This window comes from Shewanella sp. SM71 (assembly GCF_025653905.1).
Lineage (GTDB): Bacteria > Pseudomonadota > Gammaproteobacteria > Enterobacterales > Shewanellaceae > Shewanella > Shewanella oncorhynchi.
Window position 1 is genome coordinate 57,672 of the sequence record NZ_JAKKRW010000004.1, and the last position, 198,110, is coordinate 255,781.

Genomic DNA, 198,110 nt, shown 5'->3' on the forward strand with positions numbered 1-198,110 from the left:
TTTAACATTAGCGGCCTTAGCTTGGGTTATTGTCATGTTAATTAAGGCTAAAATGGCAGGCGAAAGGGACGGATAGTCACGGGTAAGCTGCGGGTTTGTCCTATCGGCTGCCATTGCATATTGGGTTAAATCGTTGGTGCCAATGCTGACAAAATCAAGTCTTGGCAGCATAGCGTTGAGGTTGAATACCGCAGCAGGGGTTTCGACAACGATACCGTAGCTAAGTTCGCCATAGCCTTTCTCTTCTTCTTCCAAGGCATCTTGGCACTGGGCAATAAGTGCAAACACCTCGTCCAATTCTTCGACTTGATTGACCATAGGGAACATCAAACGGATCGGGCCATGGTTAGCGGCACGCAAAATTGCCCTCAATTGGGTTTTAAATAATTCTGGGTGCGCCAAGGTGTAGCGAATGCCGCGAAGACCCAAGGCAGGATTATCTTCAATTTCTTGGCATAAACAGGGGAGTTCTTTGTCTGCACCTATATCTAAGGTGCGGATGGTAAAGGTTTTACCGCCTAGGGCGTGCAATGCATCGCAATATAAGCTGTATTGGGCTTTTTCATCGGGCAGGGTGGCGACGTTCATCAACATAAATTCGGTGCGAAACAAACCTATTCCATCGGCGCCGACATCGCTGACATGAGTGATGTCGTTGAGATTACCCACGTTTGCCATGAGTCCCACGGTATGACCGTCTTGGGTTTGCGCTGGGACATCCTTGTAAGTTTGAAGTGCCGCGCGCCTTGCTTGTTCATGGTGAAAGGTGACTGTGAGTCTTGCCTGTTGGTCTGGATTGGGATTGACACAAAGTTCACCCGCGAGTGCATCGAGCACTAAGGGCGTGCCGTTGGGAATAGAGTCTGCGTCGAACTGACAACTTAAGATGGCTGGAATGCCGGCTGCTCTGGCTAAAATGGCCGTATGGCTCGTTAAACCGCCCGTTTTCAGTACAATACCGCAGAGGTTTTCCCGCGGCAGTAAGGCAAATTCGGCGGGGGTCAAATCCTGCGCTAATAAGATAGTGGGCCTATCGAGTTTTTCGAGCCCTTGAGCTAAATGGCCGTTTATCGCCGCAACGACTCTTTGGCCTAAACAGCGCACATCTTGGGCTCTATTGGCTAAATAGGGATCATCTAAGGATTGTAACTCATTGGCCTGATGGGCAAAAATACGTTCCACCGCCACACTTGCCGACAATTGTAAGGTGCGAATGGCATCGTTCACTTGCTCGATTAATTCATCGTCTTCTAATAACAATAAGTCGGCTTCGATCAACTGATAATTTTCGGAGTCACTATCGAGTGCAGCTTGGCTGTGGGTCAGTTGTGCCTGTAGTTCTTGCAAGGCTTTGGCAAATTTACCCTGTTGTTGAGGGATTTTAGACAGGGGAATAGGGCGATAATCGAGGTGGTGTTCGGTGTGGTGCAGGTGAAGAGCCTGTCCAAAGGCAATTCCCGATGACACTATAATCCCCGTTATTGACATATCCCTTCCTAAATTAACCACTGAACTGAGTGTCCGTTAGCGATAGCGAGTCTAGTTGAGTGACGCTAAGCTTGTAAAGCGTTTGTATGTAAAGCATTAGCATGTCAAGACGGTCGAGACGAGTTTTTTGCGTGTTGGTTAAACCTGCAGATAAATGCACTTTAGCGTAAGAAAAGGCTTAGCTTAGGGTAATGAGCAGCTCAGATACTTTCTCAACCGCGGCCTGTGCCTGTTCACCTTCAGCAAACACTCTTACCGTGACGCCAGAATATAAGCCTAAGGTTTGTAGCTTAAACAGACTCTTAGCACTGGCTTGCTTACCATTACATTCGACCATGACATCACAGTCAAAGGTTTTGGCTTCTTTAACCAGTAAGGCTGCTGGACGGGTGTGAATGCCATGTTTGGCGGTAATGGTGACTGTTTTTTCGTACATAGTAGATGAGCTCATATTTAAAGGGGTATTACATTTCGTCTTTCGATTCTATGATGTGATAGCCCTGTTTTTTCAAGGCGGCGATGGCACTTTTGAGGCGATTATTTTTTACTAAAATATAATCGGTATCAAAGGTCGAAATCGCAAAAATACTGATTTGTTCGTCCGCTAAGGTGCCAGACACTTTAGATAAAATGCCTGTCATCGAAAATCCCAGTGGCCCGAGTACTTCAAAGCAACACCAGCCCGGTTCTTGCTCTAAGCTGTCGAGTTCCATTTCACTGGAAACGACTAAAGATAAACCTTCTTGGGTCTTACCAATGAAATACATGTCCTGTGCAAAAACCTCACTGGGCAATACGGCATTCGGGCTAAAACTATGAATTGTGTACTGTTCAGGGTGAACGGCTAAGGTCATTCGCATGGCAGTGTCTCGGTTGGATTTTTAAGGCTAAAGCATACCGCATATCAAACGTTAGCGTGACAGAGAATTTGTGGTTAATGGGATTTTTTCGTTGAAATTCATTGTTGGTGAGCTAGCGGTTAACAAGCGTTACCAGCAGGTTTACCCAAAGAAAAGGGCGCCCTATGGCGCCCCAATCGACAAGTCATGCCGTTCTCACACACTTTAGTTAGATTTTAAACTGGCCTAAGGTGCGGGACATGTCTTGGCTAATGTCTTGCAGTGACTGAGCTGCATGGCTATTACTTTCGTTAGCTTTTACTGAGACTTCGGTTAATTCCGAAATATTACAAATATTTCGATTAATTTCTTCGGTCACCAGTGATTGCTCTTCAGTGGCGCTGGCTAATTGTGTGTTCATGTCACTGATATGGGCAATCAATTGCAGAATCGCCGCCATGGCTTTACCAGCTTCGTGTGCTTGGGCCTGTAGCTCATCGGATTGCAGTTGAGTTTGATTGTTGCTCTTCATCACTGAGCCTACACCGGATTGGATCTCGCTAATGATTTTTTGGATCTCATTGGTCGAGTCTTGGGTGCGAGTAGCAAGGGCGCGGACTTCATCGGCAACTACGGCAAAACCACGGCCGTGGGTCCCAGCTCGAGCAGCTTCAATGGCGGCATTGAGGGCGAGTAAGTTGGTCTGCTCGGCAATGCTGCGGATCACATCGAGAATGCTACCGATTTGCTGTGAGGCAACGCCCAGCTTTTGGGTGATGACTTCAGAGGCTTTTAATTCTGCCACCAGTTTTTCTGTGTTGCTGACTGTGTTGTCGATCACGACTTGGCTTTGCTGTGCTTGTTCTTTTACGCTGTTCGCCGCATCGGCCGCTTGCTGGGTGTTGCTCGCCATTTCATGGGTGGTCGACAGCATTTGATTGACGGCCGTGGCGACGCTGCCTGTTTCTCTGTGGATATGTTCAGCACTCTGATTGGACTCTTCAACTGCAATCAAAAGCTGTTTTGCATCTTTATCTAATGCTTGGCCTAAAGGTTGTAAATGGCCGACCATGTCGCCAATTTTTTGGGCGAACATGTTGAAGGCGCGGGCGAGATGGGCAATCTCATCTTTACCTTGAGCATTAATGCGCTGACTTAAGTCGCCTTCGCCTTGGGCAATATCTTCAAGGGCATCAATAGCATCATTTAATGGTGAGGTGATGGAATGGTTAAGCACAAGGAAGAAGGCAAAAATCGGCACTGAAATCAAAAACATGATAATTAGATAGTCGATAATGACTGACTTTAAGCTCGCTTTGACATCGCTAAGATAGGCGCCTGTGATGACTGTCCAGCCCCATTGCGGGTAGTAACGGGCTTCAGCAAGCTTGTCTTCTATCGCGCGGGTCATAGGATCGGCGATAGGGTATTCGAGGGTTGTTTTCGATTTAGCACGCGCTAATGGCAGCATAGTGGCTAAGGGGTTTGTGCCATTAGGTAACTTGAAGGTTAATGCTGAGGTGCCAATAAGATTTGCGCTATCCCCGTGGGCGAGGATTTGATTATTATCATCAATAACAATGAAGTAGCCGGAACCTGAATAGCGAGTTTGATTGATTAAATCCGCGGCGATTTGTTTAGCTTCTGCTTCGCTAAACTTACCTTTGAGCGCATCCTGACGGTGCACATCTATCACGCTTAACATGCTGGCGAGCTGACCGTCTATCTGCAACCATTTCTGCTCAATTAAATTACTGTACTGCTCTTTAATTGAAAAACTGGCAAAACACACAGTCCCTATCGCGGCCATAAGGAGCATCATCATTAAGCGTTGCAAAATGGTAAACCGGCGCAAAAACGTGATCATTTGGATTCCTTAAGGGCTTATTATTGTGCATCAATATACCTGCGAATCAATCTCAATTGAATCGTCTGTGACAGAAATTAAGTAAAAGCCGTTATAAAATATGAGTTTCTTTGATCTAAAGCAGAGAATAGTGATAGGGAACTTTAATCTGTTGCATTATGGGGCATGTTCTTATTAAGTTAGGCCGTTTTATAAGTCGTTTCATGTTGAAGGTTTTATCTGATCTATTAAATATCAATAAGTTAGCATTATGTTAATTTTGCCATCTTGCTATATTAGGCTAATCAATTGTTTTAATTTTGATTTTTTACGCTTTTACGCGCAAGATTAATTCATTATTCAGTTTGAGAATCGATTATGACCACAAATACTATCGTAACGTCGGATGATATTTTACTGAAGTTATGCCACTCAGTCGCCCACGTCCTTTCTAGCACCAGTGCCAGCAATGTTACCCATGCGGGTATGGTACAAAGTATTGCGCGCACGCGTCTTAAACCTGATCTCGGTTGTTTCTCGATTTTTGATGGTGGTTTTTCAGGGCTAGTGGTGATCAACTTTTCCGCCTCTGCAGCGATTGAAATCTACCGTCGCTACATGCTGAACATGGGCATGCCTGAGTCTGAGCTCGCGTTTTCACATACTTCAGATGAAGTGAGTAATGTGATGGGCGAACTGATGAACCAAATTCTAGGGGATTTTATTAATAAAATTTCTAAAGAATTGCAAACATCCATCAGCCAAAGCCAACCAAAAATGTTGACGATTAATAAAGAGTTAACTATATCAATCGACGCTAACTTAGACGATGCAGTTGCCCGTAGAGTGTCGTTTAGGACAGAGAATAACCATATTTTCTACCTCGAGTTTGCCATGGACAAAACCGAATTCATTCGCTTAGATGAATTTGTCTACGATGAAGAATTCGATCCCGATAGTCTGTTAGAGCAGCACAGTTCGATTGGGGGAAATAACGACTCAAATTCGAATGTTTCGCCTTGGGTTAAGATGGCCGATAAACCCGCCATTGCGACTCGTGCCATTGATAATGAAGCCGATGATTTGCTCGATCAGCTCGGCATTTAAGCAGAGTCTCTAATGTAAGACGGATGTTAACGCATTCGTCTATACAAGTGGGTGGAACTGTTTTAGTATCGACGCAAAATAATAACTAAGGTTAAATCCTCTTTATGGCATCGAAAGCGACCTCGATTGATATTGCTTATCGTGCTGGCGTATCCCAGTCAACGGTTTCCCGTGCCCTTAGAAACAGCCCGTTAGTCAATTTAGAAACTCGCCAACGTATTCAAACCATTGCCAAAGAGCTGAATTATAAGGTCGATAAAAATGCCAGCAATCTTCGCACCCAAAATAGCCATACCTTAGCGCTGTTATTGTGTGAAGACCCCACCAACGATGACTCGTTAATCAATCCTTTTTTCCTGTCTATGCTTGGCTCCATTACTCGAGCAACGGCGCAGCAAGGTTATGATTTATTGGTTTCTTTTCAGCAATTGTCCAGCGATTGGCACGCCGATTATGAAGACAGTAATAAAGCTGACGGCATTATTCTGCTCGGTTACGGCGACTACATGGACTACGAGCAAAAGTTGGAGCGATTGCTCGCGCAAAATACTCACTTTGTGATTTGGGGCGCTGAGCATAACAATAAGTCAGTGCTATCGATTGGTTGTGATAATCATCAAGGCGGCTTGATTGCCACAGAGCACTTGATTTCCCTTGGTCGTAAAGCTTTTGCCTTTTTAGGCGATGCCTCGAGCCACAGCCCCGAGTTTAGGGACAGATATTTAGGCCATGTGAAGGCGCTGCAAATGGCGAATATTGCAGTCGATCGCACTAAGCAAGTGTCGGCAATTAGCACTGAAAGTGCTGGTTACGATGCGGCTATGGCATTGATGGCCAAAGGCGCACAGTTTGATGCTATTTTTGCGGCTAGCGATCTGATTGCCATTGGTGCTATTCGTGCGCTGAAAGAGAAGGGCATTTCAGTCCCAGAACAAGTTGCAGTGGTGGGATATGATGATATTCCGGTGGCGAGTTTTGCCAATCCGCCATTAACGACCATTAAGCAGAATACCCAATTAGCTGGTGAAATTTTAGTCGACAGTGTACTCAAACTTATCCGCGGACAAGAGGTGAGTGCGCAGCTTATTCCGACGACCTTAGTGGTTCGCAGTTCCTGCGGCATTGATAGCGCGCCGCTTAAGCCGTTATAGATGGGCCGTTATTGCTAGGAGCTTGCTGTTTTTTGCTGGCAAGTCGTTGAGCACTTAATTTGCTTATTGAAAAATCGCCGATAATCCTTGGATTTATCGGATTTTTGCTTTTTGGGATCACTTAACCGCATATTGACGTAAAAACTTCGGCACATCTGCTTTGGTTTTCTTGGCGATTTTTTGCAGTAACTCGAAGGTGGGAGCATTGAGACCGAACTCTTGCTGAAGGTCTGCCAGCATTGCCAGCCACAAATGGCCAGTCATCTCAGCATCGGCTAAAGCGCGGTGAAAGGTGCCATCGCTTGGTAACTGTTTATAGCGCACTAAAGTACCTAACTGATGATTCGGCGCCGCTTGATACAAACGTCTCGCCACCAGCAAGGAACAGCCAAATTGTCCAAGATAACGATGGCGAATTTGAGCAAATTCCGCGTCTAAAAAGCGCTGATCAAATGCCGCATTGTGGGCGACTAAGTTATGATCGGCGATAAAGTCGGCAAAACGCGCCATCACTTCATTGCAGGGCGCTGCATCCCTGAGCATTTGATTGCTGATCCCTGTGTAGTCCTCAATAAAACGACTTATTCTAAATCCTGGGTTCATCAACTCTGAAAATCTTTGGGTGATCACGCCGTTTTCAATCAGCACAGCTCCGATTTCAATCGCGCGGTCCCCTTGATTGGGCGATAGCCCCGTGGTTTCAAAGTCGAGCACGACCAAAGTGTTAGCTGCAGATGTAGGCATAGATCTTACATGGACTCTATAAATGATTTGTCAGCATTGCCGTCTTTGACAGCGCAACGCTTTTAGATAAGCCGATTGTAATTCAATACGTTAGTAAATTCACTATCACATTGACGCTGATAAAAGACTTAATGCTTTGTTGATCCGGTCGAGCTTTCTTGGTTTCGCTTCCTGTTAGCATTTACCTCTATGAATAACAGTTTGGTTTGTGAGCGACCCATGCAACTCGATATTAATGGCTTAACACCCGCGCAATTTTTAGCAGAATATTGGCAGAAAAAACCTTTGGTTATCCGCCAAGGATTCAAACATTTTCAAGATTTAATCTCGCCCGAAGAGTTAGCCGGCTTAGCCATGGATGAGCTGGTGGAATCTCGGCGAGTGTACCAACAGGCAGGGCAATGGCAGGCTGAATTTGGCCCTTTTGATTCCTACGATCATCTCGGTGAACGGGATTGGACTTTGATCGTGCAAGCCTTGAACAACTGGGTGCCCGATGCAGAAGCTCTGATCCAATGTTTTGATTTTATTCCGCGCTGGCGTTTAGATGATGTGATGGTGAGTTTTGCCACTCCTGGTGGTGGTGTGGGGCCGCATATCGATCTGTATGATGTGTTTATTTGCCAAGGTTCGGGACGTCGCCGCTGGCGCGTAGGCGATCTGGGGCCGCACAAAGAGTTTGCCGCCCATCCCGCTTTGCTGCACACAGAAGCTTTTGAACCGATTATCGATACTGAGTTATTGCCCGGCGACATCCTTTATATTCCCCCAGGATTCCCCCATGACGGTATAACCTTAGAACAGTCTTTAAGTTTTTCAGTAGGTTATCGTACCGCCTCCGCCAAAGATATGGTAAGTGCTTTGGCCGATCATCTGTCTGAGCAAGATTTAGGCACACAGCAGATTGAAGATCCAGACCGCGAGCTGACAACGCGCAGTGGTTGTGTCGATAATCGCGATTTAGCGCGGTTACGCACGCAACTGACTAATATGTTAACCGATGAACTGGTGAGCGAGTTTTCGGGCCGCTATTTAACTCAATCTAAATGCGCCCTCGATTTACCCGATGAGCCGTTGGACATCACGCAAGACGAAGTGCTCGCTTGGCTCGATGAGCAGCCGCTTATTCGCCTCGGCGGACTGCGTTGTTTGTATTTTGATATCAATGTAGGACAAGGCGTTGTCTATATTAATGGTGATAAGTATCAGCTTTCAGCCGAATTGGCCGCGGTGATCCCACTACTATGTGATAGCAATCAGTTAGATAAAACCGCCTTAGCCCCCTGGTTAGCCGATGCCGATTTGCTTAAGCAGCTTACTGAGTGGGTGAACCTCAGTTACTGGTACTTTGAAGACCTGAGTGATGAAGAGTGTTAAGGCTGAGATAATAGGTAATGCATGATGGATGTTGATACCATTTTAGCGCTAACGCCGATGGATTTTAGTGTTAAGTCGGTTTTGCAATCGTTGGATTATAGTGTTGGATGCATTCTAGTGTTAGTTGAGATTTAAAATAGAATAATGTTGAAAGCCGCATCTATGTTTAGGGCAAGCTCATGCTTGCCCTTGCCTATCTTTTTAAGATCGCGAAGACTTGCAAGTCTGCTTTATTGCTTTAGTCATCTCTCTACTGCGTTCATTGCCTTATCATTTTTAATGTTAAACATTGGTTTTTAAAATTATTTTACCAAGCGAGATGAGTTTTGCTGGCACAGTCTTAGTGAGATGGGTTTAGGCCGATAAGCCTATTCTGATTAATGTGGTCAGGAGTGGAGTGAGCTTAACTGAATAACCAATGCCTAGAGTATTAATGCGATTAGCAGATGGTCATTTAGCCACTGGATTTGCTGATTATGTCACTATGGGCAGTTGTGCCCATTGGGTGGTGTAGCGCGGGGAGAGCTGTTCACGTTTTATCCCCCAAGTTGGGTCAATACCTTGTCCTGCAAACCAAATTTTTCCGCGGCCGCTGTGGTTCACTTTATCGAGTAACTGCATCAGTTCCTTGCTTTTAGGCCTAGGCGTGACGTCATCGAATAATCCGAGCTGAAACACGCCTGCACCAAAAAAATCCCCTAACATGATACCAGCCTTTGCATAGGCATGACCTTCACGCCAAATGCGTTGCAGTAGGCTTTGGCCAAGGGTGACAAAATCCCGCGTATCATTGCTGGGGCGAACTAAACTGCCCGACAGCGATTTGCTGTACTGGGGAGTCACATCACTAAAAGGACTAGTACGCACAAATACCGACATCGCTTTAGCGTACTGGCGCTCGGAGCGCAGTTTTTCACAGGCCCTAAAAGTGTATTCATTGATTGCCTGTTGCATCGCTTCCAAGTTATCAATACGACTACCAAAGGAGCGGGAGCTGATAATTTGTTGCTTAGTGGCGGCGATCTCTTGTATGTCATCACAGGCAATGCCGTTAAGTTCGTGTACCGTGCGCTCAACGGTGACCGAAAAGGTATCGCGGATAAGTTTGGGATGCGCATCCGCCAATTGCAGCGCGGTATTTATGCCCATGATGTTCAAGCGTTTCGTAAGCCTACGGCCTATTCCCCAGACTTCTTCGACAGGGATAAGCGCCATGAGTCGTCGTTGGCGTTCTCGGTCGCGCAAATCAACCACGCCCCGGGTTGCTGGATAACGCTTAGCAGCATAGTTTGCCAGTTTGGCGAGGGTCTTTGTCGGCCCAATGCCAACGCAAACACTGATCCCTGTCCATTGCGGTATTCGCTGATAAATATCTAATGCAAGCTGATGAATATCGGTGCATTTATCGATGCGTGATAGATCTAAAAACGCTTCATCAATACTATACACTTCTACTTTCGGCACCATTTGCTCTAAGGTGGTCATCACTCTGTTTGACATGTCGGCATAGAGAGCATAGTTGGAGGAGAATACCGCAACCTGATGCTGGCGGAGTTGGTTTGCTATTTGATATACAGGCACCGCCATCTTGATGCCAAGTTGTTTTGCCTCTACGGAGCGGGCGACGACGCAGCCATCGTTATTGGATAACACCACAATCGGCTTACCAACCAAATCCGGCCTAAACATCCGCTCACAGGAGGCATAAAAATTATTGCAATCGACGAGGGCGAATAGTGAGGGCGTCATTTGAGCTTTTTCACCACGTTGGTCACTACCCCAAAGATGTTTAACTCAGACTCATCATTGATGGCGATCGGGGAGAATAAGGCATTACGTGGTAGCAATTGCACCACAGGGCGTAGCTGTAATTGCTTTACGGTAAACTCACTGTTCACCGCTGCGACAACGGTATCACCGTGGGCTGGCTGTAGTGAGCGATCCACCACCAAAATATCACCGGAGAAAATCCCCGCTTCGATCATCGAATCCCCTTGGACTTTGACAAAAAACGTGGCGGCAGGATGTTTGATGCATAACTCATTGAGATCTAATGTTTGTTCTACATAGTCTTGGGCCGGTGACGGAAATCCTGCGGCAATCAAGGAGCTAAATAACGAGAGCTGATATTGGGTATGTTTGGCGAAGCGGCCTAGAAGCATCATAATAAATCACAATATACTGTACATATAAACAGTATAGTCTAACTATGAAGCTTATCGAAAGAATTTATGTGGGGAGAGTTGTGTTATCGACCCAAGCGCTGTCGAGTGCTGAGCAATTGATGATGGCTGCTCTAAAGCACCCTTGACGGCTTGAATATCGCTAAGGGTGAGCGTTTCGTCCATTTAATTCAGTTAACGCACTTTAGTTAACCCGCTTTAGTTAACGCAATTTAGTTAATCCAACCGAGCCATAGCCACCATAAATAATCCAGTGGCATGAGTGCAACTAGAGTTATTGCCGCTAGAGGTAAGGTGATGCGAAGTAGTTTAGTTAATGGCTCTTGGGATAATTGCATCGCCAAAATCAAAGGAGCCACCTGATAAGGAAAAATCACGGTTGAGAAACCGATCACCTGCGTCATTAATACCGCAGGGGTGGAGAAGCCAGTTGCATTGGCAAAGTCTGCTGCCATGGGGGATAACACAGTCGGCACGCCTGGAACCGTTGCCACTAATCCTGTTAGCGTCGCGATTAACGATAACGACATAAAATTCAGGAACGATGCCCCTTGCTGCAAGGGTAACCATTCACTGAACAGTTGACCTAGCGCAGTGCCGAGCCCGGAATGATTGACCAATGCTCCCAGACCTAAGGCCGCCGCGACAAAAATGACGGTCGACAAATCCACTGAACTATTAAAACTCTTAGGCTCAAGCACTCCCCATTTTGGGAGCAATAACAAGATAGCCGTTGTTAATCCTACCCAAGCGGGGTTGATGCTGTGCAGCGAGTCAGTCACCCAAAAGAGCAAAGTAATCGCCAGTAACAGTGCAACTTTCTTTTGCATACCAAGGTTATAAGCTTCTTTTTCAATAACGCGTTCAAGCTGGTTGTTATCAATTTTTGCAGGAAATAGGAAAACGACTAGCGCCACAATCAATATTGATTTGAGTAAGCCAAGGATTGGAAAATGCAATAAGAGATACTCAGTATAACCAAAGTGGATATTGAATAGATTCTCACTGGAACCCGCTAATATCATGTTGGGAATATTCGCGGGCAACACGGCAAAACTGGGCATGTTACACGCCAGTGCCAGGGCGGTCGCAATGCCTATCCGCCCATGGCTACCACGAGCAAAACCGACTTGCTCGGCTAACGCCATACCAATAGGCACCAGTACCACTGCACGGCCAACGGATGAGGGCATCACAAAGCCAAGCAGTACAGCACTAAAGACCAAACCCGCAATTAAGCGTGGATAACTTGAGGTCAGTATGGGGGCAATCAAACTGGCCATTCTGCGACTTAAACCTGACTGAGTGATGGCACTGCCGATCACAAACCCCGAAATGATTAACCACACCGCAGTTGAGCCGAATCCGGAGAAAAGTATACTCGGCTCAATGAGTTTAAAAATGGTGGCAAGGGCAAAAAAGATTAACCCCGCCATAAAGGGCGGGAAGAAACCTGTGCTCCAAAACATCAAGGTAACTAACACTACGCCTGCGCTGTAGGAAAACACCGCGGGATGCTGACTTAGCGGAAAAAGCGCAAGTAAAGTAGCGATCAACAGTGCACTGAAAAACGCTAGCTGTTTAACGCCAATAAAACGTTTCATGTTTACCGACCTATTGGGTTGAATACGTAAAAGATGCCTACTAAGATAACTGACTTGGTTTGGCGTTTTAAGAAGGTAATATGTCAAAGTATGTTCCTAAAGCGACATTGTTAACACCCAGTGATGCGGCGTTTATCATAGATGCCAATCGGCCCGTGCTGACCCATACTCGCAATATGGCGGCGGAAGCGGGCATCGAACCTCACTCGCACCCGCGGGGTCAGCTACTTTGGGCCGCCAAAGGTTTGTTACGTGTTCGCAGTGAAAATGCCGTCTGGGTGGTCCCCTCAACCCATGCCGTTTGGATCCCTTGCAATCTGCCCCATCAAGTGAACAGTGAAACCCACGCCCATACTCGCAATATTTATATTGACCCTAGCTATGGCGTTAGGCCACAGGATACGCAAGTGGTGATGGTGACTATGACAGCGCTGATGCGCGAATTAGTGCTTAAACTTTGTGAAAGTTCACATCTTATGGACAGTGGACAACTGCATCGGCTGGGTTTGGTTGCCATCGATGAGCTTCAAACTCTGGACAGTCTGGATGCCCATTTACCCGCTGGCTCAGATCCAAGACTCAGCCGATTAATCCAAACGCTGATCCGACGTCCAAAAGTGAGTTACTCACTGACCGAGTTAGCCGAAATGGGCGGCGCGAGTGTGAGAACGATTGAGCGACTATTCAAAGCTGAAACTGGGCTCACTTATCGACAATGGCGGCAAAGGTTTCGTTTGTTAAATTCGCTTGAGAGCTTAAGCCAAGGGGAGAGCACAACTATGGTGGCCCATAGTTTAGGTTATTTGAGTGTCAGCAGTTTCAGTGCCGCCTTTAAAATGCAATTTGGTTGCACGCCGCAAGATTACCCGCAGCATAAGCCTATGAAAAGCGGGAGCTAAATCAGGCATCATAAACCGTCTATAAAAAAGCTAGAACAACATCTAGGATGCTGTTCTAGCCTGCAATTTATCAAAGTATCGTTAAGCTAATGCGCTATTTTAATTGATTATTTCAACTTGTCATTTTAATGCCGCAGGGACGATAGGGTAATAATCCCAGACTTGGCCATCGGTCATTGAGCGCACCAGTTTGATGTATTCGGCATGGGTCCAAGCAAGCGGTGTGGCAGAGTTGGTGCCTTGTCCGAGTTGGTAATGATAGCGGGTGGCATCGCCGACACCGTCCCACGCTTGCTCGGGTAACATCATGCCCGCATTCGCAAAGGTTTCCATGCCTTGCACATAGGTGTTGATTAACTGCTGCTTGGTTTGCTGCGCGTTATTGCCTGTTAGCTCGCCTTTTGCTTGGGCGAGTGCTAATTCAAAATGACCGCGCTCGCCGGTGAAGAATGGCCAGATTCGGCCGCGTTGATCGGCGCTGTTGCTGCCGGATTCTGCATAGTTATTGCCAGAAACCGTATCCTCACCGTAGCCGTCGTTGCCATAACGTCTAAAGCCTGGGATAGTGCTGCCATCTTTGGCGCTAAACTCATATTTAAGGCGTAGGTTGTGCTCAAGCTCAGTATTATCAATCAATTGAAGGCTTTTATTGATGAGCTTGTCAGTTGCACCGCGCACGCCATAACGCACTAGTTCTAAAAATCCGCCATCGAGGATCTGACGTTGATCTAAACCTTGCTTACCGTTATTTGCCGCCAGTGTATCGCGAGTGTTTGGCTCGCCATTCGGGCTTAAACGTAAATAGTAAGGCGCGCTGACATCTGCGCTGTTTTTCAATAGCCCTTGGGTGGTGACTAAATGCTTTTCCAAGCTGTCACTTAAGCTTTTAGCGGCAGCAAGATAACGGGCGCTTGAAGTAATATCTTTAGCTTCTTTGGCAATTTCACTCGCGGCAACAAGACCGGCGATCACGGCGGCCGTTGTTGAGGGTGAGTAACCCGCTTGTTCTTCCCAACGTTCTTGCTGAGTTTTAGGTGGGGTGATTTGAGTGTGATTCCAATCCAGATTGACGTCACCGCCGCTGATCAAAAAGTCCGCTGCACCTTTGAGCATCTCTTGATACCAGTGACTGATCTCATCAGGGGTGAGTACGCCCGCTTGCCAGAGTTTCCAGCCGAGCATGATAGGCATGGCAGTTTGATCGAGTTGCACGCCGACCCATTCAATTTGGCCATCCACATGGGTCTTTTGCAGGAACCAACCGGGCGTACCCGTAAAGCCAGGCGTCTTTTCGGTCACTTGCACTTTTTTCAGGTATTCGAAGGCCACTTTGGGCGTTTGCGTGTCACCCATGGCGAGGAATGCCATGGCGCATTGGTAAAAGTCGCGCGGCCATACCGCTTTATAGCCAGTGCTCGGCACGGCTGCCGAAACCGTATCGCCCCAAGGGTTAGAAAGCGAAGCGATCAGTGCGCCGGCATAGGTTTTATCTTCCTGCGCTTTCAAGACCATAGCGCTGGTATACAGCAGCTTGCCGTTATCTGTGGTGTTGTTAGCCATGTTAGCGATGGCGGGCAGTGAGCTTAGGTAACCCTGCCAGCCTGCATTGTAATGGCTGAGCACAGCATCATAACCTGCGGCCAAGGTGGCATCGGCATTGGCTAAACTCTGGGGTTCATCTTTACCAAAACCGATGGTGAGATTAAAGGTGACGGGTTTGGCTTTGATGAGCGTAGGGTAACTCGCGGTAAAGGCGATATTGCCAACGGTCGATTTATCTTGCGCACTGGTCGTTTGATAGAGCGTATCGAGTTTGCCGTTATCGGCCAAATCGGCTAGGCCATCGGAGACACCGACAAAGCCAGTCGTAGCCTGCACAAAATTCAGATCGGATTTTACCGTCATTACGCTACTGTCTTTGGCGGCGGTATAGGCCACCAGCGCCTGATTCTTTGTATGAGTATCGATGCGACCGATATCATTGGCGCCTGCGTTATCGATATGCGGATTGACATACAAATGCGGTGTAATGCCGTCTTCAAAGGCAGTAAAGGTGACACGCATCATCAAAGTGTCGCGGTCTGGATCGGTAAAGATATGCTTTTCAATCTGATACTTACCTTCAACATCTTTATTGATAATTTTATAGGCAAGGGATTGCGGGCGACCATTAGCATCTGTATCTAAATATTCTATGCTGCTGATGGTGTTCTCTTTTTCGGTATCGACAAAGCTATTACCTGTGACCACAAATTGCAGTTCTTTGAGCTGCGCATTATGGATAAGACCATACATGGTTTCGGTTAAAATACCTTGGGCGAGGGAGAACCAAACGCGGCTAATGGGATTTTGCTTGGCATCTTGATATTGACCTTGGGTATAAGGCTCGTAAGACGTCCCAATACCAGTTTTACCCGAAAATGCCCAAGTCGGCGCTTTACCCGGTGCGCCGGGCGCAACCCGCTGCACATTTGGCGCGGCATTCACACTTGTGGCAGTTGTTGCTGAATTCGATGTGGGTGAACAGGCCGCTAACCCTATTATCCCTAATAGGCTTGCGGCGACGGCAAGCGCTAGGCGGCTGCGTCTTGTTAACGCTTGTGTGTGACGGTTTTGGCTGGTATGCAGATCCTGCTGCGGCGTAGGACTCGATTCCATCTCGTTCTCCCCAAATAATGGTTTTATTTTTATAGTGATTGAATTGATAAAGATATTTTATGCTGCTGTGATTAGCCAAATGACCGAATTCACCGCGCTTAACATGCATTGCTGCATGTCGGCTATTGTGTATCGTTGCTATAAAGAGCTAACTTTTATTTGTTAATTTGCCTGTGGCTTTCGAGATTGAGTGGGTCTTGCGGTTCATCGCTGCACTTTGATTATTGGAGTTATTTTGTTCGACAATGTCTTGGTCGACAAATAATACGGCAATGCCTGCACACATCATCAAGACGCCACCTGTGATCAGTGCATAAATAGGTTGACCATCGAACAGACCATTGAGCACTAAACCCAGCACACTGGCGGCAAGAAGCTGCGGGATGACGATGAAAAAGTTAAAAATCCCCATGTAAACGCCCATTTTTTGCGGGGGTAACATGCCCGACAACATGGCGTAGGGCACAGATAAAATTGACGCCCACGCGATACCGACACCAATCATAGGCAGCCATAACAGGCTTGGGTCTTTAATAAAAAAGAAACTAATCAAACCTATACCACCACAGAACATATTGACTGTGTGGGTCAGCTTGATGCCAATACGCTTAGCCAGCATAGGAATAAAAATTGCGGCAATGGCGGCAAAACCATTGTAGGAGGCGAATAGTACGCCGACCCAATCTGCGCCGTCGTTATAAGCCTGGGACAACACATCGCTGCTGCCAAAATGGTAAGACGTCACGGCGGCAGTGGTGTAAATCCACATGGCAAACAGTGCGAACCAAGAGAAAAACTGCACGATCGCCAGTTGATGCATGGCTTTGGGCATATGGAACAAGTCATCGACCACGCTAAATACCATGCCGAGCTTATTGCGTTCAGCGGGTTGTGAATTGCCCAAACGCAGCGCGCAATACAATTGCAATGGGCCAAAGGCGAAAATTCCTAAGCTCAAGATATACAACTGCTTATCTAAATCCTGAGCCCAAATAGCGAAGGTGAGCAGGGCGCCGAGACCCATCCACACGATGGAGGCAAATTGATAGTCCTTGCGGGTACGAGTGCGGGCTAAAGTTTCATCTTCAGCATCGGCTTGTTTTGCGTTAAAGGCGGCTAATTCTTCAGGGGAATATTCTCTTGACGATACGACAGTCCAAGTGACCGCGAGCAATAATACTGTGCCGCCAAAATAGAAGGCATAACGCACTGAATCGGCAATTTCACCCGCTGGTGCAGTATTCGCAACATCAAAAAAGTGAGTCAAAATATAGGGTAAGGCCGAAGCGACCACTGCGCCAATACCGATGAAAAAGCTTTGCATGGCATAGCCTTGGGTACGCTGGCTTTTCGGTAAATTGTCACCGACGAAGGCTCGAAACGGCTCCATGGCGATGTTGATCGAGGCATCCATGATCCATAACATGCCGGCGGCAATCCACAGGGTAGGCGAGTGCGGCATGATAAAAATGGCAAGGGTAGTAAAAATCGCGCCAATCAAAAAATAGGGGCGGCGACGGCCAAGGCGTCCCCAAGTGTTATCACTCAAATAACCAATAATAGGTTGAACCAATAAACCCGTCAGTGGTGCGGCAATCCACAGTATGGGAATTTCATCGATAGAGGCCCCTAAGGTTTGAAAAATGCGGCTGACGTTGGCATTTTGCAGGGCAAACCCAAATTGAATGCCTAAAAAACCGAAACACATATTAAAAATTTGCCAGAAACTCAGCTCAGGTTGTTGCTTGAAGGCATGCGGCAACTGAGGCGCTGCGGCTTGATGAGGATCTTGCTGGTGATTCGAAGACATTGAACTTCCTTTCTGTTGCCGGCAGTCGTTCTGCCTTGAGTGCTTATTGTTTTAATTGTTTTGCCTAGCAATGGATTGGCACTGTACTTTGCTTTTATGTGGTCAGCTATTTCATCACAGCCAAGAGCATACAATAAAAGCTAATAGTCAGATTCATGGCTTATTCATGGTAGTTTCGCGCATGCCATGAATGAGTGTACTCTGTGAAAAAATGGCGAATATACTCCTCCCTCAGAAGTATATTCGCCGATAAATTCATTTCAAATTTGGACCTAACACCTTAATTCAAAGGGGTTAGCCCAAGTGAGTGGCCTAAAGCCAGTCAGCAGAAAGAACTTAAGCCTGATAGCAATCCTTGTATGTAACCCTATCAGAAACGACCTCACAGATTTCAAACCCCACAAGCAGAGGGTGAAACTAGCGGATTTATAGTAGCCTCGGCGTAGATTTTTGCACAACTGCTTACATACGTATTCATCATGGGTTAGTAACTGGGTGGAAACATAGGTGTAACGCATTTGGACTGTTTATCAATAGTCATAGGCTTGCTGGAATGCTCAAATAACTCTCTAATCTTGTTAGAATACTTGATGATCAGTCATTGCATTATTTTTTAGAAAAAAGGGTATTGTTATTGCGGATGTTAACTGAGTGATAAAATCAACCGCAGCATAACTGACGGCGAGTTCAATGCACTTAATAAGAGTCAGGATGCAATAAATATCCAGTACGGATGCCGATAGCTTGACTCGAAAGTCGCGCACTCTGCACTATGATAATAGCCAGCCTAGATATGGTGGGATCAGATAGGTACTTAGCTTATGATGATCGCCAGATTAAGCGTTTTTCGTTCGATTATTTTAAATTTTTTCAGTTGATTAAAGGATCCCTATGTTTGTTGTCTCGCTTACCTATAAAAAGCCAATTGCAGAAGTGGAGTTACATTTAGCCGCCCATATTGCTTATCTTGATCAGTATTATGCCGCAGGGACTTTTGTCGCCTCGGGTCGCAAAGTGCCACGTACCGGTGGCGTCATCCTCGCCAAGGCTGAAAGTCGCGCGGCGCTAGAGGCTATTTTGCAGCAAGATCCTTTCTGCATTGCCGATGTCGCTGAGTTTGAGGTGATAGAGTTTGTGCCGACTAAAACGGCGCCAGGGTTAGAGCCGTTGCTTGAAGTGATTTAACCTACATCTTTGTTTGAAAATTATTCCGTGCACTTGGTTATAACAGGCTTGGCGGGTTGGGGGACATAGAGTTCCCCCCATTTGGGTGTTAGTCGGTGTTTATGCTGTTTTCGGGGCGAACTTTTCCGATATTCTGCGACCTAGTTTGGTATTATGCCGTTTTCCCTCTTGAAACCTTACGCAGGTTTCCGCTGCGCGAGTCCCGCTTTTTATGTCTATTCAAACGCTGTTATCGACGGCTCTGGCGAAACGCCATGATTTTTTACAACAAGCTGAACAGGATAAAACCGATTGTTTTCGGGTGTTCCATGGCACAGTTGAAGGCGTGAGTGGCTTGAATGTCGATCGCTACGGCGATGTTTGGCTAGTGCAGAGTTTTCATCAAACCTTAACCGACGAAGAGTTGGTTGATGTCGGCACTGTTTTGTTGCAACAGGCCGATTTGCCGATTGTGTATAACGATCGTTCTTTAGGCCATTCCCGTGTATTGAATGCCTTATCACCCGCACTGACAGAGATTGCGAGTTCTGAGCGAGTAATGCAGGAAAATGGCATCAAGTTCAGCACTAAACTGCGCCACGAAGGACAAGATCCGTTGTTATTCCTCGATATGCGTATTGGCCGCGAATATGTGCGGGCACACAGCCAAGATAAAACTGTGCTGAATTTGTTTTCCTACACCTGCGGCATTGGTACTGCGGCAGCCATCGGCGGCGCGACTCAGGTGATGAATGTTGATTTTTCTTCCTTTGCTTTAGCGACGGGCAAAGCGAATGCGGCGTTAAATCAGGTGTCGAATGTATGTGAGTTTGTGCAGAGTGATGCGTTTCCGGCATTGCGCCAATTGGCAGGCTTGAGTGTGGGAGGGCGCCGCAATCAAAAATTACCGAGTTATCCCAAATTGGCGCAAACCCAGTTTGATCTGGTGTTCCTCGATCCGCCGCGTTATGCCAAGAGTGCTTTTGGTATTGTCGATTTGGTCAATGATTATCAAGGTTTGTTCAAGCCCGCATTAATGGCGACGAAAGTTGGTGGCACTATCGTTTGCTGTAACAATGTGGCGAAAGTTGAGCGCCAAGCATGGTTTGACAGTTTAGTGCGCTGCGTTGAAAAACAAGGTCGTACAGTCACTACGTACACTTGGCTCGATCCCCATGAGGATTTCCCGTCATTCGATGATAATCACCCACTTAAAATAGTGGCGCTGACGTTAAACTAATCGTGTCACAGTAAACATAAAGGGCGCTTTTTAGTGCCCTTTCTTTATGGTGTGACTTTTGTTTATAGCGGCTTTGTTGCTCGCAACAAAGCCGTTAAAGCACTAAACCTAAAGCACTTTGAACCTTATTGCTGTACCGCCACTGCTGGCGAGTGCGAGGTTTAGGCTATCTTTAGCGCTCACCTCTTTTGTTTCAATCACATAATCATAGGGATTTGTTTTCCAATCGGCTTTTGCGCCATCGCGGTAAATTTGTGCTTGATAACGTTTATTCGGGGAGAGGAAATCCAGTTTGACCGTGACCTTGCGTGCGGTTTCATCCGTGAGTGCGCCTAAGTACCAATCATTTTGATCCTTCGCTTGGCGAGCAAAGACCACATAGTCACCGACTTCACCGGCCAGCGCGACACTTTGATACCAATCTGTGGGCACATCACGGATAAATTGGAAGGCATCTAAGTGCTTTTCATAATTGCGCGGCAGATCCGCTGCCATTTGGATTGGGCTATAGAGCACAACGTACAAGGCGAGCTGTTTGGTCAATGTGGTTTGCACACGATTTTCTGCATCCAACCCTTTGGGCGCTAAGTCAAAAATCCCCGGGGTAAAGTCCATTGGACCCGCAAGCATGCGGGTAAAGGGTAACATGGCCGTATGTTCAGGGCTGTTTGGTGGGCTACCCCAAGCATTATACTCTTGGCCGCGGGCACCTTCGCGGGAGATCCAGTTAGGATAGGTTCGGCGCAGGCCTGTGTCTTTGATCGGCTCGTGGGTATTGATACTGATGTGGTGTTTTGCTGCTTCAGTGACATTGTGCAAATACTCACCGACCATAAATTGGCCGTCGTGCCACTCCTGACGGGTAATGCCTTTGTCATCGATACGCTTGATTTGGCCACCATCGGCGACATAGCCCGTCTTGACTTGAGTAACACCATGCTGCTCATACAGGGCGAAGGCATCAGCCATTTGATCGCGATAATGCGTGACTGAACCCGCTGTTTCATGGTGGCCGATTAAACGTACATTTTGTTTTGCCCCGTAGGCTGTGATGGCGGGCAGATCGAAATCAGCATAGGCCTTGGTAAAGCTAAATTGATCGCCATTGTGGAACCAGTCGCCGTCCCAACCTTCATTCCAACCTTCTACCAGTACGCCATCAAACTGATATTTAGCGGCGAAATCCATATAACGCTTTGTTTCACTAGTGGTTGCGCCATGGGTTGGGCCCGAGCCCCAGGTATTTTCGTTTAAGTGCATTCCCCACCAAATACCGACGTATTTCCCTGGTTTTACCCAAGTAACATCGCCGAGTTTATTGGGTTCATTGAGGTTTAGGATGAGGTGCGAATTGAGCAGCCCAGTTGCTTTGTCGGCAATTTGAATGGTGCGCCATGGCGTATAAAAACCCACTTGGGTTTTGACACGAATACCGTCGGACCAAGGCGTGAGATCCGCCTTAAGTTTGCCATCGCGCTGTTGATCTAAGGTCATGGCGGCAAAGTCCACCAAGGCGGCTTCGTGGATACTTAAGTGCGTACCGTCTGCGAGTTTAAAGGTGAAGGGGGTATGGGCTCTATCGACGTCTTTAAGCGCTGTGGTGCGATATAAATATTCGTAGCGATTCCAGCTGCGGGCAGGGATCCACCATGCTGTAGCTTTATCGCTTTTGCCGACATTGAACTCGGTTAACTCGTCAGTGATTAATAGCGGCGAATTGGCGGGTAGGGCAGCTTGTGGGGCTAAGTGATAGCGAAAGCCAATCCCATAGTCAAAGGCTTTAAATTCGATTTCGAGTTGCACCTTGCCATTACTTAATACTGCAGTCAGTTGATTGTGCTGATCGCGGATCCATTCCTGTTCGCCCCAAGGTTGTTGCCACTTTTCATCGGCACTTTTTTTATCGCTGCTTTTTATCTGTAATCCTTGACCGAGTTCGCCAAGGGATTGAAAAACTAAGCCTAAGCGACTCGGTTCTATGACTCTCTTGCCGTGAAAATCGATTTTATATTCGGGGCGGCCAGTATCATCACTCAAGCTGATTTGAATTTGTTGGTTGGGTGAGCTGACGGTAACGGTTTTAGCAAATACGTTGGCACTAAAAAGACTCGTGACCGCAAGGGCGATGGCTGTAGGGCTTAATAGCGCTTGCGATAGCTTTTGGCACGATGAGCTCTGGCGAGTGTGGCTGTTTGTTACGTGACAGGCAGTTAAGTCGCTGCGAGTGAACTGAATAGGGTTGGTCTTGATGAACATTCCTTGATCCTTGTTTTTATAATGAATGTGACTCACAGCATACTAGTGGCGATGGCTTTTTAACCGCAACGGCCTGCATACGTATTCACCACATTAAGGCGTGGCGTAACAGACGTGACGGGAAGCACTGCGATGGCACGAACAAAAGATGTGGTTTGCTTTTGACTCGGGTAAAATACGCGCTTTCTTTTTGCTTAAAAATGCAATTTAGCGTGGGATTTACAGTGGGATTTACAGTATTTGGAGCCGCAGTAGTAAGGTCAAACCGTGAAAATTAGCCAACGTTTACAACAGATAAACAGCATGATCACTGGTCATTACGATCATATTTGGGATTGCTGCTGCGATCATGGTTTGCTCGGTATGCTGTTGTTAAAAAGGAATGCTGCTCGCCAAGTGCATTTTGTCGATTGTGTGCCTTCGCTAATGCAGGCGCTTGAACTGCGTTTACAACGTTTCTTTCCCGCTGACATATCAGGCCTTAATCCCAACTTAGCGCCACACTCAGATCCAGACTTAAACCCACAGTCAAACCAAGAACCAAACTCAAACTTATATCGTCATACTCAGTGGCAAGTGCATTGCCTTGATGTTGCAGCTTTACCGCTCGGGCAAACCCGTGACCAAGATAAACAGTTGATTATTATCGCTGGTGTGGGCGGAGAACTGCTGGTGGACTTAGTGCGGGCAATTCTAGCCCAACACCCACAGCGGCACCTCGAGTTTATTTTGTGTCCCGTGCATCATAATTATCACGTTAGGCAATCACTCTCAGCCTTAGGGCTAGGGCTTAAGTCGGAACACTTATTGGAAGATAATCAACGTTTCTACGAAATCCTCCATGTCACTACAATCGTGGATCCAAATGGTCTGCCTATCAGTGCTACGGGTTCGTTAATGTGGCAGATGCTAGATGAAGCAAGTTTGCCGCGAGCACACCGCTACCTGTCGCAGGTGATTGGCCATTACCAACGAATGCCGGCGCACAAGCAAACTCCTGAAATTATTCACGCCTATCAGCAACAATTGGCCCAGCTCTTGAGTGAGTATGAGTGAGCTTGAATGCGCTTGAGCATTTTGCCGCTTGGGCATTACGCTGAGAACTAAGATGAGAACCAAAGATGAGCAGCTACGATGAGGATCAGGCGAAAGAGATGATGCATCGCGATCTCGTTGTTAATATTATGGGTAAAATTACTTTGGCATAAACCGTTAACAATCAATCTTGTAATCGTTAAAACCTATTAATCACTCGGACTGGAGTGAGTGTGATTATTGCCTCTGTGGCAGTTTTTGATCTGCATTTGGCGCATTTTCGTTTATGCTTCGACTCCTTTTCGGCAAATGGCTACGACTATGCGTTTATTGAGAACCACCCAAGATCCTGCGGTTAACCTACAGACGGCACGCGTTTTTTACCGCAGAGCTGCCCGCGCGATAGTGTTATCGGGTGAAGACATTTTGCTACTTTATACCCAAAAATACCGCGACTACAGCTTACCCGGAGGTGGAATTGACGATGGCGAGAGTCTCGAAGATGGACTGATCCGCGAGCTTCAGGAAGAAACCGGCGCCTTAGATATTCAAGTGTTAGCCCCCTTTGGTCGTTACGAAGAGTTTCGACCTTGGTACCGTGAGGGGGCGAACGTGGTGCACATGGAGTCATTCTGTTATGTGTGCCGTATCGACACCACCTTGGGCGAGCGTGGTTTAGGTGAGACTCGATTAGAAGCCCACGAGATTAAAAATGGCATGCGGCCTGAATGGCTCAATATTCATCAAGCAATCGCCCATAATGAAGATATTCAGCGTAATCATCCCCATAAAGGCCAATCAATAGAGCGTGAAACTTTTCTGCTAAAAAAGATAGTGTTGGAATTTTTTTAAGTTTTATCATTTTTAAATCATAACTTTAAACTATGATTTTATTTCATGTCAAACTTAGTTTTCTTGGTTTATTGGCGATTGAACGCCGTTATTTTAACCTGATTTTTTAAGTGGATGTGCTTCGAGTCTGTGCCTGACTCAGTGGATGTTTAAGACAATTTCTCACTCTTTTGCCGCAGCAGGGAAGGCAATGCAGATTATTTTATTGACCCACGAACGCGAGTTAACTCGCAAAACGAATACTGGCCAACTTGCGTTAGCCGCATTCCCTGAAGAGGTGAAAAGCATCGTCTGGTCGAGAACGGCACCTGATAAAAATTTAGTGGCAATGCTCGCATCCCAGCAAGCCAAGCTGTTGTTTCCTGCAAGTGATACTGAGCCAGCGCTCTCGAACGCACAAACGTTATTAGCACCAGCGCAATCCACACTCATAGCAACACAACGAATGCCTAGCCAAGTGGTGATTTTAGATGCGACCTGGCAGGAGGCGCGTAAGATGCTGCGCCAGAGTCCCTATCTCAAAACAGCCGCACGAGTCAGTTTGCCGCCACTTATGCCTGAATCCGCCTTTATATTGCGGCGTAATCAGCAAGAAGGGGGCTTGTGTACCGCAGAATGTATTATTGCGCTTTGGCGCCAGTGTGGCAGAGCAGAACAAGCGACGCTATTAGCGTCGCTGTTTACTGAATTGAATAACCGTACTTGATTGCAGTGTTTGAGAGAGTGTTCGATGAAGTGCATGAATAGATAATTAACGACTGTTAGCTTTGACCCATAGATAAATCACCGTCAGCTGAATCACAGTCATTTAAATCAGAGCCAGTTAAATCACTATCAGTTAAATCATAGTCATTTAAATAACAGTCAGATAAATACACAGAAAGTGACTCATGGCACCGCCGAGCACAAACAAATGCCAAATGGCATGGTTGAATGGAATGCGTTTACCGACGTAGAACACAACTCCTAAGGTGTAAAATAACCCGCCTAAGATTAATAGATTAAAGCCTACCTCTGACATCGCCGCCGTTAAATCACCCATCACAGTGACACATAGCCAGCCCATAGCGAGATACAAGACTAAACTTAACTTTTTGAATTTGTGAATAAACAGTGTCTTAAATAGGATCCCACCAATTGCAAGCGACCAAATGGCCGTTAAAATCACTACCGACTGCGTGCCTTGTAAGCTTATCAGCATCAAAGGTGTGTAAGTCCCTGCAATTAAACAGTAAATAGCGCAGTGATCGGCGATCTTCAGTTTATGTTTCCAGCCTGAATGGCTAACACTGTGATATAACGTCGAGCATAGGAAAAGCACTATGATGCTCGCACCATAAATGGTTACGCCCGTAAGTTGAATTGGCGTTAGGTGATCTTGACCTTTAAGCAGCATGAGTACCAATGCCACAATCCCCGCAATGACACCTAGGCCATGGGATACACTGTTAGCGATCTCTTCTTTGATACTATATGGTCCAGATTTTACCGGGTTTTTAACTGTGTTTGGCTGTTCGGTAACACTTTGACTCGACATGGTAGATACACACTCGTAAACGATAATGACTGAGTCTATCAGTTAGAAAAATAAATCACCATATTTAAGCGTACACTTGTAAGCTTAAATTTATGGTTGGCTTCTATTTTTCATCTTTTAGATTTTTAACGCCGTCTTGCACTCCCATCAGCGCATCGCATTGATGATGCTACTCGCTTCAAGACGTGAGATTTAACATTCAATTTAGCGCGATTATGATCCCAATTCCCAGCCTTATTTGTCTTAACTGGCAAGTGACTTATCAAGCACTGGCGTAAAGTACTGTGCTTGTAGCAGGTTGCATTCGCATTGAACTTTGCTCTGTTTGCCTCCTCTAATCTGCGTTGAGCACTCGTAAGTAAATGCAATCAATAGATAATTCGCTTTCAATATTCACCAACCCGATATTGGATTGATATTGAATTAGAGTGTAATCGTTCCACGTTAAGCATCATTGAAATCAATGGATACTATACAAAACCTAAGGATGGATTTTGCCTTTTCAACATCAACCCAAGGCCGCGCTTTTATTGACAGCATCTCCTACAGCGATAGCGATTGGAGATGATGTCGATAGTGCTTTGCTGATTTCGGTCACATCGCCAGAAGGTGAGACTTTTATCGCCTTTGATCATCAGCTCGGTGAACTGGATGCTGCTCAAACGCCTGTTTTTACAACTAATGCGGAGCCATTAGCTTTCAATAGCGGTGCAGGCTTTTTAGTCACTGAGCATGACACCCAAGCTATAGACCAAGAGCAAGCCCAAGATTTGGTACTGCAAGAAATCCGTGCTGAACATCAAGATCAAGATAAATTGGTTTCTGAATCTGAATCCAAACCTGAACTGTCTAGGACGATACAAACTAGTGCTCAGGGATTGGGGACGGGATCCGTTTTGCGTGCTCGTCAGCCGTATTTCAAGGGATTCAGTTTGTTATTTTTTGTGCTCTTAGTGCATGCGTGTTTATTTTTACTTATCTGCATTTTGTGGCGCCCGCAGTTAAATCCCTTTGGATTGAAGGAAATAGAAAGCCGTGGCCCTAAAGTGACAGCGATCAAGGCTTACTTTATTTATGCTCCCGCGGTAGAGAAAGCCGAAACCTCAGAGTCCGAAACTGAGATCAAGGCCGAGTATAAGACTGAAGCGACAAGTTCTGTTACGCCTACAATTGTTCCCACACCTCAAACTCAAGTGAAGCCTCTGCCAATACTTGAAAAGGTCATGCCTGAAACAATAGCACCCGAAAAGGCCGTCTCTGAAAAAGTAGAGTCGGAAAAAGTGAAGCCGGATACTGTTAAACCGAACATCACTCAATCGAGCCAATCTCAATCAAAGAGAACTCAATCAAGTGCCCAAAGTGAAGTAAAGCCCGCTGAAGTGACTGCAAAAAAACCAACGAATACGCTTGATACCACAGAAATAAAGCCGCAGCTTGGCGCTAAGAGCTCGCCCGCAGCAGAAGGTGAGAACACAATAGCGACAAGCTCAAGCATGAGTTTATTCACTCAGCAATATTTTGAACGTCAGCGCGAGCAAGCGCTTGATGATCTCGTCATTGAACAGGCCGATAAATTCACCCGGAAATCGAATATGAGTGAAATGAGCCCAGAGATGGAAGTATTATTTGTCCCTAACGCCGATGATTTCGGTGGCACAACGAGCCTAGATTTACCCTTAGATCCAAATCGTATTGTGCGTAAAGGTGATACTTGTTATCGCGTGGTACAAGTCGGCACTCAAGTTAATCCATACGCCGAAAATTTAGGCTTCCCATTTGACTGTAGTGGCAAAAAAATCAATCAAGCTATTGATGATGCCATTCAATCTCGATTAAATAAAATGATGCTCAAACCCCATAAATAGTGACTTTCTTTTATGATCTATTTTCACGCCAATTATGACTTTTTTATTTTTATTTAATTTTTTCAATTAAAAACAATAATTTGTGATTCTTTATTTTGGATTGGTGGTTAAGGTTTTTAATTGCTTTTTTCCTTGTTTGTTGCTGCCGCTTCTGTCTATACTGCGCACTCATCTTGTCGGAGTGCCTCTTGGCTGAGACCGTTTATTCGGGATCCGTTGAACCTGATCAGGTTAAAACCTGCGAAGGAAACAAGCGTAATAACATACATTAAATCGCTAAAATAGACGGCTTGAACACCTGTTTACTCAGCAGTGTTTTAAGCCTTAATGTTTAGATTTAATCGTTATTGAGCAGGGTAACTCAATTTTTGAAGCCAGTGTTGGCCACAAAAATTGATTGCCATGTCCAGCTATCAACAACTCAATTCTCCAGACAAGCAACTCCATTTTTTAACGTGAGATTGCTTATGTCCAGTTCAAACCCAAACCCAGCTGTAGCTGCCAATGCGATAGAAATCACAGCGCCAGAATCGACAATCCCTAATAAATCGACTGAGTCTAGTCAATCAACCGTGCCTAAGGCGCCAAGTCGCCGCGAAACTCGCGCGCAGGCTCAAGCCTTTATCGATACGTTAGCGCCGCTGCAACATCCTAATTCACAAAAGATTTATCTTGAAGGTTCCAGTGCCGATATACGCGTTGGTATGCGGCAAATTCTGCAGACTGACACGCTTGTTGGTGGTACTGATGATGCGCCTATCATGGAAAAAAATCCGCCAATCCGCGTGTACGATTGCGCTGGACCTTATTCCGATCCTGAGGCTGACATCAATGTGCGTCTAGGCCTTGGTAAATTAAGACAAAACTGGATTCTAGCCCGCAACGACACAGAGCAATTACACTGCGCGACCTCCGATTTTACCCAACAAAGACTCGCCGATGACGGTTTAGAACATCTGCGTTTTGAGGCGGGTTCGAGTGCAATTGTCCGCCCACGCAGAGCGCTGCAGGGTAAACGAGTCAGTCAATTACACTATGCCCGTCAAGGGATTATCACGCCCGAAATGGAATATGTGGCGATCCGCGAGAACATGGCACTTGCGCAAGTACAGGATGAAATCCTCAATCGTAAAGCCAAGGGCGAAGCTTTTGGTGCCTTAGTCGGCGAACCGATTACCGCCGAATTTGTCCGCGCTGAAGTCGCCCGTGGCCGCGCGATTATTCCGCTGAATATTAACCATCCCGAAGCCGAACCTATGATCATCGGGCGTAACTTTCTGGTGAAAGTGAACGCCAATATCGGTAATTCGGCGGTGACCTCTTCCATCGAGGAAGAAGTGGAAAAGCTCGTCTGGTCTACCCGTTGGGGCGCAGATACGGTAATGGATTTATCCACAGGTCGTTATATCCACGAAACCCGCGAGTGGATCATCCGTAACTCGCCAGTGCCCATTGGCACAGTGCCGATTTATCAAGCGCTGGAGAAAGTGAACGGCGTGGCAGAGGATTTAACCTGGGAAGTGTTCCGCGATACCTTGATTGAACAAGCTGAGCAAGGTGTTGATTACTTTACTATTCATGCTGGTGTGCTGCTTCGTTATGTACCTATGACGGCTAAACGCGTTACTGGGATCGTTTCCCGCGGCGGTTCAATCATGGCTAAATGGTGCCTGAGTCACCACAAGGAAAACTTCCTCTACAGCCATTTTCGTGAGATTTGTGAGCTTTGCGTCGCTTACGATGTATCCCTGTCTTTAGGTGATGGCATGCGTCCCGGATCGATTGCCGACGCTAATGATGCTGCCCAGTTTGCAGAGCTTGAAACCTTAGGTGAGCTAGTCAAAATCGCGTGGGAATACGACGTACAAACCATTATCGAAGGGCCGGGACATATCCCGATGCAGCTTATTAAAGAGAACATGGACAAGCAGTTAGTTCACTGCGACGAAGCGCCGTTTTACACCCTTGGCCCACAAATCACCGATATCGCCCCTGGGTATGATCATTTCACCTCCGGCATAGGCGCGGCCATGATAGCTTGGTACGGCTGCGCCATGTTGTGTTATGTAACACCAAAAGAACACTTAGGATTACCGAATAAACAAGATGTTAAGCAAGGTTTGATTGCTTATAAGATTGCTGCCCACGCCGCCGATGTGGCCAAAGGTCATCCGAGTGCGCAAATTCGTGACAATGCGCTGGCAAAGGCGCGTTTCGAATTCCGCTGGGAAGATCAATATAATTTAGGACTCGATCCTGAAACCGCGCGTGCTTATCACGATGAATCTTTACCGCAGGAATCCGCTAAAGTCGCGCATTTTTGCTCTATGTGCGGCCCTAAATTTTGTTCGATGAAAATCACCCAAGATGTTCGCGCCTATGCCGCTGGCTTAGAGGCGGCACAAGCGAAGGCGGAGCAAGTTGAAGCGGCTGCCCAAGCTATGCAAGTCACAATCAAGACGCCGCAGGAGTTGGAAGCGGCAATGGCGCTAAAATCGGCACAATTTGCTGCCTCGGGCGCCGAGATTTATCACGTTAAAGACAAGCTCGTCGCCGAAGCTGAGGAAGCCTAATTATGCAGGGTATTCATGGGGGGAAATTGCCCATGAATACCGAGCGCCCCGCGATTGTTTGGACTATAGCTGGTTCAGACAGCGGCGGCGGTGCCGGTATTCAGGCGGACTTGGCCACGATTCAAGATTTGGGTTGTCACGGTTGCAGCGTGATCACCACAGTGACGGCGCAAAGCTCAGTGGCGGTCACTTTAGTCGAGCCCGTATCAGCGGCGATGTTAATGGCTCAGTTGACCACTTTACTTTCAGACTTGCCACCCAAAGCAATTAAAATCGGCTTACTGGCAGATCAAACTCAAGTGGCATTGCTGGCAGATTGGATCGCGAGTTTTAAAATCCACTATTCATCTGTGCCTGTCATTGTCGATCCTGTGATGGTCGCCAGTTGTGGCGATGCATTAGCAGTAGATAACTGTCAGGATATAAAAAGTACGGCTAAATCAGCCTTAGATTTTAGGCCTTTCAAAGGTTTAATCGAACTTATCACACCCAATGTGCTTGAACTTGGGCGGTTAACTCACAGTGATGTTTCAACGAAAGCACAATTCGCTGCTGCAGCACAGGCTTTATCCCAGAGTTTAGATTGCAGTGTGCTCGCTAAAGGGGGCGATGTGAGTGGTAGCACTGATATTCTTGATGATACTCATGCTCAAACTCAGGCTAACGTTCATGTTAGCACTCTCGATAGCAACGGCTGGGATTTTGAGCTTGCCGAGGATTATCTGGTTTGCCATCAAGTACGCGCTAGCTCTGAGCTGCATCAAAATGGGCGTTTCTGGTTGGCAAGCCAGCGGGTTAATACTCGTCATAATCATGGTAGCGGCTGCACTCTGTCATCGGCCATTACCGCCGTGTTAGCGCAGGGTTTTGTATTGCAAGATGCGGTGGTCGTTGCGAAAGCCTATGTGAGTCATGGCTTAAGCGCGGCAATTGGCTTAGGGCAAGGTCCAGGGCCGTTGGCCCGTATGGGGTGGCCCAATGACTTGTCCCGCTATGCAAAGATAAGGCTGTGTGATGGCAATTTTATTAGTCATCAACTCAACCAACACCTTGATATTAGAAGTGATTTAGTTGCAACAGTTTTATCTGCAACAGATCAGGCAACCGCTCAGGTAAGAATAGCCTCGACGCTGCCGCAATACATCTCATCCCACGGTTTTAAAATTCTCGATGCCGATCTTGGTGTTTATCCCGTGGTGAGTGATTTAACCATGCTGGAAAGTTTGTTAGTTGCGGGCGTTAAAACCGTGCAGTTACGGATAAAAACAGATATGAGTGAGTTCGGCGAATCAGAGCTAGTTGGCTCGGAATTAGAAGCACAAATTCAAACGGCCATTGCCTTAGGTAAGCATTTTAATGCGCAGCTTTTTATCAATGATCACTGGCAGTTAGCGATAAAATACCATGCCTTTGGGGTACATTTAGGCCAAGAAGATCTCGCCGTTACCGACTTAGCGGCCATTCAGTCGGCAGGGCTCGCATTAGGTATATCCAGCCACAGTTATTTCGAGTTGCTATTGGCGCATCAATATTCGCCATCTTACATCGCCCTTGGGCATATATTCCCAACCACGACGAAGCAAATGCCTTCGGCGCCCCAAGGGCTCGCAAAACTTAAACACTATGTGGCGTTACTCCAAGACCATTATCCCTTGGTCGCCATTGGCGGTATTGATTTAGATAATCTGGCAAAGGTGAAAGCCACAGGGGTGGGCAATATTGCTGTGGTGCGGGCTATAACCGAGGCTCAGGATCCAGTCGCAGCATTTGCAGAGCTGAGCCAAGCTTGGGAGCAATTTAGCTTGTCTGAAGAACTGGCTGTAAAGTATGAGTTGGTTGCTAAGCATGAGTAAAAAAACACCGTTTTCTTACGCAGAGGTTCTTTGCGACGGAACCCAAAGCGCTCATACACTCAGTGATGCTGATTTCATGCGTTATTCTCGGCAAGTCTTATTGCCAGAGGTCGGTGAGGCAGGGCAATTGCAATTGGTCGACGCCAGCGTTGTTATTGTAGGGCTTGGCGGCTTAGGGCAATTGGCGGCGCAGTATCTGGCTTGTGCTGGCATTGGCAACTTGACCTTAATCGACATGGATAAGGTTGAAGTTTCGAATCTACCAAGACAATTGCTATTCACCGATGCCGACATTGGACTCAATAAGGCGCGAGTTGCCAAGCAAAAGCTCAAAGGCTTAGCTCCGCAGTGCACTGTTACTGCCCATGAAACAGCATTTAGTGCTGAGACATCAGCTCATCACTTCGCTGAGGTTTTACAATTAAAACAACAGGGTAAAAGAGTGCTCGTGCTTGACTGCACAGATAACTTTGAGACTCACCAATTCATTAATCGCTGCTGTATCGAAGTTGCTTTACCTTTAGTTAGTGCGTCAATCGCAGCATTTAGCGGCCAATTGTTTGCGGTCGATCAAATGCAGCTCCCCTCTGGTGGTTGCTATCACTGTATTTTCCCCGCACAGACGAGAGTGTCGCAGAGCTGCAGTACCCAAGGCGTACTCGGGCCGAGCGTGGGCGTGATGGCGTCAATGCAATCTTTGGTGGCAATGCAACTCTTGCTGAGTGTGGACAGCGGTTGTGATGAACCGAAAAATGCCTTGTTGGGGCGTTTTTGGCGCTTTGACGCTAAATCACTTGCGTGGACTGCTGCTGTATTAACGCGGGATCCCCACTGTGACGTGTGTGGTCCCAAAGGGGCTTATCTATCATCAAATAAAGATAATCTTGAGGTTTGATATGATTTTAATTCACATAAACAATCTCCCGCAGTCGTTATCTGAACCGACGTCACTCGAGGCTGTGATCCTCGCACAAAATATTGCACTCGATTCGGTTGCTATCGTGTTGAATGCTGAGGTGATTCCGCGTAATCGCTGGCAATCTATTCTCTGCCAACATGAAGATAAATTGGAACTTTTTTCAGCTGTAGCGGGAGGCTAGTATGTTAATGATTGCCGATGTGGAGTTTGAATCACGGTTATTTACCGGAACGGGAAAATTCAGCAATAGCCAAGTGATGCTTGAGGCGATAACGGCTTCAAAATCGCAGTTAGTGACAGTTGCGATGAAAAGAATTGATTTTAAAATGGGGCTTGATGATTTACTCACGCCGTTACGTCAAGCGGGTGTCCGGCTATTGCCTAACACTTCGGGGGCGAGAAACGCCAAGGAAGCGGTGTTTGCGGCTGAGCTTGCCCGTGAAATGCTGGGAACTCATTGGATTAAGCTCGAAATCCACCCGGATCCTAAGTACCTAATGCCCGATGCGATAGAAACCTTAGAGGCGGCTAGAATCCTCTGTGAGAAAGGCTTTATCGTGTTGCCCTACGTGCATGCCGATCCTGTGCTGTGCCGTCGTTTAGAAGAAGTGGGCTGCGCCGCGGTTATGCCACTGGCGAGTCCGATTGGCAGTAATCAAGGTTTAGTCACTGAAAGCTTTTTAAAAATCATCATAGAGCAGGCGCGGGTGCCAGTGGTGATCGATGCCGGCATTGGCGCACCTTCGCAGGCTGCGCGGGCAATGGAGCTGGGCGCCGATGCGGTGCTCGTCAACACCGCCATCGCCAGCAGCGCGTCGCCGATAGTGATGGCCGAGTGTTTTAAGGAGGCGGTGCAATGCGGCAGACGGGCCTTTGAAGCTGGGCTTGGCCGAGTACAAACGGGCGCGGTACATACTAGTCCTCTAACAGGATTTTTAAACCAATGAGTTTTGTCGCGGAATTTACCAACATCCCACGGGATAAACTGTTACTCGATTTGTATTCTTGCACTGCCCAAGATGTTGAGCGGGCGTTAGTGAGTCCAGCAGGAGATTTACGTAGCTTACTGGCCTTGTTATCACCTGCGGCGGAACCTTATATCGAAACCATGGCACAACGTTCAGCGGCGCTTACGCGGCAGCGATTTGGCGCGAATCTGGGCATGTATTTACCGCTATACGTCTCGAATCTGTGCGCTAATGAGTGTGATTACTGTGGCTTTAGCATGAGTAACAAACTCAAACGCAAAACCTTGAATGAGCAAGAGTTGATGGCTGAAATAGCCATTATCAAAGATAGGGGCTTCGATTCTATTTTACTGGTGTCAGGTGAGCATGAAACTAAGGTTGGTATCGATTATTTCAAGCAAATGTTGCCTCTGGTAAAGCAGCAATTTAGCCATTTGGCGATGGAGGTTCAGCCCATGAGTGAGGACCATTATCGCCAGTTAGTCGCGCTAGGTTTAGATGCTGTGATGATTTATCAGGAGACCTATCAGCCCGAGACTTATGCTAGCCATCATTCCCGAGGTAAAAAAATGGATTTTGCCTATCGCTTAGCAACACCGGATAGAGTTGCGGCGGCGGGGGTCGATAAAATTGGTCTTGGGGTATTACTGGGGCTGGATGATTGGCGTTTAGATGCGTTAATGATGGGATATCATCTTGACTATTTAGAGCGTCGCTATTGGCGCACTCGCTTTAGTATTTCGCTGCCAAGGTTAAGGCCTTGTACTGGCGGGATCACCCCAAAAGTTATGCTATCGGATTTAGGTTTAGTGCAAATGATTTGTGCATTTAGACTTTTTAATCATCAGCTTGATATCAGTATGTCGACAAGGGAAAGCCCTGAGCTGAGGGATAATCTTTTGCCACTTGGAATTACTCAAATCAGTGCGGGTAGTTCGACACAACCGGGCGGCTATCAAGCACCCGACAGTCAACTCGATCAATTTGAGATAAGCGATGATCGCAGTGTCGAGCAAGTTATCGAACAGATGCAACGGCAGGGTTTTAATCCCGTATTTAAGGATTGGGAAGCTAATTGGATCACAGGATAAATCTGGCCGTAAATAAATGCTGAGAATGCGGATAAAACCTGTACTTTTGCAGGTGATTGGTCAATAATTGACCCATTAATCACAGCGTGCAGGAATACCGTTATGCAAATCCAATCTGCTTATTCATCCGGTCTGCAAGGCTTGCAAAGTGCTCAATCTGGGCTCACTCAAGCAACAATAGATGTGGCTAAACCTACACCGACTCAAAGTGCGACTCCGGCTGAATCTACAAGAGATGTTGCGCAGCCTGATAAAACCTCGGCATTACTTACCGCTAATGAGTCATTAAGACAAGGGGAAGCGTCAACAGAAGTGATTGAAACTGATTCTGAAACGATAGGTTCGATCATTAATATTAAGGTGTAAATATAATGTCGGTTGTGGCGCTATCACCTAAGGTTGGAGCGCCATCCTCTTCATTTTCGGCACATGATAAGATGCTCAGCTCGAATATAAGCCAGAGTCACGCTAATAGCACTTATCAAGGAGCCAGCGCTCACACTGCAGGCTCCGCAAAAATTGAAGCGAGTGGTGTCCATGAACTGCAGGTTACTGGAACTTCATCTGCTCCAGTTCAAGCCACGCCTATTACTTCATTAGCTGCTAACGTTTCCCAATCTCTCCACTTATCACCGAATGTGTCTTTTGCTGCCTCTAGTGCTGTTTCATCTGTACTTCCTGTACTGAATGGTGCAAGCCAAGCACTCGAGGTCGCTCCTTTTTCCGTACCAACGCCAAGGAGCAATCCTCAGGTAAATACGTTAAATGATCGAGCGAGCTTACATGCCGATGCGAGTTTTAGTTTGTTAACAGGACCAAGATCCATTTCTGGTGTGCGCGGGGGACAGATTGCGGCACCTATTTCTACTCAGGTATTTTCGCTTGTCGCGGGGGCGAGTAATAGCGGACTTGGGGTAAATTCCTTGGCTACAATAAGTCCAAATCTCAGTGTAACGAGCAATATTCCCGTTGATATTTTTACGCCTCTGAGTCCATCAATTGGCACTACTGGTACTGATATTCCTGCTTTCAATCCATCCAATACAGGTGATATTTCTCCAATAATGCCTGATTTAGCGGCAGTGTTTGGACCACAAACTGTCTTTACTGGAGCTGCGTTAGTTGATCCCACTACGACTGATTCTGCAATCAACAGTTCTGTAAATAAGAGTGCTGTAAATAAGAGTGTAGCAACGAGTGCTGGGCCTGTTGGTCAGTCAAACTCTACGCAAGCCACAGATCAATCCGCTAGCAATGATGTTGTTCAACCGACTGTGTTAGAGCAATTTACTCAAGTTTTTGGTGAAGCTCAGGCTCAAGCTAGTCCTGTAGATGTTCCTGCGACAGCGTCTAACCCAGATGATAGTCAACAAGTCTTAGCTGCTGTCTTTGCTCCAAATGATAATCAGCTTGAAAAGCAAGTACAGGAAGAAGAATCGCGGAAACAGCAAATAGCAGCAGCGGAAGAGGCAAAGCAGCAATCACTGGTTCAGCAGGCTCAGGAACAAGAGATACAAGCCCAAGAAAAAGCACAGGCTCAACAGCAACAGCAAGTCGATGAACTTAAAACTCGAGATTCAGAGGTTAAAGCCCATGAGCATGCCCATGCAACCGTCGGAGGACAATACGCTCAGAGCCCGAGTTTTAAGTATGAAAAGGGTGCTGATGGCCAACGTTACGCCACCGATGGCGAAGTGCAGATTGATGTCTCTCCAGTGGGAGGCGACCCGCTTGCAACGATAAACAAAATGAAGCAAGTTTATGCCGCAGCAATGGCTCCTGTTGACCCGTCATCAGCGGATATCCGTGTTGCCGCGGAAGCCTTGCAAAAAATGAATGAAGCTAAGGTGATGCTGGCAGAGGAGCGACAAAAACAAATTGTTGACTTGCAAACGGCTCAAACATTAATAGACGCAGATGCACAAATCAAAGAGTTGCCACCGTTAGAAAAACATACACCTGTAGTGACGGGAGATGTTGATGAGTCCGGTAATATTGTTCAGCCCCAAGAGGCTGTATTCACCCCCGCCTCTACTGCGCTTGATAAGCTAAAACAAGCGATCGAAGCGCAAACGGTCAACACGAGAGTCATTGATACGGGTTCGAAAACCTCTTCTGATATCAGTGACTCAGTCATTACATCGACCACAGTGGAAACGATTGAGCCACCGACCGCAACTTTAGCATTTGGAGAAGCTTCAACTTCAGCGGATTTAGCGACGGGTTTTATCTCAAGATCCGATAGTGTTGCAAGCCGTTATTATGCCGCGGTTGCACAAGCTAGTGCCGGACCTTCAGCTCGTGTCGATATGACGTCGCAAGCCAATATTCAGCCTTCTTATCTGGCATCTTCAAATGATCTGCCTAGCAATTTGCAATCTACGGATGTTTTGTCCGCAAACAATGTAAATGAGCAGTCTTCAAATATCAGTGCTAGCGCGAATACGAATGTGTCTTTGCAGAGCGAGTTATATGTTGAGGATGACCTCTTGCAGGAGACGGGATTTATTCAGCCGCAATATTTGGGTTATCAACAAGCACGCTATGTCGACTTTAGTGTGTAAGATTAGGCTTTAACTATTCCCATGATTCGCTGTTCATCATCTTTTTCGAAACAACCTCTCAGTACCACTAAGAACTAAGCATTTTATCAGCAGTTGGCATTTATCATTTGGCTCACTCGAATTGATAACTCTTTTTGTATCTTGCTGTTAATGACTATTCGTCGTTTCAATTCCATGCTGTTTTAAAATCAAGGAAGCAAGCAGTTTTGATGCAGGCCCTTGTTGATCTCTTTTAGGGATCACTAAGCTCAACATGATGCGACGTTTTTGGCTGCCCTCAAGATGTAAACGTACTAGATTACCCGAAGCCAATTCTTCTTGGACTAAGAAAGAGGGGATCCAACAGAAACCAATGCCTTGATTTAAAATGACTTTAGCTTCATGGAAGTTAGAGACAGTCCAGCGCTGCTCAGCTTTGAGCCAGCCGATATCAATGTTGGATTGCACTCCAGTATCTTTAATCACTAACTGTAAATATTGTGCCAGTAGTTTATCGTCTTCAATTGTGCCTAAGTCAGCGAGTGGGTGATTTGGATGACAGACGAGGTAGAGTTCTTGTTCACATAAGGGTTCGGATAAATACCCTTTAGGCGGCACCCCTGCACAGATAGCAATATCGACTTTACTCTGCAGAATGAGCTCTTGAGTGCCGGTGATCACTGAGTCCAGCATGATGATTCGAGTGCCACGACTGTGGGGTAGAAACGCATTGAGGGCACACACTAAGCTTTCCATCGGATAGATAATTTCACGGGCAATCGTGAGTGTCGGCTCCCACCCTTGTTCGAGATTACTCGCAAGTTGTTCTAACTCGTTAACGGCTTGGGTGACATGCCGTGAGCGGCGCAGCAGCACTTCGCCCTGCGGGGTGAGATAGGCTTTACGGCCTTTGACTTCGAGTAGCTCGATACCTAACTGATGCTGTAATTTGGCAACGGCATGGTTAAGTGACGATTGACTCTTGTTGAGTTTTTCGGCCGCTTGGGCATAGCCGCCAAAATCGACCACCGCTTGCAAAATACGCCATTGTTCTAAGGTAGATTTAGCTCGAGTCATTATAATCTCAAAAAAACGATAGATTGGGGCTTATAGTGGCCACTTCTTACGACTTTTTCAATTAAATATCATAGAGTCAGTCGTTTTCACGACATACAGCTAACTATGTCGCGCTAAGTTATTGAGGGGATAGAGAGGCTAATCATGACGATTTTCAGTGTTTGCGCCCGAGCGAGTCACAAACACATCCTAAGCATTCACACTTAAAACGCACAAGAACCTATTGCGTCGAAAGCTTGGGTGTTGGAGCTGTCAGCATGTTCTGAAGCGGCGCTATTTGAGATCCTTTGGATCAGCGCAGAACTATCAACGGGGGCGCCAATGACCGCTTTTAATTGGTCACTGAAGCTTAAAGCGTCTTCATTGATGACTAATACATTGAATAATTTTAGTTTGTCTTGGCAGTTGAATGTGGATTGAGCTATCAGCTGGGCTAGCGATGCTTGCCAGAGTGATTGGTAGTAGAGCGGTCCTTCGTTGGCGATAGCATTGAAGCTATAAGGATAATCCTGTGTTTGTGGCCAGTCTTGACCAAAGCTAGCATTAAACTCCGCACCGAGATCGGGGTAGACTTGTGCACTTGAGTTTTGGTAAAAGTTGACTGCAACCTTAGCGCGAAAGACTTTAAGCTGCTTCGAATAAGCTTTAGCCAGTGTTTCACGCTCCTGTAAATAGGTGTGCTCAAACTGCGGAAAGAGTTGATGGCGCAGTACTTCTGCTAACCAAAGACTCGCCACAAAATAGCTATCTTGACTCTGTCCCATGGCATTGTTGAGGTAGAAATGGCTCGCTTTAGCAAGAGAAGTGACAGCCTCTGCGATAGACTCGGTTAATTGCTCAATGTCTTTGTAGTTACTCAGCTGTGGCTTGAGATCTAAAGCTTGTTGTCCAAATTGCTGGCCGAGTACACTTTGACGCAATGTCTGCTGTTGACTACCTTGCTGTGGATTTGGGTTATACGCCACATAGATTTCACCTAACAATCTTTGCTGGTGGTAGACCCTGACGATATGTGGCCGATTGGGATCGGCAGGTATTTTATCGACCTTAGCGGTTTCTATGGTCTCAAACTGCAAACCAAACACTTGCAGATAAGTAAAGCTGCGACTCAAGACGTCAGAGGTTTGCCATGTCGGCACCTTGGCTGATGCTTGTTGTGACAGGGTTCGCCCAATATCCCAGGGAGCCACTTGCAGATCTTGGGTTTGGCTATCAAGAAAAGCTTTGACTAATTCAGGGGACGATAACTGCTGCGAACTAAGCACTAATGCGCTGTAATCGGTAAAGCCTGCAGCAGTGGCGGCTTGTTGGCGCTGCTCAGCAATTCGCTCTAACGCCGTTTGATTGGTTTCACTGGCTCTGGCTTGGTAGGCCTGCCATACATTTTGGCGACATACGGCGTTTTCCTGCGTCAGTAAGTAACTGGCGATAGTGCCAGAAAAGTCGCTCTGCTTTGAACTGTCGGGCTTCGGCTCGTCACTTTTATCCTCTTTTTTATGCAGATGTTGCTGCTGAGTCACTTCAGGTTGGCATTGGCTGCCATTGAAGGCAAGACTAAATTGTTGACTGCCTAACCCTTGGCCTATGCTGGCTTGTGCAGTATGTAATTTCGCTTTCTCCTCGGCGCTCCAATGTTGTTGTAGCAATTGTTTAAGCTGTTGGCTCAGTAGTATTTGTTCTGCATTGCCTTGGGCTAAGGCGTAGGCTAGTTGGCTCAATTCAGTTTGGCTGAGAAGTTGCGACAGGGTGTCGGCGAGGTGTAGCTGGCATTGCAGTAGACCCTCGCGTTCCTCACTTGGTAAGTTAAACCCACGGTAATAGTTGAGTCTGTCGTTGATATTATTAAGCCCTAACATCTGTTGCTCAAAAATAAGCGCGCGCTGGGCCAAGGCTAATTCAGACGCAGTTAAACGCGCATTGGCGAACACAGTCGCAAGATCAATACTTGGCAAACGCAGGCATTGTTCAACTAAAAGGGGAACAGGGCTTGGCGCCGCATAGGCGGCATTCGTAACATAAAGGCTCAAGCCAAACAGGCTAACCAGTAAAGTGGGTTTTAACATGGGTTATGTGTTCTGCATCTGTGATGGAATGAGTTAACTTTGACTTAGTATCCAATTGAGTTAGCTTCAAGTCATTGTTATGCATGAAACCCTGTTCTGTTCTGGATGTCAACGATAAGGGGGGGAGTCGCAAATGTATTGCTATTCAAGGAAGGAGTTACACTAAGCTGCTGAACACTTACATATTCCAGATTAACTAGATGAATGGTGATCTTTCGGCTTTTGATATCAGCCATTACCAACTCAAACCTTGAGGACGCAATGACTGATATTCGCTTACTTCAGACTGAAAAGGTTAGTTTAAATCCTGATTAGGCTGATTTTTCACCGCGATAATCGTGGCGCGTTTGGGCGCAGGATAACCTTCAACCGTTTTGGTGATGTCGTTAGGATCTAGGTATTCAACCAGTGATTCGTTGGGCATCCAGTCGGTACGGCGTTGCTCGGCAAGGGCTGTGACATCGGTATCGACACAACGGATATCAGTGAAATCACACTTTTTTAACCATAGCATGAGCGCGGCAACGGACGGAATGAACCATACATTATTCATTTTGCCATATCTATCTTGAGGCACGAGTACGGCATTTTCGTCGCCATCTATCACCAAGGTTTCTAGCACGAGCTCACCACCGGTGCGCAATTGATCACGCAGCTGTAACAAGTGATCGATAGGCGAACGTCTGTGATACAAAACACCCATGGAGAAAACCGTGTCAAATGCATCGAGCGGTGGCAGCTCTTCAATACCCAATGGTAACAGGTGTACAGGGTGATGTGTGCCCGCTAAACGTTTGACGGCTTCAAACTGACATAAAAACAACGGTGAAGGGTCGATACCGACGACACGTTTGGCACCTGAGCCCAACATGCGCCACATGTGATAACCACTGCCGCAACCGACATCGAGCACAGTGCGGTTTTTCAGCGGCGAAATATGTTGCTTAACGCGGTCCCATTTCCAGTCACTGCGCCATTCGGTATCGATGTGGATGCCATGAATGTGGAAGGGGCCTTTACGCCATGGCATAAACAAACGCAGCAGGTTTTCAAGCTTCTCTTTTTCGCCTGGGCTAAGTTGCTCGCCGCTACCGACGGTCACGCTATCAACAAAATCCACTTGGTCGGGTGCTGGATAGTGCAGCTTGTTGAGCACTTTTTCCCACTTTGGCAGGTTGCCGTGTTTATGATCTCGTTGCCACTTGCCTAAAATGCTCGGCAGGGTTTCGAGCCAGTGCTGTAGATTCGAATCGGCGATTTGTTGGTAAAACGAGCTAAAGCTGATCACTTGATGGCCACCATAGAAGCAAAGTTAAAGCATTGGAACCAGAGACTAAAGTGACTAAAGCCTTGGCTGGTGAGTCGTTGTTGATGCGTGGTTAAGGTGTCGGGCTTCATGACATTTTCCAGCGCACTGCGTTTTTGGCTGATCTCAAGTTCACTGTAACCATTAGCGCGTTTAAAGTCTAAATGTTGCTCTTCCAATAGGGTTTGGATCGGGGCATCTTCGAAGCGAATTTTTTCTGATAGTACTAACATCCCGCCGGGATTCAGACCTTGATAAATCTTCGCTATCAGGGTTTCTCTGTCTTCTGGCGGTAAAAATTGCAAGGTAAAGTTGAGTACCACCAATGACGCATTTTGAATATCGATATCGCGAATATCACCGCAAACCAGATCGACATCCGTATCGCTGACATAGGCATTCAGGTTCTCTTGGCAGCGTGCGACCATAGATTCACTGTTATCTACAGCAATAATGCGACATTGGCGGCCTTGGATTTGGCGACGAATACTTAAGGTCGCGGCACCGAGTGAGCAACCCAAATCGTAAATTTGAGTATTTGGCATGACGAAACGATCTGCAAAATCGCCTATGGTATTGATAATTTGCGCATATCCAGGCACTGAGCGGCGGATCATGTCACTGAATACGCCTGCTACACGGTTATCAAACTGGAAATCGCTAATATGCTCGCTCGCTTGAGCGTAGATAGTGTCTTGAGAAACGTTCATCTGAGATTTTTCATGGGAATTCAACTGTGCATTTTAACGAATCAGAGCGATTAGCAGCAAGTCTCATGCTAGTAATTTGCGATAAATTTTTGTCTAATACTTAATAGATAACAAAATCGTTACATGTACATCAAGTACTAAGGGCTCAACTTGAAGTTTGTGATCCACTTAATTGTGATCTTGTGCAGCTGTTTTTTGAGCATAACGGGGCAGGCAAGTCCGTTGTCCTCTGAGCCATTAATCATCGTTATGGGTGAGGATAGCTTTCCCTATCAATATGTCGACAACGATGGCGAGCCGACTGGATTACTGGTTGATTTATGGAAAGAGTGGGCTAAACAAAGCCATACCCAAGTCGTTTTTGTGGCGCGCCACTGGCACGAGTCCCTTGATCAACTGCGGCAAGGTAAGGCGCAAGTGCATATCGGCATGGGGAAAACCCCAGAGCGAGAGCAAGAATTTGATTTTGCAGTGCCCATTGCGGATGTGGGCACTTTTTTGTATTTGCATAAATCCTTGCAGGGCAAAAAATCCATCAAAGAACTGATCCCCTTTCAAATTGGTGTGGTAGCGGCTTCATCCCATGAAGCGGAATTACACCGTATCGAACCGCAGCTTGTGTTTAAACGCTACGAAAGTCGTGAGAAATTATTGGCAGGGGTCGCCGCGGGCGAGATCGTAGTCTTTGCGGGGTTAGAAGGCTATTTGAAAGATCCCGACTCATCCCAAGAGATTGCCGCAAACTTTCCCAATACTGCTCGCCTTCAAATTAAGGCGATGCAGTTTGTACCTGCAGTTCAAAAGGGCAATCTTGCATTAGTCGATAAAATCAATAAAGGTTTCACTGCGCTCGATGCGCACTTTATTCAGCAAACGGAGCGACGTTGGCTTGGCTATCAACGTCAACAAGCTGGGATTGTTATTTCGATGCAACTGGGCGCCGAGCCTTTTGTGGACTTAGGGGTCGATGATTTACCCCATGGTTTGTATGTGGACATGTGGCAACTGTGGTCTGAGAAAACGGGTATTGCCGTTGATTTTATTTCTGGTGATATGAACTCCAGCGTGAACGATGTTCGTCGCGGTCTCGCCGATGCCCACATAGGTTATCCAGAAAGTGATGATGTTAAAACGGGCCTTACTCAGGCTTGGCATTTATATACGGTGAAGAGTCGACTCTTTCTCTATCAGCAACAGTTAATCGATTTAGACAGCTTAAAAGGTAAACGTATTGGTGTGGTGCCTACAGCACCTTATTTGGTGGATTTGCGTAAAGCATTACCCCAAGTGTCACTGCGTTATTACGACAGTATGGATGCCATGGTGGCGGGGGCGAGGTCTGGAGAAGTTGTCGGTTTTATCGCCGCGGGTGCATGGACATCCCATTATTTACTGCTCAATAAAGGCTGGTCTGACTTTAGCCAGTATCCTGATCTCGAATTTAGCACCAACATTTATGTGCTGACCCGTAGCGATGATGCTGGCCTTACACAGAGGATAGCCAATGGGTTTAACAGTATTAGCAATCAAGAATTTGCTGAGATTGAACATAAATGGATGCTCAATCCTAAAGATCATGTTTTTACCCAAGCTGAGCGTCATGTCAGCTTAAGCCCCGCTGAGCAGGCCTATGTGGAAAGCGTAGGCGAGCTCAAAGTCGGTTATCTAAAACAATGGCCACCGATGGAGTTTATGGATGAACAGGGTGAGTTTGCGGGGATCAATAGCGATATCGTCAAATTGCTCAAGGAACAACTCAAACTTAAGCTCACGCCCGTTGCCTTTGATGATTGGCATTCGTTAATCGAGGCGTTGCAAAAGGGCGAGGTGAGTTTAGCCGGCAGTGTCGCGCAAACGGCGGAGCGCCAGCAGCGTTTAGCGTTTAGTGAAGCCTATTGGCCATCGCCGTGGGCCTTAGTGTCGCAACTGGAACAAGTCTCGGTTTTTAATATTGCTCAGCTCGCAGGTCAAAGGGTGGCTGTGGTTGAGGGATATCATTTGGTGGCGCAATTGATGAGTCTGGAGCCTTCGCTCAAGTTAGTCATAGTGCCAAATACGCAGGCCGGATTAGCGGCCGTGACGAATGGCAATGCGGATGTGTTTATCGATAAAGTGGTGACTTTAGCTTCTGAGCTGAAAACCAGCCACTATCCGACACTAAAAATGTCGCTGCTCAGTGATCTCGCCGATCAACACAGTCATATTGGTGTTTATCCTCAATTTGCGCCGCTGGTGCCGCTGATTAATAAAGCTTTGGCTTTGGTTGATGCTCAACATCAGCAAAAAATATATACGCGCTGGGTGTCATTTTCAGTGGCGACAGAGAGCGCTAAATATCTGCAATGGCTGCGTTATATCGTGTTTGGCGTGATAATCTTGTGCTTAGTGATGGTGGCGGTGTTGTTAGTGAATCGTCGCTTAAATCGTGAGATCACCCAGCGATTGGTGGCAGAAAAACGTTTGTTGCATGTGGCTAATCATGATGCTTTAACTCAGTTGCCCAATCGTGCCTTACTTGATGACAGACTAACCCAAGCTTTGCTATCTCATCGCAGAGAACAGGCACATTTCGCTTTGTTATTCATCGATCTCGATGGTTTTAAACAAATCAATGACCAACACGGTCATCCTATTGGCGATGAATTACTGGTACTGGTCGCCCAAAAGTTAACCAAGGTTATCCGTGGATCCGATACCGTTGCGCGATTTGGCGGCGATGAGTTTGTTATCCTGCTAAATCGTGTTCAAGATCTCGATGCTGCAACCCAAGTTGCTGATAATATTCTACAGGCACTGTCGAGCCCTTTGCTTATTCAAGGCGTCAGTGTCAGCATCGCCGTTAGTATCGGCGTGGTGATTTACCCCCGCGATGGTGACACAGCGATAGGTTTGTTGAAAAAAGCCGATCAGCTGATGTACCAAGCAAAAAGTAGCGGCGGGCGTTGTTATCGCTCAGCTTGATGTTTTTTTGAACGCTCATGCTCAGATAGTGCGTTCGCCTCTAGTCAAGGGCGTAAAACTGTTTGATACTTCACCGCCTAAGTGTGAAGTACTTTGGTAATCGGCATTATTTTACTATAATGCCGCTTTTATCTCGTTTTGATTATTTCCAAAGCACCGGTTTCCGGATAAAGGATAGAGTTAGATGCGCAGTCATTATTGTGGAGACGTCAATAAGTCTCACGTTGGACAAGAAGTTACCTTGGTAGGTTGGGTTAATCGTAGCCGTGATTTGGGTGGCGTTGTCTTTTTAGATTTAAGAGACAGAGAAGGTCTCATCCAAGTGGTCTATGATCCAGACTTACCTGAGGTGTTCAATGTCGCTAGCACGCTGCGCGCCGAATTTTGCGTTCAGGTCAAAGGCTTAGTTCGTGCCCGTCCTGATAGCCAAGTCAATGGTCAAATGAAGACGGGTGAGATTGAAGTCTTAGGTCAAGCCTTGACGATTATCAATGCTGCCGATCCACTGCCATTGAGCATGGATAACTACCAGAACAACAGCGAAGAGCAACGTCTTAAGTATCGTTACTTAGATTTACGTCGTCCAGAAATGGCGCAGCGATTAATTTTCCGCGCTAAAGTCACCAGTTCTGTGCGTCGTTTCCTCGACTCAAACGGTTTCTTAGACATAGAAACCCCGATCCTGACCAAGGCAACCCCAGAAGGTGCCCGCGATTATTTAGTACCAAGCCGTACTTATAAAGGTCAGTTCTTTGCCTTGCCACAATCACCACAGTTGTTTAAACAGTTACTGATGATGTCAGGCTTTGATCGTTACTATCAAATCGTAAAATGCTTCCGTGATGAAGACTTACGTGCCGACCGTCAGCCAGAATTCACCCAAATCGATATCGAAACGTCTTTCATGAGCTCTGAGCAAGTGATGGCGAAAACCGAAGAGATGATGCGTGGTCTGTTCCTTGAAATGCTGAACGTCGATCTCGGCGAGTTCCCGCGCATGACCTACAACGAAGCGATGCGTCGTTTCGGTTCAGATAAGCCAGATTTACGTAACCCATTAGAGCTGGTGGACATTGCCGATTTACTCAAAGAAGTCGAATTTGCGGTATTCTCTGGTCCTGCGAACGATGAAGAAGGCCGTGTTGCTGCACTGCGTATTCCGGGCGGCGCTGCGCTGTCTCGTAAGCAAATCGATGATTACACTAAATTTGTTGGCATCTATGGTGCTAAAGGCTTAGCGTGGATGAAGATTAATGACCTAAGCCTTGGCTTAGAAGGCATTCAATCACCTGTGCTAAAATTCTTAAACGAAAGCATAGTCAATGAAATCGTGAGCCGCACTGGCGCGCAAACTGGTGACATTATCCTGTTTGGTGCAGATCAGGCGACTGTGGTTGCCGAATCTATGGGCGCACTGCGTCTTAAAGCGGGCGAAGATTTTAGCTTATTGCAAGGTGAATGGCGTCCACTGTGGGTAGTTGACTTCCCAATGTTTGAGAAAATCAACGGCAACTTCCACGCGGTTCACCATCCGTTCACCGCACCGCGTGGTGTAACGGCAGCTGAACTTGAAGCTAACCCAGCAAATCGTGTTTCTGATGCTTACGATATGGTATTAAACGGCTGCGAATTAGGCGGTGGTTCGGTGCGTATCCACAACCAAGAAATGCAGTCTGCGGTATTCCGTATTCTGGGCATTACTGACGATGAAGCTAAAGAGAAGTTCGGCTTCCTGTTAGAAGCGCTGCGTTACGGCACACCACCACATGCTGGTTTAGCGTTTGGTTTAGACCGCATCATCATGCTGATGACGGGCGCAAGCTCAATCCGCGATGTGATGGCGTTCCCGAAAACCACCACTGCCGCTTGTCCGCTGACTAACGCGCCTGGTTTTGCCAATCCGCAGCAATTAGCTGAACTTGGTATTGCCGTGGTTGAGAAAGCTGTTAAAGCGGAAGACTGATCTTTTGTAAGAGGGCTTTGTAAGGCGACTTTTGTAAATCGACCTTATTCAAATCGACATTATGTAAATCGTTTTTGTGTAAGTCGATTTGGGTTAACCCTTGTCAGTTATTTTTTGTCGTACCGAAAACCGAGGCATAAGCCTCGGTTTGTTTTAGTGAACTGTCATTCCACCGCTTATCAATATCTGTTAGTTCAATCCTTTAAGTAAATAGCCGTTATTTAGTCTCATTCCACCTTCGGCTCTTGATAAGCTTTGCGATGGCACCTAGATGATACCTAAGTAGAGGAGACTTCCCATGGCAGGTCACAGTAAATGGGCCAACATTAAGCACCGTAAAGCGGCTCAAGATGCTAAACGCGGTAAACTCTTTACTAAATTCATTCGCGAGTTAACCGTTGCAGCCCGTGAAGGTGGCTCAGATCCCGACTCTAATCCACGATTACGTGTCGCCATCGATAAAGCCCTCGGTGGCAATATGACCCGAGACACGGTTGAGCGTGCGATTAAACGCGGCGCCGGTGAATTAGAAGGCCAGCAACTCGAAACCATTCTCTATGAAGGTTATGGCCCAGGCGGCACTGCTGTGATGGTTGAAACCATGACGGACAATCGTAATCGGACTGTGAGCGGTGTGCGCAATGCGTTTAGTAAATCGGGCGGTAACTTAGGCACGGATGGGTCGGTTTCTTATCTGTTCACTAAGCGTGGGGTGTTATCCTATGCGCCGGGAACTGATGAAGATGCATTGATGGAAGCGGCGCTTGAAGCGGGCGCGGAAGATATTGTCAGCTATGATGATGGTTCTGTGGATGTGTTTACCGATCCCGTTGATTTCTATATGGTGAAAGAGGCGCTCGATAAAGCCCATTTTGTGGCGGATAATGCCGAAATCGCGATGATAGCCTCGACGAAAGCTGAGCTTGATCTAGAAACCGCCGAAAAATTTATGCGCCTTATCGACACCCTTGAAGATCACGATGATGTGCAAGAGGTGTATCATAATGCGGAAATCTCCGATGATGTGATGGCAAGCCTAGGCTAGATTGACTGTGAGCTGAATTAGGGCGTCAATTGATGCCAATTTTAGCTCGCAAACGCTAACGTAGGAACAGGGACGCAAGGGACGCAAATGTAGATCCCATATAAGGTATTGAATGGCAATTATTTTAGGTGTTGACCCAGGTTCACGGATCACAGGCTACGGCGTGATCCAATGTCAGGGACGGCATCAGATTTACCTCGGCAGTGGTTGTATTCGCACTTCGTCTGAAGAACTGCCTGGCAGGCTCAAGCAAATATTTGATGGGATCACTGAGATTATTCGTCAGTATCAACCGGACGAATTTGCGATTGAGCGCGTATTTATGGCAAAAAATGCCGATTCTGCGCTCAAGTTAGGCCAAGCACGCGGCGCGGCCATTGTTGCTGCCACAGTCGCCAATTTACCTGTGGCCGAATACAGTGCGACTCAAATTAAGAGTGCCGTCGTGGGTACGGGGCGAGCGCAGAAAGCCCAAGTACAACACATGATCCAACAACTACTTAAATTACCCGCAGCCCCACAAGCTGACGCCGCAGATGCACTCGGTGTTGCTGTGTGTCATTATCACACCAGCCAGAGTTTAATTGCATTGAGTGGCCGGGCAACGGCAAGAACATACGGACGGTACAGATGATAGGTCGTTTACGGGGCGTGCTCGTTGAGAAACAAGCACCAGAAATTTTGATCGATGTTAACGGTGTGGGTTACGAGTTGCAGATGCCGCTTACTAGCTTTTATGAGCTGCCTGAAGTTAATCATGAAACTATGGTCTACACCCACTTTGTGGTGCGTGAAGATGCACAGCTACTCTATGGTTTTATCACTAAGCAGGAAAGGGCGTTATTTCGCTTACTGATCAAGACCAATGGTGTCGGTCCCAAGCTCGCACTGACCATTTTATCAGGCATGACAGCCGGAGAATTTGTGGGTTGCGTTGAGCGCGATGACATAGTGACCTTAGTGAAATTACCCGGTGTTGGTAAGAAGACAGCCGAGCGGTTACTGGTAGAAATGCGCGATAAGCTCAAGAGCTTGATGGAAGCCTCCGCAGGCTCAGAGCGTGAGTTCGTGCTGCAATCCAATTACTCACCCGCACCGACAGTCAATAGCGCCGAAGAAGATGCTATTTCAGCTTTAATTTCGCTGGGTTATAAACCACCGCAGGCCAGCAAATCGGTTTCTGCAGCCTACAAAGAGGGCATGGATTCAGAAACTCTGATCAAAGCCGCCCTTAAATCGATGCTTTAATTGAACAATGATGATAATTAAGATGAAAGCTGCGATAAGGAATAACAATGATTGAGGCAGACAGACTCATCCAGCCGCAGATCCAAGCTCAAGATGAATCCATCGACAGGGCGATGCGTCCTAAAATGCTCGATGAATACACGGGTCAAGATGACACTCGGGCACAGCTTAAGGTGTTTATTCAAGCGGCAAAGAATCGTAATGAAGCCTTAGATCATATGTTGATTTACGGTCCGCCGGGATTGGGTAAAACCACCTTAGCCATGATTGTTGCGAACGAGATGGGGGTGAACATTAAATCCACCTCTGGGCCTGTGCTGGAAAAAGCGGGAGATCTCGCCGCACTTTTGACCAATCTCGAATCCGGTGATGTGTTATTCATCGATGAAATCCACCGATTAAGTCCAGTGGTAGAAGAGATTTTGTATCCCGCGATGGAAGATTACCAGCTGGATATCATGATAGGTGAAGGGCCAGCGGCACGTTCTATCAAGCTTGATTTACCGCCGTTCACTCTAGTGGGCGCGACAACAAGGGCAGGGGCGTTAACCTCACCACTTCGGGCGCGTTTTGGGATACCGTTGCGGCTTGAGTTCTATAATATCAAAGATTTAAGCACCATAGTCACGCGTTCGGCGCAGGTGATGGAACTGGATATTGATGCTGAAGGAGCATTTGAAATCGCACGCCGTTCACGTGGTACACCGCGGATAGCTAACCGACTGCTTCGCCGCGTGCGGGATTACGCGCAGGTGAAGCATGATGGCGCTGTCACTAAGTTTGTTGCCGATCATGCACTAGACTTGCTGGATGTCGATAATGAAGGTTTCGATTACATGGACCGCAAGTTACTACTCGCCATTATCGATAAGTTTATGGGTGGCCCAGTTGGACTCGATAACTTAGCAGCAGCCATAGGTGAAGAACGCGAAACCATTGAAGATGTGCTAGAACCCTTTTTGATCCAGCAAGGCTTTATCCAACGCACGCCCCGCGGCCGTATTGCAACCGCACGGGCATATCAACATTTTGAGTTGATCAAACCCGAGTAAACATCAGTTTGATGATACAGACTATAAGAGGCGACCTAAGTGGTCGCTTTTTTTATAAAGAAAATTTGTCCTTGAATGTGGTCCGTATGAGATGTAAGTCATTTATTTAAGAATAAGAAATAGGGAGTGTTTAGAGGGATTGGAAGCTAATACTTATATTCAAAATTAATATGCAAGATCAGTAACAAATAGTCATTTCAAAGGCGTGCAGAATTATTTGTACCTTAATTGTTAAACCATAATTTTAGACGTTGTTAAAATGCATAATTAGCACAATTGATACATAGTGTATCTCTGTTTTAATGCAATTTATCTATGTTTATCGGTATTTTAGCGCTTTGGCTATCTGTGGATATTGCTAGATATGCAGATTTAACAATAGTTAATCAATACACTGTTCTTTTAGGTAGCTTTGATAAATGTTTAAAAGTGTGATCTTTGTCACATTTTTCAATGTGCAAAATGTTGCCGATATATTTCTTGTTAACAGTGTTAAGATCTGCTTAATTCATGAGTTGTAGTAACTAACTCTGTTTTAATGTGTAAAATAAGGGTATTAAAAAATAAGTGTCAAATCTATTAACCAAATAAATTACAACAATTAACAATATGTTTTTGTTGGTTAAAATTTTGAGCATTGACGGAGTTAAAGTGAATCCTCAGTATCAGGTGCAACACTAGTACAGCAATAACTGTACAAGCTGTAAGCATAAAAATAATAGTAAGATCTAGGGAGCATTCATACATGATCAAAAGAACGAAAGTTGCGTCAGCTATTAACTTAGCTATCGTTGCATCTATCACTACAGGTGCATTTGTTACGTCAAGCGCATTTGCTGCTGAAGAAAAAGCAAAAGTTGAGCGTATTGAAGTGACGGGTTCACGCATTCAACGCCAAGATATGGAAACAGCATCTCCTGTGACCGTTATCGATGCTGCTGCGATTAAAGCGGAAGGTTTCACATCGGTTGACCAAATGTTGCAAGTACAGACTTCGATGGCGGGTGCGGCAGTGGGTTCAACCACAAACAACGGTGCTGACGGTGTTGCCCAAGTTGACTTACGTGGTATGGGTGCAGAGCGTACGCTTGTGCTACTGAACGGCCGCCGTATGGTGAACTCTGGTTCTGGTGCCAACAGCTCTGTGGATTTGAACTCAATCCCTGTTGCTATGATCGCTCGAGTCGAGATCCTGAAAGACGGCGCTTCTGCTGTTTATGGTTCAGATGCCATTGCAGGTGTTGTTAACATCATTACGAAGAAAGACTTTGAAGGTTTCCAATTAGACTTTAACGGTAGCAGTACAGACAAAGGCGATGGCGAAAATGGTGAGGTCAGTGCGCTATACGGTTTTAATACCGATGGAGGTAATTACACCTTCGGCGCTGCTTATTCAGACCGTCGTGGTGTGATCCAATCTGATCGTGATTGGACGAAACCAGGTTCTAGCTCTTTTGTCCCTAATGGCGCATTCCTAGGTAATGAACTAGATGAGAATGGTCAGCCAGTGCTTGACGAAAATGGTAAGAATGTACAGGAAATGAAAACTCTCCAAGGGCAAGAATGGGGAGCGATGCAAAATGGTTATGATTTTACTAAAGACAGTTGGTATCAAACGCCAAGCAAACGTTATAGCTTATTTGCAAATATGACCCAGGAACTGGGTAATGATCTGGTGTTATCAGGTGATATTTTATACACCAAGCGTAAGTCCGATCAGCAACTCGCCGCACAACCAGCAGATATCATGCTTAATGTATGTGATGCCGCAGGTGTGCCTGCTGGTGCACCTTGCATAACACTTGATAATGCTATGGTTGCAGGTGGTATTGAGGCCGATAAAACAGGTCGTGTTAACTATCGTCGTCGGACTAATGATGTTGGTGCTCGTGTATATGAGCAAGATACTGATACATATCGTATTTCAGGTGATTTGGCTGGTACACTAGATGTTCATACTGGTATGAACTGGGACGTGTCTTATACCTATGGCAAGAATAAGGCTTCAACCTCTGTCGCGAATTCGATTAATGCCACTAAAATGAAACAATCTGTTTATGCTAATCCAGATGCTTGGTTTAATGGTCAATCATTAACTCAAGATATTATTGATGATGTGGGTTATTTTGAACAAGCTAATGGCGGCAATGAGCAACACACTGTAGCAGGTGTATTGAGTGGTGAGCTGTTTGATGTAAGTGCTGGTGCAGTCGGTTTTGCTATCGGTACTGAGTATCGCCGCGAGAGTGGGTATTACAATCCTGATCCAGTAGTGATTGCAGGTGATAGCACCGCGGCACAACAGGATCCAACTGATGGTAGTTACGATGTCATTTCTGTCTATCAAGAAGTGAGTGTGCCCTTCACTGAAAAATTAACGGGTGAATTCGCATTACGTTTAGACGATTATTCAACCTTTGGTAAAGCAAGCACTTGGAAGATAGGTTTAACCTATGCTGCGACCGATGATTTGATGGTTCGAGGCGTGGCCGCAACGGGCTTCCGAGCTCCTAGTGTCAGTGAACTATACGGTGGTAACACTGGTTCATACGATTATTTAGATGATCCTTGGGGCAATGAGCAAGATCCACAAATTTTAGTGAATTACACGTCAGATCCTGATTTGAAACCAGAAGAATCTGAGTCTTACACTGCTGGTTTAGTATATTCACCTAGTTATGTTGAGGGAATGTCTGTCACATTAGATTATTGGCGTTTTAAAGTATCAGATGCGATTACTCGTTTAGATGCGCAAGCCGGTTTAAAAGATTGTCATGCTGGTGATGAAATTGCGTGTGAGACCTTTAAGATCACGCTTGATGGTAATTTGGATAACTTTACTAATCCATTAACTAACGTGGGTAGCCAAGATACTAGTGGTATCGATTTTAATTTAGCCTATAGTTTCGAAGGCTTAGGTTTAGATTGGAAAATTAACAACGATACGACTTATTTGATTAATTTTGAGCAAGAGAGCAAAACGTATACAGGTACTATAGACGGTAACTTCGGTGCTTATGCTCGGGTTCGAAATAATTTCAGTCTATCTGCGGGCCAAGGAGATTGGAGCCTAATGTACTTCAACCGTTATATTGGTGAGATGTCTGATCTTGCTAAAGGCTACGATGTTGATGCAGTGCTATACCATAATATTGCTGGTACTTATCATGTAAATGATATGACTACAGTTAGTTTAGGGGTTAAGAATTTCACAGATGAAGAACCTTCTCGTGTTTCTAACGGTAGCGATGGTGGTACAGTTCCACAAGTATATGACACAGTCGGCCGCGTGATTTACGGTGGTGTAACTGTTAAATTCTAAGCTAAGTTCAGACTCTTAGTTTCTAAAAAGCGCCTTAGGGCGCTTTTTTATTGGGAGTTTACGAGATGATTTTAGAGTCGCTAATCATCCGTTGATTGGTTGTTAATATCGTATTTTGTTCACAGTTTTCAACATCACACTTCTTAACGAATGTAATAGCGCTAGAGTCGTCTCGATTCGCATGGTAATATAAATGATATAGATTCTCGTTTGGGTTTTAAGGATGAGTAAAATACTCTTGGTCGATGATGATCCATTGTTTAGCGTGTGGTTAGCTGATGCCCTATGTACGCAAGGGCATGAGGTTAAGTGTGCGATTAATGGCATAGAGGGTCTGGCATGCATTGAAAGTTTTGCTCCAGACATCATAGTGCTTGATTTAGTGATGCCACAGATGAATGGATTTGAGTTGCTAAAAGCGCGTGAATGTTCAACGCCGGTACTGATGATCTCAGCACGTGATAATGAAGATGATCGCATCACTGGTTATGAATTGGGAGCAGATGATTTTCTGAGTAAGCCGTTTAGCATAAAAGAGATTTTTGTCCGCTTACGAGCTTTAGAGCGGCGTCTCTGTGCCGGTCACTCTCACTCGCCGCAAATGGCGACTGTGGCGGCTAAAGTGATTAACTTCGATGAAATGAGTTATAGGATCACTATTGGCACCCGCTATGTCGATTTGACCCAAACCGAGTTTAAATTATTTAAATATCTTTTTGAAAGAAAAGGCCAAGTCATCACTAAGCAAGAGTTGCAGCGCTCAGTGCTACAGAAAGATTTGGGCCGATTTGACCGTAATCTGGACATGCATATTAGTAACACTCGCCGCAAGTTAGCTAACATCAGTTTGCCGCGTAACTTGATTAATACAGTACGAGGCCAAGGTTATAGTTTTATGGTCTAATATCTTCATTAACTTATAGTGAAAGGCTCATTTTTTGTGGATTTTAGGCGTGTTAACTGGTCAATTAAAGGCCGATTGCAAGTGTCTTGACTGAATTTAATGGCTTTCGTTTTCCCCTTGGGATGTTTTGGTTTATTCTATCGGCCATATAATAAAATGTGCCGTGTGCTATCTGTCGCACGCCATTAAATTGCCCTTAGTTTTAACAACCTATTAGGAATCATTATGCGGATCAGTGCCAACTTTGATGGCGGAAATATCCAAGTCGTCAATCTTGATAATAAAGACGATATTCAACTTGCTATCCGCCCTGATGCGGGTGGTGAGTTTTATCAATGGTTCAATTTTCGATTTGAAGGTGAGGTGGGTAACCATTACACCTTGAATATTATCAATGCGGGAACCGCTTCTTATACCAAGGGATGGGAAGATTATCAGGCGGTGGCCAGTTATGACCGCCAGCATTGGTTCCGTATTCCGACTCAATATCAAGACGGTAAACTGAGCATTAGCATAGAGTTAGATTGCGATGCCATTCAAATCGCTTACTTTGCACCCTACAGCTATGAGCGTCATTTAGATTTACTCAGCGGCGCCCAGTTACACCCAGATGTCAATTTAGAGCATTTAGGCCTGACCTTAGATGGCCGCGATATTACTCTGATGAAAGTAGGGAATGGCGATCCTTCTAAACGCAATATTTGGATCACCGCCAGACAACATCCGGGTGAAACGATGGCTGAATGGTTAGTTGAAGGCCTAGTGAATCGTTTACTCGATAATGACTGTCCCACGGCAAAGGCGCTGCTTGATAAGGCCAATTTTTATATAGTGCCCAACATGAATCCCGATGGCAGTGTCAGAGGCCACCTGCGCACTAACGCGATTGGGATTAATCTTAACCGCGAGTGGCAAACACCGAGTTTAGAAAAAAGCCCTGAGGTATATCACGTCGTCAACAAGATGCAGCAAACGGGTGTTGACCTGTTTTATGATGTGCATGGTGATGAAGGCTTACCTTATGTGTTTCTAGCGGGTTGTGAAGGCGTCCCCGCTTATAATGATAAACTCGCGCAGCTGCAAGCGGACTTTAGTCAAGCATTGACCTTAGCCAGTGCCGATTTTCAAACTCAGTATGGGTATGATAAAGATGAGCCCGGTCAAGCGAATCTGACCGTAGCGTCTAATTGGGTTGCCCAGACCTTCAAGTGTTTATCAAATACCCTTGAGATGCCGTTTAAAGACAATAACAATCTGGCCGATCCTTTTGTGGGTTGGTCGCCAGAACGCAGTATTTATTTAGGTGAAGCATCGCTAATTGCCATGCTCGCCGTTGTTGATAAGTTACGTTAGGGCGAGGCTGATATGGCATTAATTGAATGTCCGGTGTGTCGTAAACGTATGTCGAGCAAAGCGCCTTCATGCCCCCATTGCCAAGCAAAAACCGATGGCGACAATGAGTCCTTATCGCGCATTAGCCATATTCAAAAGTCCAGCAGCTTAATGAATCAGAGTTTCGTTGCTATGACCTTGTTCATTGCTGGTGTGGTGATTTGGTTTTGGGGTGGGGAACCCGCCGAAGGTATGCGTGCGAATATCGCCGGAATATGCTTTGTGTTTGGTTTTGTAGGTTATCTCATTACACGAGTCAGAATCGTGTTACATAAGCGGAAAAGTGTATGACGGATATCAATCAAGTGATCGACCAAATGCCCGTTGAAGTCTATGAAAGGCTTCGCAGTGCTGCAGAGCTGGGTAAGTGGGAGGATGGTACTGTGTTGAGTGAGACTCAGCGTGAATCGACTCTGCAGGTGGTGATGTTGTATCAAGCGCGTAAGCTTGAGCAAACAGAGCATTTCACTATTGCATCTGACGGTAAAATAAATGAGCTGTCTAAGGCCGAGCTGAAAAAGCAATTCCGCGGTGAGCCGATTGCTGGCTTTAAAGCGCAGGATTTATAATTTCTGACTGGCCGCGCAGATCGGCTTGCAAGGTGTGCTTTATTAGGAATTAGGTGTAAGTCTGAGGTTGGCAAGGGGAGCTAGCATTTTATCTTTTGTTAGTGATATCAATGCTAACATTGATTTGATATCAAATAACTTCAATGCAACTCTTGGTCCGCAAAAGTCTTAAAATAAACGCTCATTTAGTGCTGTTAAGTCTGAACTAAAATCTAGTCTGAGTTTAAATCAAAAAAGCCCATCAAATATGGGCTTTTTTTGTTGCTAGCGTTTGAGGGCAACAAACAGATTAGAAGACACTATCTTTAATCTATGCTCAGTTCACCGACTAGATTTTGTAACATGGCCGCTTTTATCTCAGCTGGCTGCAAATTTTTAGATAGCAAATAATGCAGTTTTGCTAAGGCCGCTTCTATGGTCATATCGGCGCCACTGATCACGCCTGCTTTGGCTAATGCATTGCCTGTGGCGTAGCCGCCCATATTCACCTTACCTTGGAAACATTGGGTTAGATTCACCAGCACTATGCCACGTTCATCTGCTTGCCTTAAGGTTTTGAGTAAGGCGGCATCCTGCGGCGCGTTACCCACACCAAATGTTAGCAGTATGAGGGCTTTAACTGGCTGTTGCAGAATGTTCTCAAAAATCTGTGTTGATATCCCAGGATACAAGGTCACCACACCGACAGGTTGTGGGCTGATATGAGCGACTTCTAATGGGGTATCGTTGGCGACCGTGATTTTGCCTGCGCGCAGATTGATTTTGATCCCCGCCTCAAGCAGTAGCGGGAAGTTGGGTGAGGCGAAAGCATCGAAACCGTCGGCGTGGGCCTTAGTCGAGCGATTGCCCCTAAAGAGTTTGTTATTGAAGAATAAACACACTTCCGCAACTGGATAATTCGCCGCTATGTAGAGTGAGTTCAATAAATTAGTTTGGCCGTCTGAGCGCAACTGGGCGAGGGGAATTTGCGAGCCCGTCACTATCACAGGTTTTGATAGGCCTTGCAGCATAAACGACAGTGCCGAAGCCGTGTACGCCATGGTATCTGTGCCGTGAAGGATTACAAAGCCATCGTACTTATCGTAATTGGCTTGTATATCGTCGGCGATCATCTGCCAATCGGTTGGTGCCATATTGGAAGAGTCGATAAGCGGGCAGTATTCGTGGATCACAAATGTCGGCATTTCTTCATGGTAAAACTCAGGCATAGATTGCACGCACTGAGTCAGGAATCCCGCGACGGGGACAAAGCCGTTATCGGTCTTTTGCATACCGATGGTGCCGCCAGTATAGGCAACATAAATGGAGCGTTTAGTCATTCTTGTCGTTTTCTTTAGCTTCAAGTGGCCGAATTATACGATTTTACTGACATAAACCCAATAAAAAAGCCCGGAGATCCGGGCTTTGTCTTTGTCATCATCTTGACGTTGCGAGCAGCAACCTAGACGCTAGCAGATTTAGTTCATCATATTGCAACTATCACAGTAGATGTAGACGTTATTTGGATCATCAAAAGAGGTTAACGTTTTCAAACTGCTAGTCCACTGTTGTAGCATTTGCTCTAACATCGATGACTGACTTAGTGAGGCGGGCAGGTAACTCGATACTGAGGCAAACATCTGCTGCATGAATTTTTGTTCGGGTGTCAGCTCTTGTTCGATGACGCGGGTATCAAATAGCGTCATATCCGCGAGTTTAGCGGCTTTAGCAATCGCCTCATCTAAATCACCCAGTTCATCGACTAAGCCAAGTTCAAGAGCCTTTTTACCGCTCCAAACGCGGCCTTGAGCAATCTTATCGACTTGTTCTATGGTCATCTTACGTTCTTTAGCGACCAGGGAGATAAAGTCCGAATAGCCGCGTTCAATATGACGTTGGATAATCGCTTCAATCTGGGGGGAAAGTGTGCGGGTAACTGATAATCCTGCCCATTCTGAGGTCGATACGCCATCGGTATGCACGCCTATACTGGCCAATGAATCTTCAAAGGTAGTAATCATACCAAAGATCCCAATCGAACCCGTGAGCGTCGTTGGCGTTGCGAAGATATAGTCGGCACTGGCTGAAATCCAGTAACCACCGGATGCGGCTAAACTGCCCATGCTCACAACCACGGGCTTACCTGCTGCTTTAAGTGCCAGTAATTCTTGACGAATTTGCTCAGAGGCAAAGGCGCTACCGCCAGGGCTATCAACACGTAATACTAAGGCTTTAATGTGCTTATCAAAACGTGCCTTACGTAGCAGTTCGGCGGTGCTTTCGCCGCCAATTTGGCCCGCAGGTTGAGTGCCGTTCAAAATTGTGCCACTTGCCACAATAATACCAACACTGTCTTGCTCTACAAAGCTGGGTAATGGTGTCACTAAGGTTAAGTAATCATAAAAACTGACTTGCTTGAAACTGTCACCACTGCTGGCTTTTCCTACGGTTTCTAGCATGGTTTTACGAAAATCTTCTGTGGTCGCTAGGTTATCAACCCATTTCATGTTGATTGCCATTGTGGCTGAATCGCCATTGGCTTTATCGAGCTCTGCCAAATAAGTGGTTGCGTCGGGCACCAGAGAATTCGGTTCGATATTACGATTGCCTGCGACAGTTTGTGTGTAGCTTTGCCATACATCGGCTAACAGTGCACTACTGGCTTCCCGCGCAGCATCTGACATATTGTCACGTATGTAGGGTTCAACTGCAGATTTAAAGGTCCCCACGCGGAAAATATGCGCTTTGACTTTGAGTTTTTCTAAGGCCGATTTGAAATATTGGTTGTACATACTCAGGCCATCAAGCGAGACACCGCCTTGGGGATTGAGGTAAATGGTGTCGGCAAAACTGGCGAGGAAATATTGATTTTGCTCGTAGTAGTTGCCGATGGCGATGACTTTTTTACCGCTCTCTTTAAAGCGATTGAGTGCATTGCCGATAGATTGTAGTTTGCTGATCCCAGCACGTTTAAGATCGACCAGATCGAGCACTAGTACGCTAATACGTTGATCTTGCGCTGCATTGTCAATGACATAAAGCACATCGGCGAGTAGGATTTCACCATCGGCGTTGGCATTTTGGCCTTGTTTGAATGCGGCTTCTAAGGGATCGACTTGTTGTTTCTGATCGACAATAGAGCCAGCTAAATTAAGCACCAGTGCCGAATTATCTTCAACTTGGATATCTTCGCTACTGCCAATGGAGATAATGATCGCGGCTAAGAGTCCAAAAAAGATTAGATTGAGGATGAGTTTACGCGTCCCGTTCAGGGTGTGCCAAATAAACAAACATATTCTCTTGAAAAACGATGGGTTAGCGGACATCTGCCACTCCTTTATAAGTCCAATCTGCCAATGCTAACTGAAAATGGCGCTACAGGCTAAACACAATTGTAAAGGATTTTGACTGATGGCCTCGATCCAACGGTTGAGCTTAGATTTGACACAAGGTATGCTGATTTAAATCACTTGTTTTAAAAGGATGTTTGAATGTCGTTTCCCCATTTATTAGAACCCTTAGATCTGGGATTTACCCAGCTCAAAAACCGTGTGCTTATGGGCTCAATGCACACAGGTTTGGAAGAAGAAAAGGGCGGATTTGAGAAACTGGCAGCGTTCTACAAAGAACGCGCTCTGGGCGGTGTAGGTTTGATTGTGACGGGTGGTATTTCCCCCAATCTTCGTGGTCGCCTTACGCTCCATGCCTGTCAGTTGAGTTTTCCTTGGCAAGTGGGTAAGCATCGCGTTGTCACTCAGGCGGTACATGAGGCCGGCAGTAAGATCTGTATGCAAATTCTGCATGCGGGCCGCTACGGTTACCATCCTTTTTCCCAAGCGCCGAGTAAGATTAAATCCCCCATTACACCCTTTACGCCGTCTGCCATGTCCAGCCGTCAAGTGCGCTCCACCATAAAGGATTACGCCAGTTCAGCCGCTCTCGCTAAGAAAGCGGGCTACGATGGTGTCGAAGTGATGGGCTCTGAAGGATATTTGATTAATCAGTTTGTCAGTGCGCGCACCAACACCCGCACCGATGAATGGGGCGGTGCGTTTGAACAGCGTGCGCAGTTTCCGATAGCCATTGTGAATGCCATCCGTGAAAAAGTCGGTAAAGATTTCATCATTATCTTCCGTTTATCTATGCTCGATCTGGTGGATAACGGCTCGACTTGGGATGAAGTGGTGCAACTGGCGCAGTGGTTAGAGCAAGCTGGTGTATCCATTCTAAATACGGGCATTGGCTGGCATGAAGCGCGTGTGCCAACAATAGCAACCAGTGTGCCCCGTGGCGCCTTTGCGTGGGTGACGGAAAAGCTCAAACAATCTGTCTCTGTTCCCTTAATTGCGACTAACCGCATTAACACCCCTGAGATTGGTGAGCAGATTATCGCCTCTGGTCAAGCTGACATGGTGTCGATGGCGCGGCCTTTCCTCGCCGATCCCGAGTTCGTGAATAAAGCGGCTGCGAATACACCGGAGCTTATCAACACCTGCATTGGCTGTAACCAAGCATGTCTTGACCATACCTTTTCCCTCAAGCGCGCAACTTGCTTAGTGAATCCTCGCGCCTGTTATGAGACTGAAATCAACTTCTTACCCACAGTAAATAAAAAGCGTATTGCGGTGATGGGTGCAGGTCCTGCGGGCATGGCGTTTTCTGTTTATGCCGCCATGCGTGGCCATGACGTTGTCTTGTTTGAAGCGAAATCCGAGGTGGGTGGTCAGTTTAATCTCGCCCGTAAAATCCCAGGGAAAGAAGAGTTTAACGAGACTATTCGTTATTTCATTAACCAAATTAAGCTGCATAAGGTGGAGCTGAGATTAAATACTCGCCTCGATGCCAGTGTGTTGGCGACGGAAAAGTTTGATGAAGTGGTAATCGCCTCAGGCGTTGTGCCGCGTGATTTAGTCTTACCCGGCTTTGATGACCCACGGGTGGTCGATTATCAAAAAGTGCTCTCGGGTGAAGTGACTGTCGGTAATACGGTGGCCTTGATTGGCGCCGGCGGTATAGGGTTCGATATGGCGCACTTTTTGTGTGAGCGCCAGTCGAGCACCTTGAACCCCGATAAATGGCTACAACAGTGGGGCATAGATAAAACTTACCAGCATGCGGGCGGCCTAACTGAACCTCATTCCGACAATACTGATCATCGTAAGGTGTTTTTACTGCAACGTAAAACGTCGAAGATGGGCAAAGGCTTAGGCAAAACAACAGGCTGGATCCACCGTCTTGTGCTTAAGCAACATGATGTGAAGATGAAAACGGGCGTGAGTTACGACAAGTTTGATGATGCAGGACTGCATATTCGCGTGGGTGAAACCGCTGAAGTGCTGGCCGTCGATAATGTCGTTTTGTGTGCTGGACAAGAATCGAATCGCACGTTAGTGGATGAGATGAAAGCAACGGGCCTGCCTGTGCATCTGATTGGTGGCGTAGATGTCGCGGCAGAGCTTGACGCTAAGCGTGCAATCCGCCAAGGCGCTGAACTGGCAATGCGTTTATAGAAAGTCGATAAGCCTTACGTTTTAAGCGTTAAGTATTCAATTTTAGATCCTGAAAGCCTGAACCTGTGTTCAGGCTTTTTTGTTTTAGTTTTTTTGTGTGAATGCATTGAAAATAGAGAGAAGGGAAAATAGTGGGTTTTAAAACGTTTGGTATCTAATGGCGCGGATTGAATAAGGCTGTATTGAAAGGGGTTGTTTGTCTTAAAGTTACTTTTTGTTTTAAAGCGATTTTGGGTTTTAACGCCACATCTTGTTTAAAGCAGCTTATTGAACAATCGAGTTTTGCCGTTATGAGTCTTCAAACACTGCCTGTTTCTGCGTGCGTGTGTCACTTGCTACATTTTGTGTTTGCTTTGGCTTAGCCAAACTGGCTTTATACTGATGAGATTGACACGCATAGGTGACCACAGCTGCACCTTCAGGTGATAGATCCAGCTCTAAATCTTCGGTAGGCACACAGCAGCAGGGCAAACATTCATCATGTTTGAGTTCGGCTAAGGGTTCGTTTAAGTAGCTGACTTTTCCGCTGATGACGCGTGTTTTGCAGGCGCCGCAGAAACCGTTGCGACATTCTGAGAAGATTTTAACTTTTTTAGCTTCGAGCGCTTGCAGCAAAGTGCCTTGTTGCTCGGTAAAGAGCAACACAGGTTGACCTTGAAGGCGCACGATTGGCGCCTTCGCAAACAGGTTTTGTGGCCGTTTTTTTGATGTCACTGTTTTAATGCCATTTTGTAACGTCACTTTTAAGTGTCTTATAGATCGAAGTCGAGGAACTCATCACCATCAACTGCGGAGTCAATTTGGCCGACAAGGTATGAAGAGACTTCAACTTCCTGTGGTGCAACTTGCACTGCATCGCTTTCTAACCAGTTTTTCATCCAAGGTAATGGATTGGTTATTTCTGGGTATGGTTGTGGTAGATTCACCGACTTCATGCGTTGATTAGTAATAAACTCAACGTATTGGCACAGGATCTGTTCATTCAAACCTATCATAGAGCCGTCTTTGAACAGGTATTTGGCCCATTCTTTTTCTTGCTCTGCGGCTTTGAAGAATAAATCGAAAGCTTCCTGTTGGCATTCTGCAGCAATTTCACCCATTTCTGGATCGTCTTTACCGCCTTGCATGATGCTTAAAATATGCTGAGTGCTGTTTAAGTGTAAGGCTTCATCACGGGCGATTAAGCGAATAATTTTCGCGTTACCTTCCATGAGCTTACGTTCAGCAAAGGCAAATGAGCAGGCGAAGCTAACATAGAAACGAATGGCTTCTAGGGCGTTGACTGACATCATGCACAGGTACAAGGCTTTTTTCAGGGTGCGGGTGTTTACTATGACTTCTTTGCCATCGATGACATGGGTTCCTGCACCGAGTAAATGGAATATCTGAGTTAGTTGGATCAAATGATCGTAATAAGCGGCGATATCGGTCGCACGGCTTAAGATTTCTTTGTTCACGACGATATCGTCGAAGATCACTGAAGGATCGTTAACAATATTGCGAATGATGTGGGTGTATGAGCGCGAGTGAATCGTCTCAGAGAAAGACCAAGTCTCAATCCAGGTTTCTAATTCAGGCAGTGACACCAGCGGCAAAAAGGCCACATTGGGCGAGCGGCCTTGAATCGAGTCGAGTAGGGTTTGGTATTTCAGGTTCGAAATAAAGATGTGTTTTTCATGATCAGGCAATGCACCGTAGTCAATCTTATCGCGACTGACGTCTACTTCTTCCGGGCGCCAAAAGAAAGATAACTGCTTTTCTATCAGTTTTTCGAACACTTCATATTTTTGTTGATCGTAACGAGCCACGTTGACCGATTGACCAAAAAACATAGGTTCACGGGTGGCATCGTTGGGTGTTTGACAGAAGGTAGAGTAGGCCATGGTGCTATTTTTCCAATGGATAGGGATCCACTAAATAGGGATCCCTATAAAACCGTTAACGTTAAAGTTAAAGTTAAAGACTAGATTTTACATGCGCCGCCGGCGCAACCGTCATCTTCTTTCTCTAAATTGGTGATGTCATCGTGTGAATCCGACGCACCATCGCGAGTGTTATGGTAGTAAAGCGTTTTAACACCTAACTTGTAAGCATTGAGTAAATCTTTCAGCAGGGTTTGCATGGGTACTTTACGGCCTTCAAAACGTGAAGGATCGTAGTTAGTGTTAGCTGAAATCGCTTGGTCAACGAATTTCTGCATAATACCCACTAGCTGTAAGTAACCGTCGTTGCTTGGCATTTTCCACAGCAATTCATAGCTATCTTTCAGTGTATCGAAATCTGGTACCACTTGTTTTAGCTGACCGTCTTTGCTCGATTTCACGCTGATAAGGCCACGTGGTGGCTCAATACCATTGGTCGCATTGGAGATTTGCGACGAGGTTTCTGATGGCATTAATGCCGACAGCGTTGAGTTACGCAGGCCATATTGCTTGATATCGCTACGCAGTGATTCCCAGTCTAAGTGCAATGGTTCGGTACAAATTTTATCCAAGTCACGTTTGTAGGTATCGATTGGCAAAATACCTTGAGAGTAAGTGGTCTCGTGGAATAACGGACACGCACCTTGCTCTTTGGCTAAGTTCATTGAGGCTTTCAGTAAATAGTACTGAATCGCTTCGAAGGTTCTGTGGGTTAAAGCGTTCGCGCTACCATCAGAATACTTCATGCCGTTTTTCGCTAAATAGTTAGCGAAGTTAATCACGCCTATGCCTAAAGTACGGCGATTCATCGAGGCGATTTGCGCGGCTTTGATAGGGTAATCTTGATAATCCAATAGATTATCCAGTGCGCGTACGGCGAGGTCGGCTAATGGCTCAATATCAGATAACTCTTTGATAGAACCTAAGTTAAGTGCTGACAGCGTACAAAGCGCGATTTCACCTTCAGGATCATCGATGTTGTTCAATGGTTTAGTCGGCAGGGCGATTTCAAGACACAGGTTAGACTGTCTGATCGGCGCGACTTTTGAATCGAACGGGCTGTGAGTGTTGCAGTGATCCACGTTCTGAATGTAGATACGGCCCGTTGAGGCGCGCTCTTGCATCATCAGTGAAAACAGCTCAACGGCTTTTATCGTTTTCTTACGAATGCTGCTGTCTTGCTCATATTGCAGATATAAACGCTCAAACTCATTTTGATCTTCAAAGAAAGCATCGTACAAGCCAGGCACGTCAGATGGGCTAAATAAACTGATGTTTTCGCCTTTGATCAGACGTTGATACATGACTTTGTTCAGCTGCACACCGTAGTCTAAATGACGGATACGGTTGTCTTCGACGCCGCGGTTATTTTTCAATACCAGCAGAGATTCGACTTCTAAGTGCCAAATAGGGTAGAACAGGGTCGCAGCACCGCCACGCACGCCGCCTTGAGAACACGACTTCACTGCGGTTTGGAAATACTTATAGAAAGGTAAACAACCTGTGTGGAAGGCTTCACCACCACGGATTGGGCTACCTAAGGCACGAATACGACCGGCGTTAATACCGATACCCGCACGTTGGCTGACGTATTTCACGATAGACGAAGCGGTCGCGTTGATAGAATCTAAGCTGTCACCACATTCGATCAGTACGCAAGAGCTAAACTGACGCGTTGGGGTGCGCACACCGGCCATAATTGGCGTTGGCAGCGACAGTTTAAAAGTTGATACCGCGTCATAGAAATCTTTAACGTATTTCAGGCGCGTCTCTTTTGGATAACGGGCAAACAAGCAAGCCGCGACCAAAATGTAAAGGAACTGCGCGCTCTCATAGATTTCGTGGGTCACACGGTTTTGAACTAAATATTTGCCTTCAAGCTGTTTTACCGCAGCGTAGGAAAAATCCATATCGCGCCAATGGTCGATATAGGTATCCATCACATCCAGCTCTTCGCGGGTGTAATCTCTTAAAATGTGTTGATCGTATTTACCTAGCTCAACCAACTTAGTCACGTGAGCATACAATGCGGGCGGCTCAAACTGACCGAAGGCCTTCTTACGCAAATGAAACACTGCTAAACGGGCAGCGAGGAACTGATAGTCCGGTGATTCTGGAGAAATTAAATCCGCCGCAGCCTTGATAATGGTTTCATGGATAGCTTCGGTTGGGATGCCATCGAAAAACTGTAGGTGCGAACGAAGTTCAACTTCCGAAACAGAAACGTTTTTTAATCCCTTGGCTGCCCAAGTAATTACGCGGTGTATTTTTTCGAGATCGATATTCTCACGATCGCCACAGCGTTTTGTGACTGTCATAGTGCTATTCATTTGGAGATAGGCCTTGGTTCTTATATGTATTTAGGTGAGCAAAATCACCGTACGTATCCTTGTAAAACAATCAATAATCGTCCCTTAAATACAGCTGACTGGTTACAAACGAGTCAATTAAGCGGCGAGCTTCTAGTGTGTCTGATTGTTACCTATACACAAGATATGGTGTTTTAAATTATATGGGATACAAGATAGTGAGGTTTGCCCCTATTTGCAAGTCTGAATTCAGGGGACATCTTGTGGATAACGTGAGGATAAAATTTTGCGTTAGTAACGACTAACCTTGAAGCTCAATTTCAGGTTAGCGTGTCACACTCATGGGGGATTTTTAGGCGATCTTTTCTTTAGATCGCGATCGCTCACGAGTGCCGATCTTTTATCCGCCTGACTTTTTCCGTGGGTCATAAATAGTATGCTGACACACTGATGTTCGTCAGTGAAGTTACGTATTGGATGCCTTATTCGTGAGCATTGTAGGCGCTGTTTTTGGTTGATGTTGTTAAGTCAATGCTTCGATTAGTGCTTGATGTAGCTCAGTTGGGTTCGCAAAATGCGCGTGCGCAGGCCATTGCAACGGCTTATCGTTCACGCCCAGATAACCCCATAGGGCCACGCCGCCTAACATGCCAGCAGCCTTGGCCGCGAGCAAATCTCGCTCGGCATCCCCAAGATACAAAATGTGTTCTGGAGCACAGTTCAGCTGTTGTCCGCCTAACAGCATAGGTGCAGTGTGGGGTTTTGGGTGTTTTGTAGAATCGCCACTAATGATAACGGGCATACGCAAGTGTAAATTCAGTTTTCGCAATAAGGGACGGGTAAAGCGCGCAGGCTTGTTGGTGATCACCCCAAACGGCAGCTGAGTTAACTCGAGCCAGTCGAGTAATGCCGCTATGCCTGTGAATAGCGCACAGTGATCGCCATTTATACGCTGATAGTGGGCGAGCAGCCCTTGCTGTACTTGAGACCGAAGATCTTCTGCCGCATCAGGGATCGCGGCATCGACTAAGGCAAAACTGCCGTGGGATGCGGCGTAGCGCATGGCCGCTAACGGCTGCGCGGCGATGCCGACGTCTTGAAGACTTAAATTGAGGGCATGCACCAGATCCGGCGCGGTATCGGCTAAGGTGCCGTCGAGATCGAACAGTACGCCTTTGATCTGTGCCAGACTCATATTAATCAACCTTACGCGTTGCTATCATGTAATTCACATCAACCTTAGGCGTGTACTTAAAAATGCCCGTCAATGGGTTGTAGCTTACCCCTAAGGCATCGGTACAGATAAGATCGGTATTATCTACTAGCTCAATCAGCTCCGAAGGCTTAATGAATTTTTTATGCTCGTGGGTGCCAACTGGCAGCATTTTTAGCAAATATTCCGCGCCTAAAATGGTGTGCACGTAGGATTTAATGTTGCGGTTGATGGTGGAGAAAAACACATGACCACCGGGTTTGACCATGTCACAGCATGCTTTAATCACAGATTGTGGATCGGGTACATGTTCGAGCATTTCCATGCAGGTCACCACATCGTAATAGGCTTGATGATCTTGGCTGTGGGCCTCGGCAGTATTTTTTACATAATTAATGCTCACGCCCGTTTCGAGGGCATGTAGGCGGGCGACTTCTAAGGGCTCATCACCCATATCTAAGCCATCAACCTCGGCGCCGATGCGGGCCATGCTTTCAGACAAAATGCCGCCACCACAGCCGACATCGAGCACTTTCTTGCCGAAAATACCGCCAGCGGTTTGATCGATATAGTTTAAGCGCAGCGGGTTTAATAGATGCAGCGGCTTAAATTCGCCGTTGAGATCCCACCAAGTTTCGGCCATACGTTCAAACTTTGCGATTTCCTGTGGGTCTACATTGGTATTCTGATGCATGCTATTACCTGAAGAAGCTGTATTGTGCGGCTATTATAACGACTATGTTTGATAAACAAAGTGCTCGACTGAGCTAAGCCCTTGTGGTTGAGTGAATTTTCAGCAGTTATCTGCTTTTATGTTAATTGTTGTGCTCCGTATCGACCTTTTACTTTATCCCTTTGACGATTTTTCCTCATCGTAAGCCGTGAATTTCAACGCTTGTTTATCGCACAAACGACCAAATTGACAGTGTTTTCATCTATTAAGCCACCAGACTCTCAATTCGATAATGATAGGTCTGGCGACATTAAATAACTGTGTTAGAATGCCAAATCACGTTTTTGGGCTAGGCAATGATACGGATTATACGTTGTCGGCTATTTTTCAGGGGAACGAGCAGTTTATGACTGATCTGGCATCATCTATTTCGCCAATTAATATCGAAGACGAACTAAAGAATTCGTACCTTGATTACGCCATGAGCGTTATCGTGGGACGTGCATTACCAGACGTGCGCGACGGCTTAAAGCCGGTTCATCGCCGCGTTCTGTTTGCCATGAGTGAATTGAAGAACGATTGGAACAAGCCTTACAAAAAATCTGCCCGTGTGGTTGGTGACGTCATCGGTAAATATCACCCCCATGGTGATTCTGCTGTTTATGACACTATCGTCCGTATGGCCCAGCCATTCTCACTGCGTTACACCTTAGTAGACGGCCAAGGTAACTTCGGTTCGGTCGACGGTGACTCAGCGGCGGCAATGCGTTATACCGAAATCCGTATGGATAAGTTAGCGCACCAATTACTGGCCGATCTTGAAAAAGAGACAGTGGATTTCGTCCCTAACTACGACGGCACAGAACAGATCCCAGCAGTATTACCTACACGCGTACCTAACCTGTTAATTAACGGTTCATCGGGTATTGCCGTGGGTATGGCAACCAACATCCCACCACACAACCTAACGGAAGTAGTGAAAGGCTGTTTGGCATTGATTGAAGAACCTTCACTGTCGATTGAACAGTTGATGGAATACATTCCTGGTCCGGATTTCCCCACTGCAGCGATTATCAATGGCCGTAAAGGCATTATTGATGCCTATAAAACTGGCCGTGGCCGCGCGATCATGCGTGCTCTGGCAGATGTGGAAACCGAAGATAATGGCCGTGAGCGCATTATCGTCACTGAAATCCCGTATCAGGTGAACAAAGCCCGTTTAATCGAGAAGATTGCCGAGCTGGTTAAAGATAAAAAGCTTGAAGGGATCAGCGGTCTACGCGACGAGTCTGATAAAGACGGTATGCGTATCGTTATCGAAATTAAGCGCGGTGAAGTGGGCGAGGTTGTACTAAATAACCTTTATGCTCAAACGCAAATGCAGTGTTCTTTCGGGATTAACATGGTGGCCCTGACCAATGGTCAGCCTAAACTGTTTAATCTTAAAGAAATGCTCGAATGCTTTATTCTGCATCGCCGTGAAGTGGTGACGCGTCGTACCGTATTTGAACTGCGTAAAGCCCGTGAGCGTGCCCATATTTTGGAAGCGCTGGCGGTTGCACTGGCTAACATTGACCCGATTATTGCACTGATCAAAGCCTCACCCACGCCTGCGGATGCCAAAGTGAAATTGGTTGAGCAAGGTTGGGAATTAGGCCACGTTCAAGGCATGCTGGAAAAAGCGGGCGATGACGCCGCGCGTCCAGAGTGGTTAGAGCCACAATACGGTATTCGTGACGGTCAATATTTCCTGACTGAGCAACAAGCTCAGGCCATTCTGGAACTGCGTTTACACCGTTTGACCGGTCTTGAGCACGATAAGATCATCGCCGAATACGAAGAACTGCTCGAATTTATCGCGGGTCTGCTGTTTATTCTGCGCAGTCCTGAGCGTTTGATGGAAGTGATCAAGGAAGAATTAGTTCAAATTCTTGAAGAATATGGTGATGCGCGCCGTACAGTGATCAATGCCAACGAAGTCGATATGAGTCTTGAAGACTTGATCAACGAAGAAGACGTTGTAGTAACACTGTCGCACTTAGGTTATGCCAAGTATCAACCGTTGACCGATTACCAAGCCCAGCGCCGTGGTGGTAAAGGTAAAGCGGCCACCAAAGTGAAAGACGAAGATTTCGTTGAGAAGCTGTTAGTTGCCAATACCCATGACACCATTTTGTGCTTCTCTGATTTTGGTAAGATGTACTGGCTCAAAGTGTATCAATTGCCATTAGCGAGCCGTACGGCCCGTGGTCGTCCAATTGTTAACTTGCTGCCGTTATCTGATGGCGAGCGCATTACTGCGATTCTGCCAGTACGTGAATACGCTGCGGACAAGTACATCATCATGGCGACCTCTCACGGTACTGTGAAGAAAACCGCACTAACTGCTTATAGCAACCCACGTGCAAACGGCATTATCGCCGTTAACCTCAAAGACGGTGACCAACTGATCGGTGTCGATATCACTAACGGTGATGACGAAATCATGTTGTTCTCGAACGAAGGTAAAGTAGTTCGCTTTGGTGAGAAAGTACGTGATTCTGAAACAGGCGAAGTGAAAACCGATCCTGAAACCGGCGAAGAAGTCTTGTCCTTACGTCCTATGGGCCGTACTGCAACAGGCGTTCGTGGTATTCGTTTAGAAGAAGGTCAGAAAGTCGTGTCGCTTATCGTACCCAAAGGCGATGGCGCGATTCTGACTGTGACTGAAAACGGTTACGGTAAACGGACGCAACTGTCTGAATACCCAGCGAAGAGCCGTGCGACTAAAGGTGTGGTTTCTATCAAGGTGAGCGAACGTAACGGCGCAGTTGTTGGGGCTGTTCAAGTCGGTCTTAACGACGAACTGATGCTCATCAGTGATAAAGGTACCTTAGTACGTACACCTGCGAGCGGCGTGTCTATCATTGGCCGTAACACTCAAGGTGTAACGATTATCCGCACTGCGGGCGACGAGAAAGTGGTCGGCCTACAACGTATCGACGAAATCCAAACTGAAGAAGATGAAGTCGAGCTGGATGAAAACGGTTTACCGATTGTTCCTGTCATTATCGAAGGCGAATTAGCCGACGAGGCGCTTGAAGAAGCGCTGGATGACGAAGAAGAGTTGGACGAAGATGAAGACGAGCTTGCTGATGATGAGCAAGACGAAGAGTAATTAAGTGTCATATTAACGAGCGTCCAATTGGACGCTCGTTTTTTTAATGGCATTGATGTTGATAGCATTGTTCGTTTTAGAATGGTTTCGTATTTATCAATACCTACATCATGGTTGGGATTAAGGAGAGTGTCAGTGAGCGCGATTTATAATTTCTGTGCTGGACCTGCAATGTTACCCGCAGCGGTAATGAAAAAAGCACAACAGGAATTACTTGATTGGAATGGCCAAGGCGTTTCCGTGATGGAAATCAGCCACCGAAGTAAAGAGTTCATCGCGCTTACACAACAAGCCGAGTCCGATTTACGTGAACTGATGCAGATCCCCACAAATTACCATGTGCTATTTATGCACGGCGGTGGTCGTGGACAGTTCTCCGCTGTTGTGAATAATTTTCTCGGCGAACAGGGTAAAGCCCTGTATTTAGTCAGTGGCCAATGGTCATCAGCCGCGTTAGCAGAAGCGCAGAAACTGGCCGGTGAAGCACAAATTGATAGTCTGAATATTGTTGAAAAACACAATGGACTCAATGCCGTTGTCTTACCTGATTTACATAAAATCGATGCCGATTATCGCTATGTTCACTACTGTCCTAATGAGACAGTAGATGGTATCGAAATTTTTGACGAATTAGACTCACCTTGGCCGATTGTTGCCGATTTATCATCAACAATCATGTCCCGTGAAATCGACGTCAGCCGCTACGGCTTGATTTACGCCGGTGCGCAAAAGAACATAGGTCCATCGGGTCTATCGATAGTGATAGTGCGCGATGACATGTTAAAACTGCCGAGTTTACCGCAGTCGTCCATCATGGACTATCGTTTAGCCGTTGAGCATGATTCTATGTTCAACACACCGCCAACCTTTGCTTGGTATCTCGCCGCTGAAGTCTTTGCTTGGCTTAAGTCCATTGGCGGCATTGCGAGTATTGCAAAAATTAATCAACAAAAAGCGCAGATGTTATATCAATGCATTGATGGTAATGCTTTCTACCGTAATGGGGTTGTTGCAGCGAACCGCTCACAAATGAACGTGACTTTCCAATTAGTCAACGAAGCGCTCGATAGTGAGTTCCTAAAGCAAGCCCAAATAGCTGGACTCGTTGCCTTAAAGGGCCATCGTATCGTAGGTGGTATGCGTGCTAGCCTCTATAATGCAATGCCACTCGATGGCGTAGTTGCCTTGGTCAAGTTTATGAATGAGTTTGCAAACAAACATAGCTAGGCTTAGCTGTATTGAGTTACTCATTAGCTTGCGACGCTTAGCGTTTAGGCTTTTCTGCCTGAATATCAACGTTATGCTTATTGAATGTTGATCATCAGTTAGCCATCCCAAAAGCGAATGCTCAAATGCATTCGCTTTTTTGTTAGCTTTAATTTATCGACAATGGCGTTAAGCAAGATGACGTTGAGACCAGATGCCTTCAAGAACACTCGCTGTGAGAAAGCCTGTGAGCTGACGCGCATTACTGAGTAAGATGCTGGGTTAGTTGTATGTTATTGTTTATCATAATTAAAAGAACGTATCTTTAGATGCGTATACACGATAAATCAATAGGATGTCACCGATGGATTTGGCCAAGCTTTCGCGGATTAGTATGAAGCATTTGATCACTTTGCATGTGATGCTCGATACCTTGAGCGTAACCGCCAGTGCCGAACGTTTATGTTTAAGTCCCTCATCCGTCAGTAAAACCTTAAGCCAGCTCAGGGACAGCTTGAACGATGAACTGTTCTATCGTAACGGCAACTCACTGGTAGCAACCCCATTGGCAAGACGATTAGGGCCAAGCGTGCAGCAGATGATCAATGATATGAATCAGATCATGAGTCAGGATGCGTTTAACCCTGCACATTTTGAGGGGCGTTTCTCGCTTGCGATGCGGGAAAGTACCTTTGAGCTGCTGGCCGCCAAACTTAGCGCCCATATTCTGAGCTTGGCTCCTAATATCCGCCTCGATATTTACAGTAAAGACAATATTGGTTTTGATGGATTGCTTAAAGGTACATTAGACTTTGTGCTGTTACCCCATGATCTGAGTCAACCTAATCCTCTTCAAGACGATCTGGTGTGGGAAACCTTATTCAGCGATGAAATGGTCTGCCTGATGAATTCATCCCATCCCTTGGCTAAACAGCCGCATATCAGCTTCGATGATTACCTGAGTTTTAGCCATATTGGCATTACAGACACAGATTTGAGCACGCCTTTTTTTGATATTTTGCTCGCCCAGCAATCTAAAAAACGTGCCGTTCCCATTTCGGTCCCAGACTTTGGCAGTGCGGCGTTAATGTGCCATCACAGTGAGTTGCTCTTTACCTGCTCGCGCCGCTGGGCATCCATCGCCAGCCAAGCTCAAGGCTTAACGATTAAATCTTTACCCATAGAATATGGCAAAGTGGCTTACAGCCTTGTTTGGCATAGTCAAAGCATGAAAGATCCCGCGCTGCGCTGGCTTTATGAGCAAATTTTGCTTTGCAGTCGTTAAAGGTAGATGGACGGTAACACGAGATTGGTTACACCTCGCTTTGTAAGCGCTGCGGCTAAGCGTTCAATATCGGCTTGTTTACAGCTTGGCCAATTTAGTGCGTCATCGACAACACCATGATGGTGAAAGGCATTTAACTTAACTCGCATATTTGGGCTTAGCAGAAGTAAATAGGTCGCTAGCGCTTCTATTTCGTCCTCGTAATCCGTGATGCTCGGAATGTGCAGTAATCTCACCTCATACAGTTTTTGCTGTTGAGCCAATAGTTGAATGGATTTGAATACCGCATGGTTATCTCGCCCGGTAATGTACCTATGGGTATCTTGCTGCCATGCTTTAAGATCCACCATAGCGCCATCTAAAAACGGCAGTAGTTTATGCCATCCCGTTAGACTCAAACTGCCATTGGTGTCGAGCATGCACGTTAAGTGTGATAACGGCTTTGAGGCCTTAATCGCTTGAAACAAGGCAATAATAAACGGTAGTTGTAGGCTCGCCTCGCCGCCACTCACGGTAATACCATTAATAAAGTGACGCTGATGATGAAGAATAGCCAAGATCTCTTCAACAGTGTATTGGGTGACTTTAGGATTAGCTTGTTTCGGGCACACAGTAAGACAAGTATCGCATTGGCTACAACGATCTTTATCCCAATGGATCTGATGCTTATTGTTAGTGCTTATCAATGTCAGTGCCTTGTCAGGACAGGTGGCAATGCAATCGCCACAGGCATCACATAAGCCTATGGTATGTGGGTTATGGCAGTTTTTGCATTGATAGTTGCAGCCCTGCAGGAATAATACGAGCCTGCTGCCAGGCCCGTCGACGCATGAAAAGGGCAATAGCTGACTGACAATAGTGTGTCTATTTAAAGACACAAGGGGAGTGTTCATGGGCGATAACGCGTGCTTGTCGTTGCAATATTCCCGTATTAACCGCAGCTTCTGCGGCTAAGCCTGTGGTATTAAGACGCGAGCCGCACTGTTTAAACGCTTCAATATCTGAGCGTTTTACCATATAGCCAGTCACGCGCATTAAATCGTTAGAGGCGACATTGGCGGTAAACTCCCTAAAACCTAACTCAAGCGCGGCTTTACACAGTTGGAACATGGCTTGAGGATTGGATTTCACGGTTTCATCTATGGTCAAAATATCGCTAATCCCCGCCGTATAATACTGATGATGTTGTGCTAGGGCTTGAATATGGGCGATGGGATTCGGTTCAGTGCCATAGGGGATGCGAACACCAGGAGTCACATCGTTGTCGATACTAATACCGCCCTGTGAATGCAGTAGTGCCCGCCCATGGTAACCATGCGCGATGGGTGTGGATTTCACTATGGCATCGAGCGTGGCTGAAATACGGTAGCCAAGTTGGTTTGCATCTGTCTGATGACCATAGCCAGTGTGTTGATCTCGTTGAGATAACTTCGTTGCATCAGTTGCAGTGAATGTCCGCAGAATATTCACGGCTTCTGCCATGCCGTAAATACCAAACATGGGTGCAAAGCGCGATTCATCAATCAATTGCTCTTTAACTAAAAAACTGTCAAAGAAGTGTGATTCTTGATGCAAAAATGCCGAGCGCGCGTCAATGAGCTCGAAGGTGAGTGAGCAGTAATTTGGCAATACAGTATCAAAAAAATCGTTTATAGAATTTGCCTTTAACGCAACTTCTTTAAGATTAAGTCGAACTAAGGTATTGGCGCCGCCCGCTAACGGCAACGCGTTGTAGCAACTGACAATACCAAAACCGCGCTCATCAAACGCACTGGCATGCAGAGGGTAATTCGCGATATGCGGCTTACTGCACTGACAAATATTGGTGGTCGCAAGCAACAACAATTCATCCGGTGTGACGGCGGGGTCGTACATAAAGGTCAAATTGGGGGCAACTTGTTTTAACTCTGCATCAATGCGCAGTAGGGTGCGGCAAACGATGTTATCTGTAGGACCAATATTCACGTGCATAAAGGCATCGGGCAGGGTTCTGTCGAGCATGATCCAGAACAGTTTAAGTTTACGATAAAGGACTTCCGCATCCATTCCTTCAACGAAAGGCATCAAAATGTCATCCAGCTGACCTAAATACACGGGGATATTGGTCACCGATGGCACGTGATGATACAGAATCGTTAAGGCATTGATGGCTTCGTCCAAGTTTTTTGCCGCTGATAACTCTAAGTATTCAGAGCCTTGTTGAAGGTAGCGGGCATAATCTGGCAACACATAGCGTGGTTTAAACGGCGCATGGCCTTCAAACATGTCGCAAATAATACCGTCATTCATCGCCGCTTTTACCTCGGGCGATATCGACATATAGGGCAAACTGGCTTCCGCTTCTAATGCTAAATAGTTGGATTTTTGCTTGGGTGAAAGCAGCGGGTTGGTGACGATTTGCACTAATTTATCTTGTAATAACATGGCTGAACATCCACAAGTTCTATGATGACCACTAATCTACTCAGTGGCGTTGGCTTTAAAAAGTGAAAATAGCCGCAGTCCTGATTAATGAAATGGAAATCCGCCGACCGAGTTCACAATTTGTGGCTTATTGCGATAAAGCCGCGATGTCAAAATCACTAGAATGTGGTTTTACGATTAAAAATAAATGCTTGAACAGTGAGACGTGACCTTGCTTGTCATATTCGGGGATATGCAACAGAGGATAATAAACTGTCAAAACTTATCGGGTGGGATGATTGAAAAATTTAACACTTGAGGCGGTAAATGAACTCTGCTGTATTCCTTTATTGCGGGAATACAGCAGAGTGAGCGGTGCAGATAAACTCAGCGGCGCTTAGAGCACTTTAGCAATTGATTGGGCTAAGTAATCGACGTTATCTTCACTGATCCCAGCAATACTGATGCGGCTTGAACCTACCATATAGATGCTGAATTCTTTTTGTAGGCGCGCCACTTGCTCTGGAGCCACCCCAAGGAAAGAGAACATACCTTTTTGGCGGGCGATAAAGCTAAAGTCACGGTTTACGCCATTGGCTTTAAGTTTATCTACTAAAATGGCGCGGTTGCCGTTGATGCGATCGCGCATCACTTTCAGCTCATCAAGCCATTCTTGGGTTAATTCTGCCGATCCTAAAATTGTCTCAACAATCGCGGCGCCGTGGGCAGGCGGCATAGAGTAGAGACAGCGAACCACATAAAGCAGCACAGATTGCGCGACATTGGCGGTATGGGCATCTTTGGCAATCACAGAGCAGGAACCGATACGCTCGCGGTACAAACCGAAGTTTTTCGAGCATGAGCTGCAAAGGATCATATTATCGACCGCTGCCGCCATTTGACGCACGCCGTAGGCATCGATATCAACGCCATCACCAAAGCCTTGGTATGCCATGTCAATCAGTGGGGTAAAGCCTTGCTCTTTTGTCAGGGCAACCACTTTATCCCATTGTTCTGTAGTTAAATCCATTCCGCTCGGGTTATGGCAACAGGCGTGGAATAACACCACATCATCAGGGCTGACTTGCGATAATGCAGCAAGCATCTCATCAAATTTCAATGACTTGCTATCGTAGTCATAATAAGGATAGGTTTTAACGGTAATGCCAGCCGCTTCGAATAAACCGACATGGTTTGCCCAAGTTGGGTCGCTTACCCATAACACCGCATTCGGGTTGCAGCGTTTGATAAAGTCACCCGCCACGCGCAGCGCGCCTGTACCACCGGGTGTTGAAACGGTGCGGATACGGTTAGCGATAATGGCACTGTGGCCAGCACCAAAGGCTAATTCCGTCATCAAGGTGTTGAATTGTGGTGAGCCTGTTGGGCCGATATATACTTTGGTGGTTTCGGTATCGAGACGGAATTTTTCCGCTTTTTTCACGCAGCTTAGAATAGGGGTAACGCCGGTAGGATCTTTATAAACGCCCACACCTAAATCCACTTTTTGTGGGTGAGAGTCTTCGCGGTACTGAGTTAACAAGCCAAGGATGGGGTCCGCTGGCATTGCGATGAGTGAGTTAAACATAGCTCCATCTACCTTTCTGGTTATAGTGCAAACGTGATTGTTCGTATCAGATATGCGTTATTTATCGTTTGGAGGCTAGAATAGCGCGGAAAGGTAAAGTAATTAAAGTGAAAACTGTGATTACACGCCAGTTATCTTGGCAAAAAAGCCTGCCAAAAATACGGTTAAATCATAAATTAACCGCTTAAATTTTGCGTTTTTGTTATTTTTACACTGATCTCAGCAAATAATCTGACCAAAATGCCATTTTTCTTGAAAAAACGGTTGAATCCTTAGCGGCAATCGGTAATTTTATAACGACGAAGCACCAACAAGGCCCCAATCTCCTTTTATTTGTAATCTTAACTTGACGCGCTGTAGCGTGAAGTTGCCATTTTGCGTATTCAGTCCGCGTGATCGTGATGATGACGCCCTATAGAGAAAGAAGATTTATTCATGAAGCAATTACGTCTTGAACCTGTTGTGCAAGTCCGCGGTGAAATTAATATTCCGGGCTCAAAAAGTATTTCAAATCGTGCCTTATTATTGGCCACCTTAGCCCAAGGCACGACCACGCTCACCAATCTGCTCGACTCAGATGATATCCGCCACATGTTGGCCTCCCTCAAGCAGTTAGGGGTGAACTACCGTTTATCGCAAAACAATACTGTGTGTGAACTCGATGGCTTAGGCGGTGTGATTTCCTCTGAATCTGCGCAGGAATTATTTTTAGGTAATGCGGGTACCGCAATGCGCCCCTTATGCGCCGCCTTAACCTTAGGCCAAGGTGAATTTACCCTCACGGGCGAACCACGTATGGAAGAGCGTCCGATTGGCGATTTAGTCGATGCCTTAAGGCAACTCGGTGCCAATATTGTTTATCTTAAAAATGACGGTTTCCCGCCACTGACGATTAATGCCACTGGCCTTAATGGCGGTGATGTTGAAATTGCAGGCGATTTATCGAGCCAGTTTTTAACGGCTTTGTTGATGGTGGCGCCGCTTGCTAAGGGCAGCGTCAATATCCATGTCAAAGGTGAGTTAGTCTCTAAGCCTTATATCGATATTACTATCGCCTTGATGGCGCAGTTCGGCGTTAAAGTCATTAACCATGACTACGCGCGTTTTGAGATTGTTGCCGGCCAGCGTTATATCTCACCGGGTAAAGTACTGGTAGAAGGCGATGCGTCATCGGCATCGTATTTCCTCGCGGCAGGGGCGATTAAGGGCGGCGAAGTCAAAGTCACGGGTGTGGGTCGTTTGAGTATTCAAGGCGATGTAAAATTTGCCGATGTGCTCGAAAAAATGGGCGCAGATATCGAGTGGGGCGATGACTATATTATTGCACGCGGCTCACAATTAACCGCCGTCGACTTAGATATGAACCATATTCCCGATGCGGCTATGACCATAGCTACGGCCGCGCTATTTGCGAAAGGCACGACGGTTATTCGCAATATCTATAACTGGCGTATTAAAGAAACAGACCGGTTAGCGGCTATGGCAACTGAGCTGCGAAAAGTGGGCGCCGAGGTTGAAGAGGGGAATGACTACATTAAAATCACCCCGCCAGCCGTTATTAACACCGCTGAAATTGATACCTACAACGATCACCGCATGGCCATGTGCTTTTCTATGCTGGCATTTGCCGATTGCGGTATCACCATCAATGATCCAGATTGTACTTCTAAAACATTCCCTGACTACTTTAAGCAGTTTGCGAGCCTGCAAGGCTAAGTCTGTTTGTTTCGTCATTGTTACAACCATCGATGTCAAGAATAGCAAGCCGTATTTGTGCGGCTTCTAATCTTCATAAAAAATCCACGGATTTTGTTTGTCTTTTGTTGTACAATGCGGCGCGCTCATTTTCGGGGGCTCACTTGATGAACTCACGGATGATGGTTATTTTTTGCGGAGGAATGTATGTCTGAACGGGCTCCTGTAGTCACAATCGACGGCCCAAGTGGTGCTGGCAAAGGTACAATTAGTCAATTATTGGCTCAGCATCTAGGTTGGCAACTACTTGATAGTGGTGCCATTTACCGAGTTCTTGCGCTTGCAGCAATTCATCATAACGTTGAACTGGAAAATGAAGAGTCTATCACGTTGTTAGCGGCACATCTGGATGTGAAGTTTCTAACAGGCAATGATAAAGATCCGGTTCAAGTGATATTGGAAGGTGAAGACGTCACCAACGACATTCGCACCCAAGAGTGCTCGAATGCCGCTTCAAAAGTCGCTGCCTTTCCACGGGTGAGAGAAGCCTTATTACGTCGCCAACGGGCCTTTAAAACGGCGCCAGGATTAATTGCCGATGGTCGTGACATGGGAACAGTCGTTTTCCCAAGTGCGCCGGCAAAATTATATTTAACCGCCTCAGCTGAAGAGCGTGCCCAAAGACGCTATAATCAGTTGCAGGACAAGGGCTTCGATGTTAATATCGAGCGCCTTTTAAGTGAAATTATCGAACGTGATGACCGCGATATGAATCGTCCGGTGGCTCCTTTAGTCCCCGCCGAGGACGCGCTCATTATCGATACTAGCGGTAAGGGTATTGATGAAGTGCTAGCGCTTGCGCTTAACTTTATCAACCAAAAATTATCCGGCACTAACTAAGTTAGCCCACCGGATAGGTATTCGTATTAAGGATGATACGGATAATTTGACTGACTCCACGTCTAGGACGGACAGTGGTTTAATAAAGAAAGTAACCTAAACATGACTGAATCTTTTGCTGATCTATTTGAACAATCCCTTCAAACTCTGGAATTCCGTCCAGGCTCTATCGTTCGTGGTACTGTTGTATCAATCAAAAACGGTATGGTACTGGTTGACGCGGGTCTGAAGTCTGAAAGCCCAATCCCAGCTGAACAATTCAAAAACGCTCAAGGCGTTTTAGAAATTCAAGTTGGCGATGAAGTTGACGTAGCTCTTGACTCTGTTGAAGACGGCTTCGGTGAGACTCAACTGTCTCGCGAAAAAGCGAAACGTCATGAAGCTTGGATCGTTCTGGAAAAAGCTTATGAAGATGCTGAAACTGTAATCGGTATCATCAATGGTAAAGTTAAAGGCGGTTTCACTGTTGAATTAAACGGTATCCGTGCCTTCTTACCAGGTTCTCTAGTTGACGTGCGCCCAGTTCGCGACACCGCTCACTTAGAGTACAAAGAATTAGAATTCAAAGTTATCAAGCTAGACCAGAAGCGTAACAACGTTGTTGTTTCTCGTCGTGCAGTTATCGAATCAGAAAGCAGCGCTGAGCGTGATGCACTGTTAGAAAACCTGCAAGAAGGTCAAGCAGTTAAGGGTATCGTTAAGAACCTGACTGACTACGGTGCATTCGTAGATTTAGGTGGTGTTGACGGTCTGCTACATATCACAGATATGGCGTGGAAACGTGTTAAACATCCATCAGAAATCGTCAATGTTGGCGATGAAATCAACGTTAAAGTACTGAAGTACGATCGTGAGCGCACTCGTGTGTCTCTAGGTCTGAAACAACTTGGCGAAGATCCATGGTTAGAAATCAGCAAACGCTACCCAGAAAACACACGTTTAACTGGTCGCGTTACTAACCTAACTGACTACGGTTGCTTCGTAGAAATCGAAGAAGGCGTTGAAGGTCTGGTTCACGTTTCTGAAATGGATTGGACTAACAAGAACATTCACCCATCTAAAGTGGTTAACTTAGGTGATGAAGTTGAAGTTCTGGTTCTGGACATCGATGAAGAGCGTCGTCGTATTTCTCTAGGTCTGAAACAATGTAAGACCAATCCATGGGATGACTTCGCAACTCGTTACAACAAAGGCGACAAGGTTTCTGGTAAGATCAAGTCAATCACTGACTTCGGTATCTTTATCGGTCTTGACGGCGGTATCGATGGTCTAGTTCACCTGTCTGACATTTCTTGGAACGGTACTGGCGAAGACGCAGTTTCTGAATACAAGAAAGGCGATGAAATCCATGCAGTGGTTCTGTCTGTAGATCCAGAGCGTGAGCGCATCAGCTTAGGTGTTAAGCAAACTGAAGATGATCCATTCAACGCATACTTGGCTGACAAGAAGAAAGGTACTATCGTAAACGGTACTGTTTCTGCTGTTGATGCTAAAGGTGTGACTGTTGAACTGGCTGACACTGTTGAAGGTTACATCCGTGTAGCTGACATTTCACGTGAGCGTATCGAAGATGCATCTACTGTCTATAATGTAGGTGATGCAATCGAAGCTAAGTTCATGGGTGTTGACCGTAAGAACCGCTCTATCAGCCTGTCAATCAAAGCGAAAGACGAAGCTGAAGAGAAAGAAGTAATGGCGACTCTGAACAAACAAGATGACGCTGTTATTAGCAATGCAATGGCTGAAGCGTTTAAAGCAGCTCGTAAATAATCGCCTGTTGTTTGGGGAGACATCTCTCCCCATTAGGCGACTGTGTTTGGCTTGATAATAGGGGATAGCTAGGATGACGAAATCTGAACTTATCGAAAAACTCGCCACCAGGCAGTCGCAGCTGTCGGCGAAAGAGGTTGAAGGCGCAATCAAAGAAATGTTGGAGCAAATGGCAACAACATTAGAAAGCGGTGATCGTATTGAGATCCGTGGCTTTGGTAGTTTCTCGCTTCACTATCGTGCACCGCGGACTGGCCGTAATCCAAAGACTGGTTCATCAGTCGATTTGGAAGGTAAATACGTCCCGCACTTTAAGCCAGGCAAAGAACTGCGCGAGCGTGTTGACGCCGTTAATGTGTGATTGACCGCATAGTAAAAAGCCTCCGTTAGGAGGCTTTTTTGTATCTATTGCAAGGCAATGCTGGTCAGCTTAGTAAATTTCTTGGATAATCATTAAATTGAAACGCGTTTAGGGAGTGCAGCGTGAAATCATTTGTAGCAACTGTGCTTGTGGCACTGTTATTTATTCTGGCGTTGATTTTTGGCGCGCGCAACGAACAAGTGGTGACCATCAGCTATTTTGTCGCACAGGGTGAATATCGTTTACCTGTTGTCTTAGCGATTGTCTTTTTTGCTGGTTTTATTTTGAGTTGGTTATTTGCTAGCTACTATATTGTCCGCTTGAAATTAAGTTTAGCGGCAACTAAAAAGAAACTAAATCAAGTGATCACTAAAATCCCTCAGGATGTAGACGCCTAATATGCTTGAGATCCTCTTTCTGTTGCTTCCCATTGCTGCCGCCTATGGCTGGTATATGGGGCGACGGAGCATAAGGCAGAATCAAAGTAATCAACGTAAACAATTGAGCCGGGATTATTTTACTGGTCTCAATTTCTTACTGTCGAACGAATCGGATAAAGCCGTCGATTTGTTTATCAGTATGCTAGATGTTGACGATGAAACCATCGATACCCATCTGTCACTCGGTTCGCTGTTCCGTAAGCGAGGTGAGGTCGACCGCTCTATTCGTATCCATCAAAATTTAATCGCGCGGCCTACATTAACTAATGAGCAGCGTGACATCGCTATGATGGAGCTGGGTAAAGATTATCTAGCAGCAGGTTTTTATGACAGAGCTGAAGAAATCTTTATCAACTTGGTCAGCCAAGACGATCACAGTGAAGAGTCTGAAACTCAGCTGATTGCTATCTATCAAGTGATTAAAGAGTGGCAAAAAGCCATTGATATCACTAAGCGTTTGAGTCGTAAACGTCAGCAAGTTTTAAAGCCGTTAACGGCGCATTTCTATTGCCAGTTAGCCGATGAAGCCAGTGATGACGCGCAGAAAATTAAACTGCTGCAACAAGCGCTGAAGCAAGATCCCCAATGCGGTCGTGCATTATTGACCCTAGCGAAAAAATTCCTCGATATTCAAGATTATGCCCAGTGTAAGCAAATGCTGCTGCAACTGAAAAAAGCCGATATCGAGCTTTTTGCCGATGCGATTCCAACGGCCAAACAAGTTTATCGCGACACGCAAGATAAAGAAGGTTTTCAAGAATTACTCGCGGGCGCCATGGCCGATGGCGCCGGTGCTTCTGTGGTGGTCGCCTTAGCGCAGCACATGATAAGTCTTGATGAGATTAAAGCGGCAGAGACCATGGTACTCGATGCGTTATATCGCCATCCGACCATGAAAGGTTTTCAACACTTGATGCAGATGCATTTGCGCCAAGCCGAAGAAGGGCAAGCTAAGCAAAGTTTAACTATGCTAGAGCAGCTTGTTGAACAACAAATTAAATTCCGTCCGAGTTACCGTTGTAAGGAGTGTGGTTTTCCTTCCCATGCCCTTTACTGGCATTGTCCTTCCTGTAAAAACTGGGGCAGCATTAAACGGATCCGAGGCCTAGACGGCGAATAATCTATTAGAAGAATACACAGTTTGTGTAACCCCGTTGGAGAGATGATGACGACTAAACCTATCCTCGTAGCGCTTGATTACGATAATAAAAACCATGCTTTACAACTGATAGAAAAACTCGATCCCAACATGTGCCGCCTTAAAGTCGGCAAAGAAATGTTTACCTTGTTTGGCCCGCAACTGGTGAAAGATATCCATGATCGTGGTTTTGATTTATTCCTTGATTTGAAATTTCACGATATTCCCAATACTGTCGCCAAAGCCGTGGCCGCAGCCGCAGAGCTGGGCGTATGGATGACGAACGTACATGCCAGCGGTGGCTTAGCCATGATGGAAGCGGCTAAAAAAGCTTTACTGCCCTACGGCGATAAAGCGCCTATGCTGATCGCGGTCACGGTATTAACCTCGATGAGTGATGACGATCTTAAATTACTCGGCATCAATGTGCCTGCGTTTGAGCATGTGCAACGTTTGGCGAAGCTCACGCAGCAAGCAGGACTCGATGGCGTGGTGTGTTCCGCCCAAGAAGCGACAGCGTTAAAATCGCTGTTAGGTCAGGATTTCAAGCTCGTGACGCCGGGGATCCGCCCAGTTGGCAGTGATGCTGGCGATCAACACCGCGTGATGACGCCACCTCAAGCGATAGCAGCGGGTTCTGATTACTTAGTGATTGGCCGCCCGATCACCAAAGCTGCCGATCCGTTAGCAGCATTGCAAGCGATTCACCAATCATTGGCATAGACGCCACACTAGCCGTCTAAAGCGCGGTTTGAAAGTCGTTTGACCGTCGTTTAAATAAAAAAGGCTTGGAATCGCTTGTTGGTATCCTTGATATGATTGATAAAAATTGAAATAGTATGTTGAATTACAAAGTAAAATACTTAATCACACCCTGAGTGCATATCTCACTGTTCACGGAGAACGCCCATGTTTAATGCTACGATGTTTAACTATCAAGGTAAAAATGTTGTCGTTGTCGGAGGAACCAGTGGGATAAATCTCGCGATTGCCATTGCGTTCGCACAGGCTGGCGCAAATGTGGCCGTTGCGAGCCGCAGTCAAGATAAAATTGATGCCGCGGTATTGCAGTTGCAACAGGCCAATCCTGACGGTATTCATTTGGGTGTGAGTTTTGATGTGCGCGATCTTAGCGCCCTTGAAGTCGGTTTTGATAAAATCGCTTCTGAGTTTGGTTTTATCGATGTGTTGGTCAGCGGCGCGGCGGGGAATTTCCCCGCCAGCGCCGCAAAGCTTTCGGCCAATGGTTTTAAGTCGGTGATGGACATTGATTTGCTCGGCAGTTTTCAAGTGCTAAAGCAGGCTTATCCTTTGCTGCGTCGCCCCAATGGCAATATTATCCAGATTTCGGCGCCGCAGGCTTCGATCGCTATGCCAATGCAAGTGCATGTTTGTGCGGCTAAAGCGGGTGTGGATATGCTGACGCGAACTTTAGCGTTAGAGTGGGGCTGTGAAGGGCTGAGAATTAATTCGATTATGCCTGGCCCCATCGCCAATACTGAAGGTTTTAATCGCCTTGCACCCAGCGCCGCATTACAGCAAAAGGTTGCCCAATCCGTTCCGCTAAAACGCAATGGCGCAGGTCAGGATATCGCCAATGCCGCGCTATTCTTAGGCTCTGAATTAGCTTCCTATATTACGGGAGTTGTGCTGCCGGTCGATGGCGGTTGGTCACTTGGCGGCGCCAGTATAGCGATGACAGAGCTTGGCGAACTGGCCGCAAAAATGTAGTTTGGTTTTAGATTATTGATATTCAAAATCGAGAACTTTGATTTTATAGAAATTAAGTAGGTAATGATCCATGGCTAATGCATTACAAGAGCAGCTACTCAAAGCAGGGCTTGCCAGTAAACAAAAGGTTCGCGACGTTAAGACTCAAAAACGCCGTGACAAAAAATCACGAGTTGATGATGGCTCAAGTGCTTTTAAGCAAGAAGTGGCCGAGCAAAAACGGTTGCAGGCGCAAAAAGATAAAGTGCTAAATGAGCAACGTTTTGCTGAGGCATCTGAGCGTGGACAGGTGCGCGGTTTAATCACAGAGTTCACTAAGTCTGCGATTAAGATCCCAGCTTATGCTGAAGTGAAATTTAACTATACTCTTGATAATAAAATTTATTCTTTATACATAGATGAAAAACTGCAGGCAGAATTGCTTAAAGGGCAGTTAGGCATAGTGCGTTACGAAGATAAGAGTTACTTAGTACCACATAAGTTAGCCGAGCGAGTTAAACTGCTGGTGCCGCAGTGGTGTGGTTATCTGTGGCAACAGGATGAATCTAAAGCTGTGGTCGTTGAAGATGATCCCTATGCAGATTACGCAATTCCTGATGATTTAATGTGGTAATTGCCACAAGCTTGTGAGCTAACGCTGCTACAATCCTGTGGTAAAGCTTATAAAATAGAGACCCTTAAGTTCAGGCTTAAGGTTTTTTTTATGGGTTGAATTTATACTTTGCTCACGTACCTCCATATTATTCACAGCTGTATTTGTAATGAGATTGTTTTCTACAGTGAACTGGTATAAATTAAAACAACTGTTTTAATCCTACGTTTAAGAGTCTACCAATGAATCCTTACCAAGCCCCGTTGACGGATATGCGTTTCCTACTGGAACAGGTATTTGATGCTCCAAACACTTGGGCACAATTGCCTGAGATTGCAGAAATGGTCGATATCGACACTGCTAATGCCATTTTGGAAGAAGCAGCCAAGATCAGCAGTGAGTTGATCCATCCGCTGAACCGGACGGGCGATGAGCAGGGCGTGTTGCATCAAGACAATCAAGTGATTACCCCTGATGGCTACAAAGCCGTTTATGAGCAGTATTCCCAGGGCGGTTGGATTGGTTTGTGTGGCGATCCTGAATTTGGTGGCATGGGGATGCCGAAGATGCTGGGGATCTTAGTCGACGAAATGGCTTACAGTGCTTGTAATGCGTTTACACTTTATGGCTCGTTAACCGCGGGGGCGGCTTTATGTATCAATGCCCACGGCAGCGAAGAATTGAAACAAGCTTATTTGCCTAAGTTATATTCCGGCGAATGGGCGGGTGCTATGGATATGACGGAGCCGCAAGCGGGTTCTGATCTGCGTAATATTCGCACTCGAGCTTTGCCGCAGGATGATGGTAGTTATGCCATCACGGGCAGCAAGATTTTTATTACAGGTGGCGATCATGATTTAACTGAAAACGTCATCCACTTAGTGCTTGCTAAGCTGCCGGATAGTAAAGGGATTTCACTCTTTCTGGTACCTAAGATATCGGTGAATGCCGATGGCAGCTTAGCCAATGCCAATGGTGTATCAGTGGGGTCTATCGAGCATAAGATGGGCCTTAAAGGTTCTGCGACCTGTGTGATGAACTTTGATAATGCCCAAGGTTTCTTGATTGGTGAGCCTAATCGTGGCCTCGTATGCATGTTCACTATGATGAACTATGAGCGTTTAGCGATTGGTATTCAAGGGCTTGGCAGTGCGCAGGCGGCGTACCAGATGGCGGCCGATTATGCTAAAGAGCGTAATCAAGGCATCGCCGCTGGCGGCTCACCGACGGGCAGTGATTCTGATCCCATTATTGTCCATGGCGATGTGCGCCGTATGTTGTTGACCATTCGTGCGATGACAGAAGCGGGACGTGCTTTGTCTGTATTTACAGGACAACAGCTGGATTTAGCAAAATATGCCCAAGATGAGGTTAAGGCCAAAGCGGCGCGTTATGTGGGTTTATTAACGCCAGTTGCGAAAGCATTTTTAACCGATCGGGGTCTAGATGCGACTATCATGGCGCAACAAGTCTTTGGTGGACATGGTTATATTCGTGAAACAGGTATTGAGCAATTAGTTCGTGATACCCGTATCGCTCAGATTTATGAAGGCACCAATGGCATTCAAGCCATCGATTTCCTCGGTCGTAAAGTCACTGGCGATAACTTAGCCGCATTAAATGAATTTGTGGCTGACTTGAAGGCACAAATGCGCGCATTTACTCACGTTGATGCGGTGAAAGTGGCGGCAGTATGTGCACGTTTAGATGCCTTGGTCATCGTTGCCGAGTCAGTTAATGATCGCAAAGTGGCTCAGCCTGCACTTATTAATGCGTGTGCGGTCGACTTTTTAGATGCCTTTGGTTACACCCTGTATGGTTTCTACTGGTTGGCTATGGTTGATAAGGTCGCGGATCATGAAGATAAAGCTTTTGCCGAGCAGAAAGTCTATTTGGCTAAGTTCTATTTTGATAAGTTATTGCCAAAAGCGGATTACCATATCGCTCAAGTCAGAGCTGGTGATGCGACGACTATGGCGATGCCTGCGGAGTTGTTTTAACAAGGCTTCGGTATATTCGTTTAGATAAAAACTGAAAAAGCACTGATGACTCAGTGCTTTTTTGTGCAAGTTTTTTACTCTGTAGCAGTTAATTAATGACTCTAGTGAGCCGCAGTATTCACAGTCGCAGTGGTTGATGACGGTTGCAGCACTGAAATCAATTGTTTAAGAAACTCGGCATTGAATGAGGGTTTATGTTGATTTTTCAATTCAGGACTCATGCCATTCTCAAGGATTACAAACAAGGTATCGTTATGCTGGGGCAAACGGATAAAGCCCGCTAAGTTAGAAACGCCTTGCATCGAGCCTGTTTTAGCAAAAATTTGCTGTTTAAGCGGCGGCTTGTTGTAGCCCATACGATATCTTAAGGTGCCGCTGATCCCTGCCTGTGGCAGACTCGTGATTAACGGACTAAAGCGGCTATCTTGGTGGATTAGCGCCAACACCGCGGCTAACTGCTTGGCATTGAGTAAGTTATAGCGTGACAATCCTGAACCATCCACAATATTGGCGTTACTCAAATCTATGCCTAAATTCGTTAAAATTTGCTGCATGGCAGCGGCACCATTGGTAAAGCTGCCTTGGGTCTTAAAATAACTTTTACCAAGTTGCTTAAAAAGGCTATCGGCAATCAAATTATCTGACTTGAGCAGCATAGTCTCGAGCAGCTCAGGTAAGGGCGCCGAGCTATGGCTGGCAATTAGTTTTGCCTTTTGGGGTAAGCTAGTGCCGAGTTGTACTTTACCCGCAAGAGACATCTCGCCTTTAAGTAGGGAGGTGAGGTTATCTTGGGCAAATTTGAACGGATCGCTGACCGCAATCGCCAGTGGTATCGCCTCACCGCCAGGGTAACAGCCGCGTAAATGGTAGTTATTTTGACCTAATCTGACCATATCAAGTTGGCAAAATTCGCGGCTCGCCTTTTGATCAAACACCGCATCGCTGCTGATTTTGACCCCATAACTTCCTGCACGCAGACTTACCTGTGAAGGTTTGCTGGTAGAGCTGGGGCTAAACTGACCATAGACACAGTTTTGATTGATAATATAGCTAGATACAGGCGCGGCAAAACAAATACCTAAGTCATCCCATACCCAACCAGGAGCTTGCAATTGTTCCTGTTTATCGCCGAGCAAATACAGATGTCCGTCAATACGATTAATGCCTTGTTTTACGAGATTGGCAAAAATGGCCTTGAGATCGGCTTGAGTCAGCGTGGGATCGCCACTAAAACGCAGATAAGCACTGCCTGCGATATGGCCTTTGCGTATCGGTGCATCTGTCCATAATTGTGTGACATAACGAAAATCAGGTCCAAGCTGAGCCATAGCACTGACTGCCGTGAGCAGCTTTTGGGTACTGGCTGGAATAAACAAGGTCTCAGCTTGTTGGCTATAGATCACTTGATTGTTCGACATATCCATTGCCAGTAAGGCGATTTGTGAATGTCGAGGGCTGATCTTGCTGATTGCTTGGCTAAGCGAAGTGGTTTGGGCACTTATCGGCCTAGAATCATGTTGCTCTGCATAGGCCATATTATGACTTGCGGCTAGGAGCAGGCAGGCATATAGAGTGGTTTTCAGTAACGTTTCCATGTTAGCTATTGGCCATTTTTATCAAAATATCATTAAGATTAGGTTGGTATTGTGTGCGGTTAATCCTCACTGCTGCCGTCATCCTTTTCCATCAAGCGATATAAACGTAGGGTAACAAACAATACCAGCCCAATAAACAAAGGCAGGATGAGTAACCCTAACTGGGTTTTAAAATGGAAAATACCCCAAGCAAACAGCAATGTCAGTGCTAACGTCAGCAGAATTTTTTTGTTCATAGTCTTAATCTTGTATCGTATGGTCTAATCGCAAATAGGCGGTTTAGTTTACGCTAAATCAGTAGATTCGGGGTGAATGAAATGGGTTTGAAGATTATTCTGTGATTTGGCAGACATTTTGGGCGCAGTTCAGTGAAATTTGGACTGATTTGTAGCGTTAAGAATCACCCTATTTAGGGAGAAATATTGTGTGGACGGGCAAATAATGCCGAGAATACTCACTGTAAAATGCGATTTCAAGCAAGGATAAATGAAGAAGATTTTTAGGCAAATCGGTGCACTAAAGTGGAATAAAATCGCGTGAGGTCAAATTACCAGCAAAACCGTTAGGTTTAACAAGACTTTTGGGAGAAAAGTCTTGCCGAGACGAGGTGAAGTCGGTAATTTCTACCCCTTACGATTTTAGGTTCTTAGGTAACAACTAAACCATGCCACATATTAGTATGCGCGGCTTACCACAAGCGGTCGTTGCAGCGTTCAGCCAAACATTACTGCAGTCATTGGCGGATATATGTAAAGGTAATGCAGAGAGTTTCACATTAGATTGGATCCCAAGCATCAGTTTTCGAAATGGAAAAATTGATCAACGCTTTGTCCAAGTTGAGTTACTCTGGTTCCCTAAGGACCCTGATATACATCTTAAAGTAGAACAAACGATCAGGTTGGCAGTGACAGAGGCCTATCCAGAGTTAACACATATTGCTGTGATGTTTTTATCACTGAACCCTAGTGCTTCCTATCGGGGTGGTCAGCATGTTTAAAGGAGGATGCCTTGCTAGATAAGCTTGGTGGAATAGCCGTTCAACCCGAGGCTTTAACGTGGTTGCTCACGCCATGCCGTTTCAAGGCAGAATTACTCGCTCGTATTGCGAGCGCCAAGCACAGTATTTATATTGCGGCGCTGTATTTAGAAGATGACGAAGCGGGTCGTGAGATATTACAAGCCCTCATGGATGCCAAAGCAGCAAATTCAACGCTTGATATCAAAGTGTTAGTCGATTTTCACCGTGCGAGACGTGGCTTGATTGGCCATAAAGGTGATAGCGGCAACTATTTGATGTACCGTAGAGTTATGGCTGAAGCCGAACATCCCATCGATATCTTAGGTGTACCCGTCAAATCCCGTGAATTTATGGGTGTGTTGCATCTTAAGGGATTTATTATCGATGATGCCGTGATTTATAGCGGTGCCAGTCTCAATAATATCTATTTGCAACAACACGATAAGTACCGCTTCGATCGTTATCACTTGATTGAGTCAGCCGAATTAGCGCGCAGTATGCGCGCGATGATCCAGAAAAATATCATTTCTGATCCAGCTGTGTGTTCATTAACGCAAGATGCTGAGCAAGAAGTGCTACCACCAAAGACGGACATGCGTAGCTTTAAGCTGAGACTGTCTGACGCTGAGTATCAGTTTAAGGAGACCCGTGATGGCAATCGCATCACGCCGTTACTTGGGCTAGGACGTAAGAAAAACTTGCTCAATAAAGTGGTTGTCGCCTTGGTGGAAGAGTCAAAAGACTCGCTGTTTATTTGCACGCCCTATTTTAATCCGCCGTACATTTTAGTGCGCGCTTTAGCGAAGCATTTACGCAATGGCAAACGCATCGATATCGTTGTGGGCGACAAGACGGCTAACGATTTTTATATTCCGCCTGAGCAGGATTTCTCGACCATAGGTGCCTTGCCCTATATGTATGAGCAATCATTGCGTAAGTTCGCTAAACGCCAACAGTGGGCGATTGATAATGGTCAGTTGAATATCCATCTGTGGAAACACGGCATCAACAGTTATCACCTCAAAGGCATCAGTGCCGACGGTAATAAGCATTTGATCACAGGTTCTAATCTGAATCCAAGAGCTTGGGCGCTGGATCTTGAGAATGGTTTGTTGATCCAAGATGAAATTGGCTGCTGGAAAGCCCAGTTTGAAGCCGAGCAGGCACATATTCTGGAACACACACAGCGGTTATATCACTACAGCCAAGTCGACACCTTACAGAGCTATCCTGCGCCAGTGAAGAAGATCATGACTAGAATTCGTCGCCTTAAAGCTGATTTTTTACTGCGTCGCATTCTGTAACGATTAAAGCTATCGAAGCTATAAATTAATCGGTATTTTTGATTTATTACAGTGTCTTATCGATTTAAAAAGCCCACAACAATGTGGGCTTTTTATTGACTGATGGTAATAGATTTGGCTTAAACCAAGAATTGTCGCTTCAAATCATATCCATTAAATCTGTGGCATTAAATTCTGGTGAGTATCATTTTGATCTTTGGCGTAATAAAGAGACAGAATCACTAAAACCACCATTACAGCACTTAATAAACCTATGCTCAACTGGCCGCCCATAGGCACTAAAGACATAGTTAATGCGGCGAGTCCAGCACCAAAATTTTGTAATCCCCCCAGTAATGCGCCCGCAATCCCCGCCTGACGTGGAAATGGCTCTAACGCAGCAGATGTTAGGGTAGGGAACAGCATGCCTGCGCCACTGAAGAATAAAATTGATCCAATAAGTAAACTCCAGCCAACTACTAAATTAAAAAGACCTGGGATCAACATAAATAATGCGCCAGCACCGAGTAACGCAACACCTTGGTAAACAACCCTTTGTGGCTTATTCTGTCGGCCCGCGATGAGAGCCCCCAGTAAGTAGCCAGGAATTGGCGCAACAAAATAGCAACTGACCATAAAAGGCGTCAGTCCGAGATATTGGCCATAGAGTACGCCAGCAATGGCTTCAAACGCCGCAATACCGGCAAAGGTGGCGATCAATGAAAATAAATAAGCGCGAAACGCTCTATGGCGCAGGACATGCTTATAGGATTTGAAAACGGCTTGATGTTCCCGTTGAGCCTTAGGTAAAGACTCTTTAAAGAGGAATATTAACAACAGCCAGACCGCGACACCGAATCCCGCTAATACCCAGTATACGGCTTGCCAGCCAAAATAGGCCGCAGTGGCGCTGCCGATAAATGGTGCAAGCAAAGGCAAAAACACTACAGCCATAGAGACATAGCTATTAAATTTTACCAGTCGGTCGCCAAAGTAATGATCGCGGGGAATGCTACGGCACAATGCGCCTGCGCTGGCTGTGCCTAATCCTTGGATAAGGCTTGCCATAATTAGTTGGTTAAAGCTTGTGGCCTTCGCCGCGAATACAGCGCCTAGAATGAAAATTGCGATACCCACGATGAGTGGCATTTTGCGGCCAACGCGATCTGACACTGGGCCATACACAAATTGAAACATCCCGTAGGAGAGTAAGTAACAGGCCATCACGGCTTGTAGTTGGCTGGCGTCCACATGGAGCCCGAGTGCGATTTGTGGAAGGGCAGGTACAAAAATCGTCTGCGCCATTTGGCCACAGGCGACCATAAAGACAATCATTAACAGTAGGCTAGACTGACTCGCCGCTGGAGCGACATCGTGATGAATAGGAGAATGTGGCGTGCCTGACATGATATTTCCGAAAAAGGTCACTTAAGGTATTTGCGCGCATCTTACTCCCTAAAAGCGTAACTTCAAGTGTCAATCATATTGATTTAACGAAATAATTTTTAATGCGATGCATAAGTTTTTATCCTGATTTTAAGCTGTAAAGCTAAACTTACGATAGGTTATTTGTCTGTTAACTAGGTCGATGAGTTGCAAATGAATTAATACTCAGATTAACCCTTCACTGCCTATTTTCTTACATGGGAGTTTGCTTAAAAATATTGGCTATTAAGAGATTGGAGGTAAGTAAGTGGATAAGGTGCTTAATACAAGCCACCCTAAAAAAATCACGCTAAAAGGAACAAATAAGAAAGGAGATTGCGAATCGGCCTATCTCCTTATCTCCATTAATAGTCGCGACTAGCAAGATGCTATTTTTGTAATTTCTCTATGCCCGTTAAAATCTGATACCCCACAGTCACCCGAGGCGGTACGGGATAATTTTTATTGCTTAACAATACTATGCCAAGCTTTTGCGCGGGAATAAATGCTGCATAAGCGGCAAAACCGCCGGTTGAGCCGGTTTTATTAATCCACACATTTTGCTGCGGCGCGAGGGGCGGCACTATGGGTTTAACGGGCGTACTGCCAAATACGACTTTCTGAGTGTGACCCTTAAGTATTTTATCAAGATCAATAGGATATGAGTAATGCTCCCAAATCATATCTTGGGTCATCATGCCCACATCAAAGTATCCAGTATGAGTTTCATCAATAGCCGTTTGCAGTGGTTTGGGTAACGAATGTATATGCATATTGGCCTCAACAAATTGCAGTAAATCCTTGGCTGAGGTTTTAACGCCATAAGCTTCATCGGCTAATACCCCAGGATTGACTCGCACTGGCATGTCTTGCTTATCGTAGCCTTGGGCATAATCTGCCATTTTACTGCTCGGAACGTTAATGTAGCTGCTTGTCATGCCCAATTGTGGAAATAGTGTTTGCTCAAGTACTTGTGGAAACGTTTGCCCTAAACTCTGCGCGGCAATCATGCCAAGCAGCCCAATACTCGGATTGGCGTAATTTCTGTGGGTCCCCGCGGCAAATGATGGTTGCCAATGCTTAAGGTAATCCATTAACTCTGCGTTATTAGTGACCTTATCAGGAACTTGCATCGGCAAATCCCCCGCTGTGTGGGTGGCTAAATTGATGAGACTAATCTTATCAAAATGGCTGCCTTTTAATGCTGGAACATAATCACTGGCCATGTCCGTGAGTGTTAATTTACCTTCGCCCTGTGCATAGTTAGCCAGTGTTGCGGTAAAGGTTTTACTGATAGAGCCAATCTCGAACAGGGTATCTTCAGTCACACTTTGCCCAGAGGTTTTAGAACTGACGCCATATTGGTAAAAATACTGTTTACCTTCTATGGTGATGCCAATTACTGCACCGGGAATAGCATACTCGGCCATCAGTGGTTTAACTGCGGAATCTACAATTGACTGGATGTCTTTGGTATTAAGCGTTTGGGCCGTAGTGACATTAGAAAATAGCGTAGCAGTGAGCAGTACGCCGCTTAATAACGGTATAGAAGCGATCGGGGCTTTTGGGTGCATAATTGACCTTTCATTGAGACTGTATTTGTAGAGTAGATTTTCGCATGATATTAGGGCAATTCCACACTAAGTTAAGTCATTACTGATATTTAGTTTCAATACTCTCCCAATAAGTAATTTAAACGTTAATTTGGTCGGTTTAGTGTTGCATACTAAGTGGCAACACAGATTAATACATTACAGATGTTTTAAGAGATGGTTGCTCTGTGCTCTTAAATTATCTCGCTGACGTTAGGCTGCAGATGAAACCACAACCACTGACACCGGCCTTTTATCACGATAATGTATTACGCGATTGCACCATTGATGGCCAAGGGATAAACTGCGCCACCGCGATAAAAAAGTGCTAACTGATGTGGTCGCGATCCTTAATAAGTTTGATAGAGAATTGGTTTTTATGGCTTTAGCCCCCCATGCAGTACACCATTTATATCAGTACCGTAAGTCTATTTCGACTAAACCCTTTGGTGCCCGCGGTAAAAAACTGATCCGCTGTCCATTATGCCTCTTAGGTGAGCAGTTCTGTACCTGTGCGCTACGCCGTCAGTTAGATACTCACGCCAGTTTCCTGCTGATTATGTATAACGATGAGGTGTTAAAGCCGACTAATAGTGGACGACTCATAGCAGACCTTATTCCTGATACCCACGCCTATATTTGGTCACGTACAGAACCTGAAGCTGAGTTGCTTGCCTTGCTGAATTCGCCGCAATATCAACCCTATTTAGTGTTTCCTGCCCAATATGCAGAGCAAGGGCAAACCGTACTGAACCAAGTGCCGATGTCGACATTGGCCGAAGGTAAACGGCCGCTGCTAATCATGCTCGATGGCAGTTGGCGTGAAGCGATTAAAATGTTCCGTAAGAGTCCTTACTTACACTCACTGCCGTTGCTTTCCTTCGATCCCGACACGCTCGCGACCTATGCATTGCGTAAAGGTAGTCATGATTTTCAACTTGGCACCGCCGAGGTGGCATCATTGGCTTTAGGAGCGATTGGCGAAGCGGCTAATGGCAAAGCCTTAAGTACTTGGTTTGATTTGTTTGTTGAATCTTCCTTACTTGGCCGCAATCGCCGTTGCCGTGAGGACCTTCTGCCAATTACAGATTTTACCGATGCTTTTGAACTGGCCTTTGAACAAGCAAGTCGTAGTAAGAGTTAATAGATGTTGGATTTAATCTATTATGAAAAAGGCTAGTTAACTATCTTCTTAAATAACAAATCCCCTACAGTGAGGGGATTTGTTATGTGTAGCAATTAACTTATAGGAACTTCATATTAAGAAGATACCTTGCACAAGCATAATTGTTTATACCGCGACTTCTTTACCATCTAACTTACGGATAACGACCGTAGCGGCGCGAGGGCGTAATGTCGTGCCCGCAGGCGTTTTTTCAGCGGCATTGGACGAATAAGGCCAATTACCGGGATGCTGAATGTTAGCAAAAACAGAAGTGTAATCAGGGCTAATAGCAAAACCCGTAACCTCACAGTCGTTTGGTCCAACGAAGAAACGCTTTAATTCCATTTGGTTATCAGCCGTTACGCCTAGCTGTTTCTCTTGGCCATCAACAAGCGTTGAAGGCACTATTGCTAGCATCTGATCGTTGGTTTCTTCTGCGACCTCCTTGGCTCCATTGTCGGTTTGAACCCACAAAATACCGCGTTGATCGAAGGCCAAACCGTCTGGGCTGGCAAATTGGTTAAGATCCGTTAAGCCTGATAAGTTTGTCTCTGCGTTACCATCACTTGGTGATCCGAATACGAAGATATCCCATGTAAATTCAGTATCTTTGTCACTTTCATCCCAACGAATAATATGGCCAAAGTGGTTTTTCAATCTTGGGTTCGCTGGATTGGTTTCAGTTCGTTTTGAGTTGTTGGTCAGGGTCAAATAAATTGAACCTGTGAAAGGATCGACAGCACACCATTCAGGGCGATCCATAGGTGTTGCACCAACAAGATCCGCTGCGCCCGCGGTGTTCAAAATAATCTCGGCTAAGCTAGCGAAAGTATTGCCTAGGGTTTTTCCGTCCGTAGTCTGGCTATCTAAGGTTAAAGGCAACCAAACACCACCACCATTTGCATTAAACTTAGCTGCATATAAAGTACCTTCATTCATATACTTATCGCCAGTTTGTATGCGATTGCTGCTGTCAGCATCTTTTGCATCCCACGCCGCGGCCGAGACAAATTTATAGAGGTATTCGAATTGTGAATCGTGGCCAGAATAGAACACTACTGGCTTACCTTCGGTTAACTTGCCAAAGGTACATCCTTCATGGCGGAAACGACCAAGCGCGGTACGCTTTACTGCGCGTGATGTTGGATTGAAAGGGTCAATTTCAACAATATAACCGTGACCATTCGCTTCATTACGATAGTCATCTTGAGCACTTGCACCTTTTGGGGTGACATCAAAACGTGCGAATTCATCGAGACGTTCCTCATCATGACCTGCAAGATCATCCCAGCCATAACGTGTGCTGGTTTTGCTGATCCCAATGCGATTTTGCTCGGCAGTTAACGTACCACGGTTTGCGAAATAGCCTGGCCAGTTTTCTTCACAGGTCAAATAAGTGCCCCAAGGTGTGTAACCATTGCCGCAGTTATTTAATGTACCGCGAGCCTGACTCCCGTCGGGAGAATAGCGGGTTTCGAGTAGAGAAGAGTAGGCGAGAGGACCGCTAATATCCATTACAGTCGCACCGGTGAATCGGCGGTTATGGTTATCATTACTAACCACTTCCCATTGATTACTAACCAGTTTTATACGTACAACCGATACGCCATGGGCGTTGATTTCTTTACGTACCTCATCGATAATTGTGCGCAAACCTGAAGTAGGATCAAAAGTTTGTCCTGCAGGATGTAATGCAACTTCATCAATATATTCATGGTTAATGCAAAGTAAACCGTCATTACCCGTATCATTTAATGGAAAGAAATGCATGCCATCGTGGTGCATACCGACTGAGTTCGCTTGGTCATCGGCAGTGTTACTACCATCACTTTTCCATGGTGCTGCTTTTGCATTTAATGGTGTGCCCCATGGTGCAAGTACCTGCGCTGTATAGCCTTCTGGCACAACGACGGCATCTAAACGAGAACCCGCAACTGACGTAAAGTTTAGCTTGGCGGTACTTTTTGTCGTTGGCAAAGGTGTCACTGGATCAACAGGTTTTGTAACGGGTGTGTCATCTGATCCGCAAGCAGTTAAACCTACACTGGCAAAAGCAGTCATAGCACTGAGGCCTAAACCACTTTTTACGAAGTTACGGCGAGATAAATGTTTATCCAACACTTGGTTAAATGGCTCGTTATTACTTTTATTATAAAGTGTAGGATCAAAGGTGGCCTTACTCATATATTACTCCGGCTAGTACGATGGATTAAATTTCGTGACTAAGGCTAAAGTATCAATATGACAATAAAGATGATTTTATATTACAATAATACTGCAGTGAGCAATAAACCCGATATGCTATAAAAATGTTAACCAGCAGTTTGCTATGGTCGCTATGGTCTAAGCTGCTGAGGTCAAAGTACCTCAATTAGGATTTTTATTCTGCTATGATGTCAAATCTTGTGTCACAGATAAAAATATATAATGTGAAGTTATTGCTTTAATTATTTTTCAAATTAAAAATTGGAAATAATTTTAATATAATTACTGAATATCATTTTTTTCATAAACATGATAGATTTATATTTAACGTTAAAATTGCTATTTTATTTTAGGTAAAAGACTAACTGATTCTTATCGAGTCATGATCTAGTTTAGTCTTTTGTGTTTTAGTCTCTTGGTTTTAAATAATGGCGAAGTGAGCGCGGATCGGTATGGCCAGTTCTGGCCATAATGTATAAATGATCTTTATCATTTTCATGGAGTTGAGTGACACAACCACTACGCAGACTGTGGGCACCATAAAATTTTGCAGGTAGGCCCGCTTTTGTGCAATATTTTTTAATGATGCGATAAATATCATCTCCCGTGAGAAAACCACTATTTTTATGTAAACTTGAATTAGCTTCAGAGTGATGTTCTACTATTTGATAAGGGCGTAAATATTTCCCATCACGGGAAAGCGATCTAAATAAATGTCCATCCTCTATATTGGCTAGTGATAACCAATTTTTTACCGCGTTGAGTGCTGCAAAAGGTTCATGATCCGGCAGGTCTTTCCATTCCCGTTGGCCTTGCTGATTACTCTTCGAATAAGGTAGGCGAACTTTTAGCTTATTGCGTAAAAAACTGACATATTGAACTTTTATATCTGCAAGTTCAGAACGGCGAAACCCACCTTGTAATCCTAACTGAATAATGGCTTTGTCTCTTGCTCGGGTTAATGGCTGCACTTGTTCATCGATAGCTTGAATGAGCATTTCCACTTCATCATACATAATCGGTTGTTGATCATAATCACTCACATGGCGAGATTGATTTCTGCTCAAGCCACGCATCACTCTGATCACCAGAGGGTGCTCGGTAGGCGAGTGGAATCCTGCTTGAATATGATGGTAGCGAATCGCCGCGAGTCGAGTCGTTAATGTCTGTTTAGAAAGTTGTACTCCAGTACTCTCTTGGATCAATTCTTTCTGATGACCAATAAATGAAATTACGCTTCTTGGATCTGCGGGCAGGGCCTGCAGTTGGTGTTCGGCACAATAACGGCTAAATAGACTAAAGCTCGTATTATAAACACGGCGGGTGTTGGCTGAAATTTCATATTCAGTTTCTTCGGCAGCACTTAAATAATCACTTCGAACAGATTGTGGCAGGAAAGTCTCTTCAAAAAAACGTGGCTGTTCAGCATGGTTATTATTGTGATGTTCTGATCCAGTCACTCTTTCATTCGATACATTGGTGTTATTTTGAGCGTTATTATTTGTCCGGATCATTTTAGACATGCCGTTGAAGTCACCTGATATCGAATTAAGAAGGCGTAATTATACGCAAATCACGCCTACATCTACCAGTGATAATCGTCATTATCACTGGTAGAGTGCTTATTTGTTCAAATAAACTTCTGTTATCGGAATAGGGCGCATTAAATAGCATTTAGTTGGTTTTTTTAGTTTAAAAAATAGCCAAGATAAACCTATTCTAACAATGGCGATTAATTAAGCGGATATAAAATTAAAGGCAATAATAGTATGAAATTCGTACTTTCTCTATGCAGTGGTTTCGAACTTAGTTAGTCAAAGATGCATAATTTTAAAGAATGGTTTAACCATTTTATTGGTTTTCTTGAATGGAATGCCGCTAAACTAGACTTGCGTGTTGGGTGAAATTTAAGCTAATAACGACAACCGCTTATCGGGTTATTAGCCTGTTATGAGTTGAGCTATTTCTGCCAAAGGCAAAATGACGCATAAGGGATCGATTCCCAGTCAATAAAATGGTTGAACCATATATTAATACTTATCGATTTGTACTAGCATGTGGTCCCATTTATTTCATCCGCATTAAACGCATGCTTAACTAAAGAAACTTATTTATGGAACCGCAAGCTTGGATATATCAACAAGACAAACCTACAGCAGGAAGAAAATTATTATTGCTTGAGGAAGCAGAATTAATTTTTGCCTTACCCTTAATTTATCGCCTTATCAATCCTGAAGCTGTGGCATCTAAACCGGATTGGTTTTGTGACGCTGAGTTACAAACGGTTTTCTATACTAAGTTGGTGACACAACTAAATGAATTGGTCCGATTACGCAAAAAGGCACAGCGGATCGACAACGAGCTTACTAATGTAAACAAAATGCTCAATCAGTATTTTACTGATTTTGGCTGGCGTATGGTTCGCAAAGAATTATCTCAAATAAAAAAACGGCAAAAAAAGTCTCATATTGAGCTGAGCAGGGATATTATTTTGAGGTTAAAACGTTATATGGAAACTCAAAAGTTAGACAGTTTTGACCAAGCCATTGATACCCTATTGTCAGAGCATAATGAAAATATTTCGCTTAATGTTTTACAACATACTGATGAGGATGTTGTAGGTGACATTATTGATGAATAGAACAAAATAACCGCGGATCTATGTTTTGAAGAATATGATTTTAAAGTTGTTCTATTGCCTAAAATGGATTATCTAATAAAGGTAAGTTAGCCGTGACTTATCTGTGCAGACACGTAAAATTACTGTTAAGATCTTATTTTTACGACTAGATAAGGCGGGGCATTAGAGATGAGTTTAAGTATTGCAAACGATAGGAAAATTGCGGTTTTATGCCGAATTGAACCTGGCTGTCTCGGACCTGATGGCGTAGATCATATTGAGGCTTTTTGTGCTTTAGCCCAGAAAGCGATGCAACATTTTGACGTCGATGTCGGCACTTGGGTATTGATCCCAAGATATGATAAAACCTTAGAAGAGATGCAATATAGTCTTGCAAATAAGCTGCTTTCGCGTGAGCAGGCAACTAAATATTTAGTTTCTATAGGGCGTGACATTGATGGTTTTGAAGAAAGATTTCAGGACAAACTGACGTCGCTGATCAATCTATATCTTGCTAGAAAACCTTAAATGCTCAATTTATCGGAGATGTATTTTTTGCTGAGATTCATCTGACGTCTTGTTTTTTCATAGGAGATATCGGATCGAATTTTTACAAATCGGTTTTATTTTCATATTTAATTGCTGACTAAAAAAGTAAATTAATTATATATTAATCATAGTTTTGCAACAAAATCTTCACCTATAATTACGCTCCTGATGAGCAGTTAAGTTGGCTTGAAAACTCAGTTGTTGCTAATTAACTCCGTAAAGTACGTCAAAATTTGCTAGACTAGTCGACTCACTTAATGCTGAATCTTTTTCTTGCGGTATGCCCGAATTTTGTGGGTGGTAAGGATAAGTGTAAAGGACGGTTGATGTTCAATCCCATTCCGGAAACCAATCCATACGTTAGTTTATTGCAGCAGGATTTCGGGTTTTCTGAATTTCGTCCTGGTCAAGCGCAAACGATAACACAACTTTTAGCAGGGAAGTCGAGTTTAGCGATTTTCCCGACAGGTTCTGGTAAATCCCTTTGTTATCAATTTACAGCATTGCAGTTACCCCATTTGAGTTTAGTGATTTCGCCTTTACTCGCCTTGATGAAAGATCAGCTGGAATTTTTGCAATCTAAGGGAATTCATGCGGCCAGCATAGATTCAACCTTAAGCGCTGAGCAGAGTCAGCAAGTGATGACAGATGCGCGCTCTGGCAAATTGAAAATTTTAATGGTCTCGGTGGAACGTTTCAAAAATGAACGCTTTAGGCAGTTTATTCAATCTGTTCCGCTGTCTATGCTGGTCGTCGATGAGGCGCATTGTATTTCAGAATGGGGTCACAATTTTCGGCCTGATTATCTTAAATTACCCGATTATCGGCGCGAGCTTGAGATCCCGCTGGTACTGTTACTGACGGCCACCGCGACACGTAAAGTGAAACTGGATATGGCCAAGCGTTTCGATATCGCGCCTGAACACATAGTACAAACGGGATTTTATCGACCCAATTTAGATTTGACAGTTCTGCCCGTGTCGACTCAAGAGAAAAATGCCTTACTGGTTAACCAGATAACATCATTCTCAGGTGCTGGTATTGTGTATGTGACATTACAGCAAACCGCCGAAACAGTCGCACGACTCTTGAGTCAACAAGGCATAGTTGCCAGTGCCTATCATGCTGGATTTGAAGATGAAAAACGTCAACAAATTCAAAATGATTTTATGCAGAATAAGCTGCAAGTGGTGGTTGCTACCATCGCCTTTGGTATGGGAATAGATAAGAGTAATATCCGTTTTGTGATCCACTATGATTTGCCTAAATCCATTGAAAACTACAGTCAAGAAATCGGCAGAGCAGGGCGTGATGGTGCGTTATCCCATTGTGTGACTTTAGCCAATCTTGACGGACTCAATACCGTTGAAAATTTTGTGTATGGCGATACGCCTGAGCGAGAAGGTATAGCGCAAGTCATTGAAGCAATTCGACTTGAACAAGATTCTGATCAGTGGGAATGTCAGCTTAATGGCGTGTCGACGGCGAGTAATATTCGCCAGTTGCCGTTAAAAACGTTACTTGTGCAGCTAGAAATTCTAGGTGTGGTTAAGCCGTTATTTGCTTACTACGCCGATGTTAATTACAAATTTTTAATGGATAAACATGTCATTCTGAGCCGCTTTAATCCAGAGCGGCAGGCCTTTTTGACGCAAATTTTTAATCATACGCAGATGAAGAAAATATGGGGCGCGTTAGATTTTGATGCCTTGTACAGTGCGACGGGCCATGAACGCAGTCGTGTATTGGCCGCGCTGGAATATTTAGCTGAACATCAGTTGATTGAATTAGAAACCAAACGAATTACCGATGTGTATCGGGTGGATGTTGCCGCATTAGCGCGTCCGGAACTCATCGATGAGCTGTACCATTATTTTATTGATAAAGAGCAGAAAGAAATTGCGCGAATAGCGCAGTTAGTCCGCTTTTTTGAGCTTGAGACGTGCTTAAGCCACAATTTATCGCGTTATTTTGATGATAATGAGGCACCGGCGGTCTGCGGTCATTGCAGTGTCTGCCGCGGTCATTTCGCTAAGTTGAGTTATTCGACGGAACCTACTTGGCCGACAGAACAGCAGATATTGGCTGATTTGCGTGAGTTGAAACATCATTTAACGGCTAAAGGCATTGGTGCATTGTCAATCGATACCTATTGTCGTTGCCTCGCTGGTATGTCAGTTCCTTTGGTGAGTCGTTTTCAAGTGCGTAAGTTGAGTGGTTTCGGCCGCTGTGAAAAATTGAGATATGCTGAAATTAAACAGAAAGTTGAGTCACTGTTGTCGCAACTAGATGATAAAAGAGTTGAACATGAATAAGGCCGTAAAAAAGATGTTAGCCACCCATGAACATTTGGTTCACTCTGAAGGTGTGACTGTGGTTTCGCATATGCAAAGGGAAAAGGCGGAGTGGATACAGCATACTGTTATGATTGAAGATTGTGACGTGCCGTTTAAATTTAGACGGGTCAAAAAGTATCGTAATCTGCAAGGGCAAAAGATCAATGTCATCTATTACCCAGAGACAGAAACTGTGGCAGGTTTTGAAATAGAAATTATGCAAGTCGTTAGAATTAAACGATTCTAGTTAATGCGCTTCGAGTCTTTGCTTTTATTAATCAGCAAAGACTCGAAGCGCATTTGATTGATGATGCAAGAGTTAAATTCGGCTATTTACTTGGAATATTGATAGGTTGAATCTACTTTCCAAGTTCTGAAACGCAGTTCAGCGCCTTCTGGTAGATAAAACACCTTAGGCAAGCGACTGTCGTAGCGCATTTTTAGTTCACCCGGAATACGTACAAAAGCTTCTTTCTTCGCCAATTCGAAACAGGCCATCATAGTGCTCGGGCCTTCAGCGATTTCATCCACTTGATAGTAGTTATAACCCCAACCTTGCACTGTCAGTTCCTTCAATTCCCCGCTTAATCCATGCTTATTGCAATCAACCATTTGAGTCTGACCAATTTGGATTTCGACCATGTAGTCATCTTCGTTTTCTAATTTAGGTAAGCTTAAAATGTGCTGCACCATACCTGCTGCCGGAGCAGGGAACATCTTAGTTGCTTCCTGTGCGCTGTAATCTTTTGGATCGAAACGTTGAATACTGATCATAGGCGCATTTAACCCTGTTGGATGTGGTGGGCTCACCGCCGCGGCATTGAATGACAATAGTGCAAATGCAAGGGGAACAGCGCTAACGCTAAATAAGGTCTTCAATTTCATTTTATTTCTCCTATCCGAACTGAATTGATGTCGATAAATTTGTCTGTGTTCTGCTCCCTATAAACGCAGCAGAGGTAAAAAAGGGTTAAATTATTCAATAAAAAATCGATTTTTTATTCAAATAATCTTTATCAATCTGAATAATAAGGGTTAATTACACTTTTCAATGACTTATTTTGTTAAGTTCGCAGCTATTTCAATTCTTTGCTGTGACTCTTTTATGACTCATATCATGCGAAAAATATACGAAATAGCCTAGATAAAAACCTTAAAACTTGGATTTCAACTTGCACTGAAAAGCCACCGCTGTGTCTGTCTATAACTGCATAAGGCTGTAATAAAGCCAATCTAACTCTGCTATGTGAGCTGTTTTTACTCATAAATCAAGCGCTAATCCATTAAACCTTGCCTGATATCCTTTGCCTAGTCTAGCTGCCTATCTTAATTCACATATCAGTGTCTCGACTGATGGCAGGAGGGCAGATGCATTATGGGGATTCAAATACACGTTTAAAAGTTTGAAAACAGTATATCTTGATAAATAGTTAATTCGATATTCATATATTTTGATTTTCAAACTATAATTCAAGCGACGAGTTTTTCACCATTAATAGCGATAGAAATGGAACAGGGGCCATACAATGAAATCAATGACAGCCGAGCAAGCGATAGGGCATCAAGCTACTACGGGAAGCCGCCAAGGGCACTCACTCGCCCAGTGGCAGCACGCCCATGAGTTTTCCAGTCAGAACCGCGATGGCGAGAAGAACACTCGCTATGTACTGTATTTAACCGTGATCACTATGGTGGCTGAAATTGCTGCCGGAACCATCTACGGTTCTATGGCACTGCTCGCCGACGGTTGGCACATGGGAACCCATGCCGCGGCCTTTATGATCACGTTATTCGCCTATTCGTATGCCCGTAAACACGCTAACGATCCTGCATTTGCTTTCGGTACTGGCAAAGTGAGTGTGCTTGGCGGTTATACCAGCGCAATAGCGCTAGGACTTGTGGCACTGGTGATGTTGATTGAATCGGGAATGCGACTGATTAACCCTGAGCAAATCCATTTTAACGAAGCCATATTTGTGGCTGTCATAGGTTTGAGCGTGAATGTGCTGAGTGTATTTTTACTCAAAGATCACCATACCCACGACCATGGGCACACTCATGGTCATAGTCACGATCATGGACATCAAGATGATCATGAAGACGAGCATGCTCATCACAGCTGCGAAGCACACTCCTCCCATGACGATCACGTCCATACGGCTCATTCACATGGTGCGGGTCCACATTCACATGATGACTCACATGCACACGATGAAAGTCATCAAGATCATAGCCATTGCCATCATAAACAGGAGCACCATGCTGCTGAGCATGAGCATGAGCATGAGCATGAGCATCAGAAGGCACACGGTGGTCATGATCACAACCTACGCGCCGCCTATTTTCACGTATTAGCCGATGCGTTAACGTCAGTGCTCGCCATTGCGGCCTTGTTGTTTGGTAAATACATGGGACTGACTTGGCTCGATCCGGTTATGGGTATAGTGGGTGCTGTGATTATTAGCCGTTGGTCATGGGGACTCATTCAGCAAACGAGTCCTATCTTACTTGACGGTGGTGTTAAAGCGTCATTGCAGCGTAAGGTCGTGGAAACCCTTGAGGCCGTACCGGATCATCAAGTGGCCGATTTACATCTTTGGCGAGTGAGTGCCGATCACCATGCTATTATGGTGTCTATCGTGTCCCATTCACCGAAAGATGTCAGTTATTTTAACCAGTTACTGTCACAATTTCCTGAATTGGCCCATATCACTATTGAACTCCATACTTGCCATCAGCGCGAGTGTATGGCTAAGGAAGCCTAAATGACTGTTGAACATCATCATTCATCAAACCTGAATTCAACGGCCGCTCATTCAACAGATCATGCATTAAATCATGTGATTATTGAATTTTACGAAAAGCTGTCGTCTTGGGAACACGCCATTGTGCGTGACAAAGGTTTTAGCCTATCGCAGGTGCACACCATTGAGTTACTCGGCGTGCACGGCGCTATGAGGATGAAAGAACTGGCGGATAAAATTGGTGTCACAACAGGCACACTAACGGTCCAAATCGACAAAATGGTAGAAGCTGAGTGGGTTGTACGTCGTCCCCATGAAACCGATCGTCGTTCGATTCTGGTGGAGTTAACCGAAAAGGGCCAAACTTTGTTCCTCGAACATGATGCATTACATCTACAACTCACTACAGATCTCACCGCTAAAATGAGCAGTGAGGAACGAATCGTACTGCTCAATTTGTTGTCTCGTATGAATAACGAGTTTTAATTTACCCTATTTCATCCACTAAAAAGCGTCCCTCGTGGACGCTTTTTTATAGCACGACATTTTTAAAAACGCGATTCATTCTAGATTAATCATCTGCTATTACAGTACCTTACCTTTTGTTACATTCTTGTTGGATTAATAGTTGAACTGGATATTAATTAAGGTAATGTAAGGGCAGATCTCAAGATGGACTTTGTTTAAAAGGAATAGAATGAATAATAAATTACTGCCTTGGTGCATTGCAGGAGTGCTCGGTATGAGCGGTCAACTTCACGCAGAAGAAGATACATACATTTGGTTAGAAGATGTTGAAGGCGCAAAGCCGATGGAATGGGTGAAAACCCAAAATGCTGCATCTGCCGCCGAAATTAAAGCGTTTAAAGGTTTTGATACCTTAGTGGCGAACAGTCTCGCCATCCTGAACGATAAAGAACGCATTCCCTACGCGACCCACATTGGCGACAAGTTATACAACTTTTGGAAGGATGACACCCATGTGCGCGGTATTTACCGCCGTACTACCATGGAAGAATATGCTAAACCCGATCCCAAATGGGAAACCGTGCTTGATATCGATGCCCTAGGTAAAACTGAATCCGTCAATTGGGTATTTAAGGATATTAGCTGTCAGTATCCCGAAAATGAGCGCTGTTTTGTCTCACTTTCCCGCGGCGGTGCCGATGCAGTGGAAGTGCGAGAATTTAATTTAAATACTAAATCCTTTGTTGCCATCAAAGATAAGCCATTCTTTTTGAAAGAAGCTAAATCAAGTCTGAGCTGGATAGATAAAGACCACGCCTTTGTCGGTACTGATTTTGGTGATGGTCAAAGCATGACTGACTCAGGTTATCCACGGGAAGTGAAACTCTGGCAACGTGGTACAGCACTCGAGCAAGCGAAGCCGATTTTCACTGGTGACAAAACCTCAGTCGCAGTATCAGGCTGGGTTTTATTCGATGATAAAACGCCGCTGAGTTTAGTCACCGAGGCACATACTTTTTATACCGCCAGCCAATATGTCTATCAAGATGGCAAACTCATAGGGTTGCCATTACCTCAAGATGCTGAGATTAAAGGTTATTTTAAAGGTAAGTTATTTATTGAGTTAAAGAGCGATTTAACCAATAAAGACGGTAACTTTAAGCAAGGCGCGGTCGTGTATGCCGATGTGGCGGATCTTATCGCCCAGAAAGCCAAATTCAGTTTATTTGTGAGCCCGACTCAGACCGCATCGATAGCGCAACTTAGTTTTAGTAAGAGTGCGATTTTCGTGAATTGGCTCGATAACGTGAAAAGCAAATTAGTGCGGTATGAGCAAGACGAAAAGGGCGCTTGGCAAAGCACCCAAGTCCCATTCGAAGCGAATGGCGCCCTGACGGTAATGGATGTTGAGCAAGACAGTGATAATTTTTTCGTGAATTACACCAGTTTTCTTGAGCCTTCAAGCCTCTATACGGTTAATGCAAAAACCTTAAATCCGAAGAAAATTAAAGGTATGCCGCAACAGTTTGCTGCGGATAAGTTTAAAACTGAGCAATACTTTGCGACGTCTAAAGATGGCACTAAAGTACCCTACTTTGTGGTGATGGCTAAGGATCTTAAGTTAGATGGCACTAATCCTACGCTACTTTATGGCTATGGTGGGTTTGAAGTCTCACTGCGTCCATCCTATTCGGCCACCATTGGTAAGAACTGGTTAGAGCAGGGCGGCGTCTATGTGTTATCTAACATTCGTGGCGGTGGCGAATATGGCCCAGCTTGGCATCAAGCGGCGTTAAAGCAAAATCGACATAAAGCCTATGAGGATTTCGAGGCAATAGCGGAAGATTTGATTGCCCGTAAAATTACATCAAGTAAACATTTAGGCATCCAAGGTGGCAGTAACGGTGGCCTATTAATGGGGGCGGCATTTACCCGCAGACCGGATCTGTACAACGCTGTCGTGTGTCAAGTACCTCTGCTTGACATGTTTAGATTCAATAAGTTACTCGCCGGTGCCAGCTGGATGGGTGAATACGGTAATCCGGATATTCCTGAGGAATGGGCTTACATTAAAACTTACTCTCCGTACCATAATCTGCATAAAGACGTGCATTATCCAAAGGTCTTTTTCACCACATCGACCCGTGATGATAGGGTTCACCCAGGTCACGCCCGTAAGATGGTTGCTAAGATGAAAGACATGGGAATTGATGTTTTGTATTACGAAAATATTGAAGGTGGCCATGCCGGCGCTGCAGATAATAATCAAGCCGCGGAACTTAATTCAATGGCGTTTGCCTACTTATTACAGCAATTAAGATAATTACCGCTGGGTTAGCATGAATTGTTAACTCTTCACTGGTAAAACCGAGCAAGACCCTAATAGGTTGGGGAGCAGAAAACGGTCGAACTTATTGAGGTTCGGCCGTTTTTTTAAGTTTATTATTTAATGTTAACAATACCCACAGATAATTTGAGCCATTGCCAAGAGCTTGCTACTATTGCGAAAAAATTTCACTGTCAAAGGCCTAAGACTACCTTAAGAATACTAAGTTATTCTCGACAAACAACTAATTTGAGTGAGAGCTATCAGTGTTAGCAAGATTTAAGACTCTATCGGTGAATCGATTCACTTTTATCACAGCGTTATTTTACGTCTGTATTTTCAATATCCCATTGTTTGGCATCATTAAGAAAGGCATTGAAAAACAACCTGATGTCGATCCTATCTTCATCGCTACTGTGCCGTTGTTTTTAACCTTTGCACTCAGTTTTATATTTTCCTTATTTACGGTAAAGTATCTCGTTAAACCGTTTTTCATCTTACTCACCTTGTTATCATCGAGTGTGTTCTTCGCTGCCTATCAATACAATGTCGTCTTCGATTACGGCATGATAGAAAACACTTTCCAAACCAATCATGCCGAAGCGTTCATGTATGTGAATTTTGCTTCGATAATGAATATGTTACTGACTGGGATTTTACCCGCGTACCTTATCTATAAAGCGGATATTCAGTACAAACCTTTCCTAAAAGAACTACTGCATAAAGTGCTTTTTATGCTGGCGATGTTGGCAGGACTGGGCATTATTGCTTTCTTCTATTTTCAAGATTACGCGGCCTTTGGCCGTAACAACGACGAGCTAAAACGTTATATTGTGCCGACGTATTTTATCGGTGCTGTGTCTAAGTACATCAATGTGCAGTACTTGCAAACGCCAATGGAATATCAGCAACTTGGCCTCGATGCAAAAAATGTCAGTGCCAACTCAAATGGTAAACCGAATTTATTAGTTCTAGTCGTGGGGGAAACCGCGCGTTCAATGAGTTATCAGTATTATGGCTACGACAAGCCAACCAACGCCCATACCCAAGGCCAAGGATTAATAGTCTTTAAAGATACCCATTCATGTGGCACGGCAACGGCGGTATCTTTGCCTTGCATGTTTTCTCGCATGGGACGGGAAGATTACGATTCACGCCGTGCCTATGCTCAAGACACCGCCGTTGATGTGTTGGATCATGGCGGTATTAAAGTGCAGTGGTTTGACAATGATTCTGGCTGTAAAGGGGTGTGTGACCAAGTTGAAAACATAACCATTGATTTGAACAGTGATCCTAAGTTGTGCACTGGCCAATATTGTTTCGACCAAGTGTTACTGAACAAATTAGATGAAGCCTTAGCCAACGCAGAACGCAAAGATACTGTGATTGTATTGCATGTCATTGGTAGTCATGGCCCGACTTATTTCTTACGTTATCCAGCAGAACACCGTAAGTTCACTCCGGATTGTCAGCGCAGTGATATACAAAACTGCAGTGAAGATGAGCTGATGAATACCTATGACAATAGTATTTTGTACACTGACTATATTATTAGCGAAGTGGTTAAAAAGTTAGAAAACCAACAAGATAAATTTGATCCAGCCATGTTGTATCTGAGCGATCATGGCGAGTCTTTAGGCGAAAAAGGCATGTATTTACATGGCGCGCCTTACAGTATCGCACCGATTGAGCAGACGAGCATTCCTATGCTTGCTTGGGTGTCAAAAGATTTTAGCAAAGATAATCAATTGGATATGGATTGTTTGGCTGAGCATGCGGCGAAAGGTGGTTTCTCCCATGACAATTTATTCGATAGTCTATTGGGACTAATGAATATCAAAACTGAGGTATATCAGCCTGAATTAGATATCTTTGCTCGCTGCCGTGGTTAATTGTGGACTTAATTGTCGCGAGGTTTAGCTCGTTCTAGTTGGTTCGGTACCGTGATGAGGAAGAGGATGGCAACATCCTCTTTTCTTTTGCTCCCTGTCATAATAATTGATTTCTCCCATATCCAAATTGAACCAGCTGAGTTAACTTAATGTATACAAAAACATAACAAATCTATGGTTCGCGATTTATGTCTTCTACTGCAGAAAATAAAGAACTTGATTCTGCCGCGCAAATTTTGCGTTTGGCCGTGCCGCAAATGTCTGCCCTCGATATTCCTGTTACTCCTGAAAATTACACTGTTTGGTATGAATATTTTGCAGGTACAAATCTCGATTTAAATCGCGCGATTGATGGTTTTTTGGCGAATTCTGTCTCTTTTACCAAGGAAGTTAATACCAGTCTTTATAAAACCTTTATCCAAGAACAGTCACCAGAAGTAATTGAAAATGTTCAGATTGAAACACAAATCTTGATCAATAGCCTGTTGAATTAAATCAGCCAGTTGAGTCAAGGAACCGCGGCATTTTCTGGCTCATTAGCCGAGTTTGGTTTGCGATTACAAACTAATCCCGATATCAATACCTTAAACGAGCTGGTTGATGGTGTGGTCGATGAGATGCAGATGCTACTTATCAACAACCGTGAGATGGAGCAAAGTCTGTGTACCATGGGTCAAGAAGTGCAAAATCTTAAATCTGAAATGGAAAATCTTAGCCTCGCGGCTATGACAGACCAATTAACGTCTCTGCATAATCGCCGCGCCTATGAATTGAGTATTCAGGATCAAATCTACCGTTCTCAAGATCACCAGACCCGCTGTAGTCTCTTACTGATTGATATCGATAATTTTAAAGCCTTTAACGACACCTATGGTCATTTAACGGGTGATAAAGTATTGGCCTATGTCGCATTAGCCTTAAAGCAATGTGTGCGTGGGGATGACTTTGTTGCGCGTTATGGCGGCGAAGAATTTGTGGTGGTGCTACCTAACACCCATTTTCACGACGCATTGCAAGTGGCTGAAAATCTGCGTGAACGTATTTCTGAGCGGCGCTTAACGGTAGGGAAAGACAAAAAGCTTTCCCTTGGCGCGATTACTGTCTCGATTGGGATGGCCTCATTGCAACAGGGGGATGATGCTGAAACGCTGTTTAGTCGCGCCGATAAAGCACTGTACCAAGCTAAGTCCGAAGGTCGTAACTGTGTTAGAGGCTGAGAACGTGGGGGCGAGTGTCGATGTTTCAAGGCGTTAAGTATTAGCTCGGTCGCTATTTCGTCAAATAATCATTTACTTAGGATAACAAAACGCCGCAATGATTTGCGGCGTTTTTGTTCGTCTGGGTAGGTGCTATTGATCACTGGGCGGTTTTAAATCCATGTGCATTTTGATCAAATGCTCCTCCATATCGAAGGTCACTTTAAAACCGAGACTTTTGGCAAGACTGGCCATATTGCGATTCTCAAACATGGTAAAGCCTGTGAGCACGGGCGTGTCGTTGGCCTGATAATATTTGATCAATTTTTCGAGTAACAACTTTCCTAACCCTATACCTTGATGATCGCCACGCACCGCCATGGCAAACTCGGCCTCGGTATTATCAGGGTCGATGGACGCACGCACGGCACCTAAGGTGATGTCATCGCCATCGGGTCCCTTAGCCGTGGCGATAAAGGCCATCTCACGGGCGTAATCGATTTGAGTTAATACCGCCATTTCTTCATGGGTCATTTTCGAGCGCACCCCAAAATAACGTTTGTATCTGTCTTCATCGGATAGCGAATTATCGAAGGCCAAATGTTTAGGTTCATCTTCGGGCAAAATCGGCCTTAGCATTACCTTAAGGCCATTTTTTAGCTCGGCGAATTCTTCTAATTCCTTCGGATAGGGCATGATGGCCATCCGCGATGAACTGTCGGCATTGGCATCATGCAAACGGATATTCACATCGAGCAGAGTGATGTTTTCACCCGCGGCCAGTACTGGGTTTAAATCTAACGAGGCGATTTCAGGGCAATCGATAATAATATGGGATATTTGCGTTAACATCACGCACAGGGCATTCATGTCTAGACCCAGTGGTAAATGTCTGTCCTTTAACTTATGGGTCTTTAACGCTTGGATCACCATATAACGCGCCAGTGCCATATTCAGGGGTGGCAGGGCAACGGCAGCATCATTGGTGGGGTCCCATTCTGAGCCACCTTCGCCAAGGCAAATCGCCGGACCAAAGACGGGGTCGCTTATCACGGCCACGCGGATTTCTTGCGCGCCAGCGGTCAACGCCATTTTCTGCACTATCATGCCTTCAATAATGGCTTCGGGATTGGCTTGATGCACCCTCTGGGTAATCGCATTCGCGGCGTGGCGGATATCTTCAGCCGAGGTTAAATTGAGCATCACTCCGTGCACATCGGACTTATGCAAGATGTTAGGGGATTGCACTTTTAACGCTAAGGGATAGCCCGCTTCATTCGCAATGGCCACCGCTTCATCGGCATCTTTCACAAACCAAGTGTCTATGGTGTTAAGCCCATAAGCCCGCAAAATAGGGCTGGCCTCATGGGTTTCCAGTACTGATTTTCCTTTAGCTTGAGCCGCTTGCAGTAATTTGCGCGCCGTGAGGCTATCTGTCGGAATATTGTCGGGGATCGATTGCGGCACTTCTTGCAGCAGTTTTTGGTTACGACGGTATTCAACCATGTGCATAAAGGCACCCACAGCACCTTCGGGTGTACGGTAGGTGGATATGCCGCCCTTAGTGAAGCGTTTTCGTGCCTGATAAGCCGAGTCTTCACCGCTCCAGTTCGTCAAAATATTGAGGCGATTCTTTTTGGGATGCGCGTGGATCACACTCACCAAAGTATCAGCAATCTCAACACTTTCACCGAGTGCTGAAGGGGAGTGTAAGACCAAAATAGCATCAAGTTCATTGGAATCCATCAAGATAGTCAAAGCTTTAGCATATCGTGATGCGTTCGCATCACCAATAATATCGATGGGATTTTGCCTTGACCAAGTATTAGGTAACACCGCTTCTAATTTGGCTATGGTGTCTTCTGATAACTCCGCCAGTTTACCGCCGCGCATAATGAGTTCATCCACAGCTAACACCGCGGGGCCGCCACCATTACTGATAATTCCTAAGCGCTCACCTTGCAGCGGATTGGAATGCGCTAAACTTTCAACCGCGGCAAACAGTTCAATTAGATCGTTAACCCGTAACATACCTGCACGGCGAAACGCCGCTTCATACACTGCATCGTTACCGCCAACGCCGCCCGTATGTAATTTTGCAGCGCGGGCCCCTTCGGCGCTGCGGCCCGATTTAATCACTAGAATTGGCTTATTGCGTGAAGCGGCTCGAGCGGCCGAGAGGAAATGGCGCTTCTCATTCACCGAGTCGATATAAAGCATGATGGCGCTGGTGCGGCTATCGCGGCCAAGGTAATCGAGCAGTTCGTCAAAGTTAATGTCGGTGGCATCACCGAGGGAGATAAAGGAGGAAAAGCCAATACCTTTGTTATTGGCCCAATCGAGTACCGTTGTACAAATGGCGGCCGATTGAGACACAAAGGCTATTTTGCCCGGTAGGGCGCTGGCGTGGGCTAAGCTGGCGTTTAATCCCAATGGGGGTAATAGCATTCCTAAGCTATTTGGCCCCAGAATGCGCATCCCATAACGCTTAGCATTTTGCATGGCAAGGTCGAGCAGGCTCACACCATCTTCGTTAAATTCCTGTGCCATTCCCGCTGCCATAATAATGGCCACCTTACAGCCAAATTGCGCAAGGGTTTCAACGATGGCGGGCACACGGCAAGCGCGGGTACAAATAACCGCTAAATCGGGTTTGATGGGTAAGGCTTCAATATTGGGATAGGCGAGCACGCCCATCACTGCCCGATACTTAGGGGTGACTGGCATGATAGGCCCCGAAAAACCACTCGATAGTAGGTTTTTCATCAGCACATTACCCGCGCGTTTTTCGGTATTCGAAGCGCCGATAATAGCAACGGAAGTCGGTTTAAATAAGGAGTTTAATGTACGTTGACTCATAAGCGATTCCATCCCAATCCATGACGCTTCCAGTGTAACCTAGGGTATGAGGACTGCACAGTTAAGTTTCTGGTTCCATTAAGACAAGTTTATTAGCAAATCATGAATTTACGGCAATTTACTGAGAATTAGCGCTCAATGCTGAGGATTTATATCGCGATAACTGCATTTTCCGCATTGCGACACGTAACAATGTGAATAATTTCACTTTCGTGTTTGAAAATCACCCAATATGAAACTACTTTTTAATCACTGTACAATTATTGTGAAGTCCATATGACATACAAGGATGGGGTCGTTGCGGTGCTCGCGGCAGGCGTTGGATATGCGCTGAGTTTGATGACATTGTGGGCTATTGGTCCGGTTATTTCTGTTTTGATTATGTTGCTGTGGCAATTTTATCAGCACCAGCAAATGCAGTCAGTTCAACAGCATGATGATAAGTCCTTCAACAACCAACTTGCCGCGGATTGGCAAGCCCATATCAATCTGTATCAAGAGTCAATCACGACACTTAACGGCTGCGAGGCTAACATTGACAGTGTGCTAGCGGTGCAAGGTGACGCAGTCAATTTGCTCGGTGAGTCATTCGATGGTTTAGGGCGGTTAATGACGGAGCAGACAGGATTTATTTCAGATCTCGTTAAGAGTACTGATGATGCTGAGTTATTCCATTCAGATCAAATGAAGCAATTTGCCAACAATACCTCAATGACGTTAGAGCGCTTTATTCAATCCACCATAGAGATGTCGGCATCAACTATGGAGTTGTTGGAAAAAGTGAATCTCATCTACGAGTCTATGCCTCAAGCAATGAAAGCCTTGCAAGACATAGATCAAATCTCGTCCCAGACTAATTTGCTCGCTTTAAATGCGGCAATTGAAGCGGCGCGGGCGGGTGATGCGGGTAGAGGCTTTGCCGTTGTGGCAGATGAAGTGCGCGCTTTATCCACTCGTAGCGCAGGTTTTAGTGAAAGCATACAAAAACAGCTTAAATCAATTCAAATTCAGATTGAACAATTAACCGTACACGTGAGTAAAGTCGCCGCTCAAGATATGACTTATATTATTGATGCAAAAAAGGATATAGATACTGCACTAAGGCAGATTATCGTTAAAGCAGAGAAGGATTCTCAAGTGATTGAACGTATCGATTCATCGGCACATGAACTAGAACAAGCCATCTCGGATACTATTCGGGGATTGCAGTTCAGTGATATTACTTCCCAAAGCCTGATTTACACAAATCAGTCCCTAAACCATTTAAAAGAATCGCTCAATCGCGTCACCACTATGTCACAACAGGAGTTTGGCATTAAGGGTGATGACATCACAATACAAATGAGTCGCCGACGTCAGGAGACTCATAATCCCGTTTCAAGGGATCAAATTACCTGTGGTGAAATTGAACTCTTTTAATTAGGGATAACACAATGTCAAATATTAAAGTTATTTCATTGCCAGAGCGCTTTGACTTTTATTACCACAAGAAATTCACCAGTGATTATCAAGATATTTTAACGCTTCCAGAGGTTAACCATATTATTTTAGATTTTAGTCGAGTGCTTTACCTCGATAGTTCTGCTTTAGGCATGATGGTATTGCTGCATCGTAAGGCGCAGGAGTTACATATTTCTACGTCTGTAAAAGGTGCACATGGTCAGGCGAATGAAATCCTTAGTATTGCCAATATGCAGAAAATCTACATCATAGAGTAACACTCATTATGGTATCGCTTACTCAGCCGGAACATTTTATTTTAGTTATCGATGATGACGCTATTGCGAGTCAAAGGATAAGTGACTTTATTCATAGCAAAGGTTACAACGTCATTGTCTGTAGTGATCTAGAAGAAGGTTTATTTGAAATAACGCAAAATACGGTTGATTTAATTCTGATTAACTATTGGTTAAAGGATGGTACCGCACTGGCGTTACTGGACAAGTTAAATAAGGATAAAAAAGAAACACCTGTTATAGTCATGAGCGAGACAAAAGAAAATCAATCCGTATTAGCCTGTTTTAGAATGGGGGTTTTGGATTTTGTTGTTAAACCGATAAATGTTGAAATATTTTGGTACAAGGTTGAATGTTTACTTACCCGGGTGCAACTTCAGCATAAAGTAGAGCATCAAAGAATTGAACTTGAAAAAATGCTTTATGAAAAGGCCCGAGAAGAACACATGGCCCGGCATTTATTTGAGCACTTAGTCAATATTGATAATACTGACTTTGATTTTGTACATACTTATTGCCAAGCCAGTGCCAATTTTAGCGGTGATATTATCCTCAATGGCATAGCGCCTAATGGCAATTTCTTCTTAATTCTCGCCGATTCAACGGGTCATGGCCTGAGTGCAGCCATGCCCATCATGCGTGTTGCCAGCACATTTAGGGCCATGGTTTCAAAGGGATTTTCTTTAGTTACGTTTATTTATGAACTGAATGCTAAGCTCCACCGAGAAAACCCTGAAGACAGATTTGTTGCCTGTATTATTTTAGAAGCCGATTTTAATCGTAATAAATTACATATTTGGAATGGTGGTATGCCCCCCGTGTATATTCAAACGGGGGGGATTGACTGTTTAACAAACCACAATATTAAAGAAACTGACCATTCTCATTCAGTCAGTAATCAATCCATCGATAAATTTAAATCGACAAATATGGCCCTTGGTATTTTACCTCCGCATACTTTTATAGCGGATATTGTTACGGTTGATTTACCATCCCATGGGCATGCTTGCCTTTTTAGTGATGGTTTAATAGAGCAATATACTCATGACGGCAATCCATTTGGCATTGATAAGTTAAAAGATCTTTTTATCCATTTTTCAGGTGGTTTAATAAAATATTTAGAGAACAATATGCATGAGTACTGTTCTGCTGAAAATATTGCCGATGACATCACAATTTGTACCTTAGATTTTGAACGATTAAACACTTGGCATCAAGATCGTGATGTCAATCGTATTAAAGCCATTATGGATGGTGAGTTCTGCTGGGATGTCAGTATTGCAGGGCCTATGTTACTCAGCGCTGATTATTTAAGTTCATTGAATCAGTTTCTCAGTATATTGGGATTTGCGACCAATTTCTGTCAACGGGTTTTTACTGTTGTCGCAGAGTTATTTAGCAACGCTATTGATCATGGTGTACTAAAATTAGATTCTCGACTAAAAAATGATCCAGAAGGCTTCGAACTGTACCATAGTATTAGGGACAGTTTTGCAGATAGGCTCACGGAAAATGATTGGGTAAAAGTGAGCATCATCTGGCGTTCATCGCAGGATGAATTACATATTAGCGTGGCTGACAGTGGCAAAGGCTTTGAGGGTGATGAAAATTTGATGGCGGACATTCCTCAGTTGTCTGGGCGCGGTCTATCGCTGGTGAAAACATTATCTAAGACATACGAATTAGTACCGCCAGGGAATATAACTAAAGTCATAATGGAATAGCGCATGAGTAAAAGAATATTAATTGTTGATGATTCCGCAGCGATTCGACAAATGGTCGAAGCGACCCTTAAATCGGCTAATTATCAAGTGGTACTGGCCAAAGATGGTCGAGAAGCCCTCGATATCTGTAATGGGCAGAGATTTGACTTCATTCTGACAGACCAAAACATGCCTCGAATGGATGGGCTGACCTTAATTAAATCCTTACGTGCTATGTCGGCATTTATGCGTACGCCGATCATTATGCTCACCACGGAAGCGGGCGATGACATGAAAGCCCAAGGGAAAGCCGCGGGTGCGACGGGATGGATGGTAAAACCCTTTGATCCTCAAAAGTTGTTGGCTATTACGGCTAAAGTGCTGGGTTAACTGCAACGGGGTGCGCTATGTCCATCAATATGGCCGAGTTCCATCAGGTCTTTTTTGAAGAAAGTCATGAACATCTTGAAAATATGGAACAATTGCTATTGGCATTGGACCTTGCTTCTCCCGATCCTGAAGAACTGAACACCATTTTCCGTGCTGCACATTCTATAAAAGGCGGCAGTGGTATTTTTGGTTTTACCGCATTAACCAGTGTCACCCATGTGATGGAAAACCTGCTGGATAAAACGCGTAAGGGTAACTTCCAATTAACGTCATCTATTATCGATTTACTGCTGAGTACTGTGGACACGTTATCCCATATCTTGAGCTTGTACCGCGAAGAAGAGCAGATTGATTGGCAGGAGGTTGAATACAGTAAAAGTCAGTTGGTCGCAGCGTTAAATGGTGAGCCTTTTAGTTCATCAGTTGCGATACGTAATGGTACAGACGCCGCTAGCACTCCCATCATAAATGCAACACTCACCGCAGCAGTGGCGGCAGAAGATCTGGGTTTTGGATTTTTTGAAGATGAAATGGCACGTGATATTGCCATCGAAGGTGAAGACTTTGGATTTTTTGATGAGGCTTATCAAGCGGAAGACATCAGCGCTGACAGTGTGGCAAATAATAAAGAGTGTATTGCTGAGCTGTGTGATGTGACAATTGACGATGATGAGTTAGGCTTTGGTTTTTTTGAAGCATTAACGCCAGAATCCTTCGCTAATGAAATCGAGTTATTAAGTTCAAAACCGCTAGTGCAGAAGGTTTATAAGCCAGCGACCACTCGAGCACATCAAGCCAAGGAAACTGGAAGTAGCCAATCCAAAAACATCTTATTTAAAGCCAAAGCGACTGAGTCCACCGCACCTGATTCAACCGTGCCCACGAGTCCTTCTGTGAAAGCAAGCTCGCCTGCAATACTGAGTTCAAACGCAACATCAAACTCATCCGTTGCCCCAAAGCCCAATACCACAGAGGTGAAAACAGCGACTAAAAAATCAGCAACGCCGGCTCAGGATGCCACCTTAAGGGTCGAAACCTCTAAGATAGATACTTTGGTTAATCTCGCGGGCGAGCTGGTGATCACTCAGTCCATGTTGACCCTCATTGGTAACGAGATGACGGGCGATTTAGGTGAGCGACTCAAGACCGCACTCAATGAATTGGAACGTAATACCCGTGAAATGCAAGAGGCAGTGATGTCGGTGCGTATGCTGCCGGTATCTTTTGTGTTTAACCGTTTCAACCGTTTAGTGAGGGACCTTTCTGAGCAACTGGGTAAAAACGTCAATCTCGTGATTGAAGGTGGCAACACAGAAATTGATAAGGGAATGATTGAAAAGCTCGTCGATCCGCTGACCCACTTAGTGCGCAATAGTTTAGATCACGGTATCGAAAAACCTGAAAAACGGCTCGCAGCGGGTAAATCCGAAGTGGGCGTGTTATCCCTTAAAGCCAGTCAAAGGGGCGGTAATATCGTTATCGCTGTGCACGATAACGGTGCAGGTTTACACCGTGAGCGCATTATTCAAAAGGCGCGGGAAAACGGTTTGCAAGTGGCTGATAACAGTAGCGACAAGCAAATTTGGCAATTGATTTTTGCCGCAGGATTTTCAACTGCGGAGGAAGTCACGGATGTGTCTGGCCGTGGTGTCGGTATGGATGTGGTGCGCCGTAATATTGAAGCCTTAGGCGGACGCATTGATATTGAGTCCACTGAGGGCCAAGGCTCAACCTTTGAAATCCAGTTGCCACTCACGCTCGCCATTGTCGATGGTATGACGGTTTCTGTGGGAAATCAGATCTACATTCTGCCCTTAGTGCACATCATAGAATCTATTCAGCCGCAAACGGAACAACTTAAATTTCTCGCCAAAGAAAGACTCTTAAAAGTACGTGAAGAGTACTTACCTCTGCTCAATCTTTATCAGCTGATGGAAATTGAGCCCAATGCCCGCTGCCCAGAAGAGGGCATAGTCGTATTGCTCGAAAGCAACCACAAGCGCTTTGGCCTGTGCGTTGATGCCTTAGTTGGCCAGCAGCAAGTGGTGATTAAAAGTCTTGAAAAACATTATCGCAGGATCCCCGGAGTTTCCGGCGCCACCATCATGGGCGATGGTAGCGTCGCGTTGATCCTCGATGTCGAATCGCTCGCTCTGCACATTAAAAATTAAGGAAATAGCCATGGAGAGTCGATCAACTATGACCGCCAAAGTGGAATACAACGCCCATGATGAGGTGGAGTTTTTAAGCTTTATGTTAGGCGAAGAGCACTACGCCCTTGACATTATGTCCGTCAAAGAAATTCGCGGTTATGAGTCGGTCACTAAAATCGCCAACGCCCCCAGTTTTATAAAAGGCGTGATTAATTTGCGCGGTGACATAGTGCCCATAGTGGATTTGCGGATGAAATTTGCTGTTGGAACCGCCACTTATAACGAGTTCACTATCGTTATTATGCTCAACGTGTTTGAACGTATAGTCGGCATAGTGGTCGATGCCGTCTCCGATGTGATTAAGCTGTCGGCGGAGGAAATCTTACCCGCCCCAGAATTTGGGGTGGCGTTCGATAGCCGCTACCTCAAAGGCTTAGCCACGGTCGAGGATAAGATGATCATTTTAGTAAATATTCAGGCTCTGATCAGCAGTGATGAGCTGGGTCTAATTGATGCAAATAGTCTGACTGATCAGGAGTAACAATAATGAGTATTTTCAATTTTTTTGGCAATGATGAGGCGCGTGAGCAAAGGGATGAAGAGCGTCAGCGCTATTTTCAGCTACTTGATAACAGTGGCAACAGCTTTATGATCGCTGACAGTCAGCGCAATATTATTTATGCGAATAAAGCCGTCGTCCGTTTACTGCAAGAGGCAGAGGACGATATTCGTAAAGAGTTACCTCAGTTCTCGGTTGCCAAACTGATCGGCAGTAATATCGACATTTTCCATAAAAATCCTGCACATCAGCGCAATTTATTAGAACGTCTAACCCAATCCCATACCGCGCAAATCACCATAGGCAAACGTACCTTTAGGTTGATTCTGACGCCGATTATCACCGCTGAAAATAAGCATTTAGGCACAGGTGTTGAGTGGATAGACCGCACCGAAAGTATCGAAGCCGAGCGAGCAACCCAGCGCATCCTCGAAGCGCTCAATAATACCAGTACCAACGTCATGATAGCCGATGCTAACCGTACGATCATTTATATGAATCGCTCGGTCGAAACTATGTTGCGCCATTCTGAAAGTGAGATCAGACAAGCCTTACCGCATTTTTCCGTGGATAAAATCCTCGGCAGCTCGATGGATATCTTCCACCGCAATCCTGCCCACCAAGCAAGTTTACTCGATAAATTAGACCGTAAATATGAATCGCTTATTAAGGTCGCGAGTTGCCACTTTCGTTTAACCGCTAGCCCCATAGTGTCTAAAGAAGGTGAGCGCTTAGGGACTGTGGTTGAATGGCTCGACCGCACCATTGAAGTCCAAACTGAGCAGGAAATTTCCCGCATAGTCACAGCCGCAGCGGCAGGTGATTTCTCCCAAAGGGCGGAAACAGATGGCAAGCAAGGTTTCTTTTTAATGCTGGCGAACAATTTAAACTCGTTAATTGAAACCTCGGAACGTGGATTGCAAGATGTGGCGCGTGTGCTGATGGCGCTAGCGGATGGCGATTTGACCACTCGCATTTATAACGATTATGAAGGCACCTTTGATGATTTGAAAAATTACTCAAATCAAACTGCTGAAAAGTTATCCTTCATGATCCAAGATATTCAACGAGCTGCGGATACCATCAATACCGCTTCGGCAGAAATAGCCCAAGGTAACGCAGATTTATCCAGCCGCACCGAAGAGCAAGCTTCGAGCCTAGAGCAAACCTCGGCCAGCATGGAGGAACTCACAGGTACAGTGAAACTCAATGCGGATAACGCCAGTCAAGCCAATGCCTTAGCCTCTAAAGCGGCTGAAGTCGCAGTGGATGGCGGTGAGCTTATCCAGCAAGTCGTCCAGACCATGGCATCGATTAATGAATCGGCGCGTAAGATTGCCGACATTATTGGTGTTATCGATGGCATTGCTTTCCAAACCAATATCTTAGCGCTCAATGCTGCGGTTGAAGCGGCGCGGGCGGGCGAACAAGGCCGCGGCTTTGCTGTAGTCGCATCAGAAGTGCGCAGCTTAGCCCAACGCTCGGCCAATGCCGCTAAAGATATCAAGGCATTGATATCGGATTCCGTGTCTAAAATCGAGAGTGGCAACAGCCTTGTCGGTAAGTCCGGCGATACCATGAAGGAAATTGTCATCGCCATTAAACGGGTGAACGACATCATGGCGGAAATTGCCTCAGCCTCTAATGAGCAGGCCATCGGTATCGATGAGATCAGCAAAGCCGTAGTGCAAATGGATGAAATGACGCAACAAAATGCGGCATTGGTTGAAGAAGCGGCCGCTGCAGCGGAAAGCATGCAATCCCAAGCGCAGCAACTCTCAGACAGTGTTGCCAGTTTTCGCGTGGACGACGAAGATGAAGCCCCAAGACGCAGCAACGCGAGATTAGCGGCGCCCAAAGCGAAGGCGATGAAACCCATCAAACAGCAGCTTCAACCTATGGTAAGAGCCAGAGTGACAGAGAAACCTAAAACCAATGCGATGAAGCCCATTAAGCAAGATCAAGATGAATGGGAAGAGTTTTAATTGAGTGAAAACAAACCATTGGAACGAGAGTTTGCCTATACCTCGGTGCACTTTAATACCGCGAGGACGACGCTGTACCGCTTAGCGGGGATCAAACTCGCCGATAGCAAGGATGCTATGGTGTATAGCCGTTTAGTGCGGCGGATCAGAACATTGAAATTAGCCGGATTTTCGGCTTATTTTGAGTATCTGTTAAGCCATGAAAACGAACACCAAGAATTTATCAATGCGTTAACCACTAATCAAACAGCATTTTTTCGGGAGCCACATCACTTTGAGGTGTTAAAACAGTATTTAATCGATAACCCAGATACCCGCAGGATCTGGTGTGCTGCCAGTAGCACAGGGGAAGAACCTTACTCGATTGCGATTGTCGTCGCTGAACATTTCAACAGTTTTAAAACACCTATCGAGATCATTGCTTCCGATATCGACAGCGGCGTGCTTAAAAAGGCTGAAATGGGCATTTATCCCTTAGATCGTATTGATACTGTCAGCGATATCCGTAAGAAACGTTTTTTTCACCGTGGAAGGGGTTCACAGTTGGGTAATGTGCGCGTTGTGCCCGAATTAAAGCAGATGCTCAAGTTTACCCGCATCAATTTACTCGATTCTTTTTGGCCGCTAAAAACACCAATCGATGTGATTTTTTGCCGTAATGTAATGATTTATTTTGATAAAGAAACACAGGAAGTCATATTAAAACACATGATGAACTCCCTTAGTGAGGATGGGCTTTATATTGCGGGACATTCGGAAAATTTTAATATGTTCCCGCAAATCATCACTGCCGTTGGTCAAACAACCTATCGGCCAGTGAAGGGGCTCATGAGTGCTAAAACCTAATATCGAATATGCTATTGCAGAGCCGAATCGCTATCACGATCATCATTTTGGTTGCGATGCGGTAAAAATATTACCCGGCGAGTATTTTGCAACCCGTGAAGATACCATGATAGTGACAGTATTAGGCTCCTGCGTCTCAGTGTGCTTGTATGACCCTAAGCTCAAAATTGGTGGAATGAATCACTTTTTATTGCCAAGTGACAATAGTAATTGTACTGGGGTGCTCGCCGATTCAGCCCGTTACGGCGTGTATGCCATGGAGTTGTTAATCAACGACTTGCTCAAGCTTGGCGCACAGCGCAACTCACTCGAAGCTAAGGTGTTTGGGGGCGGCAATATGTTACGCAGTTTTACTGTGCACAACATTGGTGAGCGTAATGCTGAGTTTGTGATTGAATACCTCAATCTTGAAAATATCCCTATCGTTGCTGCCGATTTACTCGATGTGTATCCGCGCAAAGTGTATTTTTTCCCCCATTCGGGCAAAGTGAAAGTCCGCAAAATTAAATCCATGCATAACAGCACAATTCTTGACAGGGAAAGTGAGTACCGTTTACGGGTTCGTAATTTACCTTCGGGCGGCGACGTTGAACTATTTGGTGATTAAGTTATGACGATCAAAGTGTTAGTTGTTGACGATTCTGCGCTAATGCGCAGCTTGCTCGGTAAAATTATTGAGGCTGACTCTGAACTGTCTCTGGTTGGGCTCGCTGCCGATGCCTATGAGGCCAAGGATCTGGTGAACCAATTTCGCCCCGATGTGATTACCTTAGACATCGAAATGCCCAAAGTAGATGGTTTAACATTTTTGGACCGCTTGATGAAAGCCAGACCCACTGCGGTAGTGATGATTTCATCGTTAACCGAGCAGGGCGCTGATGCGACATTTAACGCCTTGGCCTTAGGCGCGGTGGATTTTATCCCTAAACCGAAATTAGACTCGCCCCAAGGTATCCATGATTATCAGGATTTGATTTTAGATAAGATCAAATCTGCTGCGAAAGCCAAAATCATCAAGCCGCAGAAATTTGTTGAGCCAGTACGCCCTGTTTCAAGTAAGCGGCCAGTATTGGCCAATACAACCCTGACTCAGCATTTAGTCGCGATAGGCGCATCTACTGGCGGTACTGAAGCCATTCTTTATGTATTACAACATTTACCCGCGGCTATGCCGCCGATAGTGATCACCCAACATATGCCCGCGGGGTTTACCCGCACTTTTGCGGAACGTTTAAACCGACAGTCACGGATCACTGTCAAAGAAGCCGAACATGGGGAACGACTCTTACCCAGTTATGCCTATGTTGCACCAGGGGATCATCACCTTGAGATCATCAAAGTGGGTGGTAGTTATAAAGTTAAATTAACCCAAGATGAAAAGGTCAGTGGCCACAGACCTTCGGTCGATGTGATGTTTACGGCCTTGGCCCAATGTGCCGCGCCCAATATCAGCGCGATGATTTTAACCGGCATGGGCAAAGATGGCGCCGAAGGCATGGTGGCGCTACACCAAAAAGGCGTCACTACATTTGCCCAAGATGAACAAAGTTGTGTGGTATTTGGCATGCCACGAGAAGCAATAAAGTGCCGTGCAGTAGATTATGTGGTGGAGTTATCGCAGATGCCGAGCAAGCTCATTAACCATTTAAGCTCACTGTGACCGCCCACGCTGAGTGGGATTAAAAAGTAACGAATAGAGCGTGAGTCTCGCAGGAAGAGCATTACGCCGAACTGATTTGTGCGCTGCAGTGGCTCATTCTGTTTAGGGTTAGTCAGTCGTAGAAACCACGAGCTGATTTCTACCTAAACGCTTAGCTTCGTAAAGGTTTTTATCTGCCAGTAACAGGCAATCTTGAAATTCCTCACATTGATCCGAAAAGGCTAAACCGCCGCTGAGCGTCACCTTAAATTCGACGCCATCTTCAACAAATACGATATGGCTAAAGCTTTCACGGATCGCATTCAACTTGGCAATCGCCAGTGGTTTTTGCATATCTGGCAGCACTAACATAAATTCTTCGCCACCGTAGCGGCCGGTAAAGTCAGTTTGACGTAAGGATTGTTGTAACAGATGGGCAAATGCCAACAACACCTTATCACCACCGGAATGACCATATATCACCACCGGAATGACCATAAGTATCGTTGACCTTTTTGAAGTGATCTAAATCGAACATAGCGATACAAACTTGAGAGTTAATCCGTTTCGCTACGTTAAAACAGCGTCTCGCAGCCACCAGAATTTGGGTATGGTTTAACAACCCAGTTAAGCTGTCGCGACTAGCCGAACTGCGAATGTCATGACCCCGCTGAGCACGGGAAATCACCTGCGCGACGAATAAACTCGGTGCGGTTTGCTTTGAAATTAAGTCATCAGATCCCGCTTGTATGATGCTGACCTTATTCTGCATCGTATCGTCTGAGCTCAACACGAGAATTGGGCTCGAGGTGTATTTATCCAATTGGCGGATCATCTTTGCCAGCTCAAGCCCGTTCACTTCGGGCATGTACAAATCGAAAATAAACAAATCAGGCTCAAATTGCTCAAGGGCAGGCAAGACTTGCTCGGCACTGGACAACCCTTTTACCATCAAACCATGGCTGCGTAACAGGCTTGAAAAGTAATCCACCATAGATTGTTGATCATCCACCAGTAACACCTTAAGCGGCTGTTTCTCTGACATCTTGAGGGATTGATGGATTTTGCGCACCAATAAAGTGGTTTCCGCAGGTTTAACAAAATATTCGCTGACATTGGCACGAATGGCCAATAGCCGCATGTCAAAATCCCCCCGCGAGGATAAAACAAATACTCGGGTATTGTTCTTCTCAAACTCAGTGGCAGCTTCGAACAAGGCCTCTTCAGTCCAATCTGGTAGAATTAAATCTAATAAAATCAGATCGAAGGGCGTTTTATTTTGCACCACCAGAAAGCTCGTGAAATTCAAAAAATGCTGCACACTAAAACCGAACTCTCGCAGCTGCTTTGTGATCATAGCGCCGACATTCCCATCGTCTTCTATGATGGCAATATGGTGCTCATGGCGCGCCTTTGACGGTTTATAGGGGCTTTGCTGCATTTGCGCCTCTACTACTGGCGCCGACGGTTGGCCGCGCATATTGTTTTGTAACAACTGGTGGAAGAGGGTATCTAAGCCTTTGATCGTAGGAAGTTCGGGGGCTGGCGCATTGAGCAGCCCCTTAAGCAGCAACTCCAGTTTATCGACTATGTGTTTGGTATCTGATAACCCAAAGGTCTCGCTCGACCCTTTTAAGTTATGCACCTCTCGGTACACGGCAGACAGCATGTGTGCGTCCCAATTTTTACGCAATGAAATCCACAAGGTAATGATTTGTTTCTTTTTATCCGGCAGTGCATGTAAAAACTGTCGTTTAAGTTGCTCTAACGAATCTTCAAAACTCATAGGCAATAGATATCCTAAATAATTGAGCCCTAGGTCTTAATCTCTATGTAGACGCTACGCCAAGACGTTAAAACCCGTTCACTCCAACACTGAAATGGAAACTGCTCTGGAGAAGCATGTAACAGATTCAATCAATTGCACTTATCTTTACACTCACTCATAGAGTGTAAACCACTGCGACAAAAACGACGGGGAAATGCTGAGATTGCATAGGTATTGATAAGAATTTTGGGTCGAATAGCCGAAATCAGCACAGTGATCGCGAACAACATAATGCTAAATATTTTATGCAAAACAGCATGATAATGATGACATATATTTTTTATTAAATACGACTGTGATAAGTTAGCGTCTGTAAAAACAATCACTTGTTGCAAAAGGATCGTTGTCGGTGAGCACAGTGTTTTATAATGACCACGCCGAAATACTCGCGGCACAGTATTTGTCTAAAACCTTTGAAGAAGTGCATTCGAGTTGGTTGCATCATCTTTTGCCTCTACTTACCAAAAATACATTGTCGATATTGGATGTGGGAGCAGGTTCTGGGCGGGATGTGCATTATTTAGCCGAAAAAACAGAGGGCAAAGAGACACAAATTATTGCAGTCGAACCTGCGGTTGTTTTAGCGAAAATGGGGCAGGTGTTAACTCGGGATCTACCCGTGCGTTGGATTGAGGATGGTTTACCTCAGTTGCAAAAAGTGGTTGGCCTAGCGCAACAGTTTGATCTGATTTTACTCAGCGCTGTGTGGATGCATTTATCTCCCTCAGAGCGCCCACTTGCACTAGCAACACTCTCACGCTTACTCAATTCGACTGGACTTTTAGTCATCAGTTTGCGCCATGGCCCAAGCCCCGATGCGCGCGTTATGCACCCAGTCAGTGCCGATGAACTGCTCACACTTGCTGCAGATTGTCAGCTACAACTTTTAGATTTGAGCCAAGATGAAACCGATAAACTCGGTCGCTCACAAGTGCATTGGCAGACGTTAGTTTTAACACCCAAACTGATGCCAAACGTAAATGCACCTGAAGCAAGCGTTATTATTCAGGAGCGACTGAATGCCGATTGATGCGAGAAGACAAGTTGAATTTATTAGCTATTTACAACGTCTATTAGTTGAAGGGGATTTCGTTGCAACTTACAAATTTGCCTTACTGCATGCGATCGCCGATATCTGTATCGAACGGCCATTAATACTCAATGCTGATCCTGCGCTGAAAACCGCGATCAGTATTGATGATTTGGTAGAGAAGTTTATTGAACTTTACTGGCAACACTCTTTGCCTTTTGGTGCCAATGATGGGTATTTTGTCTTGATCCAAAATAGTGGAAAGCAATCAGCCTTGATCAACAGTTTGATTGAACTACGCCATCAAGGTGTTAACAGTCTATCCCAGTTAAAAGCGCATCTTAGTTATCCAGCTTTATTGCGTAAAACGCGCTGTACGTTTAAAGATGGCCCCTTATGGCGCTTACAAAACTTGTCTCGTAATAAAGAATGTTTTCTTTATCCCCATGATAAAACGAAAAATTACATCGAGTTGAATCCGGGTATCGCATTTTGCTTCAGGCGATTTCACGATTTAGTGGTGTCATTGGCTCGTACTCAATGGGTACAAAAAATCGCCGAGTTTCCAGCAAATCAGGTCATTATAGGCAGTAAAGGCAATTTAAGTGAGTTTCTGTTTGGTAGCGACAGACAGACGATCACCCATGCTAGACCTGTACTGCTTGATATCCAAAAAGGCCAATGCTTCTATTGCCAAAAATCATTAAAAGAAACAGGCGAAGTGGATCATTTTATCCCTTGGGCACGATATCCTAATGATTTAGGCCATAATTTTGTCCTCGCACATAGCAGTTGTAATAATCAAAAACGCGATCATCTTGCCGCTCAGCACCATAAAGATAACTGGTATGAGCAAAATATTATCCAGCATGGCCAAACGTTACACTCTGAACTCAGTCGATATTTCGTCTGTGAGAGTGATCGCTCTGAAGCCATTACGACTTGGGCTTATCAGCTTGCAGGACAAAATCGTTCGCCTCTCTGGCTCGATAAAAAGACCTTTGTGCCTTTTAATGCATTAGACAATGACCTGTCAAATACAGCAATTTAGAGCATGCTCACAGTTTTATGGCACTTATTTTTAGCACTCGCCAAGGTCGAGTGATCTTAAAGCATTTGTTCCTGCAATTGAGTGAGCAACGCTGCCAAGCTAAAGTAATCGATGAACTATTTACATGTTATCTTGGTGGCATTACATTTTATCTTCATTGATTTTGTTACCTGTTGATAGTAAAGGTTTACTTCCTGCCAAGGTAATTGATTTCAAAGAGAATAAGGAGTATTTGGTGGATATATATGGCGCACTCGTTCAGTGACAACAAGCAGATGAATGCACCATGGAATTTATTGATAATACATGTCTAGTTTTGGAGGTTCGATGATGAAATCGATTTTCTTACTGCTCATATCTGTGCTTGTGCTGATAGGTTGTACAACGCCTAAATCGCCGAGCGAAGTGTATGACGAGTACAATGCTAAGGTACAGAAGGGGATGAGTTATCAAGAGGACAAGGCTTACTATACCCAACGTAAGCAAGCGGATGTTGAGTCTAAGTTCCCACAGTATATGCAGCAGATGAAGCTGTCCCGCGATGAAGTGATCGCATCTTATCTTTCATTTTCAAAAGCCGCTGCCAAGTGCAAAGCACTCACCTTAGTGTCGCAGGTGATAGAAGGGGATACGGCCGTCCTTGAATATGCACAAAAAGATCTCTGTGGTAATGCATCGGAGGCGAATGAAAAACAAAGAATTAGCATGATAAATGAAGGTGGTTGGAAAATTGATGAGCTCCAAATTAGTCTCTAAATCATTTGGAATGTCGTATCTATGACAGGATTTTATGAGTTTTTTAGCCTGCCAAACGGAGTTGAAGTTACTTGCCCCCATTGTGCTGGCTGCGCCACTTTTACCTTTGCCCATGTTTTTCGTTTAGAGAAAAAAGATGTGCATTTATTTGAGGGTAGGCAGTTTGAGATCAAGCAGTTTAATCAAAGGTTTGCCCATAAATGGCCTGGTGTGCTGTTTTTCCCTCCGCTATTGGATGCTTCTTGGCGGGAAAAATTGCCAGAAAAATACCAAGGTACTTCGACTTGGGAACATAGGGCGAACAGTGCTTTTACAGATGGTACAGATCTTGGTCTTATTTGTTGTTATCAGTGTATGGCAAAACAGAAACATCGACTTGAATGGCCCAATGACGCATTTTATTCCCTTGAGTTTAAAGGTCATTCACTTTGGGCATTTAATAAACAGATGATGCTTCAGATCCGTGATTATATTCAGGCCAAAGATCGCAATGCAGTATTCGAGTCTGAGCCGATAGTCATTCGACATTTGCCGACAATTTTTAAACTGGCTAAAAATCGCGAGATATTGGTTAAAAAAATTAATAAGCTAATTTATAGCCCATAGTTTCTACATACCTATTTCAAAGACTTGTGTGGTCAATCTCATCGAGTAGTTGTGTTAAGTTGTCTGTGACTCGGATATTTGCTTTTCTATTAGTTATTACAGTTAGCGGGTCTATTATCATGTCGAAATATCATATTGGCACTACCGAGGATGAATTCGAACCCGGTTCCGGCGGCCATATACTTCGTAACAAACTCGCGATAACCGATGAAGAGGATATGGCAGAGGTAGAGACTCAGTTGTTACTAAAGCTTTATGAGTACGTGTTTCAATCTGGTGTTATTGAAAGCGAGCATCTATCGGTTGGTATGCTCTTTGAGTGGCATCGAAAATGGCTCGGTAATGTTTATTACTGGGCTGGTGAGCGGCGTACAGTCAATATGGGAAAAGGTGGTTTCGAATTTACGGCAGCGGCTCAAATACTTAAGTCTCTCACTCAGTTTGAAAAGGAATATTTAAGCAAGTTCAATGGTTTAAATTCGTTTTCTAGAGACGAAGTTGTGAGTTACTTGGCTGAAAGTCATGTGGAATTTATCCTAATTCACCCATTTAGAGAGGGAAATGGACGTTTGTCACGTTTGATACTCGATGTGATGGCAGTAAAGGCGGGTTATCTCCCACTTGATTATGGGATTTGGGAACAAAATAGAGATTTTTATTTTAAGTCAATTCAAGCAGGGTTGGGTGGGGATTATCAACATATGGCTCGTTTGGTAAACGATGTGCTCAGCGCTAAAAACGAATGAAGTTTAGGCTAAGGTCAAATGACTGAAACGGCTTTTTTTGGCCTTCAATTTTGCTTCAACTTCAGCCGTAGTTTTACCCGTCTCAATAGCGGTTGAACTGGCCACAGCGCGATAGAGTCGATTTTGAGTCACTTGTGTGTTTTTTGATTTAGTTTTCATAGGATCAACCTCAATTAAGTGCATGAATTATAGCACTCTAGATAACGAATAGACAGCTGTGTATCCAAGGCCCAAAGCAGCAATACTTCATGTTTTACCAATCATATCGCTCTTTAGATATCGATAAAAAGTCGTCAGTAGGTTCTCCAATGACGACTCTTTTAATCAAGCTGACATAGCCGATTAAGGTTTATCAAAGCACAACATTACGCGCTTTTTCTCGCTTCCATTTCAGCTTGGCTTGAAAGGTACTCATCGAAAGTGCCTTGGAAGTTAATCACTTTTTTATCTTTAATATCAATGATACGTGTTGCGAGTGACGATACAAACTCACGGTCATGACTGACGAATATCAAAGTGCCTTCAAAGTCTTTCAACGCATTATTGAGTGCTTCGATGGCTTCCATGTCCATGTGGTTAGTCGGTTCGTCCATGATCAGCACATTGATGTCTTGCATCATTAACTTACCGAATAACAAGCGGTTTTTCTCTCCGCCTGAACAGTTACGGGCTTTCTTGTTCGCGTCATCTTCGGTGAACAGCAGACGGCCTAACATGGCGCGTACCATAAGATCGTTGTGCTTAGGTTGGCGCCACTGTGACATCCAATCCATTAACGTGTAGTCATTATCAAATTCGTCACTGCTGTCTTGTGGACAGTAGCCGATTGATGCGTTTTCTGACCACTTGATCACGCCTTTATTATGTTCTAAATCATTGACTAAGCAGCGTAGGAAAGTGGTTTTACCCACGCCGTTTTCGCCGATAATCGCTAATTTTGCACCGGCTTCGAGGATTAAGTCGCCGCCTTCGAATAGCAGCTCACCATCAAACCCGTGGGCCAAATCTTCGAGGATCAGTGCTTGGCGATGCATTTTCTTGCCAGCATCGAAACGAATAGAAGGGTGAATACGGCTTGATGATTTCACTTCATCAAGCTTGATCTTGTCCATTTTTTTCGCGCGCGAGCTGGCTTGTTTTGCCTTAGATGCGTTGGCACCGAAGCGGTTAACGAAGTCTTGCAGTTCTTCGATTTCAGCACTCTTCTTGGCGTTGCCCGATAATAATTGTTCACGGATCAAAGACGATTGTGCGAGGAAGTATTCGTAGTTACCAGGGTAAATGCGCAGTTCGCCGTAATCGATATCGGCCATGTGGGTACATACGGCATTCAAGAAATGCCTATCATGGGAAATAATGATCATGGTGCATTTGCGTTTGTTCAACTCGGCTTCTAACCAGCTAATGGTATGTATGTCCAAGTTGTTGGTTGGTTCGTCGAGCAGCAAAATATCTGGGTTGGCAAATAGTGCTTGTGCCAACAATACCCGCAGTTTCCAACCCGGTGCGACTTGTTGCATTAGGCCGTAATGGAAAGATTCTTCAATACCCGCTTCGAGCAGAATTTCACCGGCGCGGCTTTCGGCGCTGTAGCCATCCATTTCGGCAAATTCACTTTCAAGATCGCCAACGCGCATGCCATCTTCTTCCGTCATATTCGGATTGGCGTAGATTGCATCGCGTTCCTGTTTGACTTTCCACAGGGTAACATCCCCCATGATCACCGCATCGATCACACTGTATTGTTCAAACGCGAACTGATCTTGGCTTAGGGTACCGACTTTTAAGCCGGGCGTGATGGACACATTGCCAGAGGTTGGCGCTAACGCTCCGCTGAGGATCTTCATAAAGGTCGATTTGCCACAGCCATTCGCGCCGATCAAACCATAGCGGTGACCATTGCCAAATTTCGCTGAAATGTTTTCAAACAATGGCTCAGGGCCAAACTGCATCGTGATGTTCGCGGTAGAGATCAAAGGAGCTTTCCTAGGTATTTGCTAACGGGGATTGTGACAAACAAGCCTCAAAATGAAACATGCGCTTCACCCACTCTAAGCCAAAACATTAAAGTTGGGATAATAAGGTCGCGGAGTATACAGACTAAGGGCTAAAGATGCGAGCAAGGATGTGATGCGCAGCTATAAATCGAGCCGTTTCAGTTGCGTTTATTTTGAGGCTGACCCAAGGCATTAGCGGATCATAGGCAAAATATTGGGACAGGTTTGAGCTTGATGCTGAGTTCATACCTGTTAGCGTGATATCGCGGATATGTAGATTAAAACTGTCAGCTGCGGCGTATTTTCTTTGCCCTAAAGCCGATGCCAAACCTCGCTAGCGCAAATAAAAGAAGGCGTTTAGCTTATTTACCGTTATTATTCCCGCAGTTTTGTCGAGCAGCAGATTTTACGGCTAATATTTAATGGCTCTGTTTGGAGGCTTTAGGTCCTTAAGATTTAAGATCTAAGCATCACGAGTAACAAGGTTTAACGCCAGATGCTATTGCCGTAACAACGTCAGTGGCTCATGACTTCATAACTTGAGTGATTTCTCTAATCGCGAATTTTAGTAGCGAATTGAGTCACTCGTTTAACAACTCAAAACCGTAAACTAATACAGTAAAATCAGCCAATAGGGCTGAACTTGGAATTCCCATGATTGAAGAGCAACAGAACAACCCATTACACGGCCTCAAACTCGAGACAATGATCACTGAGTTAGTCGATTTTTATGGCTGGAAAATTTTATACGCGGCATTAAAGCTAGGTTGTTTTAACACCAACCCGACCATTGAGGCCTGTATTATTTTCCTCAAGAAGACTGAGTGGGCGCGGGAGAAAGTGGAAAACTTTTACCTGTATCGATTCAAACGTATGCCTAAAGCCGTCGGTGAGCAGTTTGATCTTAAGCCACGCGAACGAGGTTTTGCCTCAGGTATCGCGCCGCGTAAACCGATGGAACTCACCATAGAATCTATCGCTAAAATGCAGGCACAAGCCAGCGCCGAGTACGAAGCGGGTAATAAACGTCCTAACTCTGGTTATGGCTCAGGTAAGAGCTTTGGTAGTGGTTCAGGTAAAAGCTCTGGCAAAAAACCTACGGGTGGACGTGGCACCGGCTCTGGATATGGTTCATCGAATAGCAACTCACAGCGTCGCAGCGAACTCCGAAACGAGCCAAGAAACGATTCAAGAATGGCTGAGCGTTCCGGACCAAGCCCATCGACGGATGACAACGATCCGTGGGGCACTAAACGCGGCTAATCCCATGTCTGCCGAATTGAGTGGGTATGGTTTTTCACAGGCGTTAGTTTTACATTCGTGATTTACAGTGACTAGACTCAACTTGCTATTTTCGTACCCGTAAAAAATTAGCTCTGGTATGAGTTAGCTTTTGTAAGAGTCGTTTTTAAGTCATGGCTCTAGTTGTATGATAGAACATCTGATTTATCGCCTGATTTAAAGAGAAGAGGTTAGCTGTTGAATACAGCTAACCTCTTTTTCATGATTAACTATTCACTTTATTGCATTAAGGTGAGAAAAATCTCGGGGATTATAGTTTTATATTTGCATATCATGTGCATAACCAGTTAATTCATCAATTTGCAATCAGATGGTGCCGGTTGCTCATGTTTACGACCAATACCAGCGCCTTCTCTAACACCTGTGCTTTATATTCTATACCTTTGTTCATCTTAGTCTGCTAAATGCCCAGAGTTAACGTCAAGGTGTTTGACGATACAGCTCCAAGGTAACCATTTAAATGTTTAATTCTCATTGGGTAAGTAGTTTTAGCCGTCTTGCTCCACCAGCATTCTCTGTTGCCAAACGCCGCTGCCGTCATTCAGCGCCAAGGGATATGTCAATCATTACTATATGTGAACTGCGGTTAGGCTTAGTGGCTGGTATTCGTTTGTGTCTAATGCAGGATAACTTAAGTTTGCCTGACATAGCTGAAAAACTGATAATGAGCCCAGCCACCTTAAAACGTTGTTTGGCCGAGATGGATTTAAACTTTGCCCAACTCGCTGATACTTGCCGATGAGACCCGTTTAATCAGAGCACTGTATTACTTGGCTACACCTGCGCAAGATGCCCACAGTATTACCACTTCTTTATCCTTCAGCGACGCCAGTGATTATAGGCGTTCTTTTAAACGCAGGACTGGCCAATTACCCACTTATTTTCGCAGTTGGCTTGCTTAAGCCATAAGCCATTAAAAACTATCTTACTTATATCTTAAGCTGATACTGCCGCGGTTTGCCTATTCCAAATGTGAATAACCATGCAGGTAAAGCGCGGAACAGTGAGAAAAACCCCGAAGTTATATCCAACATTTTGAATATTTAATGAATAAATAATCAACTTGGCGTTTTATGGCCTTTGCTGGTGAATCATATATTTTATGCGGTTTTATAGGGGGTTCTGTTGATTGCGGTTTTATCTATGATGTAATGATTTAACCGAACGAATAACTAGACACTTTTTTCCATCGCTTTTTTGACTGTGCCATGGTCTCAGATAAACAATGGCATTTATACTCGTTTTCCTATTGCAAAAAACGTGGTGAATAAAAGGCTGAGATGGAGGAACTGAGTGATGAGTGACGAAAAAATCACTGGACTTTATTTCATCGAGAAACTTCAACGCATTTGGATTACTTTTACATTTAGACATCCAGAGCCAGTAGATGACATCGACCATAAGACGTATATGGAGCTGCTAGATAAAATAAAAAATTCAGATGGAACGCGATATGATTTGTACACCTATCTCCTATCAAAGCAAAACAAGTGCACAGACATTCTCCAATTTCTTAAAACACACCCGCAGTGAGAATAATTTATCTCAAGAAGATTTATGTAGTCTGCTCAGGCAAAAAAGCTGCCTGTTCGATATGTTAGATTCCATCACTATTAGCCGTTGGGAGCGGGGAGTTAACATTCCATCCTTAGCTAAACAGTCTGAAATCGTTGAAATATTTGGCTCTGAACTGTTTGATATTTATCGGGAGGACAAAAAATTCATCAACGAAGGTTTAGCGTTAATTAACCTTTTTGAATCGACCATAGAACGCAGTGATCATCCGTACTACCGTAATACTCCTTATCGTGTCGAGTTTATCGAAAGCCACCATCAAAACTTTATGACCCTGCTGCAACTTAGTTTGATTTATGAAAGTAACCCGCGTTTATCCTTTGTGAGCCGTAAGTTATCTCAACCTTTTTTTCGTGGACTCTCATTGGTGGTGGCTTTTAGCTTTGGGGATCAAATCATTGGACACAGTCTATTCTGCCGCACTCAAGGCAAAATTGCCCTTGAATTTATGAATGATGAGGTGGACTTGTTTGAGGTCATTAACCATAACAGTCAAGCTTTGCCAGATACCTTAATGGTGTTCTCCTCCTTTGGTGTAACGCCTTATATTGAAAATTATATGATGTCTGTTTATCTCAATGAATTGGCCACGAGTCGCTCACTTAAGTTTTTGAGTTTTAATATCTGTGATGAGTCACTAAAACGAAAATTGACGCAATTTAAGTTGCCCATATTTAAAGTAAGAACGATAGAAGGCGGCTTCAAACCAGTCAAAAACTATTCGTTTTTCTCCAGTCGCACAGAAGTCATGGCGAATCGTAATTTACTCAAGCTTTCTGTCATCCCTACATCCAAATCCCAGACGATCGATCCCATTTTCTTTATGCAGTTAGAGACCAATATATGAATATTCTCATCATAGATGATCAACGCTTTATTAGAGAAACCATGAAAGCTGATATCCATAAGTACTTAGCAGAGGACAATGTGGAGATCTATGAAGCCAGTAATGGTAATCAAGGAATTGAACTGATCTTAGCTGTAGAAGCAAAACTTGATTTAGTCATTTTAGATTTAAAAATGGATCAAGGTGACGGTATTGCGGTGATTAATATGTTGGCCTCCGAGCCCCGATTTACTGCCATTCCGATTGCGGTGATAAGCTCCTCGGATAAACGGACTTTAGAACTGGTGGATAGCATTATCACGGGTTTGAAGCTCAACTTGCTTGGCGTATTTGCTAAACCTATCAATGTGAATGACATTTTAACGCCATTGCTAGACGCCTCCGACGATAGAAACCTTGCCCATCAACATGAGTCTATCGTGCAAGACATGGCGGCGAATATCAATGTGCGGCAATTGCTCAAAAATGAACAATTAATTTTGTGTTATCAGCCTAAGATTAACCTTAAAACAAAGGAGATCATCGGTTTTGAAGTGCTTTCACGGCTTTGCGATCAATCCAATGGCTATATTTATCCCGACGTTTTTTTGCCACTGGTGAATCAGCAGGGGCTAAATAGCTTGTTTTCGCGGATGGTTATTTCCCAAGCATTGCAATGTTGGTCGCGTCAACCGTTATTAATGGCGTTTGCCCTGTCGATTAACATTACCGCAGATGATTTGACCTGTGATGAACTCATTGAGTACATCATCGAATGTGGTCGTGAGTATAAACAAATCCATTTGATTTTAGAGCTCACCGAATCACAGGAAATCATTAACCAAGATAGAGTGCTTAACTCAATTGCACGGCTGATCATCAATAATATTGATATTTCCCTCGATGATTTCGGTAAAAGTTATTCTACTTATGATCGTCTTGATGCCATTCCCTTTAAAGAGATCAAAATTGATAAAAGTTTTGTCTCCGATATGGATATCAATCACCAACATTATCTCATCGTAGAATCCACCATCGCGCTTGCGCAGAAGATGCACGTAAAGGTGGTTGCAGAAGGCGTTGAGACAAGTGCAATAGAGTTAATTCTCTCTGAGTTGGGGTGTGATGTTGCCCAAGGTTATTTGTACAGCCCCCCGATTGAAGGTCGTTATCTTATTGATTGGATTGCTCAATATAATAGGAGTGCCTAATGTATGAATGCTAATACTGAGTTACTCAAGGCCTTATCTGTATTCTTTGAGCAATACAGCCAAGAACAGCAATCGCGACTGCGATTGACACTGATTGCTGAATTACAGCGAATGCGACTTGAGCTAGAACAATATGAGTCCTCTGACAGTATCGAAGGGCTGAAACATCAATTTACGGGTATTGCGCGCTACTTGGAGCTTAAAGATATGCTGTCTGTCATGGATGTTTGCGAGCGAGAGCAGTTTGAGTATCAGTTATGCAGCTTGCTAAAGGCCGTAATGGATTACGCTAATGAGCTTTAAATATAGCGCTTGTATCAATATGTTCAGTGGCTTGTGGGTCACTCTGTTGGTGCTGTGGTTAACCTTGTCCCACTCACGTTATGAATTTGACTCCATTTACAATAAAAAAGCAGAAGCGGTTTTTACTTCTTCACGGGATATGTTCTTACAACATGAAATTATGTTGGATGCGCTAAAATCGTTTTTTTATGCTTCGAGTGAGGTAACGTCACAGGAATTTGAGGTTTTTGCTAAGGACTTACTGAAGATCAAATCTGCTGTCGCTTTTACACTGACCCCCGAACTTGAACTGGCCTATATCTCTGATCAGACAATGGCGCCAGAACTTAAGCCACTTAAATTAGTCAAGAATAGTAAAGGCGAACTTCAGGCTAGCCTTGCCGATTACACGTTAGCGGTTGTTAATATCGATGGGCCTAATATGCTTTATTTAGTCTATGCCATTTCTCACCAGCGGATATTAGCGCGGATTGAGCAGGAGCAGGGTGTATGTATTAGCTATCAATTTGAACAATCGTTATTGCAAAGTTCATCCTGTAACCATGAGTTTTCCACAGGCATATTTTCAATGTTTAGCTACTCAGATAGCCGAACTTTGGATATTCCTGGATACCAAACCCGGGTAAATTTACGCATAGAATATCAAGTGCCACAAAAAGAGGTTGTCGAGCTAATCGTGATTATCTTACTGATTGCTTCTCTTGGTATTACTCTGTCTTTTCTTTTGTACTTTAAGTCTAAAAATCAGCATATTGTAGAGCAGATTAAGCTCGATAATCGATCTAGATTAGCAGTACTTTCCAGCATAAATCATGAGATCCGCACTCCTATCAATGCCATTCTTGACTACAGTCGCATGTTAAAAAAAGCGCGCTCACAACCACAAAAACTGGACGAAATTATCGATAAAATGACCTGGTCAGCTAACTTACTTTACTCGGTTGCCGAAAATACGTTGAATTACAGTAAGGCTGAAGCTGGGCAGTTAAAATTGAATCGGCATTTAGTCAATTTACACGAATATCTGAGCAATATTGAGGATTACTATCGTGCTTTTAGTGCGACATCGGGTAAACGTTTACAGGTTGTCGTGAATGAGTCTTTGCCGAAGTTTATCGAGCTCGATGGGACTAAGTTATTCCAACTCATGACTAACATTATCAATAATGCCTTTAAATACAGTACGGGTAGCGAAGTGCATTGTTATATGGACTTACGTCTTAAACGTAACCATAAAGACCATAGTCCTATGCTTAGGGTACTGATCCGCGATTTTGGTGAGGGAATGTCAAAGGAAGCGCAGCGCGCTTTAGTTGATCCCTTTATGCACGCATCTAACTCATATACAACAACATCGGGCATGGGATTAGGACTCTATACTTGTAATCGATTGCTTGAGCAAATTGGCGGTAAGTTTATGTTGCGCAGTCAAAAGGGCAAAGGCACCACAGTGCTGTTACATTTTCCCTGCCAACTTACCGAGGTGAAAGAACGATTAACGATTCAATATGATCAACAAAAAGTGTTAATCATAGATGATAATCTGTTTAACCTTGAGATTTGCAAAGCCATGCTAGAGCACTATCATTTTCAAACCTTCAGTGTTGATAACGCAGCGCAAGCACTTAAGATGTTGATTCACTCATTGCCACATATTGTTATTGTGGATTACCGTTTACAAGATATGAATGGCTTGCAACTTATCAAACAGATGCAACAAACATTACAAAACCTTGCCAGTGATACCCTGCTTGAGCATCACTGTCGCTTCTTTTTGCTTTCAGCTAATGATAGCGATGATATTCCTGAGTTAGCATTATTCCCTGAGGTACATTTCATGCAGAAACCTTTTAGTGCTGAAATATTTCTCAGTAAATTGGCCGTAAAATCGTAAATTATCAAAGCATTGGATCTGGTTTTTAAAGCTTATTTGCCGAATGTGTGGGATTTACATCGCGGTAGAGCCAATCCCGTTGCGGTAATATGGGGGTAAAGACAAAGACGCTGTGATTAGTGTAGAACGCTGCTAATCTAAACATGTCGGAGATCTTCTCTAAAAGCGTCATTGCTAGGAATAATCGATGGAAAAAGAATCTCTTGAGTCTGTTTACCCCTTTTTAACTGAAGCCTTACGGCTAAGCGAGAATGGCCTCGCTGTTTTGGACAAGCACAATCATTTTATCTTTTATAACCATACCTTTGCGAAAATGTTTGGTTTTGTTGATCAAGACATGGCTGGCCGGCATTTTGACGACATGATGCACTTTGCCTTTACCCATAAGCAAGGGCCTAAAATTGATCATGAAACCATAGAGGAATGGCTTGAACTTATTCATGCGAATCAACGTAAATCAGCTTTTCGACGTTTTGAAGTGGATCTGGTCGACGGTAGCTGGCTGCAACTTTCTGAGCAGGTTTATCACAATGGCGATATGGTCATTGTTTGCACCGATATTACCCAGTTAAAACAGGTCGAATTTGCCCTAAGGAATGCGCAGACTGAGTTGAATCGACTCGCACTCACCGATGAATTAACTGGTATTGCCAATCGACGGCATTTTTTCCAGCAGTTAGAGCATGAAATCAAACGCTTGAGTCGTCTACAGTTACCTTTGTGCCTTGTCATGATGGATATCGATTATTTTAAACTCGTTAATGATCGCTATGGGCATCAAGTGGGTGACAAGATATTGCAGCATTTTACCCAATTTATCAGTGCTCGCACGCGCCCATACGATATCTTTGGTCGCTTCGGCGGTGAGGAATTTGCGCTATTACTGCCAGAAACGTCGGTCGATGTCGCGCAGAAAATTGTGACGCGTATGATGTTAGCGCTTGCGAATGAAGATATTTCAGCGATAGTCGCCGATTTTCACTATCAATTTTCGGCAGGAGTGAGTGCGTTAACACCTGTAATTACTCATCATGCCATCGAAGAAAACAGCGGTATTTTAGCGCTTCAGTCTGTGCCTTCACCGATTGAAATAGGAAGTCAGTGCCGTTCAGATGCTGAAAAGCTGGTGGCCGAGGCCGATAAAGCCTTGTACCACGCTAAAACTACGGGGCGAAATCGTGTCGTGGTTTGGGATGATGTGATATTAACGGCTAAAGCTTAACGAACCCTGTGGTTGTCGAAATCTAAGCATCGCGATACCAAACCAAGAGTAAGCGCTGCTTGGCTCCTATTCTTAACTTGATATTGTACTTAATGCAGCGTTTTGTTCCTCTGTCTTTTAACCTAAAATAGCCAGCTTAATGTGTCTCTCACTGCATAGGGTTCAAGGTAAGCCGTGTTAATCAATCAGCAATATAACCGCCATGGACCCGATTATCGATTTGGTGAGCAAGTCACTTTTCTTGATATTAAACAAACCTTTGGTTTTAGCCATGTCCGTGTTGGCCGCTGGGTGACGCGGGATGAATCGCGCATTGCTGCGGATTTAGTGTTTGATTCGCTCGCCGATCTGGCCTTTATATTAAAATTGCCACCTTTGACTTTAGGGCTGCGAGAAACCGTCAGCCTGGCCTTTGGTCATGGCGGCCAAAAGGGCGTTCAGGCCCATTATGCTCCCGCGACCCGAGAGTTAGCATTGGCTAAAAATGCAGGTGCTGGTGCTTTAGCCCATGAGTTTTGGCATGCGTTTGACCATTATATTGCCGCTAAATCATTCAAACCCACTAATAAGCGGTTTCAGTGTGCGAGCGATCTTTGGCTATCCGATCTGCCCATCATAGAGCATCCATTAAATGCTCGATTATCTGAGATCTTCAAAGTGACATTGTTGAGTGGACAGGGTGATAAGCCCCATGATTATGTTCGCCGAGCGATTGCATTAGATAAAAAACATGGGATGCAGTACTTCTCTCGACCAACGGAGATGATGGCGCGAGCATTTGAAGCCTGTATTGAATCCTATACTGATATTTCGAATCCGTATTTAGTGTCGGGAACCCGTTTCTCAACAATGGCAAAGGAGGGAGCTTATCCCGATGAGGCCCACAGACAAGTGATTTTTCAGGCGCTGATCAATTACTTTGAACCGTTGGGGATCGCATTGGGTAAAAATCCCTTAACTAGGGCGTGTTGACGTTTTGAGTCATGCATTTAAACAGAGGTTGGTTTAGCGTCGCTAGAGGGCAAGGCAAAATGTAAAACGACATTCGCCTTAGGTATTTTGAATGTGTTTTGAATGCGAATGGCAGTGGACAGGGGGAGGGTCACGAGCCGTTTGAAAGCTCGTTGCCAATCAAGCTCGCGTGCTTAGTCGACAGCATTTGCCAACAATAGGCCAAACTATGGCGAATCGCATCAAGATATTGAGATGCCTGAGTATCCATTAAATACCAATTGCTGGGTTTTGATTCTGGCATGTGGTTGAAAAATAAAGCTTCAGTATTGATGAGCTGGCTAGGATGAGCAAATTGCTGCCAAATGTTGATAGGGGTATGCGCCAGTGTGATTAGCCATTCAAGTTGCATCTGCTGCGTGGCTGGATTTAGTGCATCTGCGATTAATGAATTCGACTCCTGTAAACGCTCAAGCAAATCAAAGGGATTATATGCGTTTATCCTAGGTGCGACTTGGCATGGTTGCATTTGGTTTATTGCGGATAGGTGAGGTAAAAATACGGACGCTAAGCTAAATTCAGGCCAGTCGAGCGATGGTATCAAAGCCTGGGCAATCCGTCGTTCGCCTAACCAATTATGCACCATGCAAGGTAAGTGATCGTCAGGCGGTAAATCATTGGGTCTTGCTAAACTCGGAAACAGCGACATACGCTGCACTTGCACATGCTGAGACAATTGCTGCATCAATACTATTGTGGTTAACCCAGATGAAGGCCAGCAGCTAAGCTGAGGCGTTAATTCAATCGCAACTTGTGTCAAGGCTTGGGTAAGCAGACCACTTTGTGGATGACCTTGTACTACAAAGGCATATTTTGATTCAGCAAAACCACCGTTGGCGATATTCACTATCTGATTATTTACATTGCTGTTTTCAGCCCATTGAGTACCGTTAAAAATAAATGTCGTACCTGTGGTCGCAGGCTGCCAATCGCCAGAAGCATTACCAATAATGGTTACTTGCTCAAAGGCAAGGGTGCCCGCTAGAGCTTGCAGATCTAATTTAGCATGTGGCATCTGCAAATGTTGATGCATGTGGGTGTGAGACTTAGGCATAGGCGGAACATCTGTTTTACGAACTCAAAATGGACTTCATTGTAATGGATTATCCCCCTGAGCCCAAAGGGTTAATCCATTGAAGTTTACCGGATGCTGTTTTAATGCAGGATAGTTTAGCTTTAGGTATACCGCGCATAAAAGTGATGCGCGGTATTGGCGATTAACAATTAGACTAAAAATTATAACTCAGGCTAAGTTCGACATTTCGCGGTTCGCCGAAGAAACCTTGATTGTAGAAATCAATACTAGAGTAGTACTTTTCATCAAACAAGTTTCGAATATTCAAACGAACAATCGCATCATCAGTGAGTTGATAACTTGCCATAAGATTGGTAAGGAAATAACTGGCTTGTTCAGAGCTTTCGCCGTTAGGCCCCGCATTTTCTACATAAATCTTGCTCTGCCAGCTTAAGTTGCCACCTAATGTGAGATCTTCTAGAGCGCCATCAAAGTGATAGAGCGAAGATAATCGTACTAAGTTTTTAGGCAAATGCGTGCCAAAGGCCGAACCATCGGCTTTTTCAGATTCACTGTAGGTGTAACTGAGGTACAGATCCCAATCCTCTGTGGGTCTACCCGTTAGTTCCATTTCAAAACCACGGTTACTGGTGCCATCCACAGCGCGCATTGGAAAGCTACCATCAGGAAGTGGGTCTTTAATGTTAGGATCTTTTTCCGCCACATTTTCTTTTTGAACTTTAAACACTGCAACACTGGCGGTGAGTTTTTCGTCGAAAAAATCGGCTTTACTGCCAAGTTCAATATTATTGCCAGTTGTCGGGTCTAAGCGTTTGTTATTAGCATCTTTGGCATCTTGAGGCTGAAAAATCTCAGTGTAACTGGTATAAATCGACACACTGTCACTGATATCGTAAATCAATCCTGCATACGGCGTAATGACATCATTGTGCTCATAACCTGGATCGACTTTATATTGGCTGATACGGCTACCTAACAGCAGTGTGATCTGATCGTGCAGATTGAGTTGGGTAGCAATATAGGCACCTTTTTGGATCTCTTCAGTCTCTTCATTGGTAGGAATCGATGGATAATTTGGCTCTGCAATCGAGCCATCCCACTCAAAGAAATTGCCTACGCTTAAAACATCTGTGGTGTAGAAAGAGTCGGCGCTAATATCTTGTTTTGAATAGAGTAGGCCGGTTGTTAGCTTATGTTCTCGACCCAATAGTTCGAATGGCCCTGAAGCAAATATTCGCGCCGCATCTTGCTTACGGGTTGATTGGTAAATCATAGGCAATGCACTCATCCCCAAACCTGTGATTTTATCTGGGGAGCCATATAAATATAGCAAGTGCCCATCCATCTTATCCTCACGATGTTCTATGTCGAGTTTGAGTTCCCAGTTATTATCAAAGTTGTGTTCTAAAGTAGAAAAAACGTTCGCACCATGGCGTTTCCAACTAGACCAAGATGCTGCAGTGGTCGTCGAACGGGGAAGGTCACTCGCTAAACTGCCGTCGGCATAAAACAGTGGCAGCGCTCCCCAAGTGGAGCCTTTTGGATCGCGGTCACTATAGTCCGCGCCCAAAGTGAATAATGTGCTATCACTTAATCTTGCAGTAACGACGCCATAAATTTGCAGATTTTCATCTTCGGCTAGATCGGTAAAACTATCTGATTTTTCATAGGCGGCGGCAAAACGTGCTTGGACATCGGCATCTTCTGTTATGTCCACTGAACTATCACCTTCTACACGATAACTGTCCCATGAACCTACTTTTGTACTGAGGTAACCTCCTGGTGAAGATTTTGGACGTTTACGAATGAGGTTGATGGCGGCCGAGGGTTCTCCTGCACCCGTTAATAATCCTGTTGCACCACGAACCACTTCTACTCGATCGAAGATAACCGTATCGGTCGAAGCATCATTGAAGAAACTAGAATAGTTAACAGGCACACCATCAAATTGGAAGTTAGTGATTGGATTACCACGGGCGCTGAAAAAGTAGCGGTTAGTTTCTGCTTTCTGTGCAGAAATACCCGGTGTTAAAAACATTAAGTCAGCAACATTGTTAAGAGAAAAACTCTGAATAAATTCTTGATCTATAATCGTCACTGACTGCGGCGTTTCTCTCAGTGTTAAGGGTAAGCCCGTTGCTGTAGCAGCTTTATCTAAACGACTACCTTTAATACTGATCACTTCGATATTGGCGTCTGCGTCTGATTGAGTTTCGTCAGCGTAGGAACTCGGCGCTAACAATAGGCTCGAAATGAGCGCTGCTAACAAGGTTTTATCCATCATGATTCCCCATCATAGTATTTTGTGACCGGCATTCTAATTGAAAACAATTCCCAGTACATCGTATTGATAACAATTTGCATTACCTTTACACTCGCGAAATACGATAAGTGTTAGGAAAGTCACAAATGGCGAAGATCAGTAACCGATTCTGGTTTATGTTGCATGGTTGGGTGTCGCTCCCAATTTGGTTGTTATTTTGTTTTATCTGCTTGACGGGGACGATTGCGGTACTGAGTCATGAGATCACTTGGTTAACGAATCCTGCATCGAGGGCGTTGAACCCTAATGATTTACCCGTAAAACCGGTTAGTGAATTAATGACGATTGTTGAGGAAGCCTACCCAAGTGCGGCAGTCTCTGGCGCTATGACCTTAGAACCTTATATGGTCAATGTGATCATGTTCAGTGACGCGGATAAACCCTATGCCATGGCCTATGTCAATCAATACACAGGTGAGATCCAACAGATTAATGAAGGCATGACATTTGCCGGCTTTATCAGATCTTTACATGCTTGGTTATTATTTCCTTGGCAAAGCGGTTACAGCTTGGGCTATTACCTTGTCTGTTCGATGACGCTGTTTATGCTCGCGTCTTTAGTGACGGGACTCATTGTTTATAAACGTTTTTGGCGAAGTTTTTTTGTTCCGAAATTACGAGTGAGTCAAGGTAAAAAGACACTATTGGCCGATTTGCATAAATTATCTGGTGTGTGGTCTATTTGGTTTATCGCGATTATGGCCGTTACCGGATTATGGTATTTAGTCCAAGCCATTTTTTGGCATGCAGATATTGATATTGAGCCACATGCGCCATTGGTTGCTGCTGAGCAATTGCCCTTTATCCAAAAGGGTGATGTGAATCCCGCAGATCCAAGCGTGTCATTTGCACAAGCCTTAACATTAGCACAAACGCACTTTCCTGACTTTCAACCAAGCTATGTGATGAAACCCGAGCATAATCGTGACATGTATCATCTGAGCGGTAGTGGCGAGCACATTTTTTACGATCAGTATTCTTACAACCTTAGCATTAACCCTTGGACGGGGGAGATTGCAAGAGCGACATCACCCGAGACGATGACAGGGATACAAACACTAATGCATATCGCAGATCCTTTGCATTACGGTACCTTAGGTGGTATCTGGACAAAAATCATTTGGTTTATTTTTGGGGTGATCCTATCGGGTATGTCAATCACGGGATTTATGATGTGGGGACTGCGTAATGTGCGTGCAATTAAAAAAATGGAATCCCCCAGTACTGTGACAGATAGGTTAGAGGAGGTACGTTAATGGCTTTCATTCATTCAACTTTTTGGCAAAAAAATAAATATAAACTGAGTGGGTTTATTCTATTGCTCCCCCTATTGTTTTTGTATCAGTCGCTAACACCTACATTTCCACCGGCCTGGCAGACTCAAGAGTTAGGTGAATTTAAAATAGCCCCTTTACCCTTAGATCTAAAAGCACCCTATGTGCATCATGATGACTATGTGAAAGATTTTATGTTGGTTTTTGAAAAAGGTGAGGTAGGCAATATACGCCAAGGCTATGCCAATATTGGAACGCAGGCTTTGCCAATAGCAGATTTACAGCGCAGTGAGAATGGTATTTTACACGGTAATAAGCATGGCCAACACGTACACGCCATCGCAACTAAGACGCTAACCTCCGCCGATAGTCTGTGGATATCGATAGAGAATTGGCAAGGTGAGTGGCAAGTGGCAAAGTGGCCTCTGCCTGCCGAGCTAATAGTACAGACACACTGATGAAGTAAAAGCTAAACACTAATGGCGATCCTATGGAGTAATAATCGCAGGGTCGCTTTTAGTGGCGTAGATTAAGAATGATTAACCGAATACGGGTAAAGAATAACCTTTTTCACCGTAAACGCTCACTTTTGAAGGCATAAACACAGCGGGGACGTTTATTCCTCATTAATAAATGATGAATTTGTTATATACATCACCAAAATACAAATGAAAGTGATTCGCAATAGTGTTACCGTATGTTCATCCTAAATAAACTCCCTAAATTACTATGCGCTTTTATCTACTACCTCTCGCGTCTGCCATTACTTTGGCATTAAACCCTTTGTCAGTTTTGGCTGCAGAGCCGTCTTCTGCAGCAGATGCAAATGATCAAAATATTGAAAAAATAACAGTGATGGGCAAGTACACTGTGAGTCGAACCATTGATACCGCCACAGGTTTAGGGCTGTCACTGCAGGAAACGCCACAGTCAGTGAGCATCTTGACCGCTGAACGGATCCAGGATCAGGCACTCAATACCGTTGTTGATGTGGTTAATAACACAGTAGGTTTGTCTTCATCTAAAACAGATAACGTTCGAAATGGCTTTATGGCCCGTGGTTTTGCGGTTCAGAATTACCAGATCGATGGCGTACCTTTATCTTGGAGTTTGGGGGGCGATGCAGGTGAGACTGTGTCAGATATCTCTCTGTACGAGCGTGTAGAGGTGGTGCGTGGTGCAACAGGCTTACTAACGGGAGCAGGGGATCCTTCTGCTTCAATCAACCTAGTGCGCAAACATGCCGACAGTGACGAACTTAAGGGCTATGTTGATGTTGCTACGGGTAGCTGGGATAAAAAACAAGTTACCGCAGATGTTTCTAATGGCCTCAACGACAGTGGCAGTGTACGTGGTCGCATGGTCGCGAAATATGTCAATAGCGATTCTTATCAGGATCTTTATCAAGACCGTAAGACCATTCTTTACGGCGTAATTGATTCAGACATTACTGACAACACTATGCTGCGCGTCGGCGGTAGTTACAATAACAATAACCCCAAAGGAGCGATGTGGGGTGCATTACCAGCAGTATTCAGCGATGGTTCAGTTACTGATTGGGATGTTTCTACTACAACAGCGGCAGATTGGAGCCGTTGGGAAACGACTAACATCAACTATTTTGCTAACTTGAACCATTATTTCAGCAATGGTTGGCAGTTGGTGGCGAACTATAATCGCATGGAATATGAAACCACCACCAAAATGATCTATATGTCTGGCTTGCTGAATAAAGAAACCGGTGCAGGATTGAGCGGCCAGCGTTATCACAGCCATGGTGAAAGTAACTCTGATAATTTCGATTTTCAGTTGAAAGGCGATTACCAACTCTTTAACCGTGAGCATCAATTTGTGACTGGTGCCTTATACAGCAAACAGAAATCCTATGCAGATACCTATGAACCCATCCGTGAGAATATGACGGGCTGGGACTCAAAGGCAGTTGAAAACTTTTATGATTGGCAAAGCAACGCCTTTGAAGAGCCTGAATGGTCAACAAATGCCAATCGCCAGTTAAATATGGATACCGAGCAGAAAGGTTTCTACGCAGCAACGCGGCTGACAATTACCGATGATTTAAAAGTGATTGCCGGTGGCCGTATTTCTAGTTGGAACCGCGAAGGGATCAGTTATGGTACTGATACTAACTTTGGTGATGATGGCGTGTTCGTTCCTTATGTTGGCGCCTTGTATGACATAAACGAAGAGCATCGTGTTTACGCCAGTTATACCGAAATATTTAATCCGCAGAACAGTAAGGATATTAACGGTGATTATTTAGATCCACTCGAAGGTAAAGCCTATGAAATTGGTTTAAAGAGCGCTTATCTAGATGATCGTCTGCACACTGCTGTGGCACTGTTTAAGATTGAACAGGATAATCTGGCAACAGCCGCTGGGACTATCATTGTTGACGGTACTCCAACCACTTATTACAAAGCTGCTCAAGGTACTGAGAGTACAGGCTTTGAGTTAGAAGTGGTGGGGGAGTTTATCGATGGGTGGAATATCACGGCTGGCTACTCGCAGTTTACAGCGGAAGATGCTGACGGAAAAAAAGTGGCGGCTACTAGCCCTCGCAAACAGTTTAAACTATTCACAACTTATCAGTTTGTTGATTACCTGCCTGAATTGACCGTGGGTGGTGGTATTAACTGGCAGAGTGATAGTTACTCTGAAGGGGGGACAGTAAAAATCGATCAGGATGCTTACTCTTTAGTCAACCTGATGGCTCGTTATAACCTTACTGACAATATGGATCTGCAACTTAACGTAGAGAACCTATTAGATGAAAAATATTATGCTTATATGTCTGCCTCTGCCTCAATGTCCGAAGCATATAGCGTGTATCATTACGGAACCCCACGTAATGTGACCCTGAGCTTTAATTACCGCTTTTAAATTTTCCGCTAAATAAAAGGAGTAGCCGCGTTATCGGCGACTCCTTTTTTATCTTCTATTATTGTTATTCCCAATATTTTGATGGCTTGTTTCGTGCGTATTAACGACTCAGTACTGATATCGGTAAATATTGGGCTAACTCACCTATGGTTCGTTCCAAAATATAATACTGTTATTAACTGAAAGCGGGAAGATGATGCCCTTCAATCTAGTTATGGAATGGCAACGTATTGTGTTGGTAGTTTACCCTTTTTCTTGTGCGCATTGTATTGTCAACAATCAGTGCGGCAACGAACAGAGTCAATAGAAAAATATAGGTATACTCATGCCATTAGCCTTATTACAAGGTTGTGGCTTATCGCCAGCTTTTTAAGCTAAAGACCAGGTGTTATATAGATTAAGCCGTTGTTGGACCTATAAAGTATTTTATGTTGATGACAAGTTGTCAATAATTCATATCATTAATAATAGACATCAGCGTTTGACTATTTAGTTAATAATCATTTCAAAACTGCACTTTTAATGAGACATAATGTCATAGTAAATATGGGCTTGTTTAGTAAGTTTACTTTCATCAATGCATAGAAAAGTGATTCACTTTTCACAGTAAAGACCAAGGACTCCCGTTTTGAGGAGAATAATATGCAAATAGAAACGCTTTATGATGTTATGCAATGGACTAGAAATATACACCAACGGCTGCATGCATTTGCGGCACATTGCGCACTTACAAATGATAGCGAAAGAAGCGGATTACTGTTGGAGTATATTTCAGCCCACGAGCAAAAAATGGCACTGGTTATCAGGCAGTTCGAAGATAATGGCAATAGCAATGCACTTAACACTTATTGTCGGCATTATTATGAAAAAACCGCTATTCCTTTTAACACCATAGGTGAACATCCGTTTAAGAGGATGGATACGGATGAAATAGCGATGGCCACACTTGAGTATCATAAAAATATTGTAGGGCTGTTTGAATATCTACAAAACTGCAGTTCTGCACCTTCCGTAACAGAATTTCTTAGCAATATACTGTCCCTTGAAGAAGCTGAAAAGCGATTACTGGCACGTAATATGAAACAAATTGATGACTTCTAGTATGTCTGCTAAAAATCACATCCTTGTACCTATTGCTCAGTGTAGCTTCGGTATTTATTCTGTAGTTTAGATATTGAAACCTTGACTTCATGTGGGTAACAAGTAGATCTGCCATCACAATAATTATTGATTAGCCTTGAAACTAGAGTGAATGACTTAAACTGCCACCTTATTAAGGATTAACATGAATCAACCCCTGATCATTGATTACTATTCTGATATTCTTTGTGTGTGGGCTTGGGTTGCACAACAACGTATTGATGAGTTAAATCAAAAGTTAGAAAATAAAATTTATTTTAAATATCATTATCTTGATGTATTTGGTGATGTTCAAACAAAAATTGAGACGCAATGGAAACAGAAAGGTCAATATAATGGTTTTGCAGAGCATGTACATAAATCTGCATCTATCCGTGATGACGTTCCCACAAACTCAAAAATATGGACAGAAGTCAGACCGACAACGTCGGCCAATGCTCATTTAGTGCTTAAAGCCATTGAACTTATCTATGACAAAAACACCAGTATCAATATGGCATTGAAATTTCGGAGTGCATTTTTTATCGACGCATTGGATATTGGTAAGCTTGAAATACTTTATGATCTGGTTGATTTCTATGGGCTGGAACAGAAAAAAATCACCTCAAGCGTTCATGATGGTTCTGCTATAGCCGCATTAATGAGCAACTACCAAAAGTCAGCACAACAAAACCTACAAGGCAGTCCAAGCTATATTATCGACGAAGGTAGACAAATATTTTATGGTAACGTAGGTTATCGTGTTCTTCTTGCGAATATAGAAGCATTATTGTAAAAATCAGCAGTCGAGGCTAGTTGGTGCTAAAAACCTTAGACTACCAACTGTGGTTCTCTAAGTTCTACAAGATGCTATGAACACCTCTAGACCATTTTAACGTTTTTAGAGTTATACCTCTTAGTTCCTTCTTAGTTTAGCCACTGAATACTCATATTCATATTTTTAATGGCATCTATGACATACGCAAATGTAGCTATATTAGGTATCAGATGATGTTTTAAGTTAAATTATGTATTAAAATATTTATAATGTGTACGCTATCGCACAGACACACTTTTAGATAAATTATAAATTGGATACAGAGTTTAGATTGATATGCCTTTAATGGGTAAGCTTTATCTTAATAAGATATTTTATGTTATTTATATTGATGTTGTGGCTCATCATTATGATGTCGTTTAGTTGGAAAATCACTAGGTAATTAAATAATGGAATTCAGTCATGGTTAATACTAGATTTCAGTAAATAAAATGATCGCCACAATTTATACTTAAGATAAAATTCAAGATTGCTACAAAATATTTTCCTATTTAAACCAATGTCATATTGTAGCATTAATACCTAAGTTGACACGGTATGATTGATGTGGAGCCAGTCACACAATTTTATGAAAACACCGCGGAATTAATTTTAGCCTAATTTCTATGTCGCTTTACTGATATTTTACCAACTAAGATTTTTACTAAAAATATTTAGATGTTTACTAAACGCTATTTACTAAAAATGAACAATGACTCATAGCTGATTGTTAGCGATCATTATTATTTAGATGTTATATCAACAACAAAAGGAAATTGACCATGAACAAAGACCAGATAGAAGGTTCAATAAAAGACGCAGCAGGCAAAGTGCAGCAAAAAATTGGTGAGATCGTTGGCAACCCGAAACAGCAGATGAAAGGGGTTCAGAAACAGATAAAAGGTAAAACTCAAAAAGCAATTGGTAATGTAAAAGAAGCTGCTAAGGATGCCGACAAACACAGTTGATGTCAGCGGCTTTTACAATTAAGTAAGCACCTTAAGCATAAAGTTTGGCAGCTTAATGTGGGTATTTAAAAGGATCTTAGTCATATTGATTAAGATTTCTAGTTCGAGTTATATCCATAATGTCTAGGAGACTCTCATGAGTATAGGAACAATATTATTAGTGGTTTTGATTCTGATGCTGATCGGTGTGGCTCCGACTTGGCCACACAGTAAGAGCTGGGGGTACGGCCCGAGCGGTGGATTAGGTTTGGTAGTATTGATCCTCGTTATACTCCTTCTACTCGGTAAAATTTGAGTGATAAAGCCTAAGTCATGTATGACCTCAATATTGAGTCGTCATTTCTAATTGCCGTAGGTAGCTAAAAATAGTGAGTGATGTTTTTAGTCGTTCAAAAATGGCTGACATCGCTCGTTTTTCTTGCACGGCAGTGCTCGCCATACTGAGATTGAAAGGTCCTGTACGCCTAAGATTTACACGCGAGATATGGTTTACACGCAAGATATTTCGTTAAGGTAGCATTAGGTGAAGTCCTTCACGCTAAAAATGAAAGTCACTAAGTCCGAAGCATTACAGTTTGCACGCTAGTATTCAGCAAGGTTGTATGAGATGAGCTAAATGGTGCAATAACACATACAGAGGTTTGTATTATAAGAACGGCAGCTTAGTGACTAAAGGCGTTTGCTCACGAAAATGGCTTACTCAAACAGCCAGATTGAATACTTATTTGTGAACAATAGCTGTGTGAGCAACAGGCGTATCTGTAAAAAGGTAATGTTTTAGCTGTTTATCAAAGCTCGGATCTTGTCTCCTTATCCATTCTTGTAGCATTGCAGCATGTTCTTTTTCTTCGTCTCGATTATGTATAAGTATCTCTCTCAACTCATTATTTTTGCACGCATCAACTCTTTGGTTATACCAGTCTATTGCTTCAAGCTCTTCCATCAGTGATGTAAGTGCACGGTGCATGTCCTTGGTTTTATCGGTGAGTTCAGTAATGGGTTCATGATAACCTTCATTCGACATTGGGATTTCCTCGCTAAATGCAGATAGGATCGCTCACTATTGAGCGGTGATGATAATTGCAGATGATTGTCTGAACGCTATTTTCAACGAACAGACTTTGAATGCATTATTTTGCGACCTTAACCGTCGAGTGTCTGTTCGATGCCGTACTTAGTCAAAAATTTTTAGGCAGCTCGTTTAAAAGGATTGGAGAGGGCGCAGAAATACCACTGCGAATATTTGATTTAGCACTGGATATTACTTTGGATTTTGAACTTTGAGATATTTGGGAATGAATTTTAAATCAAAAGATAAAGGCAGTGAAAACCATAAACACCTGCTTTAAAAGGCAGATTAATTGTATTTAGCTTGATAAGCAGAGGGGGATTAATGATATACATAATAAGAAATGGTACACCCGAGTGGACTCGAACCACCGACCCCTACCATGTCAAGGTAGTGCTCTAACCAACTGAGCTACGGGTGCACTGTTTGAATTTCAAATTTAGACTCTTTGAAGAGAGTGGTACACCCGAGTGGACTCGAACCACCGACCCCTACCATGTCAAGGTAGTGCTCTAACCAACTGAGCTACGGGTGCATCGCAAAATTTAACAAGCTATTCAAAAGCGTTGCGCCTTGGAACGAGCGCTATATTAGGGGCATAGCGCAGGGCTGGCAAGCAAAAAAAACAAATTTGTCGTCAAATGGTGAATTGCTGTGCAACTTGCCCAGAGTTTCAACAACGCCGCTGATAAAATCGCAATTTCTTATTCGCTTTACTTCAGAGAATGCATCGAAATCAAACTGATAAACCAAAAGGCGAGCACTGTCGCTCGCCATTAATGCAATCAATGGTGAACACTGTCACCTTCAATAAGGCTCAAATGCACGCCATGCTTTTGGATGTAACGCAGACGAATGAAAAATAACAGCGCTGCTGAGGTCAAGCCCGCAATCAATCCTGCCCAGAATCCATGGGCGCCCATCGCGGGAACGATATGGTCCGTATAAGCTAAGGTATAACCGAGTGACATACCAATCCCCCAGTAGGAAAACAGCGTGATATAAAAGGCGCTGCGTGTATCTTTATAACCGCGAAGAGCACCCGCTGCGACCACTTGAACTGAATCAGATAATTGATACAGGGCTGCCATCAACATCAAGCTGCCGGCTAAGGCAACCACTTCAGGATCACCATTATAAAGTTTCGCAATTTGGAATCTAAATAAGACGGTCAAAACCGCTGTCGTTAGAGCAAGGGATAGTGCCAGCCATAAGCCCACTTTAGTGACCACCGCGGAAATATCAGCGCGATCACGGCCTAAGTAATAACCAATCCGAATCGATACCGCGATACCGATAGATAACGGCAGCATAAATACGATGGCAGAAAAGTTGAGCGCAATCTGGTGACTTGCGACCACTGTTGCGCCAAGTGGCGCGAGTAATAGCGCTATGATGGCAAATAAACTCACTTCAAAAAACAGCGCCATTGCTATCGGCATGCCGAGTTTGGTCATTTTCTTCATCGTTTCAAAATCTGGGCGATGAAATTTACTGAAGGGAGCTAAAGCCGCGAATTTTTTATGCAACTGCATGTAAATGGTCATGGCAACTAGCATGGCCCAGAATACGAGAGCAGTGGCGATACCACAGCCTGCGCCGCCCATGGCCGGTACGCCAAAGTGTCCATAAATAAAAATATAGTTAGCGGGGATATTTACGGCTAGACCGACAAAACCAATGACCATGGTCGGTAAGGTATAGGATATACCTTCACTGCAGCCACGTAGCACTTGATAAAGCACAAATGCGGGTGCGCCCCATAAAATACCGTCGAGATATCCTATGGTTAAGCGGTATAATTCGGGTTCTAAATCCATATGGCTAAGCACAAAGGGCGCAGATGCGAGGAAAACCATCACGCCAATGCCGCCAATGATGGCAAGATAGGCACCTTGAAAGGCCAAAGGTTGGATGGCTTTTTGATTATTCGCTCCATTGTAGTGGGCAAACAAAGGCGTAAAAGCCATCAGTAAACCTTGGACGAAAAGAATAGCGGGTAACCAAAGGCTAGTGCCGACCGCAACAGCGGCCATATCAACCGCGCTAACACGGCCCGCCATAACGGTATCAATAAAGCCCATCATGGTCTGAGTGACCTGAGCTATCAGTACCGGCAGCGCCAGTTGGATTAAACGTTTGGCTTGATAGCCTGAATGATTCATAAATACAGCCTTTAACGATTAAGCGAGCAGAAAATGTTTACAGGTATAGTTCAAGCCACCTGCGAGGTGGTTGCAATACATAAGAAAGATGGCCTAAATACCCTTGAGGTAGCGTTCGAACCTGATTTGCATGAGGGACTTGCGATAGGTGCAAGTGTGGCAAATAACGGGGTATGTCTTACTGTGACTCAGGTCGTTGATGATAGGGTATTTTTCGACGTAGTGGAAGAGACCTTGCGACTGACGAATCTGGCTAATTTGTCTATAGGTCAAAGCGTTAATGTTGAGCGTTCGTTAACTTTTGGTAGTGAAATTGGTGGGCACATTCTCTCTGGCCATATCCATACTAAGGCCAAAGTCATCGATATTAGCCATACAGAACAGCATTATGATCTGACACTTGGCATTGAGCCTAAATGGATGGATTACATTTTTTATAAAGGTTTTGTTGGCGTTAATGGCTGTAGTTTAACGGTTGGCGAGGTGAGTGACTCCGGTTTTAAGTTGCACTTAATTCCTGAAACCCTAAAACTGACCAATTTAAGTCAGTATAAAGTGGGTGATGAACTCAATATTGAGATCGACAGCCAAACACAAATTATCGTCGACACAGTCGAGCGCGTGCTGGCCAGACGTTTTAACGAACAAGCCCGTTAGTTTCGTGACATCGCAGCGGGTAGTGCAATCTCGTTTAATAGATTTGCTCGTCGTCTGAATCGATATACAGCTCAACCGTTCGTCTCGATTCATCGATGTGTAAGCGTAAGTGAATCGGATTACAACAAATTCGGCAGTCATCGTAATAATCTTGGTCTCCACAGCTGGCATCGATACTGATATCTTGATGGTGCCCGCAGTGGGGACAAGCAATAACTTTGTTTATGACTCTCATGGTGCAACTCCTTATCGCCAATAGAGCGAATCGCTCTGCTCAATCAACGCATCTCACACTTCATACGCTTATTTTGTACGCTTATTTTGTACGCTTATATTGTCTGCGCTTTGTCGATATTCGAAATCTGAGTGCGCTTTATGTGCTTCCTAGCTTTATGTGCTTCCTATTTGAGTATACAGCAGAGTGCAGTGCACTGACTTAGATGAAGTCGGTCTCAAAACGCAGCATGATAGACCTTCTGGTTAAATATTTTCTTGTTGGATCATTATCTCTTCTAAAAACTAGTCCTTTACCGTCACTAACCCCTCAATTTCACTGCTGTGTAACACGCCATCGCGGGCATTTTGGGTAATATCCAGCGTTAAACGCTGCATCTGTTGCTCAAGTTCACTTTTAATATCAACGAGTAACACTTGAGTATCAATCAAAGATTTGCTTGTGATTTTCACCTGCGGCTCAGGTAAAGCGGTTGCTGTGTGCGTGAGTGTTACAGCCAGTAGAATGCAGTTCAACATATCAACTCCCTTGTCATGTTTTCAGTGATGCCCAATAAACTGGCGCTAGAATAGGGGAGTTAGATGACCAAGAAGTTACCAAGACACTGCAAAATCATGAATTTGCTTTTTGTTTCTAATCCCAATTCTGGTCAATATGCTTGCGCCTTTTAGCTACAATCCCTTAGAATAAACGCCCTGCTACGCAAGGCGGCTAAGACTCCTGTACTGTCTTAACCTAGCGAGCATTTCTCTTACATTAACTAAAACCAAGTGGCCCTACGTGTGGGTCACCACTGGAAAGGACATTTCATGCCTGTAATTACACTTCCCGATGGTAGCAAACGCGAGTTTGCTCATGCTGTATCGACCCTCGATGTTGCCGCCGATATTGGCCCTGGTTTAGCGAAAGCTTGTATCGCTGGCCGCGTTAATGGCGAATTAAAAGATGCTTGCGATCTCATTGAAACCGATGCTGAGCTATCAATCATTACCGCTAAAGACGAAGAAGGTGTTGAAATTCTTCGCCATTCTTGCGCGCATTTATTAGGTCACGCGATTAAGCAAATGTGGCCAGAAACCAAGATGGCGATTGGTCCTGTTATCGATAACGGCTTCTACTATGATATCGACCTTGAGCACAAGCTGACTCAAGATGACATCGACGCATTAGAAAAGCGCATGCTTCAACTGGCAAAAACCAACTATGACGTAGTAAAACGTGTCGTTAGCTGGCAAGAAGCCCGTGATACATTCGCTGCGCGCGGTGAAGATTATAAGATTGCCATTCTGGATGAGAACATCAGCAAAGACGCGACGCCTGCGCTGTATCATCACGAAGAATACACTGACATGTGTCGTGGACCGCACGTACCTAACATGCGTTTCTGCCAGCATTTTAAATTAATGAGCATTGCCGGCGCTTATTGGCGTGGCAACTCAGAAAACAAGATGTTGCAACGTATCTATGGTACCGCTTGGGCCGACAAAAAAGCCTTGAGCACACACTTAACCCGTCTTGAAGAAGCGGCTAAGCGTGACCACCGTAAAATCGGTAAGCAGCTCGACTTGTATCACATGCAAGAAGAAGCACCGGGTATGGTGTTTTGGCATAACGACGGTTGGAGCATCTTCCTCGAATTAGAAAGATTCATTCGCCGTAAGCTAAACCAATACACTTACCAAGAAGTGAAAGGCCCATTAATGATGGACCGCGTGTTGTGGGAACGTTCTGGTCACTGGGATAAATACTCAGAAGCCATGTTCACGACCAGCAGCGAAAACCGCGAATACGCCATCAAGCCAATGAACTGCCCTGGCCACGTGCAGATCTTCAACCAAGGGTTGAAATCTTATCGCGATCTGCCATTGCGTATGGCGGAATTTGGTTGCTGTCACCGTAATGAACCTTCAGGCTCGTTACACGGATTAATGCGCGTACGTGGCTTTACGCAAGACGACGCCCATATTTTCTGTACTGACAGCCAAGTTCAAGAGGAAGTGAGTGCTTGTATCCAGATGGTTTACGATACTTACGCGACCTTCGGCTTTGACAATATCGTGGTAAAACTCTCGACTCGCCCAGAAAAACGTATCGGTGACGATGCCATGTGGGATAGAGCGGAAGAAGCACTTAAGCAAGCTCTGCGTGCCAATAATATTGAATTCACTATTTTGCCAGGCGAAGGTGCGTTCTACGGACCAAAAATCGAATTTACTTTACACGATTGTTTGGACCGAGCGTGGCAATGTGGTACCGTGCAGCTCGATTATGCGTTGCCAAGCCGTCTTGGTGCAACTTACGTTGCCGAAGATAACAGCCGTCAGACCCCAGTGATGATCCATCGTGCTATTTTAGGCTCTTTGGAACGATTCTTGGGTATCTTGATAGAAGAATATGCAGGACGTTTCCCAACTTGGTTAGCCCCAATGCAAGTTGTCGTGATGAATATCACCGATAAACAGGCTGATTATGTTGAAGAAGTCGTAAAATTCTTCAAAGAACAAGGTATTCGAGCGTCTTTTGACTTGAGGAATGAGAAAATAGGCTTTAAAATACGCGAGCACACCTTAAGGCGTGTCCCTTATTTGTTGGTCGTTGGCGATCAAGAAATGGAAAATAAGGAAGTAGCGGTGCGTACCCGTGATGGTATCGATTTAGGTAAGATGCGACTTGAAGATTTCGCCACTAAAATCCATCAACAGATTTCGCTCCGTAGTCTCAAATTGTTGGAGGAATAGGTCATAAAGATCAAAAAAACAGCAGGGCGTCAGCCGGCCCCTAATAGAATCAATGAAGAAATCACAGGTGTACCAGAAGTACGCTTAACAGGCATTGATGGTGAAGCTATTGGTGTGGTAAGCATCAGAGATGCTCAGAATTTGGCAGATGAAGCAGGTGTAGACCTAGTAGAAATCAGCCCAAATGCTGAACCTCCAGTATGTCGCATTATGGACTACGGTAAGTTCCTTTTTGATAAGGCTAAGTCAGCCAAGGAACAAAAGAAGAAGCAAAAGCAGGTCCAGGTCAAGGAAATTAAATTCCGTCCTGGAACTGACGAAAACGACTATCAGGTAAAACTACGCAACCTGATACGTTTTCTGGAAGACGGGGACAAAGCGAAGATTACGCTTCGTTTCCGAGGTCGCGAAATGGCACACCAAAACCTGGGTATGGATCTATTGAACCGTATCAAGGCTGATTTGGACGAGTATGCGGTTGTTGAATCTTTCCCGAAAATGGAAGGCCGACAAGCAATTATGGTGCTAGCGCCTAAAAAGAAATAAGTAGGGCAAAACTTAAAGTAGCAAAGGTCTATGGCCTTTGCTCGCCTTGCTTTTTATTAAACATCCCAATGCGGAGTTTTAGAAATGCCTAAAATGAAAACAGACAAGGGTGTAGCGAAGCGTTTTAAGAAAACCGCTAATGGTTTCAAGCGCAAGCAAGCACACTTACGTCACATTTTGACGAAAAAAAGCACTAAACGTAAACGTCACTTACGTGCCAAATGTTTAGTATCAAAAGCTGACGTTCCAGCAATCGCGCGTCAATTACCTTACGCTTAATTTAGGAGATTAGAAAATGCCAAGAGTTAAGCGTGGTGTAACCGCTCGTGCTCGTCACAAGAAAGTTTTAAAACTAGCTAAAGGTTATTATGGCGCTCGTAGCCGTACTTACCGTGTTGCTGTTCAAGCAGTAACTAAAGCTGGTCAATATGCTTACCGTGACCGTCGTCAGAAAAAACGTCAATTCCGTCAACTTTGGATTGCACGTATTAATGCTGCCGCTCGTCAAAATGGTCTTTCTTACAGCCGTTTCATCAACGGTCTGAAAAAGGCGTCTATCGAAATCGATCGTAAGATTTTGGCTGACATCGCTGTATTCGACAAAGTTGTATTTGCAACTTTAGTTGAAAAAGCAAAAGAAGCGTTAAACTAAGAAATTAGTTTGTTGCTGTAGAGAAGGGACCATTTGGTCCCTTTTTTTGTGCGTCATTTTTGGCTCAACGAAATGATTTTACTTACCTAAGAACTTATATAAGTACTATCTAAGTAGTGCGGAATTAAGAATCGCAAAGGAAAGAAATGTGCGTGCGTGAACAATATTAATTGGCACAGCCTGCAAAAAATTTTGCTATTGCTTAACGATTTTGACCTAAAAAAATAGCAGGCTTAGCCTGCTATTCGTTGAAAAATCGAGTCTAGTTACTTTTTAGCATCTAAATAACGCTCTGCATCGAGTGCGGCCATACAGCCTGTGCCGGCAGAAGTAATGGCTTGACGATAATGTTGGTCCATCACATCACCACAGGCATAAACACCTTCGATACTGGTTTGCGTGGCGTTACCTTGCAAGCCACTCTGAACTTTTAAATAACCGTGGTTCATTTCCAACTGGCCTTCAAAAATACCGGTATTAGGGCTGTGACCAATAGCGACGAACACGCCAGCAACGGCTAAGTCAGTGATCGAGCCATCTTTAGTGCTCTTCATCTTCAGACCCGTCACACCCATGGCATCACCAACCACTTCATCCATGGTTTGATCTAAGTGAAGAATGATGTTGCCATTAGCGACTTTATCCATCAGACGGTCGATCAAGATTTTTTCTGAACGGAAGGTGTCACGGCGATGGATGAGGTGAACTTCAGCAGCAATATTGCTTAAATACAATGCTTCTTCAACGGCGGTGTTGCCGCCACCGATCACTGCGACTTTTTGATTGCGATAGAAAAAGCCATCACAGGTTGCACAGGCTGATACACCGCGACCTTTGAAAGCTTCTTCTGACTCTAACCCTAAGTAACGGGCAGAAGCGCCTGTTGCGATGATCAGCGCATCACAGGTGTACTCGCCGTTATCGCCTTTCAAACGGAAAGGGCGCTCGGTAAGGGTCACTTCGTTGATATGATCGAACAAGATTTCAGTATCGAACTTTTCAGCATGCTTCTGCATACGTTCCATCAAGGCTGGACCTGTTAAGTCGTCCGCGTCACCTGGCCAGTTTTCAACTTCAGTCGTCGTGGTTAATTGACCGCCTTGCTGCATACCTGTGATCATCACAGGTTTTAAATTCGCACGCGCAGCATAAACTGCTGCGGTATATCCTGCTGGGCCTGAACCCAAAATCAATAAGTTACAATGTCTGACCTGGCTCATTTTTATCTCCGTGCCTTTAGCAAATTGCAAGGATTGTAGGGAATTTACCTGTGGGGGTAAAGTGTTGGAGGGCGATTCTTTTAGATTGCACTAATCGAGTCCATCCGTTTTGGTATGGAGAGTGTCAGTTTTACTTTACTGTGAGAACATAAATAGCTTAAGTGTGAACCACGAAATGAAGCACGGGATGAGCATGTATAAATATGATGGTGTGATCGTAGTGGAGCGTATTTCTACCCAATTTCTACCCAATAAAAAATCGGCCTCAATTGTATCGAGACCGATTTGAATTACATACTAAGTAAAGCTAGCTCAAATTCACATAAAAAGTTAAGTTAATTAAAAGCTTATACTAATAGTGTCGCAGGAGATGTGAACGCTAAGTTTAGGGCGTGAGCCACTTCCTTACACACCACTTTACCGTGCATGACGTTTAAGCCATTAAGAAAATGCTTGTCTTGCAACAGCGCTTCTTTATAGCCTAAATTTGCTAACTTGAGAATGTACGGTAAGGTTGCATTGTTAAGCGCAAATGTTGAAGTACGAGCGACCGCACCAGGCATATTTGCAACACAGTAATGCACAACATCATCAACGATATAGGTAGGATCTTGGTGAGTAGTGGCATGTGAAGTTTCAACACAACCGCCTTGATCAATTGCTACGTCAACGATAGCGCTGCCAGGCTTCATACGTGAAATCATGCTACGAGTAACCAATTTGGGCGCCGCAGCACCTGGAATTAGTACACCACCGATCACAAGATCGGCTTCAATAACATGACGTTCAATTGCATCCGCAGTTGAGTAAATGGCTTTTACAGCAGAACCGAATTGCACATTTAAACGACGTAGAGCATCAATACTGCGATCAAGCACAACAACATCAGCACCCATACCAACTGCCACTTGTGCTGCATTAGTACCAACCATACCGCCGCCAATAATGACGACTTTAGCAGGCTCAACCCCCGGTACGCCGCCCAATAACATACCGCGGCCACCAGAAGATTTCTCTAATGCCATAGCCCCAGCTTGGATTGACATACGACCAGCGACTTCAGACATAGGAGCAAGCAAAGGCAGGCCACCACGATCGTCTGTCACAGTTTCGTAAGCGATACATACGGCACCACTTTTGATTAAATCTTCAGTTTGCGGTAAATCTGGAGCAAGATGCAGATAAGTAAATAAAATCTGATCGTGACGCAACATAGCGCGTTCAACTGCTTGAGGCTCTTTTACTTTTACAATCATCTGCGCTTTAGCAAAAACTTCAGCAGCAGTCGCTAAAATTGTGGCGCCAGCATCAATATAATCTTGATCTGAAAAACCAATACCTATGCCTGCATTTGTTTCAACAAAAACGTCGTGACCTTTGATCGCCAACTCGCGAACACTAGAAGGAACCATACCGACACGATATTCGTGGTTTTTAATTTCCTTGGGAACACCAATAATCATCTTTGAGCCTCAATTGCCTGAAATCCCACTTTTAATGGGCATAATTGTTATTTTATCGTGACCTGAACGTGATTAATTCAGGGATATCTAGTATAGTATCGGCGACGCAGTTTATGCTGCTGAACTTTCGGCATACGTAGAATAAAATGTTGTTTTAGTGATAAAGCAAGGTTAAATAAATGGCATATAATAAAAAGAGTCCTGTAAAAGACTTGGATCGCATCGATCGCAACATTCTTAATGAACTACAACTTGATGGCCGCATTTCAAATGTGGAATTGTCAAAAAGAGTCGGACTAAGTCCAACTCCGTGTTTAGAAAGAGTAAAACGTCTCGAAAAGCAAGGTTACATCAATGGCTATACCGCATTGGTGAATCCTCATTTCTTGGGTGCATCCCTACTGGTATTCGTGGAAATCACATTAAGCCGTGATACTCCCGAAGTGTTTGATAAGTTTAACCGTGCAGTGCAACTACTAGATGATATTCAAGAATGTCATCTGGTTTCAGGCGATTTTGACTACTTACTGAAAACTCGTGTTTCAGATATGTCGGCTTATCGTCGCTTGTTAGGTGAAACTTTATTGAAATTACCTTCTGTTTCCGACACGCGTACTTATGTTGTGATGGAAGAAGTTAAGCACACCAGTCGTGTAGCGATAAATCATCTACTCTCAGATATCTAAATTACCCTGATTGTTTGGTTTTACAATAAGGGGCTTAGGCCCCTTATTTATCAGTAACGTCGATATATCCATCTCATTTAACGCTTATTGCTATTAGCCTTGTATTGCCCTTAAGTTTGCTAACTTAGGGGCTTCTTTTTGTGGCATTTTTAAACAAATTTGTTAACGGAAGTGTTTGTGTAATAACTCATTCCTCCCTAAAAGCACACTAAAACACCTCAATAGACTAAATTTTGCCAATCATGACCAATTCTGTATAGAAAAACAGGCTAATGTGCTCCACATTTAGTGGGATTCTGGTATCGTTAGCCCACCTGTTTTCACTTTTATGGATTACGTCGTTTGTCTCAAGGAAATAGTGTACGCACGCTCACTGGCCTGCAACGTCTGCTGGAAGGCGGACTCATCATTTGTTGTGTTCTCGCCACTTATATTTTGCTCGCATTGACGAGTTTTAGTCCGTCTGATCCTGGTTGGAGTCAGTCGCATTTTCAAGGCGATATTAAAAACTGGACCGGGGCAGTAGGGGCTTGGATTGCCGATATTCTGTTATATTTCTTCGGCGTTACGGCTTATATCATGCCAATCATTGTCGCATCGACAGGTTGGTTATTGTTCAAACGTGCCCATCATTTACTTGAAATTGATTACTTTTCTGTGGCCCTGAGATTGATTGGATTTTTACTGATCATTCTAGGATTTTCTGCTTTGGCGAGTATGAATGCCAACAACATCTACGAGTTTTCGGCAGGCGGAGTGGCGGGTGATGTCATAGGCCAAGCCATGTTGCCGTATTTTAATAAACTCGGCACTACCTTATTACTGCTGTGTTTCTTGGGCTCAGGCTTTACGCTGTTGACTGGGATTAGCTGGCTGACTGTGGTCGAGAAAATCGGCTTAGTCTCTATTTGGATTTATAAAAAGTTAAAATTATTGCCGCAAGCGATGAAGCGTGAGCATGAAACCGAGGATACCCGTGGTTTTATGTCCGTGGTGGATAAGTTTAAACAGCGCCGTGAATCCCAATATGTGCTAGAAAAGCCCCCCATAGTTGAAAAGCCTAAGGTGCGTGAGCGTCATATTGGTCGTAGAGCTGAGATAACCCCAACGCTATATGCTGCCACTGATGATATGGTCATTGAACCAGAAGGTATTATTACTGAAACTGAGAATAATTCGTCGCCAAAAAACAAACTATCGGCGCTTGCAAAAATTCTGAGCTTGAATGGCAGTAAAAGTAAGAGTGCACAACGGGTTGAGCCACAAATCGATAATGATGATTTGGCCGCCCATGGCAATTTTGAAGCGCCACCTTGGTTAGCTGAGCCTCAACATTCAAATGCCAATGAGCAAGACAGTGCCGATTTTAATTCGCATTCATTCGATCATGATGACAATGAGCCAGTGTTTAGCAGTCAAGCATTTACAGAAGATGAGGATGATGATGAAAGTCTAGGTTTTAGCGATGATGACGTCATTGATTTTGATACTAAAGTGTCAACAGGTGCAGTGAATCAAGCGCAGCGTAATAAGCAAGATCAAAAAGCTAAAATTGTCGATGGCATTGTGGTATTGCCAGGACAAGAAGATAAACCCGCACCGAAAAAACCGATGGATCCTCTGCCGAGTATTAACTTGCTCGACATACCTGACCGTAAGAAGAATCCGATCAGCCCAGAGGAATTGGATCAAGTCGCCCGCCTTGTTGAGCTTAAACTGGCCGATTTCAACATCATCGCCAATGTAGTGGGTGTGTATCCAGGTCCTGTGATCACACGCTTTGAATTAGAATTAGCGCCGGGCGTTAAAGCGTCAAAAATCTCTAATCTATCAAAGGATTTAGCTCGTTCATTACTGGCTGAAAGTGTGCGCGTGGTTGAAGTTATTCCGGGTAAGGCTTATGTCGGACTCGAATTGCCCAATAAATTCCGCGAAACCGTGTTTATGCGCGATGTGTTAGATTGTGCCGCCTTTACTGAGAGTAAATCCAACTTAACTATGGTGTTAGGCCAAGATATTGCTGGTGACCCCGTTGTTGTTGATCTTGGTAAAATGCCACATTTATTGGTAGCCGGTACTACAGGCTCTGGTAAGTCTGTGGGTGTAAACGTGATGATCACCAGCTTACTGTATAAGTCTGGCCCAGAAGATGTACGCTTTATCATGATCGACCCCAAAATGTTGGAATTGTCTGTCTATGAAGGTATTCCGCATTTGCTATGTGAAGTCGTGACCGACATGAAAGAAGCTGCCAATGCGCTGCGTTGGTGTGTCGGCGAGATGGAACGTCGCTACAAGCTGATGTCTATGATGGGCGTGCGTAACATCAAGGGCTATAACGCTAAAATTGCCGAAGCGAAAGCCAATGGCGAAGTGATTTTAGATCCTATGTGGAAGTCATCCGACAGCATGGAGCCTGAAGCGCCTGCGTTAGATAAGCTGCCATCGATTGTTGTCGTGGTCGATGAATTTGCTGACATGATGATGATTGTTGGTAAAAAAGTTGAAGAGTTGATTGCCCGTATTGCCCAAAAAGCGCGTGCTGCAGGGATACATTTGATCTTGGCAACCCAAAGACCGTCAGTGGATGTGATCACAGGTTTGATTAAGGCCAACATTCCCACACGTATGGCGTTCCAAGTGTCATCTCGTATCGATTCGCGCACCATTTTAGATCAACAGGGTGCCGAAACCTTGCTTGGTATGGGTGACATGTTATTTTTGCCACCGGGTACCGCGGTACCGAATCGTGTTCATGGTGCGTTCGTTGATGATCATGAAGTTCACCGTGTCGTTGCCGACTGGTGCGCCCGTGGCAAACCGCAATATATCGAAGAAATCCTCAACGGTGCCAGTGATGGTGAACAAGTATTATTGCCTGGTGAAACCGCTGAATCAGACGAAGAATATGATCCGTTATACGATGAAGCAGTCGCCTTTGTGACTGAAACTCGTCGCGGCTCGATTTCAAGCGTACAGCGTAAATTTAAGATTGGTTATAACCGTGCAGCCCGCATTATTGAACAGATGGAAGCACAAGGTATTGTTTCTGCTCAAGGCCACAACGGTAACCGTGAAGTCTTAGCGCCGCCAGCACCAAAACATTATTAAGCCGCGCTAAGGCGTAGCTTTGATACACCCAAGGGTTTACAGGGTAAGGAATAAAATGAAAAAACGATTATGCGCTGTGTTGTTAGCTTCACCTTTGCTATTTAGCGCGGCTGTGTTTGCCGATGATGCGCAGCAGCTCAGGGAAAAATTGATTGGTACCGCTTCACTAAAAGCCGATTTCAAACAAACCGTAACAGATGTCAATAAAAAGGTTATTCAAACGGGGTCTGGCATTTTTGCCTTAGCGTATCCGAATCAATTTTATTGGCATTTAACCCAGCCCGATGAATCGCAGATTGTCGCTGATGGTAAAGATTTGTGGATCTACAATCCTTTCGCCGAGGAGGTGGTCATCATGGATTTTGCTGAAGCAATCAATGCATCTCCCATCGCATTGCTCGTCCACCGCGACGATGCGACTTGGTCACAGTATTCAGTGTCCAAGAAACAAGATTGCTATGAGATCAAACCTAAGGCGATTGATTCGGGCATATTGTCCGTCAATGTGTGTTTCAAAAATACCCAGTTAGTCAACTTTAATGTTGCCGATGATAAAGGTAATTTAAGCCTGTTTGATTTAAGCAATCAGCAAGCCATCACAAATAAAGACAAAGCCTTGTTCACCTTTGTGATCCCAGACAGCGTCGATGTTGATGATCAACGTCGTAAAGCAGCGCATTAGGCTATCGCGTGAGCAGTTTATCGTTTAATTTTGCACCCGATTTTCGTCCCTTGGCCGCACGCATGCGGCCAAGAACGATTGGCGAGTACATAGGTCAAGCCCATTTACTGGGTGAGGGCCAACCACTACGCAAAGCATTGGAAGCTGGGCGCGCCCATTCCATGATGTTGTGGGGACCGCCGGGCACAGGTAAAACAACCTTAGCTGAATTAATCGCACATTATTCAAATGCTCACGTTGAGCGCATTTCCGCGGTCACCTCTGGCGTTAAGGACATTCGCGCCGCGATTGAGCAAGCAAAAGCCGTTGCAGAATCCCGTGGCCAACGTACTCTATTGTTTGTCGATGAAGTCCACCGATTTAATAAGAGTCAGCAGGATGCCTTTCTGCCATTTATTGAAGATGGCACAGTGATCTTTATCGGCGCGACCACAGAAAATCCGTCTTTTGAAATCAATAATGCCTTACTCTCGCGGGCAAGGGTCTATCTTATCAAGCGCTTAAGCCATGATGAAATCGCCCATATAGTGACTCAAGCCTTAAACGATAACGAGCGCGGTTTAGGCCTACGACAATTTGTAATGCCAACCGATGTGCTCACCACATTGGCACAACTTTGTGATGGTGATGCCCGTAAAGCGTTAAATCTTATTGAGTTGATGAGTGATATGCTCATCGACGGTGGCACCTTTACCACTGAAATGTTAATTCAAGTGGCGGGGCACCAAGTTGCTGGTTTTGATAAGAACGGTGATCAGTTTTACGATTTAATCTCGGCTGTACATAAATCCATTCGCGGATCAGCACCTGATGCCGCGTTGTATTGGTTTTGTCGAATATTAGAAGGCGGTGGCGATCCGCTTTACGTGGCAAGGCGCTTACTGGCGATTGCCTCTGAAGATGTGGGCAATGCCGATCCTGCGGCGATGACAATCGCACTAAATGCCTGGGATTGTTTTCACCGTGTTGGCCCCGCCGAAGGTGAGAGAGCAATAGCACAAGCCATTGTTTATCTTGCCAGTGCGCCTAAGAGCAACGCTGTGTATACCGCATTTAAGGCGGCGCGTGCGTTAGCTCGCGAAACAGGGCAAGTCGAAGTGCCGCACCATTTACGCAATGCACCGACTCAGTTAATGAAAGACATCGGCATGGGAGCTGGGTATCGATATGCCCACGATGAAGCCAATGCCTATGCCAGTGGTGAAAATTATTTCCCCGAATCCCTGCAAACAGCACAGTTTTATTTTCCGACTGAGCGAGGGTTTGAGAAGCGGATCAAAGATAAATTGGCGCAATTAGCCCAGTTAGATCAAGCCAGTGAGAACAAAAGATATGACTAACATCTTATTAGTGGCTTTCGGCGGGTCAATTGGAGCAGTTTTACGCTATCTTATTTCAATATTCATGATCCAAGTATTTGGCAGCAGTTTTCCTTTTGGTACACTGTTGGTTAATGTTATAGGTTCATTTTTTATGGGCGTAATTTACGCTCTGGGGCAAATGAGTCATATCAGCCCTGAACTCAAAGCGCTTATAGGTATCGGTCTATTAGGTGCTTTGACAACGTTTTCGACTTTCTCTAATGAAACCTTGTTGCTGATGCAAGAAGGGGATTGGCTGAAGGCGATTTTGAATGTGGTGTTGAATCTAAGTCTATGTTTATTCATGGTGTACTTAGGTCAACAACTGGTTTTTTCTCGCATTTAACTATTAAGAATATATCACATGTTAGATCCTAAATTTTTGCGCAACGAATTAGAAGTTACCGCTGAGCGACTGGCTACCCGTGGCTTTATTTTAGACATAGCTCATCTCATTCAATTAGAAGAAAAGCGTAAGTCACTGCAAGTGGCTACCGAAGAATTACAAGCGTCGCGTAATGCCATCTCCAAATCCATTGGCCAAGCTAAAGCCCGTGGTGAAGATGTTGACGCAATCATGGCGCAAGTGGGCGATTTAGGTTCACAGTTGGATGCCAAAAAGATTGAACTGGCCGCTGTACTTGAAGAAGTCAATGCCATTGCCATGTCTATGCCTAACCTGCCTGATGAATCAGTACCAATGGGTGCCGATGAAACAGAGAACGTTGAAGTGAGACGTTGGGGGACGCCACGCACTTTTGATTTCCCGATTAAAGATCATATCGATTTAGGTGAAGGCTTAAACGGCTTAGATTTTAAAAATGCCGTTAAAATTACTGGCTCACGTTTCATCGTAATGAAAGGCCAAGTCGCCCGCTTAAATCGCGCCATTGGTCAGTTCATGTTGGACTTACATACCACAGAGCACGGTTATACCGAAGCCTATGTGCCATTACTGGTTAACGAGGCAAGCTTACTCGGCACAGGCCAGCTACCTAAGTTTGGTGAAGACTTATTCCACACTAAACCTGCGACTGAAGAAGGCCAAGGCTTGAGCCTTATCCCAACCGCAGAAGTGCCATTAACGAACTTAGTTCGCGATAGCATTGTTGATGAAGACGAGCTGCCAATAAAGTTAACTGCGCATACTGCATGTTTCCGCAGCGAAGCGGGCTCATACGGCAAAGATACCCGTGGTCTGATCCGTCAGCACCAATTCGATAAAGTTGAAATGGTGCAAATTGTTAAGCCTGAAGATTCAATGGCGGCACTTGAAGCGCTGACTGGTCATGCTGAAACCGTGCTGCAGCGTTTAGGTTTACCGTATCGAACTGTGATTTTATGTACTGGCGATATGGGCTTTGGCTCAAGCAAAACCTACGATATCGAAGTCTGGTTACCAGCACAAAATACCTATCGTGAGATTTCTTCTTGCTCAAACATGAAGGATTTCCAAGCCCGTCGTATGCAAGCGCGTTACCGTGTGAAAGCAGATAATAAGCCTGCGCTATTGCATACGTTAAACGGCTCAGGTTTAGCTGTAGGTCGTACTTTAGTGGCTATTTTAGAAAACTATCAAAATGCTGATGGCAGTATCACAGTCCCTGAAGTTCTGCGTCCTTACATGGGCGGTTTGACTCAAATAGGCTAATGGAACACAAAATAATACTATGGATAAAGGCCAGCGCTATCTCCGTTGGCTTTCCTATACCGCTGTGATTGCAGTATTTTTTGCTGTAATGCTTGCCACCGTAGGCAAAGCCATCTGGGTTGTGTTAGAAAACGTCAAATAACCCTATCAACTTTGTTCAAGTAAAAAGAAAGGCATGTTTCCCAAGGGAACATGCCTTTTTGTTTGTGTCATGTTTACGTGACGACTTAACCCTATGCCATTAAATACACTTAGCTGGTTTGGGCAGGCCCGCGATTTTCGTTGCTTGTTTCGCAGGTCCAATCGGGAATAGGGTATATAAGTATTTTGAATTGCCTTTGTCTGGTCCTAAGGCTTGGCCAATGGCTTTAACTAATACACGGATAGCAGGGCTCGTTTTATATTCGAGATAGAAATCTCGAACAAAGTTAATCACTTCCCAATGGGCTGGCGTAAGTACAATTTGCTCTTCTGCCGCTAACAACAGGGCCATATCGGGTTGCCAATCGTTAAGATTTTTTAAATAACCTTGATGGTCACGGGCGATTTCTGCGCCATTAAATTGCAATGGATTTACCACGTTATCACCTTGTCATGGAGTAATGATTGAGCCACAAACTCATTGTAATCGATAAGCATGACGTTCTTTAAACGTTCGGATAGGCCACGTGCGACAACATCGTCTTTTAAGACCATCAACTTGAAGGGCGATAATGCCATTGCCCACTGGCGCAGCAGTAACGCGTTAACGCCATCGCTCGATAATAAAATCGCATCTTCCTTACAGGCGTAACGTAAACAAAGTTTCAGCGCGCTATCTCGACTGGGAGATGTTTGAATATGATGTAAAATCATTAGAATACTAAGACCTCATCCACTTGGTTTAAATGGGCTGCGATGGCTTCATCGTTGACGACTGTCACTGGGATCGACAGTAAGCCATGGCTTAAGCCGTAATCGGCTAAGGATTGCTTACAGACAAATACAGATCCAATATCATACAGCGGCAGTGCTTTAAAGGTGGAGATGTAATCTTTAGCACCGATAAGCTCAGGCTGTTGATCTTTAATCAAATGCAACACACCTTCATCCACAAACACTAAACTCACTTCTTGTTCGAAGCTAGCGCTAAGCAGGGCAAGATCTAAACCTTCGCGGCCACGAACAGTACCATGTGGCGAGCAGCGAAATAGAATACACAATTTTTTCATAGTAGCCCTGAGAGTTAAAAACTGATCAAACGATCGGCCGATTCAATACCTGTGATTAGCTCACCTAAACCGCCCATGATAAATGACTCGCCCACATTCCAGTAGCTAAGGCCATTCTCGCGGGCATCTTGCTGACTCACAATGCCGCGACGTAGCGCTGCAGACACGCAATTGACTAACGGGACCTGATGGGATTGCGCCAGCTGTTTCCAGTCACTGATCACATCGTTTTCATCGGAGGCGGGTAAGCTTAAATCTGTGGAGTTATACACGCCATCTTGATAAAAAAACACACAGATAATCTGATGCCCAGCTAAAAGTGCAGCTTGGGAGAAGCGTAAGGCGTTAACACTCGCCGACGTGCCATAAGCGGGCCCGTTCACTTGGATAATAAATTTGCTCATTTAAAATAAAAATGGCCCTAAAAGTAGGGCCATTCTAACGCAAGTTAAGCTAAAAATCGCTAACTAGGATTAGTCATCGTTGCCTATGCCCATCAGGTGCAACAGCGCGATGAAGAGGTTTAAGAAGTCTAGGTATAATGAGATAGTCGCGCGAATGTAGTTAGTTTCGCCGCCATTGACGATACGGCTAGTATCAAACAGGATAAAACCTGTCATCAGTAACGCCAAGCCTGCGTTAATTGCCATAAAGGCAACACTGTTACCCATAAAAATATTAATCACAGCGGCGGCGATCACCACAATCAAGCCGGCGAACAAGAATCCACGTAGGAAAGAGAAATCTTTCTTAGTGGTCACGGCATAGGCTGATAACGCAACGAAAATCACTGACGTTAACCCCAGTGCTTGCATGATCAGCTGTGGACCGTTTGCCATACCCGCGTAGTGATTGAGCATGTAGCCCAGTGAAGCACCTTCCATACCCGTAAAGGCAAACACCCAGAAGATACCCGCTGCAGACTCGGCTTTACGTAAAGTGACAAACAACAGTACTAGGCCACCAATCGATAAACCAATGGAGACTAATGGACTGATATTTAATGCCATTGCCAAACCCGCACACAGTGCAGAGAAGGCCAATGTCATCGATAACAGCATATAAGTGTTTTTAAGAAGTTTGTTCACTTCCAGTGTTGACGCACTCGTCGAATATAAGGTTTCTTGGGTCATGTTGATCTCCGTTGACACATTTCCAAACTGATCATTTTGATTTTTTACAGCACACTAAGTTCCCGTAAAATCCTAAAATGAACTTAACTGGTGCAATGATACCGTACATGAGATACGGGTGAAAGTCATAGAACCATGAATAACAAATTGTTAATCTTCAAAATTTTACTCAATTATTTATTTCAACTTTAACTGCAAAGCATAAAAAATAAGATTCTTGTATCTGCGTCTTCATCCACTATGAAGGTAAAGATTTAGTCTGTACATAAGCAGACGATACACAATCACATTCAATGCTGATTTCAATGACTAAATCAGCATATTGAGTTTAAACCAAGCTTAAGCCAGCCATTCTTTGTGCAATTTTTCAGTATCGCCAAGATATTCCAGCACCCAAGCGAGAGCAGGCGACATCTTGTCAGCATTCCAGGCCAAGCAACAAGGGCTTGTCTGCTTTGGATTTTCCAGTTGTTTTTCAACAAGCGCACCCGCCTTAATAAACACGCTCGCTAAATGCACTGGCATATAACCGACGCCTAAACCTTCGCGGAAACAGTTAATGGCACGGATCCAATCAGGTACGACTAACCTGCGTTGATTCTCTAGCAACCAAGTCATACGTTTTGGAATTTCCCGAGAGGTATCTTCTAAACAAATCGAGGGAAAAGGGCGCAGCTCATCGTCACTTAATGGGCGGTCAATACTGGCCAAGGGATGATTTTTACTAACAAGAAACGCCCACTCAATATCCCCCATGTCTTTATATTGGTAAACACCACCGACTGGAATTGCGGTTGTCGCACCAATAGCAATATCACTGCGACCCGTGGCGAGCGCTTCCCAAACCCCGTTAAAGACCTCAATGCGAATAATTAATTCAATATCATGGAAGTGTCGATAAAAGTCAGCAATTAATACGCTGATCCTGTCGGCACGGACGATATTATCAAGGGCTATGGACAAGGTGGGTTGCCAACCATTTGCCACGCGCTGAGTGCCACGTTTCATCTCGTCCATCTGCGTGAGCAAGGTTCTGGCTTGCTTCACAAAATGTTCACCCGCTGGTGTTAATGTTACGCTGCGATGATGCCGTTCAAAAAGAATGACGCCGAGTTCTTCTTCTATTTGCTTGACCGCGTAGCTCACGGCAGAGGGCACTTTATGTAGCCGATTCGCCGCCGCGGTGAAACTACCTACACGAGCCACAATATCAATGAGTTCTAGCGCTTGTTCTGAGAGCATAACTGACGTCCATTCCAATGAAAATAATTGATAGCACAAGTCAAAAATAAACGTTTCCAATAAATTTAACAAGTCTTTAGACTGCACACTTTAGTCAATCTGACCCGATTATTTTATGAAAACGTCTAGTAACACCTTTGTAAACATAAAGTTCTTTATGTTTCTATTCTATTTAGCCATGTTGAGCATGCTTGGCTTTATTGCCACTGACATGTATTTGCCTGCTTTCAAAGCAATTGAAGGCTCATTTAACAGCACACCATCACAGGTGGCGATGTCACTGACCTGTTTCCTTGCGGGTCTTGCCTTAGGTCAGCTACTTTATGGCCCCTTAGTCAATAAAATCGGCAAACGTTGGGCATTGATCTTTGGCCTTGTTTTATTTGCCATTGCTAGCGTGTTTATTGCCAACAGTGATTCTATATTAATGCTCAATACCGCGCGCTTCTTCCAAGCGATTGGCGCCTGTAGTGCAGGGGTTATTTGGCAAGCGATTGTGGTTGAGCAATATGATGCCGATAAAGCCCAAGGTATTTTCAGCAACATTATGCCATTGGTCGCATTATCGCCTGCATTAGCACCGATCCTTGGCGCTTATATTCTGAACCAATTAGGCTGGCGTGCAATCTTTATCTCCTTGTGTGTTATCGCTTTTCTGCTGGTATTGATGACCTTGTACTTTGTTCCAGGCAAGAGTCAACATAAACACAGTGAACATGTCGCTGTATCTTATGGGCAAATTTTGAAAAACACCCGCTATTTAGGCAACGTCGTGATCTTCGGTGCCTGTTCCGGTGCTTTCTTTGCCTACCTAACTGTGTGGCCGATTGTGATGGAAATGCACGGTTATCAAGCGACTGAAATTGGGTTAAGTTTTATCCCGCAAACCATCATGTTTATTGTCGGTGGTTATGCGAGTAAGTTACTGATAAAACGCATTGGCGGGCATCAAACACTCAATATCTTGTTGTCGATTTTCGCAGCCTGTGTTATTTCAATCATCATGTTCACGCTGATTTATCCCGCGAGCACGATTTTCCCACTGCTGATTTCGTTCTCTATTTTAGCGGCGGCCAATGGTGCAATTTATCCAATAGTAGTTAACAGCGCGCTACAGCAGTTTAGTCAGAATGCCGCTAAGGCCGCAGGATTACAGAACTTCTTACAGATCAGCATTGCCTTTGGGGCATCTAGCTTAGTTGCTATGTGGGCAAGCCTAGGTGAAGTGGCGATTGGTTGGGGTATCCTATGTTGCGCTATCTTAGTGGTGGCCGGCTATATACTTAAGAGTCAACAAGAGTGGGGCGACTTTGCCAAACATTTCACTAAGCCAGATCCCGCACGGGTAGGCATAATGTCCGATGTGAAGCAAAATCCAGCGGATTGAGTGTAATAGCAACAATTGGCGCATAATTGAGAGTTAGTGCTTTACAGTCAACAGACTTACTTATATTATGCGCCTCGTTCGGAGGGGTGGCAGAGTGGTTTAATGCACCGGTCTTGAAAACCGGCGTGGGTTTATAGCCCACCCAGGGTTCAAATCCCTGCTCCTCCGCCATATTTTACGGAAAAGCCATCAGCAATGATGGCTTTTTTGTTTATATAATTTGAACCCTAGGTTCCTCATTCTAAGCTCAGTTCCTCCGCCAGATTTCGTCAAAAAAGCTGCTAAGCAATTAGCGGCTTTTTGCATTTTAGCTATTCTAGCCTTGAGTTTCTGATTTGAAACGCAGCGCCTCCACCATATTTCACCAACAAGGCCGTCAGCACTGATGACCTTGCTGGTCTTTATCATTTAACTCTAGATTTGCTCATTCAACATGATGCCAGACAATCTCAGCCATCATTACACTTTGGGGAGTTTGTGTTGGACCATGGCAAGAGCAAAGGAATGCCAATCTGCATTAGCATAGCTGCTCACCAGATCTCGCAGGATAGTCGGTTCGCCAGCATTATCCACTGGTTGAAAAATTATCTGCAAATTCAGCGCATTGCAGTAATCCCGCCGCTCCACTACAAAAAACTGCTTCTTGTAGGGGAGTAGCAATGTGCCCTCAGCTTGCGCATTAAACTCACGCGCGGCTAAATAGCCAGTAAACCAATGATTGAGTAATGTGTCGCATTGCTTAGTGTGGAATAAGCCTCCCCAATCATCCCCTAGTATGGCTTGACCCGACAGGACTCGCTGGCAATGATGAAAATCGATAAAACCTAGCTCACGTGTAATCACTTGTTGGCAATGCTTAAGCTGGAGATCTGAGTGTGATATGCCCAATTTCGCCATTAAGGTCGCGACTCTTTGCTTGGCTAACGGCTCATCCTGCTGACAAGCTTTGAGCAGTTTTTTAGCGCGAACTTTGGTTTCATTTAATGCGATGGCGCTTGAGTCTTTCATCTTGGCTAACTTCATTTTGCATTACCTCCATGACTGACTCGATTTGCTCGCGGCACGTGAATGAAAGGCCAAATACTGATGATCAATAAACTCAAGAGACAAGCTAAGATGTCCGCAATTGGAAAGGCCATCCATAACTCAGTCAAAGCGTTTGGCATGATATTAATGTTTAATGCACCTGTGATAAATGAAATATTTGTAAAGGATAGTTGAGGTAACAGAACCAGCAGGGGCAGTAACAAACCATAGATTTTTATCCCAGATAATAGCAATGCAAGCTTAGGGCGATTTGTGCCTTGATACACAGCAATCGCAATAGCTGTGATCCCCGCCAAAGGTAGGGTGATAAACGTCACACTCGAGATTTTAATACAGGCGGCAATGAGTGCGGGGGCATCGGTGAAAATACCAAAAACCGAGGTAGGAAAACCCATAAATACAATTGTCACTATACTCAGATAACAGCAGGTCAAGACGATTCCCCATTTAGCACACGCTAACACCCGAGAAGATGCCATCGCCCCATAGTTATACGCACTGATCGTTTGCGCTGCGCTGGTAAGTGCCATGAGCGGCAGGGCGATAAAGATATTAAAGCGTCCGATCAAACCATAAGCGCTGATCATGTACGCGACCTCATTCGCCGCTGGCGTATTGGGCACTACATTGGCTAAATGACTGACTAAAATATGATTTACCGATGAGATCACGCAGGCAATCCCAAGATATGACAATAATATAGGGCTACCTAAGCCAAGAATCGCTTTTATCTCAGTGAGGTTGAGCTTTATCTGCTCAATTCTAAAACAAATAGGCTGGGCAGCTTGCTTATAAAGCGCCTGTTTACTGGCAAAACGGTTATTGGGGACAAAATAGACGGCTGCAATAAATAGACTCACACATTGACCCGCCACCGTTGCCCACGCGGCTCCGCTAACGCCCATATCTAAAACGGCAATAAAGAGTGTATCGAACAAGATGTTCATGACCGCCGACAACAAGATAACCAGCAGCATCACCACGACTTTGCCTTGTGCTCTGAGTAAATCGCCGCTAAGAGATAACAAAAAAGTGAATAGACTAAAATAGAGAATGGGTTGTAGATACTCTGTAGCAACTAAGGCAAGTGTTGAGCTTACCCCAATAAACGCCAATAAATGATCAAGCTGGGCGAGTGACAAGATAGTCACTATCACGCCGCAACATAGGGCTAACGCAAAACCAGTGTTCGCGATTTGACTCGCCTTATCAAACGCATTTGCCCCTAAAAATCGGCTCACTAAGGTCGCAGTACCATTTCCTATCATGCAGGCCAAAGCAAAAATCATCATTTGTAACGGGAAGGCAATCGTCACCCCAGCCAATGCATCGGCACCGATGTATTTTAAAATAAAATAAGAGTCGACTAAGTTGTAGCTTCCGCTGAGCATCATGGCCAATGCCATGGGTAACGCAAAGCGCAAATACAAAGTGGGGATAGCTAACGTACCTAAGGACTCAGTTGGCTGAGATCCTGAGTGATATTTCCCGTGGGAGGGTGTTTCGGTGACTGCCAAGGGAACAATGTCAGAAGGTTCAACATTGATACTGGCGGGCTTTAAAGTGTTAGCTGTTGCATGTTTCACAAACAATTCTCCTAAGTTTATTGGCATTCCGCTAAGCCAAACTTATTTGATTGCTGTGGGTTCGATATGAAATCGATTCGCAACGCTATTAATTTATCAGAGTGATATCATCTTTTGCGGACAGGCTTCTCTGCAACCTGCCGCGTATTATTCTCACTCATCCGTCTGATGTCAATCAGATTGTCGCATTTGACGATGGCATTCAACCACTTTCCATGGTAAAAGATGAGCTATAAATGACGCCATCCAACAAGCCACTTAAACCACTTTCTGTGCCGCAGGTTACTAAGATTCATTGCCTAGCGATAATATAAAAGTCCGTTGTACACACTTCCTTTTAGTTACGACATAAGCTGTCTCACCTCTGCGTATAATATTAAAAAATAACGAATTGAGGTGCACTATGGATGGTCTAGTTATTGAGTCAATCAGCCTACTTACCCTGCTTGAAGAGAGTGATGTTCCACATTACGAACAGTTAAAACCTGGGGACATATTATTGGACTTCCCAGGAGTCTGGTTAGCACTCTCTGAAGATTGGAAAGGAATATATCAACATGTATTAGCGACGCCAGAAGGTTGGTATGACGAGCTACTGCTTTCTCGATTGTTATTAAAAGAATCGACGCAATCGTTATGTGTTAATGCTCTTGCAATTAAACACTTATTAGCATCGCGTAATCCGCTTCATAACCAAGATACTTACCCTGAGTTATCTAAACTTTGGGCCGCGTTTTGCGCGAACGTTAATGATGGCTCGCTGAGTCAAATGTTAGCAGCATCTCAATCAATTCAGGCTTCTTTAGTCACTGAAGCCGAAGCACTATTAGATTTTTTGTTAATAACACATTCAACACTAAGGGAACGGCAGGAAGGTTTTGAATCAAAACATTGGGATGATTATCGCGCAGCTACAGAAGTAGCACGTGATGATGGCTCAGCCATTTTTTCAACCTACAGCAATCATTTTATGCTGGCCTCGGTGTTATTGATGCACTTAAAACCTAATAGCCACGTTCTTAAGGATGTCGCACTCAGTTGGCCACCGTATTTGCTGTACCCAAATGCAGGGGAATTATTGCTAATCCGTACTTTACTCAGTCATTGCTATCAAAAAGAAGGCATCAACTTTCTAGTTAACAATTTCGAACACATTATTCCAGAGCATTTGTTGTTTTTGCTCGAAAAGCCGAACTCAAACGCTATTGAATGCATCGCTGTCAAACAAGCTTTTTTTGATAAATACCAACCGCAAGGCTATTACCCAGGCGCAAACAATTCACTCGAAAATTACACAGAGTATTTTGATTTAGTCATCAACCGAAAATCTAAGAGGGCGGGTTATGATCATCTTTAAATCATTTAAAAAAGAAACTGAAGCGTTATTGTCTCTCCTTGATGATGAGAATAAATTTGGTATTGGTTATGCTGAGCAACCAACTCTGACAGAGCGCGTATGGATCCAAGAATCTCAGGAGTTTGATAGGGTTGATAATTTTCTAAGAGATGACTACAACAACCCGTGGGCCGAAGAATATGATATGACATTGTTGGTTCGTCTCGCATTAGATTGCTGGGAAAGTAAGCTTCCAAACCCAGCTAGAAATGTAAAAGCCCTTTGCGCTACGCGCTCAGGAAAATACGCCATGGAAGAAGATTCACCTTTTTATAGCTTATGGACACTATTTCTCAATAGTAATGAATCATTAATGGCTTTAATGTCAACAAGCAGCGATCCCGCTTTGCAACCGAGTGTCTTACTTGAACAGGCTGAATTATTACTTGATGCGCATTATCTAACCATCCAAAGATTAAATCGTCGCTATGGTGGAGATCCCCGCAGTCGTACTGAACATCAATGGTTTAAATCAAAATTACCCTTGCCAGCAAGAAAGGGAAAATCAAAGCCAAGGGAGCCTAATAAAGCCTTCAATCGGAATTTTGTGCCTATAATGCTGGCGGCAAAAATAGTCATGCATTTTCATCCCCACAGTAGCTTACTGCAAGCCTTAGCCCTTGCGCCGGAACATTATCCAGTTGGAGAATGGGGCTATGAATACTGGTTTCGTAGAACATTGCAAAAGCACTGTGCAATCCAACAAGGCTGGTTATTTTTATTGATGAACATGCCAAGGTTCGCACCTGAAGAGTTAATGTATTTGATGAGCCGACTCCCCGTTAGCGCCAATGAATGTGACGCACTAATCAACGTATTTGAAGAATATTATGATGAAGATACTCAAGAAAGAGCAAAACATTGGTACCGAGATAAATCAGAATATATGGACTACTTCGAGAAATATTTTCAGGTAGGTTATCTGCTTAATCACTAAAGCTTTGTCGTGTCATGGTTCATCATTAGATTAAAAGGTCTGTTATGTCGGCAAATAAAAATGCAAACACGCTTCTCAGGCAACAAACACTGCTTAAGTTTATTCCCACAGATAAAGGGATAAGAAGCACCGAACTATTGGAGTTGATTGCTAATGAAGGTTTTAACGTTAGCCACCGAACCTTGCAAAGAGACTTAGATGTACTATCACAGTATTTTCCCATTTATTCAGAAACCGAGGAGAAACCCTATCTGTGGCGTAGTACAGAATTGGGCGGCTTACGGGCTCATATCGATACTATAAGTTTGACGGATGCTTTGTCGCTGATGTTGGTTGAAAAATCGCTAAAGCAACTGTTGCCACCGGCGATGCAACGACATTTACAAAACAATTTTGAGCATTCTCGCCAGCTATTAAATACCTTAAAAGATGACTATAACGCCCAGTGGTTAGATAAAGTCGCGAGTGTAATGCCTGATATGGGATTCAAACCCCCAGTAATCAACGAAACACTGTTAAAGGAAATACAAGAAGCTTTGTTGAGGGATCAAACCATTCGAACTTACTATCAGGCAAAGCAAAAGGTCGCGGCGATTGAATACCACCTTATGCCGCTTGCCTTAGTGCAACGTGGGGACGTGCTTTACCTGATTGCTCAAGATATAACAAAAGGGCATGAGAATTCCGCCGTAAAGCGCTTTGCAATGCACCGTTTTCAAACGGTAAAACGTACCTACGAGCAAGGTATTCGTCCAGCGGATTTCAATTTACAGCAATACTTACAAGACGGTGCAATGCACTTCTCTAACGGCGAAACCCTAAAGCTTAAAGCTAAGATCACCGTAGAGTTAGCATTTTATCTAACTGAAAGCCCTATGTCTGACGATATGGTATTAATGCCTTTAGACGAGCATTTTTATGAACTGACAGCAACAGTGCACAATAGTTGGCAATTGAACTGGTGGTTAAAAGGACAGGGCGCAAATATAGTGGTACTCGAACCGCAATCACTTCGAACTCAACTTAGTGACAACTTGCGTAAAGCGCTTGAAGCTTATACAAGTTAAAGCCTTGATGAAATTTTATACTATTTAAATATGTTATAAGAATCGAAGTAATATTGAACGAAGAGTATTGATTTAAACTAAGAATGACAAAGTTTAGGTTATTTACCGAATAGATAGAGCAAGAATCATGCACCTGATGTTACTTGAATACATTTACAATACAGAATGATTGACCATTTTTTTACAATAATACACAGTACAACTTCACTATTGTTGTAGTTATTATTTATTAGCATCAAAAGGATTTTTTATGCGTACTATTAGTGTTTTACCTCAGCTTCAGCTAATTGAAAAGGGCGTCTTTATAGGTAATGAAGAGAATCTTGTTGCATTGCGTCAAGGTGATGTCGACGGCGCATGTGGCCCTTATAGTCTTCTAATGGCCCTGATCACGCAGAATGTACTGAGTAGAGAAGAAGTTACAGATCTTAATATACAAGATGGTAGAACACGACTAGGCAAATTTTGGAACAATCTTTATGCATTTGACACTATGGTACGTGATGGAACTTTTGACCACGATTTATCTTGGTTGCTAGAAACTTTTAAACATCATCCAAACGGAAAAGTTAGGGCAAAAGATCTCGAATCGGTGACAACTAGAGCTAAGTCAAACGAAATTGCTGAAGCTATCAACAATGGTGATCCCGTCATTATCGGTCTAAATTGGCAAGGCGGAGGAGGACATTGGGCGGTTGCGATAGGCTATGAAACATATGGCGATCAAGTGACTAAGATCATGTTATTAGATCCTGGATATCCTGCACCAAACCTAAGCTATTGGAATGCTATTTTATTAGTAGCAACAGATGATGGAGACCTTCAAGCGGCGGGTAAGTTATCATGCACACATTTGGCACAAGGGCAATCATGGTCGACTAAATGTAAATTGGCTGAATGCTTGCAAATCACAGTTAATTAATCAACTTAAATGCCACTTAACTACAGCTTTTAATTCTTAAGTGGCTATAATCTATAGTTTAATTATATTCGCTAGAATATTACTTTTGATGCTTTTAATTGCTTATTATTTTATCCTCCTCATCACATTCTCACTTAAAATACGGCCATTTTTCTGGTTTTAAAGCAACTTGACTGGTATCTTACAAGCCGACATTTTTGTACTTTTGTATTTGAAAAGGTTGATGTTTGTATGAAGCTTAACATTTAGCGAAAAATGCTGAAAAAGGCATCAACACTGTTACCGCTGTGGGCATTATTTACTCAGCAAACCATTCGACGTTTTTCACAAAACTCATTTTCAACGAATGGCTTTCCTCAGCGTTGTTCAAGCGAGGTGCTACACAAAGCGGCTCAAGGTATAACGCTATTACTCGCTGCAACTTCATCGTCAAAATAACTTGCAAGATAGGACGCCACATGGCCATTAAAAAGAACGAACTCTATTCCTCCCTTTGGGCCAGCTGTGACGAACTGCGTGGTGGTATGGACGCCAGTCAATATAAGGATTACGTTCTCACACTCTTGTTTATGAAATACGTTTCCGACAAATACAAAGGCGACCCGTACGGCATGATAGTCGTGCCCAAAGGTGCCAGCTTTGACGATATGATTGCCGCCAAAAACGATAAAGAAATCGGCGATAAACTCAATAAAATCATTGGTAGCTTGGCGGAAGAAAACGATCTCAAAGGCGTTATCGATGTTGCCGACTTTAACGATGAAGACAAGCTTGGCAAAGGCAAGGAAATGGTTGATCGCCTGACTAAGTTAGTCGGGATTTTCCAAGGATTAGATTTAACCGGTAACCGTGCCGATGGTGACGACTTATTAGGGGATGCCTACGAGTATTTAATGCGCCACTTCGCCACCGAATCGGGCAAATCCAAAGGCCAATTCTATACCCCGTCAGAAGTCTCGCAAATTCTGGCTAAAGTGGTTGGTATTCAAAACAATACCCCACAAGATGCCACGGTTTACGACCCCACCTGCGGTTCGGGTTCTTTGCTGTTAAAAGCCAGTAACGAAGCACCACGCGGCTTGTCTATTTTCGGCCAGGAGATGGACAACGCCACCAGTGCACTTGCTCGCATGAACATGATTTTGCACAACAATGCCACAGCTAAAATCTGGAAAGGCAACACCCTTGCCGATCCGCAGTGGAAAGACGGCGCCAATAAACTCAAAACCTTTGACTTTGCCGTAGCTAACCCGCCATTTTCTAACAAAAACTGGACGAGTGGCTTAAACCCACTAAACGATCCCTATGGTCGTTTTACTTGGGGAACTCCGCCCGAAAAGAACGGTGATTACACTTTCTTACTGCACATCATTACCAGTTTAAAAAGCACAGGTAAGGGAGCGGTCATTCTGCCCCACGGCGTACTGTTCAGAGGCAATGCCGAAGCCAATATTCGTCAAAACCTGATTAAGCAAGGTTACATCAAAGGCATTATTGGTTTACCTGCCAACCTGTTCTACGGCACGGGGATCCCCGCCTGTATTATCGTGATTGACAAAGAGCACGCCCAAAAAGCTGCCGTACACTTTGGTGAAAACCTGCAGAGTGAAGGGCCGCAGACTGAAGGGCACGGCAATGAAGTGAACAACAATCAAACTCACATCACCGGCCGTTCCATCTTTATGATTGACGCCAGCAAAGGTTTCATCAAAGACGGCAATAAAAACCGCCTGCGCAGCCAAGACATTCATAAAATTGTCGATGTGTTTAATAAAGGGCTTGAGCTAGAACGTTTTAGCCGTTTAGTCACGATTGATGAAATTGCCAAAAACGATTACAACCTCAACATACCGCGTTATATCGACTCATCAGAGCCAGAAGATTTGCACGATTTAAGCGCCCACTTGCAAGGCGGTATTCCTAATCGCGATATCGATGCCCTGGCGCATTACTGGCAGGTATTCCCTAGTATTCGAGCGACCTTATTTGGTCGTAACCCAGAGCTGCCAGCGCGTGACGGCTACAGCCACTGCATGATAGACGCCAGCAAAGTGAAAGCCAGTATTTTGGCCCATAGCGAGTTTAAAGACTTTGCCAGCCGCAGCTTATTACCCTTTAAAGCCTGGATAAAACAAGCTGCGTTAACCGAAATGAGTCTAGGCGACAGCCCTAAAGAGTTAATCCACGACATATCAGAAAGCCTATTAGCCGCCTACGCCAACAGTGAACTACTGAGCAAATACGACATCTACCAGATCCTCATGGATTACTGGAGCGACACACTGCAAGATGACGTCTACGTATTAGTGCAAGATGACTGGCAAGCGGGTAAAACCCTGCGTGAGTTAGTCGCAGCCAAAGGTGAAAAGCTTAAAGAAACACCCGATTTAATCATTAACAAGAAAAAGTACAAGGCCGAACTTATTCCGCCACGTTTAATCGTGGCGCGTTACTTTGCCGCCGAGCAAACCAAGCTTGATGCCCTTCAAGTCAAACAAGACGAAGCCACTCAAGCACTCGAAACTTATCTAGAGGAAAATGCCACTTCTGGAACAGGGAGCGAAGACGGCTTGCTCGCCGATGCGCTAAATGACAAAGACAAAATCACTAAAGTCAGCGTCACGGCGCGCCTTAAAGTCGCCACCGATAAAGTGGAAATTGCCGCCCTTAAGCAAGCGACCAAGCTGTTTACCTCCGATGCCAACGCCAAAAAAGCCGTAAAAGAAGCCCAAGAAATCTTGGATTTAGCGGTATTTAAGCAGTACCCACATTTGAGCATTGACGAAATTAAAACCCTGATCGTCAACGACAAATGGCTCGCCACATTGCAAGCCAACATCATTGCCGAGATTGAGCGTGTCACCCAGCAAATGGCTAACCGCGTCAAAGAGCTGGAGGAGCGTTACAGCACGCCGCTGCCCACTTTAACAAAATCGGTAGAGACCTTAAGTGATAAAGTCGCGGGCCACCTCAAAGCCATGGGTTTGGAGTGGACGCTATGAGCCAAGCTGAAAACAAAGTGATACCAGAAGGGTATAAACAGACAGATATAGGGGTGATTCCAGAAAATTGGGATGTCATTACATTAGATGACGCCGCTAATTTTTTAGATGGCCAAAGGCGACCAGTAAAATCCGGCGACAGAGCAAGGATAAAGGGACAATATCCATATTATGGTGCATCGGGGATTGTTGACTATGTTAATGACTATATCTTTGATGGTGAGTTTATATTATTAGGGGAAGATGGTGAGAACATACTTAGCCGTAATTTACCTCTTGCATTCAGGGCAAATGGGAAAATTTGGGTAAACAATCATGCCCATGTCATGATACCTAAATCCAATTTTCATATCGATTTTTTAACTTCATATCTTGAAAGTTTAGATTATTCGTTGCTTAACTCAGGTACCGCCCAACCTAAGCTCAACAAACAAGCTTGTTTAAATATAAAGGTTCTTCGACCTTCATTAAAAGAACAAACCGCCATTGCTAATGCTTTGTCTGATGTGGATGCTTTGCTGAGTGAGTTAGAAAAACTTATCGCCAAAAAACAAGCGATAAAAACCGCCACCATGCAGCAACTGCTCACCGGCAAAACCCGCTTACCGCAGTTTGCCTTTTATTCTGATATTAACAGTACAGAAGGCGCTGTCGAAGGTAAGCGTAAAGGCACTAAACCCAGTGAGCTAGGTGAAATCCCAGAGGATTGGGATGTTGTTACTATTGGGGATTTTGCCCCATTGCAAAGGGGATTTGACTTAACAAACACAAATAGGCGAGAAGGTATTTATCCAGTTGTTTATTCCAATGGAATTGTAAATCATCATGCTCATTTTCAAATAAAAGGGCCTGGGGTAGTAACTGGCCGTTCCGGAACATTAGGAAAAGTTCATTATATAGATACAGATTATTGGCCTCACAATACTTCACTATGGGTAACAAAGTTTGAAATATCTAATCCTAAATATGTTTATTACCTATATAAACATATCGGTTTTGAGCGTTTTGCTAGCGGTTCAGGTGTCCCAACGTTGAACCGAAATGATGCTCATGATTTTAAAATTACAGTACCACCAACTAAAGAAGAACAAACCGCTATAGCAACCATTCTCTCTGACATGGATAACGAAATCCAAACCCACGAACAGCGTCTAAGCAAAACCAGTCAAATTAAACAAGGCATGATGCAAGAACTATTAACGGGTAAAACTCGTTTACCACTTGGCACAAATTAAGGAACACGGATGTCCAATAACAATGAATTAGTATTAAAACCTATCAGCGCTCTTTTAAATGAGTCTTTTTATATTCCAGCATATCAACGAGGCTATAGATGGACAGAACGACAAGTAACTGAGTTACTTAATGATATAAAAGAGTTTCAGCAACAGGCTGAAGAAGGCCCAAGAGACGCATTCTACTGCTTACAGCCTATTGTAGTAAAAAAGTATAATGATTCTTGGGAGCTCGTAGATGGCCAGCAACGATTAACTACGATTTTTATCATACTTACCTGTCTGAAAGAGGTAGCCGCTCTTTTTGGGCTTGGTAGATACAAGTTAAGTTATGAAACAAGAGATAATAGCGCGGCTTTCTTAGAAGATATTAAGACTGAACTAAGTAATGAAAATATAGATTTTTTTCACATAAGTCAGGCTAAGCAAGCCATAGAACAATGGCTTGCAAAACAAGATCCTACTTACAAGGTTAAATTTTTACAGACCTTACTGAATAGTGATGAGATGGGCAAGAATGTAAAAATAATTTGGTATGAGATTGGTCAGTCTGAAAATGCAACGGCAGTATTTACCCGTCTTAATATTGGTAAAATCCCTTTAGTTAATGCCGAGTTAGTTAAAGCATTGTTCTTAAAATCAAGTAATTTTAGTAAGAGCCATGATGCAAAGCATCTGCAGCAGTTGAGTATTGCGCAAGAGTGGGACACAATCGAAAAACGCTTACAAGATGATGCTTTTTGGTACTTTATTAGCAACAAGTCATATAAAACAAACAGAATTGAGCTTGTCCTTAATCTTGCAGCAAAAGATCTTTGTACTGAGGGCATTCAACAAAATGACCCTTTAAAAACATTCCTTCAATTTAATCAGTTGTTTACGGGCCAAAATAAAGGTATTACTACTGAGTGGCTTAAAATAAAACAATGTTATATGACTTTAGAAGAATGGTATAACGACAGAGCGTTATTTCATCTTATTGGTTATTTAATAACACAAAACATGTCGATTAATGAATTGTTTTTATTACATAAACAATCCAGTAGTAAGTTAGCCTTCAAAAAGGCACTCATACTTAAGATATTTAATCCATTATTCCCGTCATTCTCTTTAGATGACTTATCTTTAGAATCTGTGACTGAAACTTTAATACAGCTAAGTTATGGCCGAGATCGTCAAAAAATACAGAAAATCCTTTTATTGTTTAATGTTGCAAGCTTATTGGCGAACTCAAAAACAAACTCACGATTTCAATTTGATCGATTCAAGGCTGAAGATTGGGACATTGAGCACATACGCTCTGTAGCCTCTGATATGCCAAATAGTAAGGATAAACAAAAAGTTTGGTTAAAAAATGTCGTTGAATATATTTCTGACGAAAACACTTTCGAGCCAAATGAGCGCTCAGTTAGTTATATTGAAGAAGCTCAACAAATCAAAAGAGCTGCAATTGAACTATTAGAGTGCAAACTATTTGACTCAGTGCAATTTGAAATAATCTTCCAAAAAGTTATAGAACTATATGATCCTCATAGCAATGAAGAAGTTGATGATTCAATCGGCAACCTTACATTGTTAGATAGCTATACAAACCGTAGCTATCAAAATGCCGTTTTTCCTATAAAGCGATTTAGAATAATAGCCCTTGACAAGCGAGCGACATTTGTCCCTTTATGTACCAAAAATGTTTTTTTAAAATATTACAGTAAGCAAGTCGATAAAATGCTTTTTTGGGGGGCAAAAGATAGTCAAGATCATCAACAAGCGATCTCAGAAATGATATATAGTTTTCTAGGTGGTAAAGGAGTGTACCTATGAATAAGGGATTAAGTTCTACGTTTTATGGCCTATTTGAAAAAGTTGAGATTATTGAAATTCCAATACTTCAACGTGATTATGCACAAGGTAGAAGTGAGGCGATTGATGTAAGGACTTTGTTCTTAGACTCACTCTATGATGCTCTACTCGTTACTGGTGAACACTTAGTTCAGCCACTGGACTTAGACTTTGTTTACGGTAATTTTGAAGGGGAAGAAGGCAAAGTTTTTTCAGTGCTTGATGGTCAACAACGTTTAACGACATTATTCCTATTGCACTGGTTTCTCGCACTTAAAAATGATCAACTCGATGCATTTAGAGACAGGTTTGTTATCACGCAAGAAGACTCATTTCGTTCACGTTTTACATATAAAACAAGACATAGTACAACTGAGTTTTTTAATGCACTTACCTCAACAAAATTCGACTATAAGCAAGGCTCTATTAGCAATCTAATACTCGATAGCCAATGGTTCTATTCTTCTTGGAAGTTGGATCCTACTGTTCAATCTTGTTTATGTATGTTAGATGCAATTGAAATAAAGTTTGGTAAAAATAATATTAATCTTTATGAACGACTCACTAATACTGTTAATCCATATATCACCTTTCAGTTTTTAAACCTACACTCATTCGGTTTATCTGATGAACTGTATATTAAAATGAATGCTAGAGGAAAGCCTTTAACGGCCTTTGAAAACTTTAAAGTTTGGCTGCTCAGAAAGGCAGAGATTGTTCTTCCACATGGTAACTTTGAACACAAAATTGATTGTCAATGGACTGATTTTTTTTGGAGAGAAAGTGTCGAAGATAACGTAGACTTTGATTCACTTTATTTAAATTTTTTCAACTTACTCGCTTTTTATCACAGTTGTGAAACGACCGAAGGTAGTTACATATTACTCACTGCAGAAGAAAAAGGCTGGCTTCGAGATATACGTGAATCTCGTAGTTACATTCCACACTCTAAGCTAGAAAAAATACAAGCATTTGAAGGAAAAGATTTAAACAGAATCGTAAAGGTTCTGGATTTTATGTCCGCTAATGAAAATAACAGTATTTCTAGTCTATTTCGTTCTGCAATTAAAACTTCTAGCAACCTCACTCAAATGAAATTCTATGCATTAATGCTATTCATAGAAAATGCTCCAGATACAGACTTTTGGGATGACAACACTGACGTTCAACTGTTCCGATGGGTCAGGGTTACTAACAATCTAATTAATAACCATCGTATCGATGATATGTCCTCTTTTATTGCCGCAATAAAAGCACTTAATCATCTGTCTAAATTTAGCCAATCTATCTATGAACAGATGAACAGTGATTCCTTTGAAACAGTCGGATTTACTAAGGAGCAGTGGAGTGAGGAGGTAGTAAAAGCGAATTTAATCTTAACCGATACTAACTGGGAGTCACCTTTAAGGCAGTATGAATCTCATACCTACCTTAAAGGAAAAGTTGGCTTTATCCTCAATATGGCATTCATAGATAACTCCTATAAGTTAGATATATTTCAAGAGCTTGCCAAAAAAATCAGTACATTATTAAGTCCAGAAGTGTTGGAATCTACGGACTTTCTACTTCAGCGAGCGCTTTTATCTATTGATAACTATTTAATTGAAGATGGCTATTGCCGCCTTTCATTCGGAGTTCCAAATAGGAGTAGCTATCGTGAACGTTCAGAAAACTGGTTAAGTATTGTAACCAAACCTGTATTCACCGAACTCGTTATGAAAATCAGTAGTAGTGATTATGGTACATTAACCGCTGAGTTAAAAAGCATTATCGACTCGAGTAATGCGGATGGTTGGAGAGAGTTGATTATAAAGTATCCCGATACGATAGGTTATTGCTCTAAAAAGCTGATTCATAGACAAGGACAATTAGTATATCTCCTCTCGAAAACCAACCGCAGAGGCTACCACGCTGAACTTTATAGTTATGTACTGAGTTTAAGGATCCATGAGTTAGAAAGTCAGCGTAAGTTACCTACTGGAATAGAAACCTTAAGTTATGAGTATGTATATGGTGATGAAACCCCAAAAGCTAGGCTTAAACTGGATGGTGTAGTTCTGGGTGTTTGTTTTAAATTTAATAAATATGTGGTAACGCACAAAGTACCTCACACTTTATACCATGGCTACCTAGTGGATGAAGAAATAGAGACTCCTGATAAAATAGTAAATCTGTTACTTTCTCTAGGAATTGAGAAGGGTTCTATTTCATGAGCACAGTAGGCCAAAAGGAACGTGCCACCCAAAACCGTGTGGTCAAATTCTTTCAAAATGAATTGGGTTATCGCTATTTAGGTGATTGGAAGGATAGACAAGATAACCGCAATGTTGAAAGCCATATATTAGCCAATTGGCTGGCCAATCGCGGCGTGTCAGAGCTACTGATCAATCGTGCATTACGTAAACTGGATATTGCAACTGCGCTGGGTGAAGGTAAAAAACTCTATGATGCCAATAAAGAGGTGTATCGCTTATTACGTTATGGTGTGAAAGAGAAAGAGGGCGCGGGTGAGCAAAATCAAACAGTTTGGCTGATTGATTGGCTACACCCTGAAGCGAATGATTTTGCTATTGCTGAAGAAGTGACTGTGAAGGGGGATCAGCTATCGCCAAAAACCAAACGTCCCGATCTGGTACTGTATGTCAATGGTATTGCCCTTGGGGTAATTGAGCTAAAGCGCTCGTCTGTTTCTGTGAGTGAAGGGATACGCCAGAATCTCGATAATCAAAAGAAAGACTTTATCCGCAATTTTTTTACGACCATGCAACTTGTCATGGCAGGCAATGATACCCAAGGTGTGCGCTACGGCACGATTGAAACCACCGAGAAATACTATCTTGAGTGGAAAGAAAATCTGGAATGGAAAGATCCTGCCATTATCACGAGTGTTGAGAAAGCGGAAAACGCGAGCACTTTACTGGATTCGCACTTAGGCCAGCTTTGTAATAAGTCGCGGTTTTTACAACTGATCCACGACTTTATGGTGTTTGATTCTGGGGTAAAAAAGACCTGCCGTCATAATCAATACTTTGGTATTCAAGCCGCCAGAAAACACATTAAGTCACGCCATGGTGGAATCATTTGGCACACCCAAGGTTCAGGCAAGAGCTTGACCATGGTGTGGTTGGCTAAGTGGATCCGTGAAAATGTCGCCGATTCTCGGGTGTTGATCATTACTGACAGAACCGAACTCGACGAGCAGATTGAAAAAGTCTTTATCGGTGTCGATGAATTTATTTATCGCACTTCAAGTGGCAGTGATTTAGTCGCCAGCCTAAATAAGCCCAATCCTTGGTTATTATGCTCATTGGTACATAAATTTGGCCGCAATGGCGAAGCGCGAGATGACAATGCGGGAGTGGGCGGCGATGACGATGCAACCGACGATTTTATTGCAGCAATGACCCGTAACTTGCCAAAAGACTTTAGCGTTAAAGGCAACTTGTTTGTTTTTGTTGACGAGTGCCATCGTACTCAGTCTGGCAAGTTGCATACGGCAATGAAATCTCTGCTTAGTGGTAAAGAGGGGCCTGAAGCCATGTTTATCGGTTTTACGGGCACACCATTAATGAAAAAGGATAAGAAAAAATCCTTAGAAATTTTCGGCCCTTACATTCATACCTACAAGTTTAATGAAGCTGTACTTGATGGTGTGGTGCTGGATTTACGCTACGAAGCCAGGGATATCGATCAGCATTTAACATCAGAGAAAAAAATTGATCAGTGGTTTGAGGCTAAAACCAAGGGATTGTCTCACCTAGCGAAAATGCAGCTAAAACAAAAATGGGGCACGATGCAAAAAGTGCTCTCCAGTAAATCGCGGCTCGAAAAAATCGTTAGCGATATCTTAATGGATATGGAACTTAAACCACGATTGATGGACGGCCGAGGCAATGCCATGTTGGTGTGTGCTAGCGTGCATCAAGCCTGTGTTGTCTATGATCTGTTTAGTAAAACTGATTTACATGACAAGTGCGCGATTGTCACCAGCTATCAGCCTGTTGCCGGTTCAATTAAGGGTGAGGAGTCGGGAGAAGGGTTAACAGAAAAACTGTTTAAGTACGATGTATACCGAAAAATGCTGGCGAGTTACTTCGAACAATCTGAAGATGAAGCGGCTAAAAGAGTCGAAGAGTTTGAAAAAGAGGTTAAAAAGCGTTTTATCGACGAACCTGGTCAAATGCGTTTATTGATTGTGGTTGATAAGCTACTGACGGGGTTCGATGCGCCTTCTGCGACATATTTATACATTGATAAGTCGATGGCAGACCATAACTTATTCCAAGCAATTTGTCGGGTGAATCGACTCGATGGTGAGGATAAAGAATATGGTTATATCATTGACTATAAAGATTTATTTAGGTCATTAGACAAAGCATTAAAAGACTACACTGCCGAAGCGTTTGACGCTTATGATGCTGAAGATGTTGCTGGTTTATTGAAGGACAGATTAGTGCAGGCGAGGGAAGATCTCGATAATGCACTGGAGACTGTACGGGCGATTTGCGAACCCGTTGAAACGCCTCGCCATACTCAAGATTTTCTTCATTATTTTTGTGGCAAATCTGGTGTTAGCTATGATGCGGACACTAGAAGCGAACAAGAAACACTGCGCCTGACACTCTATACTGCGGTCGCTAAGCTGCTCCGCGCTTACGCCAATTTAGCCAATGAAATGGAGCAAGCGGGTTACACCACAGAAGAATCTATCCAGATCAAAGCTGAAGTCGTGTTCTATGAGAAAGTGCGCGATGAAGTGAAGCTTGCCAGCGGTGATTTACTCGAAATGAAGCGCTTTGAACCGGCAATGCGTCACTTGCTCGATATGTATATCCGAGCTGATGACAGCGAAGTGTTAATGGATTTTGAAGACTTCGGGCTAATCGATTTAGTGATCAATAACAACGGGGAGGGCATGGATAAACTCCCAAAAGGATTGCGCGATAATGAAGATGCTATGGCGGAAGCCATTGAGAATAACGTCCGTAAAACCATAGTGGATGAAAATCCAGTTAACCCTAAATATTTTGACCAGATGTCGACATTGCTCGAAGAGCTAATAAAACAGCGCCGAGAAAAAGCACTGAATTATCAAGAGTATTTAGAAAAAATCCGAGAACTGGCCCAAAAAGTGGTTAATCCTGTTGGCGCGAGTCAATCTAGCTATCCGGATTCTATTGATACCGCAGCTAAACAAGCCATTTTCGATAACTTTGGTAATGATGAAGTATTAACAACCAAAATAGATACAGCGGTTCGCTTTACTAAAAGAGCGGATTGGCTAGGTGACCGATTTAAGGAACGTGAAATTGCCAATGCAATCCGTGAAGAAACTGCCAGTTATGGCATTGATGTGGCTGCAATAATGGAGCTTATTAAAGCACAAAAGGAATACCATTAATGCCGTCAACACATCCTTTAGATGAGACTTTTTCAATCGAAGTGCGCGGCATAGAAATAGTGGTTAATCGCAAGAATATTAAAAACTTACATTTAAGCGTATTACCTCCGGATGGACGAGTAAGAGTGTCAGCTCCGATTCATACGTCAGAGCAAGCGATACGCTTAGCTGTTATAGGCAAGTTAGCCTGGATTAAAAAGCAACAAAGGGATTTTGTTGCTCAACCCAGGCAATCAAGTCGCGAAATGGTTAACGGTGAAAGCCATTACTTATGGGGACAAAGATACCGCTTAAGTATGGTGGAGACGACTGGTAGACATCTTGTGAGTCTTAAAGGCGTGTCTAAGTTAGTCATTGCGGTTTCAACGGATACTTCAACAGAAAATCGCTTGAAACTCCTTAACGGATTTTATCGATTGGAAATGCAGCAAAGGATTTTGTACCTACTCGAGATATGGCAAAAGCGTTTAGGTGTAGAAGCAAACTACATCGGCATTAAGAAAATGAAAACCAAATGGGGCAGCTGTAATATTCAGGCAAAACGCATTTGGTTAAACCTAGAGTTAGCTAAAAAACCGCCAGAATGCCTTGAATACATTTTGGTTCATGAACTGACGCATTTACTTGAACGTCATCATAACGAAAGATTTCGCGCCATCATGGACAAGCAAATGCCAAATTGGCGAGAGCATCGTAATTTACTCAACAGTCTGCCATTGGCCTATGAAGATTGGCAATATTGATACCAGTCAAAAAGAACGCGTTGCTATGTGAATAATAGAGGGCTATGCCAGCCAACACGCTAAAGAATTCACGTAGTGACGCGACACAAAACTGCATTTTCCATTTACCAGCAAATAGCAACAAACCATCATCTAGTCCCCAAGCACCAAACTTAGTTAATCGTACCAATACACAAATAAGAGGAGGTAAGATGGCCCAGAAAATTTCTGGCGGAAAAAAAGCAAATCTCAGTCTGCCGCGAAATCTCATTCTGAGTGGCCACGAACACACTAGTGATTAAGTAAGTAGCAAATATTCTTCATTTAACATAATATACATTGTGCGCAGTTATGGCTAGGTGTTTTTAGAGAGACTTTCAATCTTTTCAAGTGATTGATGTTTATAAAGTAATACAGAATAAATAGCCATAAGAACAAGCAACCTAGTGTTATGTGGTGACATAAAGCTATACCTCCCAAGTAAGTTCAAACCATTTAGGCGTTAAAGAATAAACCACCTCGTAATCATCCGATTTAAAAGAATATTCACTTAATTCGTGCCTGTAGCACCATGAATCATCAGG

Annotated in this window: 157 protein-coding genes, 3 tRNA genes, 4 pseudogenes and 1 riboswitch (1 of these 165 only partly in view); of the genes and pseudogenes, 108 read left to right on the forward strand and 56 right to left on the reverse strand. The window is 44.4% G+C overall.

What is annotated here, in order from left to right; genetic code table 11:
* From ptsP to L5L97_RS05235, 4 genes are all read right to left on the reverse strand, one after another.
* Positions 1-1,488: the 5' portion of a phosphoenolpyruvate--protein phosphotransferase gene (gene ptsP / locus L5L97_RS05220; RefSeq protein ID WP_198573285.1), read on the reverse strand. The gene continues 216 nt to the left of window position 1, outside the view; 1,488 of the gene's 1,704 nt are visible here — the first part of the coding sequence; its start codon is at positions 1,486-1,488; the stop codon falls past the left edge of the window.
* A gap of 178 nt (positions 1,489-1,666) precedes the next feature.
* A complete protein-coding gene (locus L5L97_RS05225; RefSeq protein ID WP_028760055.1) occupies positions 1,667-1,924 on the reverse strand; it encodes an HPr family phosphocarrier protein in 258 nt (85 codons plus the stop codon).
* 28 nt (positions 1,925-1,952) lie between these two features.
* Positions 1,953-2,348: an ACT domain-containing protein gene (locus L5L97_RS05230; protein ID WP_198573284.1), complete on the reverse strand. Its 396-nt coding sequence runs from the start codon at positions 2,346-2,348 to the stop codon at positions 1,953-1,955.
* 208 nt (positions 2,349-2,556) lie between these two features.
* Entirely contained in the window at positions 2,557-4,194 is a 1,638-nt protein-coding gene (locus tag L5L97_RS05235) for a methyl-accepting chemotaxis protein (RefSeq protein WP_028760053.1), read from the reverse strand.
* Positions 4,195-4,551: 357 nt separating this feature from the next.
* Here L5L97_RS05235 and L5L97_RS05240 point away from each other — a divergent pair, with 357 nt between their 5' ends.
* Both L5L97_RS05240 and L5L97_RS05245 read left to right on the forward strand, forming a co-directional pair.
* Entirely contained in the window at positions 4,552-5,280 is a 729-nt protein-coding gene (locus L5L97_RS05240) for a DUF3334 family protein (protein WP_028760052.1), read from the forward strand.
* A gap of 104 nt (positions 5,281-5,384) precedes the next feature.
* Positions 5,385-6,431, forward strand: a complete 1,047-nt coding sequence (locus L5L97_RS05245) for a LacI family DNA-binding transcriptional regulator (protein WP_113939612.1) — start codon at positions 5,385-5,387, stop codon at positions 6,429-6,431.
* Positions 6,432-6,548: 117 nt separating this feature from the next.
* On the opposite strand, the gene L5L97_RS05250 is transcribed toward L5L97_RS05245, so the two are convergent.
* Entirely contained in the window at positions 6,549-7,175 is a 627-nt protein-coding gene (locus L5L97_RS05250) for a PolC-type DNA polymerase III (protein ID WP_173496662.1), read from the reverse strand.
* Positions 7,176-7,394: 219 nt separating this feature from the next.
* Here L5L97_RS05250 and L5L97_RS05255 point away from each other — a divergent pair, with 219 nt between their 5' ends.
* Complete coding sequence (locus L5L97_RS05255; protein WP_263181335.1) at positions 7,395-8,552, forward strand: cupin domain-containing protein; 1,158 nt, start codon at positions 7,395-7,397, stop codon at positions 8,550-8,552.
* Positions 8,553-9,026: 474 nt separating this feature from the next.
* Here the strand turns inward: L5L97_RS05255 and umuC are convergent, their stop codons facing one another.
* The 3 genes from umuC to L5L97_RS05270 form a co-directional block, all read right to left on the reverse strand.
* Positions 9,027-10,301: a translesion error-prone DNA polymerase V subunit UmuC gene (gene umuC / locus L5L97_RS05260; protein WP_263181337.1), complete on the reverse strand. Its 1,275-nt coding sequence runs from the start codon at positions 10,299-10,301 to the stop codon at positions 9,027-9,029.
* A complete protein-coding gene (gene umuD / locus L5L97_RS05265; protein WP_372838268.1) occupies positions 10,298-10,717 on the reverse strand; it encodes a translesion error-prone DNA polymerase V autoproteolytic subunit in 420 nt (139 codons plus the stop codon). The genes umuC and umuD overlap by 4 nt, the downstream gene beginning before the upstream one ends.
* 230 nt (positions 10,718-10,947) lie before the next feature.
* A complete protein-coding gene (locus L5L97_RS05270; protein ID WP_263181338.1) occupies positions 10,948-12,339 on the reverse strand; it encodes an SLC13 family permease in 1,392 nt (463 codons plus the stop codon).
* 80 nt (positions 12,340-12,419) lie between these two features.
* On the opposite strand from L5L97_RS05270, the gene L5L97_RS05275 reads away from it, so the two are divergent.
* Entirely contained in the window at positions 12,420-13,238 is an 819-nt protein-coding gene (locus L5L97_RS05275) for an AraC family transcriptional regulator (protein WP_263138781.1), read from the forward strand.
* A 120-nt stretch (positions 13,239-13,358) separates the two neighbouring features.
* Here the strand turns inward: L5L97_RS05275 and L5L97_RS05280 are convergent, their stop codons facing one another.
* Together L5L97_RS05280 and L5L97_RS05285 are read right to left on the reverse strand one after the other, a co-directional pair.
* Positions 13,359-15,896, reverse strand: coding sequence for a glycoside hydrolase family 15 protein (locus tag L5L97_RS05280; RefSeq protein ID WP_263181339.1), 2,538 nt, complete (start codon positions 15,894-15,896; stop codon positions 13,359-13,361).
* 148 nt (positions 15,897-16,044) lie between these two features.
* On the reverse strand, positions 16,045-17,706 hold the full coding sequence (locus L5L97_RS05285; protein ID WP_263181340.1) for an MFS transporter: 1,662 nt from the start codon (positions 17,704-17,706) through the stop codon (positions 16,045-16,047).
* Between the two features lie 891 nt (positions 17,707-18,597).
* Here L5L97_RS05285 and L5L97_RS05290 point away from each other — a divergent pair.
* Together L5L97_RS05290 and L5L97_RS05295 are read left to right on the forward strand one after the other, a co-directional pair.
* The gene (locus tag L5L97_RS05290) at positions 18,598-18,891 is read left to right on the forward strand and encodes a YciI family protein (RefSeq protein WP_173244678.1); all 294 of its coding nucleotides are present in this window, start codon (positions 18,598-18,600) and stop codon (positions 18,889-18,891) included.
* A 211-nt stretch (positions 18,892-19,102) separates the two neighbouring features.
* Entirely contained in the window at positions 19,103-20,110 is a 1,008-nt protein-coding gene (locus L5L97_RS05295) for a class I SAM-dependent rRNA methyltransferase (RefSeq protein ID WP_263181341.1), read from the forward strand.
* Positions 20,111-20,218: 108 nt separating this feature from the next.
* Here the strand turns inward: L5L97_RS05295 and L5L97_RS05300 are convergent, their stop codons facing one another.
* Positions 20,219-22,366 (reverse strand): glycoside hydrolase family 97 protein, encoded by a 2,148-nt coding sequence (locus tag L5L97_RS05300; RefSeq protein ID WP_263181342.1) that lies wholly within the window; start codon positions 22,364-22,366, stop codon positions 20,219-20,221.
* A gap of 267 nt (positions 22,367-22,633) precedes the next feature.
* Here L5L97_RS05300 and L5L97_RS05305 point away from each other — a divergent pair.
* The 3 genes and pseudogenes from L5L97_RS05305 (at position 22,634) to L5L97_RS05315 (ending at position 24,959) form a co-directional block, all read left to right on the forward strand.
* Positions 22,634-23,438: pseudogene (locus L5L97_RS05305) on the forward strand (tRNA (adenine(22)-N(1))-methyltransferase).
* 284 nt (positions 23,439-23,722) lie between these two features.
* Positions 23,723-24,253 carry an NUDIX hydrolase gene (locus tag L5L97_RS05310; protein ID WP_028759835.1) on the forward strand — a complete coding sequence of 177 codons (531 nt, stop codon included), beginning with the start codon at positions 23,723-23,725 and terminating at the stop codon, positions 24,251-24,253.
* A 190-nt stretch (positions 24,254-24,443) separates the two neighbouring features.
* A complete protein-coding gene (locus L5L97_RS05315) occupies positions 24,444-24,959 on the forward strand; it encodes a tRNA-uridine aminocarboxypropyltransferase (RefSeq protein WP_254053143.1) in 516 nt (171 codons plus the stop codon).
* A 55-nt stretch (positions 24,960-25,014) separates the two neighbouring features.
* Here the strand turns inward: L5L97_RS05315 and L5L97_RS22935 are convergent, their stop codons facing one another.
* Positions 25,015-25,131 carry a pentapeptide repeat-containing protein gene (locus tag L5L97_RS22935; protein WP_158683079.1) on the reverse strand — a complete coding sequence of 39 codons (117 nt, stop codon included), beginning with the start codon at positions 25,129-25,131 and terminating at the stop codon, positions 25,015-25,017.
* The gene (gene trhA, locus L5L97_RS05320; protein WP_263138799.1) at positions 25,107-25,790 is read right to left on the reverse strand and encodes a PAQR family membrane homeostasis protein TrhA; all 684 of its coding nucleotides are present in this window, start codon (positions 25,788-25,790) and stop codon (positions 25,107-25,109) included. Before trhA ends, L5L97_RS22935 begins: the two co-directional genes overlap by 25 nt.
* Before the next feature lie 494 nt (positions 25,791-26,284).
* On the opposite strand from trhA, the gene L5L97_RS05325 reads away from it, so the two are divergent.
* From L5L97_RS05325 to L5L97_RS05365, 9 genes are all read left to right on the forward strand, one after another.
* Positions 26,285-27,655, forward strand: a complete 1,371-nt coding sequence (locus L5L97_RS05325) for a hypothetical protein (protein WP_263181346.1) — start codon at positions 26,285-26,287, stop codon at positions 27,653-27,655.
* Between the two features lie 167 nt (positions 27,656-27,822).
* A riboswitch (TPP riboswitch) is annotated at positions 27,823-27,921 on the forward strand.
* Between the two features lie 201 nt (positions 27,922-28,122).
* Positions 28,123-30,228, forward strand: coding sequence for a phosphomethylpyrimidine synthase ThiC (gene thiC / locus L5L97_RS05330; RefSeq protein WP_263181347.1), 2,106 nt, complete (start codon positions 28,123-28,125; stop codon positions 30,226-30,228).
* A gap of 2 nt (positions 30,229-30,230) precedes the next feature.
* Positions 30,231-32,081 carry a thiamine phosphate synthase gene (gene thiE / locus L5L97_RS05335; RefSeq protein WP_263181348.1) on the forward strand — a complete coding sequence of 617 codons (1,851 nt, stop codon included), beginning with the start codon at positions 30,231-30,233 and terminating at the stop codon, positions 32,079-32,081.
* Entirely contained in the window at positions 32,074-32,976 is a 903-nt protein-coding gene (locus tag L5L97_RS05340) for a HesA/MoeB/ThiF family protein (RefSeq protein ID WP_263181350.1), read from the forward strand. The genes thiE and L5L97_RS05340 overlap by 8 nt, the downstream gene beginning before the upstream one ends.
* A 1-nt stretch (position 32,977) precedes the next feature.
* Entirely contained in the window at positions 32,978-33,181 is a 204-nt protein-coding gene (gene thiS / locus L5L97_RS05345) for a sulfur carrier protein ThiS (RefSeq protein ID WP_173244701.1), read from the forward strand.
* Between the two features lies 1 nt (position 33,182).
* Entirely contained in the window at positions 33,183-33,947 is a 765-nt protein-coding gene (locus L5L97_RS05350; RefSeq protein ID WP_263181351.1) for a thiazole synthase, read from the forward strand.
* Entirely contained in the window at positions 33,944-35,059 is a 1,116-nt protein-coding gene (gene thiH, locus L5L97_RS05355) for a 2-iminoacetate synthase ThiH (RefSeq protein WP_263181352.1), read from the forward strand. Before L5L97_RS05350 ends, thiH begins: the two co-directional genes overlap by 4 nt.
* Positions 35,060-35,161: 102 nt before the next feature.
* Entirely contained in the window at positions 35,162-35,425 is a 264-nt protein-coding gene (locus L5L97_RS05360) for a chemotaxis protein (RefSeq protein ID WP_173244710.1), read from the forward strand.
* 5 nt (positions 35,426-35,430) lie between these two features.
* The gene (locus tag L5L97_RS05365) at positions 35,431-37,623 is read left to right on the forward strand and encodes a putative metalloprotease CJM1_0395 family protein (protein ID WP_263181353.1); all 2,193 of its coding nucleotides are present in this window, start codon (positions 35,431-35,433) and stop codon (positions 37,621-37,623) included.
* Between the two features lie 147 nt (positions 37,624-37,770).
* Here L5L97_RS05365 and L5L97_RS05370 read toward each other — a convergent pair whose 3' ends face one another.
* The 4 genes from L5L97_RS05370 to cmoA all read right to left on the reverse strand — a co-directional run bounded on the left by L5L97_RS05370 (position 37,771) and on the right by cmoA (position 42,758).
* Positions 37,771-38,679, reverse strand: a complete 909-nt coding sequence (locus L5L97_RS05370) for a LysR family transcriptional regulator (RefSeq protein ID WP_105252571.1) — start codon at positions 38,677-38,679, stop codon at positions 37,771-37,773.
* 203 nt (positions 38,680-38,882) lie between these two features.
* Positions 38,883-40,742: a M3 family metallopeptidase gene (locus tag L5L97_RS05375; protein ID WP_263161343.1), complete on the reverse strand. Its 1,860-nt coding sequence runs from the start codon at positions 40,740-40,742 to the stop codon at positions 38,883-38,885.
* 295 nt (positions 40,743-41,037) lie between these two features.
* Entirely contained in the window at positions 41,038-42,030 is a 993-nt protein-coding gene (gene cmoB, locus L5L97_RS05380) for a tRNA 5-methoxyuridine(34)/uridine 5-oxyacetic acid(34) synthase CmoB (RefSeq protein WP_263161339.1), read from the reverse strand.
* A complete protein-coding gene (cmoA, locus tag L5L97_RS05385; protein ID WP_263161336.1) occupies positions 42,027-42,758 on the reverse strand; it encodes a carboxy-S-adenosyl-L-methionine synthase CmoA in 732 nt (243 codons plus the stop codon). The genes cmoB and cmoA overlap by 4 nt, the downstream gene beginning before the upstream one ends.
* A gap of 150 nt (positions 42,759-42,908) precedes the next feature.
* Between cmoA and L5L97_RS05390 the strand changes: the two genes are divergently transcribed.
* The 11 genes from L5L97_RS05390 to L5L97_RS05440 all read left to right on the forward strand — a co-directional run bounded on the left by L5L97_RS05390 (position 42,909) and on the right by L5L97_RS05440 (position 57,214).
* The gene (locus tag L5L97_RS05390) at positions 42,909-45,719 is read left to right on the forward strand and encodes a transporter substrate-binding domain-containing protein (protein WP_263181354.1); all 2,811 of its coding nucleotides are present in this window, start codon (positions 42,909-42,911) and stop codon (positions 45,717-45,719) included.
* Between the two features lie 184 nt (positions 45,720-45,903).
* Positions 45,904-47,682 (forward strand): aspartate--tRNA ligase, encoded by a 1,779-nt coding sequence (aspS, locus tag L5L97_RS05395; RefSeq protein ID WP_028759851.1) that lies wholly within the window; start codon positions 45,904-45,906, stop codon positions 47,680-47,682.
* A gap of 298 nt (positions 47,683-47,980) precedes the next feature.
* The gene (locus tag L5L97_RS05400; RefSeq protein WP_219252448.1) at positions 47,981-48,727 is read left to right on the forward strand and encodes a YebC/PmpR family DNA-binding transcriptional regulator; all 747 of its coding nucleotides are present in this window, start codon (positions 47,981-47,983) and stop codon (positions 48,725-48,727) included.
* A 112-nt stretch (positions 48,728-48,839) separates the two neighbouring features.
* Positions 48,840-49,361 (forward strand): crossover junction endodeoxyribonuclease RuvC, encoded by a 522-nt coding sequence (gene ruvC, locus L5L97_RS05405; protein ID WP_006081743.1) that lies wholly within the window; start codon positions 48,840-48,842, stop codon positions 49,359-49,361.
* Complete coding sequence (gene ruvA / locus L5L97_RS05410) at positions 49,358-49,975, forward strand: Holliday junction branch migration protein RuvA (protein ID WP_006081742.1); 618 nt, start codon at positions 49,358-49,360, stop codon at positions 49,973-49,975. Before ruvC ends, ruvA begins: the two co-directional genes overlap by 4 nt.
* A gap of 47 nt (positions 49,976-50,022) precedes the next feature.
* The gene (gene ruvB / locus L5L97_RS05415; RefSeq protein WP_028759854.1) at positions 50,023-51,027 is read left to right on the forward strand and encodes a Holliday junction branch migration DNA helicase RuvB; all 1,005 of its coding nucleotides are present in this window, start codon (positions 50,023-50,025) and stop codon (positions 51,025-51,027) included.
* Between the two features lie 745 nt (positions 51,028-51,772).
* Entirely contained in the window at positions 51,773-54,349 is a 2,577-nt protein-coding gene (locus L5L97_RS05420; protein WP_263181356.1) for a TonB-dependent receptor plug domain-containing protein, read from the forward strand.
* Positions 54,350-54,572: 223 nt separating this feature from the next.
* Positions 54,573-55,253 (forward strand): response regulator transcription factor, encoded by a 681-nt coding sequence (locus L5L97_RS05425; RefSeq protein ID WP_263181359.1) that lies wholly within the window; start codon positions 54,573-54,575, stop codon positions 55,251-55,253.
* A 225-nt stretch (positions 55,254-55,478) separates the two neighbouring features.
* Complete coding sequence (locus L5L97_RS05430) at positions 55,479-56,606, forward strand: M14-type cytosolic carboxypeptidase (protein ID WP_105252564.1); 1,128 nt, start codon at positions 55,479-55,481, stop codon at positions 56,604-56,606.
* 12 nt (positions 56,607-56,618) lie between these two features.
* Positions 56,619-56,936, forward strand: coding sequence for a hypothetical protein (locus tag L5L97_RS05435; protein ID WP_028759858.1), 318 nt, complete (start codon positions 56,619-56,621; stop codon positions 56,934-56,936).
* Positions 56,933-57,214 (forward strand): YeaC family protein, encoded by a 282-nt coding sequence (locus L5L97_RS05440; protein ID WP_113940384.1) that lies wholly within the window; start codon positions 56,933-56,935, stop codon positions 57,212-57,214. The genes L5L97_RS05435 and L5L97_RS05440 overlap by 4 nt, the downstream gene beginning before the upstream one ends.
* A 305-nt stretch (positions 57,215-57,519) precedes the next feature.
* Here L5L97_RS05440 and ansA read toward each other — a convergent pair whose 3' ends face one another.
* Positions 57,520-58,533: an asparaginase gene (gene ansA / locus L5L97_RS05445; RefSeq protein ID WP_006086774.1), complete on the reverse strand. Its 1,014-nt coding sequence runs from the start codon at positions 58,531-58,533 to the stop codon at positions 57,520-57,522.
* A gap of 138 nt (positions 58,534-58,671) precedes the next feature.
* Positions 58,672-60,519 (reverse strand): signal peptide peptidase SppA, encoded by a 1,848-nt coding sequence (gene sppA / locus L5L97_RS05450; RefSeq protein WP_263181361.1) that lies wholly within the window; start codon positions 60,517-60,519, stop codon positions 58,672-58,674.
* Positions 60,520-60,684: 165 nt separating this feature from the next.
* Between sppA and L5L97_RS05455 the strand changes: the two genes are divergently transcribed.
* Positions 60,685-62,703, forward strand: a complete 2,019-nt coding sequence (locus tag L5L97_RS05455; RefSeq protein WP_263181362.1) for an NADPH-dependent 2,4-dienoyl-CoA reductase — start codon at positions 60,685-60,687, stop codon at positions 62,701-62,703.
* A gap of 288 nt (positions 62,704-62,991) precedes the next feature.
* Here the strand turns inward: L5L97_RS05455 and yfaE are convergent, their stop codons facing one another.
* The 5 genes from yfaE to ubiG form a co-directional block, all read right to left on the reverse strand.
* A complete protein-coding gene (gene yfaE / locus L5L97_RS05460) occupies positions 62,992-63,417 on the reverse strand; it encodes a class I ribonucleotide reductase maintenance protein YfaE (protein WP_263167413.1) in 426 nt (141 codons plus the stop codon).
* Between the two features lie 38 nt (positions 63,418-63,455).
* Positions 63,456-64,586, reverse strand: coding sequence for a class Ia ribonucleoside-diphosphate reductase subunit beta (gene nrdB / locus L5L97_RS05465; RefSeq protein WP_263172069.1), 1,131 nt, complete (start codon positions 64,584-64,586; stop codon positions 63,456-63,458).
* 80 nt (positions 64,587-64,666) lie between these two features.
* Positions 64,667-66,955, reverse strand: a complete 2,289-nt coding sequence (gene nrdA, locus L5L97_RS05470; protein WP_263181364.1) for a class 1a ribonucleoside-diphosphate reductase subunit alpha — start codon at positions 66,953-66,955, stop codon at positions 64,667-64,669.
* Positions 66,956-67,457: 502 nt separating this feature from the next.
* A complete protein-coding gene (locus L5L97_RS05475) occupies positions 67,458-68,129 on the reverse strand; it encodes an HAD family hydrolase (RefSeq protein WP_263181366.1) in 672 nt (223 codons plus the stop codon).
* 1 nt (position 68,130) lies between these two features.
* A complete protein-coding gene (ubiG, locus tag L5L97_RS05480; RefSeq protein ID WP_028759866.1) occupies positions 68,131-68,841 on the reverse strand; it encodes a bifunctional 2-polyprenyl-6-hydroxyphenol methylase/3-demethylubiquinol 3-O-methyltransferase UbiG in 711 nt (236 codons plus the stop codon).
* Between the two features lie 385 nt (positions 68,842-69,226).
* Here ubiG and gyrA point away from each other — a divergent pair, with 385 nt between their 5' ends.
* The 3 genes from gyrA (at position 69,227) to L5L97_RS05495 (ending at position 74,468) form a co-directional block, all read left to right on the forward strand.
* The gene (gyrA, locus tag L5L97_RS05485) at positions 69,227-71,977 is read left to right on the forward strand and encodes a DNA gyrase subunit A (protein ID WP_028759867.1); all 2,751 of its coding nucleotides are present in this window, start codon (positions 69,227-69,229) and stop codon (positions 71,975-71,977) included.
* A 135-nt stretch (positions 71,978-72,112) separates the two neighbouring features.
* Entirely contained in the window at positions 72,113-73,204 is a 1,092-nt protein-coding gene (gene serC, locus L5L97_RS05490; protein WP_263181368.1) for a 3-phosphoserine/phosphohydroxythreonine transaminase, read from the forward strand.
* 343 nt (positions 73,205-73,547) lie between these two features.
* The gene (locus L5L97_RS05495) at positions 73,548-74,468 is read left to right on the forward strand and encodes a LysR family transcriptional regulator (RefSeq protein WP_263167341.1); all 921 of its coding nucleotides are present in this window, start codon (positions 73,548-73,550) and stop codon (positions 74,466-74,468) included.
* Here L5L97_RS05495 and L5L97_RS05500 read toward each other — a convergent pair.
* The 3 genes from L5L97_RS05500 to L5L97_RS05510 all read right to left on the reverse strand — a co-directional run bounded on the left by L5L97_RS05500 (position 74,465) and on the right by L5L97_RS05510 (position 78,459).
* Entirely contained in the window at positions 74,465-75,361 is an 897-nt protein-coding gene (locus tag L5L97_RS05500) for a YjjW family glycine radical enzyme activase (RefSeq protein WP_263181370.1), read from the reverse strand. The two genes, L5L97_RS05495 and L5L97_RS05500, sit on opposite strands and share 4 nt — an antisense overlap.
* Complete coding sequence (locus L5L97_RS05505) at positions 75,333-76,892, reverse strand: YjjI family glycine radical enzyme (protein WP_263181371.1); 1,560 nt, start codon at positions 76,890-76,892, stop codon at positions 75,333-75,335. The genes L5L97_RS05500 and L5L97_RS05505 overlap by 29 nt, the downstream gene beginning before the upstream one ends.
* 376 nt (positions 76,893-77,268) lie before the next feature.
* Positions 77,269-78,459, reverse strand: coding sequence for an amino acid aminotransferase (locus L5L97_RS05510; protein ID WP_263181372.1), 1,191 nt, complete (start codon positions 78,457-78,459; stop codon positions 77,269-77,271).
* 435 nt (positions 78,460-78,894) lie between these two features.
* Here L5L97_RS05510 and aroA point away from each other — a divergent pair, with 435 nt between their 5' ends.
* The 10 genes and pseudogenes from aroA (at position 78,895) to L5L97_RS05560 (ending at position 89,086) form a co-directional block, all read left to right on the forward strand.
* A complete protein-coding gene (aroA, locus tag L5L97_RS05515; RefSeq protein WP_263181373.1) occupies positions 78,895-80,175 on the forward strand; it encodes a 3-phosphoshikimate 1-carboxyvinyltransferase in 1,281 nt (426 codons plus the stop codon).
* 186 nt (positions 80,176-80,361) lie between these two features.
* Complete coding sequence (gene cmk / locus L5L97_RS05520; RefSeq protein WP_168827070.1) at positions 80,362-81,054, forward strand: (d)CMP kinase; 693 nt, start codon at positions 80,362-80,364, stop codon at positions 81,052-81,054.
* Between the two features lie 99 nt (positions 81,055-81,153).
* Positions 81,154-82,824, forward strand: a pseudogene (gene rpsA, locus L5L97_RS05525) (30S ribosomal protein S1); the annotation flags it as partial.
* 73 nt (positions 82,825-82,897) lie between these two features.
* Positions 82,898-83,185 carry an integration host factor subunit beta gene (gene ihfB, locus L5L97_RS05530; RefSeq protein ID WP_006081718.1) on the forward strand — a complete coding sequence of 96 codons (288 nt, stop codon included), beginning with the start codon at positions 82,898-82,900 and terminating at the stop codon, positions 83,183-83,185.
* Between the two features lie 122 nt (positions 83,186-83,307).
* Positions 83,308-83,583 carry a LapA family protein gene (locus L5L97_RS05535; protein WP_263167349.1) on the forward strand — a complete coding sequence of 92 codons (276 nt, stop codon included), beginning with the start codon at positions 83,308-83,310 and terminating at the stop codon, positions 83,581-83,583.
* 1 nt (position 83,584) lies between these two features.
* Positions 83,585-84,745 carry a lipopolysaccharide assembly protein LapB gene (gene lapB, locus L5L97_RS05540; protein WP_113940394.1) on the forward strand — a complete coding sequence of 387 codons (1,161 nt, stop codon included), beginning with the start codon at positions 83,585-83,587 and terminating at the stop codon, positions 84,743-84,745.
* A gap of 45 nt (positions 84,746-84,790) precedes the next feature.
* Positions 84,791-85,486: an orotidine-5'-phosphate decarboxylase gene (gene pyrF, locus L5L97_RS05545; RefSeq protein ID WP_011846776.1), complete on the forward strand. Its 696-nt coding sequence runs from the start codon at positions 84,791-84,793 to the stop codon at positions 85,484-85,486.
* 186 nt (positions 85,487-85,672) lie between these two features.
* The gene (locus L5L97_RS05550) at positions 85,673-86,494 is read left to right on the forward strand and encodes an SDR family oxidoreductase (protein ID WP_028759878.1); all 822 of its coding nucleotides are present in this window, start codon (positions 85,673-85,675) and stop codon (positions 86,492-86,494) included.
* Positions 86,495-86,564: 70 nt separating this feature from the next.
* On the forward strand, positions 86,565-87,107 hold the full coding sequence (locus L5L97_RS05555) for a DUF2058 domain-containing protein (RefSeq protein WP_006086757.1): 543 nt from the start codon (positions 86,565-86,567) through the stop codon (positions 87,105-87,107).
* 221 nt (positions 87,108-87,328) lie between these two features.
* On the forward strand, positions 87,329-89,086 hold the full coding sequence (locus tag L5L97_RS05560) for an acyl-CoA dehydrogenase family protein (RefSeq protein WP_263181375.1): 1,758 nt from the start codon (positions 87,329-87,331) through the stop codon (positions 89,084-89,086).
* A 101-nt stretch (positions 89,087-89,187) separates the two neighbouring features.
* Here L5L97_RS05560 and dacB read toward each other — a convergent pair whose 3' ends face one another.
* Positions 89,188-90,681 (reverse strand): D-alanyl-D-alanine carboxypeptidase/D-alanyl-D-alanine-endopeptidase, encoded by a 1,494-nt coding sequence (gene dacB / locus L5L97_RS05565; protein WP_263181376.1) that lies wholly within the window; start codon positions 90,679-90,681, stop codon positions 89,188-89,190.
* Between the two features lie 59 nt (positions 90,682-90,740).
* Positions 90,741-90,917 (reverse strand): hypothetical protein, encoded by a 177-nt coding sequence (locus tag L5L97_RS05570; RefSeq protein ID WP_006081710.1) that lies wholly within the window; start codon positions 90,915-90,917, stop codon positions 90,741-90,743.
* A 428-nt stretch (positions 90,918-91,345) separates the two neighbouring features.
* Between L5L97_RS05570 and L5L97_RS05575 the strand changes: the two genes are divergently transcribed.
* The gene (locus L5L97_RS05575; protein ID WP_028759882.1) at positions 91,346-91,678 is read left to right on the forward strand and encodes a DUF1904 domain-containing protein; all 333 of its coding nucleotides are present in this window, start codon (positions 91,346-91,348) and stop codon (positions 91,676-91,678) included.
* A gap of 11 nt (positions 91,679-91,689) precedes the next feature.
* Entirely contained in the window at positions 91,690-93,003 is a 1,314-nt protein-coding gene (gene pssA / locus L5L97_RS05580) for a CDP-diacylglycerol--serine O-phosphatidyltransferase (RefSeq protein WP_131524055.1), read from the forward strand.
* Positions 93,004-93,156: 153 nt separating this feature from the next.
* On the opposite strand, the gene emrD is transcribed toward pssA, so the two are convergent.
* On the reverse strand, positions 93,157-94,389 hold the full coding sequence (gene emrD, locus L5L97_RS05585; RefSeq protein WP_131524054.1) for a multidrug efflux MFS transporter EmrD: 1,233 nt from the start codon (positions 94,387-94,389) through the stop codon (positions 93,157-93,159).
* A 407-nt stretch (positions 94,390-94,796) separates the two neighbouring features.
* Positions 94,797-95,981 carry a class C beta-lactamase gene (gene ampC / locus L5L97_RS05590; protein WP_263181379.1) on the reverse strand — a complete coding sequence of 395 codons (1,185 nt, stop codon included), beginning with the start codon at positions 95,979-95,981 and terminating at the stop codon, positions 94,797-94,799.
* Between the two features lie 397 nt (positions 95,982-96,378).
* Between ampC and L5L97_RS05595 the strand changes: the two genes are divergently transcribed.
* The gene (locus L5L97_RS05595; protein ID WP_131524052.1) at positions 96,379-97,143 is read left to right on the forward strand and encodes a tRNA-uridine aminocarboxypropyltransferase; all 765 of its coding nucleotides are present in this window, start codon (positions 96,379-96,381) and stop codon (positions 97,141-97,143) included.
* Positions 97,144-97,290: 147 nt separating this feature from the next.
* Here L5L97_RS05595 and L5L97_RS05600 read toward each other — a convergent pair whose 3' ends face one another.
* Positions 97,291-99,348, reverse strand: a complete 2,058-nt coding sequence (locus L5L97_RS05600) for a PhoX family protein (RefSeq protein ID WP_263181380.1) — start codon at positions 99,346-99,348, stop codon at positions 97,291-97,293.
* A gap of 428 nt (positions 99,349-99,776) precedes the next feature.
* Entirely contained in the window at positions 99,777-100,892 is a 1,116-nt protein-coding gene (locus L5L97_RS05605) for a tyrosine-type recombinase/integrase (protein ID WP_263178336.1), read from the reverse strand.
* Positions 100,893-101,482: 590 nt separating this feature from the next.
* On the opposite strand from L5L97_RS05605, the gene L5L97_RS05610 reads away from it, so the two are divergent.
* The 4 genes from L5L97_RS05610 to L5L97_RS05625 all read left to right on the forward strand — a co-directional run bounded on the left by L5L97_RS05610 (position 101,483) and on the right by L5L97_RS05625 (position 105,121).
* On the forward strand, positions 101,483-102,010 hold the full coding sequence (locus L5L97_RS05610) for a hypothetical protein (RefSeq protein ID WP_263181381.1): 528 nt from the start codon (positions 101,483-101,485) through the stop codon (positions 102,008-102,010).
* A gap of 168 nt (positions 102,011-102,178) precedes the next feature.
* Complete coding sequence (locus tag L5L97_RS05615) at positions 102,179-102,517, forward strand: hypothetical protein (RefSeq protein ID WP_105252539.1); 339 nt, start codon at positions 102,179-102,181, stop codon at positions 102,515-102,517.
* A 347-nt stretch (positions 102,518-102,864) separates the two neighbouring features.
* Complete coding sequence (locus tag L5L97_RS05620) at positions 102,865-104,853, forward strand: ATP-dependent DNA helicase RecQ (protein WP_263181382.1); 1,989 nt, start codon at positions 102,865-102,867, stop codon at positions 104,851-104,853.
* Positions 104,846-105,121, forward strand: coding sequence for a hypothetical protein (locus tag L5L97_RS05625; protein ID WP_028759892.1), 276 nt, complete (start codon positions 104,846-104,848; stop codon positions 105,119-105,121). Before L5L97_RS05620 ends, L5L97_RS05625 begins: the two co-directional genes overlap by 8 nt.
* Before the next feature lie 86 nt (positions 105,122-105,207).
* Here the strand turns inward: L5L97_RS05625 and eco are convergent, their stop codons facing one another.
* The gene (eco, locus tag L5L97_RS05630; protein ID WP_113940406.1) at positions 105,208-105,759 is read right to left on the reverse strand and encodes a serine protease inhibitor ecotin; all 552 of its coding nucleotides are present in this window, start codon (positions 105,757-105,759) and stop codon (positions 105,208-105,210) included.
* Positions 105,760-106,400: 641 nt separating this feature from the next.
* Here eco and L5L97_RS05635 point away from each other — a divergent pair.
* The 5 genes and pseudogenes from L5L97_RS05635 to L5L97_RS05655 all read left to right on the forward strand — a co-directional run bounded on the left by L5L97_RS05635 (position 106,401) and on the right by L5L97_RS05655 (position 113,521).
* The gene (locus L5L97_RS05635; RefSeq protein ID WP_263181384.1) at positions 106,401-107,639 is read left to right on the forward strand and encodes a cation diffusion facilitator family transporter; all 1,239 of its coding nucleotides are present in this window, start codon (positions 106,401-106,403) and stop codon (positions 107,637-107,639) included.
* A complete protein-coding gene (locus L5L97_RS05640; RefSeq protein WP_263181385.1) occupies positions 107,640-108,104 on the forward strand; it encodes a MarR family winged helix-turn-helix transcriptional regulator in 465 nt (154 codons plus the stop codon).
* A gap of 211 nt (positions 108,105-108,315) precedes the next feature.
* Positions 108,316-110,409, forward strand: coding sequence for a prolyl oligopeptidase family serine peptidase (locus tag L5L97_RS05645; RefSeq protein WP_263181386.1), 2,094 nt, complete (start codon positions 108,316-108,318; stop codon positions 110,407-110,409).
* Between the two features lie 269 nt (positions 110,410-110,678).
* On the forward strand, positions 110,679-112,304 hold the full coding sequence (locus L5L97_RS05650; protein ID WP_263181388.1) for a phosphoethanolamine transferase: 1,626 nt from the start codon (positions 110,679-110,681) through the stop codon (positions 112,302-112,304).
* Between the two features lie 188 nt (positions 112,305-112,492).
* Positions 112,493-113,521 (forward strand): annotated as a pseudogene (locus L5L97_RS05655) (GGDEF domain-containing protein).
* 132 nt (positions 113,522-113,653) lie between these two features.
* On the opposite strand, the gene L5L97_RS05660 reads toward L5L97_RS05655, so the two are convergent.
* Positions 113,654-116,359 carry an acetate--CoA ligase family protein gene (locus tag L5L97_RS05660; protein ID WP_263181390.1) on the reverse strand — a complete coding sequence of 902 codons (2,706 nt, stop codon included), beginning with the start codon at positions 116,357-116,359 and terminating at the stop codon, positions 113,654-113,656.
* 276 nt (positions 116,360-116,635) lie between these two features.
* On the opposite strand from L5L97_RS05660, the gene L5L97_RS05665 reads away from it, so the two are divergent.
* The 10 genes from L5L97_RS05665 to L5L97_RS05710 are packed head-to-tail and all read left to right on the forward strand — an operon-like array spanning position 116,636 to position 127,391.
* Entirely contained in the window at positions 116,636-117,778 is a 1,143-nt protein-coding gene (locus L5L97_RS05665) for a methyl-accepting chemotaxis protein (RefSeq protein ID WP_263148268.1), read from the forward strand.
* 14 nt (positions 117,779-117,792) lie between these two features.
* Positions 117,793-118,077 carry an STAS domain-containing protein gene (locus L5L97_RS05670; RefSeq protein ID WP_028759900.1) on the forward strand — a complete coding sequence of 95 codons (285 nt, stop codon included), beginning with the start codon at positions 117,793-117,795 and terminating at the stop codon, positions 118,075-118,077.
* 8 nt (positions 118,078-118,085) lie between these two features.
* The gene (locus L5L97_RS05675) at positions 118,086-119,819 is read left to right on the forward strand and encodes a SpoIIE family protein phosphatase (RefSeq protein WP_263181391.1); all 1,734 of its coding nucleotides are present in this window, start codon (positions 118,086-118,088) and stop codon (positions 119,817-119,819) included.
* Positions 119,820-119,822: 3 nt separating this feature from the next.
* Positions 119,823-120,188, forward strand: coding sequence for a response regulator (locus tag L5L97_RS05680; protein ID WP_028759902.1), 366 nt, complete (start codon positions 119,823-119,825; stop codon positions 120,186-120,188).
* A 17-nt stretch (positions 120,189-120,205) separates the two neighbouring features.
* A complete protein-coding gene (locus L5L97_RS05685) occupies positions 120,206-122,359 on the forward strand; it encodes a chemotaxis protein CheA (protein WP_263181392.1) in 2,154 nt (717 codons plus the stop codon).
* A gap of 10 nt (positions 122,360-122,369) precedes the next feature.
* Positions 122,370-122,882, forward strand: coding sequence for a chemotaxis protein CheW (locus L5L97_RS05690; protein WP_049821692.1), 513 nt, complete (start codon positions 122,370-122,372; stop codon positions 122,880-122,882).
* 5 nt (positions 122,883-122,887) lie between these two features.
* A complete protein-coding gene (locus L5L97_RS05695) occupies positions 122,888-124,885 on the forward strand; it encodes a methyl-accepting chemotaxis protein (protein WP_198573197.1) in 1,998 nt (665 codons plus the stop codon).
* On the forward strand, positions 124,886-125,731 hold the full coding sequence (locus tag L5L97_RS05700) for a CheR family methyltransferase (protein WP_028759906.1): 846 nt from the start codon (positions 124,886-124,888) through the stop codon (positions 125,729-125,731).
* Positions 125,718-126,338: a chemoreceptor glutamine deamidase CheD gene (gene cheD / locus L5L97_RS05705; protein WP_105252529.1), complete on the forward strand. Its 621-nt coding sequence runs from the start codon at positions 125,718-125,720 to the stop codon at positions 126,336-126,338. Before L5L97_RS05700 ends, cheD begins: the two co-directional genes overlap by 14 nt.
* 3 nt (positions 126,339-126,341) lie before the next feature.
* Positions 126,342-127,391: a chemotaxis response regulator protein-glutamate methylesterase gene (locus L5L97_RS05710; protein WP_263181394.1), complete on the forward strand. Its 1,050-nt coding sequence runs from the start codon at positions 126,342-126,344 to the stop codon at positions 127,389-127,391.
* Between the two features lie 108 nt (positions 127,392-127,499).
* Here L5L97_RS05710 and L5L97_RS05715 read toward each other — a convergent pair.
* Positions 127,500-129,156: pseudogene (locus tag L5L97_RS05715) on the reverse strand (diguanylate cyclase).
* Positions 129,157-129,547: 391 nt separating this feature from the next.
* Between L5L97_RS05715 and L5L97_RS05720 the strand changes: the two are divergent.
* The 5 genes from L5L97_RS05720 to L5L97_RS05740 all read left to right on the forward strand — a co-directional run bounded on the left by L5L97_RS05720 (position 129,548) and on the right by L5L97_RS05740 (position 133,387).
* On the forward strand, positions 129,548-130,228 hold the full coding sequence (locus L5L97_RS05720) for a class I SAM-dependent methyltransferase (protein WP_263181395.1): 681 nt from the start codon (positions 129,548-129,550) through the stop codon (positions 130,226-130,228).
* Positions 130,218-131,279, forward strand: coding sequence for an HNH endonuclease (locus tag L5L97_RS05725; protein WP_263181397.1), 1,062 nt, complete (start codon positions 130,218-130,220; stop codon positions 131,277-131,279). The genes L5L97_RS05720 and L5L97_RS05725 overlap by 11 nt, the downstream gene beginning before the upstream one ends.
* Before the next feature lie 327 nt (positions 131,280-131,606).
* Entirely contained in the window at positions 131,607-132,035 is a 429-nt protein-coding gene (locus tag L5L97_RS05730; RefSeq protein ID WP_263181399.1) for a hypothetical protein, read from the forward strand.
* 21 nt (positions 132,036-132,056) lie between these two features.
* Positions 132,057-132,641 carry a hypothetical protein gene (locus L5L97_RS05735; RefSeq protein ID WP_263181401.1) on the forward strand — a complete coding sequence of 195 codons (585 nt, stop codon included), beginning with the start codon at positions 132,057-132,059 and terminating at the stop codon, positions 132,639-132,641.
* A gap of 119 nt (positions 132,642-132,760) precedes the next feature.
* The gene (locus L5L97_RS05740; protein ID WP_219250805.1) at positions 132,761-133,387 is read left to right on the forward strand and encodes a Fic/DOC family protein; all 627 of its coding nucleotides are present in this window, start codon (positions 132,761-132,763) and stop codon (positions 133,385-133,387) included.
* A 3-nt stretch (positions 133,388-133,390) separates the two neighbouring features.
* Here the strand turns inward: L5L97_RS05740 and L5L97_RS05745 are convergent, their stop codons facing one another.
* Together L5L97_RS05745 and L5L97_RS05750 are read right to left on the reverse strand one after the other, a co-directional pair.
* Positions 133,391-133,546 (reverse strand): hypothetical protein, encoded by a 156-nt coding sequence (locus tag L5L97_RS05745; protein ID WP_173913200.1) that lies wholly within the window; start codon positions 133,544-133,546, stop codon positions 133,391-133,393.
* 206 nt (positions 133,547-133,752) lie between these two features.
* A complete protein-coding gene (locus L5L97_RS05750) occupies positions 133,753-135,363 on the reverse strand; it encodes an ABC-F family ATPase (RefSeq protein ID WP_263181403.1) in 1,611 nt (536 codons plus the stop codon).
* Between the two features lie 675 nt (positions 135,364-136,038).
* On the opposite strand from L5L97_RS05750, the gene L5L97_RS05755 reads away from it, so the two are divergent.
* From L5L97_RS05755 to L5L97_RS05790, 8 genes are all read left to right on the forward strand, one after another.
* Positions 136,039-136,647 (forward strand): VF530 family DNA-binding protein, encoded by a 609-nt coding sequence (locus tag L5L97_RS05755; protein WP_263161235.1) that lies wholly within the window; start codon positions 136,039-136,041, stop codon positions 136,645-136,647.
* A 499-nt stretch (positions 136,648-137,146) separates the two neighbouring features.
* Entirely contained in the window at positions 137,147-137,428 is a 282-nt protein-coding gene (locus L5L97_RS05760; RefSeq protein WP_263181404.1) for a hypothetical protein, read from the forward strand.
* A 711-nt stretch (positions 137,429-138,139) separates the two neighbouring features.
* The gene (locus L5L97_RS05765; protein ID WP_263138924.1) at positions 138,140-139,108 is read left to right on the forward strand and encodes a helix-turn-helix transcriptional regulator; all 969 of its coding nucleotides are present in this window, start codon (positions 138,140-138,142) and stop codon (positions 139,106-139,108) included.
* Positions 139,105-140,298 carry an EAL domain-containing response regulator gene (locus tag L5L97_RS05770; RefSeq protein ID WP_263138927.1) on the forward strand — a complete coding sequence of 398 codons (1,194 nt, stop codon included), beginning with the start codon at positions 139,105-139,107 and terminating at the stop codon, positions 140,296-140,298. The genes L5L97_RS05765 and L5L97_RS05770 overlap by 4 nt, the downstream gene beginning before the upstream one ends.
* 3 nt (positions 140,299-140,301) lie before the next feature.
* Complete coding sequence (locus tag L5L97_RS05775) at positions 140,302-140,601, forward strand: hypothetical protein (protein ID WP_263181405.1); 300 nt, start codon at positions 140,302-140,304, stop codon at positions 140,599-140,601.
* Positions 140,591-142,495: an ATP-binding protein gene (locus L5L97_RS05780; protein WP_263181406.1), complete on the forward strand. Its 1,905-nt coding sequence runs from the start codon at positions 140,591-140,593 to the stop codon at positions 142,493-142,495. Before L5L97_RS05775 ends, L5L97_RS05780 begins: the two co-directional genes overlap by 11 nt.
* Before the next feature lie 187 nt (positions 142,496-142,682).
* Positions 142,683-143,717 carry a GGDEF domain-containing protein gene (locus L5L97_RS05785; protein ID WP_168827133.1) on the forward strand — a complete coding sequence of 345 codons (1,035 nt, stop codon included), beginning with the start codon at positions 142,683-142,685 and terminating at the stop codon, positions 143,715-143,717.
* Positions 143,718-143,891: 174 nt separating this feature from the next.
* Positions 143,892-144,689, forward strand: coding sequence for a CLCA_X family protein (locus tag L5L97_RS05790; protein ID WP_263181407.1), 798 nt, complete (start codon positions 143,892-143,894; stop codon positions 144,687-144,689).
* Positions 144,690-144,819: 130 nt separating this feature from the next.
* On the opposite strand, the gene L5L97_RS05795 is transcribed toward L5L97_RS05790, so the two are convergent.
* Positions 144,820-145,782 (reverse strand): hypothetical protein, encoded by a 963-nt coding sequence (locus L5L97_RS05795; RefSeq protein WP_263181408.1) that lies wholly within the window; start codon positions 145,780-145,782, stop codon positions 144,820-144,822.
* Between the two features lie 175 nt (positions 145,783-145,957).
* On the reverse strand, positions 145,958-148,045 hold the full coding sequence (locus L5L97_RS05800) for a TonB-dependent siderophore receptor (RefSeq protein ID WP_317629525.1): 2,088 nt from the start codon (positions 148,043-148,045) through the stop codon (positions 145,958-145,960).
* Between the two features lie 128 nt (positions 148,046-148,173).
* Between L5L97_RS05800 and L5L97_RS05805 the strand changes: the two genes are divergently transcribed.
* The 7 genes from L5L97_RS05805 to L5L97_RS05835 all read left to right on the forward strand — a co-directional run bounded on the left by L5L97_RS05805 (position 148,174) and on the right by L5L97_RS05835 (position 155,461).
* Positions 148,174-149,343 carry a PepSY-associated TM helix domain-containing protein gene (locus L5L97_RS05805; protein WP_263181410.1) on the forward strand — a complete coding sequence of 390 codons (1,170 nt, stop codon included), beginning with the start codon at positions 148,174-148,176 and terminating at the stop codon, positions 149,341-149,343.
* Positions 149,343-149,819, forward strand: a complete 477-nt coding sequence (locus L5L97_RS05810; RefSeq protein WP_028759925.1) for a hypothetical protein — start codon at positions 149,343-149,345, stop codon at positions 149,817-149,819. Before L5L97_RS05805 ends, L5L97_RS05810 begins: the two co-directional genes overlap by 1 nt.
* A gap of 271 nt (positions 149,820-150,090) precedes the next feature.
* Entirely contained in the window at positions 150,091-152,262 is a 2,172-nt protein-coding gene (locus L5L97_RS05815) for a TonB-dependent siderophore receptor (protein ID WP_263161212.1), read from the forward strand.
* A gap of 642 nt (positions 152,263-152,904) precedes the next feature.
* A complete protein-coding gene (locus L5L97_RS05820) occupies positions 152,905-153,363 on the forward strand; it encodes a hypothetical protein (RefSeq protein ID WP_263161209.1) in 459 nt (152 codons plus the stop codon).
* Between the two features lie 184 nt (positions 153,364-153,547).
* On the forward strand, positions 153,548-154,177 hold the full coding sequence (locus tag L5L97_RS05825) for a DsbA family protein (protein WP_263161206.1): 630 nt from the start codon (positions 153,548-153,550) through the stop codon (positions 154,175-154,177).
* An 803-nt stretch (positions 154,178-154,980) separates the two neighbouring features.
* A complete protein-coding gene (locus L5L97_RS05830; protein WP_131524760.1) occupies positions 154,981-155,166 on the forward strand; it encodes a CsbD family protein in 186 nt (61 codons plus the stop codon).
* Positions 155,167-155,308: 142 nt separating this feature from the next.
* Entirely contained in the window at positions 155,309-155,461 is a 153-nt protein-coding gene (locus L5L97_RS05835) for a DUF3309 family protein (RefSeq protein ID WP_301553935.1), read from the forward strand.
* 426 nt (positions 155,462-155,887) lie between these two features.
* On the opposite strand, the gene L5L97_RS05840 is transcribed toward L5L97_RS05835, so the two are convergent.
* From L5L97_RS05840 to L5L97_RS05855, 4 genes are all read right to left on the reverse strand, one after another.
* On the reverse strand, positions 155,888-156,190 hold the full coding sequence (locus L5L97_RS05840; RefSeq protein WP_219234161.1) for an encapsulin-associated ferritin-like protein: 303 nt from the start codon (positions 156,188-156,190) through the stop codon (positions 155,888-155,890).
* A 389-nt stretch (positions 156,191-156,579) separates the two neighbouring features.
* Positions 156,580-156,656 (reverse strand) — tRNA-Val (locus tag L5L97_RS05845).
* Between the two features lie 37 nt (positions 156,657-156,693).
* Positions 156,694-156,770, reverse strand: a tRNA-Val gene (locus L5L97_RS05850).
* Positions 156,771-157,020: 250 nt separating this feature from the next.
* On the reverse strand, positions 157,021-158,400 hold the full coding sequence (locus L5L97_RS05855; protein ID WP_028759932.1) for an MATE family efflux transporter: 1,380 nt from the start codon (positions 158,398-158,400) through the stop codon (positions 157,021-157,023).
* A 33-nt stretch (positions 158,401-158,433) separates the two neighbouring features.
* Here L5L97_RS05855 and L5L97_RS05860 point away from each other — a divergent pair, with 33 nt between their 5' ends.
* Positions 158,434-159,057, forward strand: a complete 624-nt coding sequence (locus tag L5L97_RS05860; protein WP_028759933.1) for a riboflavin synthase — start codon at positions 158,434-158,436, stop codon at positions 159,055-159,057.
* A 34-nt stretch (positions 159,058-159,091) separates the two neighbouring features.
* Here the strand turns inward: L5L97_RS05860 and L5L97_RS05865 are convergent, their stop codons facing one another.
* Positions 159,092-159,292, reverse strand: coding sequence for a CPXCG motif-containing cysteine-rich protein (locus L5L97_RS05865; RefSeq protein WP_263181411.1), 201 nt, complete (start codon positions 159,290-159,292; stop codon positions 159,092-159,094).
* A gap of 284 nt (positions 159,293-159,576) precedes the next feature.
* Positions 159,577-159,810 carry a hypothetical protein gene (locus L5L97_RS05870; protein WP_263181412.1) on the reverse strand — a complete coding sequence of 78 codons (234 nt, stop codon included), beginning with the start codon at positions 159,808-159,810 and terminating at the stop codon, positions 159,577-159,579.
* Positions 159,811-160,101: 291 nt separating this feature from the next.
* Here L5L97_RS05870 and thrS point away from each other — a divergent pair, with 291 nt between their 5' ends.
* The 4 genes from thrS to rplT all read left to right on the forward strand — a co-directional run bounded on the left by thrS (position 160,102) and on the right by rplT (position 163,228).
* Positions 160,102-162,030 (forward strand): threonine--tRNA ligase, encoded by a 1,929-nt coding sequence (gene thrS / locus L5L97_RS05875; protein ID WP_263181413.1) that lies wholly within the window; start codon positions 160,102-160,104, stop codon positions 162,028-162,030.
* 3 nt (positions 162,031-162,033) lie between these two features.
* On the forward strand, positions 162,034-162,576 hold the full coding sequence (infC, locus tag L5L97_RS05880) for a translation initiation factor IF-3 (RefSeq protein ID WP_012089240.1): 543 nt from the start codon (positions 162,034-162,036) through the stop codon (positions 162,574-162,576).
* An 84-nt stretch (positions 162,577-162,660) separates the two neighbouring features.
* Positions 162,661-162,855: a 50S ribosomal protein L35 gene (gene rpmI, locus L5L97_RS05885; protein ID WP_006081653.1), complete on the forward strand. Its 195-nt coding sequence runs from the start codon at positions 162,661-162,663 to the stop codon at positions 162,853-162,855.
* Between the two features lie 16 nt (positions 162,856-162,871).
* Positions 162,872-163,228 (forward strand): 50S ribosomal protein L20, encoded by a 357-nt coding sequence (gene rplT, locus L5L97_RS05890; RefSeq protein WP_006081652.1) that lies wholly within the window; start codon positions 162,872-162,874, stop codon positions 163,226-163,228.
* Between the two features lie 266 nt (positions 163,229-163,494).
* Here the strand turns inward: rplT and trxB are convergent, their stop codons facing one another.
* A complete protein-coding gene (gene trxB / locus L5L97_RS05895; RefSeq protein WP_007647644.1) occupies positions 163,495-164,448 on the reverse strand; it encodes a thioredoxin-disulfide reductase in 954 nt (317 codons plus the stop codon).
* Between the two features lie 347 nt (positions 164,449-164,795).
* On the reverse strand, positions 164,796-165,911 hold the full coding sequence (ald, locus tag L5L97_RS05900; protein ID WP_028759938.1) for an alanine dehydrogenase: 1,116 nt from the start codon (positions 165,909-165,911) through the stop codon (positions 164,796-164,798).
* 179 nt (positions 165,912-166,090) lie between these two features.
* On the opposite strand from ald, the gene lrp reads away from it, so the two are divergent.
* The 6 genes from lrp (at position 166,091) to serS (ending at position 173,402) form a co-directional block, all read left to right on the forward strand.
* Positions 166,091-166,597 (forward strand): leucine-responsive transcriptional regulator Lrp, encoded by a 507-nt coding sequence (gene lrp / locus L5L97_RS05905; protein WP_006081649.1) that lies wholly within the window; start codon positions 166,091-166,093, stop codon positions 166,595-166,597.
* A gap of 342 nt (positions 166,598-166,939) precedes the next feature.
* Positions 166,940-169,708, forward strand: coding sequence for a DNA translocase FtsK (locus tag L5L97_RS05910; protein WP_263143195.1), 2,769 nt, complete (start codon positions 166,940-166,942; stop codon positions 169,706-169,708).
* Between the two features lie 55 nt (positions 169,709-169,763).
* Positions 169,764-170,390 (forward strand): outer membrane lipoprotein chaperone LolA, encoded by a 627-nt coding sequence (lolA, locus tag L5L97_RS05915; protein ID WP_131525571.1) that lies wholly within the window; start codon positions 169,764-169,766, stop codon positions 170,388-170,390.
* Positions 170,391-170,398: 8 nt separating this feature from the next.
* Positions 170,399-171,730 (forward strand): replication-associated recombination protein A, encoded by a 1,332-nt coding sequence (locus L5L97_RS05920; protein ID WP_198573993.1) that lies wholly within the window; start codon positions 170,399-170,401, stop codon positions 171,728-171,730.
* On the forward strand, positions 171,723-172,097 hold the full coding sequence (gene crcB, locus L5L97_RS05925; RefSeq protein WP_028759942.1) for a fluoride efflux transporter CrcB: 375 nt from the start codon (positions 171,723-171,725) through the stop codon (positions 172,095-172,097). Before L5L97_RS05920 ends, crcB begins: the two co-directional genes overlap by 8 nt.
* A gap of 18 nt (positions 172,098-172,115) precedes the next feature.
* Positions 172,116-173,402 (forward strand): serine--tRNA ligase, encoded by a 1,287-nt coding sequence (serS, locus tag L5L97_RS05930; protein ID WP_028759943.1) that lies wholly within the window; start codon positions 172,116-172,118, stop codon positions 173,400-173,402.
* A gap of 241 nt (positions 173,403-173,643) precedes the next feature.
* Here serS and L5L97_RS05935 read toward each other — a convergent pair whose 3' ends face one another.
* From L5L97_RS05935 to punR, 6 genes are all read right to left on the reverse strand, one after another.
* Positions 173,644-173,982: a TusE/DsrC/DsvC family sulfur relay protein gene (locus tag L5L97_RS05935; RefSeq protein WP_105252498.1), complete on the reverse strand. Its 339-nt coding sequence runs from the start codon at positions 173,980-173,982 to the stop codon at positions 173,644-173,646.
* A complete protein-coding gene (gene tusB / locus L5L97_RS05940) occupies positions 173,976-174,257 on the reverse strand; it encodes a sulfurtransferase complex subunit TusB (RefSeq protein ID WP_105252497.1) in 282 nt (93 codons plus the stop codon). Before tusB ends, L5L97_RS05935 begins: the two co-directional genes overlap by 7 nt.
* Positions 174,257-174,613, reverse strand: a complete 357-nt coding sequence (gene tusC, locus L5L97_RS05945; protein WP_028759947.1) for a sulfurtransferase complex subunit TusC — start codon at positions 174,611-174,613, stop codon at positions 174,257-174,259. Before tusC ends, tusB begins: the two co-directional genes overlap by 1 nt.
* Before the next feature lie 14 nt (positions 174,614-174,627).
* A complete protein-coding gene (gene tusD, locus L5L97_RS05950) occupies positions 174,628-175,017 on the reverse strand; it encodes a sulfurtransferase complex subunit TusD (protein ID WP_263143187.1) in 390 nt (129 codons plus the stop codon).
* 69 nt (positions 175,018-175,086) lie between these two features.
* Complete coding sequence (locus tag L5L97_RS05955) at positions 175,087-175,746, reverse strand: Bax inhibitor-1/YccA family protein (protein ID WP_028759949.1); 660 nt, start codon at positions 175,744-175,746, stop codon at positions 175,087-175,089.
* Between the two features lie 339 nt (positions 175,747-176,085).
* On the reverse strand, positions 176,086-176,988 hold the full coding sequence (gene punR, locus L5L97_RS05960; RefSeq protein WP_028759950.1) for a DNA-binding transcriptional activator PunR: 903 nt from the start codon (positions 176,986-176,988) through the stop codon (positions 176,086-176,088).
* A 115-nt stretch (positions 176,989-177,103) separates the two neighbouring features.
* On the opposite strand from punR, the gene punC reads away from it, so the two are divergent.
* Both punC and L5L97_RS05970 read left to right on the forward strand, forming a co-directional pair.
* Positions 177,104-178,375 carry a purine nucleoside transporter PunC gene (punC, locus tag L5L97_RS05965; RefSeq protein ID WP_263143185.1) on the forward strand — a complete coding sequence of 424 codons (1,272 nt, stop codon included), beginning with the start codon at positions 177,104-177,106 and terminating at the stop codon, positions 178,373-178,375.
* Positions 178,376-178,455: 80 nt separating this feature from the next.
* Positions 178,456-178,546: transfer RNA gene (locus L5L97_RS05970), tRNA-Ser, on the forward strand.
* 288 nt (positions 178,547-178,834) lie between these two features.
* On the opposite strand, the gene L5L97_RS05975 is transcribed toward L5L97_RS05970, so the two are convergent.
* Complete coding sequence (locus tag L5L97_RS05975; RefSeq protein ID WP_263181414.1) at positions 178,835-179,398, reverse strand: hypothetical protein; 564 nt, start codon at positions 179,396-179,398, stop codon at positions 178,835-178,837.
* Entirely contained in the window at positions 179,395-181,008 is a 1,614-nt protein-coding gene (locus L5L97_RS05980; protein ID WP_263181415.1) for an MATE family efflux transporter, read from the reverse strand. The genes L5L97_RS05975 and L5L97_RS05980 overlap by 4 nt, the downstream gene beginning before the upstream one ends.
* Positions 181,009-181,411: 403 nt before the next feature.
* Between L5L97_RS05980 and L5L97_RS05985 the strand changes: the two genes are divergently transcribed.
* The 10 genes from L5L97_RS05985 to L5L97_RS06030 all read left to right on the forward strand — a co-directional run bounded on the left by L5L97_RS05985 (position 181,412) and on the right by L5L97_RS06030 (position 197,547).
* Entirely contained in the window at positions 181,412-182,365 is a 954-nt protein-coding gene (locus L5L97_RS05985) for a hypothetical protein (RefSeq protein ID WP_263181416.1), read from the forward strand.
* On the forward strand, positions 182,352-183,341 hold the full coding sequence (locus L5L97_RS05990) for a hypothetical protein (protein ID WP_012089222.1): 990 nt from the start codon (positions 182,352-182,354) through the stop codon (positions 183,339-183,341). The genes L5L97_RS05985 and L5L97_RS05990 overlap by 14 nt, the downstream gene beginning before the upstream one ends.
* Before the next feature lie 44 nt (positions 183,342-183,385).
* On the forward strand, positions 183,386-184,408 hold the full coding sequence (locus tag L5L97_RS05995; RefSeq protein WP_263181418.1) for a helix-turn-helix transcriptional regulator: 1,023 nt from the start codon (positions 183,386-183,388) through the stop codon (positions 184,406-184,408).
* Positions 184,409-184,658: 250 nt separating this feature from the next.
* The gene (locus L5L97_RS06000) at positions 184,659-185,330 is read left to right on the forward strand and encodes a hypothetical protein (RefSeq protein WP_131525959.1); all 672 of its coding nucleotides are present in this window, start codon (positions 184,659-184,661) and stop codon (positions 185,328-185,330) included.
* 458 nt (positions 185,331-185,788) lie between these two features.
* Positions 185,789-188,332, forward strand: coding sequence for a type I restriction-modification system subunit M (locus L5L97_RS06005; protein ID WP_263181420.1), 2,544 nt, complete (start codon positions 185,789-185,791; stop codon positions 188,330-188,332).
* Positions 188,329-189,567 (forward strand): restriction endonuclease subunit S, encoded by a 1,239-nt coding sequence (locus tag L5L97_RS06010; RefSeq protein WP_263181422.1) that lies wholly within the window; start codon positions 188,329-188,331, stop codon positions 189,565-189,567. The genes L5L97_RS06005 and L5L97_RS06010 overlap by 4 nt, the downstream gene beginning before the upstream one ends.
* 9 nt (positions 189,568-189,576) lie before the next feature.
* Positions 189,577-191,385, forward strand: coding sequence for a DUF262 domain-containing protein (locus L5L97_RS06015; protein WP_012089227.1), 1,809 nt, complete (start codon positions 189,577-189,579; stop codon positions 191,383-191,385).
* On the forward strand, positions 191,382-193,616 hold the full coding sequence (locus L5L97_RS06020) for a DUF262 domain-containing protein (RefSeq protein WP_263181423.1): 2,235 nt from the start codon (positions 191,382-191,384) through the stop codon (positions 193,614-193,616). Before L5L97_RS06015 ends, L5L97_RS06020 begins: the two co-directional genes overlap by 4 nt.
* Complete coding sequence (locus L5L97_RS06025; RefSeq protein WP_263181425.1) at positions 193,613-196,804, forward strand: type I restriction endonuclease subunit R; 3,192 nt, start codon at positions 193,613-193,615, stop codon at positions 196,802-196,804. Before L5L97_RS06020 ends, L5L97_RS06025 begins: the two co-directional genes overlap by 4 nt.
* Positions 196,804-197,547 (forward strand): M48 family metallopeptidase, encoded by a 744-nt coding sequence (locus L5L97_RS06030; protein WP_263181426.1) that lies wholly within the window; start codon positions 196,804-196,806, stop codon positions 197,545-197,547. Before L5L97_RS06025 ends, L5L97_RS06030 begins: the two co-directional genes overlap by 1 nt.
* Positions 197,548-198,110: the final 563 nt, after the last annotated feature.

Excerpts from the sequence above, each read along its gene's own strand:
- L5L97_RS05225 (WP_028760055.1), bottom strand. The coding sequence starts at position 1,924 with ATGTACGAAAAAACAGTCACCATTACCGCCAAACATGGCATTCACACC.
- L5L97_RS05230 (WP_198573284.1), bottom strand. The coding sequence starts at position 2,348 with ATGCGAATGACCTTAGCCGTTCACCCTGAACAGTACACAATTCATAGT.
- L5L97_RS05235 (WP_028760053.1), bottom strand. The coding sequence starts at position 4,194 with ATGATCACGTTTTTGCGCCGGTTTACCATTTTGCAACGCTTAATGATG.
- L5L97_RS05240 (WP_028760052.1), top strand. The coding sequence starts at position 4,552 with ATGACCACAAATACTATCGTAACGTCGGATGATATTTTACTGAAGTTA.
- L5L97_RS05245 (WP_113939612.1), top strand. The coding sequence starts at position 5,385 with ATGGCATCGAAAGCGACCTCGATTGATATTGCTTATCGTGCTGGCGTA.
- L5L97_RS05250 (WP_173496662.1), bottom strand. The coding sequence starts at position 7,175 with ATGCCTACATCTGCAGCTAACACTTTGGTCGTGCTCGACTTTGAAACC.
- L5L97_RS05255 (WP_263181335.1), top strand. The coding sequence starts at position 7,395 with ATGCAACTCGATATTAATGGCTTAACACCCGCGCAATTTTTAGCAGAA.
- umuC (WP_263181337.1), bottom strand. The coding sequence starts at position 10,301 with ATGACGCCCTCACTATTCGCCCTCGTCGATTGCAATAATTTTTATGCC.
- umuD (WP_372838268.1), bottom strand. The coding sequence starts at position 10,717 with ATGATGCTTCTAGGCCGCTTCGCCAAACATACCCAATATCAGCTCTCG.
- L5L97_RS05270 (WP_263181338.1), bottom strand. The coding sequence starts at position 12,339 with ATGAAACGTTTTATTGGCGTTAAACAGCTAGCGTTTTTCAGTGCACTG.
- L5L97_RS05275 (WP_263138781.1), top strand. The coding sequence starts at position 12,420 with ATGTCAAAGTATGTTCCTAAAGCGACATTGTTAACACCCAGTGATGCG.
- L5L97_RS05280 (WP_263181339.1), bottom strand. The coding sequence starts at position 15,896 with ATGGAATCGAGTCCTACGCCGCAGCAGGATCTGCATACCAGCCAAAAC.
- L5L97_RS05285 (WP_263181340.1), bottom strand. The coding sequence starts at position 17,706 with ATGTCTTCGAATCACCAGCAAGATCCTCATCAAGCCGCAGCGCCTCAG.
- L5L97_RS05290 (WP_173244678.1), top strand. The coding sequence starts at position 18,598 with ATGTTTGTTGTCTCGCTTACCTATAAAAAGCCAATTGCAGAAGTGGAG.
- L5L97_RS05295 (WP_263181341.1), top strand. The coding sequence starts at position 19,103 with ATGTCTATTCAAACGCTGTTATCGACGGCTCTGGCGAAACGCCATGAT.
- L5L97_RS05300 (WP_263181342.1), bottom strand. The coding sequence starts at position 22,366 with ATGTTCATCAAGACCAACCCTATTCAGTTCACTCGCAGCGACTTAACT.
- L5L97_RS05310 (WP_028759835.1), top strand. The coding sequence starts at position 23,723 with ATGCGTTTATTGAGAACCACCCAAGATCCTGCGGTTAACCTACAGACG.
- L5L97_RS05315 (WP_254053143.1), top strand. The coding sequence starts at position 24,444 with ATGCAGATTATTTTATTGACCCACGAACGCGAGTTAACTCGCAAAACG.
- trhA (WP_263138799.1), bottom strand. The coding sequence starts at position 25,790 with ATGTCGAGTCAAAGTGTTACCGAACAGCCAAACACAGTTAAAAACCCG.
- thiC (WP_263181347.1), top strand. The coding sequence starts at position 28,123 with ATGTCCAGTTCAAACCCAAACCCAGCTGTAGCTGCCAATGCGATAGAA.
- thiE (WP_263181348.1), top strand. The coding sequence starts at position 30,231 with ATGCAGGGTATTCATGGGGGGAAATTGCCCATGAATACCGAGCGCCCC.
- L5L97_RS05340 (WP_263181350.1), top strand. The coding sequence starts at position 32,074 with ATGAGTAAAAAAACACCGTTTTCTTACGCAGAGGTTCTTTGCGACGGA.
- thiS (WP_173244701.1), top strand. The coding sequence starts at position 32,978 with ATGATTTTAATTCACATAAACAATCTCCCGCAGTCGTTATCTGAACCG.
- L5L97_RS05350 (WP_263181351.1), top strand. The coding sequence starts at position 33,183 with ATGTTAATGATTGCCGATGTGGAGTTTGAATCACGGTTATTTACCGGA.
- thiH (WP_263181352.1), top strand. The coding sequence starts at position 33,944 with ATGAGTTTTGTCGCGGAATTTACCAACATCCCACGGGATAAACTGTTA.
- L5L97_RS05360 (WP_173244710.1), top strand. The coding sequence starts at position 35,162 with ATGCAAATCCAATCTGCTTATTCATCCGGTCTGCAAGGCTTGCAAAGT.
- L5L97_RS05365 (WP_263181353.1), top strand. The coding sequence starts at position 35,431 with ATGTCGGTTGTGGCGCTATCACCTAAGGTTGGAGCGCCATCCTCTTCA.
- L5L97_RS05370 (WP_105252571.1), bottom strand. The coding sequence starts at position 38,679 with ATGACTCGAGCTAAATCTACCTTAGAACAATGGCGTATTTTGCAAGCG.
- L5L97_RS05375 (WP_263161343.1), bottom strand. The coding sequence starts at position 40,742 with ATGTTAAAACCCACTTTACTGGTTAGCCTGTTTGGCTTGAGCCTTTAT.
- cmoA (WP_263161336.1), bottom strand. The coding sequence starts at position 42,758 with ATGAACGTTTCTCAAGACACTATCTACGCTCAAGCGAGCGAGCATATT.
- aspS (WP_028759851.1), top strand. The coding sequence starts at position 45,904 with ATGCGCAGTCATTATTGTGGAGACGTCAATAAGTCTCACGTTGGACAA.
- L5L97_RS05400 (WP_219252448.1), top strand. The coding sequence starts at position 47,981 with ATGGCAGGTCACAGTAAATGGGCCAACATTAAGCACCGTAAAGCGGCT.
- ruvC (WP_006081743.1), top strand. The coding sequence starts at position 48,840 with ATGGCAATTATTTTAGGTGTTGACCCAGGTTCACGGATCACAGGCTAC.
- ruvA (WP_006081742.1), top strand. The coding sequence starts at position 49,358 with ATGATAGGTCGTTTACGGGGCGTGCTCGTTGAGAAACAAGCACCAGAA.
- ruvB (WP_028759854.1), top strand. The coding sequence starts at position 50,023 with ATGATTGAGGCAGACAGACTCATCCAGCCGCAGATCCAAGCTCAAGAT.
- L5L97_RS05420 (WP_263181356.1), top strand. The coding sequence starts at position 51,773 with ATGATCAAAAGAACGAAAGTTGCGTCAGCTATTAACTTAGCTATCGTT.
- L5L97_RS05425 (WP_263181359.1), top strand. The coding sequence starts at position 54,573 with ATGAGTAAAATACTCTTGGTCGATGATGATCCATTGTTTAGCGTGTGG.
- L5L97_RS05430 (WP_105252564.1), top strand. The coding sequence starts at position 55,479 with ATGCGGATCAGTGCCAACTTTGATGGCGGAAATATCCAAGTCGTCAAT.
- L5L97_RS05435 (WP_028759858.1), top strand. The coding sequence starts at position 56,619 with ATGGCATTAATTGAATGTCCGGTGTGTCGTAAACGTATGTCGAGCAAA.
- L5L97_RS05440 (WP_113940384.1), top strand. The coding sequence starts at position 56,933 with ATGACGGATATCAATCAAGTGATCGACCAAATGCCCGTTGAAGTCTAT.
- ansA (WP_006086774.1), bottom strand. The coding sequence starts at position 58,533 with ATGACTAAACGCTCCATTTATGTTGCCTATACTGGCGGCACCATCGGT.
- sppA (WP_263181361.1), bottom strand. The coding sequence starts at position 60,519 with ATGTCCGCTAACCCATCGTTTTTCAAGAGAATATGTTTGTTTATTTGG.
- L5L97_RS05455 (WP_263181362.1), top strand. The coding sequence starts at position 60,685 with ATGTCGTTTCCCCATTTATTAGAACCCTTAGATCTGGGATTTACCCAG.
- nrdB (WP_263172069.1), bottom strand. The coding sequence starts at position 64,586 with ATGGCCTACTCTACCTTCTGTCAAACACCCAACGATGCCACCCGTGAA.
- nrdA (WP_263181364.1), bottom strand. The coding sequence starts at position 66,955 with ATGAATAGCACTATGACAGTCACAAAACGCTGTGGCGATCGTGAGAAT.
- L5L97_RS05475 (WP_263181366.1), bottom strand. The coding sequence starts at position 68,129 with ATGAGTCTGGCACAGATCAAAGGCGTACTGTTCGATCTCGACGGCACC.
- ubiG (WP_028759866.1), bottom strand. The coding sequence starts at position 68,841 with ATGCATCAGAATACCAATGTAGACCCACAGGAAATCGCAAAGTTTGAA.
- gyrA (WP_028759867.1), top strand. The coding sequence starts at position 69,227 with ATGACTGATCTGGCATCATCTATTTCGCCAATTAATATCGAAGACGAA.
- L5L97_RS05495 (WP_263167341.1), top strand. The coding sequence starts at position 73,548 with ATGGATTTGGCCAAGCTTTCGCGGATTAGTATGAAGCATTTGATCACT.
- L5L97_RS05500 (WP_263181370.1), bottom strand. The coding sequence starts at position 75,361 with ATGAACACTCCCCTTGTGTCTTTAAATAGACACACTATTGTCAGTCAG.
- L5L97_RS05505 (WP_263181371.1), bottom strand. The coding sequence starts at position 76,892 with ATGTTATTACAAGATAAATTAGTGCAAATCGTCACCAACCCGCTGCTT.
- L5L97_RS05510 (WP_263181372.1), bottom strand. The coding sequence starts at position 78,459 with ATGTTTAACTCACTCATCGCAATGCCAGCGGACCCCATCCTTGGCTTG.
- aroA (WP_263181373.1), top strand. The coding sequence starts at position 78,895 with ATGAAGCAATTACGTCTTGAACCTGTTGTGCAAGTCCGCGGTGAAATT.
- cmk (WP_168827070.1), top strand. The coding sequence starts at position 80,362 with ATGTCTGAACGGGCTCCTGTAGTCACAATCGACGGCCCAAGTGGTGCT.
- ihfB (WP_006081718.1), top strand. The coding sequence starts at position 82,898 with ATGACGAAATCTGAACTTATCGAAAAACTCGCCACCAGGCAGTCGCAG.
- lapB (WP_113940394.1), top strand. The coding sequence starts at position 83,585 with ATGCTTGAGATCCTCTTTCTGTTGCTTCCCATTGCTGCCGCCTATGGC.
- pyrF (WP_011846776.1), top strand. The coding sequence starts at position 84,791 with ATGACGACTAAACCTATCCTCGTAGCGCTTGATTACGATAATAAAAAC.
- L5L97_RS05550 (WP_028759878.1), top strand. The coding sequence starts at position 85,673 with ATGTTTAATGCTACGATGTTTAACTATCAAGGTAAAAATGTTGTCGTT.
- L5L97_RS05555 (WP_006086757.1), top strand. The coding sequence starts at position 86,565 with ATGGCTAATGCATTACAAGAGCAGCTACTCAAAGCAGGGCTTGCCAGT.
- L5L97_RS05560 (WP_263181375.1), top strand. The coding sequence starts at position 87,329 with ATGAATCCTTACCAAGCCCCGTTGACGGATATGCGTTTCCTACTGGAA.
- dacB (WP_263181376.1), bottom strand. The coding sequence starts at position 90,681 with ATGGAAACGTTACTGAAAACCACTCTATATGCCTGCCTGCTCCTAGCC.
- L5L97_RS05570 (WP_006081710.1), bottom strand. The coding sequence starts at position 90,917 with ATGAACAAAAAAATTCTGCTGACGTTAGCACTGACATTGCTGTTTGCT.
- L5L97_RS05575 (WP_028759882.1), top strand. The coding sequence starts at position 91,346 with ATGCCACATATTAGTATGCGCGGCTTACCACAAGCGGTCGTTGCAGCG.
- emrD (WP_131524054.1), bottom strand. The coding sequence starts at position 94,389 with ATGTCAGGCACGCCACATTCTCCTATTCATCACGATGTCGCTCCAGCG.
- ampC (WP_263181379.1), bottom strand. The coding sequence starts at position 95,981 with ATGCACCCAAAAGCCCCGATCGCTTCTATACCGTTATTAAGCGGCGTA.
- L5L97_RS05595 (WP_131524052.1), top strand. The coding sequence starts at position 96,379 with ATGGCTTTAGCCCCCCATGCAGTACACCATTTATATCAGTACCGTAAG.
- L5L97_RS05600 (WP_263181380.1), bottom strand. The coding sequence starts at position 99,348 with ATGAGTAAGGCCACCTTTGATCCTACACTTTATAATAAAAGTAATAAC.
- L5L97_RS05605 (WP_263178336.1), bottom strand. The coding sequence starts at position 100,892 with ATGTCTAAAATGATCCGGACAAATAATAACGCTCAAAATAACACCAAT.
- L5L97_RS05610 (WP_263181381.1), top strand. The coding sequence starts at position 101,483 with ATGGAACCGCAAGCTTGGATATATCAACAAGACAAACCTACAGCAGGA.
- L5L97_RS05615 (WP_105252539.1), top strand. The coding sequence starts at position 102,179 with ATGAGTTTAAGTATTGCAAACGATAGGAAAATTGCGGTTTTATGCCGA.
- L5L97_RS05620 (WP_263181382.1), top strand. The coding sequence starts at position 102,865 with ATGTTCAATCCCATTCCGGAAACCAATCCATACGTTAGTTTATTGCAG.
- L5L97_RS05625 (WP_028759892.1), top strand. The coding sequence starts at position 104,846 with ATGAATAAGGCCGTAAAAAAGATGTTAGCCACCCATGAACATTTGGTT.
- eco (WP_113940406.1), bottom strand. The coding sequence starts at position 105,759 with ATGAAATTGAAGACCTTATTTAGCGTTAGCGCTGTTCCCCTTGCATTT.
- L5L97_RS05635 (WP_263181384.1), top strand. The coding sequence starts at position 106,401 with ATGAAATCAATGACAGCCGAGCAAGCGATAGGGCATCAAGCTACTACG.
- L5L97_RS05640 (WP_263181385.1), top strand. The coding sequence starts at position 107,640 with ATGACTGTTGAACATCATCATTCATCAAACCTGAATTCAACGGCCGCT.
- L5L97_RS05645 (WP_263181386.1), top strand. The coding sequence starts at position 108,316 with ATGAATAATAAATTACTGCCTTGGTGCATTGCAGGAGTGCTCGGTATG.
- L5L97_RS05660 (WP_263181390.1), bottom strand. The coding sequence starts at position 116,359 with ATGAGTCAACGTACATTAAACTCCTTATTTAAACCGACTTCCGTTGCT.
- L5L97_RS05665 (WP_263148268.1), top strand. The coding sequence starts at position 116,636 with ATGACATACAAGGATGGGGTCGTTGCGGTGCTCGCGGCAGGCGTTGGA.
- L5L97_RS05670 (WP_028759900.1), top strand. The coding sequence starts at position 117,793 with ATGTCAAATATTAAAGTTATTTCATTGCCAGAGCGCTTTGACTTTTAT.
- L5L97_RS05675 (WP_263181391.1), top strand. The coding sequence starts at position 118,086 with ATGGTATCGCTTACTCAGCCGGAACATTTTATTTTAGTTATCGATGAT.
- L5L97_RS05680 (WP_028759902.1), top strand. The coding sequence starts at position 119,823 with ATGAGTAAAAGAATATTAATTGTTGATGATTCCGCAGCGATTCGACAA.
- L5L97_RS05685 (WP_263181392.1), top strand. The coding sequence starts at position 120,206 with ATGTCCATCAATATGGCCGAGTTCCATCAGGTCTTTTTTGAAGAAAGT.
- L5L97_RS05690 (WP_049821692.1), top strand. The coding sequence starts at position 122,370 with ATGGAGAGTCGATCAACTATGACCGCCAAAGTGGAATACAACGCCCAT.
- L5L97_RS05695 (WP_198573197.1), top strand. The coding sequence starts at position 122,888 with ATGAGTATTTTCAATTTTTTTGGCAATGATGAGGCGCGTGAGCAAAGG.
- L5L97_RS05710 (WP_263181394.1), top strand. The coding sequence starts at position 126,342 with ATGACGATCAAAGTGTTAGTTGTTGACGATTCTGCGCTAATGCGCAGC.
- L5L97_RS05725 (WP_263181397.1), top strand. The coding sequence starts at position 130,218 with ATGCCGATTGATGCGAGAAGACAAGTTGAATTTATTAGCTATTTACAA.
- L5L97_RS05730 (WP_263181399.1), top strand. The coding sequence starts at position 131,607 with ATGATGAAATCGATTTTCTTACTGCTCATATCTGTGCTTGTGCTGATA.
- L5L97_RS05735 (WP_263181401.1), top strand. The coding sequence starts at position 132,057 with ATGACAGGATTTTATGAGTTTTTTAGCCTGCCAAACGGAGTTGAAGTT.
- L5L97_RS05740 (WP_219250805.1), top strand. The coding sequence starts at position 132,761 with ATGTCGAAATATCATATTGGCACTACCGAGGATGAATTCGAACCCGGT.
- L5L97_RS05745 (WP_173913200.1), bottom strand. The coding sequence starts at position 133,546 with ATGAAAACTAAATCAAAAAACACACAAGTGACTCAAAATCGACTCTAT.
- L5L97_RS05755 (WP_263161235.1), top strand. The coding sequence starts at position 136,039 with ATGATTGAAGAGCAACAGAACAACCCATTACACGGCCTCAAACTCGAG.
- L5L97_RS05760 (WP_263181404.1), top strand. The coding sequence starts at position 137,147 with ATGTTTAATTCTCATTGGGTAAGTAGTTTTAGCCGTCTTGCTCCACCA.
- L5L97_RS05765 (WP_263138924.1), top strand. The coding sequence starts at position 138,140 with ATGATTTGTACACCTATCTCCTATCAAAGCAAAACAAGTGCACAGACA.
- L5L97_RS05770 (WP_263138927.1), top strand. The coding sequence starts at position 139,105 with ATGAATATTCTCATCATAGATGATCAACGCTTTATTAGAGAAACCATG.
- L5L97_RS05775 (WP_263181405.1), top strand. The coding sequence starts at position 140,302 with ATGAATGCTAATACTGAGTTACTCAAGGCCTTATCTGTATTCTTTGAG.
- L5L97_RS05780 (WP_263181406.1), top strand. The coding sequence starts at position 140,591 with ATGAGCTTTAAATATAGCGCTTGTATCAATATGTTCAGTGGCTTGTGG.
- L5L97_RS05785 (WP_168827133.1), top strand. The coding sequence starts at position 142,683 with ATGGAAAAAGAATCTCTTGAGTCTGTTTACCCCTTTTTAACTGAAGCC.
- L5L97_RS05795 (WP_263181408.1), bottom strand. The coding sequence starts at position 145,782 with ATGCCTAAGTCTCACACCCACATGCATCAACATTTGCAGATGCCACAT.
- L5L97_RS05800 (WP_317629525.1), bottom strand. The coding sequence starts at position 148,045 with ATGGATAAAACCTTGTTAGCAGCGCTCATTTCGAGCCTATTGTTAGCG.
- L5L97_RS05805 (WP_263181410.1), top strand. The coding sequence starts at position 148,174 with ATGGCGAAGATCAGTAACCGATTCTGGTTTATGTTGCATGGTTGGGTG.
- L5L97_RS05810 (WP_028759925.1), top strand. The coding sequence starts at position 149,343 with ATGGCTTTCATTCATTCAACTTTTTGGCAAAAAAATAAATATAAACTG.
- L5L97_RS05815 (WP_263161212.1), top strand. The coding sequence starts at position 150,091 with ATGCGCTTTTATCTACTACCTCTCGCGTCTGCCATTACTTTGGCATTA.
- L5L97_RS05820 (WP_263161209.1), top strand. The coding sequence starts at position 152,905 with ATGCAAATAGAAACGCTTTATGATGTTATGCAATGGACTAGAAATATA.
- L5L97_RS05825 (WP_263161206.1), top strand. The coding sequence starts at position 153,548 with ATGAATCAACCCCTGATCATTGATTACTATTCTGATATTCTTTGTGTG.
- L5L97_RS05830 (WP_131524760.1), top strand. The coding sequence starts at position 154,981 with ATGAACAAAGACCAGATAGAAGGTTCAATAAAAGACGCAGCAGGCAAA.
- L5L97_RS05840 (WP_219234161.1), bottom strand. The coding sequence starts at position 156,190 with ATGTCGAATGAAGGTTATCATGAACCCATTACTGAACTCACCGATAAA.
- L5L97_RS05855 (WP_028759932.1), bottom strand. The coding sequence starts at position 158,400 with ATGAATCATTCAGGCTATCAAGCCAAACGTTTAATCCAACTGGCGCTG.
- L5L97_RS05860 (WP_028759933.1), top strand. The coding sequence starts at position 158,434 with ATGTTTACAGGTATAGTTCAAGCCACCTGCGAGGTGGTTGCAATACAT.
- L5L97_RS05865 (WP_263181411.1), bottom strand. The coding sequence starts at position 159,292 with ATGAGAGTCATAAACAAAGTTATTGCTTGTCCCCACTGCGGGCACCAT.
- L5L97_RS05870 (WP_263181412.1), bottom strand. The coding sequence starts at position 159,810 with ATGTTGAACTGCATTCTACTGGCTGTAACACTCACGCACACAGCAACC.
- thrS (WP_263181413.1), top strand. The coding sequence starts at position 160,102 with ATGCCTGTAATTACACTTCCCGATGGTAGCAAACGCGAGTTTGCTCAT.
- rpmI (WP_006081653.1), top strand. The coding sequence starts at position 162,661 with ATGCCTAAAATGAAAACAGACAAGGGTGTAGCGAAGCGTTTTAAGAAA.
- rplT (WP_006081652.1), top strand. The coding sequence starts at position 162,872 with ATGCCAAGAGTTAAGCGTGGTGTAACCGCTCGTGCTCGTCACAAGAAA.
- trxB (WP_007647644.1), bottom strand. The coding sequence starts at position 164,448 with ATGAGCCAGGTCAGACATTGTAACTTATTGATTTTGGGTTCAGGCCCA.
- ald (WP_028759938.1), bottom strand. The coding sequence starts at position 165,911 with ATGATTATTGGTGTTCCCAAGGAAATTAAAAACCACGAATATCGTGTC.
- lrp (WP_006081649.1), top strand. The coding sequence starts at position 166,091 with ATGGCATATAATAAAAAGAGTCCTGTAAAAGACTTGGATCGCATCGAT.
- lolA (WP_131525571.1), top strand. The coding sequence starts at position 169,764 with ATGAAAAAACGATTATGCGCTGTGTTGTTAGCTTCACCTTTGCTATTT.
- crcB (WP_028759942.1), top strand. The coding sequence starts at position 171,723 with ATGACTAACATCTTATTAGTGGCTTTCGGCGGGTCAATTGGAGCAGTT.
- serS (WP_028759943.1), top strand. The coding sequence starts at position 172,116 with ATGTTAGATCCTAAATTTTTGCGCAACGAATTAGAAGTTACCGCTGAG.
- tusB (WP_105252497.1), bottom strand. The coding sequence starts at position 174,257 with ATGATTTTACATCATATTCAAACATCTCCCAGTCGAGATAGCGCGCTG.
- tusC (WP_028759947.1), bottom strand. The coding sequence starts at position 174,613 with ATGAAAAAATTGTGTATTCTATTTCGCTGCTCGCCACATGGTACTGTT.
- tusD (WP_263143187.1), bottom strand. The coding sequence starts at position 175,017 with ATGAGCAAATTTATTATCCAAGTGAACGGGCCCGCTTATGGCACGTCG.
- L5L97_RS05955 (WP_028759949.1), bottom strand. The coding sequence starts at position 175,746 with ATGACCCAAGAAACCTTATATTCGACGAGTGCGTCAACACTGGAAGTG.
- punR (WP_028759950.1), bottom strand. The coding sequence starts at position 176,988 with ATGCTCTCAGAACAAGCGCTAGAACTCATTGATATTGTGGCTCGTGTA.
- punC (WP_263143185.1), top strand. The coding sequence starts at position 177,104 with ATGAAAACGTCTAGTAACACCTTTGTAAACATAAAGTTCTTTATGTTT.
- L5L97_RS05975 (WP_263181414.1), bottom strand. The coding sequence starts at position 179,398 with ATGAAGTTAGCCAAGATGAAAGACTCAAGCGCCATCGCATTAAATGAA.
- L5L97_RS05985 (WP_263181416.1), top strand. The coding sequence starts at position 181,412 with ATGGATGGTCTAGTTATTGAGTCAATCAGCCTACTTACCCTGCTTGAA.
- L5L97_RS05990 (WP_012089222.1), top strand. The coding sequence starts at position 182,352 with ATGATCATCTTTAAATCATTTAAAAAAGAAACTGAAGCGTTATTGTCT.
- L5L97_RS05995 (WP_263181418.1), top strand. The coding sequence starts at position 183,386 with ATGTCGGCAAATAAAAATGCAAACACGCTTCTCAGGCAACAAACACTG.
- L5L97_RS06000 (WP_131525959.1), top strand. The coding sequence starts at position 184,659 with ATGCGTACTATTAGTGTTTTACCTCAGCTTCAGCTAATTGAAAAGGGC.
- L5L97_RS06005 (WP_263181420.1), top strand. The coding sequence starts at position 185,789 with ATGGCCATTAAAAAGAACGAACTCTATTCCTCCCTTTGGGCCAGCTGT.
- L5L97_RS06010 (WP_263181422.1), top strand. The coding sequence starts at position 188,329 with ATGAGCCAAGCTGAAAACAAAGTGATACCAGAAGGGTATAAACAGACA.
- L5L97_RS06015 (WP_012089227.1), top strand. The coding sequence starts at position 189,577 with ATGTCCAATAACAATGAATTAGTATTAAAACCTATCAGCGCTCTTTTA.
- L5L97_RS06020 (WP_263181423.1), top strand. The coding sequence starts at position 191,382 with ATGAATAAGGGATTAAGTTCTACGTTTTATGGCCTATTTGAAAAAGTT.
- L5L97_RS06025 (WP_263181425.1), top strand. The coding sequence starts at position 193,613 with ATGAGCACAGTAGGCCAAAAGGAACGTGCCACCCAAAACCGTGTGGTC.
- L5L97_RS06030 (WP_263181426.1), top strand. The coding sequence starts at position 196,804 with ATGCCGTCAACACATCCTTTAGATGAGACTTTTTCAATCGAAGTGCGC.